This is a genomic window from Paenibacillus sp. XY044 (genome assembly GCF_002257645.1).
GTDB lineage: Bacteria > Bacillota > Bacilli > Paenibacillales > Paenibacillaceae > Paenibacillus_AQ.
This window is the reverse complement of the sequence record NZ_NQMO01000009.1, coordinates 1-230,686: the sequence shown is the minus strand read 5'-3', so window position 1 is coordinate 230,686 and position 230,686 is coordinate 1. Positions and strand designations below refer to the sequence as shown.

Sequence of the window (230,686 nt, the reverse complement as noted above, 5' to 3'; positions counted from 1 at the left end):
GTCTTCTGTGGTCCATCCTTCTTCATGAGGAACGACTATTTCTTGCGTGAAAGACATCTCACATCCATCATCTAAGCGATCCAATATTATTGTAATTCGGTCAATCGTTTCGCTATATTGTGGGATTTGAAACGTAAATACCAATTTGAATGGTCTGTCAATCTCAAGATATTCACCTGTGGCTTCTCCTCCTTTAGGGTCTATGATCGAATAGGATCCTCCGACGCGAAAGTTGTTCTTCACAGTATTTGCATTTTCATCTGGATTAAATAACCATTTACCCATCATTTCTGGGTTTACCCATGCGTCAAACACTCTTTCTACAGTTGAATCAAAACGACGTTTCATTGTTAGTGTAGTTGTTGATGTATTAACCATTAAAATCATCCTTTACTGAATAATTCAATCATAATAAGTTTGTTGCAATTGCGTTAATGTTCCTCCTTTTTTGCTATATTTAGTTCTCGTTCGAGAGCGTCAAACTGCCTGTTCCAAAAATGCTCGTAAAAACGAAGCCATTCTGTAGCCATAGATAACGATTCGGAATTAAGACGGCAAGTGTGAGTTCTTCCTTTTACAATCCTTTCAATCATGCCTGCCCTTTCTAAGACCTTAATATGCTTAGAAATAGCTGCTAAAGACATATCAAAAGGTGCTGCCAATTCTGATATAGTACGATCTTGAGAAGCAATTAGACGAACAATTTCTCTTCGGGTTGGGTCAGCCAAGGCGTGGAAAATACTATCTAAGTTATTATTTTGTTCAACCATATGGTTAAATATAATGAATAAATAATAATAAGTCAACCATTCAGTTGAATATATATTTAAAACAAATTCTCTTCCTTAGTACCATTATAATTCGGATAAAGTAGTAACATTAGATTCTTTAAGACCACTAAAACTCTCTTAACGTTGTTAAAAACGTGGGAATCGTCTTGAAAATGGGATTAGCGTTGTAAATCATTTTCCTGACGGTACCCCATAGTAGACTTTAGAGCTATGTACCTGCTGAACGGCATCAATCCCTACACTCTTACTGTACCTTTTAGCTTGGACCACTATTTTGCTGGCTAAACTAATGGACTTAGGACTGGAAAAGTACACATCAAGAAGGACGGAGTTATTACCAAGGTCCCTTTTATGGATATCATGGAGATTAACTATCCTAGAGATTAGAATTAATGGAATGGAGTTTTTGTAGATGAATATTCTCAAGTGTATCCTGGGGGGATAAAATGACCGAAGTAGGGCGGGAAACGAATTCCTTTTATCTTATTTTCCAATTAACGGAAACTGGATTTGAATTCATAAGTATCTTATTAATTGTGACAATTATAGTTGGACTTATTATTGCAGTTTTATTTTTTCGGCATAATTTAACTGGAAAAAAGATCATGTTAATTGGTGGGGAACTTATATTACTTGGCTTAGTTTTTAATTAAATTGTAGATTTTAAATTTAGATTTCCAAGCTTAAGCTTCATAGTCATTTTGTTAGGTACCATTACTTGTTTCATTGGTTTATGCAGAAAAGATTAACATAGCAGAGAAGATGCCCATAAGTTATATCTAAAAAGTAAGTGGAGGCACCTTTGTGGTGTCTTTTTTGTTGAATTTTTTCCTCCGGCTGTACGTACAGTTGTAAAGTTCTTATAATCGATAAAACCGTTGCCTCCTTTGACCTTTGACTTTATAGTGTTGCGAAATAGCGCCCGAATTGACCCGGTTCATAATCGATGTATGTATGTGAATAAATGTGCAAATTTAGGTTTGCGGGAATTCTCACTAACAGTGAAAATACGCATTATATCCGGCGTTTACTAAAGGAACTCTTCTCATTAAATATTTCCGGATTTGCGACATTATAGATCGCTTCGATTTTATGATCTCGATAAGCAAAAGAATAAACATATTGATTTCCTTCATCCAAACGAATGTTTTCCCCAGCCTTACATAAGTCAATCCATTCGGATAATGGATTGAAAAAATACTCAACTCAAAGGAGTTGGTTATTTTTTGTTTCAGGCTTCATAGGAAGGGCGGCCAACTCCGCGATACTTAGTCCGCATTAGTGCTTTCTTAGTATAGTACTCAGCCTAACGATCGATAAAAGTAATATTTCTTATTACGAGACGTGATCATTTTGTACATTCAAATCATCGTGAAAGGCTAACTGTAGAGCTGCTTCGCGCCCGAACATCCAGATCAAATGATTTTGTTTTTTTGTGTTGACATTAAAAGGATAATCGGATATATTTGTTACATACCAACCGAATGTATGAAAGGAGCAGGCAAATGGCAAGGAATAAATATCCTGAAGAAACAATCAACCAAATTCTAACCGTGGCTCTTAACCTGTTCATACAAAAAGGATACGAGCAGACCTCCATTCAGGATATCATTAATGAGCTGGGCGGCCTGACAAAAGGGGCAATTTACCATCACTTCAAGTCGAAGGAGGAGATCCTGCAGGCTGTCACCGACCATTTGTTCCAAGGTGTTGATGATATGCTGTCCGGTGTCCGGGACGACAAGGAGCTGAACGGACTGGAAAAGCTTCGCAAAATTTCCCACGTCTCTCTCGACAATCCCGCTCAAGACGAATTGGCATCGGTGGCACCGAACCTCTTGCGCAATCCGAAGATGCTGGCGGCACAAATCGAGAACATCATCGATAAAGCCGTACCCATCTATATCCAGCCCATCATCGAACAGGGTATGCGAGACGGATCGATCCGAACCGACTATCCTAGGGAGCTTAGCGAAGTGCTGATGATTCTCACCAACATATGGCTAAACCCGGCGGTCATCCAAGCTTCGCCCGAGATGATGTTGCGCAAGTTAAAGTTTTTCGATGAAATATTGAAAGGCCTGGGGCTTGATCTGTTCGATGAACAAATGTTTCTGCGACTCGAGGAATTGTCTCGTTTGTCAGCTAGAGAAGTCAGCAAAGAAAACTAAACTGCCGAAAGGCAGCTTATTTTTAAGCCTATACATACCATCGGTTGGTATGAATAGGTGATCAAGGTTCAAACGTGTGTTAGAAAACTTATTATAAGGAGATGTGAATGTAATGAATCAGAAATTGACAATGACCACCCGCTCGTTGGAACAGCAAGTCGTGACCAACTTTAGCGCAAGCAACCTGGCGAAGAGTGACTTAGCGGGCGTTACGGCCCATAAAGGACAATTTAAGGGCAGCGCGCTCTCCGGTTCCGACTTTTCGGGCGCGGATTTGGCCGGAAGTACGTTTAAGAGAAGCGACGTACGCGAAGCCAGCTTTGACGGCGCGAATCTGACGGACTGCAACCTGTCTGCGCTTGACCTGACAAATGCAAGCTTCAATAAGTCGATTCTTGTACGAACCAACTTCAGCAGCGCGAATCTTAACGGAGCCAAATTCACGGGCGTAAGGCTGACCAACGTCACGTTAACGACGACGGATCTTAAAACAACGATATTTGAAGGCTGTTTATTTGACGGGGTTGACTTCAAGTACTCCGATCTGAGCGGGCAGCGTTTCGACGGACAGACGTTTATCGGCGTGAAGTTTGACAGAGCGGGATTAAGCAACGCTTCGTTCAAGGGCGCTACATTAAATAATGTTTCCTTCCACCCGGGGTTTACCTTTACTAAGAAGTACTATCGAATGATCAAAACGATCTGCTTTGACGGCGCGACGATGGATAAACTGACATTTGCTGCTCTCAAAGGCATGGGAGCCAATTTGTCAAAAGTCACAGTCAAGTAAAAGGACTGCAAAAATCCAACAAGCAGCTCCAAGTGCTGAAAGGTGACGTTTCGGAGCCTTCTATAGTGAAAGAACACAAGCGGATTCTTTGATAAAGTAAAACGCCAAACCGAGTTTAAAACAATAGGACTGATAAAAAAGTAAAGTGAGGGAAACTAAATGGAAAAGAAAACAACAGAAGATTTTAGTTCGTCAGAAAATATGAAGGAAAAAAGATTCGCTGCCGGGCAGGATCGCCCGGAGCTGCAGAAGGCCATCCAGGAGATCGTCGATTCCGGTTTCCTCGGAGTGCAGCTGCGCGTGCACGATGAGCAGGGCGAGTGGGTCGGCAGCGCCGGGGTGAGCAGGCTGGGCGAGGCGGCGAAGCCGCCTACAAACGGGCACTTCCGGATAGGCAGCAACACCAAGACCTTCACCGCGACCGTGGTGCTGCAATTGGTTGCCGAGGGCAGGATCGGGCTGGACGACCCGGTGGTAGACTACCTGCCCGAGTTCGGGCTGGACCGGCGGATCACGGTGCGGATGCTGCTGCAACACACCAGCGGGGTGTTCAACTTCACCGGCGAGTACTACGAAGACGGGACGGTCGTGCCGGGGATCCCCTGGCAGGGCCAGGAGTGGGTAGACAACCGGTTCAAGACCTACCGGCCGGAGGAGCTGGTACGGCTGGCATTGTCCAAACCGGTGCGATTCGAGCCGGGAACGGACTGGAGCTATTCCAACACCAACTACGTGCTGGCCAGGCTGCTGATCGAGAAGGTCACCGGCAGCTCGCTCGCCGAGGAGATGCAGCGGCTGATTCTGGGGCCGCTTGGGCTGTCGGGTACCTTGGTACCAGACACCCAGCCGGAGATCCCCGGACCGCACGCCCACGCCTACTACCGGTACGAGGACGCCGGCGAGCAGAAGACGGTCGACGTCACCCGCCAGAACCCCTCCTGGATCTCCACCGGCGGTGACATGATCTCGACCACCCAGGATCTCCACACGTTCATCTCCGCGCTGATGGGCGGCAAGCTCCTCCCGGCCCCGCTGCTGGCCGAGATGTGCAAGCCGTATCCCAAAATCGGCTATGGCTTGGGGGTGTTCGTGCAGGACGCCGGCCCGAACGGCGACGGTACCATCATTACCCACAACGGCGGCATTTCGGGCTACGCGGCACTGATGTACAGCACGCCCGACGGCAGCAAGACCCTGACCGCCTCCTTGAACTATGTGGACGACGTCGCAATGTCACTGGCAGTGGCGTTCCAGAAGGCGACGCAGAGGCTCGTCGAGGAGGTGTTCGGCGGCGGGCTGGCCGGGGCGGCTGACGCGGCCGAGCCGGCCAGTAAACAGGGCTGAGCACCGTGGCCTCGTACGCCTTGAGGCTGGACTCCTTCCGGTTGTGCATGGGGTAGAGCGGTCGCCGGGCTGACCAAGTTGAGTAAAAAAACCGCGAATCCAGTGAATGACTCGGATCGGCGGTACGGATGCTCTACAATTTTACTTTTCTTAGCAGCATTTTTTGTCCCGCCTTTAGTCGTATAGCGTATTATGTTATTCGTTCAACTAACGGGAAACGATAGTTTAAGTTAGCATGGAGTAGTTTGCCGTTGGCAACTGCTCCATTTTTCTTTGCTAATGCGATAAACAAAAGGGCTAATGAAGACAGTGAGGATTAGAATTCCCCTGTTGTCTCGAATCGCCGTCGAACGGGAGATGTTAAACTCATGCGTGATTTCCGAAAAGGTAAAAATGTACGGTTGTTGATGTACCGCATGATGATGTTAATCCGTTCTACTTTTTTGATTGGCTCCTCTAAACAGTATCATTTTTTGACATGATTTATCGTTATGATTAACCCATCAAGAAAAAACAAATGATTTGATCAAAAAAAAAGGAGCTGGGATGATGGCAGCATATACCCTTGAGGAGAAAGACGGCTTAATCGTTGTAGGTATTGGAACGGAACTGAAGAGCGAATACACGGACTATGCGGGCATGGACAAGGAGAAGGAAAACTTCTGGCGAACCGTGGAGCAGGATGGAAGGCTTGACGCATTAAAGGCTGTCGCTGCGAACGACTACATCTTTGCTGTGAACGAACTAGTAAACCGCAAGAGGATGTATTATGTCGGCGTCATGACAGAGGCACCGGTACCTGAAGAACACAGAGAGATCCAATTCCCTAAAGGACAATACCTCGTCATTAAAGGCGAAGGCAAGACGTCCGATGATTTGAGTCGGATGCTTACCGGCATTGCCTTTGGTCAAATCTTGCCGGAAGCCGATAACTTCGCCTATGTCGGCGGGCCCAATGCAACGGTTGAGATGGGGCAGCGTGACAACCTTGTATATGGAGAAATGTGGATTCCGGTTGTGAAGAATTAAATAAACGAAACCAGAGGAGGAATAGAAATGAGTACAATTACCAGTAATGAAAAGATCGCGAAGGTTGGATCCCGTCATATCGGAAGGACGGCCGCTTATTGGACCGTCACCATCATTCTCGCATTCTCTATTGCATTAAGCGGGATCGGGCAATTGATGCGATATGGTGGCAATGTCGATTTAGTGACCCATATTGGTTTCCCGTTATATATCACAAACATTCTCGGGACTTGGAAATTGCTTGGAATCCTTGCGATCGTCATACCAGGATTCCCCCGCCTTAAGGAATGGGCTTATAGCGGTATCTTTTTTCTAATGACGGGTGCGGCCTTATCTCATGTGTTCGCTCATGATTACGGGGTTGGTGGATTCAATGTAATTCTTCCGCTTTTCTATGCCGCGCTTGGCATGGCCTCCTGGGCGCTGCGTCCGAAAAGCCGCAGACTCTAATAAGGCGTGACATTAAGCTAACCCACTCGTGGTTCCAATAGACTTCAACTAACAACTGGATAACAAACGTTTTCCCTCTAGAGAGTATCATGTTTTGAATTGATTTATGGTTAGGATAAACCTTTCAAGTGAATAAACAAATCGATGGATCCATTCATAATAAAGGAGCTGAAATCATGGCAACGTATACCTTTGAGGAAAAAGACAGCTTTAGCGTTCTTGGAATTGGAACGGAGCTGAAGAGCGATTACACGGATTATGCCGGCATGAACAAGGAGAAGGAAAACTTTTGGCGGTCAGTGGAGCAGGATGGAAGGCTTGACACATTAAAGACTATTGCTGCGAACGAATATATTTTTGCCGTAAACGAAGCGGTCAATCACAAGATGATGTATTATGCTGGCGTCATGACAGATTCATCAGTACCGGAAGAACACAGAGTAATCCAATTCCCTAAGGGACAATACCTCGTCGTTAAAGGCAAAGGGAATTCGGCCGATGAGTTGAGTAATATGCTTACTGGCATTGCATTTGGTCAAGTCTTGCCAGCAGCCGATCATTACGCCTATGTTGGCGGGCCCAATGCAACGGTTGAGATGGGGCAGCGAGACGGCTTCGTATATGGTGAATTGTGGATTCCGGTTGTGGAAAAGTAAACGAGATCAGCAGGAGTTATAGCCTTTAGGGCGGGATATTTTAAAAGACGACAAGAACATATACGCTTAAAGTCCGCGTTGTTGCGGGCTTTTTTATTTTCTCTTTAGGATTTTTCATGATACGTTTCCCCTGATATTTACGGAACATAACGGGACACGATAGTTTAACCATAAAACGAAGGCAGTCGGTCTGATGATAGGCTGTCTTCTTTGCGCTAAAGGGCAGGATAGAGTGATGACTTTCGCGAAATACCTCAATATAAAATTTATGCAACTTTCGACATAAATGAAGCCCTTTTATTAGATCATGAATTTTCCACTCAATTTCCATGGTATAAACACGGTGGGTATTTCATCAGATGCTTAGAGGAGAATCGTGAAGGTAAACGTTTAACTATAATGGATTTTTACGGAAATTCATTAGCTGGTTGTTGTCACCTGATCTTCAACTCACATTATCCTTATTTCATCAGAAATAATATACCTGAAGTAAACGATTTGAATGTATTTCAAGAATTTCGAAGGAAGAAGATAGCAAGCAAAATACTAGATGAACTTGAAAGAAGAGCCTCGAAAACGTCTAAGTATATTGGGTTGGGTGTTGGACTGTATAAAGATTACGGGAACGCCCAACGAATGTATGGTAAGCGAGGGTATATAATGGATGGAAATGGTGTGAATTATAATAATGTGCAAGATCTAAGCCGCTCTGGACTTGAAATACAAGGATTACGTGACGTGCCTGACCGTTTTGATCAAATTGCCGGTATTTTTCGGAGAGTGATGCGGGAAGTGTTATAGCAGGATTGGGATGGAGCTAAATATCAAGGAAACAAATCGCAACGGAACAAGCAAAGGGATGATTCCCTATCCTCATCAGGTGAAATCTCTGTAAACGAGTCGGTACGAATCATTAAAGAAGCCTGCCTCCCACGGTAGGTTTTAAGATGAAATATTATGAAAGGCAGCATACTATGAACGAATTTATCGAAATTAAGGGTGCACGGGTTCATAATTTGAAAAATATCGATCTTCGAATTCCGCGAGGTAAATTGACCGTGATAACCGGAGTATCCGGCAGCGGGAAATCCAGTCTCGCGTTCGACACATTGTATGAGGAGGGCAAACGCCGATACCTCATGTTTTCCGGTACGCAGTTTATGGTGGATGCCGCACCGACCTTTGATCAAATCACAGGTCTAGCCCCTACCGTCGCAGTGGAACAAAGAATTATTCGCCAATCCAATCCACGTAGCACGGTTGGAACGCGGACAAAGATTGGCAATATGCTCGCCGTTTTATTTGCTACATATGGCAAGAGAGATCCCAATTACGACGATGGGCTTTCCCTAAGCATGGACATGTTCCTGAGGAACTCACCGAAAGGAATGTGCGTAAAGTGCTTAGGTAATGGAAACGCGTATTCCATTGATGAAGATAAGATCTTCTCAGATGGAAGAACACAGTTAAAAGATCTATTAGTCGAACGGTTGCTATATCGGGGAGGGGCCAGAAAGAGGTTGGACGAATTTTGTTCATATCATGGGCTGACTGTAACGCAACCGATTCATACATTGAGCAATGAACAACTGTTAGTTTTAAAATATGGAGACCATGGAAAGACAAGTTTTCAAGGTGTCATTCCATGGCTGTTGAATGGATTTAAATATGGCGAAATTAGCGGTAGGCAAAATGGAATCTTATCTGAAGCGTACGGCAGGAAGGAACAGTGCAACAAGTGTGGAGGAGCCGGCTTGGGTGAACAGGCAATGCATACAACAATAGCCGGAAAAACCATAACAGATCTGGAGAATATGTATATTAAAGATTTGAATGATTTTTTAACAAAGGATAAATCTGAGTTATTCGGTATGACACTTATCAACGAGATTATTCTTAAGCTGGATTGTATCATTGATGTGGGCCTTCACCATCTTTCATTGTCGCGACCTGTCCCAACCTTGTCGGGCGGTGAAATACAACGGTTGTTTCTCGCTTCCTCTATCATTGCTCAGATGGATTCGATCATCTTTATATTCGATGAGCCGACCATTGGATTGCATGAAATTGAGAAAGCAAAGCTCATTCAAATCATTCAAAATCTGGTTAATCGAGGGAATACGGTAATTGCTGTTGAGCACGATGAAAATTTTATGCGTGCTGCAGATTATATCATTGATCTAGGACCTGATGCTGGAATTTACGGAGGTCATCGTATCTTTCAAGGCAGCTTCGACGATTTTACGACCTGTGAATTATCGAGAACCGCTCCATATCTAGCCGATCAAAAAAAGCTGCAAGTAAAGAAGACATATTCTAAGATAAACCCGAAAAAAATGCTGACGATTGAAAATGCATACCTGCATAATCTCCGCCACTTAACTGTACAAATCCCCCTCGGTGTAATGGTAGGGATCGCAGGGGTATCAGGCAGTGGAAAATCGAGTTTTATCTCAGGCACCTTGGTCCCTAAATTAAAAGAGTTTCTTACAATTACAGATGAAGACGAAGAAATGGTGCTTTTATCCGATGTAAGCGTAAGTGGAATCGAACATATCAAGAAATGCTTGGTCATTGATCAAAAACCCATAGGAAGAAGCAGAACCTCTTGTCCGGCTACCTACACGGGGATTTTCGATCGGATCCGAAAGATGTTTGCAAGCACGTCTGATTCGATAGAGAGAGGATATGGAGTAGGATTATTTTCACTGAACTCCGAAGGTGGATGTCGTCAATGCAAAGGTGATCGAGTGATCAAATATCATGTGGGTTTTGGAAACTATATCGAACAAAATTGTGACGCTTGCGGAGGAACAGGCTTTATAGAAGAAGCCATGGAAATAACGATTGAAGGCAAGAATATACGTCAAATCCTCGAAATGAGCGTATCGGAAGCGATAGATTTTTTCGGAAATGAGGAAAGTGCTGCATATGATAAGAATATCTGCCATATACTTTTTACTCTTGAACGAGTAGGACTTGGGTATATTAAGTTGGGGCAGCAAACACCGACCATTTCCGGCGGAGAGTCTCAAAGGATTAAACTCGCTAAAGAACTTGGCAAGCAGTCTGGTAAGGATCGTTTGTATATTCTCGATGAGCCTACAACCGGCTTATCATTTTCAGATAGTGAAAAACTAATCAAGCTGATGCTCGAATTAACTGAGAACGGGAATTCGGTAATTGTGACTGAGCATGACCCCGCCGTGTTAAGCAATTGCGATTATATTATAGAGTTGGGTCCAGGAGGCGGCAGTGATGGTGGGTTTATTATTGCGTTCGGATCTCCAGAGCAGTTGAAAAGAAACGAAAAATCGATTATCGGCAGGTATTTGAGATGAATTTAGAGTGGCAATATTCCACGCCCCAGGCGGAAGGCATGGATGCGGAGATGTTAGGCGACCTTGATGATTTTATTAAAAAAAGGCGATATCGGCTTGTCAACAGCGTCCTTGTTGTAAAAAACGGGAAAATTGTATTTGAAAGATATTACAACAAATATAATGAAAATAGCAGAAATAATATTAAATCGATATGGAAAAGCATTCTTTCTTTACTAACGGGGATATGTCTTGATAAAGGCATGATTCGAAGCCTGGACGACCCAATCAGCGATTACTTGCCTGCGTTTCAAACAGGCGTCCATCCTTATCATAAGGCCATAACGATTCGACATCTTCTCACCATGTCATCAGGGATTTTCTGGAACGGCGGCGTTCATTATCATTGTCCAATGGTCGAGCAAATGAAGCGGACGAGGGATTGGATCGCGCATGTCGCAGATGTTGCGATGAAAGACTATCCTGGAAGCAGCTACGTATATAAAGAATGGGATGTGCTATTGCTATCTGCTGTTATTGGAAATGCTTTCGGAAATACATCTTATGAACTGTGTGAGGAGCTTTTATATAAGCCTTTAGGAATAACGAGTGGAAGATGGGCTGAAAGCCCTTGTGGTGTTTCGTATACCGTAATGAAAGGAGAGGAACACTCTAATTTATCTGCCAGAGATCTTGCGAAGATAGGATTTCTAGTTCTAAACAACGGCATTGTAGAAGGCGAACGGATTGTTTCTGAACATTATATTAAGGAAATGCTAAGGCCAAACGACAACAACAGCTCATATGGATATTTGTGGTGGATACTGGAAAATGGTTACGCATGTAGGGGATTCGGCGGTCAAGAGATAAATATTCTGCCTAAACAAAACATGATAACAGTTATCCAGGCTACCCCAACTCCATCAAGCAAAACTTATGGAGATATCCATAAGGAGATTCTTGAGAAATCTGTTGTTTGATTTAGCATAAATGGCATGATCGATCAAAAACCCATAGAGATAGGCGACATTGAGTACATTGGGCTCTAGAGAGGAGACCAAGATAATTTTCCTCTGATGTCAACAATCTGAACCCCATGAATGAATGGGGCTTTTTTTATGCTTAAACGGATTAGCGTTCGCGTCCATCTACCAGAGGAGATGCTTAGCTTGAATTTAAGTACCCAGTTTAGAATTTGCGCTTCACTCTTAATCCCAAACGTTTGCATGAACATCGAATAACTCCAGCCTACTTCAATCATTTCCAGATTATGAATAAAAACTTGCTTGTGGCGATAAAGCAATCTTGTTATACTGCTGAAAGATATTATCCCCCTATAAATGAAAAGGTCGTTGATTCGAATGTTATCATTTTCCCGATTATGCAAGTGCAAGCCCCCCATCCCATAATCTCAACAAATAAAATCATTTGATTGGGATTTTGCAAGTATAGGGGGAAGCAAAAGTGTTAAGAAAAATCTCATCACCATCATTATTGTTATTTATCGTATTAGTAGGATTTCCGCAAATAAGTGAAACGATCTATACACCGTCACTTCCTGATATTACGGAGCAGCTGCAAGCAAGCGGGAATTTAATTCAATTGACATTAAGTATCTACTTTCTCGGCTTTGCTGTGGGTGTATTTTGCTGGGGCAGATTATCCGATTTAATTGGCCGTAGACCTTCCCTGTTGTGGGGTATAGCTGTTTATGGAATTGGAAGCCTTGGCTGTTATTTCTCCCCGTCTGCAGAGGGGTTGCTTATTAGCCGTTTTATTCAAGCGTTCGGAGCAAGTACAGGTTCTGTTGTGACACAGACTATTTTGCGGGAGAGCATTCCGGATGACAAGCGCCACGGCATGTTTGCCCAAATTTCTGCAGCACTCGCTTTTTCTCCGGCCATCGGACCATTGCTGGGCGGTTGGATAGATCAATGGCTCGGCTTCCGTGCTGTCTTTATGACCTTAATTGTAATCAGCGTCGCCATTTTTGCCTATACGTACAGCTCTTTGCCGGAAACGCGAGATGCAGATTCGATTACAAAGACTAGCTCCTTTGCGGTCGCTCGCAGAATGCTTAATGATAGGAACATCTGGGCATTCGGATTTTTGATTGGCGCAACGAACGGGATTCTATTTAGCTACTATGCCGAAGCCCCTTTTATTTTTATTGACTTCTTCGGGCTGAAGCCGGGTTGGTTTGGATTACTTGGCATATGTACGGCCTTGTCATCTATTATCGGTGCCATGCTGTCCAAAAAGCTTTTAAGCCGGTTTGCCGTTGAAAGCATTATTGCCTGGGGCTGCATTACGGCTGCAGCCGGAGCTTTGATATTAGCGGTCCTTGCTTTCGTTGGATTACAATCCAACGCAATCTCGATGGCCTCTATCATTGTCTGCATCTTTATTCTGCTACTCGGTGTCGGTATGGCGATTCCGAATTGCCTAAGTCTGGCTCTTATTCAGTATAAGGATGTGGTCGGCACAGCAGGGGCGGTATTCGGGCTGGGTTACTATTTGCTCGTAAGCCTGATTACTAGCGGTATGAGCTATTTGCATAACGACTCTTTGCTTACTATGCCTCTTTATTTTCTCATTTTGACCATTGTAATGGTCTTAGTCAGCAAAGCTCTGGTTAGCAATAGCATGGTAAGAAAAAGGATTTAGGTAAAGCGATAATTAAGGAGCTGACCCAACTGGGCCAGCTCCTTTTTTTTGTATATTGCGAGACACCGCATTCTAAGCAGCGGTAGGGCAATTTAGTGCTAGGTGAACGAAAGGGTGAAAACGACGTGGCCGAACAGGAGCGAAAGAAGAACCGCCAACGACAGGCGGAAGGTATTGAGGTTGCACGAACAGAAGGGGTTACATTTGGAGGATATCGGAAGGAAATAGATGATCGTTTTCTTCGGGTGTACCAGGAGTGGAAGGACGGACTGATAACTGCAACCGAGGCTATGCGACAGATCGATATGAAGAGGACGACTTTTTACCGAAGGGTCAGTGAGGTTGAAGAGCAGGGAAATCAGGAAGCACAAGAAGCAGAAACTGAAGTTTAATAAAAGTTAAGGGCAAGGCATTAATATTTATGGCATCATCGCTTTTAAGCTAACGGGCAGATTACATCAATGGTATTGGAACTTTATGGGGCATCTGGTCGTTATAATGTAATGAGATGAGAGGAATGATTATTGTGAAATTTCTTTGTACTAGCATATTAATCGTTGGATTGCTAATTTTATTTGGTTGTTCAAATACTTCCGAAAAAGATGCAGAAGTCAGCCCAAAGTTTGTAAGTGAAGGAATCGAAATGCAAGGCATAGAAGGGAAAATCGGTATCTTGGGACCGGATTTCGTGGCGAATCAAGCTAATAAACATATGTGGCACTTATGGGGAAGTAAAGCTGATTTGGACGGGGAATTTAAAGTCGATGCCATTAATATAAAATCCGGTGAGAAGATAAATCCGTTTACTGTTGATATTCCTACATCATTGGGCGGTCCAAATAACGGTGCAGATGCTCATTTACCATCCTCAATGAAGCTACCGAAACCTGGCATTTGGCAGCTTAACGCTTATATTGATGAAAAGTTTTCGGCAGTATTAATGTCGAAGCCAAATGATTATTGAACTAACGGAGAACGATAGTTTAATATGCAACAGCAAGGGCAACGATCACTTTAATCAGCTGCCTTTGCTCTACTTACGGGGCAGCATAGCTCAAAGTAACTAATACATTGGATTTGTTGGGATCGACTTCAGGTGATGTGGCCAATTGATGTTTTATAGAGCAATCATGGCGATATAATAATTCTTTTCTGCGATGAACATACCAATAGAGGGAGAATTATATTATCTTCGACATGCTGACTTTTTCGTGCAGAAAATGCAAGGTATTCATTTTGTATTTGTCATAAAATTCATCTAGAAAGGAGGGAAAACGATGGATTGGTTGGACAGGATGAATTGCGCCATGGAATATATCGAAACAAACCTAGCGGACAATATCTTATATGATGAAATAGCGCAGAGAGCCTGTTGTTCTACTTATCATTTTCAACGAATGTTTCCGTTTATTACTGGAGTATCGTTATCTGAGTACATTCGGCGTCGACGGTTGACATTGGCAGCATTTGAACTGCAAACAACAGATGCAAAGGTTATTGATGTAGCTATGAAATATGGATATGATTCGCCAGAAGCGTTTGCACGGGCGTTTAAGAATCTACATGGGATCATGCCGATATCTGCGCGCGATAAAGGCGTTTCTCTAAAAGCCTATCCTCGAATGTCCTTTCATATTTCAATTAAAGGAGATATCGAAATGAATTACCGCATCGAATCAAAAGGACCTTTTGAGATGTTTGGAGCTTATGATCTGGTCAATTCCGATCCCCAAAAAGTATATGCTGAAGTTGCTCAATTCCGTCAACAATGTGATATAGATGGCAGCGTTGAAGGGATGAATGGATTACTGGGACGCTTTAGTAACACCATCTTGCACGCTGCCTTATTTGATCATACTGGAACATCTTTTAAATACATGGTGAGTTATTTTTTGCCAAAAGGACTTGAAATTCCGGAGAGATTTACAAAACTTTCTGTCCCAGCACTAACGTGGGCGATTTTCCCGGAACCGCAATGTGATTTAATAAAGTTATGGGGACGGATTTATTCCGAATGGTTCCCGACATCGGAATACGAACAGGTTGAAGGCCCAAGTTTCGAGATGTATTATGGAACGGCAGAGTATGTTACTGGGGAGATTTGGATTCCAGTGAAGAAAAAGTAACTTGTTACTTCATGCGGCACGTATTTGCTCGAACGGAAATGTAGGTATTACGCTAACGGGAAACGATAGCTCAGTAAAGACAAGAAGCCAGCCGATCACTTTACCGGCTGGCTTTATTCAGCTAACGGGCAGTATAGTTTTAACCCAAGGTACGGAATTGGAAACAAATGTTCTTTACATTGGTGTTGTTATTGGAGAAAATTTACTTATTCTCATATCAGAAATGAGGTTAATAAATGAATAATAAAGCAGCTTTGAAATATGGTCAGACAGCAGAAGAAATACATAAGTATAAAGAATTCGACGAACAACGCCTTCTTGAGCCAATAAGTGAAGGTAAGTGGTCAGTCAAGGAAATCATAGGACATTTATATTACTGGGATAAGTTCATTTTAGGGAATCATGTCCCATATATGAATGAGGGTGCAAACTTGAACGCTTTCCCTAATCATGATTTACATAATAGAGAAGCCATCGAATACATAAGTGTTTTTACAACAACAGGTTCTTTAATAGATGAGTTTGTCCTGAATAGAAGATTATTAATAGAAGCGATATCTGGAATCGACAGTAACGTTAAGTTCACTATTGGTTCTGGAAAACGTCAATTTACAGTTGATAGATATTTGAAGATATTCATTGACCACGATATCCATCACCTTAAACAAATGAATGAACGACTAGGCTAATGGGAAACGTTAGCGTGGAGTAGCGTGCTGCGGCAGCTGCTCCTTTTTTATTGGCTATGTTTAATTCTAATGTCAATTGTCGATTAGAGAATGCTCTAGGCATTAAAAGAGATAAGACAACTATCATATCAATAGTTGTCTTATCTCTTTCGTTTTAATTTTCACCAAGAATTTTAGTTGGATCAAGCCCTGGAGGGAATATTTCTTCAAAATGGTCCTTTTTCTCATATAAGTTATACCAAGCTTCAGCAATAACATCTGGGTCCCCTGCTGTTCCGGGTTGTATCATGGCTCCGATTGAAAGATGTCCGACAAACACACCTTTTTCTTTCAACTCATTGTGCAGGTTTGCGGCATAATTACGAATACCAGCCCCAACGATTCCGGCATTCCCGGCATAAGGTACAGGGAACATAGTAGATACGCCTGTTGTAAATAAAATTGCACCAGAACCGTTATTTATCATATCCGGTAGAACCTCATTAACGGACAGAACGCCAGCTAGTAAATAGCTTTTCATTATATCTAATACACTTTGAGGCGTAGTTTCTAGTACGTTTGTGAACTTATCCTCCCTGGCATAGGGGCTGAATTCTAGTACATCAATCGAACCAAACTCTTTTTTAGCTGCTTGAATGGCTTGTTTTAAAGCAGCTAAGTCCGTGATATCCGCTACAAAAGATTGCGTTTCAATATTTAATTCTCTAAGTTCACGTTCGATCATTGCTAATTTCTCAGGGTTACGTGCAATCACTGCTACCCTATATCCATTCTTTCCGAATTTTTTGGCTAGAGACAAACCTAATCCAAGACCTGCACCAACTATGACAATAGTTTTCATTTTTCGTTAGCTCCTTATCTATGATATATTAAAAGAAACATGCGTTGCTTTAATGAAAACTATACAGCCAAAGGTTTCATGCAACAATCAACAACCCTGTGCGAATGTTGCTATAGCCACAAGAATAATAAATTGTTGGGTTAGAGGGTGAAGGAAATGGCCACAAAAGCAAGGAATATACGAATGACACAAACGAAACAATCATTGATTAATGCTTTTTTCATTTTGGCTTCTAAAAAGGATTTTGAAAAAATTACAATAGCGGATATAACAAGGGTAGCGCAGGTTAATCGGGCTACATTCTATGCACACTTTAATGATAAATACGATTTAATCGATTTTATTATGGGGGATTTCGCCTCAGAATCTATCCAAAACCATACTTCAGGTGTTGTGAAATTCGATCTGGATAGCATAAATCAACTCATTTTAGCGGTATCTGATTTCTATCAAAAACCGAACATTCAATGTCGCAGCAGCTATGCTAGCTTGGTCTTACCTCAAATGCAAGAAAAAATACTAAATGAATTGAAGGCTTTTTTGTCGAAAAGTTTGGAACAAAAATATACCGGTAACGAAAAGAACATGTTTGTGCCTATTTTTGCACAAATCATTCATGAAGGTGCTTTGCAATTGGCCACAAGTAGCGTCACCACGAATAAAGAGGAAGTCACCAAGAAGATTGCTTTATTTGTAGTAGCTGGATTTCAGTCTTTCGAAGGAGCATTACGCTAACGGGAAGCGTAGTTCTATATATAGTCGTCTTATTTTTCTTTATTAATGGTCCAATTTGCTGTACCTACAAATTCTCCGGCTGATAGCTACGAATTGTTTGGAATGGAAGGGTATTCAAATTGAACGTAAGGATACGGGATGCTATCGAGAGGGGTCGTGCATATTGGAAACTGATGGGCAGGGAGAGCCCGTCTGTAGTGAACATCATGCAATGCCGTACGGAGCGGGAGAGATTGACTTGAATAAGCGAGTGGGACGTGCGGTTGCACACATCCGAATATAAGGAGAGGACGAGCGGAACATGAATGTGGAAGTGTATACGTTAAATGCGTTTGCGAAAGGGAAGCGTGGCGGTAATCCAGCAGGCGTTGTCTTGGAGGATGACCTTTCGCTGAATGCTGCGGATATGCAGCTCATAGCGAAAGAAGTGGGCCTTTCGGAAACGGCCTTTATGGAAAAATCCCTGCTTGCGGATTACAAAATCCGCTACTTCACCCCCGCCAGCGAAGTTGATCTGTGCGGACATGCCACGATTGCTGCATTTGGACTAATGCATTCGCTGGGTTTGGCAAAGGAAGGGACCTCCTATACGATAGAAACCAAGGCAGGGATTTTGGATGTCGATATTAGCTCCGAGGGTCTTGTTTATTTGTCACAGGCTTTACCACAATTTCTTGAAAGGATATCCTGTGAGGAAATCGCCCCATCTTTGGGGATGGATGCCGAGGATCTGGAAACCGGGTTGCCCATCCAGATTGTTTCGACGGGGCTGCGGGACATTTTGATCCCGATCCGCAGCAGGAAGCTCTTGAATGAGGTTCAGCCAAATTTTGACGCCATAACCGTCATCAGCGAAAAATATGATGTAGTTGGATATCATCTGTTCACGATGGATACGCCAGACGATGCTGCTGCGGAATGCCGGAATTTCGCGCCGCTGTACGATATTCCCGAGGAGAGCGCGACAGGAACATCCAACGGTGCCCTGCTCAGCTATTTGTACCAACATGGCCAACGCTCTATGCGGGAAGTGGAGAATGTCATGTTCAGGCAAGGGTATTCGATGGATTGTCCTTCTGAAATCAAGGCAGGATTGCGCCTGAGCGAGAGCGGTGAAATCAACCAGGTTCGGGTCGGCGGTGAAGTAGGTGGCATTGAACGAAGACATTTCATGATATAAACCGAATCATGATTATGATGGTTTTTTTGCATTCCTGGGGGCCATCGAACAAGCCCTCAATTGCGGGGAGGTGATGGAGGATCAATTCTAAACCTCTTTCCAACGTGGCTGTAAAGGAACGAAAGAATAACCGACGGCGATAATCTCATGCCCGTATAGCTATAGCTGGCTGTAGGCGTTAAGCTAACGTGCAGATTAGATACAACGGTTATCGGGGAGAATGGGAAGCAAAAAAACGCAGCCGTGAGATAATATCCAATGGAGGTTAACCCCTTGAAGCGAATAGGACTTAGATTCTTAGCCTTGTTTTCGGTCTTCTTTATCGGAAACCTTATTCTAAACGTGATATTTAAACCGGATGTGGATGTCGGTACTGCATTTTTAGTCTCATTTGGTGCCTCAACTGGCGTGGCTTTAGTTGAATATTACTTATTGAGAAAGAAACGCAAAGGCGATGAATAAGCTAACGAGAAACGTTAGTTCAAATAAGATTACAGCCGCGTAAAAAACCTTCAAACTCTTGCTGAGAGAGAATGAAGGTTTTTTCTTAGATACTTCTTTCGTAACAGAATATAAATTCTGTTACGAATGGGATTATTTTGGAACAAGAAAGAGAGGGGAAGTTTGTTCTGTGGACACCGTAATTTTTTCTTTAGGATCCTCCTTAGCCTGGGATTCAACAGGGAGCGGATTACTGTCAACCTGATACCATTTCCTCCGTTGCCAAAAACAACGCGAGGGCTTCCATATTTGCGAAATAGCGATGCCTTGATGCATCAACATTTTTCCGTTGGTTTTTCTCGCCAATTATGACAACACACAGGGGGGCATTAGGCTGTGTTATTATTCAATATATTGTAGATATGTGTAACTCTGTTCTTAAGTAACTTTGTAATGTAAAATTATACGAGTTATTAATGTCTTGGAGCGCTCCTATACGGACTGCTCATTTTACAACGAGGAGGAGAGACTGATGGTCAAATCAAAGACTCCCAAGAGACCGACAAGGGATGAATTTGTATTAGAGGAGATAGGTAATCAGCTTACAGAGGCTTATCAAGAAGGATCAGATATTCTACTTACTGTGTGGGGTTGGGAAGAGCCGGTAAGAGGTCAGATAGATCAAATGGACTCTCGGACTGGAAAAGTACACATCAAGAAGGATGGAGTTATTACCAAGGTCCCTTTTATGGATATCATGGAGATTAACTATCCTAGAGATTAGAATTAATGGAATGGAGTTTTTATAGATGAGTATTCTGATGTGTATCTTGGAGGGATAAAATGTCCGAAGTAGGGCGGGAAACGGATTCCTTTTATCGAATTTTCCAATTAACGGAAACTGGATTTGAATTCATAAGTATCTTATTAATTGTGACAATTATAGTTGGACTTATTATTGCAGTTTTATTTTTTCGGCATAATTTAACTGGAAAAAAGATCATGTTAATTGGTGGGGAACTTATATTACTTGGCTTAGTTTTTAATTTAATTGTAGATTTTAAATTTAGATTTCCAAGCTTAAGCTTCATAGTCATTTTGTTAGGTACCATTAGTTGTTTCATTGGATTATGCAGAAGAGATTAACATAGCGGAAAAGATAAATACAAAGACAAGAGGATGCGGTCCACATGAAAAGGTTAAATGTTACTTTTAGAGTGAACGGTGAAAAATCGGATAGAGTCGATGAAATGTCAGTACCAACCAGCTAAAGGGTTCAATAGAACAAATGGTGAGAGTCGAATTATCCGAAAAGTATGGTCTACATCCTGATCAGTACACGCTCATTAGTTACATCTAAAAAGTAAGTGTAGGCACCTTTGCGGTGTCTTTTTTGTTGGATTTTTTCCTCCGGCTGCACGTACAGCTGTACAGTTCTTATAATCGATAAAACCGTTGCCTCCTTTGACTTTATTGGGCTGTTAGAAGAGAATGCAGAGATAGATATGTATAAACGGATCGCTAACGAAGTAGATGAAGCATTGGAGTATGCTAGCTGTGCGCCAGATGCGGCTCCAGAGGATAAAAGTGTTTGTCCTTGGTGAGGACATCGGAGTACGCGGAGGTTTATTTCTATCTGGTTCTACAAAACGGATATAAAAATTTGAGTGCTGTAACGCCGTCTCCAATAGATGTTGAAATTCCATAACTTGCTGTTATGTCAAAGCAATTGCTTTTTTTTAACCCATTTGTTGCTAGCACCAGCTTTAAGAGCAGCTGATATTCATAATGCTAAAAAGGATATAGACTATACCAATCATGATAATCCTAAAGAACATCCAAAAGTGCCACATACTCATGTATGGGATTGGACGAAAAAACCTCCAGGAAGCGGATGGAAATAAAGAAAAGGGAGTGTTAGTTTTGGAATATACCTATCAAGAGTTTATTGAAGATTTAAATATGGGGCATGAAATAGAATTCCTTTTGGATGGAGGAAGATATTCTATTAGCTACAATAATACTGGATGGCACGTAACTAAATTTGGAAATGAAGAGTATTCTACTTATGGCAATGTTAATGAGTTGTTGGAAAATGCAAAATTCAACGATAATTCCTTACAAGAAATATGGCATAAAATTAAAATTGATAGTATTTTTTAGTAAATAAAATCAACAATATAAGAAGCTGTTAGCATTAACTAACGGCTTCTTATATTTTTAACTTTCTTTTAAGTTAAAGGTGAGTTTAATAGGTAGGCTTAATATGAATACTGACTCCAAGAGGCCTTCGGCAGCATCGCCTTTTTTTAGCTAACGAAAGGATAGCTGAACGAAAAAGCAGTCAGCTAAATTACGACTGCTTTTTCGTCTGGCTAAAAGGCGCTGGCAGAGTTACAGAAGGTTGAATGAGAACCACATAGATCAGTCTTTTATTTCCTGTTCCAACGTACATTCTTTCTCCATGCCGCTTCTGAAATTCCGAAAACCTTTAGGTGTTTTATTCCGAGATGTCCGTTAGAAGCGACTTAGAAAATGTCTTATTGAAGGAAATTCGGGCAGGTCCTAGAGTGAGTGTATGTTCGACAGACCGTATTTGAATGGAGGTATCACAAACATGCAAGGAAAACCGTTGCTGTCAGCATTGCGTCGTGATCGGCAGCTCTATTTACTTGCCCTGCCCGGAATTATGTTCTTTTTGATTTTTAAGTATGTACCCATGTGGGGGATCATCATTTCCTTTCAGAACTACTCTCCCTTTCTTGGTTTTTGGAACAGTGAGTGGGTCGGATTGGAGCATTTTCAACGTTTTTTCTCCAATCCAGATTTCTGGTTATTGTTTCGCAATACAATGGCGATCAATCTGCTTAATTTACTGTTCTTCTTCCCGCTGCCGATCATACTGGCACTGCTTCTTAATGAGGTAAGAAACCAGTTCTTCAAAAAGTCGCTGCAATCCATCGTTTATTTGCCGCACTTTTTGTCGTGGGTGATTATCGCCGGAATTACGATCCTTATTTTATCGCCTCGAAATGGCGTGATGAATCAAATTTTGCTGGGATTGGGATATGAGAAGGAGAGGGTCGGGTATCAACCATCCTATTTCATCCGGATATTCAAAAAGGCTGAAGGTTTGACACCAGGTCAGTATCGAGATGGTGCTGAATCCTTTTCAACGATCGACTCATTTTAAGGAATAAGAATAAAGAAAAATGGAAGGCATTCATGGTATGAACGAAGAAATACCTATAGGTCATTTGTTTTACAAGAGGAGGAGCATGCATTTTGAATAAGAAGGATGATAAGAAGGTTCATATTTACCATATTACATTAACAAACGGTGAACTGCTCAAAACATTCGAATTGAAGGTTCGCTTGAATGGCGCCTTTCAGGTGTCGCCGTAAATCTTATTGCCGTGGAAGATGCCGACGGAAAGAAAATTGTATTGAGCAAGTATCACATTGTCAAAGGGGAACTGGTAAGCATCGAAGATTAATAGGATGGGTATGCTTTATCTGTAAACGGGCGCATGAATATCACTATAGCTCAATAAAGACATTTGAAGGCAGCCGACCCCAAAGCCGGCTGCCTTCGATGAGTCTGGTTATTTCGCAGTGGAAAACGGTTGTTTACCGATGGCACGATCCCGGCTGCGTTCAAGGTATGGGGGGGATTTTATAATTTTCAAATACATCCACTTATTAGGTCGAATTACGATAGGCTTCTCTATTTTAGTTGTTGCCCTTAAATTAGGAAGTATTAGAACGGCGGTAATTGTGTTTGCTGCAGGGATAATGATCCATTTATTGGGATTATTGTATAGGAAATATATACAAAAATAGTAGTACCAAAGTGCTTTATTTAGGCAGCGGCAGACTCAAGCCCGGCAGCGCGCCAGGAAATGACCATGCTTGTCTTTTAGCGAGGCGAAGGCATGCCCACATGTTCCTGGACTTTCCTTATACACTGGTGTCAACAACTCACCTTAATCAGCTAATTGCTGAATATTCTCGCTGGACAAATCATCACATTCATGGAATGCAAATTGTTTGCATCCAATACATTGAGCATGATCAAGCTTTGTTAATGCAAAGCTAAGCGCATCACCTGTGTTTTTAAAAAAATGTTCCATTCCAATGTATTCGTCTAATTTTGTTTTGCGAAGCATTCGGCGCGGTTGATCTTGTATTTCCGAAATAATTATCATGCCACCATGCATTCTAAAATGCTTGATAACACTTGATAAATTGGATTCTCCTGTGGAGTCCAAATAGGAGACATTACCCATTTTCAGTATTAACAATTTTGGTTTGTACTTCATTTCGTCCATAATAGACTTTTCAAACATCGTGGCTACTCCAAAGAACAATGCTCCTTCGACGGTGTAGATACTCATTTGGGGACAATTATTTTGTTCATTAACGATATGAGCCGATACTTTTTTATTTTTATCTGCAGGATCAGGCAAAACCTTTTTGGTAATAAGGAGGTTACTCATATGTACTACAAAAACGATACCAGACAAAACTAAACCGACTTCAACAGCAGTCGTTAGATCTGTAAAAATAGTAAGAATGAATGTAATAAGTAACACGATTGATTCTGCTGTTCTGGTTTTTAAAACATGAGCAAATACTTTGCGTTCGCTCATATTCCAAGCAACAACCATTAAAATGGGCGCCATACTGGCTAGAGGAATGTTCGATGCAAATGGAGCAAATAAAAATAAAACCAATAGTACAATAAGACCGTGAATGATCCCTGAGAGAGGAGACTTGGCACCACTTTTAATATTTGTTGCAGTTCGAGCAATAGCTCCTGTTGCAGGGATACCTCCGAATAATGGCGTTATCATATTTGCAATACCTTGACCAATTAATTCACGATTGCTGTTATGTCTAGTTCCTGACATTCCATCAGCGACTACGGCAGAAAGTAAGGATTCAATTCCACCTAGCATGGCTATTACAAATGCCGGTTTAATTAAAGATTGAATGTGTTCTATGGAAAGTGCAGGAAAATGAATGTTAGGCATACTATTTGGAATAGAACCGTAGGTAGAACCTATCGTTGCTACTTTGTCCGGATAGAAAATGGTTGCTGCAATAGTGGAAACCAATATTCCCACTAATGAGCCAGGAACTTTAGGAAAAAACTTGGGTGTTAAAAGGATGAACACCAAACAAATGACAGCAGTTAAAATGCTGTAAATATTGATTGTTGAAATATGGAGGCCTAATTCCTTCATATTGGACAGAAAATCTTGATGTTTTTGAAGATTGCTTAATCCAAGGAAATTGGCAATTTGCCCCGTGAAAATCGTGACAGCAATTCCTGTCGTAAATCCGATGGTTACAGGACGAGGAATATATTTAATGACACCCCCAAATTTGAATAGTCCCATGAAAAGCAAAATAACTCCTGCCAGAAAACCTGCAATGAGCAAATCTTCGTAACCATACTGCATAACAATAGCAAATAGAATCGGAATAAATGCTCCTGTTGGTCCGCCAATCTGGAATTTTGAACCCCCGAGCAAAGAGATGATTATTCCTGCTACGATTGTTGTATACAATCCATATTCAGGTTTTACCCCTGAAGCAATTGCAAATGCCATCCCTAATGGAATAGCGACAATTCCCACAATTAAACCTGAAACCAAGTCGTTTTGAAAGTGTTTTCGATTGTAGCCTTGGAATCTTCCGTTAAAAATGAATTTCAAATCAATTCCCACCATTTCAAATATCTGATTATTTGAAAACAAATAAAATCATATATCTAAAATATTGAAGTGTCAATTGCCTTGTTGCATTAGAAAGATTCATACGGAATAAAAAAAGAGGAAGTAAATCAAGAATTCGATTTACTTCCTCTTTTTGGGGAATCACTGTTTCTTTATGTTTTCTAACATGGAAATAGCATTTACAAGATGATTGTCAAAAATTTGTTTGGCAACAACGAGGAGATCTTTGATCAATGGGTCTGTTAGCGTGTATATTACTGAGGTTCCGTCTTTAATGCCACGGACAACGTTTTTACTTCTCAATATCGCTAATTGCTGTGAAACGGCTGAACCCTCGCTACCTAGAATAGTCTGTATCTCATTAACGTTTTTGTCTCCCTTAACTAATACCTCAAGAATACTTATGCGCAGTGGGTGGGCTAATGCCTTGAAAAAATCGGCCTTGAAATCCTGTATTTCGTGATACATATTGTTCTCCCCTAAAATTCAGAAATTTGAATAATATATATTATTACATATTCAAAAGAAATGATACAAGCTAAACACTCCCGGCCTGTCAACTCTGTAAAGGTACAAACCTTAAATAACCAGATTTATTGGATATCCATATTGGGATGAAAATTTATGGGTCATACGATTGAACTAACGGGTACCAATAGTTCAATCATCACAGGACGGCAGCAGCAAACGGCTATTGACAATCCGACTACTGCGTGATACTTTATAGCGGTAGTAAGTATTACTTTATACCAGTCATACAGAATAGCAAGGAGTGATTGTGCTGGAAAACCTAACGGAAATGCTGAAAGGCGTGCTTGAGGGCTGCGTCCTGGAAATTATAAGCCGCAAAGAAACTTACGGCTACGAAATCACGCGGCGGCTGAACGCCCTCGGCTTCACAGATGTTGTGGAGGGAACGGTATACACCATCCTGATCCGGCTTGAAAAAAACAAGTTGGTGGAGATCACCAAAAAGCCCTCCGACATGGGACCGCCGCGAAAGTTTTTCGCGATCAACGATGCGGGACGCGAGGAGCTGCGGAAGTTCTGGGAAAAATGGGAGTTCGTATCATCAAAAATCAACGAGTTGAAGGAGGAAAAGTAATGAATTTTTGGGAAAAGATCACCGGAAGCGACATGACTAAGGAATTGAAAACTTTTGAATCGCGAGCTAAAAAGCTGCCAGCTGATTATCAAGCGGCATGGGAAAAAATTAATGCCCATCTTTGGCCTCACTCCGATTTCACCGGTCGCAACCTCATGCCAATTCTTGACGGTGTGCTTGGCCTGCTCGAAGAAACGGCAGCGGACGGTCAGAGTGTCCAAGAGGTTTTGGGTGACGATATCAAAGGCTTCTGTTCAGCGCTGGCCGGTGAAGAAGGGGCAAAGTCCTTTCGCGACAAGTGGCGCGATCAACTCAACCACAATATCGCTAAAAAATTAGGCAAATAGAATGAGCTAAGGTTTTGATATGAGCTCCCTGTTACTACGGCTCCAAACGGCCTTAAAACATTATTTTCTTCAGTTCATTCTATATAAATAGGAGGAGGATCATCATGAGAATACGAGATATCATCGAGGGCAAAAAAGAGTGGCGAGCGCACGTGGCGCGTGTCAAAGCGCTCCCGCGGGATTATCAAATGGTGTATAAAGAGATTCAAAAATATCTCTTTAAGGTCGGCCCTGTTGAGCTAACCGAAGGGACGGGTTTGCTATCGGGAATTATCGATCTTTTTGAAGAGGGCGCGGCGTTGGGGAAAGGCGTGCTCGACGTGACGGGCAGTGACGTAGCGGCTTTCTGCGACGATCTAATCAAAGATTCGAAAACTTACGCTGACATCTATCAAGAATCTGTTGGCCAAGAAGGTAACAAGGCCAAGAAAAAAGTTGCGGATAAAAAAAAGTAAGGGGGGACCGGGATGGAAAAAGCCATTGAAGTGAATGGTCTGCGAAAATCATTCAAGGACACAGAAGTCCTGAAGGGCGTCGACTTTGAAGTGAAGCGAGGTGAGATTTTCGCCCTGCTTGGCTCCAACGGCGCGGGCAAGACGACGATTGTCAGAATCCTCACCACGCTGCTTAAGCAGGACGGAGGTACCGCCACCGTCAACGGATTCGACGTCGCGTCAAAACCCGAGAATGTGCGGCACTCGATCAGTCTGACCGGGCAATTTGCCGCCGTGGACGAGATTTTGACCGGGCGGGAGAATCTTATCATGATCGCCAAGCTGCGTCACCTGAAAAATCCGCGTCAGGTTGCGGATCACATGCTTAAACGCTTCGGCTTGACAGATGCTGCGGATCGAAAGGCATCTACTTATTCGGGTGGTATGCGCCGCAGGCTCGATATCGCCTTGAGCCTTGTGGGAGAAGCGCAAATCATTTTCCTCGACGAGCCGACTACCGGGCTTGACCCCGAGGCTCGCATCGAGGTTTGGAAGACCGTCAAGGAACTGGCGGGCGGCGGCACGACGATATTTCTAACCACTCAGTATCTGGATGAGGCTGAGCAACTTGCCGACCGAATCGCCATTCTCCACGAAGGTAGGATTATTGCTAATGGCACGCTCCCGGAGCTAAAAAAGCTGTTCCCGCAAGCGAAGGTCGAGTATGTGGAAAAACAGCCGTCGTTAGAGGAAATATTCCTCGCAATCGTCGGAAAGAAGGAGGCAATGTAAATGGAGACAGTGAAGAATCACTTTTTTAGCGATATGGGCGTTATGCTTGGGCGCTCCATGCGCCATATTTTTCGCAGCATGGACACCATCATCACAGTCTGCATTACACCGATTGCGATGATGCTGCTGTTTGTCTATGTGTTTGGCGGCGCAATCCAAACCGGTACGGATAATTATGTGAATTACCTGCTGCCTGGCATCCTGCTGATTGCGATTGCAAGCGGTATATCCTATACAGCTTACCGCCTGTTTATGGATAAGCAGCGGGGCATCATTGAGCGGTTCCACTCCATGCCGATTGCGCGCTCCGCCGTGCTGTGGGGGCACGTTCTGACCTCGCTGGTATCCAACGTCATCTCTCTTGTCGTCATCATTCTCGTAGCGCTCATTATGGGCTTTCGCTCGTCGGCAGGAATCCTGCCTTGGCTCGCTGTAACCGGAATACTCATGCTATTTACGCTGGCATTGACTTGGGTCGCGGCGATTGCCGGATTGTCCGGAAAATCGGTGGAAGGTGCAAGCGCATTTTCCTATCCGCTGATCTTCCTGCCGTTTATCAGCTCGGCCTTTGTGCCGACCGATTCGATGCCGAAGGTAGTTCGCGCTTTTGCCGAAAACCAGCCGGTCACTTCAATCGTGGAATCCATCCGTGCGCTGCTGTCAGGTCAGCCCGTGGGCCATGATCTATGGATCGCGCTTGCGTGGTGCGTCGGAATTATGCTGGTAGCTTATTACTTTGCGATGCGGGCGTACAAAAAGCGGGCGTGAAATAGTAAAACAAGGAAAGCAACAGGCAATCGAAGACTAAATTGCACTCTAAAAAAAGAAGCCAAAAGTATGAAAATACTCTTGGCTTCTGCCTTAGCAGCTATCCGCATCTTTGTAAAACCTATGCTTTTTACATTATGCTAAATCATTTCACCTTACAGCTTCATCCATTTATCTTTGAAAAATAGAGAGAAGACGCGAACCGCAATGATTTTCAGCATCATATAAACGGGAATGATAATAATCATCGCAATGATTCCCCCGATATTGCCGGCAGCCAGAACAAGTATGACGGTTGTAAGAGGGTGAATATCCAGCTTTTTCCCGAATACATAGGGAGCAATCAAGTTATCTTGGACTTGCTGAGCAACAAGAATAATGACAAGCGACCATATAGCTGTCGCCGGCGACTGTGTCAGCCCTACGATGACAATCGGGATCGCAGACAGGATTGCTCCGATAAAGGGAATAAAGTTTGCAATAACCGATATGACCGTAAGCAAGAAAGCATAGGGTAAGCCAATAATTAGGAAGCCGATATACATTAAGACGCCCAACGAAAGATTGACGATCACTCTTCCGACAATAAATCCGCTTAACATGTGGTCAATTCCTGTGACAATCTCACGGGAATCGTTTTGATAACGAGTTGGCGTTGCGCGTACAAGTAAATTTCCAAACCTCTCTCCTTCTTTTAGCATGAAAAACAGGAGAATGGGGAAGGTGAAAAGGATAATCGTAAAATTAGATACAAAAGAAAACAAACCGCCTAAATAATTCGACAAGAAAGAAAAGCCTTTATTTAAGTAATTGGTGATCGAGGAGAGTCCATTGTTCTCAGTTGCCGGAAATAAGGATGAGAGGAATTCGTTCTTCTCAAGCTCATTGATTTGATCCCCCACTGCACTCAAGAGACTTGGGACATTATCAAGAAAGCTTATAAACTGCCCGTATAGTAAAGGCCATTTGCTAAAAATAAACCAAACGATGGCAATGGCGAAAATGACATAAATAATCAAAATAGCCATAGTCCGGTTTACTTTATATTTTTCCATTAACTTAACCAGCGGCCTGAGCAAATAGTAGAAAAATACCGAGAGAAGCAGTGGAATTGCTACTACCTGAATTAATGCAATGATCGGACGAAATACAAAACTCACCTTGGATCCTAAGAAAATAATTAAAAATAGTAATACGATAAGCATGCCAAAGCGCAATGCTTTGTTTGTGGTGAACAAATGATTTTCCCTCCATTTTGTAAAAAACTCCCCGTCTTGATGCGCTAATCGGGCATCCTGCGTTCGGTCTGTTTCCTACCTATTTTTAAAGATTCATACTCTGGGTTTTACGTCTGGTTTGGGTTGTCGTTTCAGATTAAAGTCTAAAAAATATACGTGTATCAATACATAAGTCCAGTAGCGATTATGGATTCCGCTCGCCTATAATGAATGCAAACAACCGAAGGAGTGAGTGAGAATGTCATGTATTCGTTCCGAGGCTATTTATTATCCGAACTTGGCTGGATCCAAAGCATATCGCATTCCATCTCTGATGACGACAGTGAGGGGGACGGTTATTGCGGGAATCGATGCAAGAATCATGGATCAAACCGATAATCCCAATCAAATCGACACGACCATTAGACGAAGCGTCGATCATGGCAAGACGTGGGGAGCAGTTCAGAAGCTGGTTTCATTTCCAGGCGAAGGGCTTGATGGGGCCGCGGCGATCGATACTTCATTGCTTCAAGATAAACAAACGGGAACGATATTTATGCTTTATTGTCACACTCCTGGGGGAATCGGATTATGGAGCAGCGAACCGGGGAGCGGTTTCGATTCGGAAGGTCGTAGAGAGCTTTTTGACCGAGACGGAAAAGGATTTGCGCTCGCGCACGATGGGCTAGTGTTCGATGTGGAGGGGAATGTAACCGATTATCAAGTGGATGAACAAGGCTATCTGTTCAAAAACGGTCAACCCCAAGGAAATATCTATTATAAAAAAGGGATTGATCCTAACGAAAGCATGCTTGAAGCAAGGACTTCGTTTCTGCAAATCATTCAAAGTGAGGACGACGGGTTAACGTGGTCTGCGCCAAGAGATTTGAACCCGATGGTGAAGGAAGAATGGATGCGTTTTATTGGTGCCGGACCCGGGCGTGGGGTTCAAATGGCGCATGAGGAGTTTGCGGGACGTTTGGTTTTCCCTATCTATTTTTCTAACAAAGATGGGCAAATGTCATGTGCATGTATATATAGCGATGATCACGGCGTTACTTGGCAGCGTGGGGAGTCACCTAATGACGGCAGGGTACTGGAAGGCATGGTTCTGTCTGCAAAAACGCTTTCCGACAATAAGCATAATTTAACCGAATCCCAGGTGATCGAGTTACCTTCAGGGGAACTGAAGTGTTTTATGAGAAATCATTCGGGGATGCAGCGAACGGCCGTTGCTACGAGTCAGGATGGCGGACAAACATGGGGCGAAGTTTACTTTGATAGGGCTCTAACGGATCCGACCTGTCAATCCAGCGTCATTCTATATCCTGATCTAGGGGATGGTAAAGTTCGCGTATTATTCTCCAATCCGAACGATGAAACGACGAGAGTCAAGGGAACTGTTCGCTTGAGCGAAGATGGAGGGAAGACTTGGCCTTACAGCAGGGTGCTGGACGACGGTTTTTTTGGCTATTCCTGTCTAACCATCCTGGCAAACGGAGAGATCGGGATCCTCTATGAGCGGGTGTTCGATTATGACGATTGGAATAACATGGATATATCTTTTAAAGCTTTTACGTTGGACTGGGTCCTCAAATCTAATATTTAATCAAACTATGATATGAACAGTAGATGATCGAAGCATTCCGTAAATCATGGGGGTAACGATTAGAATGTTCCTTAAACGAAAAGAAGTGAAATTCGTTTTTCATAAACATCTGCTCCTATTCCTTATTACGATCTTAATTCCAACGTTGATATTGCTCTCGTTTCAGGTATACCGCATCAAACATGACGCGCGCGGACAGTTGGAGAGCTCCTCCCGAACTTATTTGGATCGCTCTTCGCGCAACTTGGACATTCTCTTGGATCAAATGAATCAAATGGTTTTGCAAATTTCCCTCTCGCCGAGCGTGCTGGATCTGTTGAAGCATCCGTTCGATCAATCGGCTTACGATTATGCTCAGACGAAGGAGCAGTTGCGGAGCTGGACGGTGATTAATCCGTTGTTCCATTCGCTGTACCTTGATATTTTGCAAAACAGGAAGGTGCTGACGACGAACGAAGGCATTTATGACGAGGCTGATTTCTATGATAACGCCTTTCTTCGGGGGCTGAATACGGTTAGTACGAACAAGTCCTCTTCCTGGATCGGTTTGCGTTCCTTACCAAGTGAGGACGGTCGTAACATACTGACATTCGCCCGGTCCATTCCGCCAGTTCAGTCTACTCCGCTGGGGATTCTGGTGCTTAATGTCCAGCAAGACGTCTTTTATAATACCTGGATGAACCTTCATAAAGATCAGGTAGGGCCGATGGTTTTACTCGATCCGGAAGGACGCATGATATCCGAGCCGATCCAAGGATTGGATGCCGAAAAAATAGCGGATTCACTGCAGGCCGGGACCGTACAATCGGAAAGGAGAACAATAGGAGGCGCAGATTTTTTTGTATCGGCATATAAGCTGCCGTCCAGCGGATTTGTCATCATCCAGTTGTCTCCTTTTGCAGCATATGACAAACAGGTAACGGATGCCTATAAACAGGCGGCAATGATCCTTCTCATCGTCGCGGCTGCGGGGGTTGGGGTATCGTATTACCTTGCATCGATGATGTACATGCCATGGAGACGCTTAGCCGAAAGGCTTAAGGGTTTTGTATTCACGGGCGAGAGCCGGGATCCTTACGCGTTTGTGAACTACGCGATCCATGATCTATTGGCGGTCATCCGCAAAAATGAGCCGATCGTACGTTATCAATTGGTTCATGAGCTGCTCCATGATCATCGCGTGGAATCCTCCGATATCACTGTGAGGTTTCGCGAAGCAGGAATTCAATTTGTGTATCCTTACTTTGCCGTGCTCGTCATGATCGATGAATCGATGGACCATCAAGGGAAAATCGCGAACCAGCTGTTATATTTGTACAGCCTGGCTGAGGATGCGCTCGGAGTGGGTATTCCTTCTGCCGGCACCATATTGGATCGGCAAAAGATCGGATTTATTGTCAATTTGGAACATGAAGAAATGGATGCATTTCAGATGGCAAGGCTTGAAGACGTTTGCCGAAGCATACAAAATCTCGCCCGAAATCGCATTGATGCCACCGTATCCTTCTGTATCAGTTCCGTTTACCCCTTGGAACAGCTTCATGAAGGCTTCGAGCAAGTGAAACGAATGATTGTCTATAAAGCTTTCATGGAAACCGATATCTATTTTTCCAAGCCGATGGAGGAGAATGTTCATTACCAGTATCCGGCTGCATATCAAAAACTGATTATGAATGCTATTTTGTCCACGGACCGTGATGCGGCCGAAAGCTATATTACTGAAATGTTCGACCGGTATTTAGAAAATAGCGTCTACCCCTATCCCAAACTGCTGCAAACGATCCTTGTATTAATGAGTCATGTCATCAGTTCTCTGGTTCAGGAAGGATTTGATATTGGGCCGTTGATGAACGAAGTTGACTTGCTTCAGCTGCAGCATTGCCAGAACAGAGACGAGCTGCGCCAATTACTGGTCAGCCAAACGGATCAGGTCATTTTGTATTTGGAAACCCTGCGCAGGAAAGATGAAGAGTATGGGGCGATCGTCCATCAGGCGATCACGTATATTGAGAATCATTACGCCGAAAACATTTCCATTTCTGACGTGGCTGCCTCGCTTGGGATTAGTCCGTCTTATTTGAGCCGCATTTTCAAAGCTGAGGTCGGTAAACGGCCGCAGGAGTATTTGACGGAATACCGTTTGAATATCAGTAAAACTCTCCTCAAAGATCATCGTAAAACACTGCAGCAAATCATCGAACAAGTCGGTTACAACGATGTTCATACCTATATCCGTTCATTCAAAAAGTTCGAAGGCACAACGCCGGGCGAATACCGTAAAAGATCGATGGATCATTCTTGAAATGGATGTGCATTTTTTGAACGAATCTTGAAGGATGCGGGTTTTCAGCCATCGATATCAAATAATGATGATGTTCCTCCACTACCTGCGACGGTTAAGATGTAAGCGCAATCAAATTATCCGTTGAAAGGAGGAACTGCATTTGGGCTTATCCGTCAACCCGGCCGCAAAGGCCGCACGCAAACCGTCTGCCTTGTCGAATTGGTTCAAACGTGTCAGAAAGCATAAACATTATTTGATCCTGTTGGCCCCCGGAATTATTTACTTGCTCTTATTTAACTACTGGCCAATGTTCGGCATCACGATCGCATTCAAGGATTTCAAGCTATCGGAAGGAATCTTTGGCAGCGACTGGACCGGTCTGAAGTGGTTTCGTATTCTGTTTGATTCTCCTGACTTTTGGGTGGCATTGAGGAACACGCTGATCATCAGTTTGTACAAATTGGTTTTCAACTTTCCTGCACCCATTATTTTGGCTTTGCTATTGAACGAAGTGTTCCATTCCGGCTTCAAGCGAATTATACAAACGATCGTATATTTTCCGCACTTTGTATCATGGGTGATTTTGGGGGGGATTTTGTTTTCTTTGTTTTCAACCGGCGGCGGATTACTTGAATTTTTGGGCATATCCACGTCTCCGCTCATGGATCCCGGAAGCTTCCGCAGCCTCCTTGTAGCATCGGACTTGTGGAAAGAAGTCGGGTGGGGGACGATTATCTATCTAGCCGCAATCACGGGAATCAGCCCTGATTTATACGATGCCGGGCGAATCGATGGGGCGAATCGTATTCAGCTGGTTTGGCACATTACTCTTCCCTCCATCGCGGGTACCATCGTGGTTTTGCTTATTCTGCGCACCGGTCATATTCTGAATGTTGGCTTCGACCAAATTTTCGTATTGTACAATCCGCTTGTTTACAGCGTGGCGGACGTACTCGAAACGTATGTATACCGCGTTGGAATATCGATGGGGCGGTTCTCCTTTGCTACGGCAGCGGGAATGTTTCAATCCGTTATTGGACTGGTCATGCTGCTGATTACAAACCGGATTTCCAAACGGCTGACCGGCCATGGGATTTGGTGAGGTGAATCCAATATGAAGAATAAATCATTTTCTTCGCGCCTATTCGACTCCGTCAATATTCTATTTCTGGCCTTGCTGGCTGCCATCATGCTGTACCCGCTATGGAGGGAGATCTCGCTGTCCCTTAGTTCCAAGGAGGAGGCGATTCGCGGAGGGCTGTTTTTGTGGCCGCGCGAATTTACGTTCAGTGCGTATAAGACGATCCTCCATACCGACTATATCTGGAACGCTTATGGCAACTCGATCTTTATTACCGTTGTCGGCGTCTTCCTAAGCCTTTTGTTCACGTCTACTACGGCATACCCCCTCACGAAACGGACGCTTCCTTGGAAAAATGCGTTTATGTCGTTAGTTCTGTTTACGATGATTTTCAGCGGTGGTTTGATTCCGACCTATTTGGTCATGCGGGAGTTGCACTTGGTCAATACGATTTGGGTCGTCATCGCGCTGAATTTGATTTCGGCCTTTAACGTGATTATCATGATCAGCTTTATGCGCTCCTTGCCGGAAGAACTGGAAGAGTCAGCGATGATCGATGGAGCCAATCCGTACCGGGTATTTTTTGCGATCATTTTACCGCTTTGCAAGCCGGTATTGGCTACGCTCGCTCTTTGGATGGCGGTAGGGCTATGGAACAACTTCTTCCAATCATTCATTTATATGAGCGACAAGGAATTGACGACGCTCCCCGTGCTGCTTCGGCAAATCATCATGGGGCAAAATGAAGCGCAGCAGCTTGGACAATTGACGGAGACCTCAAGCGAATCGGTCATTGCCGCCACCATTTTCGTCTCATTGATACCGATCCTGGCTGTATATCCGTTTTTACAGCGTTATTTCATCAAGGGAGCTCTTCTCGGTTCTGTAAAAGCTTAATGACCTATGGAAACGAAAAACTGAAGGGGGCAATATTCAATGAGCATAAAAAAACGGTTATCCATCATGGTTTGCGCGATCACGATGACTTCCGCCATAACGGCTTGCAGCAAAGGGGAAAGCGCTGCTCCATCGGGTTCCCTTGATGCAAAGGCGGGCCAAGGGAAGACCATTACCTATCAATTTTTGCGGAATTCTTCGACTCCCGAGTACCCGGCCGACGGGGGAGAGGGCAGGCAGGAAATTTTAAAGGGACTTGAAAAAGCCGGCATCACGGGGTTCGACTATAAACTGTCCTTGTCCAGCGGGGACGACTACAACACCAAGCTGAATCTTCTGGCCACATCGGGCGAGCTTCCCGATTACTTTGACATCGATTCCAAAACGCTCTCGCGGTTTGTCGAACAAGGCTTGGTTCAGCCGATCGACGATTATTTAAAAAGTGCTCCTCATCTAATGAAGGCGATTCCGGAACCATATTGGAAGCAGGTAACATTTGACGGGAAAATTTACGCCATTCCGAACGGCACCCGGCCCGAATCTTTTAATTTCCCAACGGTTGGAGGCCTTGACGTTCGCCAGGATTGGCTCGACGCTCTTGGCCTGAAACAGCCGACCACGCTGGATGAGCTTCATGATGTGCTGAAGGCATTCGTTTCGCAGGATCCCGACAAAGATGGCAAGAAGGATACCGCCGGATTAGGCGCTTCGAAAACGACTGATTTTGGTGCGATATTTGGTGCATTCGGCATTATTCCAGGGTACTGGACCGAAGTCGACGGCCAGATCAAGAAGGGACTGGTCCTGCCTGAAATGAAGGAGGCGCTGGCTGTTCTGCAGCAGTGGTACAAAGAAGGCCTCATTGATAAAGATTTTCCGATCATGGAAAGCAAGCAAATGGACGAAAAGATCACCAACTCGGAAATCGGATTATGGTTTGGCGATGGGTATTACGTGGATAAGAGCGGCAGCTCGGTCGCAGAATCGATATTCAAAGCAAATCCGAATGCAAAAATCGAAATGCTGACTGCCCCGAAAGGGCCGTCAGGCAAGCAAGGCTACCCTGAGGTCAACGGCTTAAGCTCTTCGCCACTGCGTGCAGTATCTGCCAAAGCCCAAGACCCTGCGAAGCTATTTCAGTTCCTTGACTGGATTGCGAACGACGAAGCGGGTGGTGGATTTAACCTGCTACTGTACGGTGTGGAAGGGAAGGATTTTACCTACGACCAGGCCACCAACTCCATTAAGCAGATTACGCCTTATTCCGAGCTGTACAAAAGGGGGTACTCCAATCCGATCCGGATGATATATATCATAGACCGCCGCTGGGCTGCAGAACCGGTCAGAAACGCTATTGAGAGCGTAAACCAGAATTTGATTAAAAATGCCATGTGGAATACCGTCCAAGCCGAGATTGATTACCCGGATCTGGAGCAAAAGCTGTACCAGGAGTATTTGATCAAAATCATTACAGGCATCTGGCCCGTCGAAAAATACGATGAGTTTATTCAAAAATATTATGATCAAGGCGGGAGTGAAATCGAAAAGCAGGCCAATGAGTTATACAAGCAATTGCAATCGGAATCCAAATGACGCGTCCGCCGATGGTAGGTTGCAGTGGCTCGTTTGATCATGAAGATGGGTATTCTATGCTTTAATCGGAATGGAGGAGTTTATTCATGACGGCAACACAGCCGAATGTGATCGTATTTTTTACGGATCAGCAGCGCTTTGACACGACGGGTGCCCATGGCAACCCGCTGGGGCTGACGCCGAACTTTGATCGGCTCGCTTCCCGATGGACCCATGTCTATCATTCGTTTACGTGCCAGCCGGTTTGCGGACCGGCCCGATCTTGCCTGCAGACCGGTGAATATGCCACCTCAACCGGCTGCTTCACAAACGGAATCCCTCTACCGGAGCAGAAGAAAACATTAGCTCATTATTTCCGGGAAGCCGGCTATATCACCGGTTATATCGGGAAGTGGCATCTTGCTTCGCGGGAGCCGGTTCCACAGGAGGAACGAGGGGGGTACGAATATTGGCTTGGAGCCAACATTCTGGAATACGCTTCCGATGCATACGATACGGTGTTGTACGACAATGACAACCGGGAAGTCAAGCTTCCGGGTTACAGGGTCGATGCACAGACGGACGCGGCCATCCGTTACATTGATGCGCATCAGCGGGAACCATTCTTTCTGTTTTTATCGTTTTTGGAACCTCACCATCAAAACCATGCGGATAACTACCCGGCGCCGGACGGATATGAGGAAAGATACGCCGGCCGGTGGACTCCGCCGGATTTAGCGGCGCTCGGCGGCTCTTCCGCCCAGCATCTAGGCGGTTATTATGGAATGGTCAAGCGTCTGGATGAGGCGCTCGGCCGATTGATGGATACACTGAAGAGCCTGGATCTTCTCGAAAATACGATCGTTCTATTCACTTCGGATCACGGCTGCCACTTTAAGACGAGAAATGGCGAATACAAGCGCTCCTGCCATGAGAGCTCCATCCGGGTACCGACGGCGCTAGCGGGGCATTGTTTTGAATCCGGGGGACAGATTCGTGAACTGGTGAGCTTAATCGATCTGCCTCCTACGCTGCTCGATGCCGCAGGCATTCCGGTTCCAGAACATATGCAAGGTCGTTCCATCCTTTCACTGCTTAAGGGAGAAAAGGAGGAGTGGCCGCAGGAAGTGTTCGTACAAATCAGCGAATCTCACACGGGCCGCGCCATCCGCACCCAACGCTGGAAATACAGCATACGGGCGATGGAACCGCAAGCGGTTCATGGGGGCGCCGCAGATTGCTATACCGAAGACTTTTTATATGATTTGCAGGCCGACCCGCATGAATTAACCAATTTGGCAGGCTTGGCATCTTATCGCGAGGTGAGCGATGAGCTCCGGGGCCGTCTCCTTAGCCGCATGGCGGAAGCCGGCGAGACAGTGCCACGGATTGAGAACGCTCCAGTGAGATCTGACGGCCAGCGGCGCGTGTCGGTCAGCGAGCTTCGAATCAAAGTGTGATGGGGGTTGCGAAAAAACGACTGGATGAATTCTACTGATGAATGATGATGTGTTCAGGCTGTCGAGCTCGTGCCCGACAGCTATTTTTATTGGTTTTTTACTGATGAATTAAAAAATATGGTATATCTAATATTTACAAAATGAGGCATTTTAATTATAATTCACTCAAGGAATCCGAATATGGTATATGCACTTTGGTTATAATCTTTGTTTTTCACCAATAAAGGTATATCATATTTAATGAATTCCATTGAATTTGGCAAGATCATTTGTTCGGCTTGCGCAGGAATGACTTTAAGTGAAGGGAGGTTCATCGATCTAGTTCTACATCGGCAGTTTTTTATCTGCCATTTTTCCATCGTATTTATACCCTCATAACTTACCAGCTGAAATGGTATTCGATCTAACTACGTAACGAAACTTTTATTCACTTTCAACCTTCCCTCACACCTAGATAGATTGAACTAAAGTTTTGCATTGAACTTCCTGCTATAACGGCCCAAATACGGCCTATAACGTTCATTTCTTTAGTTCATTCTATAAAGATGGTCTTAACTTTCATCACCGAATATTTCAATCCATCTCACCTAAGTCTAACCCTATGAGAACATTATAGAAATTCAATGCAAGCACAAATCATTTTGGACGGAGGAATAAAATGAAAGCGCTTAAATTGCTGATAACTATAATGATTATTGGGGTGTTTGTTGTGGGCTGCAGCACCAACAACAGTCCCGGCACCACTTCCAGCCAAGAGGTAAAGCAAGAGGAAGCCAAGCCGTCAACCACAACGGAGACGGCTTCTGAAACCCCAACCCCTGAACCTACATATGATCTGAAAGGCCAAACGGTCAAGCTTGGCGTGTGGTGGGATGGAGCGGACCCAAGAACGGTAGCAGAGAAAGACAGAACTCCCGGAACCGAGGAGCTTATCAAGCTGATTGAAGAAGCAGAGAAAAAATATAACTGCAAAATTGAATACGTGAAATTCGGTGATTACGGCAAATATGTTGAGAACTTTACAACGACATCGCTGGCCGGGGAACCCTTTGCAGATGCCGTCGTACTCGAATTGTTTTGGGCGTTCCCGCAGCTCGTGAATAAAGGGTTTATTACTCCGATCGATCAATGGTTGGATATGAGTGATGATAAATATATTGCCTGGATGAAGGATGGAGGAAGCTACAACGGTAAGCAATACGGTTTTATTGACGCACCGCCTTCTCCTTACGGAATTTTTTATAACAAAACGCTGGTCGAGCAGATGGGCCTGGAAGATCCCTATACTTTGCAGCAATCCGGCGAATGGACATGGGATAAATTCCGTGAACTGATGAAAAAAGCGACGAAAGATACAAACGGAGATGGAAAAACCGATGTATACGGCATGACAGGCGCTTATGAAAAAACGCAAATGCTCGCGAAGCAATTCATTTACACGAACAAAGGAACGGTAGCTGACACCGTCGATGGTCAGATGAAATTTACGATGGACCAGGAAAACGCTGTCTCCGGACTACAGTTCCTCTCGGATTTGTACAATGTCGATAAGTCCATCATGCAGCCGGTTCCTGAGGACGCCAGCAAGGAGTTTGTCGCCGGGAAAGGCGTGATGTATGCCGGCTTTAGCTGGGAGTTCAGCGGACTGAAAGACAACATGAAGGATAAAGAACTCGGCTACGTCTTTTTCCCGAAGGGACCCAAAGCGGATAAATACACTTCGTTTACGGCTTACGGCAATATGTACATGATTTCTAAATATTCGAAAAACGCCGAAGCGACGGCTCATATTCTTAGCGACATCAGTCTTGGCCAGAAGGATAAGGAGTTCTCCGTGCAAAGCTGGCAAACGAACTATCCAACCCCTGAGTTGGTCGATACACGTACGCAAATGTATGACAACATTAGCTACATGGGTGGATATTATGCCGTTCCGGATTCCGGAAAGCTGTTTGAAGACGCTGTGAATGACATTACGGAACGTAAAGTGGCTCCGGCTACAGCCGTTGAGAAAATCAAAAATCCGTTTGAAGCTGGCATCAGCAAGCTGATGAGCGAAACGAAATAAGCGCTGTCAACATCAATTACTCTTGATACGTTACCCCTAAATTCGGCTTAGTGTTTGTCCAAACGAAAGTGAGAATTTAGGGGTATTTTCAGGAGGAGGAGGGTTTCATGCGGCGATCCTATTTGAAAGTGGTCATCATCCTTGCGGCTTTATCGGTCGTTGTGTACGCTGCTGCATCGCTCCTTGGCGATCGCACGGACATTTCTGTGTCTGCGGACCGTCTTCTGGACAGCAGCCGGCTGATAAATATCGCGGCGACCAGCTATCAAGAAGGCAGTTATGACGGTTACCTGGCGAAACATAAGGATGCCAAACGTCCGGAGACAGAAGTCATGGTTAAGGCGGAAAATTACAGCAAAGTACAGGGGATGAACATTACAGTCCTGGACCCCTTTGAAGGGACAACGGGAAAAGTAATCCAAACCGGTGATTCCGGAACCGTTGAATGGGAGCTTCAAGTCGACCAGGACGGCCTCTACAACATCGCGTTAAGATATTTCACCGTGAAAGGCAAAGATTCGGATGTTGAAAGGGAATTGAAGATCGACGGCAGTTATCCTTTTGCCGAGTCGAAAAGCCTGGTGTTTTCAAGGGTATGGAAAAACGAAAAAAATGAGTTTGACCGTGACGGTTCTGGAAACGATCTCACTCCTGTTCAAGTCGAAGTTCCCCAGTGGCAGGAATCGCTGCTAAAAGACGCCACGGGTTACTACGAGGATCCGTACCTTTTTTATTTCTCCAAGGGAAAGCATGTGCTTTCCTTAACTTCGGTCAAAGAGCCTCTGGTGATAGATGAAATCAAGCTGACGAACCCACCCGAAGCGATGGACTATGACGACTTGGCGAATCTTCATGAGCAAAAAGGTTACAAACCAGCCAAGGATGTCATGGTGAAGGTTCAAGGTGAAGCCGCTGCAGCCAAATCTTCACCTACCCTGCTTCCTTATAACGACCGGTCCAATCCGGCCATTGAACCGTTCAGCGTAACTAAACTTCGCAATAATGCGATCGGTGGCGCGGCATGGAAGTTACCTGGACAATGGATCGAATGGGAAGTCGATGTGCCTGAAGATGGGCTGTACCAGATTGCCATCAAGAGCCGGCAAAATTATCTGAACGGCATGTCGGTGATCCGCACCCTTTATATCGATGACGAGATCCCTTTCAAAGAAGCGAAGCGGATCGGATTTGGTTATGACAGTTCGTGGCAGATGAAAGTGCTGGGCAAAGATCATGAGCATCCGTATATGTTTTATCTTACGAAAGGCAAGCACCGGGTGAAATTAGAGGCTACGCTCGGCGATCTTGCACCCATTATTCGGCAGGTTCAATCAAGCATTTTGGAATTGAATGCGATGTACCGCCAGATCATCAGCTTTACGGGAACCGTTCCCGATACCTACCGCGATTATAATCTCGAGCAGCGCATTCCGGAAATGGTAGAAGTATTTCGCAAACAGAGCAGCCTGTTGTACGAGATTGCCGGTATCATCGAAGGCCCCGGAGGGAAAAGAACCGAAAACTCTGCCATGCTGAACACACTTGCTTATCAGCTGCAGGATATGGCCGACAGGCCGGATACCGTTCCATCCCGCCTCGATCAATTCAAGAGCAATGTAGGCGGACTGGGTACATGGCTGCTCGGCATGAACGAACAGCCGCTTGCCATTGACTTTTTAACCGTATCATCCCCGGACGTGAAGCTCCCTGCAGCGGAAGCGGGCAGCTGGCGCAAGCTTGAAGCCGGCGTAGCTTCATTCGCCGCTTCTTTTTATGAGAACTATGACAGTTATGACAGTGAGAAGGCCGGAACCCGGGAAATTACGGTCTGGATGACGCCCGCCCGTGACCAAGCACAGGTCATCAAACGGCTGATCAACGATAAGTTCACACCGCAGACCGGTATTAAAGTCAATTTGCGGCTGGTGTCTCAGGATATTCTGCTCCCTTCCACGCTGACGGGTGAGGGTCCGGATGTTGCCCTGCAGGTGGACGGCACGCTGCCGGTCAACTACGCAAGCAGGGGCGCACTGCAGGATTTGAGCGTCTTCCCGGACTTCAGCCAAGTCGTGCAGCGCTTTAATGAGAGCGCCATGGTTCCATATGAATATAATGATGGCTACTATGCCCTTCCCGAAACACAGACGTTTCCGGTTCTGTTCTACCGCAAAGATATCATTGAGGACGAGTTGAAGCTTAAAGTTCCGCAGACGTGGGATGAGGTATTCGAGATGATTCCGGCACTGCAGAAGCATAATCTGGAATTTGGTCTTCCGCAAAAGTCGCTGGATACGAATGGCAACGATTCGACGACTTCCGATATTAGCCGGGCGTATACGATGTTCCTGTACCAGCATGACGGACAGCTCTACAAGGACGGCGGCAAGGCAAGCGCTTTGGACACCGAGACGGCAATCCGGGAATTCAAGAGATGGACGGACCTGTACGTCAACTATAAGCTGCCGATACAGCTTGACTTCTCCAACCGGTTTCGGACCGGCGAGATGCCCATCGGCATCATCGATTATACGATGTTCAACAAGCTGAGCGTATTTGCGCCGGAAATTAAGGGCTTGTGGAGTTTCACTTCGGTTCCGGGCGTGAAGATGCAGGATGGAACGATTCGCCGCGAAGTGGGTGGCAGCGGTGTAGGAACGGTCATGTTCCAACATACGAAGGATAAGGATGCCGCCTGGGAATTCATGAAATGGTGGACGAGCCAAGATACACAGGCTACCTACGGCAGGGAAATGGAAGTCCGCCTGGGGTCATCTGCACGCTACCCTACGGCAAACATGGACGCTTTGGCCCAACTTCCGTGGCAGACGAAAGATTTTCAGAAGCTGGCAGGGCAGATGCAATGGGTACAAGGCATTCCCGAAGTCCCCGGCGGGTATTTGACGGGGCGCAACTTGGATAATGCGTTCCGGGCCGTGGTCGTTCAGGGTGAGGATCCGCGCGAAACGATAGAGTATTACACACGGTACATCAATGAAGAAATTACGAGCAAACGGAAAGAGTTCAAGCTTCCGTACGAGAACTGAGGTGATTCCCATCATAGTCTTACGCGGCAAACTGGTGAACTTGGCGTCGGAAATAAAAAAACATAAGCATGCCTATGTGCTTTTGGCGCCATTTTTTCTCATCTTCGTTACGTTTACGGTTCTTCCCGTAATCATGTCCTTCGTTCTCAGCTTTTCCAGTTTTAATATGCTGGAGCCGCCAAGCTGGGTAGGGTGGCAGAATTACGCCAAGCTGTTCGTGCAGGACGATGTATTTTTGATTGCCCTCAAAAATACATTCCTGTTTGCATTCATTACAGGACCCGTCAGCTATGCAGCCTGTTTCTTTTTCGCATGGCTGATCAATGAGCTTCCCCCGAAGCTTAGGGCGCTATTAACGCTGATTTTGTACGCGCCTTCGATTGCAGGCAACACCTATCTCATCTGGCAAACGCTATTTTCCAGCGATACCTACGGATTTATGAATGCGTTTCTGATGAAATGGGGGTTCATTCTCGAACCGATTCAGTGGCTTCAGGATACGAACTACATGCTGGGGATTCTCATGATTGTTCAGCTGTGGCTGAGTCTGGGAACGGCGTTCCTGTCATTTATTGCAGGGCTGCAAAATGTGGACCGGACGCTGTATGAGGCAGGGTCAATCGACGGCGTTCGAAACCGGTGGCAGGAACTTTGGTTTATTACACTGCCGGCCATGCGGCCGCAGTTGATGTTCGGCGCAGTCATCCAGATCACCTCGGCATTTGCGGTTGCGGAGATTTCCATTAATCTTCTGGGCTTCCCGAGCGTGGATTACGCGGGGCATACGATTGTAACCCATCTGATCGATTACGGCTCGGTCCGTTTTGAAATGGGCTATGCTTCCGCGATAGCTACCGTTCTGTTCGCGATCATGCTCGGAGCAAATATGATCACGCAAAAGCTTCTTCGAAAAGTGGGTGAATAGCTGACATGATCATGAACAAGGTCATTAAAAAACGGATAAACCGCTCATGGGCCGTCGATATCGTTTTGTTCTTGATGATCGGTCTCGTTGCTGCTTTTATGGCAATCCCGCTAATTTATACGATCAACAGGGCATTTATGCCGATTGATGAAATCTTTGCGTTTCCGCCCCGGTTCTTCTTTCGGAATCCGACATTGAAAAACTTTACGGATCTCAGCGGTATTTTAGCCGATTCATGGGTTCCGTTCTCTCGTTATGTGTTTAACACGTTTTTTATTGCAGCGGTTGGAACGTTCGGCCATGTGATCATTGCTTCTGCAGCCGCCTACCCGCTGGCAAAGCTGAAATTTCCGGGGCACCGGTTTTTGTTCCATATTGTCGTCTTGTCCCTGATGTTTACGGCATACGTAACCCAGGTGCCGAATTATATGACGATGTCCTGGCTCGGCCTGATCAATACGTATTGGGCGGTTCTTCTCCCCACGTTCGGCTCGACGCTCGGGCTCTATCTAATGAAGCAGTTCATGGAGCAAATACCGGATGCATTAATCGAAGCCGGAAAGATCGACGGTGCGAGCGAATACCGGATATTCTGGAGAATCGTGATGCCGATCGTCAAGCCGGCGTGGTTGACTCTGATTATTTTCTCGATTCAAAGCCTATGGAACGGAACGGCAACCAGCCATATTTATATCTACAGTGAGCAGCTTCGAACCGTGGATGCCGTATTTGCGCAAATTGCCAGCGGGGGAATCGTGAGAACAGGCCCCGTCGCTGCAGTTGGCCTCATGATGATGGTCGTACCGATCACCGTGTTTATCATCACGCAAAGCAACGTGATTCAGACGATGTCAACATCGGGTTTGAAAGAGTGACAGGGGGGAGCCAATTGATTGTCAAAAGAACGATTCTTACACTGTTGGTACTGGTCATCTCGATCGGCTTCGCCATTCCTGCCGCCGCATCGGGCGCTGACGGATATACATACGATTTCACGGGTAAAGCGGTTCCGGCGCCTCCTCCATATTCGTTGGAGAGAGTTGTGTATGGGAACGATGCTCAGGCAGGGGCATTCCATTCGCCGGAGGACTTGTATGTATCCAAGCAAGGCGGCATTTATATCGCGGATACCGGCAATAACCGGATTGTTGTGCTTAACCGGGAGTTTCAGACGGAGCTCATGATTGACGAATTTGAGCACGATGGGAAAAAGGATACGTTTAATCAGCCTTCAGGCGTGATTGCCGATGCGGACGGGAATATCTTTGTGGCTGATACGCAAAACCGCAGGCTCGTAGAGTTTAATGCCAAAGGCGAATTCATACGCGTGATCGGCGAACCTAAGTCCTCGCTGATCCGCCAAGGCTTTCAATATGCGCCTGTCAAAGTAGCTGTCGATCAAGCGAAACGAATTTATGTCGTCAGCCGGGGTTCCTATGAAGGAATCATGGAATTTGATCCTGACGGCGCCTTTAACGGTTTCGTCGGTTCGAACAAGGTCAGGTTCAATCCCATCGACCTTTTCTGGAAGCGGATATCGACCAAAAAGCAGCGCGATCAGATGCAGCAGTTCATTCCGATTGAATTTAACAATATAAGCCCCGACGAAGAAGGATTTCTGTATACCACGACGTCAGAGGAAAATTCGGACCGTCCGATCAAAAGGCTGAACCCTTCCGGAGAAGATATTTTAAGGGATAAGGGGTACTTTCCGCCCCAAGGGGATATTCATACGCTGAAGGTAGGCAGCGCACCCGGCAGCTCTATCTTCATCGACGTGGCAGCAGATGTCGGCGGCATGTACAGCGCGCTCGACTCGAAACGCGGACGGATTTTCACCTATGACAAAGACGGCAATCTATTGTATATGTTCGGCGGACTGGGAAGCCGGCAGGATACGTTTCGTACCCCATCGGCCATCGCAATGTTTGAAGACCAGATGCTGGTCCTGGACAAGGATAACAACCGGATAGCCGTGTTTGAGCCTACAACTTACGGCAGCCTGATTCGCGAAGCCGTAACGGCGCTCTATAACGGGCAAGCGGATCGGTCGACGGAAGCGTGGCAAAGCGTGCTGAAGCTGAACTCCAATTTCGATGTCGCTTATATCGGGATCGGCAAATCGCTGCTGAAGCAGGGCGATAACCGCGAAGCTATGCATTATTTCAAGCTTGGAAGCGACAGGGGGAACTATTCCGAAGCGTTTAAAAGATACCGTAAAGATGTGGTAACCGACCATTTCGGGACGATCGTTTTTGGCATCTTGGCCGCTATCCTGCTCATCTATGCAGCGATCAAGCTTGGCAGGCGAAATATCGCCGGCAGCCACTACGAGGAAATCGGCGTGATCAAAAACCCTTTTTACACGATGGTCCATCCGTTTAACGGTTTTTGGGAAATGAAATTCGAGAGGAAAGGCCGCGTCTCGATTGCCGCCATCATCCTGCTCCTCGTCGTGCTTGTCACGATTATCAAACGGCAGTACAGCGGATTTGTCGTTAACTATAACAATCCGGCTGAACTGAACAGCATTAATGAATTTAAGTTTATCGTGCTGCCATTTGTGCTTTGGTGTGTGGCAAACTGGTCGCTGACCACCTTGATGGACGGTGAAGGGAAATTTAAAGAAATCATCATGGCCACCGGATATGCACTCATGCCCTTACTGATCATTTACATACCGCAAACTCTCTACAGCAGCGTGATTACGGAAAGCGAAAGCGCGTTCTATTACTTGCTGGATACGATCGCCTACATTTGGTTCGTATGGCTGCTGTTTATCGGAACCATGACGGTTCATCAATATTCGGCCGGGAAGACGGTCGTGACTATGCTGCTCACACTTGTCGTCATTGGGATCATTCTTTTCCTCGGCGTGCTGTTCTTTAGCATGATCCAGCAAATGTACAGTTTCGTGATGTCCTTATATCAAGAAATTTCGTTCAGGTTCTAAAGGAGGGAAGCGCTGTGCCAGCTGCAAGGAAGTTTACCATCGGGATTGTCATTGCCTTGGCCATCGGCGGTACTGCAGTTTTTAGCAGCAGCGGACATCTGCACCCTGTTGAAGCTGCTGTAAGCCCTGCTCCGGCAGGAAATGGGGGAACTGCTGTACTACAGCAATCGTCCAGCTTGCTGTCGTCCCTCCGCGTTTCCGCAAGGGATGAAAAGACGACGGTAAATACACCAGAAGAATTAACGGCTTTGTCAGCAATGAAGCGGTATGCCGAAAATAACGAACTCGAACTGTACATGAATCAGGAGACAACGGAAATAGCCGTCAAAAATAAGCAGGATGGATACGTATGGTTCTCCAATCCGATAGGCCGCGGGAACGATCCTATCGCATCGCCGCTGTATAAATCCGAAATGTCGTCGCAGGTTCAGCTTACGTATTACAACGATAAGGGACAGATCAACCAACTCAACAGTTTTGACGACAGCGTCAGCAAGAAGCAGTTCGAGATTCAGGATTTGGAGAAGGGCGTTAAGGTCGTTTACCAGATCGGAACGATACACAAATCGGCGGAGGCGATCCCGCAGGCGATTAGTAAGGAACGGTTCGAGGAGCTTATTCTCGGTAAGCTTAAGGACGAGCAGACCCGAACCAATGTGGCCTATAAATTCAAATTCAATGAGGAGAAACAAATATACGAGGTCAGGCAGCTGCAGGATTACGTAGCGGAGGAGCTGGCCAAGACACTGGCATCTGTCGGATATACGAAAGAAGATGCGTTGGAAGACAATAAGGCCAATGGCGTAAGCGAACAAGAAGGTCCCGAGCAGCCGCTGTTTACCATTCCGGTGGAATACAAGCTCGAGGGAGATCATTTGGGAGTTACCGTCAAGACCAGCGAAGTTACGTACCCTAAGACGTATCCGCTTAAGTCCCTTCAAATTTTGAAATATTTTGGAGCGGCTGACGGCAGCAAGTCAGGGTACATGTTTGTTCCGGATGGATCCGGCGCTTTAATCAGGCTGAACAATAACAAGCTGAATGCTGAGCCATACCAGCTTCCTGTTTATGGGGAAGACGGAACGTTTGACGTCAAAGAAAAAATTCAGACCAATCAGCCGACGCGGCTTCCTGTATTCGGCATGAAGCAGAATGATCACGCTTTTGTCGGCATCATCGAAAGCGGGGACGCACTCGCGGAGATTTCAGCGGACATCAGCGGCAGGTTCGTTTCTTACAACAACATAAGCAGTATGTTTAACATCGTAGCTATGGATTTCTACACGCTCACTTCAGGAACGAAAACGAGCTCGGTTCCGATGTTCCAAACGAAAGCGTACCAGGGGGATATTCAAATACGCTATGCTTTCCTGACCGGAGCAAACGCGGATTATACCGGAATGGCGGCTCGTTATCGGGATGATTTGGCCGGTAAATACAAGCTCAAAAAGATTGCGCAGACGGACCACACCCCTTTTGTGCTGGAGCTTGCGGGCGCTTTCCAGAAACAAGCATCCTTTTTGGGCATTCCTTATGAAAAGACGGAATCGTTAACGAGTTACAGTGAGGCCGTGAAGCTCTTGAAAATGCTGAAAGATCAAGGCGTGGACAGCTTAGCCCTGCGCTATGTCGGCTGGTTTAACAACGGCATCCGGCATCGATCTCCATCCAGCATCAGCCTGGAAAGCGCTTTGGGCGGGAAACGAAAGTTCCGGGAATTGATTGATTACACGCAGCAGAACGGTATCGGCTTTTACCCGGATGCAGCGTTCCTTGAGAAATACTCGGGATCCAGGAACAGTGCCCTATTTTTGGATCGGAGCAAGGCCAAAATTTACGACTATGATCCTGTCATGTATGTGAAAGATACGTCATCATTCTCTCATTATGTTCTGGCACCTGCGAAACTTCCCGGCGTTGTCGACGGATTTATCAAAGATTACAAAAAATTCGGAATAACGGGCCTTTCGCTCAGAGATTTGGCAAGTGAAGTCAATTCCGACTTTAACCAAGACCATCCGGTTAACCGTCAGGATGCACGCGAGCGGAGCGTACAGGAAACAAGCAAGCTAAAGAAAAATGTTTCATCCCTTATGGTAAACGGCGGTAATGCCTACGCCCTGCCTGCTGCCTCGATCATCGTCGGTGCCCCGACGGAGAGCAGCCGGATGAATATTACCGACGAAGTCGTGCCTTTCTATCAAATCGCCCTTCACGGCTATTTTGATATTGCGGGATCCCCATTCAATATGGATGAACAACGGGATCCGCGAAACTCGATGCTGAAGGCGCTCGAGACGGGCTCGGATATATATTACGAATGGTTTTACAGCAAACCTTCCGCCGTTAAGGAGACGCCCTATGATGATCTGAATGCACTGTATTACGAAGATTGGCTGAGCGAAGCGGTTGCGCTGTACAAGGAAGCCGATCCGATCCTTGCCAAAGTTCGCGGCCAGCTGATCATCGGCCACCGGAAGCTCGCCGACCAAGTGGTACGAACGGATTTTGAGAACGGGGTAACCATCTATGTCAATTACAACAAGACTGCGGTAGATGTGGACGGTTTACGTATCGCAGCGCAAAGCTACCGGATAGGCGGTGAGTAAGATGTTCAAAAAACAACTGACTCTGGAACAAAAAAAGGCATGGACCGGCGTTCTTTTCGCGACGCCGCTTATGATCGGGTTACTATTATTGTTTATTTTCCCGCTTATTCAATCCTTTCGTTATAGCTTAAGCTCGATCAACCTGGTGGAAGGCGGATTTGCTGTCGATTCCAAAGGTTTTGTCAATTACACGAGCTTGTTTACGACCAATGCGGAGTTTCCTCGCAAACTGGTTGAATCATTTATCAACATGATCGTGAATGTACCGATCATTATTATTTTCAGCTTGTTCGTCGCCGTCCTCCTGAACCAGAAGTTTAAGGGGCGGGCGATCGCCAGGGCCATTTTCTTTCTCCCGGTCATTCTGGCTTCAAGCGCAGTCGCCAATATGGATGTGAGCAGCATTGTCGGCGGAGGAGCCATCACGGCCGGAGGCGGGGGAGGCGAAGACGGATCCGGACTCTTGCAAAGCATCGAACTTAAGAAAATGATGATTGAATCCGGTCTGTCCCCGATTTTCGTTTCCTACATTACTGGTGCTGTTGATCGGATCTATGAAATTATCAGTTCTTCCGGCGTGCAGATTTTAATCTTTTTGGCCGGGCTACAGTCGATATCGCCATCTTTGTACGAGGCTTCCAAAATCGAGGGGGCTACCGGTTACGAAACGTTCTGGAAAATAACGTTCCCGATGGTCACGCCGCTCATTCTGACCAATCTCGTGTATTCGATTATTGATTCGTTCAGCCGTAACGAGCTGAATACGTTGATTTCGCAAACGGCGTTCCAGACCATCGACTTCGGGCTGAGTGCCGCCATGTCCTGGGTCTATTTTGCCGCAGTGGCTGCATTCCTGGCTATTTCCGTCGGTATCGTCTCACGGAAAGTGTTTTATTACGACTAAGGGAAGTTAGAAAAGGAGGCGTACACCATGCAATCCCTATCTGTGATCGCAAGCCGATGGGTGGACAGGGTCAATCCGGTTGAGAAGGGGAAAAGCTGGCTCTGGAGGATCATCCGGACCGTATTGGTCATTGGCTTTTGCTTCATTATTTTGTTTCCGTTATTTCTTCGGCTCTCCGTCGCTTTCCGCAGTAAAGCGGATGTTTATGATCCAACGGTGCTTTGGATCCCCCGTCATTTTACGTTCGATAATTTATGGATTGCGATCCAAACGACCGATTATTTCGAAGCGCTGCGAAATACCGTATTTATTTCCGCAAGCACAACCGTCATTCAGCTGGTATCCTGCTCGCTTGCCGCTTACGCGTTTGCACGGCTCAAGTTCAGGGGCAGCGGGCTCTTGTTCGCCATCGTCATCTTTACGATTATCGTTCCACCGCAGACGATCATGATCCCGCTGTATCTAACCTACCGTTATTTTGATTTATTTGGACTCGTAGGCTTGTTTTCGAAGAAATCCAGTTTTAATCTCATTGATACCTTTTGGCCGTTCATGATCTCTTCCATGACGGCGATGGGACTTAAAAACGGACTGTATATTTATATTTTGAGACAGTTTTTCCGTGGCATTCCCAAAGAAATTGAAGAAGCGGCTTTTGTGGATGGGGCAGGCATATTTAAAACGTTTTTCAAGATCATGATTCCCAATGCGGTTCCAGCCTTTGTTACCGTGATGCTGTTTTCTTTCGTGTGGCAATGGAATGACAGCTATTACGTCAGCTTGTTCCTGAAAAAAATCAAAGTACTGTCCACGGCCCTAATGGATATGGGCATGGGATTGAGCGAGCCGGACCCCATTTATCAAGGGATTTTGCTGAGTACCGGAGTACTGCTGGCTATGGGACCTCTGATTATTCTCTATCTGTTTGTTCAGCGTCACTTCGTGGAAAGTGTAGAACGTACTGGGCTGGTAGGCTGACTCGGTGTAATTGGAGCTATGCGCTGAACTGTCCTGAACTTTGTACTGTCTACTAAACGATAATATAATGAGGATAATGCATGCGCTTATCAAGGACCCCTTGTGAGTTCATCAAATCTTGTTCGATGTGAGGTTGGCATGGAAAACAGCAATAAACCGCTATACACGAAGCTTTATCAGTATCTGAAGGAAAAAATTGAAAGCAGCGAATATTTACCCGAGCAGCAGCTGCCTACGGAAGTGGAGCTTGCTGAGCAGTTTGGTGTCAGCCGGATTACTTCGAAACGTGCGCTCAGCGAGCTTGAACGTGAGGGGTATATATACCGTAAACGGGGAAGCGGAAGCTACGTCAAACTAAGAAACGTGGAGGATGCGCGACAAGATAATCTGCCCGGCGCCCCGAATTCCATGATTTCGATGATATTTCCTTTTGAAGAGGGTGGCCAGATCTTCGGATACATTCAGGGAGCTTCGGATTATTTGAATGCGAAAGGCTACTTTCTCAGTATTCATAACACCAATTACAGCGCGCAAAAAGAGTGGGAATTACTCAACACACTTCCGCAAAGAGGGATTAAGGGGATCATCCTTTATCCGAATCAAAAATGCAATCTGCAAGTTTTGTATACGCTATATATGAACGAGTATCCTGTGGTGACGATCGATAAGCATTATGACAGCCTGCCTGTCAGCAGCGTTGTTGCCGATAATTTCAATGGGGGATATGTCGCCGCAGAACGACTTATTCGTCTTGGACACAAACGGATATCCTTCGTTTCTTTTGTCGACATGGAAACCACCAGCTCCGTCCTGCAGCGTTTCTTCGGTTACTGCCAGGCGCTGAAGGATCATGGACTGCCTTTGGATAATGATATCGTCATCAATGAATTTTTTGTTGGCCCTATTCACAGCATTCCGCGCGAGCATTATCGAAATTTATTAACGCAGCTGTTAGCGAAGGGGGTTACCGCTATTCAGGTGGAGAATGACCTGCTGGCCAGCGACTTTTTGAAAATATGCGCGGAAATGGACATCAAGGTCCCTGAACAAATGTCGATCATCGGTTTTGACAATAGCGATTTTCTGGAATGGATGGGCATCCCCTTGGCCTCTGTAGCACAAGATTTGTACGAGATCGGTAGAAGAGCCGCAGAAATCATCGTGAATATGCTGGAGTCGAGTCATTATCTGCAGGAAAAGGTGACCATTCCCGTAAAGCTGGTGGAGCGGGATTCTATTGGGCCTTGTATCGTTAGTGAAGTGAAATAGAAGCCAAAGCTTAGTCAGGACAGGATCAGAACTGAAAGCATTGGAATACAGAAATGATCGCTCCGTTTGAAGTTGAACCTTGACTGGTGATATTCTGCAAATACAAAATCAAATAGCCGCCGGCTCTAAAGCCAGGCGGCTGGATCTGTATTTCCTTACTTGATCTCGCTCAGACGAGCCTCCAGACGATCCCAAGTTTCGCTGATGCCTTGCAGCATGCCCATGTCCATAACCGTTTTGAGCGCCTCTGCGGAAGCATACACCGCACGGTTGACCAGCTTCGTCTTGCCTCCTAAATCGATGAATTCCAACGTGATTTCGGTCGATGGCAGCGTGTCATTTACATTGCCTTCGGCATCTGAGAAGTAATCGGTGTAGATGATTTTCTCCGGCTCGGCTATTTCCTTGTAGACGCCTTTACCCCAGGATTCCATACCGTAAAATTCGCCTTGATTCCGATCGACGCATTTCATGCAGTAGTGCCAAACGCCACCCGGCCGGAAATCGACGTTGCAAACTGGAATTTCCCATCCTTTTGGCCCCCACCAATGCTTGAGATGTTCAGCCTCCTTAAACATTTGGAACACGAGATCGCGCGGTGCCTCGAATACACGTTCCAGTACCAACACCCGGTCGTTTTCTACTTTCGAAACGATTGCATTGTTTGACATTTTATAATTCCTCCTCAACCCATTTAATTGCAATTCTCATTTTTCCTTGTTTTGCAGTTCACGCAAGTATTCTTCCAGATTATCGAATCTGCCTTCCATGACGTTCCGGAAGGAGTCCACCCAAGACACCAACGTCAGGAAGGGCTTGGGCCGCAGCTTGTAGATTCGGCGATTGGCTTCGGCCTTTACTTCTACAATCCCGTTGTCGCTAAGCACCTTTAAATGCTTCGAGGCTTGGGGCTGGCGAAGACCCAAACGGTCGGCGATTTCACCAACAGTCAGAGGACCATCGCGCAAAAGTTCAACGATACTCATACGATTCGGTTCGGCCAAAGCGCTCAGCGTTGTCATATCCATAACCGGATTCTGCCTTGGCATGTGTGCTTCACCTCATTACGGGATGGCTCTTTTTAAAATCTCATCTCCTTCATCATGATGTCGTTTTGTTGATTTAAATATACCTTAAAGGGAATATTCCTGTCAAGGAATATTATGATTGGTTATTATGTTTTTTTACCGGTTCAATACATCACCGTCAGGAAGCGGCTAGTTCATCCAGCATGGAGTTACTTTTAGGCAGACCATCGAGAGAGGGGAGGTTCGTTTTGTGAAACCGTAATTTTTTTCTGTAAAAGTAGCTTTTTACCCTTCTCACAAAAAATGGATCAATAATAAATGTAGTAATCCACATAAAAAAGAGAGCCTTAAACCAGCTCTCATTACTTTTTTACTTGCTATTCATGGTAATAGATCGCATCATATGGAAACTCGAGCTTTTTCATTCGATATTCCTTTGGTGTCATGGACATATATTCACGAAACACCTTGCCGAAGTAGCTGGGGCTTTCGAAGCCGCATTGTTTGCCAAGATCTTGGATCGGCATGTCGGTGGTTCGAAGTAAGGTGACTGCAGCTTCAACCCTTCGGTCTCGTAAATAAGAAAGGGGTGAGGATTGCTCCGATTTCTGAAACAGCCTGCATAAGTGATGCTTGTTCATTTCGCAGTGTTCGGAGAGCATGTCTAACGTTACTGGAGAAGCATAATGCTCCTTCATGAACCGCTTGGCCTTTAGGATGATGGAGTTCGAGTTCTCGTTGATGTCCTTGTTAGATTCTCTGCTTGTCTTGACTAAAGTAAGCATCCACTCATAGACACTACTGGACAATTGGTATTTATCAATGACGTTCTCCTCGGCTATCATGCTTAAAAGCTTCCACAGACCTAGAATTAAGGGAGAGCCAGCATCTTTGTAAATGACAGGCCCCTCTTGCCCAATAATAAGATCCCAAATCCGATTTGCTTCTTCCCCCCTTAAGTTAAGCCAAAGGATCTCCCAAGGCGTCCCGTTATCCGCGTAATAGTATCGGTGTCTGCTTGGAACTTTGACCAGAAATCCAGTCCCCCGGTGCAAAGTGAAGCGCTGTTGATCATATTCCAAGATGCCTTGACCGCTAAGCGTATATTGAAAAATCACATGCCCGCAATCCGGACGTTCTTCGCCTGCAAAGCTGTACTCAGAGCTGTCGATGATCTGCCAACCGATGGAGTCTAAAGTCAATATTGATTTATCGTCGCTGCGAAAAGCATAGGATGAAGGTGATACCATGTAGTGACCTCCACGACCAATGAAGTCAATTTTGTTATAGTATAGCGCAATACTTTAAGATTGTCTTCGTCATTGATCACGCATAAGATCGAGGTATAAAGAACAAAGTGGGTGAAGATATGGAGGAAACTATGTATACCGAGACGCTGAGGATAGATCTAAAGGAAGATGAGTATTGGTGGGGTGGAGCCGTCCAAGACGGAACATTCATGCCGTTCGGCAGCCAAAACTATTCGCGCGATCTATTCGGGGATGCAGCCTATAACCAAGCAGCGCCGCTGCTGCTCTCCAATAAGGGGAGACTTGTTTGGTCGGAGGAACCGTACCGATTTTCTTTTGATGGACGAGAACTCGTCATTGAAGGCAAGAAAGCAATAATGAAAGTTGAGGAAGGCGGGAGTACCCTTCGTGATGCTTACCGCTTTGCCTCACAGAAGTATTTTCCTCCCACAGGCAGTTCCCCGGATTTGCAGTTTTTTACCGTGCCTCAATACAATACCTGGATGGAGATGAGCTATCATCCAACGCAGGACAAGGTGATCGCCTACGCTGAAGCCATTTTGTCCCATGGTTTGCCGCCAGGCATCCTCATGATTGACGACAATTGGCATGAAGACTACGGGACGTTCAAGTTTCATGCGGGACGCTTTCCCGATCCCAAGGCGATGGTGAACCGGCTTCATGAGCTTGGGTTCCACGTGCTCCTGTGGGTATGTCCATTTTTCAGTCCGGACGGCGAGGTGTACCGGGACTTGAAGGAACGAGGATATTTGCTGAAAAATGCGGATGGGAAGCCGGTTGTACGTGAATGGTGGAACGGATTCAGCGCCGTTCTCGACGGGACGAATGCGGAGGCGGTTAGCTGGTTTGCGGGCGAGCTGGACCAATTGGTTGAAACGTACGGAATCGATGGATTTAAGCTGGATGCAGGAGATCCTCAGTATTACAATCTCGAGGATATCAGCTTTCGGCCGGCGACGCCGAATGAGCAGTCAGAAGCTTGGGCGCGTCTCGGACTCCGATATGCCTTTAACGAATACCGGGCATGCTGGAAGCTGGCCGGTCAGCCGCTTGTTCAGCGCTTGAGCGATAAGAACCACAGCTGGGGCAAGGACGGATTAGGCAGCCTGATTCCCAATGGTCTTGCTCAAGGACTGGTCGGGTATGCTTTCAACTGTCCCGATATGGTCGGTGGCGGCCAATACGGGGATTTAATTCGCCCGGATTTCAAGGTGGATGCGGAGCTTTTTGTCCGTTACGCGCAGTGCTCCGCTTTGTTTCCAATGATGCAATTTTCTACTGCACCATGGCGGGTGCTGGATGAAGCGCATTTGAACTTATGTATTGAAGCCGCGCGGCTGCACTGCCGGATGGGCGCTGAAATCGCCGCGTTAGCCCGTCACGCCGCCAAAACGGGTGAGCCAATCATGCGTCATATGGCTTACGTGTTCCCGGAAGGGGGCTTCGAGCAAGTGACCGATCAATTTATGCTTGGCGATGATGTCCTGGCCGCTCCGGTATTGCAGAAAGGGGCGACGACCAGAACCGTCGTGTTTCCTCCAGGAACTTGGTACGGGGATGACGGGACACGCGTGACCGGGCCATGTGAAATAGAAGTCGAGGCTCCGCTGTCCAGGCTTCCGTGGTACCGCCGGCAGGAGCGGACTTCCAACTAGATATGGCAATCTGTAATTGAGAAGGTATTTTTCTCCGATCCGCCTGCGACTTGTCGTCCAGTCAGCGTTCTGGAAGGGACCCTGGACCGTACAGTTTTCGGTAAGTCTCTGGTGTCATGCCTTCCTTCTGCCTGAACGTAGCCACGAAGTGACTCGCGTCACGGAAACCGACCGCTTCTCCGATGCGGCGTACGGTCCAATCGGGCCGGTAAGGGAGCCATTCCTTCGCCTTGCGGAGCCTCAGCTGAATCAAGTAAGCATATGCCGTCATTCCAAACAAATCACGAAATCTTTCGTTCAACTGCCGTTCACCGATGCCGAGCCGCGAAGCCATCTCCGCCAATCCGATTTCCGGGTTGGCGAATTCGTGTTCAAGCCAGTTCAGCAGACCTTGAACCCGGTCCAGCCGCTTTGAGATGGATGGCCGCTTGTCCGTGCGGGCGTCGGTGCGAAGCAGCGTAAGAAATCGATATAAATCCGCGGAATATCGCCATCCCGACGGATCGCCGCCCGATTCGGCGAACGCCAGCATGCCTTTTAGCTGGTCCGTGATCTGATCAGGGCCTGCTTCCCATTGAAACCATTCGGCGGCACTCCAACCGAGGGAACGAACGAGACTGGCGGCAATACTTCCATGAAAGGTGATATAACCGGTCTGCCAGCTGTCGCCTTTGGGCTCATACCGATGAGGCGTCCCCGGGGCGAGCAGAACACCCGATCGTTCCGTCATTTTCCAGGTGTGCCCGTTCATCGATAGTTCTCCCTCTCCACGCAGCGTCTGAATCCAATGATAATAGGGGTAGCCGGAGGGCCGTGCTATGGTTTCTTGGTCGGGTTTGATCCCAATCGTCTCCAGCTGAAGGGGCAGCAGCTCCGAAGGGAATGAGGGAACGACTCGGCGCATTTTATAAAACCTCCATATTCTTATATGAAAAATCCCGAATTTTATATTTTTTACAGATATCATAAGCCATTAAGATAGGGTTATCAAATGCAGTTTTATCATATACATTGAGGTGTGACAAGTTGATTAACAAGAAAAAAACGAAAATTTGGTATGGCGGAGATTACAATCCGGATCAATGGGAGAAGCCGGTCTGGGACGAGGATTTACGTATGTTCAAGTTAGCCGGTATAGACGTCGTGACGCTCAACGTGTTTGCCTGGGCGAAAAACCAACACGACGAAGACACGTACCATTTCGAATGGCTTGACGAGATGATGGACAAGCTTCACGCAGATGGAATTGGAGTCTGTCTCGCGACAAGTACGGCAGCCCATCCCGCATGGATGGCGCGCAAATACCCCGACGTTCTTCAAGTCGATTTTTATGGCCGTAAACGGAAGTTCGGCGGAAGACACAATTCCTGCCCGAACAGCCCGACTTACCGCAAGTTTGCAGCTCGTATGGCGGAGAAACTGGCGGAGCGTTACAAGGACCACCCGGCTTTGCTTATTTGGCATATTAACAACGAATACGGTGGTGCCGGGAACTGCTACTGTGACAACTGCGAAGCAGCTTTCCGGGAATGGCTCAAAGCGCGTTATGGCACGCTTGATGAGGTGAATCGAGCCTGGAATACCGGGTTCTGGGGCCATACGTTCTACGATTGGGAAGATATCGTCCTGCCGAGCGGACTCAGCGAGGAGTGGGCTGGGGCGAACGGGCGGACGGAGACGAACTTCCAGGGCATTTCGCTCGACTATATCCGTTTTCATTCCGACAGTCTGCTGGAGTGTTACAAGCTTGAATATGAAGCCGTCAAAGAGCACACACCGGACGTTCCTGTGACAACGAACCTGATGGGTGCCTTCAAAAAGCTCGACTACCATAAATGGGCTCGGCACATGGACGTTGTGTCATGGGACAACTATCCCCGTTTCGATACGCCGCACAGTTACACGGGCATGATGCACGATCTGATGCGCGGTTTAAAGGATGGTCAACCGTTTATGCTCATGGAGCAGACGCCGAGCCAGCAAAATTGGCAGCCTTACAACTCGCTTAAGCGTCCTGGCGTTATGCGGCTATGGAGCTACCAGGCAGCAGCCAGGGGAGCAGATACGATCTTGTTCTTCCAGCTCCGCCGATCGCTCGGCGCCTGTGAGAAATATCACGGGGCCGTGATCGAGCATGTCGGCCACGAGCACACACGCGTATTTCGCGAATGTGCTAAGCTTGGCGGCGAGCTCGCACAGCTGGGTGATACGCTTCTTGATGCTCGTGTTCAAGCCAAAGTCGCTATTTTGTTCGATTGGGAGAACTGGTGGGCGCTCGAAATGTCCAGCGGTCCGTCGATCGCTCTACGTTATGTAGACGAAGTCCATAAGTTCTATGATGCGCTGTATCGTTCGGGCATTGCGGCGGACGTCGTCAGTGTAGAAGCAGACCTAAGCGGCTACAACCTAGTCATTGCGCCCGTGATGTATATGGTGAAGCAGGGCGTTGCGGACAAGCTGGAGAAATACGTACAAGCGGGCGGTACGTTTATTACGACTTTCTTCAGTGGGATTGTCGATGAAAATGATCTTGTACAGACGGGCGGATATCCCGGCGAGCTGCGCAAGCTTCTCGGCATATGGGCGGAAGAAATCGATGCCTTGCTTCCGGACCAGCGCAACCGTATTGTTCTGTCTGAAGACACTCCCGGTATGAAACCGGAATACGAGTGCGGCATGCTCTGTGATTTAATTCATCCGGAAGGCGCCGAAGTGAAGGCGGTATATGGCGAAGAGTTCTACCGCGGCATGCCGGCGCTCACCGTTAACAAGTTCGGCTCGGGTGAAGCCTGGTACTTGGCGACAAGCCCAGAGGCTTCATTCCTTCAGGATTGGCTGTCGCCGTTGTGCGCCTCCCATGGGATTAAGCCCCACATTCTCTCCGCACCGGACGGCGTGGAGACGACGCTCCGTTCCAAGGAGGGCGAGCAATACTTATTTGTGCTCAACCATAACGCAGATGCCGTAACCGTCGAACTGGGCGATCGGACAGGCGTTGACTTGCTAACCGGCCGTACGTTAAATGGCGAAGAAACGGAACTGATGGGACATGATGTTTGGATTGTAAAACTTGATCGGTAGAGGATCGTCTCACGGGAAAGAACTCATTAGGTTAGTAGAAGTACACCTCAACAATTCCTGGTTACGGCGTGGCTCTAACATGAGAATAGGGGATGAACCGAAATGAAATTGAACGCAAACATAAGCGACTTGGAGCAAATCGTCGGACGTGTGGCGTCCTACACGTTCGACATGGACCTCACTTGGGATTGGCCGGGAGGCGTCGCTTACTATGGCGTCAGCAGGGCATTCGAAGTCACGGGCGAGCAAGCGTACCTTGAGCGGATGAAGGATTGGGTGGATGAATATATCGAAGCAGGCTTGCCGGGCTGGACGGTGAATACGTGCGCAATGGGTCATATGCTGCTCACGTTATATGAGCAGACAGAAGACGAGAAGTATGCGGAGATCATTCATAGCAAAATCGATTATCTGGAGAATCATGCGCTGCGTTTCGGCGATCGGGTGCTTCAGCATACGGTATCGTCGGGTAACGATTTTCCGGAGCAGTGCTGGGCGGATACGCTGTTCATGGCGGCTTATTTCATGCTGCGGGCAGGCATCATATTCGATAAAAAACATCTCATTAACGACGCCCTGCATCAATTTTTCTGGCATATCAACTACTTGCAGGACGACAACGACGCCCTTTGGTATCACGGCTACAACCATATGAAGCAGGATCATATGTCAGGCATTTACTGGGCGCGCGCGAACGCTTGGGCAGCCTATACGATGGCTCGCGCGGCGCACATCCTGCCGGAAGGGTATCTTTATCCCCCAATGATGCATATATGGAGTTCATTGCGCGATCAACTTGCCGCGATTAAGAAGCTCCAGAAGGAAGACGGCCTGTGGGGAACCGTTCTAGATGTTCCGGAAGCTTATGGCGAGGTATCGGCTACGGCGGGCATTGGGGCGGCAATGGTTACTCAAGGCAATCCGCTGCACGCGAAATACGTGCAGAAGGCGCTTGACGGCCTGCTAGCGAATATTGCCGACAACGGCCGCGTGCTGAACGTATCGGGAGGAACCGCTGTCATGAACGACATCTCCGGTTACCTCGGCATCGACAGGAAATGGGCTCAGGGCTGGGGGCAAGGACTGGCGCTCGCGTTTCTAACTTCGGTGATCGAAGAGCTCAAGAAAGATCATGCGAAATTGGATCAACAGTCGGTGGATGCTTTGTGATAATGAATGGGATGATTTCCTTGTAACATTGGGGAAGCTCAAGAGCAACTAATCAGAATGATTAGTTGCTCTTTTATTGTCGAGCCGGGTAACTATAGTACTTTATCTAAGTGAACACCTAAATATCCAAAAAGTGTCGGCTTTTCATCAAGATCAAACCAGTGGTAATTATAAATCCAACCATTATCCTCATCATTGCTTTGGACTATGTGGGTGAACTGGTCTGGGCATGCAGCGTTCATTTGAAAGTAGTATCGCTTAACGTTACTCTTGAGCTTTTCTAAGTAGTAAGTGTACTCGCCAAGTAAAATAATATTTGCTGCATCGTTAATACCTGCCTCTTCATGGATCTCTCTTTGAACAGCACTGAGCAAATCTTCATTTTCCTCAACGGTTCCCCCAGGTACCTGAAGTCCAAGATGCTCATACCCTTGTTCCTTAAACACAAGCAACTGTCGTTTATTATTATGAAGACGAGTTATATACGCTGTAACTTTACTTACAGTTTTAATCTCCATAAACATCCATTCCTCCATAAAGCAAGCCGATCTTGTTGGCCGGCTGCCAGAGATATCTATATTGTACGGTATAGTCGGAAGATTGTATTCATTTCATAGTTAGAACAATAAAGCCGGCAATCCGTTGACAACTATTTTATTGAGAACGATTAGCCGTTTTTTGGGCTGCAAATGTCACAATCCATAACTTCACAATCGCAAACTTTCGCAAAAAACGCAGAGAATTGCTTGAATAAAGGGAATTTTGTCTTGGGGATCGAAACGGATAGGCCTGAAGCATTATTTAAGTATACATTTCAAATTAATCATTGTATTAAGAATACTTAAAATATAAAATACATACCGAATATATTGATAAAGGAGGTTCACAAAGTGCGTCTGCGACTGTTATCAGGTATTTTGTCTGTGGTCATGCTTATTCAGCTTATTCCGGTATTCAAGGTGCACGCAGGTCCGTATGTACCGGATCTACCGCAATCCGATCATGTCCTGACGGGCCAGGATTTGATTCCGGCCCTCGTTCTCCACGATTTCAACACGCCCGAAGATGTAGCGTCATGGAAAGCGGGGACGAACACCAAAGGGGTCCAGTATGTGACAAGTATGCTAAACGGCCCGAACTCGCCGTATGAAGGTAGCGGTGTCCTGGAACAAATCCCGGACCCGGTCAAAGTGTATGAATGGCGCACGATCTATACGGAATACGAGCAGCCGAAGGACCTGTCCGCCTACCGTTTTCTGGCGTTTGCGGCAGACAGCTATGGGTGGCAGGCATCTGCAGACTATGTGCTGAAGGTGAAGCTGTTTAGTGGAGACGACGAATTTGAGAGCATCGCCCGTATCCGCCCGGACCAATGGAAGCGGGTCTTTATCCGGCTGGGGGAGTGGGAAGGCAAACATGCCGTCACCAAGATGGAAATTTCCTTTATGCAAAATTTCGATTTGGAAAATGTACAGCCGGGCCAGCCGGGGTATGACTCCTGGGATGGACGCTTTCAGATCGATTATATCTGCGCGACGAACGTGATTGATCTCGGGTTTAATCAGGAGGGGGAAACCGAAGGCTTCACCGCCATGAACGGCTCGCTCCAGGCGCAGAACGGGGCATTGGCATACACCATGGAGGCCGAAGGCGGGTACATCGAATCACCGGAGATCAAGATAGATACTTCTAAGCGAAACGGCATGACGATGGACATGACGAACGACACGGGGGCTCAGGAGCTGAAAATCCAGTGGCGGACCGAGGGGCGAGATTGGTCTGACGATCAGGTGAAATCGTTCACCGTTCCGGCCAGCGGCACCTTCTCGCAAGATTTTAACTTCTCGGATCATCCCGGATGGCAGGGCATCGTAACTGCATTCCGCATCATTCCGGCAGCATCAGCCGGCACGATCAAGCTGGATCAGATTCGCTTCAGGCAGCTGCCGGAAATGGAGCAGCCTTATGCAGGCAAGGCGGAAGCCAGAATAGATCATGACGGAAAGATCATCATTGAAGGAACGGTTGATCCAGACTTTGTGTCTGCTCATCCTGAAGGCCAGCTGGAGCTGTTTGAATTGGCGACTTACGAGGATGCGAAGGAGGTGCTTTCGGCCAAGACACCTCTAGCAAAGGCCGCTCTGAGCGAGTCGTTCCGGTACGAAACGGCTGTGAATGACGGGCAGCGGAGCCGTCTTTACTCCAAATTCTCCGTTGCGTTCCGTGCGGAAGACGGCACATACACTCTAATGGACGCTCCGCAGTATATCACCAATCCGGAAGCCAACGCTCGCAACACCGAGCCCTATCCAGAGGCGCAAAGCATCAAGGGGCTTCAGGTACAAATGACGGGTGACGCCCAGGAGCTCGGGATCAGCCATGCGGCACTGAATGTGAGCTACAACGAACTCATGTACAAAGCCGATAACCATCCGGATAATACGATATCTTACGACCTTGAAGGGGAAACCTTCTATTTCCGCAAAGACCGGATCGAACGTATGGATAACGCCATCAAAAGTTTGTCCGACAACGGCATTATCGTCTCCCTGATCTTAATCATGTATGATATCAAGGATCCCGATTCACCCAATGAGTTCCTGATCCATCCGGACTCCGAGCCTGGAGGAACCGTATATGCGCTCAATACGAGTAATGAAATGGGCGTAAAGTACGTGAAGGCGGCAACCAAGTTCATGGCGCAGCGTTATTCGATGCCAAGCGAACAATACGGGAGAGCCGTCAATTATATCGTCGGCAATGAAGTCGGTCAGAACAAAGTTTGGAACAATATGGGGCCCAAAAAGGTGGATGCCTACGTCCGGGAGTATGTCCAGACCTTCCGGCTGATCGACACGATCGTCAAAGGTGAATACGCCAACGCCAGAACGTATGTATCTTTGGATCATTTCTGGAATGAAAAGCTTGACGATGCTTCCCTCTGGAAATACGACAACAAGGTCATTGTCGATAAAATGGCGGAATTATCGCGTAAAGAAGGCGATTTCGCCTGGAACATTGCCGCGCATCCTTACCCGGAAGATTTGTTCAACCCGCGGTTCTGGAATGATGCCACGGCAACGGATTCGTTTGACACCCAGCGGATCACATTTAAAAACCTGGAAGTTCTCGTGAATTATATGAAGCAGCCGGAGTTTCTCCATAACGGGGAGATGCGGCGGATCATCCTGTCGGAACAAGGCTTCCACAGCTTAACCAATTCGGAAGAGCATCAGAAACTTCAGGCCGCCGCTTATGCTTATGCTTATTATAAAGTGAAGTTTTTGGATGGAATTGACGCTTTCATCCTCCACCGGCATGTTGACCATGGACAAGAGGGCGGACTTAATCTCGGCTTGTGGACCCATACACCGGACAGTGTCGTGACGCCGGATCAACCGAAATATATATACGATGTCTTTAAATATATCGACACGGCCCGCTCGCTGGAAGTAACGGATTTCGCCAAGCCGATCATCGGGATCTCAGATTGGCGGGAAGTGATTCCGAACTTTGATCCCGGCAAGCTTCAGGACCGGACCCTTCCTTCGATCCGTGGCCTCGATTACATTCGTGACGTGCAGAAGCCAGGGGAAGGAAGCGGTTTTGAAACTGGTACCGACGGCTATATTGCATCGGATGAGGTGCAACAAGTGCGGAGAGATTCCGGTCACGCCTTCAACGGAACGGGCTACCTGGCAGCCCGATTCAACAGCCCGTACGCGAAAAATTGGGCTGGCGTGCAGAAAGAATTCGCGGGTCCGGTCGATGCCAGAAAAACACCATACTTCACGACAGCGCTTCAGCTGGCAGATGTGAATCGAGAAAAAGCATATGAGGCGAAAATCATTCTGTACAGCGGATTTGAACAGATCGAAGGGACTGCCAAGCTGGATCCGTCGAAGGAATGGCAGCAAGTCTCGCTTCCGCTTGGGGATTGGAAGGGAGCGAAAGCCGTTGACCGAGTGAAGATCTGGGTGCGCTCCGAGGGAGGGGATCCTTTTTCAGGAGAGCTTCGTGTCGATGAGGCCCGATTTGCCGAAAAAGTGAAATATGATCCTCATTCGCCCAACCTGGAGATCTCGGTACAGCAGCTGCCGCCCAAGCTTGAGGTTGGGGCGAAGCTTACCGTCACGGTCACAAATCTCGGATCCCAGAAGCTGAACAAGAAACTGAGGGTAGAGTTACCCCAAGGAATTCAAGCATCCCCTAGAAGCATTGATCTTGGCGACGTTGGAACCGGGATGAGCAAGAAAATCACCTTACAGATTACCCAATATGCTCCGTTGAATGAAAAGGATCTGACATTGACGTTGGACTATGACTCCCGCAGATTTACCTTTCCTTTGGCGTAGGGACATTTTACGTACTTGCGCCCATCATCCATTCAAACTTCTCAACTTCTATAGAAATGACTGTGGTGCTCGATAGTGAGTGCCGCAGTCTTTTTTTATATCAGAGCTGTTGTCCTTTGGGGGATCGGTCCACTCAATGTATATATAGTTGTAAACAACATCAATAAAGTATATTATAATCTTAATAAGAATACTTAAATGAAACTTCTATTGCTTTCAATATTCGTTAATGGAGGTCGAGCCGCTAATGTCGGACACGGATCCGTTGGAAGGAGCAGAAAGGATGCGGGGTAAAGTCGGTCGAACGTTCGCCGATCAATGGGGAGGGATTGACGGGCTCGGAAGGGAGCTTCCCACGCAAGCTGAGACGGGACCCAGGCGCGAAGGCAGGTATGTCGGTTTATTTTATTTTCTCTGGCTGGGTCAGCACGGAACGTCAGGTCCCTTTGATAACAGCGAAATTCTCGCACAATCTCCTGAAGCGGTACGGGATCCAGCCCATCCGGCCTGGGGACCGGAAAATTCATTTCACTTCTGGGGTGAGCCTCTGTACGGCTACTATTTGAATGACGATGCCTGGGTGCTGCGCAAACACGTGCAGCTTCTGACGAGTGCAGGCGTGGATTTTATCGTGTTTGACACGACCAATGCGGCTACATACAAGAAAGTATACGACGAATTATTTCACGTGCTGGACGAGATATGCGGCCAAGGCTTTACCGTACCGCAGTTTGCCTTTTATACGAATACGGATTCAGGAAAAACGATTGCGGAATTGTACGAAGATATATACAAACCGGGGCGCTATAAGCATTTATGGTTTCATTGGAAAGACAAACCTTTGATGATTGGTGATCCGGCGGAATGCACGGAGGAACAACGGGCGTTTTTCACCTTTCGCCGAAATCAATGGCCGAATGAAGAAGCGAAGGTGAACGGTTTTCCATGGATCGAATTTCAGCGGCCGCAGCGGGTGTTTTTTAATGATGAAGGGGAGAAGGAAATTATTAGCGTTTCCGTTGCACAGCATCCCAGCGTGGCCATGAGCGATACGCCTTTTTACGGATACGGGAACAATTGGGGCAGAGGTTATCACGAAGGTATGGAGGAATCGGAAGCTGAACGATCCGAATCCATTCATCGGGGTAAGAATATCGCCGAACAATGGGAGTTTGCTATTGCAGAGGATCCGCAGATCATTTTCGTTACCGGCTGGAATGAGTGGATCGCCATGCGCCTGCAAGGAACGCCCGATCGGCCTGTTTTGTTCGTCGATCAGGCTACGCTTTCATTCAGCCGGGATATCGAGCCGATGAAGGGCGGGTATCAAGATCATTATTATATGCAGCTGATCGGTTATATCCGCCGCTACAAGGGCATGTCCGAGTCAGTGGACAGTGGAACCTTCCTGACTGCAGAGCCGGATTTTTCGACATGGCAGTCTGTACCGGCGCTGTACAGGGATTTTGAAGGGGATACCATGCGCAGGAACCATGCCGGATATGGGAGTTTTCATTATTTTCAAGATACGGGAAGAAATGATTTGGTTACCTTGAAAGCCGCTCATACGGAACACTGTCTTTATTTTTACGCTAATACCAAAGATCCCATCACACCGTATACGGACCGCCACTGGATGATGCTTCTCATCCGTAACCGGAGGAGCGACAACGCGGGATGGGAGGGGTACCACTACATTGTGAACAGAACAGTTATAGATCGTTCAACGACGCTATTGGAACACAGCACAGGGGATTGGAACTGGGAAGCGTCGGCAGAGGTCCGTTATTTCGTTTCGGGGAACGAAATGTATGTTGAAATCCCGCTTGCCTTGCTTCGGGGCGAAGAGGCTCCGAAGGACGGGGCGGAAGGAATATGGATGGAATTCAAGTGGGTAGACAATATGCAGAACGAAGGGGATATCTCAGATTTTTATCGGCACGGCGACACGGCGCCGGAAGGACGATTGAACTTTGTATACAAATCGGCTGACGAATCATAGATTCACAATGATATTCACTCATTCTTGATACTCGAGATCAGCACAAGCTGGAGGTAAAACGATGAATAGAGAAAGCTGGAAAGCGGAATGGATTTGGGCCGAGGGAACCGGGAATGAGAATAACGTATATGTGGAAGCACGCAAATCTTTTGAACTGACGGCGCCCATTACAAAAGCATTCGTACGGATTTCCGCCAACCAATCCTACAAGCTGTACATTAACGGCATCGAAGCGGGCAGAGGCCCCGCGCCATCCGACTTGTTATGGATGTCATTCGATACGTACGACGTTGCCGCATTGCTCCGAAACGGCCGGAACTGCATTGCGGTGGCCGCACACAATTTCGGTAAAGACAGGATTGTCACCGAACAGCTGCAGGGGCCCGGTGGATTGATATGCCAGCTCGACCTATACGACGCTGATGACCAAGGGGCAAGCCTTCTGACGGTTGCCAGCAGCTCTAAATGGAAATGCAGGCGATCTCTCCGGTGGAAAACGGGAGTAAGCCGCCTTCATATGTGGGGTGGATACCGGGAGTTGATGGATGTGTCCCGGGAAGACGGCTGGGAATGCGAAGATTATGATGATTCATCCTGGCAGCCCGCCGAAGCGATCGCGGCTGCGGAGCAGGGGAACTCCCCCTGGCCCCGCTTGATCGCGCGCGATATCCCGCACTTGCAGGAGAACCTGGTATCCCCGGCTAGACTCGTTTCGGCTGAATCGTTTCTTGGGTCTATCCAAGCCCCGGAAGCGCCATTAGCTGCTGATCCGGCGGAAGAAAGGGGACCGGTGATGATGGACGCTTCGATTCCCGGCTCTTTTCCCCAGATGACCTATGACTTCGGAGCTGAGATCGTCGGCTATCCGGAGCTTGAAGTCATCGCCGAGGAAGGGGGAGTTCTGCAGCTGTTTTATGGTGAATCGCTGGAATTGGATTTGAGGGATACGTACCTCCTCCGCAAAGGGGTAAACCGGATCACTCCGTTCGGAAGACGTGCGTTTCGCTATCTTAAGGTGGGTGTCATGGCGACGCCCGTCCCGCTGCGTATTACTGATCTCCGAGTCCGTTTTGTTCATTATCCTTACAAGGACGGGGGTCATTTCCGCAGCAGCGATGATAAGCTGAACCGGATTTGGGAAATCGGACGGTATACGACCATGGTGAACAGCCAGAACCATTTTGAGGACTGCCCTTATCGCGAAGGTGCGCTGTGGGTGGCCGATTCGGTAGTGATGGCCAAAGTGGTCTATCAAACGTTCGACGATCCGCTGCTCGTCCGGAAATCATTGCTGCAGGCTGCGAAAATACAAAACGACGACGGTTCCATTCCAGGCACCGGGCCGCAGCGGAACGCCTTTTTGCTGCCCGATTTTTGCGCACATTGGCTGTTTGGCGTAGCTGAATATTACGATTATACGAAGGATCGGGCTTTTTTAGAGGAATTATGGCCGCATATCATGAAGCTTGCCCAGTGGTTTACGAATCAGGAAGATGACGCCGGATTGTTTGCCAAGGCGGATCGGGACGGCATGTGGTGCTTTATCGACTGGTCGGATGATATCCACCGGGAGGATCGCGTAACCGCCATCTCTTGTTTCTATTATAAATTTTTGCATACGGCCGCCGAACTAGCGTTTGAGCTGGGCGAAGAGGAGGGCGGGAATTTATTTACGGATAAAGCAGCGAAGCTTCGCAAGTCCATCCGGGATCTGCTCCGGATACCGAATACAGCGATCTACGCGGACTGTTTGACCGGAGAGGGTCTTTCCTCCAGTGTTACAGCCCAGACCAATTTTGCGGCTGCCTGGTCCGGTATGATGAATGAAGAAGAAATCTCCTTGTTCTTGCAGGAGTATTACTTGAACGGACGGCTCCCGCAAATTCGCGGAGCGTTTTTCTATCATATCGTGCTCGAAACCTTGTTCCGTTTCGGTTATGCTGCGGATGCGGTACGCATCATCCGAAATTATTGGGGTGAAATGCTGGATCGGGGGGCCACAACCTGGTGGGAAACCTTTGATCCGAACCTCCCCTTTTCGACTACGCCAAGCCCCTATCTTGGGCATACGCCAACCTATTTGGAGGATGCCGTTCCAGTGAGTCTATGCCATGGCTGGGGAGCATCACCTACGTATTTGTTGAATAGGGAGCTGATTGGGATTGATATTTCAAAGGCGGGTCATGGGCAAGTTTCGCTCTGTCCCAGCGCAGTAATGGGAGTCGAGTGGGTAGAAGGATCGGTGGTAACCCGTTACGGGAAAATCAGTGCGCAGTGGAAAAGGGATGAGGACGGCATTTGCCGCTTTGAGGCTCGCATACCCGTGCAAATGACATGGGAGGCGCCAGGGTTGCTCGACATCACGGCGTCTATGGGTCAGGATGATGTTCATGTTCGAGGAACGATTCCGGTTCTTGTGCCAGGACCCAATCAGACACCATTGGTCGACTGTAGCGGATAACCCCGGATATAGAATTTGGAATGTAAAAGGCAGTCTCTCTTTCCGCCAGGATCAGAGACTGCCCTTTTTGCTTGCACGAATGACAGGGTATAAAGTATACTTAACTCAATTTGGTAAGGAGTGATGGTTTGATGGATATGGAAAAATCGGACAAGACACCGATGTATCAATATATAATGAACGATATTAAACGAAAGATTGCTTCCGGAGAACTCAAGCCGCATGATCCGCTTCCCACTCAGATTGAGCTGGCGAAAGAGTATAACACCAGTGAAATTACGTCCAGGCGGGCTCTATCGGATCTGGTTCAGGAAGGATTCGTTTACAGAATCCGAGGGAAGGGGAGCTTCGTCCATGAGAACCCGGCTCAAGCTGAATCCAAAGGGCTCCGCACCCTATATTTTGCCCATCAAAATCATGAAGTGAGCATACTGAACCACCCGTTCTTTACGGATATGTTTGAAGGAATTAAAGAAGTATGTGAGGAAAACGGCGTCGCCTTCCACATTTGGGATATCGGGGAACACTATGAGCTGCCCGAGGATCCTGGCGCCGGCATCATCCTCCTGACGGTTAAAGGGCATTTTGATTTTTCTCGCTTAACGGCTTGGCAGGAAGAGAACCGGCGCATTGTCACGGTGCATTTCTATTATCCGCATTTGGGTATTCCTTATGTCATCGCGGATAATCTTACAGGAGGATATCTAGCCACCCAGCATCTGATTTCTCAGGGGCATCAGCGGATAGGTGTTATACTGACAGGCAGCTCGCTTTTGGACTTAAATCAGGATTTTTCCCTTCGACTCCAAGGCTACAGGCTGGCGCTTACCCAGCATAATATTCCTTTCAATCCGGATCTGATCACCGTCATAGACGGTGAAGACGAACGGGCGGAGATGGGGGAGGAAGGATTCAAAAAGCTGATGAAGCTGCCGGAGCCGCCAACTGCGATATTCGCTACAAGCGATTATAAAGCTTTCGGTGCGATGAACGCGGCAAGAGAGTCCGGGATGATAATCCCCGAAGATATGAGCATTATCGGTTACGATGATGTGAAACTCGGCGAGTATTCCTATCCAAGGCTCACCACGGTGAATCAGAATACACGCAAGATGGGGCAAAGGGCAGCGGAGATTTTGCTGTTTGAACTGGAGGAGGATGATACGTCCTTGGTTAAAGACGAGATCGTCCCGACGCTGATATTGCGCGACAGCACCGCTCCATTATCGACGAAGCAGCGTATCAGAAATAACTAGTTTTCAGGGCTCCCGGTTAACGGGAGCTTTTTTGATAATATCAGAAAGTATAAACTCCAGAGCCATGGCTTCCTGATATTGCAAGAAAAATTACCTTTAAACGCGGTCTGTCTTCTTTGAAGGTACGTCGATAGACGTTTTTCTTAAAAAAGAAGAAAGTGTTCCGCAGTCATTTATTGTCCTTAACTCACAAACAAACTTCAGCTTAACGCACTCTCCCTCAGCGTGTTTCGAAATAAAAACTATTGCAATAGGCAAATTACTACAGTATACTTTGTTTATCAAAGTATACAAAAATTTTAACGTATACTTACAGCTGAAGTGTATTCATTCAAGTTTATTCTAATTGAAAGCGCTTCAGATTATGACCATTCGAAAATAGGGGAGATCAATGTGAACAAAAGGAAGGGATTCATCGTTCTCTTGAGTATTGTGATGCTCTTGGCTTTATTGTCGGCATGCACCAAAGCAGCTCCCACATCACCAGATAATCCAGGCACCGCAGAGACCAATCAAACGGGTGAGGATCAGGGGAAAGAAGACACTGGGAAGGATCCGGCCACTTCGCAGTTGACAGGAAATATTCATATTTCCTTGCCGAATGCATCCGCGTCTGTTTGGAATGCGGTTGCCGAAGCGTATATGAAGAAAAATCCGGGAGTGAAGGTAAAAGTCGACAACAAGCCGGCGGAAGGCTACAAGGAGTGGCTGACGGCTCAGTTTGCAGCAGGTGTGCCGGACGTTGACCTGGTTACGAATAACGAAGTCGGCGGATTAGTAAACAGTAAGAAATTTATGGACTTTTACCCTTATTTCGATAAAGCCAATCCTTATACGAACCAGCCTTGGCAAGACACTCTGGATCTGAAAGCGATGGGCATTAACCTCGAAGGCATTGGAGCCGAAGACCATTTGTACAATCTGAACTTTGAATCCGTGCAGATCGTATGGGTGTATAACAAGGAAATTTTCCAGAAAGTCGGCATTAATGAAGCTCCCAAAACGTTCAACGAGATGATCGACGCTTTCAATAAAATAAAAAAGGCCGGATATACACCGCTGGCCCTTGGTGGAGACTCCAAATCGATGTGGAGCGGCCAGGCGGGATGGCTGGTGCGAATCTATGCCGATCAGTACATGCGTGATTACATTAACATTATCCGGTCCCAAGAGCAGGACTATACTTACGTTCCCGAGCTCGACGAACAATGGAAATATGATCTGACGGATCCTTATAACGATTCCAACAGTAAAGTGACCAAAAACGAAATGCGGCTGTGGAAAGCCGTTAAAGACAAAGAAGGTCCCTTCAAAATTGCCGGCAATCCCCAGTGGAAGGCTTACTCGGAAAATCTGAAAAAACTGTTCGATTATGTGCCGGACGGATTTTTCGGAGTGAAAGAGGACCAGGCTTACAATCTGTTCCTGACAGGAAAGGCGGCAACGATGTTAGGTACTCCGGCCTCCTACTGGCAGCTTCCTAAAGATTTTGCGGATGTGGAAAAAACGGGTGCCACGGGTGGCGTGAAGCCTTTCGAATATGGATTCTTCAACATGCCTTCCATGGAAGGACCTGAGGTGATGGCACCGGCCCGTACGATTCAGATTCCGATCGGGTTCTATGGTTTCGTAAATAAAGATGCTACGCAAAATGAACTGAATGTTGATTTCATGATGTACCTGACAAGTCCGGAAGGATATGCCGTATATTTGGATGCGATTCAGAAGAGCGATGACGCTTCCCTCTCAGGCGCACCGGCCATTAAAGGCATTACGCTCCCGGATGATATGGCGGCGGCATTCGCCGACTTCAAACCGATTGGAAATACCGAAGGCTATACCAGTGCCGCGAACAACCTGGCTCGCGGAATGTGGGATTACCAGCCGTCCGTGCAGGATTGGGTAGGGCTCGTACAGCGGTACTTTAGCGGTAAGCTGACGACGGATCAATATTTGGAGCAGCTGCAGGCGAATATCGATAAATATATGGAACCTGCTATGAAAGAAGCTAAAAAACAACTCTCCGATTTGGATCACCCCGAGCAGCGACCACCGCAGCGTTAATCACTTTTCCACTCGGGTCTGCACATGCATTTGCATGTGCAGACCACGTATGATTACCCGAGGGAAGCGAGCAATTCGTAAAGATGACGGATAAAAAGGGAGGTTCATCATGAGGAAAGCCCCATGGATGTTTCTTGCACTGATCCTGCTTCTAGGGCTTGCCCCGGTCGCAGCACTTGCCAAAGACAATTGGTCTATTGAAGGAGCAGGGAATATCACCTCCCTCTCCGTATCGGACGATGGGAGCCGTGTGGCCGTCGGGGGTCATAATGCGAAGGCGTTTCTTTACGATTCCGAAGGCAATCCCATCTATCAGGTTGAAGCTGGAAATGTCGTTACAGGGGTAGCGCTTCTGAGTAATGGCGCGCTGCTGGTTTCATCGGATGACAGGCATCTGTATGCGTATGACGAGCAGGGAGGAAAGCTATGGGATTCGGATCTGAAGCGGCAGGTCAAGAGCTTGGCCGCATCGCAAGACGGATCCACCATCGTTCTCGTTACCCAGCGCAGCAAAGATCTCATCGTTGTGGATCAAAATAGCGGAGAACAGACAGGCAGTATACCCATCGGTTCCCTGTTGAAGGAAGTGAGCGTATCGGGGAGCGGGCAGTGGATCGTTGCAGCGACAAGCGATCAATTCGCCTATCTCCTGGACAAGGATGGCAGCCTGCTGTATAAATTCAGCGCGGATAATCAAATTCAGGCGGTGGCCGTTTCAGAGAATGGCTTGGCTGCTGTGGGTACGGCTTCCAATAAGGTGGAACTGTTTGATCAGAAAGGGAATACTCACGGCTCGATTAACACGCGGGACATCGTGACCGATGTCACCTTTTCAAGCGATGGCGAACGGCTCGGCGTCTCGGATTTATCCGGTAATTACTATATTTTCGACGGGCGCGGAAAGCAGCTGTGGGAGTCAAAGATCACTGGGGAAGGCCGGGGTGTCCAGTTCGACCGGGAGGGAAAGACGCTGTATTCGGGCACCAACGACGGAAGGATTTTTAAGTACGATGTAGGCAGTGTCATCGATAAAGCGGCAAGCAAGGCACGCTTAAACTATATGTTATGGACCGCAGCCGGAGTTCTCGCTGTCGTTCTCATTTTGCTTTACTTGAATTACCTGAAGAAGCGCAACCGGCTGGCTATTTTCCGCCAGATATGGAGAAGCAAATATATTTACCTAGGTTTGGCACCGACCTTTATTCTCGTGTTCGTATTTCTCTATTACCCGGCTTTTTCGGGCTTATTCCATTCTTTATATGACTGGCAGCCGGGCGGCAGGACCACATTTGTCGGACTGGCCAATTTTGAACGAATGATTCATGATCCTTATGTGATTAAAGGAATGGGCAACCTGGTCATTCTGATCATCACCGGGCTGATCAAAGCGATCATCCCTGCACTGATCACCGCCGAATTGATATTCCATTTGCGCAGTAAACGTCTGCAATACGGTTTTCGGACGGCATTTACCGCATCCATGGTTATTCCGGGTGTTGCCCTGCTTTTGATTTGGCAAAACTTGTATGATCCCAACGTGGGACTCATTAATAACGTATTGGAACTGATCGGGCTTGGTTCCTGGGCCCATGGTTGGCTTGGTGACCCCAATACCGCATTGTGGGCTCTTATTTTCATCGGGTTCCCGTTTATAGGCATCCTGCAGCTGCTGGTATTCTACGCAGGGCTGCTGTCCATTCCTAATGAGCTGATCGAGTCCGCGAAAATCGATGGAGCCAATCTTTGGCGGATTATCCGATCCATTCATTTGCCGCTGCTGAGCGGCCAGTTCAAGTTCTTGATCATTTTAACCCTCATTGGCATTATCCAGGATTTTAACGGCATCATGATCGTTACGGGCGGCGGTCCCATGGACTCGACTTATGTACCTGCACTGCAGATGTATTATGCCGCCACCAAGTTCAACGATCTCGGTTATGCATCGGCGCTCGGTGTAAGCATGTTCCTTGTGATCCTTGCCATTACGGTCGTGAACATGAAGCTTATTAAAACAGAAGATTAAGGGAGGAGGAAAGGGATCCATGTATACCGAAACGGATACAGCCGCTGAAAGTGTTGGCCCCGTGAGGAAGCTCAGAAAAAACGAAGGCTGGCTCATCAAATTTCTCAGTTTCCCTCAAATCACCATCATCGTACTGCTGTGCGTGCTGGTCATCCTGATGCTGGTGCCCATTCTGTTCATGATCGTCAGCTCCTTAAAAAGCAATGCGCAAATTCTCGGCAATTTCTGGGGGCTGCCTTCTCCGGCAAAATGGAATAATTATGGCGCTGCTTTCACGAGTATTTGGCGATATATGGTGAATTCCATCTTGTATGCGGTCGGAGCCAGTGTATGTGTCATTCTGCTCTCTTCCATTTCAGGATATATATTCGCGAAAAAAAGCTTTCCCGGCAAGGAACTGCTGTTCATGATGATGCTGGCCATGATGATGATTCCGGGTGTGCTGACGCTGATTCCCTCGTACGTCCTGTACAATAACCTGGGACTTACGAATACACCTTGGGTGATCATTATTGCCGGTGCAGCCGGCGGGCAAATATTCGGAACCTTCTTGTGCAGGAGCTTCATGTCCGGCATACCCAGCGAGCTGTTTGAAGCAGCCCGGATGGATGGAGCCTCGGAAATCCGTGTATTTTTTCAAATCGTCATTCCGCTTTCGCTTCCGATCTTGGCGACTTTGTTCATTATGCAGGCCGTTGGTGTATACAATGATTACATTTGGCCGCTGCTGACGATCAGGGACAGCAGTCTTCAGGTCGTTGCCGTGGGCCTAACCGTCTTTACGAAGCAATTCGGCATTACGGATATGGGGACTCAGTTTTCGGCATACGCCATTTCCTCTGTACCGTTAATTCTGATTTTCTCGTTTGGCATGAAATATTACATTCAGGGCATGACGCAAGGGGCTTTAAAAATGTAGAATTTGAGATGAATCACATTTTGTCAAAGATCTGGACGCAAAAGAGCTCAGCATTTGCTGAGCTCTTTTGGTATTTTCTCATATATGATGAAAGATGCCAGTTCCGTATTGGGAATCGGCAGCCGTAGAATAACAAAACCGCTCCCGCGCAAACGGGAGGCGGTTCGAGTGCCCGGATATGAGATATTTGATTGTTCTGCATACGTATTGTTCAATCCACAAAAAACATGGCACCTAAATAACTGATGATTACGAATATTATGCTTACTGCTAACGCCGCATAGGCAGATTTTTGCTTGCGAAAAAGCAGGAACATGAAGCCCAGACAAGTCATGGCGAGAACAAGTGCAAGGACTACAGACGGTTTCCATGTCAGATGAAGCCCGGAAGTAACTTGATTGTGAAACCACAAAAACAGTTTGGATGGAGGAGTTTCATTGATCGTTTCAGATACGTTATGCGGAGCGGATTGCTGGTTCATAAATCCGGTAACCGTATAGATGAGGAGGATCATAACGGATTCTGCCTTTGCCCATGGTCTTGGATTAAAGGATGCATTCTTTTTTAATATTCTTTTGATGAGGAAACCATTGAAAAGTGCGAAAACGAACAATGGAATCATGAATAAATGTTTCAATAATAATGCTTGCCCATAGGGAAGAATCCAGGAATTAATATATTCTGGAGCAACGGAAACGGTAAGGAAAAATCCTGACGCAATGATGATGACCATCGCTAATACTGCCGTAAGATGGAACCACGATAAAAACTTCAGCCAAGACGAGGCCTTCGGTTTGAACCAGCCGACTAGAATTAAAGAACCGGCCCACACAGTAACCGAAAAAAAGTGTAGAAATTGCGATACGGTACCTATAGATCCATATAAAGCGTTGATGTGGCTGGATAGTGCCATCATAATCATGGCTAGCACAGTTAGGATGAAACATAATAACCAGACGGTTTTGTTGTATCTAGGGTCTGCAAATATAATTAGCAGCAGAAGTGCCGACATCAGTACTAATGTCCACCAATAATCCTTTCCTTCGGAGAAAGAAAACATGACACTCTTAAGGGTGAGGAGAAATCCGAGATCATCCGAAAAGAACATGACGATCCTTAAAACAGGCAGAAAAGAAAATACAGCAGCTCCAACCACAGAAGCTATGATTAGCCATTTTGGAACACGGGCGATGACATCGGATTCACCGGTTCGAATCATGATAAGCCAGCCTACAACCAGGGCATAACTTAAGTATAAAAAAGGTTCTCCTAACCAGTACATTATCCCCGTCTTCTCCGTTTCATGAACAAGAATATGAGAATAACAACAATAATAATACCTGCTCCAATTCCATAATTAACGATATGTTGATTATAAACAGGCTTAGATGCCGGAGCGTCCTGATGTTCCTGATCATTATTTTCTTGCTGAACGGTTACGGGACTACTATTTTGTTCAACAGCAGTCTTTTTAACTTGAAAAACATAAGATCCCGTAATGGGATGCCCGTCTTTACCGACAATTTTCCAATCTACAGTGTAGTCCCCATCTTCCAAGGGTTTATCTAAGGTACCCGTCATTTCCATATCGTTTACTTTCAAATGGTTTATCGGAAATTTCTCATTTGATGAATTTTTAACCGTGAACGAGCTGAGTACTTCGATATTTGTGTTGAAAGTCAGTTCAATCTGTTTAACATCGGTTTTTACGAGTTCATTAGCACTTGGCTTTGATGCCTCCAATTTACTATGTGCCGATGCCATAGAGGGGATCGTAAGCATAAAGGCGAGTATCCCAAAAACGATGTAACTCATGAATCTTCGCAAAATTCACTTCTCCTTTCATTCATAAAAGTTATATGAATCCTTAATTCAATAACAGTTTAAAATAGTTTCCGTGCTATTGAGTAACTTAATGACAACAAATTCATGAACATTTGAATATGTGATCATATAAATGAGAGTAAATGATGCTGATGAATGGCTTATCTAAACCATTTTCTCATTCTATAAACTATTATTTATGTATTGAGCGATGTGTCTGGCATCATGATGAACCCATCCCAATAGAGCGGATCCTCTGCAAGACAGCCACGGTAAACCAACGAAATATAGACCGGGTATAAATATTGATTGTCCGCAAAAAATACGGTACGTGACTCCGCTTGGATTGTCCTTGGAAGCAATTTGATTTTCCCTTCTAGAATGATGCTGAGTGACATCATTTGAAATGGATTGGGTTATTGCTGGAATATATAATCCAGCAGATGTCCAATGAATTTCGCATGGTCAGCCATGATTTTTAAAAAGAAAACATTCTCATCAATAATTGCATCATGAACTGGTTCCAATCTCCCGGAGTTAAGTTCGTCTAATCGGTTTCTAAAATAATTGGCCTCTCTGCTGATGTGATCCACTAACAAAGGGAAGTTGTTTTGGCCGGGAAGCTTACAAGGGATTGAAAGTGGTTTGCTTCATTTATTAATTGTGTCATCTTCGCATCTAAAGCCTAACCGGAGAAATAATGAATGTTCCTTCATAATACGTGACCATCATAATACGTGACCAGAAACGGATTTCGTCTAAAGACCGGACTACAAACGGATCAGACAAGTGATGATTGATTCCAGACCGACTAACAAAAGTACAAATCTGAACACAATATATGGTGTTAGCTTGTTCCAATATGCACAAAAAATTGAATAAATCAGTTTTATGGTGGGTTACACAAGTCTTTCTCACTTCTCAAAGGTTTTTAAAGATAGGAGAAGCATGTCTCCCTCTGGTTATCGCAAGAATACCCCTTTTTATTGAAACTCAAAGTCATTTCTCTCATACCGTAAAGAAACTGAACGATAAAAGGACAGAAGTAGCATGTATTAGGTAACCGCGTCAATGAAAAAGGACCTCCGATCATTTCGGAAGTCCTTTTTTACTGAATACAGTCCTAAGAAAGCTTAAAGCAAGAAATGACTTCACTTCATCAAAAATTATGAGGAGGAATCAACATGAAGATGGCCATCGGTGCGGAATCAACCGCGAAAGTACAAACTCAGCCTAGAGGAAAGGTGATCTCTTCAAGGAATGGGCGTATGCCGGCATTTGCTTTGGAATGACGGGAGCGGCTGCATCTCATACATTCGTGGGTGACTACGTTGCGTATCACATTCTTAGTCCGCTTAGTTTAGCCATTCTCGCACTTGCCTCGTGGGCGCTGCGCCCGAAGAGCCGCAGACTGTAAGCAGGTGAGGAATATATCAACAAGTGCCGGGAGATGGCACGTCACATAAGTTTATAGACAGTTCATTGGACCCTGCCGAATCTTGGCAGGGTCCAATATCCTTAAAAGAAGAACGATTTCGTGATGATAACGAGCAAAATGAAAAGAACTAATATAGCTGCCGTGCTTGTTCCAAAACCGCCATAACCTACTCCTCCGACAACCTCGCTCATGTTCTTTACCTCCTTAGTTTAAAGGTACATTGATATCATATGAAATCATCATGATTGCGTAAGGGCAATCTGGTAAAGATATTTTGTGACGGTGATCATAGTCTATAAATACGATACAAGAACACAGATGACATAGTTTCGGAAAAGGAACGCAACGAAGGTGTTCGCCGATCATCGACCAGTGAATATGATAATGGAAAAGAAGACTGCATATGAAAATGGCAGTCTTCTTGCTCCCAAAGCGGATATGGCTTCAAAGTGGGGCGAGGTTATATACACCAAACTCATAAAAGGAATACCCGTAATCTGTGGCTCTTTCAATCCCCTGGAATTTAACGTATCTGGCTGTAACGGGTTGGAAACGAACCGTTTCTTTGCCGTCATGGGCCGTAATGATTCCGTTATTGTCCTTGATGACGCTGGTCCAGTTCTGCTTGTCGTCGGAAACGAGAATCTTGTAGGTTTTGGCGCGGGCGAATTCCCATTCGATTCGGATCGTATCAAATGGCTTTGCCTCACCTAGATCGACCTGGAACCAGCTGTCATTGACATAGTTGCTCGCCCATCTTGTCGAAGAGAATCCATCCACGGCATATTTCGGTGCCAATGTCGAAACGGAACCTTCAACGGAAGAAGCGGCTGCGTCTTTATTTTCCGCCAGGTTACCGACAAGGTAATACACCTCTTCTTTTAGTGCAGCATAAGCCGTATCCGAAATGATACGATCCGCAGCCAATTGATCCAGTTTCGCATTGAATTCCTTGAGGAATTTACCAAACTGCGCCGCATTTTTTCCTTCAAAACGTTTCATTTGGTCCAGTAGTGCGTTCAACGAACGAGGGGCTCCGGGTGTCGTGAACTGCTTTTGTTCGGCGAAGTGGTTAACATGAGCTTTCATGGTGTCTGCGGTCGACGCCGCTTGGATGGTATAAGTCGTCGTCTTGGATTTGGCAGCCGCCACGGTAATGGCCAGTTGATGCTTACCCGGCATCCCCATCAGGTCAATCGCCGTACCGGGGGTGTAGGGCTTGCCGTCGAAAGTGGCTGTTACCACCGTCAATCCGCTTTCGTCATCGTCTTTGACTTCCCATGTGAATTTTACGGTTTCAGTATCCGGTACGACTACATCGCCATCCAACGTTTGTCCGTTGATAAATACGTCTGCTTCAGGCGGCGGACTATTATGGATAACGTATGTACCGTTCAAATACTGATACAGCCAGTCATACATGAGACGCAAGCCGGGATTTTTGCTCACCGCCAAGTTGTATACCGCATTATTTCCCTGGTAATAAGCTCTGAATCCCTTTTGCATCAAGCCAGTTGCGGCTCCGCTGTTCAAGTAATCGATATAACGTTCGCGGAATACGCCGTCTTCCAGCATCCGGTCATCAAACTCGACTTCGTTCGACATCCCGTACAGCTTTGCAGTCTCCGCGGCATCTTCCAGACGGTCTTGGTCCATGCCGCCAAAGAAATAGTTTGGTTGAAGCGCGGCGGCATCAAAACCTACGTCTTTCCACAAATAGCTTTTGTAGGCCAAAGAGTGGGGGATCCAGAAAAACTTCAGATCCATGTCGTGGATTTTTCCGCTCACGGCTTTAACCAATTCGGGCCCCGCATCGCTTGTGCTGATTTGTTCTTCCAGCCAGTACATGCCGACAAGCTCCAGGTTGGAATAATTCGCGGCCTGCCATCTTTGCCGAACCTGATCCAGCCACCATTGAACCGCTTTTTCCCTGTTTTCGAGGGCTTTCTCGTTACCGACAACGGAGGCATTGAAGCTTAACGATTCCCCTGAACCATTCACATCGCCAAAATCGTTTAAAGATTCCCCTGGATTCGGAATCATGAGCACTACCTTTTCTTTATGATCAGGTTGGTTCAACTTGACTCCGATTTCTTTGGTCGCCTCATTCAACTGCTGCATATCTCCTGCGGCCGCAAATGTTTTATCCAAATACCATGTCCAGTCCTCCAGATTCGTCTGCCCAAGACCGAAATCCCGGCCGGCAGGGGAAGACAGTCCGAGATATAGAACACCGTCAAAAAGCCAGTCGACAGGCTCACCGACCTGATTCACGTAACTGATGTTCGGGATAATCCGTTCCTTCGTCCAATCCCCCAAGCCATCGGCATATTGTCCGTTATATAGCAGATTCAGATTTCTGATCCCACCTGTAGCTTCACCCGGCTCCAAAAAATGAGGGTGCTCGGCAGGAACCTTTACAGCTCCGTCCGCCTTACCGTCCGTACCCATGATTTCGATTTCGTCAATGTATTCCCATAGCGTAGGATGCATCGTAAAAATGACTTTTACATAACGGGCATAAGCCAGCTTGCCGTCCACATTCCCGCCTTGGATCCCGTCCTGGCTGCCGCTCCATTCGAAGGTTTCCTGTCTAGGCGGTCCTTCTCCCCAGAGCAGTTGGGTAGCGTTATGAGATAGCAGTCCCCAATTCTCCTTATCGTCCGAAACGTACATCGATACGGTAAGAGGCACGAGGATCGAGTTGGTCGGATAATCCTGAAGAAAATGGGCTGTAATCTTTTCGATCGACTTTTCCTCACCCAAATCGAACACGACTTCGCGTGCTTTGCCGCGAAGATGTCCTACCCATGCCGGGTCATTCATATCCAGTTGGCCATACTTTCCATCCGTGAGCTTGTGCCCGTCGTCGGGATGCGACGCTTCCGGCGCTTCGGACCATTCATAGGGAAGCCCCAGGCCAAGATTACGAAGCTTCGGCTGTTCCCCTCCCGATGGTACCGTGGAGTCATCCGCTGCGGAAACTTCTTTGGCTTGCTCAGTCGGAAGCAGCTCGCTCGCTTGGACTGCCGGAACCAGTGATAACATCATGACCGCAGCCATTGCGATAGCTGCCCATTTTTTATTCCAACTCATCAAGTTCAGCTCCTTTTCTATTCTTGAATAAAGAAACCGCATCGAAATTTGATTGGCACCTTCTTCGAATCAAGCTTATATCGTCACCTCACCCCCTTTCCGCCATCAATCTGAAAGGTATAGTACATAGGAAGCCTTTCCGTATAATTGATGGTAAATGGGGCTTTACATTCGAGGCAAGCAACATTTTTTGATTGATTCGCAATATTTTCATAACCCCGAAGGGGCGGGCAGTTCAAGGAGAATGGATTTCGGTGGTTCTCGTTTATATACACGACGGGTTGTCCCAGAAAGGATATTGGTCCAGGGCGACGAACTATCAATAACCAAGACTTTAATTAGAAGAACTCATGATTAGAAGGAGGGGGTTTGGGAGATGAAAACGATCCGCAGCATGTTCGATCAGCTTTATTGGGCCGACAGGCGCATACTGGATGCGCTGGAAGGCGTCGGGGACGCCGAGGCCGAAGCAGTCCGGCTGCTTAGTCATATCCTTCGCGCGGAGCAGGTCTGGTTCACCCGGCTGCAGGGACTGGACAGCAACCACCTGCCGCTCTGGCCAAACGACAGTCTGGATTATTGTAAGCGTCTTGCGGAAGAGACGAGGGAAGCCTTTGCCGCGTACTTCGCTGAGCTAACCCATGAACGTCTGGACGACGTGATTACCTATACCAACCAGTTCGGGCGGTCGTATCGGACATCCGTTCGAGACATTTTGACTCATCTCGCGCTGCATGGCCAATATCACAGGGGGCAAATCAACTTGAGGCTCCGCAATGCCGGCGCCGAGCCGATCAATGTGGATTATATAACATTCGTACGCGAGCAAGGACAGTAACATCCTTTGCTCACACCAAAAAAGCCATAACCACAAATCGGTGGTTATGGCTTTTTTGATTTCCGATGCTTTCCTTTCCCTCGCTAGAAAATATGCCCAAGCTTGTCGGGGTTTCGAACGATATATATGTTGCGGATCTTCCCTTCTTCGAAGTGAAAGAGCACCACTCCATGAACTGTGTTGCCTTCCGAACGTAGAAGTATGGCAGGTTCTCCATTGACTTGCCCCATTTCGACGAACATCCCTTCTCCGACCATGGATGCTTTACGCATACCACCGAGAAGATAGCGCCCAACCCGTTCATGCGAGACAACCGGATTGGCCGTAGCAAGCACTTTACCGCCACCGTCGGCAACCAGAACGACATCCTGATCCAGCAGCGATAAAAGCTGATTCATGTTCCCTTTCTTGAGCGCTCCCAAAAATCCATGGATCCATTCCTGGCTCTCAGGATGGATCTGAGGGGGTTCATCGGATATGCGTCCCATCTTTGCGTTCGCGCGGCTGAACATTTTGCGGCAGCTCACTTCGCTTTTTTCCATCAGCTCGGCGATCTCGTTGTAATTGAAGCCAAGCGCCTCGCGAAGGACGAATACGGCACGCTCGGAGGTCGTCAGATTCTCAAGCAGTACAAGCATTCCGTAAGATAGAAGATCATCCCTTTCCAATGCTTCCATCGGATCGTCGTTTAACGTGAGAAAAGGCTCTGGAAGCCATTCACCGTAATATTCCTCCCTTTGTTGTCGTGCTGATTTCATCATATCCTTGCAGTGATTGGTGACCATTTTGCACAGAAAGGCCTTGGGCTGCGTTAATCGCTCCAGCGGGACACGATGCACCTTAACGAAAACATCCTGTACGGCGTCTTCTGCATCGGAAACTGATCCTGTCAATTGATAAGCAAGCTTGAATAACAGCTTCTTGTACTGCTTGTAAAGATCCTGCATCCGACTTGCTCCTTCCGTAACTGATTTTCTATCCCCACCTTAGAGGAATTTGGGCCATTAAACAAGGTACGGCAGGAGCAGGGGAAGCCACCTGCTGTTAGAAACCCCATTCTAAGCCCCAGCCCCTCAATGATGAAACATGTCGTCTGAACCTTAGAACGATCCGGTTACCGCCACTCAACGATCTCATCGAGACGTTGCCTTGCTTTTGGACGTTTGGGATCCTCTTGCCGGTATCCGAAAGCGACCATACAGGATACGCCGAAATTGCTGGCGTTCATGATTCCCTCGTTTTGTAAAATAGAGGTCACCTGCTTTTTATCAAAACCTTCGATCGGACTGGAATCAATGCCAATTTGAGCCGCGGCTGTCATCATGTTTGCCAGTGCGATATAGGTTTGTTTGCTTGCCCATTCAAACAGGAGCCGATCACTATCTTCGAGTTCTGTTTCGACGAAGGTTTTATAGAACCCGGAAAGACGCTGTATCACCTCGTCAGGCATATGATGGATGTCTTTCAGCATTTTGATCACGTGAGCCGAATTATGCCTTAAGCCTTGTCTGGCCAATATCACAACAAAATGGCTGGCCGTAGGCAGTTGTCCCTGGGCACCGCCTGTTACAGGTAGTAATTTTTCGCGAAGCGCTGCATCCTGGATCACGACAAACTTCCATGGCTCGAGGCCAACTGAACTTGGAGACAATCTTCCTGCCTCCAAAATAAAGCGAAAGTCTTCATTCGAAATTTTTTTGTTGATGTCAAATACGTGGCAAGCATGTCTGAATTGGAATGCTTGTAATATCTCTTCTTTCTTACTCTCCGTTGTGATCATGTGGGATCAACCTTCCTTTGCCGTTTTTTTGTAAACCAATATGTTTGCACATATAACGATGAAAGGTTCAGATATGTGACCTTCTCGAAATGAATGAAGGGGGATAAACTGCCCGTGAGCTAAACGGGGAAGTTTACGACAAGCCGGAGGCATGGAGTGGTGCACGGAAGAATGGTCTTTAACCGACGGATCAGAGAAGTTGAAAGGGGAGGGGAGTCTGGTCTACAAAAAGCAGAAACGGAAATGAAAAAGGTCACAACCACCGATTGTGGCTATGACCTTTTCTGTTAAGAATTCCACTATGGCTTGGATATCCTTACAAGTCTGGGGTCTTGGACGATTCGATTATCGACAATTGCATGAGCTTGAGAGGGCGCTGAGGTAAGTTGTTCATAGAGTTCGTGCGCGGGAATCCAAAATCGCCGATATCTCTCTTCAACGACCCGGGGCGATCCAACCCAAGCCACATCTCTTTGCAGAGCTCGATGGACCATGGTTTCGTTATCGATATCAAGCCATATGACGTAATCCCAGTGACCGGCAAGCTCCGGGTGGAACAGAAATACACCATCGATAATGGCAATATCTCTTTCTCCTGCCTGATACCACTGCTCCGGAATCACATTATCGTGGAATGAATCCCAAAGAGCCGTTCGGCATCTTCGGTTTCCACCTGGACCAAGCGGCTGCAAGACGAATTGGGCAAACGATTGATAGTCAAATCCTTGATCATAATAAGAACGCGGAGTCCACTCCCCACGCTGCGAACGATATTTATGCCCCGGGTAATGAAAGTCGTCGATGGAAGCCCTGAGAACTCCGCGAGAAAGTTCGCGGACGGCTTCAGCCAGCTCATCGGATAATGTAGTCTTTCCTGCAGCAGATCGACCGTCTACTGCAACTCTGGTCGGATGGTCTAAGCGTAATGAGGCGATCTCATTGGCAAGGGCAGTGATCACCGCACTTCTCGACCCACCGGGTATGATAGACATGATCTCCCTCCTTGAATCATATGTAATGCATATGCGAGCAGCCAGTTGCTATGTTGCAGTCGTTGGCTCCTCAGTTGCAAAACTAACATACAATGTTTCTAAAAAAAGGAATAGACTTATGTTGAATTTTTTTATAGACTAGTATTTATCTACGGCCTTTTAAGGAAATGCACTTTAATGGGTATGATTGCAAAACCGGCACATGAATCGTGCCGGTTTTATTTTATTTATGACGTAAATCAGGGACTGTTCGGTTATTCGCTATTCGCCGCCACCTGCTTGGGCTTTGATCGTAAAATGCGTCTGATTCGGATCCCGGCAATCAGAGCCAGTAGGATTAGCCACTGAGCGGGTAATAAAGCTCCCAAACCTTGACCGGCCATGATTTCGGAAGAAACTGCACCGACCATGAGAACGGCAAGCAATCCTGCTGCATAGTGAGTCCATCTCGGGAAAACTAACAGGACCGCGCCCGCCATTTCAAGCAAACCAACCGCATACCTCGACCAATCCGGAAAGCCTAATTCCTGAAACATATCGGCCATTTCCTCCGTACCTGCCAGCTTTTGAAACCCGCTTTGAATAAAAAACAATGAAGTTGCCGCTACAACGATCCACCCGATCACAGGAATCCATTTTTTCATTTCGTTATCTCCCTTTTTGTCTCAAGTGATTAGAATTCAAACTATATAGGTAAAAAAAGGTTTTCCGAAATATAATTAGAATTCTAATTAAATTATATGCAAAAAATGAAAACTGTAAAGGGTTCGATTCCTGCGGCAGATTGGCCGGGCCGTTATTAACCCTAATTTACAATGAGGGGGAACTATGATAAATTAAATCTCGTACCAACAAGTGATATGTTGTTTCACTATGTGAAACCTGTGAATGGCTATCCAAACCATTCGATTCGGATGCTGATTATGATTTAAGGGGGAGAGTCTATGATGGATGAGTCGATGAAGAACCAGGTAAAGCAGCAGTTTTCCCGGAATGCGGAAAAGTACGTGACGAGCGCAATACATGCCAAAGGCGAAGATCTGGCCTGGCTGGTGTCATGCGCCAAAGCCAACGCGAATATGAATGTGCTTGATATCGCAACAGGGGGAGGGCATGTAGCCAATGCGCTTGCGCCGCTGGTTCGGCATGTAACGGCCTGTGACTTGACCCGTGAAATGCTGGAGGCCGCAGAACGCTTTATCAACGGGAATGGACATACGAACGTAAGCTACATCACGGGAGATGCGGAGCAGCTGCCTTTTAAAGATGAATCCTTCGATCTGGTGGCCTGCCGAATCGCAGCGCATCATTTCACGGATATTCCGGCATTTGCCGCGGAGGCATTGCGGGTTGCCAGCCCAGGAGGGAAACTGCTGCTCATAGACAATGTGGCTCCTGAGCAGGACTATTTGGATCAATTTTATAATGATATCGAAAAGCTGCGGGACGGAAGCCATGTCCGGGCATGGAAGAAGTCGGAGTGGATTCATTTACTCGAAAGCACCGGCTTCCGCATCGAGATGGCCGTCTGTTTTCCAAAACGGTTCCGGTTCCAGGATTGGTGCGAGCGGGCGGGGCTTCCGCAAGCGGAGAGAGATGCCTTGGAGAACAAGATGCTGCAGTCTGAAGAAGACGTACGCCGGTTTTTCTCGATTTATACCGATGAAGAGGGCAGGTTATCAAGCTTTTCAGGCGAATCCGTCTATATTCAGGCCATCCGGCCGGAGTAAGCAGGCGGGCACCCGCAACTGTATAGCTGTCAACATGTCGCCGTATCGTAAACGGATTGGTCGGGCCGTCACGTCCGCTTCCCGCTAGAAACCGGGAACCCGGTGACGGCCGAAAACTTGATGCGGAACTTTAAGGCGGGGATTCCGAGGAGGTCGTTGATCTGAAAGAAGTCTTTCAAAATGTTCTGCTTGGAGCAACAGTGTTTGTTGTGGGACTGATCGTTATTTTACTTCTTACAAGCTCTGATATTGATGCTGAACTGACCTATTATGCGGCTGTTGCATACGCTCTTTTGTACTTAGCAAGTGTCTTATCCGTTTGTACCGCAGTTATCGTTAGAAAGATTAATTTAATAAGGAAAAAAGAATCTGATTCATCTAAGGGGTAACGATGGTACATCGGCAATATCTTCGCATGCAGGAATACTCATTGTACCGTTTGGATGTTGGGTACAGATTTGTCGGCAGATTCCGTGATCCGTCATCGTTCGAATGAAGACATTTTCCCCCACAGGCAGGAAATGGGGAAAAAACGGATAAATGATTTAATAGAGCACATAAAATGAATCAGATCGTTATTACCGCTGACAACGCAGCGTTAATTGGTTTCAGAAGAATACGCCGCAGCACGGAAGGGTCATGCAAAAAGGCTGGCGGAATTGCCGTTTGTTTATGTATGCGCTTGCAGAAAGCCGACTACGTTAAGGAGGTTGAGGAAGTAATGGAGCAGCAGGTACAAACCGAAACGAAAAAGGCGAGAGGCGGCAGGACGTATGGCATTATCGACTGCGACGTTCATCCGTCGCCCAGAAACACGGACGAAATCCGGTCTTACATGTCCCAGCCATGGAAGGACCGTTATCACGGAGGATCGCGCGGTTTCTTCGGCAATCCGGTTCACGGCGCGCGTCTGGACGCCACGCCCCCAGGGGGCGGCCCAACGGGCTCCGATCCTGATTTTCTGAGGGAGCAGCTTATCGATAAATACGGCCACGCGTATGCGATTTTGCTGCCGCGCGCCTTCTGCAATTTGCAGCCCGACCCCGATTTCGGAACCGCGATCGCTGCCGCGTTCAACGATTGGCTGGCCGATACCTGGCTCGGCAAGTACAACCATGACGGCGTGTTCAAAGGGTCGATTACGGTCAACCATCAGGACCCTCAGGCCGCCGCCCGGGAAATCGAGCGATGGGCCGGACACCCGCATTTCGTCCAGGTCATGACCGATTCCGGTGCTAGGGCCCCATTCGGACAGCGGCAGTACTACCCCATCTACGAGGCATGCGAACGCCACGGCCTCCCCTTCGCCATCCACCCGGGCACGGACGGAATGGGCATCAACATCCAGCCTTCTCCCGGTTATCCCACGCACTACATCGAATGGCACACTTGTCTATCCCTTGGCTTTCAAGCCCATCTCGTAAGCTTCCTCACGGAAGGCGTGTTTGAGCGCTTCCCGAATTTTAAGATCGTGCTGACCGAGGGCGGCGTCGCTTGGCTGCCCGGGTTGATGTGGCGCCTCAACGCAGAATACAAGGCGCTGCGGTACGAGGTACCGTGGATGAAACGCCGTCCGAGCGATTACCTGCGGGATCACGTCCGGATCTCTTCCCAACCGCTGGAGCGGCCCGATGATGACCGCGAGCTGCTTCAGATGCTGGACATGATGGACGCGAAGCACATTCTGATGTTCGCAAGCGATTATCCGCACTGGGATTTCGATTCGCCTACGCAGACCTTTCCGAAGCTGCCTGAAGAGATGCACCGGCGGATTTTCTTCGAAAATGCCCGCGAATTGTATAATCTATAGGGGGGAAGCGTGAGAGATGGGAAGACATGTGATCGGAGCCGCGGCGGATCTGCCTCCAGGCAACAACAAGATCGTGACGGTCGAAGGGCGCTCCGTCGGCGTGTTTAACGTAAATGGCAGTTATTATGCCTTAAAGAACGCCTGCCCGCATCAAGGCGCTCCGCTGTGTATGGGCCGGGTGACCGGGATGACCCTGCCGTCCGCGCCCGGACAATATCTATACGGACGGGACGGCGAGATTTTACGGTGTCCGTGGCACGGCTGGGAGTTCGACATTACGAACGGCAAGTCGATCTTTGATCCGCATAAATGTCTGGTGAAGACCTACAAGGTCGCCGTCGAAGAGGAGGACGCCGAGGAAGAGAGCCCTTCCGTTGAAACCTACGAGGTTAAGATCGAGGATGCGAAGGTCGTCGTCTATATTTAATGGGGATGAATGCTTCGAACCCGGGCCGAATGTCGTGGACGCAGCGGTGGTCCATTCCGACGGGTTCGTCCGCCGGGAAGCTTGGCAAACCAACGGCCGTATGCGATGATGGGTCCATATTTGCTCGGGAAGGGGAAATGACGGAAATGAAATGCGCAGTACTGGACGATTATCAACAGATCGCCTTATCGATGGCGGATTGGTCGGCCGTGGCGGAGCGCATCGAGCTCCGCGTATTCGATAATCATTTCGATGACGAGGAGAAGCTGGCCGCCGCGATCGAAGATTGTGAGATCGTCGTCATTATGAGGGAGCGGACGCCATTCCGGGAATCGCTGTTTCGGCGTTTGCCGAGCCTGAAGCTGCTGGTCACGACGGGCATGCGCAACGCCTCGGTCGATCTGGCCGCGGCTGCGGAACGAGGCGTCGTCGTATGCGGAACACGGGGAGGCGGCGAAGGAACGACGGAGCTGACCTGGGCGCTCATTCTTGGGCTCGCGAGAAGGCTGGTGCAGGAGAACGAAGCGCTGCGCAGCGGCGGATCTTGGCAGAGCACAATCGGCGTCGACCTGATCGGCAAGCGGTTAGGCCTGCTCGGCCTCGGACATATCGGGAGCAACGTCGCGCGTATCGGGCAAGCCTTCGGCATGGAAGTCGCGGCCTGGAGCCAAAACTTGACCGCCGACAAAGCCGCCGCCGCCGGCGTGAAGCTCGCATCGTCGAAGGAAGAGCTGCTGGAGAGCAGCGACTTCGTCTCCATTCATCTCGTTCTCGGGGACCGGACGAGAGGACTGATCGGCGCGCGGGAACTCGGGCTCATGCGTCCGTCCGCATACCTCATCAACACCTCGCGGGCGCCTATCGTCGACCGGGATGCGCTGATCGAGGCTTTGCGCAGCGGCAGAATCGCAGGAGCCGGCTTAGACGTCTTCGAGCAGGAGCCGCTGCCTGCGGACGACCCGCTCCGCACGTTGCCGAACGTGCTGGCCACGCCGCATATCGGTTACGTAACGCAGGCGTCCTACCGCGCCTTCTTCCGCGGCATCGTCGAGGCGATCGATGCGTTCCTGAAAGGCTCGCCCGTGAATGTGCTCGGGTAGAAGGAGCAGGGACATAGGGCCAGAGAGATAAGCGCTTTCGCCCGCACTGCGGCCAAGCATGTTCAGCCGCTGTCTCGAACTGGGAGCATACGCGGCCGTCGTGGGCGGTGCCATTACGAGACCAAAGGAAATTACATCGAGATTTGTACAGGCATCCGTGAAATGATCGCTTATTGATCAGCAGCACCAGCAGCCAGGCGGAGAACCGCCTGGCTGTTTTTTTTCTTCTATTGCCTACCGCAAGAACATTGGATCAGCTGCGCCTGGTTTTACTTCCCGGTCTGGTCTTTGGTATATGTCTGAACGAAAATGCCGTCGCCTTCCAGCCATTCGGCAATCAGAACGGCTTTATAATCGGTTACGTGATGCGATTCCAACTGCTTTCTCAACCAGGATTCGTCAAATCCAAGATCCTTGATCTCATCCCATAGTACCTTTCCGTCGCGGATGAGCGTTACAGGAATGTACACGGCATGGTCCGGAAGCTTAAAATCTTCCCGGATCGTTTTCTGATACCGGGGCTTTTTTAAAATGCTGAGGGAGCCGTCTGCTTCCAAGTAGCAGAATGCGACTTCCCGGATCGAAAAGGTTTCGCTTTGGCGGAGCAAGCTTTGCAGCTGGTTTAAATTCATCCGGTTGTTCTTCAACGCCTTGAGATCCACGACGCCGTTTTTGATCAAGGCGGACGGTTTGCCTTCAAACACCCCCCGGAAAAACAGCGATTTTTGCCCCAGATATTCGATGACGACAAGCAGCACTCCCCATAAGCAGATGGCATAAGCGATATAAGCCAGCCCGATGTCCGATTCATACAAGGCATTTCCGAGCAGCTCCCCAAACACGATGGAGGCGATAAAGGTGAAAGGCGTAATTTGCTTAATGATTTTTCTTCCGGCAAATCTTACGGTCAGGAACAATAAAAAGAATCCGACGATCAGTTTGAGGGTTACGAGCCCCAAATGGACTTCCTGCATGTCATCAACCTCATTGCGCTTTTCTATTTTTGGTTACATTCTATGTATGCCCATATTGGGCTCGAGATCTACTTGTTCGGATATTTAAAGAGGGAACGTCAGCACGAAAGAACCGGCTTTCGCCGGTTCTTTGATATACGCCGTCCATTATGGATGTAGTTATAGTCTGCTCATCATCAGCAATCTTTTTCCCATGAACCATACTGCTGTGCCGGTTCCCCACAAGATCAGGGCGGATCCAAGGCCGACAACAGACATATAGGTATTGATGTGATGCGCACCTAAGCTGGCCTCCACGGGCAGGAACAGCAGCGTTGCGAGCGCGAGCAAGCAGAGTAATGTACCTGTAAGATGATAAAATTTGACCCGGAACAAAGAGGCCAACGGATAAAAGTGAATCCCGACAATAAGAGCGATGACGATAGGGATCAATGCCGTGTGGCCGGTGGCATTGCAAACGGCAATCGCAACGGCTATCGCGGCTGCCTCCGCCGCAAAGACGATATTAAACCGGACCGCGATCCGTTTTCCCTTCCTTGCCGTACTTGCATCAATGATCTCATTTTGTTCCTTGATCCCTCGCGACGCACGGACCAGCGAGGCTCCGCCGATGATGAGTACAACCCCGATGGCAACGGCTGAGGCTAACCACAAAGGAGCTGCGAATTCCTGCAATCCCATGATTCCGGTATATGCCCATAACGTCCCGAAAAAGGCCATAAAGAAAACGCCGCTTGCGGTTCCCCGGATGGCGGAACCAGGAATGGTGTTAGAATGTTGTTTCATAAATAACTCCTCCGAATTTTTATTATTTTTCTGATTTCATCTTATCAAAAGGACCTAATCCTCGAAATTCACGGTTGTCATGACTTTGACGTGACAGTTGTCATTATTTTTCCGGCATCATAACGTTGGCATATTCGGTAGATGCCATTCTGTAGATCGTATTATTTTGTCCGCAAATACCGCTTGTCCTTTAAAAATAGCCACCAGAACAGAATAAACACCGGCAGCAGGATCACGGTGCCGAAGCCGTACCCCCAGAGGAGCGAAACGAACATCGAGTGGTTCGTAAAACCGGCCTCCACGGTCAGGTCGGGATGGACGATGTAGGGGAGATGCGCCCTCCCGTATGCGTAGCTGGCCAGGGCGAACTGCAGAATCACGGCGACGACGGCCAGACGCAACCGGCCTTTCCTGCCGTTTTTCCTGCGGATCCACAGTGCACCATAACCGATGGCGAAAGCGACGACCGACAGCATGAACCACACCGACTGCTTCTGCATTCGGGCGACGATCCATAACGCCTCCGGAACCATCGTGAACGTCGCCAGGACAGCCATCGCCAGGGCCAGCGGACCCAGAACGACCGCGATCGAGCGGTATTGCTGCGAGACCTGTTCGTCACCGGCTTCCCGGCCGTAATCGGACAGGAACAAAGCGGACAGGAACAGCTCGGTCAGAATGCCGAAGCCGACGTGGGCGTACAGCGTCGCGCTGAGCAGCAGCTTACCGAACTCGAGCTGGGGGAAGCCCTGCTTCATGTGAATAAATCCGCCGAGCGAAATCGGCAGCACGCTGACGAGCAGCCCGGGGATCAGCAGTCCAGTGACGCCCGACACGATCCGAAGCGCCAGTTCATGCTTCTGCACGGAATACGAATAGACGATGAACGCGCTCCGAAACAGCAGCAGAACGAGTACCAGGCTCACCGGCACGAGCAGAAGCGTGCCCAGGACAAAGGCGGCCCGGGGAAAAAAGCCGACAAGCGCGACCACGAGCAGCACGAGGAAGACGTTGGTCACTTCCCAGGATGGAGACAGGAAACGATTCGCGATGTCGGCCGCTTGCGGATTCCGTCTGCTGAACACCATGGACCAGAAGCCGGCGCCGAAGTCGATGGAACCCGCGATCGAATAAATGAAAATAAAGCACCAGAGAATGGTAATCGCAAGCTGCGTGTCGCTCATAGGCTTCTCCCTTCTCCGTTTACGCCTTCCAACCCGTCGAAGGTGACCGGATGCCGCTTGAAGTAGTAGTACATGACCACCGCCGTGACGATGAGCAGAAAGGCATACAGTCCAAGGAATAGCACAAACAGCGAGCCCAGATGCTGCGCTTTCGTTGCGGCCGACGCCGTCGTCTGCAGATGATAGATCGTCCATGGCTGACGCCCCGTACAGCTGAACACCCAGCCTGTTTCAATGCCGATCATGGACAGCGGACCGGCCAGCAGCAGGGCGGACAGCAGCCACCTTGGATAGGGGCGCTTGGTAAGCAGACGCAGCCCGACCGTAAAGGCCGATACGAGAATGAGCAGCGTGCCGATGCCGACCATGACGTTGAACAGCGTATGAATAATCAGCGGCGGCCACTGGTCCTCCGGAAAATCATTCAGCCCCTTCACGACCGTATCGAACCGGTTGCCCGCCAGGAAGCTGAGCGCCCATGGAATTTCGATGGCGCCCTTAATGCTGCGGGTTTCTTTATCGGTCACGCCGCCGATCGCGAGCGGGGCATGGCTTTGGGTTTCGAACAGCCCCTCGGCGGCCGCCAGCTTCTCTGGCTGATGCGCATGCAGCATTTGCGCGGTTTCGTGGCCGCTTAGCGCCGTCATCAGCGAAATGATGCCGCCGATGAGCAATCCTAGAAACAAGCTCTTTTGGTGATAGGCCCGCTCACGTTCCGGCGATCCGCGCTTTAGCAGTTTATAGGCGGCTACCGAAGCGACCGCAAAGGCGCCGGTCATATAAGCCGAGAGCAGAACATGCATCGCCGTAGTCGGCAGGCTCGGGTTGAACACGGCCGTCCATGGATGGACGTCAAACACCCGGCCGTTTTCCATCCGGAAGCCGCTGGGCGTATTCATCCAGGCGTGGGCGTCGGTAATGAGCACGGCCGACATGCTCGATCCGATCGCAACGAAGATGACGCTGAGAATCCGCAGGGATGCCGGAAGCCTGTCTGCCGCGTAGACATAGATGGACATGAACAGCGCCTCGAGGAAAAAGGCCCAGATCTCGATCTGAAAGGGGAGTGCGATGACTTGGCCGACAATTTCCATAAAGCCGGGCCACAAGAGCGACAGCATCACGCCGACCAGGGTCCCGGACGGGATGGCGACGCCAAGGAGAATGGCGAGTCCCTTCGTCCAGCGTTTGGCGAGCGTGGCGTAATCCTTGTCCTTTTTTACCTGGTACAAAATTTCCGCGATCACAATCATGAAGGGGATGCCTACCCCGAGTGTCGCGAAGATGATATGAAACGCCATGGACGATCCGAACAGCGATCGTGCCAGCGTAACGTTATCCATAAGATGCCTCCGTTCTGAGCGTAAAGTCGCATCTTATTGTGATCCAACAATATCCAAAGTATTCCTGTGCAGAGAAATAGCTCCAGGCAGGATGAAGCGGCCGGAACTGGGATTTGGGCGGAGAGCATGAGATTGTAGCTTCATGAACCCAGACTGTATAATCAGGTTAAGATGATTAGGGAAGGGGCGAGCCAGGGGTGAAAATCAGTGAATTGTCGCGAATTACCCATGTCAGTGTCCGATCAATCCGTCATTATGAAAATCAAGGTCTCTTATCCGCCCACAGGCTGGACAACGATTACCGCGATTTCGATGAAACGGCTGTCGGTCGAGTCAAGGCGATTCAGCTGTACCTGAAGCTGGGATTGACGGTCGAAGAGATCAGAGCATTGTTCAGAACGGAAGTGGCGGATCCTGACGAGTATGAATATTGCGAGGAGATGCTGGCCACGTATGAGGGGAAGCTGCAGCAGGTCAACGAGCAGATCGAAGCCCTGCACGGGTTAAGAGCATTACTGGAAAGACAAATCTCCTTCACCAACGGGAAAAGGAATATCGTGTAGCCATGACAGGACTGGAGCGCCGGGAACAGGCTCCAGTTTTTTTGTGTTGACATTGACACTAGTGTAAACCTTTATGATGGGCTTAATCTCATTGATGAAGGGAGTTTTACCATTGAATACTGGCATTCCGGATGAAAATCGTCATACTGTTGAATCGCATGCTGCCGGCCGTTCCAAATCAGTAACCCTCATCGGGCTCGGCCCGATGGGACAAGCGATGGGACGCGTTTTGCTTGACCGCGGCTACGCCGTGACCTTGTGGAACCGGACCCCCGGCAAGGTGGAAGAGCTTGTCTTGCAAGGAGCCGTCCGGGCCGATACGGTGGGCGGCGCTTTAGATGCGAATGAGCTTACGATACTCAGTCTTACCGATTACGATGTGATGTACGCCATTCTCGAACCCGTCTCGGAGCATTTGGCAGGGAAAACGATCGTCAATCTAAGCTCGGACACACCGGAGAACGCCCGAAAGGCGGCGAATTGGCTTGCGGACCGCGGCGCCCGGCTTGTCACAGGCGGCGTGCAGGTTCCTCCATCAGGGATCGGCAAATCCGATTCCTACACGTATTACAGCGGACCAAGGGAGGCCTTTGAGGCTTACAAGGAAACGCTGGAGGTGTTGACCGGCGCCGATTACCGGGGAGAAGATCCCGGACTTGCCATGCTGTACTACCAGATCCAAATGGACATGTTCTGGACGTCCATGATCGGTTACCTGCATGCGCTTGCGCTGGCCAACGCAAACGGCATTTCGGCCTCGCAGCTTCTGCCTTATGCTTCAGCGACCCTGTCGTCGCTCCCGGGATTCATCGCGTTCTACACGCCTCGCCTCGACGAAGGACTGCATCCCGGCGACGTGGATAGACTGGCCATGGGCGTGGCGAGCGTCCAGCATGTCGTGCATGCAGCCGAAGATGCAGGAATCAATGCGGATTTACCGGCTGCCGTGCTCCAAATTTTCAAGCGGGGAATGGAAATGGGATATGCCGGGGACAGCTTTACCAGCCTGATTGAAACGTTCAAAGCATCCGCCCTGCGGAACACGTGACCTATTCGCGATTGCCGAAGCCTGACTCCATTTGGAGTTCAGGCTTTTGTACTGTATCCCAGAACCCGATTGACCTCCATGGAGATCAAAGGGTATACTTTACTCAATTTTTCAGATCACGTTTTCGTCCGTTCTGCTGGCCGGAAAACGAGGTTTGTCTTACATAAAACTATATAAGTTGAACTAAAGAATAGGATGCAAGCAAGGGAGTAAAATGATTCCGAAGAAGCGAAGCGGTCTAAAAGCTTTCCAAAGGAAAGCTGACATCGAAAGCATATACTTTGGCTTTCGGATTTCTGCCTCACGTGGATTTCATAAAACCAAGACATCCGAAAACAAGAGAGATCGTAGGGACATTATACGTACTTGCCCCTATCGGCTATTTCAAATTCAACTTATTTAGCTTCTGTTTCTATGTATGCGCTGCATGCAGCCTAACCAATTTGAGGAGGTTATCATTTGCTTACTACATTAAATCTAGCCGGAATTTGGGAGCTTCAGCTGGACGAAGAGAAGACCGGTCTGCAAACGCCGTTCACCGATACGATGGCGCTCCCGGGTACGACATCCCATGCCCGAAAAGGGGAGCGGAACAAAGCCGCGGAGATCGGATCGCTTACGGACGAGTACCGTTTTGAAGGTTTTGCCTGGTTTTCACGGACGTTTGAAGTGGACGCTACACTCGCTGGATCACCCTGTTTTCTTTACCTGGAGCGAACGCGCATGACAACCGTTTGGATCGACGGTCAGGAACTGGGCAAACGCAACAGTCTGAGCAATCCCCATGTGTATGAGATCGCCGGGGGATTGACCGCAGGAACGCATTCGATCCTTATTCGCGTCGATAACACGGACTATCCGACAAAAGGCGGCCATCTCACATCACCGGATACGCAGACGAACTGGAACGGCATCACCGGACGGATTGAGCTGCAATTTACGGGCAAGCGCTACCTGCAAAATGTCCAGGTCTACCCGGATGCTGCAAGCCGGTCGGTAACCGTCAAAGCGCGCCGCGCAGGTATCTCCGCGGACAAGCTGGTCGTCACAGCAACCGGGTTCAACGGCGATTCCGAGCATCGGCCAGCGGCGCAAACGTTCGTTCTTTCCGATGATAGCGAGGTCGTTGTCAATTACCCGCTCGGTGAAGATGCCAAGCTGTGGAGCGAGTCGGAGCCCTATCTGTACAAGCTGAACCTTCGTCTCGAGGATGAGGAAGGGACGCTGCTGGATGTGAACGAAAACGTATTCGGGTTGCGGACATTCCAGGCCGACGGAGATAAATTTACGATTAACGGGATCCCGACCTTTCTGCGCGGAAAGCATGACGGCCTCATTTTCCCGCTGACAGGTTATGCGCCTACGACGGTTGAAGAATGGCTGCAGGTGCTTACCGTTGCCAAATCGTATGGCATCAACCACTATCGCTTCCATACGTGCTGTCCACCGGAAGCCGCCTTTACCGCAGCCGATCTGCTGGGGATCTATATGGAGCCGGAACTTCCTTTCTGGGGAACCGTCACCGATGAATCCGATCCGAATCACAACGCCGCCGAACAGGAATACCTGATTCAGGAAGGGTTCTCCATGCTGGATAGCTTCGGCAATCATCCGTCTTTTGTGATGATGTCGCTCGGAAACGAGCTGTGGGGCAGCAAGGCTCGCCTCAGTGAGATTCTGGCCGCTTACAAGGCGTTCGATGACCGTCACTTGTATACGCAAGGCTCAAACAACTTCCAGTTCGTGCCGGACATTCTTCCTGAGGAGGATTTCTTCTGCGGCGTCCGCTTTTCGCGGGAACGTCTCTTCCGCGGATCTTACGCCATGTGTGACGCCCCGCAAGGCCACATACAGACGGACATGCCAAGCACCCGTAAAGACTACGACGAGCAGATCAAACCGTCCGTCTTCGGTAAAGGAGCGGAGGAAGGGTCAGGGAACAGCATCCAGATCCAGTACGGCACCGGGACGAAGACCGTGCAGGCGTCGGCCGTAGAGGAAGAATTGATCCCCCGCATCCCGGTCGTTTCGCACGAGATCGGGCAGTATGCGACCTTCCCGAATTTTGCCGAGATCGAGAAATACACGGGCTCCCTCAAAGCCCGGAATTTCGAAACCTTCCGGAAACGGCTGGAGGACAAAGGGCTCGGCCATTTGGCGGAGGCATACTTTTGGAACTCCGGGCAGCTGGCGGTGGACTGCTATAAGGAGGAGTTAGAAGCTGTTTTCCGGTCCCGCCGGCTTGCAGGGTTCCAGCTTTTGGATCTGCAGGATTTCAGCGGCCAAGGGACGGCGCTAGTAGGCGTGCTGGATGCTTTTATGGACAGCAAAGGCTTGGTGACTCCGGAGGAGTGGCGGACGTTCTGCTCCGATGCCGTACTGCTGGCGCGTTTTGACAAGTATAATTTTACAGCCGGCGAGCGTTTCGACGCGCACGTCGAACTGGCGTATTTCCGCGGCGTACCGCTAAATGCTGCTGAGGTGGTCTGGGCCGTAGCGGAAGGCGGGACGATCCTGGCAGAAGGAATGCTGACTGCAGAAATATCGGAAGGCGACAACTACGTCGATTTCGGGGATATCTCCTTCGTGGTTCCGGATACTGCGCGCATGACGCAGGTCACCATAACGCTCGCCATCACCGGGACGGACATCCGTAAAACCTATCCGCTCTGGCTCTATCCGTCCGGAGTGACTGTCGAAGAATCTGCCGTGCAATGGGTCAAAGCGCTGGACCCAGGCGTCCTGGCGCGTCTTGAGCAGGGGGAGTCCCTGCTGCTTACGCCGGACCCGGCCCGCTTGAAATCCGCCGTAGACGGCACGTACTGCACCGATTTTTGGTGCTACCCGATGTTCCGGTCGATATCGGAGAGTATGAACAAGCCTGTGCCTGTCGGTACGATGGGACTGCTGATCGATCACTCGCATCCGGCACTGCGGCATTTTCCAAGCGCATCGCATTCGACGTATCCTTGGTGGAGCATCGCCACCTACTCGCGCCCGGTCATTCTGGACGAACTGCCCCGGGCCGTGTCGCCGATCGTACAGACGATCGACAATTTTGAGCGCAACCATAAGCTTGGCCTCTTGTTTGAGTGCCGGGTCGGTGCCGGCAAGCTTCTCGTTTGTCCGCTGAATACGGAAGCGGTGACCGGTACGCCGGAAGGCAAGCAGTTCCTGCACAGCCTGATCGACTATGTGCGATCCGATGACTTTGATCCGCAGGTAGAGCTTGCGCCTTCCGAGCTTCAGACCATACTATAAGTTCTCGCTCTCCCGGATTATTTAATCAAACGGTGCGGGGACTAGCGCTTGAGTCAAGCTTTCGCCGACGTTGCAGCTCCCCGATATTTGCCCTATGATTAAAGAGAAAAGGGGCGCTGAAAGTGGCAAGAACAAAAGCATTTGATACGAATGAAGTTCTGCATAAAGCGATGAAAGTTTTCGGGAGCCGGGGCTATGAAGGCACTTCGCTGCCGGACTTGTTAACCGGGCTGGGCATCGCCCGCCAGAGTTTGTATGACACGTACGGAACGAAGCGTGACCTGTTCGTTACGGCCGTCAAATATTATATGGATCGCAAAAATCGCGATTTGCTGGAATCGATGGACCAGCCAGGTGCGGTTATTGATAAAGTAAAGCTGGCTTTCACGGCGATGATCAGCGCTCTTGCGGACCCGGAGCTGCGCCGGGAGTGCTTTATCATCAGCAGCGCGATTGAGCAAGCGCCTCATGACGAGGAGCTGGCCGCCTATATCCGTTCTAACACCGAACAGGTGGAACAGGCTTTCTATAGCATGCTGGAGAACGGGCGGGAGCGGGGCGAGATCGGTCCGGAAACCAATATCCGCGACCTGTCCCGGTTTCTGGCGCATGAACGGATATCCTTGGTCGTTGCGGCAAAGATGGGGATGGACGAACAGAACCTGTACGGTATTATGCGGATGGTACTGTCTGTCCTCAAGTCAAATGAAAGCAGTAATGAATAAAACAGGCTGGTATATTAAAAGGGCTGTCCCGTGTCATCAATCATGACCATGGGCAGCCCCTTTCTGTGTGCTGATAACGTCTTAGACCATTTCTCCAGCCGGTAAGCCTTGTTCAAACCAGCTCCGGTGGCTCCGGATAAAATCTTCCAGGGAACGCGGATCCCGCCCGGTTACTCGCACTACCGTGTCCGTAACTTGGTCTTCCACTCCTTCCGTCCGAATACGGCGATCCAGATCAGCCAGGAGTTCGGCATACTTGTTCGGAATACCGGCAGCTGCAAGCGACTGTGCCAGCTGCTCTTCCGTAATACGGCTGTGCTTGACGGCCAGGCCGGTATGCCGGTTGATTACCGCTGCGGCTTCATCATAGCTGAGCGATTCGGGCCCCGTAATGATATGCTCCGTATTGTGCGGTTCCTTATCCGTCAGCGCATGGAAGGCAACGGCTGAAATATCATCCGCATCGACGAAGCCGACTTTGCCGTCTCCGGCAGCCGTGAAGATTTGACCTTGCTGGCGCATCGTATGTCCGTGTCCGCCTTCCGTAAAATTTTGCATGAAATAGGAAGGCCGCAGCACGGCCCACTCGGGGGCGTGCTCTTTCAGGTACTGATGGACGGGGCCGAAGACGGGGTCATGCTCCGTTACCGATGCACTGGACAGCAGAACGAACCGGGAGGCGGATGCGTCCAACGCTTTGCGGATAAAGGGAATCATGACATCTTCGGGATGCATGCCCGTCGGCGCGACGAGATAAACCGCACCGATGCTTTGTAGAGCCGCATCGTGGGTGGAATCGTCGTACCAATCGAAGCGGACATGGTCTGCCAGCGCATTCTCTATCTTGGACGGGCCGCGGCCCGCACTTCGGATGGGGTTGCCTTGATGGATTAATAGTTGTGCAAGCCGGGAGGATGTTTTTCCTTGTCCCCCCGTGATCAGAATGCGAGTAGACGGATCGGTATGCATAAGAACAGCTCCTCTTGTATCGATTGGGTGATGATCAAAGTGCTGACGGGTTCCAGTAGTCCTGAAACCGGACAATTTTATCGTCCTTGACCTCGATGACGGAAATATACTTCTGCGCATACGGTTTGCCATCCGCGAGGATCGTTCCGCTTCCTTCGTACTGGGCAATAAATACCGGGGAGTCATCCGACGTATGAACAAGCGGTTTGGTAAAAGAATGAAGCTCAAGCAGTGTATCCAGCATATCCAGATGCTGCTGTAACGCCGCTTTGCCGTCCAGCCGTGCTGCGAACGCTTCAGGGGCATAAGGGAATTCAAAAATGACATGCTCATCAAATAAATCGAGAACAGCCTCATAATCTTTATGAATAATACGGTCTGTAAATAATCGCATGATCGTTTCAGCCTGTGCGGAAGAACTCGTGCTCATTTCAGATGCCTCGCTTTCTGTGGTGGATTGGACCTGTTTAGCAATTAGCCAAAGGTATGGACTTAATATAACAATTCCGGACCGAACGGTCAATAATATTTTGACTAAATAGTCCGGAAAAGAGAAATTTGGTGGAAGGAGTCCCTGTTAACAGGCTGCCGATTTCGCTCTGCATTTGACTAAAGTGCCCTTCATTGGCATCCGGACGAAGGGAAGTATAAAATATGAATTGGAAAGAATCGCTACTAAATGACGGAAAATCAGTCTGAAGGAGGAAACCATGCCGCAGGAACACGTAATCAAAACCGCGATGAAACAGTACATTGACTGCTTCAATCAAGATGATTTGGAAGGTGTGCTTTCCCTTTTCGGGGAAGAAGCCACCGTGGAAGATCCGGTCGGATCACCGCCTGTAGAAGGCAAATCCGCGATCGCTGAGTTTTACAAAAAGGTGGTTAACGGGAATACCCGAATCCGGCTTGAGGGTCCTATACGGGGATCACACAGCAATTCAGGTGCGATGGCGCTGAATATAACGACCGCCGCCGAAGGAAAAACCATTTCCATTCCGGTTATAGAAGTCATGACTTTCGACGAAAATGGCAGCATCATATCGATGAAGGCGTACTGGGGGCCGGGGGACATGGTCATCAAGTGATACGGCATTGGCATGAGTGCCGCCGTACTGGGAGCAAATGCTGCCCGGTGCGGCGGCTTTATGTCTTTTTGGGGAGATGAAGTACTGGGATACTCAACATACCGGATAATCATAAAATTTGATTATGTTCACGTCCGGCACCAGGTGATATTCTGGGGAGGCACAGCCCTAAAGCAATATTATTATATGATTCCGCACAATTTTAATATTGTCCTTTCCATTGCATGACGATAAGATCGATGTAGTTTGAATTGAAACCGCTTCCTTAAAAAAGGATCCATATGCGTATATCTACAGGTAAGGATTGTTGATCAACGTGAAATGAGGTGCCGATCATGACGGAAATCGAAAATCTTAAACAGCAGTTTGCCGACCCGCCTGCTGAATTCAGCCCCATCCCCTTTTGGTTCTGGAACGATGCATTATCCGAGGAGGAAATCATCCGCCAGATCCGTGATTTTCATGCCAAAGAGGTGGCGGGCTTTGTCATTCACCCGCGGATGGGAATGCCTCGAGAGATCCCTTATTTATCGGAGAAGTACATGGATTTGGTCGAAACCGCCGTATCAGAAGCCGCCGATCTGGGGATGCGGGTCATTCTGTATGACGAAGGGATGTATCCTTCCGGATCCGCCTGCGGACTCGTCGTACAGCAGAATCCCGGATTTGCAAGCCTGGGGCTGCGGCTTCAGGAGATCCCGTGCGATAAAGGATCCAGCCCCGTACGGGTTCCTTTCGCACTGTCGCCGGGGGAGACGCTGGTATCGGTACAAGCCGTCGCCAAGCAGCCCACGGGTGAAGTCCGAGGTGGAACGACACTCGTGCTCGAGTATGTGAACGACGGTGTGTCGTTCACGCCGCCGGATGAAGGAAATTGGTCGCTCTTATGTTTCGTCGAGACTCCATCACAGGGAACCATCCGCGGCGTTCATCCCGGACAGGACGATGGCGAGCCCGATGCCCCGTTAGCGGCTGATTTGCTAAATCCGGATGCGGTGAAGTCCTTTATTACGATAACGCATGAAAGATACTATCAAAGGCTGCATCGCTATTTTGGAACGACCGTGTTCGCCTTTTTCACCGACGAACCGGATCTGCTCGGCCGCGGACATACCCGGGGCCTGAAGCCATGGACGAACGGCTTCCTGAATGAGCTTATCGCCGGCGGCTTTCGCGAGCAGGATTTGCCGGCGCTGTGGCTCGAGATGGGGGACTCGACCGTTTCGGTTCGGGAAGCCTACGAAACCGCGGTTCGGAACCGGCTGGCGCGCACGTATTATAAGCAAATCGCCGATTGGTGCGAGGCCCACGGCATTAGCCTCACCGGTCATCCGGCAGGTAGCGACGACATCGGTTTGCTGGAGCATTTTCATATCCCTGGGCAGGATGTCGTTTGGAGGTATATTGCCCCTGAAGACGGCAAGTCGCTCATAGGCGTGCACAGTACCATGGGCAAGTGTTCGTCGGATGCCGCGCGTCACCGGGGGAGACGGAGAAACCTGAACGAATGCTTCGGCGTCTGCGGAATCGAGGGCGGATGGTCGCTGAGCGCTGACAATATGAAATGGTACCTGGACTGGCTGTTCGTCCGGGGCGTCAATCTGATCAGCCCGCATGCCTTTTATTACTCCATCCGCGGGGAGCGCAGGGACGAGCGTCCGCCGGATGTTGGGCCTCACAACATTTGGTGGCCTGAGTACGGCCGGTTCGCAAGGTACATCAAGCGGATGAGCTGGATGATGACGGGCGGCGTGAACGGGGCGGAGATCGCTGTACTGGCGGGGCCAAAGTACCTGCCTTGGCAAATCGTCAAGCCGCTGTATGAGCAGCAGATCGAGTTCAATTACTTGGAGGAATCGCTGCTGAACACCTCCTGCCAGATAGAGGACGGGACGATTGCGATTGCCGGTTACCGTTATAAAGCGATCTTGATTGAGGATTCTCTTCGGATGACGCCAGCCAGCCGGCAAAATCTGAGGACGTTTGCCAATCAGGGCGGCGTGATCCTCGAATGGGATCCTGTAGGCGAGCAGAGCGCGAATATCGGCCAGGTCGCGGTAAGCCGAGTCGAAGAGATTCCGGAAGAGCTGGGGCGCAGGCTGGGCGGAACGCATAGGCTCGAACCCGCCGCGGAAGCCATTCGGATCAGCCGGGTTACGAAGAACGGTATCTGCTTCAGTGTCATCGTCAATGAAGGCGAAGAAGGATACGAAGGTGCTCTATGGATGAACCACGCCGGTACGACCGAATATTGGCGGCCTTGGACGGGAGAATGCGAAGCGGCGGGGACGGTGCGAACGAAGGATGGACAGATCGTCGACATACGCTTGGAGCGCAGGGAATGCATCATCATTGCCGTGAATCCGTCCTTGGACGACCAGGGGTCAAGCGTGACAGCGCAGCCGGTTCAGAGCATAAGGGCCGGGAATGTTTCGGTCGAGGACTTGTCGGAAGGCTGGCAGGTGGTGGTTGGGCCATGGACCGGCGAGCTCCCTTCGCTGTCGTCTTGGACTTGTTGGGAAGGGATGAACCACTTCTCGGGAACGGTTATTTACGAGAGGAGTCTTGAGGTGGCGGATCCGTCCGAGTGGGCGGAGCTCATGCTTGATCTCGGCGATGCCCATGAATTCGTTCGGCTGCATGTGAACGGCCGGGAGGCGGGGGTCCGGATGTGGAAGCCTTACGTTTTTGACATTGCAGAAGCGGGGCTGCTCCCTGGAACGAATTGCCTGCGCGTGTCTGTTACCAATAGCCTGGCCAACCGGTTTGACGGCAAGTCCTTCCCGTCCGGTCTGTTGGGCCCGGTACAGCTGATAAAGGTGTCGACTAATTGAGTTTTTTTGTCAGGTAAATCATCATTTTATCGGATTATTGATCATATGAGACGTTCTGTGAGAAGAATCATCCCGGCGAGAGGGTGATTCTTCCTCATTTTGAGACCGGTGAGGGGGGAGATCAATGATGAGAAAACCGTGGACTTACTTTGCATCGACATCCGGGCCGGAATTCAAAAAAGTGCTGGTTGCCGCTTCGCTGCTCGCAACGATTCCCGTATTGATTATGGGCTTGATTGCGTATATCGTGGCCAGCGACAAAATCGTCGACGAAATTTCAGTGGCCAACAGACAAACGATTCTGCAAATTCAGCAGCGGATCGATGAGAAGCTGGTTACTTTGGAGAAGGTCACGCTTCAGAACGCCTTGAACCCGACCTTGTCGCGGTTTCTGTCCATGCCTGAACCCCAGAAGGATATCGAAAATTTCGGATTGACCCTGTCCCTGCTCAATTCGATGCAGGTATTAATCGAGGATGTGGATTCCGTCAATTTGAGTTTGAACCGGGACATAACTCCGATTGAGATGCACTGAAAAAACGGCAGGATCTGCTCCTCTTCCTGCGGCTGCACAGCCCTTGTGCAGCCGTCTCGAAGAGGAGCTTTTCGCATATGGCCGTCCTTCGCGCATACAATCGTGGACAACGATTCTCAAGTATATGGGCTCCGCGAAATGGCGAAAATGATGAGAAAGATTCATAAACCGTGATGCAAGGGGACCGACAAATGTCATTTTTCAAGCAAGTATGGAAGGCCATGCTCAAGGATGAATCTAATCCGCAAGAAGCGATCGTCACGTCATACCCTGAAATCAACGAACAACCAACCCTTAAACATACGCTGGACCAATTTGACGATTGTGCGGATCTGGTGCACCGAACCTATCCGAACATTCACGTTGATATCGTTTATTTTAGTCTCATGATGGACATGGACAAACTGACCCGGGACGTATTGAACCCGTTGCTGCAAGCTGGTGAAGATGAAGTGTCCGACTTGTTGGAGCAAAGCCAGTTTTCAAAAAATGAAGACAGTAAGCAAATCATTAAAGGGATTCTTTCCGGGCAGGTAGCAGTCTTCTACGGGCAATCCGCCTATTTAGTGGATGTATTTGGCCCAGAATCGCGCGCCGTTACCCAATCGGAAACGGAGACCGTCATTACCGGTCCCCATGATGCTTTTACCGAACGTGCGGGAACCAACCTGGCGCTGATTCGCAGCCGGATTCGAAGCTCACATTTGAAAGTGATCCGGTTATCCGCTGGGGAAATCACCAAAACGGACGTCTTTATCCTTTACATCGAGGGAATCGCAAACATGGATTACGTCCATGAGGCGATCCGCAGAATTAAAGCCATTGAAATGGATGCGATGTATGACACCTCGATGCTCATTCAATGCATAGAAGATAGTCCGAAATCCGTGTTTCCCCAATTCATGACTTCGGAACGTCCGGACGCGATTGCATCCAAATTGGTTGCTGGAAAGGTCGTCGGTATTTGCGACGGAAGCCCCTCGGCTTTTAGTGCACCTACATCCGTGTTCGAATTTTTTTCTTCCTCGGATGATTACTATCAAAGATGGATGGTCGGCACAGGGATTCGCTTTCTCCGATTTATTGCCTTTATCATCACGGTGGCCTTCACCGCCCTATACGTTTCCGTTACGACGTATCATTATGAGATGATTCCTGAAAATCTGCTGATCCCGTTAACGGAATCCAGAAGCAGAGTACCCTTTCCTCCTTTATACGAAGCCCTGCTCATGGAAACCACGATCGAGCTGCTGAGAGAAGCCGGCGCCCGGTTACCAACGAAAATTGGACAAACCATCGGTATCGTCGGGGGGATCGTCATTGGACAGGCAGCCGTTCAGGCCGGTCTCACGAGCAATATTTTAATCATCGCCGTGGCGATCTCTGCGATTTCCTCTTTTGTTATTCCCAGTTATGCCATGAGCGGATCGATACGAATCATTCGTTTCGGGATCATTGTTTTGGCGGGGATTTGGGGGAATTTTGGAATTGCGGTCGGATTCACGGCGATCATTATCCATCTGGGGGGAGTATTGAGCCTCGGCTCGTCATATTTAACCCCGGTTAGTCCTTTTAAGTTCAGGGATTGGAAAGATACGTTTATTCGGGCTCCATTTTCCGTCCTTGACGAAAGACCTTCGCAAACCAAGACTCCAAACCGGGTAAGACAAAAGCCCAGAAAGTAGGTGACGGCTCATGAAGGAGAAGTTATCTGCGTTTCATGTCACTATATTAATTTATATGACGCAAGTAGGTGTATACAGTTTTAGTCTTCCCCGATTGCTGGCCCAGCATTTTGGAACGAACGGCTGGCTCGCGATACTCATCTTGGCGCCGGTTGTGTTTTTAAATACAGCTATTATCGCTGTCGTTTACCGGCTTGCCAAAGGGAAATCCGTGCTCGAAATGATGGAACGGTCGATTTCCAAAGTCCTTCTGTTCCCGATATACCTTTTTTTATGTTGTTTCTGGGTAACGATCGGCTGTTTAGCTGCGAAGGAGTACATTCTTATCTTTCAAATTATCGCATTTTCCTCCACCAACCCGATGGTCTTTATGTTTACTTTTTGTGCGCTCGCCTACTTGTTAATTAATAAAGAAATATACAATATTGCCAAAGTTTCGACTATTTTTTATATCATCACGGTGTGGATCCTCTTTTTATTTCTTTTTTTCTACCATGACGTGAGGTTGACCAGGCTAACCCCTTTCATCTTTCAAGGCGGAAATCCGGATAAGATCAAAGGGTTTTTCGATGCGTACCCTGCATTTCTCGGATATGAGCTGACGATACTGCTATTTCCATACTCGGATAAAAAAACGCACTTAATGCGGTCGGCATTTGTAAGCAGCGGGATGGTGACGATCTCTTATGTATTCATCTCATTCATATCCTTCGGTTTTTTCAGTTTAGGCCAATTGAAGGTATTGCAGTACCCTATTTTAAACTTGTTTGCTTATGTTCACCTACCGCTTATTGAACGCATCGAGAATCTGCTCTACGGTTTTCTTTTATTTACGACCATGATCACGACGGCGATGAATAGCTGGGCTGCCGTTGAGGTCGGAAAAAGGATGTTCCCTAAATTAAAAAATGCGGTATTAAGTTTTGTGATTATTTTGTTCGGCTATATGATCTCCTTTATCCCGAAAGTGCTGATGGAAGCCCAAAGGTGGCTGCAATACGCAGGATACATCGAAATCGGTTTTGCTTTCGGCTTCCCGATTGCCCTAATCCTGTTGTTGCTTATTCAACGAAGCAGAGGTGAGTTACAACCATGAACAAAAGATGGTCCGGATTATTGTTGACCCTTGCCGTGCTTACGGGATGCGGCGATCAGCACATATTGGAGAGAACGGGATTTTGCCATACGATCAGCTACGATCTTTTGCCGGACCACAATTTTAAAATCGGGCTGAGCGTCCCGAAGGCAGACCCGAACTCAAAGACGGACCGGGAAGTGCTGCAAGCCATTGCGCACAGCAGTAAAGACTCTCAACCCAAATTGGTCAGACAAACCAGTCTCCTATTGGTTAACGGCCAATTGCGCAACCTTCTCTTTAGCCTGCCCTTAGCCGAAAACGGCCTTTTGAACCAAATGGATACGCTGAGCCGGGACCCGTCGATTCCACCTAAAGTCAAGATTACTCTGGCTGATGGGGATGCCTATGAATTACTTAAAAAAAATTACAAGGAGCACCCCAGAACCGACCGGTACATATACACTTTACTGGATAAGGAAGCTTCGTATCAGACGGTGCCTGAGGCTACGCTGTACGAATTCATACGGGATTATTACGATGACGGAATTGATCCGATCGCGCCCATCATCAAAGACGCGGGAGATACGATTGCGGTCTCCGGCGTGGGTCTGTTTCGAGGGGACAGATACATTACCAGGATCAAACCGGATGATTTGCATATATTGGCGTTGTTACGGCATAATCTGCGGCATGCAGATATGACGATCCATCTGGTCGCGGAAGGAAAGCATAAAGAGCTGCTCACGTTTACTTCTCTGAAAAGCAACCGAACGGTCGATATTGTTCACGACAAACAGGGTAAACCTGTGGTCATGATTAACATCAAGGCGTCCGGATCTGTACTGGAGTATATCGGAAAGTTGAAGCTGCACAATGATGAGGACCGAAATCGATTATTGCAGCAGGCTGCCAGACATGTAGAGAGAAGAGCCGAAGAGATGATCAAGTTTATGCAGGATAACAAGGTGGACAGTATCGGGATAGGCGCTTATGTGCGCAACAGTATGAGTTATCCGGCATGGAAGAAACTTGACTGGTACGAAGAGTATTCTCACCTTACCGTAAAATGCAATGTCGATTTAAAAATAATCAATTCCGGACAAACCCTCTAGAACCGTGAAATAAGGAACGGAAGAGATGGTGCAGAATAGCGAAAAAAAGGGGTTGACACCGATCCGTTTTAGGCATAGAATTGTCTCATAATCAAATATCTCAAATTAAAGACAAATAATTTTAAGGTTTTTGAAGGGAGGAGATCCGATGCAAACCACTTGCAAAAATAAGGCGTACCTGGCGTTAATGCAGACTTCTAAAGAAATCCAGGAATGCATAAGAGCCGAACTCGCGAAAACCGACCTTCATGTTACGGAATTTTCAGTACTGGAAGTCCTCTACTTCCATGGCAAACAGACGATCCACGAAGTCGCGCAGCGCATTTTGGTGTCAAGCGGATCCATGACTTATGTGATCGATAAGCTGGAGCGCAAGAACATGCTCAAACGGATGCCGTGTCCGGACGATCGCCGGGTCATCCACCTGGTTCTTACCCGCGAAGGGGAGGAGTTCATGCAATCCATCATGCCGAGACACCGGGAACGGGTTGAGCACCTGTTCGGATCACTGTCGGAAGAGGAGACGGACACATTCATACAGCTGCTCGGAAAAGTCAAGCATCAGCTTCACGCACAAATTTAAAATCAATACATCCAAAAAACGGGAGGAATTAAAATGAATAAAAAAACGATGGGAATTCACCATATTACGGCCATTGTGGGTCATCCGCAGGAGAATGTCGATTTTTACGCCGGCGTATTGGGGCTTCGCCTGGTGAAGAAAACGGTCAATTTCGACGATCCGGGTACATATCATCTGTACTTTGGCAATGAAGGCGGCAAACCGGGGACGATCATTACGTTTTTCCCTTGGGCCAACGCGTACCAGGGCAAGATTGGTGACGGCCAAGTTGGAGTGACTTCTTATGTTGTGCCTGCGGGTGCGATGCCCTTCTGGGAAAAACGGCTGGAGCAGTTGCAGGTTCCTTTTACAAAAACGCAGCGCTTTGGCGAAACGTACTTGACGTTTGACGATCCGCACGGACTCCATTTGGAAATCGTCGAACGGGAGGAAGGAGAGCCTAATTCCTGGAGCTTTGGCGGCGTGACTGCGGACGTAGCGATCAAAGGATTTGGCGGCGCGACCTTGTATTCTGCCCATTCGGAGCAGACGGCGGAATTGCTGGAGAAGGTAATGGGCTTGGAACTCATCGGCAAAGAAGGAGATTTGGCCCGGTACCGTTCTTCCGCGGATATCGGCAACGTCATCGATCTGAAGCTGACATCGTCAGGCCGCGGCCAAATGGGCGTCGGGACGGTTCACCATATCGCCTGGCGGGCCAAAGATGACCAGGATCAGTTGGACTGGCAGAGCTATGTCGCCGACAACGGCTATCACGTGACGCATGTGCGCGACCGCAACTATTTCAATGCCGTTTATTTTAAAGAACACGGGGAAATCTTGTTTGAAATCGCCACGGATCCTCCAGGATTTGCCCATGACGAGTCTTTGGAAACGATGGGACAGCGGTTGATGCTGCCGGCGCAATACGAACCTCATCGGGCCGAGCTTGAACGGGTTCTGCTTCCGTTTGAAGTCAGAACGCTGGACTAATTTAGGAAGGGGCGATTCGCATGATTTCCATTGATCCTCTGGCCCAGAAGGAGAGGGATAATTACAAACTGCTGATTGGGAGCATCATTCCCAGACCCATTGCGTTTGTGACGACGAAGTCCCTGGATGGCGTATTGAACGGAGCGCCGTTCAGCTATTTTAATATCGTATCCAGCAATCCGCCGATGATATCACTGTCCATTCAGCGGACGGGCGGAGAGCTCAAGGATACGGCCAGAAACATTCGCGATCTCAAAGAGTTTGTTGTTCATATCGTGGATGAGCAGAATGTCCGGCAAGTGAATGAAACCGCCGCAAAGCTGCCTCCGGACCAAAGCGAAATTGAAAAGGCCGGACTGACGACGATCGAAAGTACGAAAGTGTCCGTTCCGGGCGTCGCCGAAGCCAAAATCCGGATGGAATGCGTGCTCGAACATGCGCTTGAGCTCGGCGGAACGGGTTCTGACGGATGCGACTTCATTATCGGCAAAATCGTTCAGTTTCATATCCAGGAGGATCTGTACGAGAACGGCAGGATCGACGCCCGGCGTCTGGCAGCGGTAAGCCGGCTGGCCGGCAACCATTACGCGCAAATCGGCGACATTTTCACGATTGAGCGTCCGCAGTAAAGATAAAAAACCAGCTTCTTATAGAAGCTGGTTTTTTGTTTTGCTAATATTCAGCCTTATTCACTTACGTGTCATATTATATTACATGTAAGTGATGAGTTTAATAATTCTCAAAATACTATATGAACGGCTAATATGGTTGACTTGATGGGGAATTTGGCTTTTAACTGCATTGTTTTCCGCTGATATTGTAAACAATTCACACCATAGAAGAAAATCTATTATGAAATGTTTACAGTGACTTTCTTATTTTCATGTAATATAATATAACAAATAATGTAGTTAAAGTAACATTACATGTTAGTTATTGGATGTATTTCATTATTGCGAGGAGTGGAACATCATGCATCTGGAATCGAGACCGTATTCCTATCCGTTTGACGGAGACTTGAGAGCCGAAAATACGGCGCTGATCATTATTGACATGCAGATTGATTTTTGCGGAAAAGGCGGTTACGTGGACCAAATGGGCTATGACCTGTCTTTGACACGGCGGGCGATTGGGCCAATTCAGCGGCTGCTTGTCTGTGCCCGCAGCATTGACGGCCTTACTGTGATCCATACGAGAGAAGGGCACCGCGAGGATCTGTCCGACCTTCCGGCTAACAAAAGATGGCGCAGCAAGCAAATCGGTGCCGAAATCGGCTCCGAAGGGCCCGCGGGACGGATTCTCGTCCGCAATCAGCCGGGATGGAACATTATCGAAGAATTGGCCCCACTTCCGGGCGAAATCGTACTAGACAAACCTGGCAAAGGCTGCTTCTACGCCACGGACCTCGATATGATTTTGCGGACCAAGGGCATTCGCAACCTCATTCTGACGGGAATTACGACGGACGTTTGCGTGCATACGACGATGCGGGAAGCGAATGACCGCGGGTATGAATGCGTCATTCTTGAGGACTGCACCGGAGCGACGGACCCGGGCAATCACCTGGCGGCACTGCATATGGTCACGATGCAGGGCGGCGTCTTCGGCGCCGTCTCCGACTCCGAAGCGGTGATCGCCGTCCTCAGACAGCTTCACAAGAAGACCGCAGTATAAATTTGCGAATTCCACTCAGGGGGATGATTTCGATGAGAGAACAAGAGCATCAGATATTAGAAGAAGAGTACGAAAACTCTGCGGTTCCTGTCGAGGCGCGCAAAAGCGTTTTTTCCGTGTCCTTGGTCTGGGTCGGATTTCCGATGATCATGACCAGCGCGGTTACGGGGGCGGCCATCGTCGGCGGACTCGGATTCTGGAGCGGCATGCTGTCCATTCTGATCGGGAATCTTATTTTGTTTGGTTACGTGGGCGTCCTCGCTATGCTATCGGCGAATAAAGGATACAACTTCTCGCTTCAATCGGCCATTACTTTTGGCAGTAAAGGTGCCCGCGTCGTATCGGGCCTGCTGTCCACGCTGGTCATCGGCTGGTTTGCGGTCCAAACCGGCCTGACGGGCAGCAGCATGCATGATGCTTTCGGCAGCAGCGCTCTCCTCATCACGTTAATCGCCGGCGTGCTGTATATCGTCCTGACCCTCTTCGGCGTAAAAGCACTCACCTATATCGGGGCAGTTTCGGCGCCGTTTTTCTTCCTCATCGGACTGTGGGCCGTCTACGACGCTACCTCGAACAGCGGATTCTCCTCCATCACCGGCTTCAAAGGGACGGGCACGATCAGCATGGGCATAGCCGTGACGATGGTCATCTCATTGTTTGCCGATTCCGGAACGATGGCCGCCGACTTCAACCGCTGGTCCAGAAATAAGAAACAGGCACTGGCCGCTACGTTTACGGCGTTCCCGCTCGCCTGCATGATCGCCATGGTTTTCGGCGGGCTGATTGCAGCCGCGGCAAGCCGGAATTCGGACCTGTTCCAGTATATCGCCGGCAAAGGTGGGGCGGTCGCCTTCGTTTCGGTACTCCTCTTGTTTCTTAATTTGGGCAGCGTCTGTGCCCACTGCCTCTATAACGCGTCTGTCGGCTGGTCCAGCCTGACAGGACGAAAAATGCGGGGAACGGCCGTCGTCCTTGGCGTGATCGGCACGATCCTCGCCGTATCCGGGGCGTGGAACCATTTTACCGACTGGCTTAATTTACTGGGCATCATCGTGCCTCCGATCGGTGCGGTCATCCTTTGCGACCAGCTCTTCCTTCGCAGGGAAGCCGATATTAGCCGAACGGTGCGGATTTCCGCTTTTGCCGCTTGGGTGGTCGGCGCTTTGGTCGGCCTGATCGTCGACCGGTTTGCGCCGTTCCTGTCCACGGCCGTGATGTCCATGCTTGCCGGCGGCTTATCGTATGTGATCGTTACTCTGACGACCGCAAACTCCTCCGCGGCCGCGGAGCCGGGGAGTAAGCTCATCATGGATCCCGCGCAAAAACAAAGTTAAGGAAAAGGGAAATGCGATATGAACAATCATGGACGGTCCCAATCCGCATACACCGAATTTACTTGCGCTGATATCCTCGAGCTTCCCCATCTGGCCGGCGTTCGCCTTCGGGCAGGGGAGGCCGGGCTTCACCATCCGGTAACTCATGCCAATGTTATGGAGGTTCCCGATATTAGCGATTGGGCTCAAGCGGGCGAGTTTTTGATGACGACGGGATATCCTTTTCGGGATGATCCTGCGATGCTGGCCGGCATGATCCCCAAGCTGGTAAAAAAGGGCGTAGCGGCGCTTGGAATAAAGACCAAACGCTTTATGGCTGAAATCCCCGAAGACGCGATCGAGCTGGCGGAAAAGCACGGCTTTCCGATTTTCGAGCTGCCTCCCCATACCGTGTTCTCGGAAGTGCAGCGGGAAACGATGGAAAGAGTGCTTGCGCAGGAGACCGGAATGCTAACGGTGCTGAACCATCATGTACAGCAATTGTCGCAGCTGATGCTGGAAGGGAAACCGCTGGATGAATTCATCGCGCGTCTAGAAGACATCATGCAGCGGCCGGTGGCGCTTTTCGATGACGGCGGGCGTCTGTATGCCTCTGAAATGACGGCTGGCTTGGAGAACATTTACGGGGTGAAGCCGTCTGGCCAATGGCAGGAGATTCAACGTGGAAAGCTTGCGGGGACTACGGTGGTTCACGGGGATCTATCCATTCGGGCAACGCCTATCTATGCAAACGGAATGGAACATTTCGCCGTGCTGATCACGGCAGATTCCCCTGCACCGCACACGAAGCTGGATATCCTTCTCCTGGAGAGGGTCGGCGTTCTGATCGGAATGGAGCTTGCGGCCATACGGATGCGCGAGGAAATCGAATCTAAATATTTGGATCAGTTTCTTCTGGATTGGCTTCTTGGCCGTGTTCCCACGGAAAAGGACATACGCATGAGGGCAGAGGCCTGCGGCTTGTCCTTGCCGGATCCAGAGCCTCTTTTCGTCATATTGGCTAGGCCGCTCGGATCCCGTCCAAGCCGGGGCAGGTTCAAGCAGGCTGTGATGCATCTGCGTTCCTTGGACGGCTCGAAGAACGCCCGGGTACATCATGGCGATATTCAGGGAGTTGTCATCCGTGACGAGCTCGTGTTCATCGCGGCCGGATCGGACGCCGAATCAGCTGTTCGCCGCGTGTGGGAAGAGCTTGCCTTGTTATTTGCGAATCCGGATGATCCTTCCTTTTCTTTATGCACCGGGAGCGGGGCTCCATCGTTGGAGCAGGTTCAGGACAGTTACCAGGAAGCGGTGAAGGTGGCTATGATATCCGAAATCACGGGGATGGGGCAGACATACGTTACCATGGAACAGCTCGGCATCTACCGCCTGCTGTATTTGCTCTCCGACGAGGAGGAGGCTTACCGATTTCGGGACCTATATATCATGCCTCTCACCGTTTACGATGACAGGCACGGGGCTTCCTTGCTGCTGACTGCCAGAACCTATCTGGAGCACAATCTGAATGCGAAGAAAACCGCGGCTGCGTTATTTACGCATTACAACACGATCATGCACCGGCTGGAACGGATCGAGGAGCTGCTTCAGATCAGCTTTGATCGCGCAGACGACCGCCTGCAGCTGGAGCTTGCGATGAAGCTGTACGCCATGCAGGCCAAATTCAACGAAAACGATGCGTTATGAGCATGGAGTGAACAGTGAAACATGCACACAAGAGAGGGGCAGAGGCGTCATGAATACCATACGTACCATCGCGCGAAAAACAAGCTTACCCGAGTCGTTGACCATCACCCGTTTAATGGACCTTTATCAAGAACGGAGAATCACCCCAAGGCAGGTCATCGAGGAGATTATAGAACGTGCGGAAGCGGACAGGGAGATGAATATATGGATTGAAGCTCCCACCATGGAGCGGATTGCACCTTATCTTGAGCAGCTTGAAGCCTTGGACCCCGCGAATTGTCCGCTATGGGGTATTCCCTTCGCGGTCAAAGATAACGTGGACGTAGCCGGTTATCCAACAACCGCAGCCTGCCCGGATTTTCAATACGAACCGGGCGAGCACGCTTTCGTCGTCCAGAAACTGATTGACGCGGGGGCCATCCCCGTTGGCAAAACCAATCTGGATCAATTTGCAACGGGTCTGGTCGGAACCCGGAGTCCCTATGGCGAAACGCATAACGCCTTGAAACCGGAGCTGATCAGCGGTGGTTCCAGTTCCGGCTCCTCCGTTGCCGTGGCCCGGGGCCAAGCAGCCTTCTCCCTGGGGACGGACACGGCCGGTTCGGGAAGAGTGCCTGCCGCCTTGAACCGGCTGGTCGGCTGGAAGCCAAGCCTCGGAGCCTGGTCGGTGGGCGGGGTTGTTCCCGCTTCGGCCAGTCTGGATTGCGTCACGGTATTTACGAACCAGCTTCAGGATGCCCTGACCGTGGACCGGATCGTCCGTTCTGTCGATGACGGGGACTGCTGGTCTAAGGCACTTCCGATGAACCCTGCGCAGGCGCCGCTAAAACTGCTGATTCCCGAACAAACCGATCTGTTCTTCGGACCGTTTGCGGCGGAGTACGAGCAGGCTTGGGGGCGGGCGTTACGGCGGATCGAGTCTTTGGGTATTCCGATCGAACGTATCGATATTTCCTTGTTTAGGGAAGCGGCGAAACTTTTATACGATGGCGCCTGGGTGGCGGAACGTTGGGCTAGCCTGGGGGATTTTGTCCAGAATCGTCCAGGCAGTGTTCTTCCGGTAACGGAGCAAATATTGCGGTCGGGTGCCGATAAGGACTATGACGCAAGTTCAGTATTTCAGGCGATACACCTCCTGCAGCAATACAAGCGGAAGACTGCCGCCATGCTGGCCTGCGCCGTTTTGGTCCTGCCAACCTGCGGTGGTACTTGGCGCAGGGAGGATGTGGCCCGTGATCCGCTGAACACGAACCGCGAACTGGGACGTTACACCAATCATTGCAATCTGCTGGACCTGTGCGCTGCTGCGATGCCTGGGGGTGATGCAGCGGAGGATCTTCCTTTCGGAGTTACGTTCTTCGCCCTTTCCGGAAATGAACATCTGATTGAGTATACAGCGGGGAAATTCGAGGATCGGAACCGCCCGGCCCTGGAGCCGGAGGTTTCCGTGAAATCCGATACTACGCAGGTTGCCGTATGCGGCCTGCACATGCGGGGATTCCCGCTCGAGAAGCAAATGTGCGCTTCGGGTGCGCGCTTTGTGAGGGAGACATTAACCGCCCCGAAGTATCGCATGGTCAAGCTGGACACGGTTCCTGCCAAGCCGGGGCTGATCAAAGTTCCCGCGGGAGGAGCGAAGCTTCGACTGGAAGTATGGGAAATGCCTCTGTCGGCCTTCGGCGAATTCACAGCCTCCATTCCTGCCCCGCTTGGAATCGGAAAAGTCGAGCTGGAGGACGGGCGGGAGATTCCCGGATTCCTGTGCGAAGCCTATGCCGCCGAAGGATTATGTGACATTACTGCATCCGGGGGTTGGAAAAATGCAGTGTCCGTGACCGGTCAATAGAGGGTACAGCGGACAAGCGCATTCGATATGATGGAGTTCAGATGCTGAAGAGTTACTGCCGGTTGAGGTCCCGAAACAACACAGCAAGCCCTATCAGGAATTATACTTGATAGGGCTTGTACCTTTGCAGTTCATACAACAACGACGATTTAGTAATGATCCGGTCCTGTCCATTTTTCTCCCCAATCATGCATCGCTGAGTATACACGCAGGAAATCCGTTCCCTTGTCGGTTAAAGAGTACTCGACGGTGACGGGCACGGTTGGAAATACCTCGCGATGGACGATTCGTGCCTGTTCTAAACGGCGTAGTACGTCTGATAACGATTTGGTACTGATGCCTTTCAGGTTTCTCCGAAGTTCATTGAATCTCAAAGGGGCGTTTGCAAGCTCGCCGATGACCCAGAACGACCATTTGACTCCCAGGATCTGCATGGCTTCCCCCATGGAAACCAAACATTCCTTTTTTTCTTCATCCGTATACATGGACACCCTCCATACAGTTACATTATGAAAGTAGATTCACTCAAACAAACTAGATATAAAAGAAGTGCCTTCTTCAACGGAATCGTTCATTCCATTATACTTCGAACTGAAATAAACAGGAAATGGAACATGGGAGGTACAGGCAATCATGCGAACGATTGTAATTACAGGTGGAACGGATGGTCTGGGAAGGCAGTTGGCTTTACGCAGCTTATTGAATGGAGAACGTGTTCTGGTCATTGGCCGCAGTACGAAGAAAGGCGAGGATTTGCGGAACGAAGCGATAAAACTAGATGCTGAAGAACGGTTTTCGTTCCTTTCAGCCGATTTAAGCCTCGTTTCGGAAAATATTCGTATCGCAGAAGAAGTGAGCCAAAGAGTGAGCCGGATCGATGTGCTCATTTTTAGTGCCCAATCTCAAAAATTCAGCAAAGTATACCTAGAGACGAAAGAGGGAATTGAAGCCCATTTTGCACTCTATTATATGAGCCGATTTGTATTAGGCTTAAAATTCAGGAATTTATTAATCAAGAGTGCTGCTCCCCTCATTATTAACATCTGTGCTCCCGGCGTTAAAGGGGATATTCACTGGGACGATTTGCAGTTAACAACACAAAAGACGTTCAATACGATCAAAGCGATTATGCATGGAAGCCGGCTCAACAACCTGCTCGGGGCAGCATTTGCTCACAACGAGGGGGATACGAATATTAAATATGTTTTGTACAATCCTGGAGCCGTGCAAACCAAAGGTGCTACAGAAGCATTCGATCATCGATTCGTGCAGCGAATGGTCAAGTTCATGTATGGAATTATCGGACAGCCCGTTGAGAAAGCGGTCGAGCCTATTCTTCATTTAATCGACCAGCCGCCTGAAGAATCGTTAACAGCCTACAAACAATACCGTAAATTAAACAGGGCTAAAGTTATCGCAGACATGGATCAATCAGGCAAACTGGTTCACATGACGTTGGATATCATGAACCGCGCCCAAAACGGCATATTTGTCGGATCAACGGATCAAACGCACGGGAAAGATGTGTAGGGACATAAGAACGTCAGACCGCCCCTACCTGGAGAGGTCGACAACGGCCCGGCCCCGCATGCGGCCCTGAAGAATTTGAGCGAACGCATCCGGGAGATCGGATAGCGCAATCTCGTGCGCGACGGAATCCAGCATTTCTTCTTCCGGCAGCCACTCAGCGTCAATCCATCCGCGAGAAATACCCCTTGGGTCAACGGGAGTCATGCTGTATCATTTCATCTCATTTTGGAGATCCCGCCGCTGATCAGATTGACTTTGACGGTAATGATGCCAATGCTGCCCCGATCCAGCTTTAATTGCCCTTTGGTGCTGAGTTCCTGCCATTGCTTGGGCATGCTGTGGTACAGCTTTGCCGACAGGCCATACGCGTCGATGTCCCGCTCTAACCCCTTTACATACGTGTCCATGATCTGGTTTTTGACTTCTTGGGCAGCCTGCAGCTCAAGCTGTTGCCGATGGAGGCTTGTGCTCAGCTGCGGAAGCGTTGCCTGCATGGAAACCTTGATATCGAAGACAGGTTTCCCGTTGACGATACGCGGCCGGATCGACGATTTGATGTTGTTCATGACCATGACCGCTTGGATTTTCTTTTCTCCCTTGATGATCAGGGGGGTTCTTATTGTTTTTTTCTCCGTCCAGCGGAGTCCCAAAATGTCTTGGGTCGGAAGGCAGCTCCGGAACTTCTGTTGATCCAGGAAGCATACGCCGGCCATACTGATGTTCGGGGACGGCTTCTGGTTGTCGGTCCAACCCGATACGGTTACCAGGTAAGGCAGATGAACCGTTTCACCTTTTTCTTTCCATTTCCAAATGAATTTGTACATATACAGCGGGGCGATAATGGAGCTTTGTTCATAAGACCGCATCGGGCTGTTCAGCTGCGAGTATACTGCGGACAGCTCGCTGATTGACGTCGCATTGAGCAGCCGCTCCAAGGGTTCCCTGGTGGCCATCGCCCACACGGTATAACGAAACTCGTAATACCGGTCCCATACGTCAAAAACCTGATCGATCAGTCCGTGCTTTAATGCATTTTCGGTAAAGACAACTGTTTTTACGTTGCTCCAAATAATTCGCTGCGGACTCGATTCGTACAGATTGAATACCGCAGTGTCGAACGCATCGCCTTCAGCTTTCCCAACATAGGTTTTCTGCTGTTGGGATTGTCCCGATTCTTTTTTCGCGATGCCGCCGAAATTGACCATTTGGATGTACACGACGACTTTATTTTTGACATAATCTACGCCTAGTGTATTTACATAGATGTTATGCTCGATTTCCCTGGTTCCCCAGCAGCCGGTCAGCAGCGCGGAGATCAGGATGACAACAGCGATGCAGCGGATCGTTTTCATGCCTTAGCTCATCCTTTGTTTCCGGAATGGTCGGTGAATTTTCCCTTGCCCCAAGGCATGCGGAAAAGGACCTTAAACCATTCCTTAAATTGCGGCGGAGATAGTGGGGCCAAATAAGGGGTGCCGAAGGATCGGAGATTGACCAGGAACAGTACGAGCGCCATCAGACTCGACAGCGTGCCGAACAGCCCCAGAAACCCGCTGATCAGCAGAATCACCATTCTTAGCAAGCTTACTACCGTAACTAAGGATTGATTCACCAGCGTAAAGGTGGAGACGACCGATATCGCCGTAACGACGATGGTCCCCGGCGCCGCAATCCCGGCGCTGATGGCCGCCTGGCCAATAATCAACCCGCCGACGACCGACAGGGTCTGTCCGAAGGATGAAGGCAATCTCATCCCTGCCTCCCTGAAAATCTCGAAGAGCAGCAGGCTCACCACGGCCTCCAGTGGGGCCGGGAGCGGCACGCCTTGCCTGGAGTTGACGATGGTCGCCAGCAGGGTGAAGGGGATCTGATCTTGGTGGTATGTCGTAATCGCCGTCCAAAAGCCCGGCAAAAAAAGCGACAGCAGGACCCCGCTTATCCTTAGCAACCTGGTGAAGGCTACGAAGACATTGACATAATGGGCGTCTTCCGACGTGTTAAGCAGAAGATTAAAGGTCACGGGGGCAAAGACCACCGTCGGTGAACCGTCCATCACCAGTACGAATTTGCCATGAAGCAGCGCATTGACCGCGTAGTCCGGCCGGCCCGTATAGGACAGCAGCGGAAAAAACGAAAAACTCGTCAATGTTTCTTCCAACTGCGTGTTGCTGATTAGGCCCTTGGTACGTACGTGCGCAAGCCTGGAACGGATTTCATCGAGCACCTTCTTCTCAATTTCACCCTTATGGTACATCAGAAATACCTCGGTTGACGTTTCGGATCCGATCGTGAACGCTTCGACCGCCAGCAGCTCAGTTTTGAGCCTTCTTCGAATCAAGGCCAGATTGGTGTATGCATCTTCGACAAATCCGTCCCGCGGTCCGCGGGTCGATACTTCCGTACTAGGCTCCTCCGGCTGCCGTAAGGGCGGATCGGACACCGTCACCGAGTAAACCTGATACGTAGGTTTGAATAGGAGCAGAAGATCTCCGTTCAGCACGGTATTCTTGATAGCTTCTTCCAAGCCTTTTTCAGGCAGGGAGATCATATGAAACGGTACCTTCTGCTGCAGTTTCATTTGGTCCGATTGAAAAATATCTTCAGGGATGCCCTTCAGTTCAGGGATAATATCCTGCTCCACTTTGTTGACGTCGCACAACCCTTGGCAGTACAGCAGCTGAACGCTGTAATCTGTGTTGGAAAGGGGTAGGGTCACGTTCTTAATATCCGCGCTCGAATCAAATAGCCTGGAGACCAAGGCATCGATTGCTGTGCCGTTCCGGCTGCTTTTTTTCATCATGACGCTGCTTTCCCCCTTCGCCGGGCCAACAGGATCAGCCCAGCCATAATCACCGAAAATGCCAGTACTCCCCACAATGTTAACGGGAGCAAATAGTTTGCCATTATTTTCATAAATACCTGATCGCTGATCGGCATGGTCGAGAGGAAGATGATGACCGCGTAAAGGCAGCCCAGCATCCAGAATTTCCCCTTTTTACTGTGAATCCGGAATGCATCCAGAATGAGAAACATGGAGAGCGATATCCGGATGAACGCACCGCTGAACCATTGGTACACGCTAAAAAAGTCCAGATGCTCGATGTAGCGGCCGATCGTCAGCAGCCTCCATTCTTCGTAAGCCGGAAACCTCAGCTTGGCCGCTTCGTCTGTCCCGAATTCCGTGATGGCACCGATAAGCGGCCCCATAGTGAGACCCGCCAGCAGAAGTATGATGATCATAAAGGATAGATACGACAGGCGGGTTTTGATGTGATGATGCATGAAGAACAGCATGATCACTTCCGCGAAGCCGGCTCCCACATAGATCACGCCGCTCCAGACGGGCTGCATGCCATGGGCGAGAAGCGGTTTAAGCAAGGAATAATCTTTATGCGGAGTGTTCGAAAACATGACGAAAAAGCCGAGCAGGACGACAATGGGCAGCAGGACGCTGGACGTATTGGCGATCGATTGGATACCAAGGTACGCGTTGACCACCGAAATGAAAAGAAAGATCAAGGCAAACACCAGAATCGGCGTTTCAGGGGAAAAGGTCTGGTGGATCCAGTAGACGGTGTCCCGGGTCGTGATGGTACATATCGCGAAGAGGTAGATCGCTGCCGCTCCGGCCAGCAGGCGCCCTACGATAGGGTGGTAAGCTTTCGAGATGATCTCGAATACCGGACGCTTGCCGATGTTGCTAATTCCAAAGTGCAGGATGACAATCCACGCCAGCGAGCATGCCGCAGCAAGAATTACAGACATCCAGGCGTCCCGATCGGCCGCATCCAGCAGAACTGGAATGATGATGACATGGTTCAGCAGCCCCGTACTGAGCATCAAGATCATGACCGATTGAACGAACGAAATTTGGGGTTTCATGATCCTCATCCTCCTCGCTTGGCAATCTTTCCTTCTTATAGTGGGATATTTTAGAAGAATTATACGGAGTGCCTTGTTTATGACGTGACACTGCGACCGCTTTGCCTTAGGATATGATTAGCGAATTTATCCTAAGGCGGATCTTGCGATGTTATGTATCCTGGAATTGTTGAGCATGGCGGCGAACCTGATCATGGGATGTATGTTGTTCGAGATATAGCTTCAAGCAAAAAACAGCCAATTGCCCGTTACATACGGGCAATTGGCTGTTTTTGTGGTTGGGCGAACCTCCGCTAAGAGTTGGGCTCCGCAGCCAGGTTCGCTAACCGCTTTGGCTGGTGTTCTGAAGCCAATGCCTTTTGCGGTAGGTACCCGGCGTGATGCCGGTCACCTTTTTAAAGGTCCGGTTGAATGAGGTGATATTGAGGTAACCGACCTGCTGGCTGATTTCATTGACGGTCAGGCTGGTGCAGGCGAGCAGCTCGCGTGCCTTTTCCATCCGGATACCCTGCAGATGGTCGCTGAAATTCAAGCCGGTCTTGTCTTTGATATAAGCGGATAAATAGGTGCTCGTCAGATTAAATTTGGCCGATAGATAATCCAGGGATAATTCCTCGGCGTATTGGGTCTGCATCACCTTCAGAAGCCTGGAGATCAGAGGCTCTTCCCGCGCATCCCACTTGGAACGCAGCAGGGAGCAGGCTGCTTCAAGCAGCTGCCGGAAGACTTGGCGGTAATCCATGACGCACTGGCAGTCCTGCAGCCGGCGGGTCCACTGCTTCAGCGATTGAAGCGTAGATGGATCCACCTGGGCGGCTTCCACGAAGTAGATCACCCGCGAGGCGATGGAATCGGCGAAGAAGCGGAATTGGCCGATGCCGGCTTCCTTGCGCAGCATGAAATCCAGCGCTTGATCGATCAACTGCAAGCAGCGGGTTTCCTGGCCCGATTGCAGGGAGGCGGTGAATTCCCGCTCCTGAGCCGGACTTAGCGAAACGGAGGCGGGAAGGGAACGGCTGCCGGTAATCAGCTGGGCTTCTTCGACCATTTTGGCCTGGGCCGTCCACGTCCTCAGTTCATGATAAGCCCGGCTGAACTCCGATACTTGATGGATATCGCCGCTGACGGCGATGCTGACCAGAATCTGGTCCTTCTCCGCCTCCAATATGCTGCGGATCTCCTCCAGGAAGGTATGAGTCGAAGTCGAGGATGCACCTTTTATAATGGATATGATTTCATTCTTCTCAAGCTGGAACGTATGGGAGCCTTCGAACTGCCCGGTCGTCAGGATGTGAATATGGTCAAGCAGGTGCCGTACGGCCGCATCGGCGTGCACCGGCAGATCTACCGCATGAGACAAGCGGAACCGGATGTGATACAGCACCACGACATAGCGCTCGTCCGCCGTCAGGAAGTCCTTCCATTCGTTGATATCCGTGTTGATGTTTTTGAGGCGGCTGATATAGGAATAGCTGGTCAGCACGGACCGCTGCTGATGCAGCTTGGCCCGGATCTCGTCTTTGTCCCGCTGCAGCTCGTTAATCCTTGCCGCGATCAGATCATACTCCACCGCGCCCTTCCGCAATGGTGCAGGGGCCGAATCAAAAGGCTTATTGTCCAGCATGGCGGACAGCATGCGCTTGACGGGAGTGTGCAGCTTGCGGCTGAGGATGATGGAAACGGCTACAGAAACGGCAAGTGTCAGCATGAAAATGACCAGGACGGTCCCCGTCACCCGGCTGAACTGTGAGGAGACATGCGTGTAGGGGACTGCGGTGATATAGGTCAGCCCATGGTCCGACGATGTTTTGAAATAATAGATATCGTCCGAGAGTATTTGCAGCTGCCCCGGCTTGAATTCAGGCAGCACATCCACGTTGATTTCCCCATGCTTATACAGCAGGTTTCCTTCCGGATCCATAATCCCCACCGTGCGGTTCTGGGCGTTGCCGAAGAACGAATTGGCCGCTTTCTCAATATCAATCAGTGCAATCACCTGATATCGTCCGGCCCGCGGCTGATACACATAAGGCAGCAGCTGTTTGGCATCCGGTACCGTGACATTGACGTGGAACTGCGACGCGGGAAGCAGCCGGAACGTCTGCGGATCAGTCTGCTCGGAAGCAGGCCGCCAGAACGGGTGCGGATACGCGGAGCTGGCATACAGATGGCTGAACAAGTAGGAAGCGCTGCTGCTTCCGGATTTGCTGAGGGCAAAGTCTTTTCCGTCAAAATAGATAATGACATCTTCCAGGTAAAACAGAGGGTTGTAAACATCCCTTCTCATTTGAAGAATCACGCTGCGCGCTTTGAGATAATCGACATTTTGGCTCTCGGCGCTGTGAAGCTGGCTGTTAAAACCGATCAGGTCCTCCTGGTTGTAAAGATCATACAGCAGAACCTGCAGACGCTGAAGCTGATTGGTGAAGCGGACCGCCGCATCGTGCAGATCGTTTTGGTTTGATTGGATGATTTCTTCCTGAAGCGTTCCTTTAAACATATGGTAAATGGCCGTATAGACCCCGCCAAACAGCAGGATCAGCGCAAGAAAACTAATGAAGATCTGAACGAACAGTGAGCGTCTGCGTTCCTTGATCCAGCTAATCATCACCGCTTAAGCTCCCTTCAAACCATTTTGGCATGGATGCCTATCCCCTTAATGTAACCGCTCACTATTAAGTCGATTGGACGCGGATGTTAAGGGAACGTAAAAATTGTATATGCAAATTTTATGATTTAGTTTGATTATTCATGATTTCCAGCCTGCAAGTTCGAAGAGTTGAGAGATGGGTAAGCATCTTGAAAATTGTCCATAGCGGCGCTCGGCAATGCTGTGTCATGATGCATTCGTGTCAGGCGGCGGCCAGCATGGGGCATAAACCTTGCACAGAAGATCGAGGGGGAGGGAAATTCGGTATGGATAGCCAAACGGCAGTGAACAACATGCCCGGCAAGGGCAGAAGCACTTATAAAAAAAACGGACGAGTGGGCAGCCGGGCGGCAGCATGGCTCCGGAATTGGCAGCTGTATCTCTTGATTGCACCGGTTCTGGGTTACTTTATAGTTTTCCACTATATCCCCATGTACGGCGTGCAGATCGCATTCAAGGATTATATCGCTTCAAAGGGCATCACGGGGAGCCCTTGGGTCGGACTCAAGCATGTCGAACGCTTTTTTGACAGCTTTTATTTTGCGCGTATCCTGTGGAACACGCTCGGCATCGGGGTGTATGAATTGATCGCGGGTTTTCCCATTCCGATCGTGCTGGCGCTTCTGCTTCATGAGGTGCGTTCATCCAAATTCCGGCGATTCGTCCAGACGGTGACCTATGCCCCGCATTTTTTATCGACCGTGGTCGTAGTCGGCATGCTGATGATGTTCCTGTCTCCGGTCAGCGGGCTCGTCAATGCGGTCATCGTATGGCTTGGCGGACAGCCGGTTTCTTTTCTGACCGAACCGTCATGGTTCAAGAGCATCTATGTCTGGTCAGGCGTGTGGCAGAGCATGGGATGGAGCTCGATCATTTATTTGGCTGCCTTGTCCGGGATTGACCCGCAGCTTCATGAAGCCGCCAAGGTGGACGGTGCAGGCAGGCTCAAGCGGATTTGGCATATCAATTTACCAGGCATTGCACCGACGATCGTCGTTCTGCTCATTCTGAACATCGGATCGATTTTGGGTGTAGGTTTCGAGAAGGTGTTCCTGATGCAAAATTCGCTCAATATGGAAGCGTCGGACGTCATTGCCACCAACGTATACCGCAGCGGCATTTTGGGGGCGCAGTACAGCTATTCCGCGGCCGTGGGTCTGTTCAACGCCGTCGTCAATTTCGTCCTGCTCCTGACCGTAAACCGGATCGCGCGCAAAATGGGCGGCAGCAGCCTATGGTAATCTTGACTAGACAACAGAAGGAGGCGCATCCATGCTGGAAACCAGGTCCGAGCGGATCACGGGAATAGGCATCTATATTCTTTTAGGGGTCGTCACCCTGATTGTTCTGTATCCGCTGTTCTTCGTGCTGATCGCATCGGTCAGCAATCCCGGGTCGGTCATTCGGGGAGAGGTGTGGCTGTGGCCCAAAGGGTTCTCGCTCGTTGGCTATGAACGGCTGTTCGGGAACAAGGAGCTGCTCCGGGGATTTATGAACACGGTCATGTATACGGTTGCGGGAACCGCGCTCAATGTGATGATGACCGTTGCCGGGGCTTATCCGCTGTCCCGCGCGGATTTCAAAGGCAGGCACGTCTTTACGTTCCTGATCGTGTTTACGATGTTTTTCGGCGGCGGCATGATTCCGACGTACCTGCTGATCAAAAGCCTTGGACTGCTCAATACGTTCTGGGCCATGATTATCCCGTCCGCCGTCTCGGTATGGAACATTCTGATCATGCGTACGTTTTTTCAGTCCTCCATACCCAAAGAAATTCAAGAAGCGGCTTTTATGGATGGATGCTCCAATATTAAAATTCTGCTCAAAGTCGTGCTGCCCCTGTCGGGACCCGTATTGGCAGTCATGGTGCTGTTCTACGCGGTGGGACATTGGAATGCTTACTTCAGCGCGCTGCTTTATTTGTCGGACCGGGATTTGTATCCGATGCAGCTGTTTCTGCGCGAGATCCTGGTACAGAACCAGATGCAGGAGATGGTCGATATCAGCGATGACACGCTGGCCCGCAGCCTGATGGATGCGGAGGCGATCAAATATGCGGCGGTTATTGTCACGAATCTGCCGATGCTCATTCTTTACCCTTTTCTGCAAAAGTATTTCGTCAAAGGCGTCATGGTCGGTGCGATTAAAGGCTGATCAGGGTCCAATCTAACGTTAACGGAGGAGATGGAGTATGGGAAAACAAAGACTGCTTCATAAGATGCGGGGCAAATGGGGACCGCTCACGCTGACGCTCGTGATGGCCGCGGGCTTGCTTGGCGGATGCAGCGGCAGCGCATCGGAAGGCGAAGCGGAGAACAAGACCGATAAGCAGGCGAATCTGAATGAAACGGGCATGCCCATCGTGAAGGAACCCATTGAGCTGACGTTTTTCACAGGCAAGTCGCCGACCAACGGCAGCAAATTTGAAGATACGCTGATTTGGAAAACGTACTGCCAAATGTCGAATATCCAGGTGAAGTTCAATCTGGTGCCGTTTGAAACGCTGACCGAGAAAAGGAACTTGGCGCTGGCGGGGGGCGACTATCCGGACGTCTTCTACTCAGCACGCGTCGGATCGGCCGAGCTCGCCCGGTATGGGCAGCAGGGCGTCTTCATCCCGTTAAATGACCTGATCGACAAATACGCGCCCAACTTCAAGAAGCTGATGGAGAAATATCCGGACATCCGCAAAGGGCTGACGATGCCGGACGGCAATATTTATTCGCTTCCGTCCTTCTACGATCCGGACCTTCTCTCCATGCTGATCGGCACGCCGCTGTGGATCAACCAGGATTGGCTGAAGAAGCTGGGGATGGAGGAGCCGAAGACGACCGAGGAATTTTACAAGTACCTGCAGGCGGTTAAAACAACGGACCTGAACGGGAACGGCAAGCATGACGAGATTCCGTTCAGTGCGGGCGGCATCACGGTCCTGATCGACCACATGAAGGGGGCTTGGGGGCTCGGCACCAGCGGCCTGGGACATAAACTGGTGGATGTGGACCCGGATACAGGCAAGCTTCGCTTTATCAAAACACTGCCGCAGTACAAAGAAGTGCTGCAGTTTATAAGCAAGCTCTACAAGGAGGGTTTGATCGATCCCGAAATATTTACGATCGAGGGCAGCGCCTTGAACGCCAAAGGTCAAGCCGGTCTGCTCGGCTCGACGGTAGTGCCGAACCCTGAAACGGTGATGGGACGTAAGGAATTCGTGGGACTCGGGGCGCTGAAGGGGCCGCACGGCGACCAGCTGTATGCCCATGTCAAAGTTCCGATGGTGCATGTCGGCGCGTTTGCCATTACAAATAAAGATGCATACCCGGAAGCCACGATCCGCTGGATGGATTACTTCTACAGCGATGAAGGCGCCAAGCTGTATTTCATGGGCAAGGAAGGGGAGACGTATACCAGTGACGCGAGCGGCAATTTGAAATACGTGGATGAAATAACGAACAATCCGGACGGGCTGACGCAGGACCAGGCATTGGCCAAATACTTCACCTGGCTGGGTGGAAGCTATCCGGGCTTCGTGACAGAGAAGTATTTCAAAGGATCGGAGACGCTCCCGAATTCCATGGCCGCGGCTGAAAAAGCCAAACCATACGCGGTGAAGAACATTCTGTATAACTTCAACTATACACCGGAGGAGACGGAAGTCATGTCTTCCATCGGAAAGGACATCGAGGACTATACGGCGGAAATGGAAGCGAAATTCATTAACGGCTCCGCGTCTTTCGATCAGTGGGACGGGTATGTGAACAACCTGAACAAAATGGGACTGGATCAGTACATGTCGGTGTATCAGGCGGCATACGAACGGTATGAGGCGGAATAAATCATCATTATGCTCGGAATGCTCCCGGGAACAACGATGACAGGTACAGGAGAAAATAGTTCCATCTTCATCGAGAAAGAACCGGCCAGCGGCCGGCTCTTTCTTTTGACGTATCAGCGGATTGTCAATGATCAGGGTCGGTGCTATGGTAGTATTATCCAAGAAGGAATGCGGACGAGATCCGCGAATCGTCCATGGTGTTATCGTTCATGGTACTGTGGCCTTCGGGCTGCTTACAATAAAAAGGAGGTGTAGTTATGGGAAGGCCTGCAACTTTCGGCATCATCGGTGGCGGTGGCTTTCGGGCCCAATATTTTTTGAGAATTGCGCAAGCGCTTCCAAAGGAATTCCGGGTCACGGGAATGGTGGTTCGGGACGCAGACAAAGGCCAGGCGATGGAGCGCCAGTGGCAGGTGGCCACATACAGGACGCTTGAACAGCTGTTGGCCGGCCCGCAACCGGATTTCATGGTCGTGTCGGTCAGCGCATCGGCTTGTGCGGAGTATTTGCTTCAGCTGGCGGATCACGGAATTCCCGCATTGGCGGAAACGCCTCCTGCACCTGACTTGGACGGGCTGATCATGCTGCATGACCAGCTGACACGCCGCGGTGCGCGGGTGCAGGTCGCCGAGCAGTATCCGTTCCATCCGATGAACCAAGCTAGAATGGCGGTGATTCGGGAAGGGTTGCTCGGGAACGTAACCCAAGCAACCGTATCGATTTCACACTTTTACCACGGAGTCGGCCTGCTTCGGAAGATGCTCGGTATTGGATTCGAAGACGTCCGCGTTCGTGCAATGCGGTTTGAATCCGACTGGGTGGCAGGACCTACCCGCAGCGGACCGCCGTCGGAAGAACAGATCGTGACGTCCCGGCGTGATTTGGCCTGGCTGGATTTCGGCGGAAAGCTCGGGATCTACGATTTCACCGCGGACCAGCACCGTTCCTGGATCCGTTCGAACCACCTGTCGGTTCGAGGCGTGCGGGGCGAGATATTCGATGACCGGCTGACGGTACTAAAGGATTTCCGTACGCCGCTTCATTTGAACTTCAAGCGTATTAATAAGGGAGAGCTCGAGAATCAGGAAGGGTACTTTCTGCAGGGGATCATGGCAGGAGAACGGTGGGTGTACGACAATCCGTTTGTCCCTGCAAGGCTGTACGACGATGAAATCGCCATCGCCTGCTGCCTGCAGCAAATGGCTGCCTACGCTGCTGGCGGGCCCAGTTTCTACAGTCTCTCCGATGCTTCGCAGGATCATTATTTGGGGATGCTCATGCAGCAGGCGATTCAGTCTGGAGAAACCGTCGTTTCTTCACGTCAGGTTTGGTCAGGCGATGAGTAGATGGCGATGCCCGAGCTCGGATCATTTAGCAGATAACCAAAAAGAACCGCGAGAGGATCGCGGTTCTTTTTGGTTATCTGATTTTCATTTCAACGACGGGGAGCTCCTCGAGCGGTTTAGGGGCACCCGGGTCATCCGACTCAAGGTACATTTTCAGCACAAGCGAGCGGGGCTTGTCGAGCATGCTGCTGCTGAATATTTGCTGAAAGCCCACGTCGGTCCCGTTCCCGGCTACCGGACTCAGCTGCACAACCCTTCCATTCCAATTGGTGGAGACGATGTTCATGTAACGGAACTTGTCCCGGATGGATCGCCTGGTCTCAAGATCCGTTCTGCTGCCGGGATCGACCGTGAAGGTAGCGCGGGTCATCAGCGGAGATACTTCCATTTTGGAGAGAACAACCTTACGGCCGTCGATGCTTATGGACCGGTCGGGCTGCATAACAACGGTCTGCGTCTGTTCAAATTTTGGTTCTAAATCAACGTTAATTTTCATACGGTCGGAATAAAGGAAGTCCGCAGCGGCCGCCCCGGTTTTCGGGTCGCCCAGCTTCCCGGGATTTACGGAGGTCACCTGAAAATCGACCTCGATGCGGCTCGGAAAAGGCTGGCTGCGGTCAAGCATCACCGTGCTCAGAGCGGAGAAGCTGTGTACGTCTCCGTTGCTGATCTGCAGCTCAGCATTCAGAGGCCTGCCTGAATTCAAATCGGTCAATTTGACACTGTTCACCGCTTTGATTTCATGGCCAGACTCTGCCGTGGCCGTGTAAAGCAGCAGCATCTTGTTCTCGTCTGCCGTGACGGCATCGAGGGTAATTCGGTAAGGACCGGAGGAAACCGACTTGTTGACGAGTTGGATGTAATCGTTGCGCACTGCGGATTCCAGTGTTGCATGGTCCACGCCGGATAGGGGCTCATATTTCGCCAGCACACCCCAGTCCAAATCCTTCGCCGTATGCAGGGCAGGCAGCCCGCCGATCGGGCCGCCCTGCCACCATCCGGCTCCCAGCAGCACTGCAAGAGCCACTGCCGCGACGGCATAGGGCAGGAAACGACGCTTTCGTGAAGCCGATCTACTCGCGAACCCGCGCCGTATCGCCTCAGAAGCTTCCGAGGCGCCGATTTGCATCCGTTCCCGCCGGAGCTGCGCCGCATCGGCAAGCATGGCTTGTTCTTCAGGGCTTGTGTTCATTCCCATTCCCTCCGATTCTTCATCAATTTGCGGAGCTGGCCAAGCCCCTTATGCTGCCACGTTTTGACCGTGCCTTCCGGATTGCCGAGAACCGCGGCGATTTCCGCGAGCGTCAGGTCGTTGTAGTATTTCAGGATCAGCACATGGCGGTATTTCGGCTTCACTTTTTCCAGCAGGGGACCCATGGCGACCTTGTCGTGGTTGAACGCAAGGAATGCATCATGAGGCTGGCTAATCCCCTCAAGCTGCTCGTCTGTCGTAGGAACGGCCCGCTTCCGGCGCCGCTGCTCATCGATGCAGACATAAATGAGAATGCGGATGAGCCAAGCCTTAAGCGCCCTGTCGTCTTTCAGCGTCGACCGTTTGACCCATGCCCTACACGTCATTTCCTGCAGCGCCTCCAAGGCATCGTGGCGATTGCGCAAATAGCTGTAAGCGATGTTCAGAAGTGTCTCTCTGTGCTCCATAATGGCGTCATAAACATCGGTTTCTTTTTCGGCTTGTCCAATGCTAACCTTTTTCATTTCTGCGTGAGAGCCCAAGCAGGCAGCCCTCCTTTCTTTGTCTCTGTGGTACAGACGGACCAATGACCCAAACGGTTTTAAAAATCTTATTTATAATTATTCTAAATAAATATTGACTTTAAATTGATAAGTGTTATCATTTGTTTATGAGGTTTTTGATTATCATTTTACGAAGAAGGTGGAGAGCTAATGAGTTCAAATCATTCCGATTCCAATAAACTGACAACAAGCTGGGGAGCCCCGGTCGGGGACAACCAGAATTCCATTACGGCCGGACATCGCGGTCCTACCTTGATTCAAGATGTTCACCTGTTGGAGAAATTAGCCCACTTTAATCGCGAGAGAGTGCCGGAGCGCGTCGTTCATGCGAAAGGTGCCGGAGCGCACGGTTATTTCGAAGTAACCAACGACATGTCTAAATATACCAGAGCGAAGCTGTTCCATGACGCTGGCAAGCGGACCGACCTCTTTATCCGGTTCTCGACCGTTGCGGGAGAGCTGGGATCCGCAGATACCGTTCGCGATCCGCGCGGATTTGCCGTGAAGTTCTACACTGAGGAAGGCAATTACGATATCGTCGGTAATAACACGCCTATATTTTTTATCCGCGACGCGATCAAATTCCCGGACTTTATCCATACCCAAAAGCGCGATCCGAGAACGCACCTGAAAAATCCGAACGCTGTATGGGATTTCTGGTCCTTATCTCCTGAGTCGCTGCACCAAGTAACCTATCTGATGGGAGACCGCGGCATACCGGCGACGCTGCGGCATATGCACGGTTTCGGCAGCCATACATTCAAATGGGTTAATGAGCAGGGAGAAGGCGTGTGGGTCAAATATCACTTTAAGACAGACCAGGGCGTGAAAAACCTGGATCCTGACCTGGCGGCAAAGCTGGCCGGCGAAAATCCCGACTACCATATTCAGGATTTGCAGCAGGCGATAGAGGCAGGAGACTATCCTTCCTGGACGTTGTATGTCCAGATTATGCCTTTGGACGATGCGAATACGTACCGGTTCGATCCGTTTGACGTTACGAAGACGTGGTCCCAGAAGGATTATCCGCTAATCGAGGTTGGCAAAATGGTACTCGACCGGAATCCGGAAAACTATTTCGCCGAAGTGGAGCAGGCCACGTTCTCCCCGGGCAACCTGGTTCCCGGCGTTGAACCGTCTCCGGACAAAATGCTGCAGGGCCGCCTGTTCGCTTATGCCGATGCGCACCGTTACCGCGTAGGAGCGAATCACAACCATCTGCCGATCAACCGTCCGAAAGTGCCGGTCAACAACTATCAGCGCGACGGATTTATGAACCCGGGTACGAACGGCGGAGGATCGGTCTATTACGAACCTAACAGTTACAACGGACCGAAGGAAGATCCGCATGCCCGGATCACTCCGTTCGAGGTTTACGGTTCTGCGGCGCAAACGTCTTACGATCATGACGATCACTATGCGCAAGCCGGGGACCTGTACCGCTTGATGAGCGAAGAAGAGAAGGCCCGCCTCATCCAAACCATCGTGGAAGCGATGAAGCCGGTGGAACTGGAAGAAATTAAACAGCGCCAGATATCCCATTTCTACAAAGCGGATCCGGATTACGGAACCCGCGTTGCCGAAGGATTGGGCTTAACCGTCCAAGCGTAAAGAGGCAGCAGCGGTTTTGCACCGAAAATACGGCAGCCGCATGGATCGAGGCGTGCAAACAAATGAAAGGAAGGGTGATCAGGCATGTTGTCTCAGAAAAGTGTATGTCCCATGTGCCACCAGCCGATCAAAAATTTGAAGCATACGATCATTTGCGGCTGCGGGAGCAAAATCAAAACCAAAATCAAGTTCAAGTAACGCTTCATGAACTTTCATTAGAAGCTCACCCGGATCTTCAAGGGTGAGCTTTTTTATTTGAGGAGCCGTGGCCCTATAAAGCGTTTTCATGTAAAATTAGGGTAAATGTTCGCAAAGCAACAATTTGGAGGCAATATGCGATTTCGATCCCCGTCCTATTTGCGGAAGCTGCTGGTATTTTCCATATTCATCGGTACCATTCCGGTCATTCTGTTAGGCACCTTCGCCTATTATAATTCTTCCCGGACCGTACAAGAGAAAGTAAACGAAGGAAATAAACAGCTGCTGCAGCAGGTGCAGATGCGTGTTGAGCAGACGCTGCGAACGATTGACAACTCGGCAACGCAGTTTCTGCAGTCCCCGACGGCTATGGCAGCCTTCGATACCAACATCTCCAATCACGATTTTCAAATGGTTCATGAACTGTATAAAGGGATATCGACGATCCAGACGTACGAGCTCGGCATTAAAGACATTTTTTTATTCAGCCTGAGCAAGGACTGGATGGTATCAAGTGCCGGAGTTAATGAGTACAGCTCCCCAGATTTCAAGGCACAGCTGGAGTCCTTTTCCCGGATGAAAGGAGGCTCTTTTTGGTCGAGTGGACCTCCTGATCTTCCGAATTCCTTTCAATCCATCTATTTTGTGAAGAAGTATCCCTTTAACGCCGTCAGTCCAAAAGGGATCATTTGCGTTGTGCTTTCGCCCAATGTGATGAAGGAGCTTGATCCGAAACAGAACGGGAAGCTCGGCAGCACCTTTATTTTGGATGCCAATGATCGGGTCGTGGATCATCAGGATCGCACGCTGCTGGGCCGCAGCATGTCGGAACAGCCATACTTAGGTCCGCTTCTGGGTACGGAGAATGCCTTGGGCCAATATACCGCCAAGCAGGATGGAGAAATCGTGACCGTCACGTATCGCAAGTCCGCTTACAACGGCTGGACTTATGTCTCCGTCGCTTCCAATGCACAAATCAACGAACAAAATAAAGTCATCGGTTGGATCACGCTTCTCGTATGTATATCGATGTTGTTCGTGACTCTGATCCTCGCATGGTTTGGTTCGAAAAGGATGTACAGCCCCATTCGGTCCATCTACTCGGTCCTCAACAACATTCATTCTGCGGCGGATGAGGAAAGGCCCAGCGGCGAGCTGCAGGTCATTGGGGAACGGGTTGATTATCTAATCAGGAATCAATCCCTGATTATGGAGGAGCTCAAGGGGCAGCAGTCGCAGCTCAAAGAGTTTTTTATGCAGAAACTGTTGAACGGGTCACTGCATGAAGGGGATTTTGAGGAGAAATTAGGCTTGTACGGGCTGGATCGGCCTTGGCCTTCCATGTGCGTGCTTGCCGTTCAGATCGATACTCTAATGGATACGAGGTACGATGAGCATAACCGGGATTTGCTCATGTTCGCCATCAGCAATATGGTAGGAGAGCTCATTCCTGCGGAGCAGCGGCTCGTACCGGTGGTCACCTCGGATTTCCAAGTGACCGTGATAGGTTCATCGAAGGAAGGCGTCGATTTTAAGGAAGAGGTCTTTGCCATTTCGGCCGACATCCAAAAGATCATCTATCAGTATTTGGAGATCAAAGTCAGTATAGGCATCAGCCGCCCATTCAGCGCATTCGCCGAAACCCGGCAGGCCATGCACGAGGCTGTCACCTCATTGAAGTACAGTGTGGGGCTTGGGCAGGAATCGATTCTGTTCACCCAGGACGTGCAGCCGCAAAAGAGCCGGTTGTTTGTGTTCCCGCACGAGAGGGAGCAGGCTTTGTTCGATGCGATTCGGGCAGGAAATCTGGAGCAATCGGAACAGGAATTGAAGCAATTTATCGGGGAATTGTTTCCATCCCAGGCACAGCACCAGGACTATCAGCTGTCATTACTGCGGCTGCTGGTGGACTTTCTTAAATTCGGACAGGAATTGTCGATCCCGATGGACCGGGTTGCCGAGGATGAGGCATCCTTGATCCAATCTTTGTTTAAGCTCCGGAATGTCAAGGAGATGGAGGATTGGTTCCGCTCCATGTTCGTCCAATATTATGTCCAGGAATTGGGCAACCGCCGCGATTCCCAATTCAAGCACATATCCGATGCCGTCTTGGACATCATTGTTCGGGAATTCGACTCGGACCTGACGCTCGAGAAGTGCGCCTCCAGGATCAACTATCACCCTCACTATGTGAGCCGCGTATTCCGCCAGGAGACGGGAGCCAATTTCGGGGAGTATTTAACGCAATACCGAATGGATATGGCCAAGAAATGGTTAAAGGAGTCCGATATGAAGATTGTTGAAATCGCCGAGCGTCTGCAGTATAACAATTCCGCCAACTTTATTCGCTCTTTTAGAAAAGCGGAGGGGATGACGCCCGGTCAATATCGTGAGAGATACCGGGGAATGGTGAACGGCCCGAAGTAAGTTTTGACGGAAAAATAAGCTCCCATCCGTTAGCAGATGCCAGGTCCGCGTAACGGGTCGGGAGCTTTATCATGTAGATCTCTTAACAAATTCTTACCGCACGGTTAACAGTTCCTTTAAAGGAGAAATACTTATTGCTTGGCTGACTCCGCATATTGGGCGTTGAACTCTTCAATGATTTTGCTTCCGCCCCCCTGCAGCCATTGATCCACTGCTTTCTTCCAGTCGTCCTCGGTAGCCGCGCCCATGATGAACTTCACGGTGGCGTCCTGAATGATCTTCGAAAGCTCCTTGCCTTTTTCGATTTCCGTATTAGAGATGAACGCTGCGGCAGGATTCGCTATAGCAATCTTCACATTATCCTGGAATAGCTTGGAGCTCAGTTTCTCCAGCTCGGTTCCGTAGTTCACGACTTGGTCCTGCAAAATCATAAACTGGCTGCCGTCCGTAATTTCCGCTTTGACTTTCGGGTCCTCGTTCGGCTTGTAACTGCCGTTCTCGATCGTGTAGTGCTTGCCTTCCATGCCGTACTTCATCAGGTTCTGAATATCCTTATCGGACACTCTGTCAAAATAAGCGAGGATCTGCTTGAGTTCATCCTCCGTCTTTACGTTCGTTTTCGGAATCATGTACATGCCCAGGTAGCCGGAGCCCGCCCGGGTCCGCTCGCCCTGAGGGCCGGCAATGCGATTGATTAAGTTGATTTTCGCGTTAGGGTCAACCTTTTTGATGTTATCCTCGATGTTTTTCCCGTCCAGCATATTGTCGATCCACAGACCGGCGTTCCCCTTATACATCACGGCACGGCCGTCCTGCACGAGTGCAAAGTCCTGGTTGATGATTTTTTCATCATACAATTTTTTGTAGAACTTCATCGTTTCCATGTAGGCTTCGGTCATATGTGCCGGGATCAGCTTGCCATCCTTTACCTCCCACTCATTGGGACCACCCAGATAGGCCAAGATGTCTTTAAAACCTGCGATATTGTTGCCCTGCATGCCGACAGCGAGGCCAATGGAATCCTGCTTGCCGTTTTGATCGGGGTCCCCCGTTGCGAACGCTTTCAGCACGGTATACAGTTCATCCATGTTTTTCGGCGGCTGCAAGCCCAGGTTGGTTAACCAATCCTGACGGATCATCAACCCAAAGCGGGCCAAATCACGTTCGCGGTACAAGCCGTAAATTTTACCGTCGATCGATACGTTCTTCAGCACGATATCCGACATCTTGCTTAAGTTCGGATAATCTTTCAGGTAGGGGCCGACCTCCCAGAACATCCCGGAGCGGGCTGCATTCACAATGAAGGAAGCTTTGGGCTCAAGCGCAACAAAAACTTTCGGAAGCTCGCCGGATGCGACCGTAGCGCTTAACTTATCCGTGTACGATGAGGAGGGCACCCAGGAAACGGTCAGCTTGGTGCTCGTCTTTTCTTCAAGCGATTGGAGAACAGAGCTGGTTGCAGGCATTTGCTCCGCACTGTAAGTCGGCAGCATCATCGTGAGCTGAAGCGGTCCTTGTTTGGAGCCAGCCTCCCCGTTGCCGGAGGTAGCACCTTGATCCTTCCCTCCGCAAGCCGTTACAACGAGTGTTAATGCGGTGATCAACGTTCCGGTTTGGAATAGTACCTTTAGTCTTTTTCTTCTCATGTCATAATCCTCCCTTTTCAAATTGCGAATTTGTATCCTCAACCCTTAACCGAGCCCAGCAGTACCCCTTTGGCGAAGTGCTTCTGCAAAAATGGATATACCAGAAGGATCGGCAGTGTAGATACTACGATGACCGCCATTTTTACCGCTTGCTCAGGCGGCGCCACATAATCCGCGTCCATCGCGGTGGAATCCCCGACACCGCCCGAAGCCAAAATAACGATCTGCCTTAACAGGACTTGAATCGGCCATTTGGTATTGTCATTGATGTACAGAATCGCGTTAAAGTACGTATTCCAGTGGCCTACCGCGTAAAACAGCGAAAAGGTGGCGATGGCCGGCATGGATAACGGAAGCACGATGCGAAAAAAGATTCCGAGGTCATTGCAGCCGTCCATTTTGGCCGACTCTTCCAGCCCCTCCGGCAGTTGTTGAAAGAAGTTGCGCATAATGATCAAATTGAAGGCGCTGATGGCTCCAGGGATGAGCAGTGACCAGTAAGTGTTGATCATCCCGAGCTGTTTGACCACGAGAAAGGTTGGGATCATTCCGCCGCCGAACAGCATGGTGAATACGACCAACATCAGGATCGGCTTGCGGAAATCCATATCCTTTCGGGCCAGGGGATAGGCCATTAAGGAGGTGAACAAGATGTTGATCAGCGTGCCCGCCACCGTTATGTAAATGGTAACAAGCAAGCTCCTGACAAGGGTTTGTGTGGAGAAAATGTATCGATACGCGTCCAGAGAGAACTCCGTCGGAAATAAAATGAATCCGCGCATCAGCAGCTCCTTCTGCGTAGTGAATGAACCGGCAATGACATAAATAAAAGGGACGACGGTCAGTAAAGCAAAGGCAATCAGCAGCGCGACGTTAACGTTGTCGAATATGCGGCTTCCCCAGCTTGGCTTAAGCGGCATGGTGTCTCATTCCTCCTTATCTATATAGATTGAACTAAAGTTTTGCATGGAACTTCCTGTAATAACGGCCCCAATACGGCCTATAACATTCATTTCTTTAGTTCATTCAATCTAATAAATTCCTTCTTCCCCGAACTTTTTGGCCAGGTAGTTGGCGACCACGACGAGAACCAAACCAATAACCGATTTAAACAGGCCTACGGCTGTACTGAAGCTGTATTGTCCTTGACTGATCCCGACGGAGTAGACGTAAGTATCGAATACCTCGCCGACTTCGCGATTCATCGCGTTCAGCATCAGAAAGATCTGCTCGAAGCCGGTATCGAGAAAATTACCGAGGCGAAGGATCAGCAGGATGACAATGGTGCTGCGAATCGCCGGCAGGGTAATGTGCCACAGCTGGCGGAGCCGGTTTGCGCCGTCCATGCGTGCCGCTTCGTACAGCTGCGGATCGACGCCGGCCAGCGCCGCAAGGAAAATGATCGTGCCCCAGCCTGTCTCTTTCCATATGACCTCTCCGGTCACAATCGTCCTGAACCAGTCATTGCTCACCAGGAAATTGATCTTCTCTCCTCCGAAGTGCACGAGCAAATCGTTCACAATGCCGCCCTCGGTCGTCAAAAAGATATAGGCTATACCGACAACGACCACCCATGACATGAAATGAGGAATGTAAACGAGAGTTTGGACGACACGCTTCATGAAGTGATGCTTCAGCTCATTCAGCATCAGCGCCACCAGGATCGGCAGCGGGAAAAAAAACAAAATGTTCAGCAGCGCGAGCACAAGCGTATTACGGAAAAGCAGAAAAAAATTGGAATCGCTAAAAAGGCGTTCGAAATGCTTGAATCCCACAAACGGACTATCCCAAAATCCAAGGAACGGCTGATAGTCCTTAAATGCGATAAAGATTCCATACATGGGCCAATACTTGAAAATGAGAAAATACAATAAGCCGGGGAGAACCATGAAATAAAGCCACCGATTCCGCAGCAGTCTGCTCCTCAGCCTGGACGACCTTGGAGCGGGCGTTACGGACCATCGAGTGTTCAAACTTCTTTGCATCCTGTTACCTTCCTTTCGCATCAACTGACAGCCTGGTTAGGACCGTGAACTGTAGTTGAATCATAAAGGGAGGCAGAGATTTCCGTCGATAGTCCCTGGTTGCTCTAATCTGCTGTTTTATGCCGTGATCGAGGGAATCTGCAAGGAATAGTCATTCGTTGCGCTCATTGTCTCGGGTTGCGATTTTGCTCCGAAAACGAAAAAGTCCCGTACAGTCGAATGACTGCACAGGACAGTTGTGTTTCTCCGCTAGGATGTTTACAGGGCACGGGTTTGTGTTTTCCCCGACTCCTCCCGCCGTATTCGCAGCTGCGTGCGCCGGCCGAGCAATAGGCCGACCAGAGATGCCATCATTTGCTGGAAGACCATGCCGAGAACGACAGGAACGGCGACGGGCGCGGGGAAATAGGCGACGGCCAGGACGGCGCCTGCGCTGATGTTGCGCATCCCGCCGTTGAAGACGAGGGCGACCTGCTCCGGCTCGCTCCAGCCCATCAGGGCGGAGATCGCGAAGCTCAGCAGGTACCCGGCCGCGGCCAAAAAGACAATGACCGCGGCCATGCCGACCAGCCGGGGGCTGATGTCGGACAGGTAGGGAGCGACAACGGAGCCGTTGATCATGATGACCAGTGCCATGGCCAGTTTGGAGAACGGGTTGAGGCGCGGTCCCCAGACCGGAACGACGGCGCCTTTGCTCCATTCGTTCAAGGCCATGCCGAGCAGGGAAGGGACCACGATCATGCCGAACAGGCTGCTGATCATCGGCAGGATGTCCATATGAACGCTCGTTCCGATCAGCAGCGACAGAATGCCCGGAACGGCAAAAGGGGCAATCAGCGTGTCGACCAGGATGATGGATAAGGTCAGCGCGATGTGGCCCCGGTACAGGCTTACCCAAACGAAGCTGCTGACTCCCGTCGGGATGGCAGCGGCAAGCACAAACCCGGTTATCGTATAAGCATCGAGCGGGAATAGAATCTTGCCCGTGCCGAGGGCGACCAGCGGCATGATGACATGCAAAATCAGCAGGCAGGCCACGAGCGGCAGCGGCCTTTTCATGACGCTGAGAAAATCCTTAAAGCTCAAGCTGATGCTCCCGGCAAACGTCATGAAAGCAAACAGCCAAGGAGACATGAACGTATACGGAGAAAGCAGTCCTCCGCATAATACGCCGATGACGATACTAACCGGCGTAATCAAAGGCATGATTCGGTTGAGTCGGGCATTCAGCGATTGCAGCATAAGCAGTCCGTCCTTATATTTTCGTATTTATACATTATACATGGCATGGCAGCATTGAAAAAGGCTGATTCTGCCAGATGGGCTCATGCGGGCTGTTGGATTTCGGCGTCGACTTGCTGCTGAAGGGCATGCCAAGGGCAGCGTTCTCTATGAAAATATGGAGCCTTCAGCCATCCAAGAAATTGGAATCGGCCTTGGAGTCTATGATAGAATAAAAGTTAAACTCATTGTACGGAGTAAAGGAGCGGCCTATTTTATGAGACCAATACAGTTCGTGGCCAAGACGGCCGGCGTGTCCGTAGCGACCGTGTCCAGAGTGCTGAACAACAGCCCCCTTGTCAAGGAATCGACGCGCAAAAAAGTGATGGAAACGATCAAAGCGTTGGATTATGAGCCCAATTCCCTCGGCAGGGAACTAAGAAGAGCGGAAACGCGCCGCGTTATGGTGCTGACTCCGAGCCTTGTCTTTCCAATCATGGCGGATGTGTATAAGGGCATACAAGATATAGCTCAGCAGAACGGATATCAGGTGCTGGTTTGCGCCTCCGAGGATAACCATGACAAGGAAGAGGAACTGCTGCAAATGCTCAAGAAGAAAATCGTCGACGGCGTCATCGTCGTGGCTTCCACCTTAAGCGCCGAAGAGTTGGACCAGCTGGCCAAAGATTACAGCATCGTGCAGTGCTCGGAGTACGAGCAGGTGCAGAACGCTTACAGCGTTTCGGTCGACAATGAGCAGGCAGCCTATGATGCGGTAGCGCATCTCTTGTCCCTGGGTCATCGAAGAATTGCCATGGTTAAAGGGGGAAGCGCCAAGAGCTCTTCCGCCGCCCGGGAGCAGGGGTACCGGCGAGCGCTGGAAACGGCAGGGATCACGGTGCGCCAGGAGTGGATCAGGGAGAGTGACTACGAATACCAAAACGGGTTTGATCTTGCCGTCGAATGGCTCCAAACCGCAGAGCATCCGACCGCCATTTTCTGCTCCAGCGACGCCACAGCCATCGGCTGCGTCAACGGGGCCATATCGATGGGCAAATCGGTGCCGGGTGATGTCGCTGTCGTCGGATTTGACGATACAGTGGAAGCGCTGATGAGCCGTCCGCCGATTACGACGGTAAGACAGCCTAAATATGATCTCGGCCGTGCCGCCATGGAAGCGCTGCTTCAAAGCCTGCGCGGAGAAGCGGACGAGAACAAGACGATCCTGCTGCCCCATGAAATCGTCATTCGGGAGTCGACGGCTATGCAATCCAGCTAACAGGTGAAAAATGGGGGTTGCGCTCCTCTTAGAAATCGCTTACAATATCGCTTAAAGAAACGGTTACCAAGCAAGCCGTTTTTTTAAACCGCTGAAATGTAATGCGTTACATTTCTAGTCCGGATTCGCGCGAATCAAGGGTACCGCTTAGCAAAACCAACCTGCAAGACCAATATTTCTTTTTCATGCCTTAAAATGTAACGCATTACATTTTTCCGGAGGAAAGATCATTTTCCGGATTCAAACGGGGGAAGAGAAGCAAGCATGTTCATCAGGATAGGAAACCGAGAAACCGCATTGTAAAACACAAAAAGTGGTGATGAGACATGGCTCAAGCGGCGGGAAAGCTTTCCTTAAGCGAAAAAATCAGTTATGGCTTTGGAGACTTGGCATCCAATTTCGTTTGGGGGATGACGACAAGCTATCTGCTCTATTTTTACACGAATGTATACGGCCTGGCCGCCACGGCCATCGGCACCTTGTTTCTGATTACAAGAATTCTCGACGCGGTGATCGACCCGGTGATCGGGGTCATGATCGACAAGACCAACAGCCGGTTCGGCAAAGCGCGGCCGTTCATTCTCTTTTTGACGATCCCGTTTGCCATCTTCAGCGTCCTTACGTTCATTACGCCGGATTGGTCGGAAGGCGGGAAACTGATTTACGCCTATTTGACCTACCTGATTCTTGGGATTCTGTATTCCGGCGTCAACCTTCCTTACGGCGCACTGATGCCGATGATGACCAAAGATCCGGAGGAGAAAAACCAGCTCAGCAGCTTCCGGATCATGGGGATGGCCATTGGGGCCATCGCGGTATCGGCGCTCACCAACCCGCTGGTGAAATGGATCGGCGGCGGGAACGACCGCTTGGGGTTCCCGGTTACGATGGGCATTTTCACGGTCGTCGCCGTCGTGATGTTTTATGTGGTGTTTCTCAAGTGCAAGGAACGGTTCTCGGAGAGCGCCGAGAAAACCAAAGAGTTTAACACGGTCACCTCGGCTAAGCATATGATTGGCAATCAGCCTTGGGTGATGATCGCTTTGAACTCCCTCTTCATGTTTCTGCGGATCGGCGTCGTATTCGGTGTGCTGGTGTATTTCGTGCAGTACGTTCTGGGCCAGCCTGAAATGATCCCGCTGTACTTAACGCTCGCGAATGTCGCCAACTTTGCCGGAGGCGCGCTCGCCCCGTTCGTACTCAGAAGACTCGGAAAGCGGAACGGGAGCATCGTGGCTTTGACCGGCGCCGTGCTGCTGTACGGATTGCTGTTTTTGCTGGAAAGCAGTCCGCCTTTCCTGTATCTCGTCATTTTCTTTATCGCCAACATCGGCATCGGCATTAACAGTCCGGCCAACTTCTCCATGCTCGCCGATACGGTGGATTACCACGAATGGAAATTCGGTCACCGGTCCGAAGGGATGCTGTATTCGGCCTACAGCTTCGCCACCAAGTTCGGCATTGCCGTCGGCGGTTCCATTGTCGCTTATGCGCTTGGTTTCGCCGGATATCATCCCGATGCGGTTACGTCGCAGGCGACCGATATGATCCGCATCCTGTTCTACCTGGGACCGATCCTTCTGACCATTCTACAAATTGGTTGTCTGGTGCTGTATAAGCTGGACAAGGAGCATAAGCAGATTGTTCAGGATTTGGACCTGCGCGCATCGTCGGTTAAAGCCTAAATTTTAATGAGGAGTGATTTCACATGATTCAAATTCCAGTCGGTCTGCAGCTGTTTTCGGTACGGGAAGCGCTGGCCAAAGATTTCGCCGGGACGCTGCAAAGCATAGCGGATATCGGATATAAAAACATCGAGTTCGCGTTTCATAACATCCGGGAAGACGGCACGTTCGAGGTCGACTACACGGCGGCGGAGCTGAAGGCCATGATGGACAAGCTGGGCCTGCAGGTCGTCACAAGCCACGTGGCTTTTCATCCAAACCTGGACCTGGATGCGGTCATCCGTTATAACGCCGAGATCGGAAGCAAAGGCATCGTGATGCCGTGCGCCTTTTTCCGTGGCCGTGAGGATGCGATAGAGTTGGCCAAGTGGCTCGATGCGTCCGGGCGCAAGTCCAAGGAAGCCGGCATCCAGTTCTACTTCCATAACCATTTTCACGAGTTTCAGGAGTTTGACGGCCAGACGATTATGGACATTCTGCTGGAGCATACCGATCCGGAGCTGGTTCAGGTGGAATTCGATACGTTCTGGGCGCTGCGCGGCGGCGTGGATCCGCTCGCCTTCATGGACAAGTACGGCAGCCGGATCGGGCTTCTTCACCAGAAGGACCTGGCCCCGTCGGCCAATCCGGTGAATCTGCTGGAGAAGGTATCTGGGCATCTAACCGATGAAGTCGTGTTCTCGGCCGCTAACCAGGAGGATTTCACCGAGATCGGCGCAGGCGTCATGGACATTCCGTCGATTCTGAAAAAGGCGGAGGAGCTCGGAACGGTTCAATACATCATCGTAGAACAGGATCAGACTGTGAAAGGCGAGCTGGCCAGCGTCAAGGAAAGCTTCGACAACATCCAGCGACTGTTGGCGCAGTAAGGCAGTGCTTCAGAAATACAACCAACCGGGAGGGAACCACATGAGTACATTGAAAATAGGCATTATCGGTTGCGGCGGCATCGCCAAGGGCAAGCATTTGCCCGCGCTGGCCAAGCAGCGGCACAAAGCGGAAATGACGGCATTCTGCGACATCGAGCTGGACCGTGCGGAGCTTGCGGCTAAGGAGTATGGAACAGAAGATGCCAAGGTATATACGGATTATAAGGAGCTGCTCAAGGACCCTTCGATCGACGTAGTGCATGTGCTCACCCCGAACAGCACGCATGCCGTGATTACGGTTGCAGCGCTCGAAGCAGGCAAGCATGTCATGTGCGAAAAACCGATGGCGATGAACGCCGTCGAGGCGCAGCAAATGCTGGATGCGGCGAAGCGCACGGGCAAAAAGCTGACGATCGGCTACCAGAACCGGTTCCGTTCGGATTCGAGAGCGCTGTATGCGGCATGTGAACAAGGGGATCTAGGCGAAGTCTATTTTGCGAAGGCCCATGCCATCCGCAGACGCGGCGTCCCGACATGGGGCGTATTTATGGATGTCGAAAAGCAGGGCGGCGGCCCGCTGATCGACATCGGCACGCATGCCTTGGATCTGGCCTTGTGGACGATGGACAATTACAAGCCGAAGCTCGTCGTCGGGTCTGCGTTCCATAAGCTGAAGGATAAGATGGACGGCAACATGTTCGGCCCATGGAATCCGGAAGAGTTCAAGGTGGAGGATTCGGCCTTCGGCTTCATTAAGATGGAAAATGGAGCGACGATTACGCTGGAAGCCTCGTGGGCGCTGAACATGATCAATGCGAAAGAAGCTCAGGTTACCCTGTGCGGTACCGAAGGCGGGGCCGAAATGTTCGGCGACGCCTGGGATAACAAAGGCACGGTGACGTTTAACCATACGCGGTATGGGCAGCTGGTCGAAACGAGCACTTCCGTTGGCGGCGGCATCGCCTTCTACGAAGGGGAATCGCTGAACGCCGGCGAACTGGAGGCGAAGCAGTGGATCGAAGCCATACTGGAAGATCGGGAGCCGCTGGTTAAGCCGGAACAGGCGCTTGTGGTGACGCAAATCCTTGAGGCGATCTACAAATCGTCGGAAACCGGCAATGCGATCACGTTGTAAATAGCTTTATATATGAAAATAACTGCCTGTCCATATCATGTGGACGGGCAGTTATTCGTTTAGGGCAGGGACGTCAGATTAACATGCCACCCGAAACCTCGATCCGCTGCGCGTTTACCCAGCGGTTGTCTTCGGAGAGGAGGGAAGCAATCATCGGCCCGACGTCATCCGGAAGCCCGGCGCGTCCAAGCGCCGTCATGCCGGCGATCTGCTGATTCAGCTCGGCGTTGTCGCGCACCATGCCGCCGCTGAAGTCGGTCGCGATCGCCCCGGGTGCCACCGTATTGACGGCGATGCGGCGCTCGCCCAGCTCCTTGGCCAAATACCGGGTAAGTACCTCGACCGCACCTTTTATCGATGCATACGCCGCGCTTCCCGGGATGCTCATGCGCGTCAGCCCCGAGGATATATTGACGATCCGCCCGCCATCGTTGATGAGAGGGAGGAGTTTTTGCGTCAGGAAAAAGACACCCTTGAAGTGGACGTTGTACAACTGATCCAGCTCTTCTTCAGTCGTCTGCTCGATGGAGTTATGATGCGAGATTCCGGCATTGTTAACCAGGTAATCGAAACGTTCGGCCCCAAGCTGTTCCAAGACTTGGCGGAGGCTCTGGGCGAAGTCGTCAAAGGAAGAGGCGTCTCCTGTGTTCAGCTGCAGGGCGACGGCCTCGCGCCCTAACTCCCGAACGAGCTGGACGACTTGCTGCGCTTCGGCTTCATTGGTGTTATAGGTAAAGATCGAATCGACGCCGCGCTCGGCAAGATGGAGAATCGTATTGCGGCCCAAGCCACGGCTTCCGCCGGTCACTAGGGCAATTTTTCTATCAGTGGATTGTAATGTCATTCGGATGACCTTCTTTCAATGAATGTACCAGCCAACAGGTTTACTAACTAACTGGTTAGTTCATAATATATAACTAACTAACCGGTTTGTCAATGGCTTGAAAATCGTGATATAGTAAATCCTATGCAAAAACACGGGAGGAACCTCTATGCGTAACGCCGAAGCTACGAAAGAAAAAATATTGGAGGCGGCCATGGCCGAGTTTTCCGCCTACGGCATTGCCGGAGCCCGGGTGGACCGGATCGCCAAGATGGCGAAGTGCAACAAGAATATGATCTATATTTATTTTGAAAATAAAGAGCAGCTTTTCTTGACCGTGCTGGAAATGCATCTGACGAGAGTGTACGAGGAGTTCGACTTTACGCCGGAAGATCTTCCGGGGTATGCCGCGCAGGTTTTTGATTTTATGATGGCCAATCCCGATCTAATGCGGCTGATGACATGGTTCTCGCTGGAGCAGAAGACAGGACACCTGGATCAGAGGAAAGAAGCTCATAACCGAAAAATTGCAGAGCTGGCGAAAGCACAGGCGGCCGGGCACATCGGAACAGATTTTTCCCCGGCTTTTCTTCTGACCAGCATCATGGTTCTGGCAACGGCCTGGATGCCGACCAACCCGTTTGGTCCATCGATCGATCCGGCCAGCGCAGGTAAAACCGATGAGCTGCGGGAGGCCATTAAGAGTGCGGTCGGACGGTTGGCGGGCGGAACCGCAACTCAGGAAAATCGCTGATCACGGGTCAAAGGGAAAAACCCCATTTTATAGGTCCGAAAGGGTGATGGATTGGATGAATATCCATGGAGATTACGTGCAAGGCTATAAAGACAGGAAAATATCTTATACCGTATTGTCCAAAACAGAAAGTAAAGCCAAAGGCTTGGCCATCATTTTTCCAGGGCAGGGCTACACCGCCCAGGCACCGCTGCTGTATTACTCCACGGGTATTTATCTGAACCAAAACTATGACGTGCTTCAGGTGAACTATCAGTATAACGATCCGTTCTACCGGGAGTTCGGCTTTGAAGAGATCGCTGAAGCGATCCGCACCGATGTCGGGGCCGTGATCGACCATGCACTGCAGAACGCATCCTACGACGACTACGCTCTGATCGGCAAGTCGATTGGAACGATTGCGCTTGGGTTTGAGGTGCAGCGTGAGTTGTTCCGAAATGCCAAGGTCATCTGGTTCACGCCCCTGCTGGGAAGAGACTTCGTCTGGAACGCGATGATGCGCAGCAAGCAAAGAGGCCTGTGCTTCATTGGCGACAATGACAGCTGCTATATCGAGGAAAGATTCCAGCAGCTGCGGGAGAATCCGAAACTGACGCTGCGCTTGATCCCCGGCGTGAATCACGGTCTGGAATACGAGACCGATCTCTTTCCGTCGCTGGATGTGTTAAAACAAGTGATGAAGGAAGTCGAAGCATTTTAGATCGGTATTTCGTTCAAACCCGCTCTTAGAGCGGTTTTTTTATAATATCAGAAAGTATAAGCTCCAGAGCCATTGCTTCCTGATATTGCAAGAAAAATTACCTTTAAAAGCGGTCTGTCTTCTTTGAAGGTACGTCGATAGACGTTTTTCTTATAATATCAGAAAGTATAAGCTCCAGAGCCATTGCTTCCTGATATTGCAAGAAAAATTACCTTTAAAAGCGGTCTGTCTTCTTTGAAGGTACGTCGATATACGTTTTTCTTATTTGTGTCGCAATAAATGCTTGCACCTGACGCGGCGTAACCTTTTATAATGTGCCTACCGGTAAAAACAGGCGCCTAAAAAACTTAACCAGTAAGGAGGTTATTGGCATGACGAATGGAAAGAACGAAATTATTTCCACACGGGAATTCGACGCACCGCGGCACCTCGTGTATCAGGCCTGGACGACTCCGGATTTATTGGCTCGCTGGTGGGGGCCGCACGGGTTCACGAATACTTTTCATCAAATCGACATCACGCCGGGCGGAGCCTGGAAATTCACCATGCACGGACCGGATGGCCGGGATTATCCGAACGAGAGCGTTTTTGTAGAGATCGTTCCTATGGAACGGGTTGTGCTGGATCATCTCTCCGAGCCCCAATTCCGCGTTACGGCTACGTTTGAAGAAGAGCAGGGACGAACCAAAGTTACTTTTCGCCAGACGTTCAAAAAGGATAAGCAGTTCGAGCCTATCAAACAAATCTGCATCAACGGCAATGAGGAGAATTTCGACCGGTTTGGTCAACTGCTGGAAGAAATGAAGTCGAATACCGCGGGGTAGGCCCTGTCTGGAGGAGCAGGATGTGACCGCTAGAGCATTGGGACACGATTCAGCCGCAATGAAAAAAGGCCCAGGGGCATGATCCCTTGGGCCTATGTACTTTGAAATCAAATGGCAAATACATGACGTCCGATATTAACGGTACGGGCACGCGTCCAAATCCACTTATTCGTTGCCGTTTTCGGATTATAGTAGTAGAGGGAGTTATGGGTCGGGTCCCATCCGCGCACGGCATCGATGGCGGCAAGGTAGGCGGTCCGGTTCGGCTTCATGCCATACTGGCCGTCGCTGACGGCGGTGAATGCGTTTTTCTGAAAAACGACGCCTTGAATCGTGTCCGGGAACTCGTCCGACTGGATCCGGTTCATGACGACGGCACCGACGGCTACCTGTCCTTTATAGGACTCGCCGCGGGCTTCGCTGTAGATGATTTTAGCCATAATCTCCATATCGTTTTTACTTAAGGTGTACATTCGGAGCTTCCTCCATGTGGCAGGACCGACCGTACCATCTGCCACCGCGCCGTACTCCTTCTGGAACTGTTTGACGCTGGCCTCCGTGCCGGGGCCGTAATTTCCGTCAAGCGTGCCGGCATAAAGACCGAGCACCTGCAGCCGGTACTGTAAATCAGAAACTTTGGGATCCTCGCTCCCTAATTTAAGGACGGGAGCCGCTTCGGCATGATCAGCCTTCCATGCGAAGCTTTGAATGACTAAGAGGACGACGAGGATCGAGGTAACTGCCCATTTTTTGGTTGTCATCGAAATCATCTCCTTCACGAGGCATTATAACGGGAGGAGGACGGACTAGGCAAAGCCATAAACTGGAAAATAAGTGGTAAAACCTTGCGGCTCTAAGCGAAAATTTGGAAAGCCGGCACTTTAAAATGATGGATATAGATCGTTTTTTACAACAAATAGGATCGTTTCATTCAACAAACCGGACCTCGACCGGGATTAAAATAAAGAGGCATCAACATGCACCGCTCAGGGGCTTTTTTTCGTTATGCGTATTGAACTAATGAATTCGGGGCCGCGGGATGCTATAATTGGAACAAAATATGAAAGCGTTTTATTTTAGCAGTAGATCAGGAGCCCTACATAAGGAGTGCAGGAACGGATGGGAAAACGGAATTGGTTTTACCGCCAGCTTTTATCATATATGCCGGCTTTTTTAATCGTCATTTCGTTTATTTTTTTCGTCTTCTTTCAAATGCTTGGCGATCAGAGCCGCAAGGAAGCCGTTAAAGCCAATGAAACGCTGATGCTGCAGGCGATGAGCTCCATTGACTCTTCCCTTAAAACGATCGAGCAGATGCTGATGACGGAGCTGCTTAATAATCCGGATCTGTCCACCTTTTATAAAAGCGGAACCGAAAACGACTACTACCTCAACATGCGGATCGTTAAGTTTATGAATAATTTTAGAAATTCCTATCCCTTGGTGGATTCTATTTATCTCGTGCGATCCAGAGACGGTTTTGTCCTGAGCAATGCGACCAGCTCGAGCCTGGAAGATTATCCGGATTCCCCTTTTATCAAGCCGTATATTGAGCAGGCCAAAAAGGATGAGGGCTGGAGCGGCATCCGGAATTTTGAAGAGTTCAGCATCAAAGGGCCGAAGCGGGTCGTGAGCCTTGCGCTGAAGGCGCCTTTCCTGAAGACCGGGCAGGGATTCCTGGTCGTGAACGTACCGGCGGATGGGCTGAACCGATTAATCGAAAGCATGTACAGCCGGAATGTCAGCTACATCCACATTATCGATAAGGCCGGTGGAGACGTCCTGCCGATCGGTAAATCGGAGCAGGAGCGGAGCATCGTGTCGAGCGCCATTTCGCCGGTGACCGGCTGGGATTACCAGAGCGGACTGATTAACGGAAAATGGGTGGACGTGGCAAGCCAGCTCTATAACGTCTGGTTCATCCTCGGTATCGTCATGATCGCCGCGGGCGGCTTATGGATCGTCTATGCCGCACGGAAAAATTACAAGCCGATCGAAAGGATCGTCACCCAGGTGCAGAAATTATCCCAGACGAAGGCGGCGACCCTGATGCAGGGCAGCGGGCAGGACGAGTTTACATTTCTGCAGTCCGCTATTAACCAGATGCTGGAGCAGTCCAACACCTACCAGCGCCAGTTCCGCGAGGATCTGCACGTCAAGAAGGCGTATTTGTTCCAGCAGCTGGTCGAGGGACAGCATCTTCCAAAATCCGAGGAGTGGGAGGTGCTGCGGGACACGATGCAGCTCAACGATCTCGATATGCCGCAGGTCGTGTGCGTCGTGGAGATCGACAAGTTTGGTTCGTTCTGCAGCCAATTTACCCAAGAAGACCAGTATTTGATGAAGTTCGCCTTGAAGAGCGTGATCCAGGAAACCGCCCAGGAGCACGGGGGGATCGTGTGGACGGAATGGATATCAGGCGACGGGCTCGGGGTGCTTGTGCAAATCGAGGAGTCGGACGAACCCCGCGGCCGGGTCACGGGTATGCTGGATCATGCGAGAAAATGGGTGCAGGAGCATTTGAAGCTTACCGTAACGATCGGTGCGGGAGCAGCGGCCGGTTGCCCGGCCGAGATCCCGGAATCTTACGCCCAGGCCCAACAGGCTCTGAAATATAAAATGGTTCTCGGCAGCAACCGGATCATATTCTATGATTCGCTAGCCAAAGAGGACCAGGTCGCCATGTTCGATTATTTTCAGCTGGTCCACGCGATCGCCCAATCGTTCCGGCTGGGCAAGCCGGACTGGAAGGATAAATACGACCAATTGATTCAGGGTATCGGGCAGCATCTGCTGAGCCGCGACCATATCGTCAGTCTGGCGGATTATTTGATCTATTCCATCGGGCGGGAAATGGGCAAGATGACGAAGGAGTATCAGGAGCTGTGGGATGAGGCCGGACACCGTCCCCTGCAGCTGGCGCTGCATGCATCCGATACCTTCGAGCAGGTGGAGGAGAGCTTCATGCGGACGCTGGAACGGTGTTATGAACAGCTTCTGCAAATCCAGGTTACCCGGAATCATTCGGATACGATCCGCAAGGTCCGCGAAACGATGGAACGGGAATTTACCAATCCGGATTTGTCGCTCGACTTCCTCAGCGACCGGTTTGACCTCCCGTCCAAAACGCTCAGCAAATTGTTCAAGGAGGAAACCGGGCAGAAGTTCGTGGATTATTTAATCGAGCTTAGGGTCGGCCGCGCCCGGACACTCCTGGAGAATACGGATCATGCCGTTCTGGAAATCGCCGAAGAGGTCGGATATTTGAATGTCATTTCGTTCGGTCGGATGTTTAAAAAAATCGTTGGCCTGTCTCCAGGGGAATACCGTGATCACTTTACCCGGGATGAGCGGGACTCTGCCGCTCTCTGACAGGCCATGTGCACCGGTTCCTCAAGGTTCCGAATCCCGCCGGGAAAGATCCCTGCGGGATTTTTGCGGTCTGGACCAGGCTGAACAGAAAAAAGTTGTATGGAGAAAAAGGTTTACCCCGCCAGCCTTATCCTATCGGATCGCCGATTCAGCAGGGCCGCGGAAATAAGTTGACCGGGCGAAAGTTGTATATTGAACGCTGCCGTGCCGTGCCGATAACATGAAGGCAACTCAAGCGCAAAGGAGAGTCGGCAGGTATGGAAGCAACTAGCAGCAAGGCGGCTTCGCCGCATCCCCCCGGATTGGCCGCCCGCCGGAAGAGGGCGGGGTCACAGGCCGGCCGGAAAATCAGGAAGCACTGGCAGTTTTATTTGCTCGTCTTTCTCCCTCTGCTTTATATTATCATTTTCAAGTACGTGCCCATGTTCGGCGTCATCATCGCATTTAAGGAGTATAACGTCGTACAGGGTATCCTCGGCAGCCCCTGGGCCGGGCTGAAGTACTTCAAGCAGCTGTTCGATACCCCGTTTTTCTGGCAGTACTTTAAGAACACGCTTGAAATCTCGCTGTACGGCATGGCCATCGGATTTCCCGCGCCGATCATACTGGCGCTGGCGCTGAATGAAATTCGCAACGGCTTATTCAAAAAATCGGTCCAAATGATTACTTATGCCCCTTACTTCATATCGACGGTCGTGATCGTCTCGATCCTGATCGTCAATTTATCTCCGAACGTCGGGCTCTTGAGCAATATCTTCAGATCGCTCGGGATAGAACCGATCGATTTTATGGGCAAGGCGGGATACTTTAAATCGATTTACGTTCTCTCGGATGTGTGGCAGTTCACCGGTTACGGGGCCATTATTTATATCGCCGCGCTGTCCGGGGTCAATCCCGATTTATACGAAGCTGCCAAGGTGGACGGAGCTTCCCGGTTTCAGAAAATTGTCCATATCGACCTTCCCAGCCTCGTTCCGGTCATCGTCATCATGCTGATTCTGAACCTGGGACAGATTATGGGACTGGGCTTCGAGAAGATCTATTTGATGCAAAATCCGCTGAATTTGAACACCTCGGAGGTCATTTCGACTTACGTTTACAAGATCGGCTTGCTGGGTGCCAATTTCAGCTTCTCGGCCGCGATCGGGCTGTTCAACTCGGTCATTAACTTTGTGCTGCTGATCCTTGTCAATTTCGTCGCCAAAAAAATCTCGTCCAACAGTTTATGGTAGGAGGTGCGAAAAGCGTGCATTCAACGAAAATACGCGAAGCGGTAGCGGACCGGATGTTTCTGGGCATCGTCTACCTGTTTCTATCGCTGGTGCTGATCGTCATTTTATTTCCTTTGCTGCATGTGCTGAGCGCATCCTTCAGCTCGCCGGCGGCGGTTACGTCTGGAAAAGTGTGGCTCTGGCCCGTGGATTTCAGCCTGGTTGGCTACAAGGCGGTCTTCCAAAATTCCGATATTTTGATCGGATTCGGCAATTCGCTCTTTTATTCGGTCGTGGGTACGCTCATTAACGTTTCGTTCACCGTGATGCTGGCCTATCCGCTGGCCCGCAAAACGTTTTACGGCCGCGGACTGATTATGATCCTGATCGTGTTTACGATGTTTTTCGACGGCGGACTGATTCCGAACTATTTGCTCGTCAAATCTTTGGGAATGGTCAATACGAGATGGGCCATGATCATTCCCGGCGCGCTGGCCGTATTTCAGGTCATCATTGCCAGAACGTTCTTCCAGTCGCTTCCCGACGAGCTGGCCGAAGCCGCTGAGATGGACGGGTGCAGCGACATGAGATTTTTTATGCAGGTCGTGCTGCCGTTATCGAAGCCCATCCTCGCGGTATTGTTCCTGATGTATGCCATCGGGCACTGGAATGCTTACTTTAATGCACTCATTTACCTAAAAGACAACAGCATGTTCCCCCTGCAAATCTTCCTGCGGAACATTCTCATCCTAAGCTCGGAAAATTCCGACATGATGACCAATGTGAACAGCCTGCTCGTGCAGCAGGGACTGAAGGATCTGCTGAAATATTCGCTCATTGTCGTCTCCAGCGCGCCGGTGCTGATCATTTATCCGTTTGTCCAGAAGCACTTTGTTAAAGGGGTCATGATCGGATCGCTGAAGGGATGAAGGCCGTGGACGGAATTATGTAAGGGGGGTGTGGGCCGGATTATCGCTGCAGGATACTTTTGAAGTTGTCATTTACAAGGGGGCAATGATATGAGCCATTTAAGCAAAGGAGGAGTTTCTTTGAAAAAACGGGCATTTATTGGCTTGAGCGTGTTACTGGTATTATCCCTTCTATTGTCGGCATGCGGCGGTTCCAAGCAGGAGCAGAATGACGCAGGGGCTGCTGCCTCGGATCCTAGTAAACCGGTGGAGCTGTCGGTATTCGCACCGCAGCAGGCGGGGATCGAAAACATGGACGTCAACAAATTCTCCAAGTACATTGAGGACAAGCTCGGCATCAAGTTTAATTGGAGTACGGTGCCGGACGCGGGCTTCAGCGACAAGAAGCTGCTGCTACTGGCGAGCGGCGATTACCCGGCCGTCATTATGAATGCGGGCATATCCAAGGCGGACCAGATCAAATATGGCCAGCAGGGAGCCTTTATCCCGCTGAACGATCTGATCGATCAGTACGCCCCCAATATTAAAAAGGCGATGGAGGACGTATCTTACCTCAAGCAGGGCATGGTCGCTCCGGACGGAAAAATTTACGCACTGCCGAAGCTGAACGAATGTCTGCACTGCACCTATGGGCAGCGGATGTGGATCAATACCGCCTGGCTGGAGAAGCTGGGCCTGTCGATGCCGACGACGACCGATGAGTTTTACAACGTGCTGAAGGCCTTTAAAGAGAAAGACCCGAACGGCAACGGCAAAGCCGACGAAATCCCGTTCACGACCTCTTCCGACGGCGTATGGGGAGGCGGCGTGGATTCGTTCCTGATGAACGCCTTTATCTATGACAACACCTCGGATTACTTAAGCGTCAAGGATGGCCAGGTCATTTATTCGCCGGCGCAGCCCGAATGGAAAGAAGGACTGAAGTATTTACGTAAGCTGTTTGCCGAAGGCTTGATGGATAAAGCGGTTTTTACACAGAACAACGATGCGGTGAAGCAGCTGGCCAACAAGCAGGACGCTGCCGTGGGCACCGTCGGATACGCGCTGCTCAGCAGCGCCTTCAGCGTGGATGGCTCGAATCCCAGACATAAGGATTACGACGTCGTTCCTCCGCTGAAAGGACCAGACGGAGTCCAGCTGACAGGCTACAGCATCGGCGCGGGCGGCGGAGAGTTCGTGATTACGAACAAGGCGACGAAGGAGGAGCAGGTGGCTGCCATCAAACTGGCGGATTATCTCTGGTCCGAGGAAGGAACGGTTATGACCTCCTGGGGCTTTGACGGCGAAGGCTGGAAAAAAGCGGACAGCGGCAAGCTGGACTACAACGGCAAACCGGCGAAGTACGAAGTCGTTCCGAAAGCTCCATCCGCGAACGGAGAAACGACGCTGGATAATTACTGGTGGCAGCTCGGCACGATGCAAATGCTCAATTCCATCCGCGAATCTTTTGCCGCCCCGAGCGATCCGCTGGGGAACGGAGCCTACGAATACCGCTTGTGGCTGGCCGCCAAAAAATACGAGCCTTTCGCCAAGCCGGAAGTTGTGTATCCTGCAGATACGTTCATTGATCCCGCGGACGCCATGACGGTTGCGCAAATGCAGAAGTCGCTGACCGATTATGTGAAGTCGAGCCTGGCGCAGTTCGTGACGGGCAACAAAGACATCGACAAAGATTGGGACAGCTACGTCGCCGGCTTCAAGGGACTGCAGCTGGATCAATACCTGGCGATCTACCAAAAAGCGTTAAAGAAATAATGGACGGGAGCCGGATATCTGAGATCCATAGCAGGTATCCGGCTTTTGCAGGGAGAACAAAGTATTCATACTTGTAATCAAAACCAAGATGGAGGGCATTTCATGATGGTAACGACCGAAAGGATCCGATACGCCTCACAGGTTAAGCCGACCGAACGGCAGCTGGCCGTGCAGGAGATGGAGTTCTACGCTTTCATTCATTTTACGGTCAACACGTTTACGGACCGGGAGTGGGGGGACGGGAAGGAGGACCCGGCTATCTTTAATCCTGCGGAGCTGGATGCCGGCCAATGGGTGGCAGCAATCAAGTCAGCCGGGATGAAGGGGCTGATTCTGACCTGCAAGCATCACGACGGCTTCTGCCTCTGGCCGAGCCGGTATACGGAGCACTCGGTCAAGAACAGCCCGTGGAAGGACGGGCAGGGCGATGTGGTCCGGGAAGTGTCGGAGGCCTGCCGGAGAGAAGGCATACGCTTTGGCATTTACCTGTCTCCCTGGGACCGGCATGAACCTACATACGGCGATTCGCCGGCGTATAACGAATATTTCATCAATCAGCTGAGGGAACTGCTGACCGGTTACGGCGACGTGTTCTGCGTCTGGTTCGACGGTGCCTGCGGCGAGGGGCCGAACGGCAAGCGCCAGGTGTACGACTGGGACGCTTATTACGCGCTGATTCGCGAGCTGCAGCCGGAGGCGGCGATCTCGGTCTGCGGCCCGGATATCCGCTGGTGCGGCAACGAAGCCGGCCACTGCCGGGAGTCGGAGTGGAGCGTCGTGCCTGCGTCGCTGCGGGATAACGAGAAGATCCAGGCGAAATCGCAGCAGGAGGACGATCCCGGGTTTGCCCGGAGCTACCGTTCGGAGGATGAGGACTTGGGCAGCCGGGCGGTCATTGAACAGGAGCAGGAGCTGGTCTGGTACCCGGCGGAGGTCAACACGTCGATCCGTCCGGGCTGGTTCTACCACGCCTCCGAAGATGATAAGGTCAAATCGCTGGATGAGCTGATGAACGTATATTATGGATCCGTCGGCGGGAACGCGACTTTCCTTCTTAACCTTCCGCCGGACCGGCGCGGTCTCATTCACGAGCGGGACGTCCAGCGCCTGCAGGAGCTGGGGGACCGGATCCGCAGCACGTTCAGCGCCGACTTGGCGGCAGGGGCCGCGGCGGAGGCATCCGCCCAAGCAGAAGGCCACCAGGCGGATCATGTCCTTGACGGACAGCAGGGGACGTACTGGGCACCGCCTGAAGGGACGGAGCAGGCGTCGCTGACGCTGGATCTGCAGAGGGAGACCGCCTTTGATCACGTCGTGCTGCAGGAATACCGGTACAGCCAGCGGATTGAGCGCTTTGAGCTCGAATATTTCGACGGAGATACATGGAAAACAGCTTACACGGGTACGGTCATCGGTCACAAACGGATCTGCCGTTTCCCCGCCGTTAAGAGCCGTTATATGCGTCTTCAAATCCAGGAATCCCGGTGGTGTCCGCAGGTTTCCTCCCTCCAGATCTATCTGCAGCCATAGAACAGCATCGTCATAGCGTTCAATCATATACAACGAACTGATTAAACTCCCCGATGAGGAGAGGCCCGGATAGGGTCTGCCCGCGGGGAGTTTTTTTGCGGTTTTCCGACATTTGGTCCTCAGTATAATGTTAATGAACTTCGAACAAAAAATTACAAATCATGGAAGGTGGGATATTCGTATTGGACAGATCTTCACTTTACACAGATCACGTAACGTACCCTTCCGGATGGAAAATGGGCACGCATGTGCATCCCCATTTCGAAATCTGTGTGGTCACTTTCGGACGAGGTGTATTCTATGCTGAAGACCAGATTTTTTCGATTCAGGAGGGGGACGTTATTCTGATCACCCCCGGCGTGCCCCATGATTACAGCTCCGTTACACCGATCCGCTTCGCCGTCCTGCAGGTTGACCATTTGTCGCATGAGCTCGAACGGTTATTTTTTCAAATGACGAATGAAGAATCACTGCACCTGTTTCCCCTGGCCCAGTATGCGCTGGAACGTTTTGAGAAGTTGTTCAGCGTGTGGCTCCACATTACGTCCGTTCGTCCGAATCAGCTATTTAACCGGTTTTTAAAAACGTGGGTCGAATTATTTCTGTTGTTTTTAATGGAGCGCATCGACCAGCGGGATTCCAGAATTACCTTGGACGGCGTTGCCGAGTACATCCGCACCAACCTGGACAAAGAAATGAGGGTGACCGATTTGGCCCGGATGATCCGCATGTCGGAGAGCGGGCTGCGCTCCTGTTTCAAAAAAACTTTCGGTCTCTCGCCCAAGCAATATTTACAGCAATACCGGATGTCCGAGGCCAAAATGCTGCTTACCTTCTCCGACAAGACGGTCCAGCAAATCGCGAGCCAGGTCGGATTCCCCAATATTCATGCTTTTTCCGCTTGGTTTCAAAAGCAGACGGGGATGTCTCCCACCGCTTGGAGGAAAGAGCAGCCAAGGAGTGGCGGGTGAGAGACTGCGTTCTGTCTTCCGGGAAATTTCATCGAAAAGCGTTTTTTGTAAAACTTGTGAAGTTATTTATAAATACAGCAAAGGCGGCTCTTTATAAAATAGGCTTGCACGTTTAAGAAAACGCTGTCAAAGGAGGGAGGATTCGCTAAATCCGCAAAAATCAGCTAGGAGGTGTCTGCTTGTCCCGTTCAAGTGCAGAGGTTCGGCCGTCTGTTCAGGTCCGTTCGTCCAAGAGAACCATGAGCAAAATCACAAAGGTGAATCTTCGGAACGGCCTGCTGTTCGTTTCACCCTGGCTGGCAGGGTTTGCCGCCTTTTCGCTGCTGCCGTTTCTGTTATCCCTGTACTACAGCTTTACAACCTACGATGTGGTCAGTTCGCCCGTATGGGTAGGGGGGGATAATTTTGTGCAGTTATTCAAAGACCCGTTATTCTGGAAATCGATTACCAACACGATGTACTATACATTATTTTCGGTTCCGCTCGGCATCGTCTTCGGCGTAGCTCTGGCGCTGCTGCTGAACATGAAGGTCAAAGGAATGGCTTTGTACCGGACGATTTTTTACCTGCCGAGCATTGTTCCGGTTGTCGCATCTTCCGTGCTGTGGCTGTGGCTGTTCGATCCGCAGTTCGGACTGATCAACGGCCTGCTGGATGCCATCGGCATTGCGGGTCCCGGGTGGCTGGTCGACCCGGCCTGGTCCAAACCGGCCCTGATCGTGATGGGGCTGTGGGGCGTCGGCGGCGCGATGATCATCTACCTCGCAGGGCTCCAGGATATTCCGCAGGAAATGTACGAGTCAGCGCAGATTGACGGAGCGGTCTGGTGGCAAAAAATCGTCTATATTACGCTGCCGATGCTGAGTCCGGTCATTTTCTTCAATTTAATCATGGGCCTGATCGGTTCCTTCCAGTATTTTACGCAGGCATACATTATTACGTCCGGCGGCCCCAACGATTCTACGCTGTTCTATTCGCTGTATCTGTACAAGAACGCCTTTTCTTACTTCCATATGGGGTATGCTTCGGCTATGGCATGGATTTTGTTCCTGCTCATTATGGCCGTTACGCTGCTGGTATTTAAGAGCTCGGCGCGCTGGGTTTTCTACGGCGGGGAAAGGTAAAACGATATCGGAGGTGCAATGATGAAGTCAACGCTCAAACCGTTCTTATCGATGGTGCTTATTATGCTGATGCTTGCCGGCTTAATAGCTTGTTCCTCACCGGGTTCTCCGGCGGCCGGGCAGGACGGCAAGAAGGAAGATACTTCCGCTCCGACTTCCGATTCCGGGAAGAAAGGCGACGGAAAAGCCGTAGAAGTTACATATTGGCATATGTGGACGAGTGACTGGAAGAAGCTGATCGACAGCCTGGTCGATGAGTTCAATCAGACGCATCCCGGCATTCATGTGACCGCGCTCTCCATTACCGGCGATGCCAACGCCAAATTTTTGACGGCACAGGCCGGCGGGGATCCGCCTGACGTCATGACCCAATGGAACCAGATCATTCCCTCGTGGGCGGAAAAAGGAGCCATCGCTTCACTGGATCCGTACATCCAGGCCGACGCGCCGGATTTGGGCGAGTGGATGTATCCCACGGTAAAGGAGATCGGCACCTATAAGGGAAAAATGTATGCGATTCCATTTTCGATGAATACGCTGGCGATGTATTACAACAAGGATATTTTGAAAGAGGAAGGATTCGATCCGGAAAAACCGCCTGCCACGATCCAGGAGCTGGATGCGATGCAGGATAAATTGTGGAAACTGGATAAACGCGGATTCATCCAGCGGGTCGGCTATATGCCGAGCGGGCTTACCCAGTGGAGCACCGCATTCGGCGGGAAATGGGCGGATGAGGACGGCAAGCCGACGGCAACCGATCCGAACAACCTGGCCACATTGGAATGGTTCCAGTCTTATGCGAAAAAATACGATCCGACCAAAGTCGCCGCTTTTAACAAAAGCATGTCGTCCAACGTGAACTCGGCTTGGTCTTTCCTCAGCGGCAAGCAGGTATTCGCCATGGACGGCATGTGGAGGCTCGAGGATTTGAAAAATTATGCCCCGGACCTTCAGTACGGCGTTATGACGCTGCCTTACCCGGAAGGAACCGGGAAACCGGATGCAACCTGGGTCAACGGGAACTTTAACATTATTCCTGAAAAAGCCAAGCATCCGAAAGAGGCATGGGAATTCATCCTGTGGCTGACCGGCTACCATAACGAAGACTGGGCAGCAGAAATGCTGACCAAGGGAGGGTGGATCCCGCCATCGCCAAAAATTACGGAGAAACAGGCTTACCAGGACTTCATGAATGAAATTCCGGCCAGAAAAACGTTCGTCAATCTGCTCGGTAGCCCCAACGCGAAGATAACACCTGTTATTCCGGTGCAGCAGTATTATTGGGACCGGGCGGCAAAAGCCGAAGAGTCCGTCATGACGGGAAACAAAGATCCCAAGCAGGCGCTGGAGACCTTGCAGAAGGAAGTCGAGGAGGAAATCGCCAAAGCCGGCGGCAAATAACGGATAAGGGTATGGAGGAAAGGGAGCGGTTTTAGGATTGCCCTTCCTCCATGCTGCTGGCACCGTGAAAGGAGAGGCGCAAGATGCTTGAAATCAACGCACAGCAAACCACGAAATTAAGCAGAACAAAGAAAGGCGTATTTAAACAGCTGATCGCCCATGTTTGCTTGATCGTACTTGGAATCACTTTTCTTTTTCCTTTTGTGTGGATGCTGTCCACTGCGCTCAAACCGGAAGCTCAAATTTTTAAATGGCCGCCTGAATGGATTCCGGATCAGTTCCTATGGTCGAATTTTCCGGAGGCGCTGACGTTTGTCCCGTTCGGGACCTACGTCCTCAATACGTTAACCATTTGCATCTGGGCGATGGTCGGCACCTGCGTTTCCTCAGCCCTGGTCGCTTACGGCTTTGCCAAAATTCAATGGCCGGGACGGAATGTACTGTTCATGATCATGCTCAGCACGATGATGCTGCCCTCGCAGGTCACGATGATTCCGATTTTCGTCATTTTTAAAAAGATCGGTTGGGTGGGAAGCTATAAACCTCTCATTATTCCAGCATTTTTAGGCGGTGCGTTTTTTATCTTTCTGCTGAGGCAGTTTTTCCTGACGATTCCGCAGGAATTATCCGAGGCGGCCAAGATCGACGGCTGTTCGGAATTTCGGACCTTCTGGCAGATCATTCTCCCGCTCGCCCGTCCGGCGTTCGCCACGGTAGCGTTGTTTACGTTCATGAACAACTGGAACGACTTCATGGGGCCGTTAATTTATTTGAGCGATGAGAAAATGTACACCGTATCGCTTGGTTTGCAGCAGTTTATCGGTCAATACGGCACGCGCTGGGGAATGCTGATGGCGGCTTCCACCGTTGCGACGCTGCCCATTATCATTTTGTTCTTTTTTGCCCAAAAGACCTTTATCCAAGGGATTTCGACGACAGGCATCAAAGGCTGAAAGCTGACAGGCCGGGTTCCGGCCGCGTGCAGCTTGATCAAAGGGAGGAATTCGGTAGTGAAGAAGATCGTTTTTATCGGGGCAGGCAGTCTCGTGTTCACGAAAAACCTGGTTCGCGACCTGCTTACATTCCCTGCACTCACTGACAGCGTCATCGCTTTGGTTGACATTGACGAAGAGCGCCTCGGATTTGCGAAGAAGACGGTGGAGAAAATCATTGCGGCCGGACGCTATTCCGCCAAAGTCGAAGCGCATACCGACAGATCCAAGGCGCTCGATGGGGCGGACGGGGTCGTCTGCACCATCTTGGCAGGAAGCTTGGACGTTTGGCGGAAAGACATCGAAATCCCGAAAAAATACGGCGTGGACATTAATGTGGGAGATACGCGCGGGCCATCCGGCATATTCAGGGCACTCCGTACGATTCCGGTGATGCTGGACATTTGCCGCGATATCGAGCGGTACTGTCCGCAGGCGGTATTTCTGAATTATACGAATCCGATGGCCATGCTGTGCAGGGCGATGCAGAGCGAAACGAATGTGACCGTTACGGGCCTGTGCCACAGCGTTCAGGGAACGGCATCGATGCTGGCCAGGTGGATCGGCGCGCCTAAAGAGGAGATCACGTATCTCTGCGCAGGCATCAATCATCAGGCATTTTACCTGGATTTTCGCTGGAACGGCCAAGACGCGTATCCTCTCATCCGGGAGGCGATGAACCATCAGGACATTTACAACGAGGAGCAGGTCCGAAACGAAATGTTCCTTCACCTGGATTATTACGTCACGGAATCCAGCGGCCATAACTCCGAATACAATGCCTGGTTCAGAAAGCGGCCGGATTTGATCGAAAAGTACTGCACGAACGGCACGGGCTGGAATCCCGGTGAATACGCGTATATTATCAAAGGCTACGAGCAGAGGCAGGGCAGCTGGAAGGAACAGATGCAGCGCTGGATGGATGAGCCCGTCGATTTGAAGAGGGGCGAAGAGTATGCCGCTTATATTTTTAACGCCACGATCGGGGACGGCACCCTGTTTAAATTCAACGGCAACGTCCGTAATCATGGCTTGATCGATAATTTGCCGGACGGATGCTGCGTTGAGGTGCCGGTATTGGCGTCAAAGCGTGGGCTGGAGCCGATTCATGTGGGAGCCCTGCCGGATCAGCTGGCGGCCTTGACCAATATAAGCGCCCGCTGCGAAGAGATGGCCGTGGAAGGCGCGCTTACAGGCGATCCGCGGAAAGTGTTCCATGCGGTATGCTTCGATCCGCTGACTTCCGCGGTCCTCAGCCTGGATGAGATCAAATCGATGGTTGATGAGATGTTCGAAGCCAATCGCGAATATTTGCCGCAGTTTAAACATTTCAAATCATAACTTATCAGCGGGACATTGAATGAAACTTTTTCCATCTTGGTTTCGTTTAACAGGGTGGAGGCGATAATACAAGATGAAACTTAATCGTAAAATTGGATTTACACTAGCAACCGGTTTGATGGGAGCAAGCCTGATGGCCACAGCGGCTGGAGCAGCTCCGGCAGGGAGCGCGGCTGCGCCGGCGCAGGTCCCGGTACAAGCGGTGAAGAAAGTCGTCGTGACCGACGCGACCAAGATCAGCAAGCTGAACCATACCAGCGTCACGCCATTAATCATAGAAGCCGAGAAGCGGTATTTTTATGCTTTAAGCGGCGGCAAGGGATTAGGGGATACTTTTGAGGTCGATGGCCGGCAATACCGGTATTTGTCCGATGACATCGGAACCCGGGAGAAGCTGATGGATTATTTGAAGTCCGTATATACGGAAAAGGCAGCGGCCTATTTTGTGGACAAATATTTCATTTCTCAGGACGGGCGTTTGGCTCAGCTGAACGCCGATGGCGGCAACATTCTGGAGTTCGACAAGGCGACGGCCAAATTGCTCAGTATGACGGATACGCAGCGTGTGTATAAGCTGAGCGTTCCTTATCCGGAACATCTTCAGGGCCCGGCATACGTGACGGTCAAGTTTGAGAAAGTCGGGCAATTTTGGAGAGTGGGGACCGCCCCGCACGCGATTTTCTAGTACAATCTTGTGCTCTTACGGCTCTGTCTAAATTCAGCGGTGAACAAAACAGACGAAAGACCCTGCCGGGTGCCGGCAGGGTCTTTTAATATCAACGGTCAAACGGATGACAGGAGGCTCAAGAGTGGACCGGCTTCAGCAGGCATTCAAAGCGGCGTGCAGCGGAAGGTTGACTGTATGCAGCTTAACAGCTGACTGAAAGAGAGGCGGAGTTTTTGCTTCCAAGGAGCAAAAAACAGCCTGGACAATAGGTCCAGGCTGTTTTTCAAACTTACGTGAATCATTTTTCATGGGAACTTCGTTCGAGCATTCTGTTTCCCGATGTCTGTGGAGAATCATGCGTTTCTCAAGCCGTGTACCGCAGGATCCGTGCCGGACTCTCAAATGACTGATCGAACTTTGGACGGTTTTATGTACCTCCAGTTACCCGAATGAAGTGTGGACGCTTCGTTCGACGACTTCCCTAAGTTCAGCCTTGTGTGCCGCATATTGGTCTGTGCTAATGCTTCCATTGCGCAGGCGCTCATCCAGCTGACGGGTAAGCTGCGATACTTGCAGATCGATGATTCGCTGAATGTCGGCTCCTTGGTTATCCGCGATGTCATGCAGGGATTTTCCCTCATACAGCGCTTCATACAGTTCCTCGTCGGAGTCCTGATGGAGAGCTTCAAGCAATTCGTCTTTATCCTTTACGCCGGTGGTAAACCATTTGGCGGCCGGACTTGCGCTTGTGATGGAGCCGCTTAACGCAGTGCTTCCAAAGGACATGATCACGACCATCGTTCCGACAATCATCACTCGCTTTATGTTCATGGTTAAAAATCCTCTTTTCATGTATTTTGTTACTGGTCATCTGCGTGAATGGGTATGTGAGATCTTCAGCCTAAGGTCATTATAGACATCAAACCTGAGGAAAACCTTAAAGGTTCTATAACCGTACCTAAAGATTTACGAAATTCCGCCGGAACAAGTTTCACTTTTGGATAAAAATAACGGAAAGCTCATGAGTTTTCCCCAATATCAATCGGCCATTCCGATGAAATCAGGGATTCGATCTACGCCGGGCTGCCGAACATTCTGATTCTGCTGCTGGTGCTCATTATCATCTACTCGTTCGTTATGAACAAAACCATCATGGGACGCCATATTTACGCTCTCGGCGGCAACGAAAAAGCTGCAGACCTGTCCGGCGTGAATACCAAAAAGGTGGCGTTCTGGGTATTCGTCAACATGGGCGTGCTCAACAACGGGATATCGCTCATCGGTCTGGGCGTCGACTGGCAGCAGGGGATTAAAGGCCTTGTCCTGTTGGCGGCGGTAGCCTTCGATATATATAATAAGAAGAAAGTCACGTTTCTGAAGTAATAGTTTTGAAGCAGTTTTCGCAAGTAAAAGGCTGGCATCCGGTGGATGCCAGCCTTTTTTGGGATGATAGAAGAGGTTTTTCTTATAGCGGTTCGTTTACTTCAATGCAGAATAAATGTTTTCCGTATACTTTGAAATGGCTTCGTCGTAATCCGGATACGGATATCCGAGACGGCTTGACACCGCTTTGGAGTATTTTCTAAACAGCTGATAACAACTGAATAAGGACTCCCACATGTGCTTATACCCGTTCTCCGCATAGGTTGACAGGAGAGTTTCCCAATCTTCATCGGGAAGGTAACGGTCGATTAACTTAAAGTTTTTTCCTACGCTAAACGTAAACCCCCGCTCTGAGCCGATTTGCCAAGCCATCATTCTCAACAAGTTCGGCCGCGCAATCTCGTTTAAATGGTCGATGGCAAAAAGGATTTCTTTTCTCGCCAACCCCTTGACCACGTAAGTTGAAACCATCCAAAACTCATTGCAGCAATCATCAAACTCCCGGGCCGTAGGTTTTTTAATCCAATACTTTCGATCATTGGCGATCACTTCATTTTTGATGAGAGCATCCTTATCCAGCAGGACCTCAACCAAACCGTCGCTGTGGGTGAAATAATCCTCGACTTCGTTCACTGGGATCAAGGTTAGGTCTACTTTATTGCCGTCTTCCAAGTGGATTAGATAGGAGAACCAATTGCCTAGTTCCGGTGGAAAAAGCTCCATATCTTCAGGTTTTTGCATCATGACGCGATTTCCCAAAACATCGAGCCACCCGTCATGCTCCTTGAACGAATCCATCTCGGTTACAAAATAAGAAATGTCGTAATCCTGGAATGCATCCGGAGGGATATTTTTGTTGGTACGCGATCCTTCCAGAGTCACCAGCCGAATCCGGTCATTGTGTTTTGCATAATCCAAAAGCAGTTTCATCATTTCTTGCTCACTTCGCATGTTGCATTCAACCTCCCATGTTATTTAGAATTGCACTGCCATTAATAAAGGAAGGCGGTCCGCGAATCCGAAGGAAACGACGCTTTCGGCTTGTTGCACGTTATAACTTATCCAGCCGTTTTTCCATAAGCAGGGTCCTCCATTTCTTTGAACGATGATGTTTTATTTTACCATATATAAAAATCAATCCCCAGGATGTCTGATCTTGATTTGCGTGTGAGCCGAAAAAAAACATAACGTTTGCACCGTGGAGGCGTTTATAAAGATAGACGAGTCTAAGGAGGCGTGAGATATGGCCTTATTAAGAGACAGTTCGCAGCAAGACGAGCTAAAAGAGCAATACGATCGTCTTTGGATCGATTTTCAACATATGGAGGATCGAAAAGTACAGAACCTATTAAACGAAGTGGAGTATAAACTGCTATCAAGGAAAGAGAAGCTGTTTGAAATGCTGCAGCCTTTTAGAACGCACACGATCTGGGTGATCCCGGTCAGCGTCATTTTCGTTTTGGTTACGCTGTATACCTTGTTTATCTGGGTTGCATTGTGGGTTGAATAATCTGGAAGGAAGTGAACGGATGTTTTACCGTAGAAAATTTTACATTGTGAAAAATGAGTTTGTAAATGTTTTTAACCGCCATTTTAATGAAACTAATCTGCCGAATCAGTTGAAGCACGGTACCCGCCTGATCGGAAGATGGATGGTGCCTCGTGATGAAGCCACAACCGAAATTTTTGCAATTTGGGAATATGACAGCCGCGGCCAGTACGAGGAAATAGAGGCTAAGATAAGAAGCGACAAGGAACACGTACGGCGGATACAGAACTGGTACGACCAGCATGGCGGAAGGGACCGCGTGTATAAGGAGTATCTATTAGAGGTCAGAAACGAAGAGCTGATATCGACGGCAGATCAAAGCGAGTCGACAGTGGCCGACGAGAAAAAATAACTATAAGCATGCATTACATTGCCGCCCGCATCCCTGGGGTGATACGCTTTTAACATGTGAAATTCAGGAAGGCGGTGTTTCCATTGGTAAGGATACGAATTTGCTGACAACAGAAAAAAATATTCGAACCATGGAGGCCTTTAGGATGCAAAACTTGGAGCAAATAACGAAGCGGCTGGATGAGCTGCTGAATGATTATATTACGAAGGACGGAGCGGCGGCTGGCATGGCTGTAGGAATCGTGTACAATCGCGAACCGGTCTATGCCAAAGGATTTGGCGTGAAAAATAAAGAGACTGGAGCCCCGGTGGATGGAAACACGCTGTTTCACATGGCGTCGATTTCCAAAACCTATGTGGCTACGGCGGTGATGCAGCTGGTGGAACGCGGACAGATCAATCTGGATGAGAAAGTGACGGCGTACCTGCCGTATTTCAGGCTGGAGGATCCGCGATATCAACAGATCACGATCAGGCATTTGCTCACCCATACATCCGGCATGCCGGATGAGGACGATTATGAATGGGACCGGCCTCAGCTGGACGAGGGAGCGCTGGAGCGTTACGTTCGCAGCGTATGGAACCGGGAGTTGTTATGGCATCCCGGTCAGGGAACATAAGCTTACAGCAACATGGCCTTTGAGGTTCTCGGTGATGTAATCGCGAAAGTCTCGGGGGTTTCCTTCGAGCAGTACATGCAGGAGCATATTTTGGATGCGCTTGGCATGGAGACCAGTACGTACACGATGCCTGATGCGGACCAGGAGCTGCTCGCAACTCCGCACATTATGGGAATGGGCTCGTCCTTCGGAGCCAAGGTTAGCCGCATTTATCCGTATAACCGGGCTCATGGCCCCAGCTCCACCTTGCTGACGAATGCGGCGGAATCGTGCAGCTATGCGGTGGCTTACTTAAACGGGGGAAAATGGGAATCCAAGGCCATCGTGCAGACATCCAGCATTCAGGAGCTTTGGCAAAGCGAGGCACCGGCGGACGACTTCGGATATTACCGCCACATTGGACTGGGCTGGTTTATGGGGCAGTATAAAGGTCTCGAAGCGAAAGCGCACGGCGGGTCGGATACAGGATTTCGTTCCAACCTGGTCGTCTTGCCCGAACCGGGAATCGCGGTAACCCTCATGTTCAATACCGATTACCTTGGGCTCCATCAGGTCAACAATGCGATCCTGGATGTGCTGCTTGGGGAGCGGGTCGAAGTGATTCCGCGTTCGCTGACGATGCATGCGGCCGGAGTATTGGCCGCGGAGGGAATAGAGTCAGCCTTGAGCGCATACAAGTCAGGCAGCGAGCACCGGTCAAAGCCTGGTTATGTACCGTACGAGTCCGATTTCAGCTTCCTGAGCATTGCTGGCAGTCTGCTCCGGCACGGGGAACCGGGCAGCGCCGCATCCATCGTTGATTTGGCATTAGCCCTTGATCCGGATGATGAAGAGCTTCGACTGATGAAGGATCAGCTTGCCGATTCGAGTGCGCGATCCTGATCATCATTCGTGCCGGCGTCCGTCGTCATGTTTTGAAAACGAACCGGTGAAACAGGTATGCAATGGCGGCTGAAATCACGAGAGAAATCAACCATACCGTTATTTTTTGGGGCGTGATCCGCGGCCGGTCGGAACCGAATTCAACTTTGGACGGCAAGGATTCCGCACTTGCAGGGTCATATTCGACCATCATGTTCGTCGTATGTTTTTGGGTCATATACATGCCGAGGCCCATCTGAATCCCGGTTTGGATGAGAACAAAACAAACGGCAAAGATCAAAGGTAAAGCGATGTACTTTAGCATAAATGGATGAGATCCTCCGATTCTTATTTTTGTTAAATGTTACCACAATTAAATTGGAGTTGTCTCTATTTCGGTAAGCTTTTCACAAGCAGAAATCTATTAACTAGCAATGCCTTCCAAAACAGGACCTCAGGGGTCCTGTTTTTTGCTCATAAACAGCGGATGCCTCGGGGGATCGTCTACTTAACCTATCGTAAATGGAGAGTAGTCATGATCAAAAAAATGCTTGTCTTGATGCTGATTTGCGCCTTTTGGCTGCCGGCAAACCTGGGGAGGGTTCAAGCTTCGGGGTTATCGCCATCGGAAGAAACCCTGTGGGCGAAACACAACCCTTTATCCATGGTCAGGAATTCCGAAAATTCAGCAAAGCTGCCAGATAATGAAGCAAATCGGTTAAGGGATGCCTATGGCCTCGACAAGCCCGAAACTGTGCCGCGGCAGAGTTTCGGCGATTTCGGCGCCAGCTTCCGTATTCAAGAGATGTTGGTATGGGCATGTGCTTTATTCCTGTCCTGGGCGTGGCTGTGATGCAGATTACAGAACCTTATCGAGCTGTGTGCTATGATGGGTTCGGATTTATAAAGTGATTATTTTCACAAATGGGATGGGGGAGATCGGAAATGGCTCATATATCGCTGATAGGCATTCTGCTGCGGTTCGTTCTCGGGGGCGGAGCCGTAGTGGTGGCATCGCTTATTGCCAAACGGACGGGAGGGGCCATCGGCGGCATTTTTGCTGCGTTTCCCGCCGTTTTTCTGGCGGCGCTGCTGACGATGAGGTTCGATTACGGCGCCCAAGAGCTGGTCGCCCATTCCATCGATTTGTCCCAAGGGGCTTTGATCGGAATGGCGATTAACGTGGCGTGCGCCGCGGCGGTAGGTTATTTGTGCACCAGCAGGGGTTGGAAGAAAGGACTGACCATTTCCGTAGGCGGCTGGCTGCTTGTCTCGTTCACGATATCCTATATGCTGTTCAGCTTGTGAAGGGGGAAAATGAAATGAAATTTCGGGAGCTGCTGCTTCGGTTCGTTTTGGGCGGGCTGGCGGTCGTATTGAGCTATATGGCATCGGTCCTGCTGCCGTGGAAGGCGCTTGGCGGCATTTTCGCGGCGTTTCCCGCCGTGATGGTCGTCGCTGTGCTGATGGTCGGCATCAGTCAGGGGTCAGAAAAGGCGGCCGCGGTTGCCCGGGGATCGGTATACGGGATGACCGGCTGCGCCGTTTGCGTCGTTACGGTCTGGTATGCCCTGAAAATAACGGATGCCTGGTGGCCCAGCTTGCTGCTGGGACTTATGGGCTGGTTTGCGGGCTCGTTTGCGCTGCTGAAGCTGAAAGGGAAAATGCAGAAATTGCACCGGCTGCCGCGAAAACAGACGAAGCATGTTTAAGGGGTCTACTCTTCGTCAAGGAGGCAGTCATGCGCAGGACCGAGCCGTTTTTGTTCAAGGGTGTGATATTTTTCACAGCGCAGTGTGGCAGGCCGCTTTACAATAGAGTCATGCAAGAGTCCTTTCCCGTTGAAGGAGGCAGATCCCATGGCTACACACATTCATGGCAAACATTTTGAAGTGACACCGGCACTGCAGGCGTATGCCGAGCAGAAGATCGGCTCGGCCCAATCCTGGTTTGACGAGACGGTTCCTATCCACGTTACGCTGCTGCTGCAGGCCCGGAAACAGGAGCATGTCGTTGAAGCTACCGTTCCCTATCACGGCATGGTCTTTCGGGTCGAAGTGAAGGATGCGGACATGTATGCCGCCATCGATCAAGCCGCGGATAAGCTGGACCGCAAGCTTCGGAAATACAAGGAGCGGGCGCGCCGCAAGCTGCGCAGCCAAGGCCGCGTGGTCGGCGGCGGCACGCCGGACGGCGGATGGCCGGAGCCGGAAGCACCGGAGGAAGCCTTTGTCATTGCAAAAGAAAAGCGGCTTGTGATGAAGCCGGTGGATCTGCAGGAGGCCGTGCTGCAGATGAACATGCTGGACCACAACTTCCATCTTTTCTTGAATCGGGATACCAACCGTGAGGAGGTCGTTTACCGCAGGGCGGACGGCACTTACGGGCACCTCTTTGCTGATTAAGCCAGGTTTGTTGTCTTCAATGTCTTGATGACTCCTAACTGCTATTCCTTTGCGCCGAATGGAGAGCCATAGCTCCATTCGGTATTTTTTTTAGATGATAGAATTTCGCAGAACTGAAGAGTACGTCGATAGATCGGTATGTTCCCCACTGTATGGACGGTCCTGAAAAAGCGCCTTAGCGCCGCATTTTTCGGACCTATAAAATTTTTAGATCGATGTGAGTAATCTCATAGTTAGCCTCCCCGGTGTTCCAGTAGGATGAACTCATCAAGGTGATGAGGGACCGGCAAAGGTCTCCAAGGAGGAGAAAACGATGGCTGTTAAAGAAAGCAAGCTGGAAACAAAGAACTCCGCCCAAGAAGAAGTGAACCGATTGGTCACCCGCGCCAGGAAGGCGCAGGAAGCTTACCTGAACATGAATCAAGAGGAAATCGACGCAATCGTGCAGACGATGGCGCTGGCCGGTTTGGATCGGCACATGCCGCTCGCGAAGATGGCGGTCGAAGAGACCGGCCGGGGCGTATATGAGGACAAAATCACCAAGAATATATTCGCGACGGAATACATCTATCACAGCATCAAGCATGACAAGACGGTCGGCGTTATCGAGGAGAACGCGTTCGAGAGCTACAAGAAGGTCGCAGAGCCGGTAGGTATCATCGCCGGTGTTACGCCGGTCACGAACCCGACGTCCACGACCATGTTCAAGACGCTGATCGCAACGAAGACGCGCAATCCGGTCATTTTCGCCTTCCACCCTTCCGCCCAGAAGTGCAGCGCGGAAGCGGCCCGCACGCTGCGTGACGCCGGAATTGCGGCCGGCGCGCCGGAGCACTGCGTGCAGTGGATTGAGACGCCATCCCTCGAAGCGACGCAGCTGCTGATGAACCATCCCGACGTGGCGCTGGTGCTGGCAACCGGAGGATCGGCGATGGTGAAATCCGCATACAGCACAGGCAAACCCGCACTTGGCGTCGGTCCGGGCAACGTTCCCTGCTTCATTGAGCAGTCTGCGGATTTGAAGCAGGCCGTTACGGATCTGATCCTCTCGAAGACGTTCGACAACGGCATGATCTGCGCTTCCGAGCAGGCGGTCATTATCGAGGAGCCGGTATACGACCAGGTCCGGAAGCTGATGAAGGACAGCGGCTGCTACTTCCTGAACAAGGCCGAGACTGAGGCTGTGTCCAAGCTGGTCATTAACAGCGAGAAGTGCGCGGTGAACGGGGTCATCGTCGGCCAGCCGGCGGTAAAAATCGCCGAAATGGCCGGCATCCAGGTCCCGCAGGACACCAAAATCCTCGTGGCCGAGCTGGCGGGCGTAGGTCCGGCTTACCCGCTGTCCGCAGAGAAGCTGAGCCCGGTTCTTGCCTGCTATAAGGTCAAAACGGCGGCGCAGGGCATCGAGCGCGCGGCCGAAGTGGTCCAATTCGGCGGCATGGGACACTCCTCCGTGATCCATTCGAACGATGACGCCGTCATCCAGGCGTTCGCCAACCGCCTGCAGACCGGGCGCGTGATCGTCAACTCGCCTTCGACGCACGGGGCGATCGGCGACATCTACAACACGAACCTGCCGTCGCTGACGCTCGGCTGCGGTTCGTACGGGCACAACTCGACGACGTCCAACGTCACGTCGGTGAACTTGATCAACGTCAAGCGCGTGGCCTACCGGACGGTGAACATGCAGTGGTTCAAGGTTCCGCCGAAGGTTTACTTCGAGAAGGGCGCGACGCAGTACCTCGAGAAAATGCCGAACATTTCCCGCGTGCTGGTCGTCACCGACGCCATGATGGTCAAGCTGGGCTATGTCGAGAAGGTGGAATACTACCTGCGCAAACGCGTCAACCCGGTAGCGGTCGAAGTGTTCTCCGACGTGGAGCCGGATCCGTCCGTCGAGACGGTAGAGCGCGGCAAGAAGCTGATGGAGAGCTTTAAGCCCGACTGTATTATCGCGCTCGGTGGCGGTTCCCCGATGGATGCGGCCAAGGCGATGTGGCTCTTCTACGAATATCCGGATACCAGCTTCCATTCGCTGAAGCAGAAGTTCATGGATATCCGCAAGCGGGTCTATAAGTATCCGCGGCTTGGCGAAAAGGCCCAGTTTGTAGCCATTCCGACCACTTCGGGCACCGGTTCGGAAGTGACCTCCTTTGCGGTCATCACGGACAAGAAGGAGGGGAACACGAAGTATCCACTCGCGGACTACGAGCTGACGCCGGACGTGGCGATCATCGATCCGGAATTCGTGTACAGCCTGCCGAAAACGGCGGTGGCCGACACCGGGATGGACGTCCTCACGCATGCCATCGAAGCGTACGTATCCGTTATGGCGAGCGATTACACCGACGGGCTGGCTCTTCATGCGATCCGGCTGGTGTTCGAAAATCTGGAGAAGTCCTTCCACACGGCGGATCCGCTGGCAAGGGAGAAGATGCACAACGCGTCGACGATCGCCGGCATGGCATTTGCCAATGCATTCCTTGGCATCAACCACAGCCTGGCCCACAAGTGGGGCGGCCAGTACCATACGGCCCACGGACGGACGAATGCGATCCTGATGCCGCATGTCATCCGGTACAACGCGCAGAAACCGACGAAGTTCGCTTCGTTCCCGAAATACAACCATTTCGTGGCCGATCTGCGCTATGCGGAAATCGCCCGCATGCTCGGCCTGCCGGCCCGGAATACGGAGGAAGGCGTCAACAGCTTGATTGACGCGGTGCGCAAGCTGAACCAGTCACTCGGCATTCCGGAGAAATTCCAGGATCTCGGTTTTGATCCGGCCGATTTCGAATCCAACGTGGATTATTTGGCAGACCGTGCGTTTGAAGACCAGTGCACGACGGCCAACCCGAGGATGCCGCTGGTCAGCGAACTGGCAGACGTTTACCGGAACGCCTTCTACGGCAAATTCTAAGAGCTGCAACGAGCTATCCAAACGGCTGCCGACCGTAAAGCGTTGGCAGCCTTCTTTTCTCGGATTCGTGCTGTGCGTTTGATTTGTTTGCTGTTTCTTTTCGGGATGTAACGTAAGCAGGCGCGCTGTAATGAAAAATTAAAGAAGTGGAAAGGAGTGATTCATATGCTGTCCGGCGTTATTTTGGCAGGAGGGGACCATGGATCTGCGAAAGGCGAACCTTCCGTATTTCAGATGTTCCAAGGAGAAACGCTGCTGCAGCGGCAGATTCGCGAAATGCGGAAATGCTGCGGCGAAATTACGATCGTGACGGACGATCCCCGGCCTTTTCTTCGCCAGGTTGACCGGGATATACGGATCATTACGGATTATTATATCGGGAAAGGAATGCTTGGCGGCATGCATTCGGGCCTCTCCTTGTCAAAACACCGGATCGTGTGGATCATCGGCTGCCACATGCCGTATCCCTCCGCCGACGCCGCGGAGCTGATGGCGCTGAGGCTGGAGGACGGGCTCGACGCCGTCCTGCCGCGGATCGGCGGCAGACTCCATCCGCTGCACGGCATTTATGACCGCTCCTGCTCCGGGTATCTCGGGCAATTCCTGGACAGCGGCCACTCGGATGCTGATGGGCTGGTTCACCAGCTTCGTTATTTGGAGATCGGCGAAGCGGACTTCAGATACCTCGGCATCGACGGCGGCTTTGTCCGTACACTCGGAGGGTCAGAGGAAGAGGCGCTGCCTGAGTTCTTGGTGGACGATGGAAAAGCATCGAAAACCTACAAATAAAAAGGTGTGCCGGGAGCGGGAAAAGTGAGAAAAGTCACTGTCATTAACCTGTGAAAAAAGTAACATGAAGGCATAGAAAACGGAGGTGCTTGATCATGGCGATGAAAGAAAGCGAAGTAAAGGACCGGGCTGGATTTGAGGAGGCATGGCGCGGTTTTGCGGGAGGCAGCTGGCAGAAGAACATTGACGTCAATTCATTTATCGGGCGCAATCTTACGCCGTATGAGGGAGATGAACGGTTCCTCGCGGCGCCAACGGAGAACACGCTGGAGCTGTGGAAGCAGGTCAGCCAGCTGCTGAAGGAAGAGCGGGAACGGGACGGTGTTCACGACGTGGACGTGAACACGGTCTCCACCATTACCTCTCATGCACCGGGATACATCGACCAAGACAAGGAGACCATCGTCGGATTGCAGACCGACGCGCCGCTGAAGCGTGCCGTTCAGCCATTCGGCGGCATCCGGATGGTCGTTGATGCCTGCAATGCATACGGCTACCAGTTGAACCCCGAGCTTGAGCGCATTTTTACCGATCTGCGCAAGACGCATAACCAAGGCGTATTCGATGCTTACACCACTGAAATGCGCGCAGCCCGCAAGGCCGGCATCATTACGGGACTTCCGGATGCTTACGGGCGGGGACGGATTATCGGCGACTACCGCCGCGTGGCGCTGTATGGCGTCGACCGCCTCATTCAAGGCAAGAAGGAAGAGCTGCTCCAGCTCGAAGTCGACGCGATGAGTGAAGATGTGATCCGGCTGCGCGAAGAGCTGTCCGAACAGATCCGAAGCCTCGGCGAGCTGAAGGCGATGGCCGCATCCTACGGACACGACATTTCAAGACCCGCAATGAACGCCAAAGAGGCGGTGCAGTGGCTTTACTTCGCTTATCTGGCAGCCATCAAGGAACAGAACGGAGCGGCCATGAGCCTTGGCCGGGTATCCAGCTTCCTGGACATTTATATCGAGCGCGACCTTGCGGAAGGCATGCTGTCGGAGAGCCTGGCGCAGGAGATTATCGACCATTTCGTCATGAAGCTGCGGATCGTCAAATTTTTGCGCACGCCGGACTACAACGAGCTGTTCAGCGGCGATCCGACATGGGTGACCGAGTCGGTCGGCGGCATGGGGCTTGACGGCAGAACGCGCGTGACGCGGAACTCCTTCCGCTTCCTTCATACCCTCTACAACCTGGGACCTGCGCCTGAACCGAACCTGACGGTGCTGTGGTCGGCGCAGCTGCCGGAGAACTTCAAGAAATTCTGCGCCAAGGTATCTGCGGAGACCAGTTCGATCCAGTATGAGAACGACGACCTGATGCGGCCGCACTTCGGCGACGATTACGGCATCGCCTGCTGCGTATCCGCCATGCGGATCGGCAAGCAGATGCAGTTCTTCGGAGCCCGGGCCAATCTGGCCAAGGCGCTCTTGTACGCCGTCAACGGCGGCGTGGACGAGAAGAGCGGCGCCCAGGTCGGACCGGCCATCGCGCCGATCACATCCGAGGTGCTGGACTATGAGGAAGTGAAAGCGAAGTTCGACGTCATCCAGGATTGGCTGGCGAAATTGTATATCAACACGCTGAACGTCATCCACTACATGCATGATAAATACAGCTACGAGCGCATTGAAATGGCCCTTCATGACCGGGACATCGTCCGGACGATGGCCTGCGGGATCGCCGGCCTGTCGGTTGTAGCCGACAGCTTGAGCGCCATTCGTTACGCAAAGGTTCGCCCGATCCGCAACGAAAAAGGGATCGCGGTCGATTTCGAAATCGAAGGCGAATATCCGCAGTACGGCAACAATGACGACCGGGTCGACCAGCTCGCCGTAGAGCTGGCGGAAGGGTTCATGAACCGGCTGCGCAAGCACGAGGCTTACCGCGGCGCCATTCCGACCATGTCGGTTCTGACGATTACGTCGAACGTCGTATACGGCAAGAAGACGGGCAGCACGCCGGACGGTCGGAAAGCCGGACAGCCGTTTGCGCCGGGGGCCAACCCGATGCACGGCCGCGACCGCAAAGGCGCGCTCGCTTCGCTGGCTTCGGTCGCCAAAATACCTTATGAGCACAGCCTGGACGGCATTTCCAATACGTTCTCGATCATTCCGAAGGCGCTTGGCAAGGAGGATGCGGCCAGACACAGCAACCTGGCGGCACTGCTGGACGGCTATACCACAAGCGGCGGACATCATTTGAACGTCAACGTCTTTAACCGTGAGCAGCTGCTGGATGCGATGGAGCATCCGGAGAACTATCCTCAGCTGACCATCCGGGTATCCGGGTATGCGGTCAACTTCATCAAGCTGACCCGGGAGCAGCAGATGGATGTGATCAGCCGCACGTTCCACGGTGAAATCTGACCATTTGATTTACAGAGCAGAGAGCTTGCCATCAAGAGAGGAGCGTGGCCCGCATGAAAGGCAGAATACATTCCATGGACACCTTCGGTACGGTGGACGGACCGGGCATCCGCTTTGTCCTGTTCATGCAGGGCTGCGCGCTGCAGTGCCAGTTTTGCCATAACCCCGATACGTGGGATACGAAGGGAGGCCGCCAAGTTACCGTCGAGGAGATTCTCCGGGAAATCGAACCTTATGTACCTTATTACAAAAGCTCGGGTGGAGGCATCACGGTGACGGGGGGCGAACCAACGCTTCAGGCGCCCTTTGTAGCCCAACTGTTCAAGGCTTGCAAGGAGCGGTTTGGCCTGCATACGGCGCTCGACAGCTCGGGGTTCTGCGAACCGTCCCATGCAGGCGAGTTGATGCAGTATACGGATCTGGTCCTGCTCGATCTGAAGCAGCTGAACAACGAGAAGCATGAGCGCCTGACTTCCCAGCCGAATGACCGGATTCTGAAATTTGCCGCATGGCTGTCCGCTATCGGGAAGCCGGTATGGATCAGGCACGTACTGATTCCAGGAATCACCGATCAGGCGGGTGATCTGACGCTGCTGGGGGAATTCATCGGGCACCTTCGCAACGTGGAGAAAATCGAGCTGCTGCCCTATCACCGGATGGGCGTATACAAATGGCAGCAGCTTGGCCGCCTGTACCCGCTGGACGGCGTGCCTACGCCAACCGACCGCGAGGTGGAGCGCGCAAGAGAGCTGATCGAGGCCGCGCGAAGGGTCGCGGTATCCCAGCCATAATAACGAATAAAAAGTATTGGTAAACGGACACGGCAGCCCTTAGGCCCAGCCCTATTTCCGGATCGTCACCCGGAATCCTTCCAGCCATTCGTTTCCATCCGAATCCGTCCGGGTATCTTCCCGAGCGCTGCATCGATCCGTTGACGGAGATGCCCTAAGGGATTTACGGCGTCAGGGTGTGATTTTTCTCATAGGGCAGGGGGAGTTCCCCCAGAAAAAATCAGTGCATCCCCCGATAGGTAAATTCATCCCGAAGGGTTATGATAAAGGCAAAGATGTGCGGAAGGGGAAATGAATGATGGGGCAGACCGTGCCGGGGACACAGGTGAAGCAGCGCCGGGAAGGCTTGGAGCCGCTGTTGTCGAAAGAGAGCTTTGAGAAGCTGGAGAGCATCATGTATAAGCGCAGCGCGGAAAAAGGCAGCTGCCTGTTCTGGGAAGGCGATCCGGCCGATAAGCTGTATTTCATCATCGAGGGCCGGGTCAGAACGACAAAGACCTCGGACAGCGGTCGCGCCCTGACGTTGTACCTGCATCATGAAGGGGATCTGGTCGGACAGATGGATCCGTTTCAGGATTCGGTGCACAGCTTCAGCGCTGAGGTCATGGAGGATTCCAAGGTCGGGGTCATTCAGCGGAAGGACCTGGAGGTTCTGCTCTGGCAGCACGGCGATCTGGCCGTCGAGTTCATGAAATGGATGGGTCTGATGCATCGTTTGACGCAGACCAAATTCCGCGACCTGATGATGTTCGGCAAGACGGGAGCGCTCTGCTCGCTGTTGATCCGGCTCGGGAACTCGTACGGAACGGAGCGGGAAGAAGGCATCTATATCGATTTGAAAATCAACAATTCCGAAATGGCCGACATGATCGGAGCCACGCGAGAAAGTGTGAACCGGATGCTGAGCGATTTGAAAAAGGAAGATGTGATCGAAACCGTGGACGGCCATGTCATCATCAAGGACCTTCATTACCTGCGCGATATTTGCCACTGCGAGAACTGTCCGAAAGAAATATGCCGTATGTAAACCGGACCGATGAGGGGAAGACCGGGCAGCTGCTGCCGGGTCTTTCTTTTTTTGCGCCGCAGGCATTCCGAAATGAGAGTAGCACAAATCCGGAACGAAACTGGCCAGCCGTATGTAAAGGGGCAACTCCCTGAGGGAGGAATCGGGGGATCCCCTTACATACAAGCGGGCGGGCTTTTTTTACAATAGAGCTATAGGGAATTAGGGATAGATCGATGTTCATGAAGCGCAGGACTCGTTAAAGGGGGATAAGCATGGAAGAGGCACGGACAGGCGACGATTTCGACCGCCGGCTCGAATGGATTCGCGAAAGAAGCGGAAGCGATTTCATCGCCTATGCGCAGCCGGCCGGCAGCTCGCGCAGAATGGGATGGGACCGCGTCCTGGGCGGCAGCAATGTCCGGGTTCAGCAGATGGTGATCAAGCCCGGCATTGGTTTGGGCGGTATGGTGATGCGCCATGGCACGGTATATACGGTTCACGAGGGGGAGAAGCCGTTCATGCGTGAAGAATGTCCGGTCATGCTCGCCGAAAAGCTGCTCTCCGGCATGGCATTTCCGGTAACGGCTGGCAATTCCACCTCGAGCAGCGGTATTCTATTGTTAGGAAGACGGGACGGCAGGGCATACGCCAAGCCGGAAGCGGCATGGATACAATCCGCTTTTTCTGGACGAAGCGCCTGTGAACCCGGCATGAAATGAAGATTAGATGATAGAAGCAAAAGGAGGACGCCATGATCAACATTATCATTGTAGACGACCACGCCATGGTCCGGTCCGGACTGCGGATGCTGCTGAGCGCGGCGCCCGATATCGAGGTTGCGGCCGAAGCGTCCGAGGGGGACGAAGGCATCCGGATGGCGCTCGAGCATCAGCCTGACGTTGTTCTGATGGACTTAAGCATGCCTCACGGGAAGGATGGATTAACGGCGGCGACCGAGCTGAAGGAACAGCTGCCGGGCGTGGCGGTCCTGATTCTGACCATGCATGACGACGACGAATATTTGTTCCGGGCGATCCACGCAGGCGCAGCGGGTTATGTACTCAAAAGTGCGCCCCATGAAGAATTGCTTACCGCAATCCGCACGGTTGCCGGGGGCGACGCCTATTTGTATCCGACGGCGACGAAGCGGCTGATGAACGAATATGTGGAGCAGATGCGCAGGGGCGAGAGCACGGATCTGTTCGACAGCCTTTCGGAACGCGAGAAGGAGGTTTTGTCGCTGACCGCCATGGGTTATGCCAACAAGGAAATCGCCGAACAGCTCGTGATCAGCGTCAAGACCGTCGAAACGCATAAGAGCAACCTGATGGAGAAGCTGGGGCTGAAAACCCGGCCGGAGCTGATCAAATACGCTATGAAGAAGGGGCTGCTGCAATTTGAGTAAAAGTCAACCCGAACCCGGTAAGAAGATCATTGCCGAGCATGTCGAGTCACTCCTGTCGCAACTCGACGAGCAGCTCCCGGATTCCCGGTTCCGCACGGATTTGCGGGAATCGCTCAAACAGCTGGCTGACGTCAAATTCGCCTTGGACGAGTCTTCGATCGTAGCGGTAACCGACCGCCGGGGGAAGATCCAATACGTCAACGATAAATTTTGCAAAATCTCGAAATACGACCGCTCCGAGCTCTTGGGCCAAGACCACCGGATCATCAACTCGGGAACGCATTCCAAATCATTTATGCGCGACTTGTGGAGCACCATTTCCTCCGGGCGGATCTGGACCGGGGATATCCGAAACCGGGCCAAGGACGGCACCTATTATTGGGTGAACACGACGATCGTCCCGTTCGTCGGGGAGGATGGCAAGCCCTATCAATATTTGGCCATCCGCAACGAAGTCACCCGCCTGAAAAGGGTGGAGGAAGAACTGCAGGAGACGCTGGCCAAGGTCATGTCCATTCAGGAAGAGGAGCGGCGCAAATTTTCGCGCGAACTTCATGACGGCATTGGGCAAAGCTTATTCTCCCTGCTGATCCAGCTGGACCGTGCCATTGCCGCCCCCGAGCCCGAGAAGGAAGAGCTTCGCGGCATCCGCGAGCATGTCGCGGGGGTCATCGAGGAAGTCCGGGGTCTCGCATGGGAGCTGCGGCCGTCGGTTTTGGATGACCTTGGCATCGTCCCCGCCATCCGGACCTATATCGAGAACTATGCTTCCCATTATGGGATCAAGGTGGCGTTCGAGTGCAATTTGCGGAAGCGTCTGGATATCCAGAGGGAAACCGTGATCTACCGGGTGATCCAGGAGGCGCTGACCAATATCGCCAAGTATGCGGACGTTTCCGAGGCGGAAGTGGAGATCCGGGAGCAGGAAGAGGAGGTTGTCGCGCGCATCCGCGACCAGGGGGCTGGTTTTGAGCCTTCCCTGCCAACCCAAGGGGTAGGGCGCTTCAGCATGGCGGAGCGGGCCCGGATTGCCGGCGGCCGTCTCCGGATCGACTCCGCGCCGGGAAGCGGAACATCGGTGACGTTGACGCTGCCGAAATCAACGGCGAAACTGTGAGAAAGCTCACTTCTTTTTTCTGGCTTAACCCGTAAGATGGGGGCAAGAAGAGGAGATGACAACGATGAGCGAAAAAGCATTCGTCATGATTAAACCCGACGGCGTTCGGCGGGGGCTGGTCGGCGAAATCGTCAGCCGTTTTGAGAAAAAGGGACTCCGCCTGCTGCGTGGCGAGCGGATGGAAATTTCCCCGGAAACGGCGCGCGTGCATTACGGCCATCTTCAGGACAAGCCGTTCTTTGAAGAACTGATCCGTTACATTACGTCCGGACCGGTCTTTGCCATGATCGTGGAGGGGAAGGAAGCGGTGGCCAACGCGCGGTCCCTCATCGGCCCCACCAATCCGGCAGAGGCGCCTCCCGGAACGATCCGCGGCGATTACGGGCTGGAAGTGGAAGAGAACGTCATCCACGGATCCGATTCGCCGGAGCATGCGCGCAGGGAAATCCGGTTATTTTTCGAATAAAAGGAGCTCGCAGCCAAAAGTGTAATATAGGTCACAGTTTCGGCGTACCTTCGGATTTATAATGAAGTTGCAGGGAAAGCCAATGAATAGTCCGGAAGCGTAGGTTTAAAAGTGACAAACCGCCGGGGTGGCGGCTTCTCCCGCCCAATGATGTGAACTGTTTCACAACATGGCATCATGACCTGCATTAGTAGTTCTATAACGAGAAGAGGTGAACGGTGATGAACGAGAACAATCGACTCCGCGACCTGACGACGTTTATGATCCATTACTGCTATACCTGTCCGGAAGCCTACGAGTGCACGACCGAAGAGAAGTGCCTGGCCTGCTGGAAGGCGAAGCAAGCCGATATTGAGGAGAAGCTGGAAACCAAGACGACGGAAAAACTGTTAAGGGAATATGCGCTTTAGGCTGAGCAGGGCGGGTGAACGACTAAGAGGAATTTATTTTTTCGATTAAGCTTTTTTCCATTAGGTTGAATATGTGTTTTAGGTCGTCGTCTTCGGCGGCCTTTTTTAGTTTTATTCAAATATTGCATTCCCGTATTGGATTTTTCTATTACACAAGCCGCCAAGGTTCCCCTATATTTATAATTACTACTTTTCTTATAGGATTTATTGAAAATTTCGCTGATGGCATGGCGGAAAAAACCTGTGGGAGGCGAAGACCAATATGGCTGACCTGAATGAATATTTGAAGCAAAAAAGAAATGCGCTGCTGCTCCGGCGGGCGAAGGCTGAAGCGGAGCCGACACAGGCCGTCAACACGCTGCGCGCCAAAGTGTCGGCCCAAGGAAGAAGCGGGGTGCGGGAAATCCGGATCCGGGATTACCGGGTGATCAGCGACAGTCCGCCGGATTTCGCCGGCTATGATCTGGGGCCCTCGTCGCCTGAGCTTCAGCTAGGGGTGCTCGGCAGCTGCTTGACGCATATTACGCTCATTCAAGCAGCGGAACGCGAAGTTTCCCTGCACAGCCTGGAAGTCGAAGTGGAGGCGCAGATGCATCCACTGGCGGGACGGCCCGGATACGAGCATATTCCCATCTACCCGCATGACATCCGCTACCGGCTGCTGATTGAATCGGACGAAAGCGAAGAGACGCTGCAGGCTCTGCACGAAGCCGTCGAACGGGTCTGCCCGATCTTCAATCTGCTTCGCGATCCCCAGGCGATTGAGGGCGAGCTGGTCCTCAGCCGGCCGGAGGAGGCTGTACGATGACCAGAAGGCAATTAAAGCTGGGTGCGAATCTCAATGGTGTCGGGAACAGCATTTCGTTTTGGAGGCATCCCGCCATTCCTAACGATGCGAGCGTAAGCCTGGAGTTTTACAAGCAGCAGGCACTGAAGGCGCAAGAGGGGAAGTTTGATTTGCTGTTTATCGCGGACGGTTTGTACATTAACGAGAAGTCCAACCCTCATTTTCTGAACCGGTTCGAGCCGCTCACCCTGCTGTCCGCCCTGTCTGCCGTCACGACGAACATCGGCCTCGTGGCCACGCTGTCCACTTCCTACAGCGAGCCGTTTACCGTGGCCAGGCAGTTCGCTTCCATCGATAAATTAAGCGGGGGCAGATCGGGATGGAACGTGGTCACCTCGCCGCTGGAAGGTTCCGCGCTCAATTTCGGCAAGGGAGAGCACCCTCACCATTCCCTGCGGTACGAAATCGCCGAGGAACATGTGGAGATCGTCAAAGGGCTGTGGGATTCGTGGGAAGACGATGCGTTTGTCGGGGATAAAGAAGCAGGGGTATTTTTCGACCCGTCCAAGCTGCATACGCTGCACCATCAAGGCAAGCACTTCTCTGTGCAGGGGCCGCTCAACATCGCGCGGTCGAAGCAGGGGCATCCGGTCATCTTTCAAGCCGGAGCTTCCGAATCCGGCAGGGATTTGGCGGCCCGCACCGCGGACGCGATTTATACCGCGCACGAGACGCTGGAGGAGGCAAGAGCCTTCTACCAGGACGTCAAAGCGCGAGCCGCTTCGTACGGCCGAAAGCCGGATGAGCTGCTGATCTTCCCGGGAATCGGCCCCATCGTCGGCCGCACCGAGGAGGAAGCGGAGCGGAAATACCGCGAGATTGCGGAGCTCGTTTCGATCGATCAGGCGCTGAATTATTTGGGGCGCTATTTCGACCATTTCGACTTTTCGTCATTCCCCCTGGACGAGCCGTTCCCGGACATCGGCGATTTGGGCAGCAACAGCTTCCGCAGCACGACGGATAAAATCAAGCAGGAAGCCAGGAAGCAGGGGCTCACGCTGCGGGAAGTGGCGCTGCGGGCTTCGACCCCGCGCACCTCGTTTATCGGAACGCCGGAAAAGGTCGCCGACCTGATCCAGGAATGGTTTGAAGAGGGCGCGGCCGACGGCTTCAATGTCCGGACCGTGGTGCCGAACGGTTTGGCGGATTTCGTGGATCTCGTGGTGCCGATCCTTCAAGCGAGGGGCTTGTACCGGACAGAATACGAAAGCGACACGCTGCGCGGGAACCTTGGGCTTCCGGTTCCGGCAAACCGATACACGGATCAAGGCCGGGCCCAGGCCGTCCATGAAGCTTAGGCGTCATTGGCATCGGCTGGCATCGTACTGCATCTGAACAGACATAGTACGATCAGACGAGCGCAGCTGCGATCAGGAGAAGAAGATCATTTCTTCTCCTTTTTTGCCGTTCCTTCAAATCCATAACAAAACACCTGTATCGTCCTTTGAAGCGGGTTTATGCTTTATACAAACACATCAATCGATGGAGGGGGATGCATATGGATCCGATTCACCAGCAATTCATGAGCCGGCAGATGGCCCAGCTGCGCGTTCAGCTGCTCCTTGCCAAGAGGTCCGTCTGCCATGACGGGTGGCGGCGGCACCGTTTTACCCCCGCCTACGACAAGCTGTATTACATATGCGACGGGGAAGGATGGCTGCAGGTCGGCCGCAAGCAGCTTCGGCCCAAGCCGGGAGAGCTGGTGCTGATTCCGGGAGGATTGGAACAATCGTATTCCGTGACCGCCGGGCCGCCATACACAAAGTATTGGTGCCATTTTCGGTCCAATGTCCCTTTAAGGCGTCTGTTCTATTTGTATGGCCTTCCGCATGTCGTTTGGGCAGGGGATTCCGCCGACCTGGGCAGCCGATTTCAAGAGCTGGTGGAGCACCGGGCGAATTCGGGACCCGCAGGCCCACTCCGAATTCAATCCGCTCTGCTGTCGATCATCGCCCTTTTTATCGAACGCGCCATGCGGTTTCCGCGGGCGAAACCCGTTCCCGTCTCACCCAAGGAACTGATGGAGACGCTCCATTTCATCGACCTGCATCTGTCCGGGGATCTTACGATCGACGAGCTGTCCCGACAGGCGCATTTCCACCCCAACTATTTTATCCGGATGTTTAAACGGCACCTGGGCATGACCCCGATGCGTTATATTCAGGAGCGCAGGCTGGAGCATGCGCAGCAGCTGCTGGGCACGCCGGACTTGGCGATTACCGAAATCGCCGGTCTAAGCGGCTTTAAGGATTTGTCCCATTTCTCCGCTGCCTTTAAGAAAAAGTACGGCGCGTCCCCTACCGAATACCGGAACCTGCAGATGAACGGCCCGCTTGACGTACCGCTCGATGAACCGATCGACGCTGTTCATACCAACTCGTTTGTTTGAGAACAATTCAGGTTAGGATGATCCCTTTCGGGCCGCTTCGCAAGCGCTGTATGATGGGGGAACCGCCGGTCTTCGGCGGAACCTGAGCGAATGTGAGGTGGAATTCATGAGAATGGTCGCCGGTTTGAAAGTGATGATGGCGATTGGGGTGATGCTCGGCAGCGGTTTGTCTGTGCCTGCTGTACATACGGCGGCTGCGCCTGCTCCTTCGAATCCCCCGGCCACGCTGTATGTGGCCAAGAACGGCAGCGATGCCAATGACGGATCAAAGCAGAGGCCGTTTGCGACATTGGAAAAAGCCAGGGACGGCATCCGCGGGATGATCCGGGATCATACGCTCCCCGATGGCGGGGCTTCCGTCCTGATCCGCGGCGGCGAATATCGTCTCAACCGGACGTTCGAGCTGAACGAACAAGATTCGGGCACGGTGGAGGGACCGATTACGTACCAGGCCTACAATGGCGAGAAGGTGAGCCTCGTCGGCGGAGATACGCTGAAACCGTCGCAGTTCCGCACGGTATCCGATCCCGAGGTGCTGGGACGGATTCCATTGGAGGGCCGGGGCAAAGTCGTACAGCTGGACCTGAGGTCCCTTGGCATTACGGACTACGGCGAACTGGGCAACAATTTGGCCGTCGCCCCGGAATTATGGGTGGACGGCAACGCCATGACGCTGGCGCGGTGGCCGAATGCGGGCTTTACCACGGTGGATCAGGTCGTGGACAAAGCGGATGAAGCGGCCGGCAAAGGCTACACCTTTACGTTCAAGGATGAGATGCCGCATGCCTGGCAGTCGTTCCGGGATGCCTGGATGCTCGGTTATTGGGGGAACGACTGGTTCACCAATGACCTGCAGATCAAGTCGATCGACCAGGCTCAGAAGCGAATCGAAACCTTCAAGGGCAGCAGCTATGCGATGAAAGCCGGGCAGCGTTTCTATTTCTACAACGTCCTCGAAGAGCTCGACCGTCCGGGCGAATGGTACTTGAACCGGGAGAACGGTATGCTGTATCTGTATCCGCCAGCCCCGCTGCAGAGCACCACAATCCAGCTGTCCGCGTTCACGCAGGACATGATCCGGATGGATCATGTATCGAACGTAACGTTTAGCGGCATGGCCATGGAAGTGAGCCGGGGCAATGCGGTCACGATGACCGGAGGCGACAACAACCTCATCTCCCATATGGAGATCAGCAAAATGGGCGGCTATGCGGTCAAAATCGACGGCGGACAAAACAACGGCGTATCCGGCTGCAGTATTTACAGCATGGGGAACGGGGGCGTGTCCCTGAACGGGGGAGACGCCGCCACGTTGACGGCCGCTGGAAATTACGCGGACAACAATGACATCAGCAACTATGCGCGGATCAAATTGACGTACGCTTCGGCCGTGGAAATCAACGGCGTCGGCAACCGCGCGACGCATAACAAGATGCACAATGCGCCCCATTTTGCCATTCAGTTCAGGGGGAACGATCATACGATTGCGTACAACGATATTTACGACGTGGTCAAAGAAACGGCCGATGCCTCAGCCATCTACTCGGGCAGAAGCTTTGTGTGGCGCGGCAATGTCATCAATTACAATTACATTCACGACATCAAGGCAAGCAATCTGCGGGTGTCCACCGCGGCCATTTATCTGGACGACTATTTGAGCGGGGTGGAGATGCGCGGCAACGTCATCGCCGATATCGGCAAACAGGCGTTCAAGCTGGCCAATGGGCGGGAAAACGTCGTTGAAAACAACCTTGTCGTCAATGCCGGAAATGCGATTGCATTTATGGCGCGGAACTATAAGCCGGGAGAAAAGAATTACGACTCGCTGATGGGCAAATTCGATCAAGTTCCTTATCAGGGCGAGATTTGGAGCAAACGCTACCCGACGCTTCCGGACATCCTGAATGACGAGCCGCTCCTTCCGAAGCGGAACGTGGTCAAGGATAACCTATTCGTGAACAGCGGGCCGATCACGGGTGAGGTTGAGCAGAACATGGAATTGGGAACGTTCGAAAACAACATCACTGTCGGCAAACTGAGCGACCTGGTTCGTGTTGATGGGACGTCAGACGGGCTGCAGCTGAGCCGGAATGCCGAGGTGCTCAGCCGGATCCCGGAGCTTAAAGGCATTCCATTCGGCGAGATGGGGCTTCAGGCATCCGGCCTGCCTCCGGCCCAGTCAGCCGTATCGGCAGCGACGGCGGCTTACGTTCGGGGCGGCGACCAGGTTGGGATACAGCTGAGCCTGAACGGCAACCAGCTGGTATCGGTCCGGGATGAATCCGGTGAGCTGCGAGAAGGAACAGATTATACGCTTGAAGGATCGGCAGTCGTGCTGCACAAGGCTTATCTGTCGCGGCTTCCTGACGGGCCGCAGCCGCTCAGGCTGACCTTCAGCGCAGGAAACGATGCGTTTGTGACGGTGGACGTCCACCCGCAGCCTTGAGTCGTTCCAAGGAATGCAGGAAATACCTGCTGACTTTTATGTACATCCCTATACAATTTAAAAACGCTGCGAAAGCCCTCCACACGGAGGGCTTTCGGCATGTTATAGCAGGATAGACTTCCCGGAAAGGGATCCGGAACGTCTGCGCCGGCGCTTAGGGTTTGCGTGTCTGCCGGTTCGCGTAATGGAAGAACGCGATCTCCCCTTCTTAAAGGAACGAGTGCGCGTGGCGGCAGGTTTGAATAACGGGCCAGGGGGCGGGATTCCGCTTTCGGATGGAACAGGAAGTTCTTTCAGCGCGTTAAAGTTTACCGGTTCGATCAAACATGCTTGCATCGTCCGGGTAATTTCGGGATTCGTAAAAACCCGCAGCTCGCGCTCCCGGATCTCTGTCCATTCGGACATGCCCCGGAGCACGTCATCCACGTAACCGGGATGGCACATTATCTCGGTAATTCCATCAGGAGCGGAGCGTACATAGTGCAGCAGCCGCTGCAGGCCATCGCTGTCGCCGTAGGTGTCAAGGAGGACCCAGTCCGTCATTTTCAGGGTAGGATTGGGAGGAAGGGAATGTTCAATCTGTGATCTTCGGAGCGGGATCCGGTGCCTGCAAGCCAGCTCGGCCATCACTTGATAGATTACGGGGTCGTCTTGGTGCAGCAGCTGATGCGAATCCAGGTGTGTGGGGACCAGGGACGTCTCCAAAAACCGGTTCCACTGGGCATCCAGCTCGGCAGCAACATCGGAGGCATTTCGGATACGCCTGATTTTTCCATCGAGGAATATCCCGTCTTCTCTTACCAGCGAAGGGACGGCAGCCGGATCCGACAAAGGACGTCCGTAAGTCAGGTTAAAATGCAGACCAACGCCGAGACCGGGCAGCGATCGCGCTGCATTCACGGTGTCTGCTAAACCGGGCATATTGACCATCATTGAGGTGCTGGTGATCCCACCGGCCAAGTATGCCTCAATAATGCCGCGGTTAACGGCAGGCGACAGGCCAAAATCGTCCGCATTGATAATGACTTGCCGGTTCATCGCAGCGCATTCCCTCCATCGTTTCATAGGATCCGGTCATAGAAAACCGATGGTATAGTTTATTGCCGCACCAAGGGGATTGGAAACGTACGGATGCCCAGCCGGGAACGGTTTTCCCGGATCGTGATGGACCGGACAGCCGTTGATCGTACATTTTTATACTTTTTTTAGAATTGGTTTAGAGGCGTTTTAGAGACGGGGGATAAGATGGTGATTAGAGGGCCAGGGCGAGTCCGCTGCGAAGGCGGACGGCAGCTGCCATCCCGGGACCCGGGCTTTCAAATTCACGAAACAATGGAGGATACGATGAGAAAAAAATGGTTGTCTGCAGGAGCGGTTGTCGGGTTGGGTGCGGTCATGCTGTTCGCGAGCGGGTATTCCGTCATGGCGAACACATCCGGATACGAGGCGTACAAATCAGCGTTTACACATACGCAGGGCGCTGACAGCGTGGCTTCCCATGTCGTTTGGAGTTTAAGCGACAACGGAACGAAGGTATTGTCCGGTACGGCGGACATGAAGGTCAATCAGGCCAAGCAGGCGATGAGCATGACGGCGGCGGTGGACGACGGTACGCAGAGTCATACCGTGCAGAGCTATAGTCAGGACGGCAAGATGATATGGAAAAGCGGTGATTCGGCCGTATACCAGGTCATGGACCAAGCACCCCAGTGGCAGCATGACGGTAAAGCGGCCCGCATGCCGCAGGCCGCAGAGCAGGTGATCGAAGCGCTGATGGGGAACATCAAGGACTTGGCGACGGTGGAAACAGGCAGTGACGGTACGCAGGAGGCGGAGCTCCATTTGTCAGGCAGCCAGATTCCGGCTGTGGTGAATGCCGTAGGCTCGCTTATCGCTTCCAAGGCCGGGAACGCGGATGGGTGGAATCACGGTGCAGAGTTTCAGGGACATCTGCCGGCCGGAAAAGCGGACTGGAAGGTGAATCTGCCGAAGCTGACAGATGAGATCAAGGTGGAGCAGGTCGATTTGGATGCCAAAATCGGCAAAAACGCCGCCCTTGAAAATCAATCGGCGGAAATCCGGTTTACGGGCAAAGATGCGGCAGGAGCAGCGCATGTGCTCACCTTCCAACTGAACGCCGGGTTCTCGGGATATAACGCAACGACGCCGGACCGGGTCGATCTCGCGGGGAAACAGACCGAGCAGGTCGAAAACCAATGGGAAAGAAACGGCTGGAAACATCACTAAGCACGAAGGCGGCCGGGCTGGACGAGGTCCGGCTGCCCTCTTTTTTAGAAGGAGGGTTTGAACGCATGAACAGCGTACTTGAAGTGGAAGGAATCACCAAGCTGTATCGTAACAACCGCGGGGTCAAGGACGTGTCGTTTACCGCCATGGAGGGCGAAGTCTTCGGATTCATCGGGCCCAACGGCGCGGGCAAGACGACGGTGCTCAAAATCATAACGGGTTTAATCCGGCCCGATCGGGGAAAGGCCCGCATCATGGGGCAAGATATCGCGGAGCACTTTGAACAGGCCATCAGCCATATCGGATGTATCATTGAAACCCCGGAAGCCTATGAATATATGAGCGCCCGGGATAATTTGAAGTTGTCGGCACGGTTCTACAAGGATCTGCCTGCGGACCGGATTGACGAAGTATTGGAGCAAGTCGGTCTCATGCCATACCGCCACGAACGGGTGCGCGGCTTCTCGCTGGGAATGAAGCAGCGGCTGGGCCTGGCGTCAGCGCTGCTGTCGGCTCCGCGGCTGGTGCTGCTGGACGAACCGACAAACGGTCTGGATATCGAGGGGATGGCCGATTTTCGCGCCACGGTCCGGCAGCTGGCAGACCAAGGGATCACCTTCCTCATTTCCAGCCATCTGATCCACGATCTGAGCTTGATCGCGGACCGTGTCGGCGTGATGCGGGACGGCCATCTGATCAGCCTGGGAAGCGAGGACGAATGGACCGGGGCAGGTCTGACGCTGGAACAATACGTAACCTTTAAAATTGCAGAGGATAAGGAGGGGGAGCGGGATGCACAGCTTATACGCTAATCTGCTGAATGAATCGGAGAAGCTCTGGCGTCAGCGCCGGACGAAGGGATTCCTGCTGTTGGCTTTGATCCTTCCAGTCGTTACCGTGTTGCTGTCCAGTCTTCTGAAGATGAGGGCAGGCATGCTGTTTGGACTGGAGGGAAGCCTACCGGTGACCATGCTTCACTTGTTCACCTTTGCGATCATTCCGCTCTATATGGCGGCCACGGCGGCCCACTCGTTCTCCGGAGAGGTGGCGGCCCGCACGATGAAGCTGGTTCTGCTGCGGCCCATTACGCGTGCCCGGGCGTATGCATCCAAAGTGATCGCCATCGCGGTGTTTGTTGCCCTATGCCTTGGCGTGCTTTGGATCGCTTCAACCGTATCGGCTTGGGCGGTCGGGGGACCCGCGGTCGGCACGGCGGACAGCTTTAAGGCATACGCCGCTTCCTTTGTGCCGATGCTCGCCATCGGCCTGGTGTGCGTATTCATTGCGCAGCTGTTCTCATCCGGAACCAGCGCTTTAATGACCATCGTGCTGATCTATGCCGCTGCCAAAGCACTGCCGCTGCTGCTGCCGCAGTTGTCCGTCTGGTCTGTCTTTTCCTATACGCGTTGGGATGTGCTGTGGACCGGCAGCGGGGCACCGGCAGGAACGCTGCTCAATACGTTTCTCCTGCTGCTGTCTTATATTATAATGGCTTATGCGGCGGGACTTATAATGTTCGCTAGAAAACAGCTCTAAGGAGATTGGCCCATGTCCATCAAAACAAGACTTCTGCTTTCTTATATTGCGATGACCTTCATCCCCGTCGTGTTATTTGCTGTTATTGCCGGAGGGCTGTATACCGTATTGTTCAAAAACATCGGGGAGGGCCGGGGAACCCCCGCCATCTGGGAGACGGCGAGCCGCCGCGGCGAAATGACCGCGGGTCTCAAATTTATGATCCAGACCGAACCCGAACGGTTCGCCGATCCCGCTTTTGTGGCCAAAACGGACGAACAGCTGACCCGATTGGACGCGGGGATCGTCGTAACGGAAGATGGCCGAATCACGTATTCTTCGGATCTGCTCCGCGGCGTCGATGTGGAGAAGGAAATCCAGAAGTGGCAGCCGGCGATGTCCTGGCATCGCTGGGGAGCGAAAGGAAGCGGCCGGTTCTCCGTAGAGAAATTCGATGTGTCCTTCAGCGGCCAGCATACGGGAGCGGTCTACGTCTTGACGGATATGAGTGCATTTTTCGCGGAAGCCAAAAAATTTTTCCCGCTCATGATGTTATCCCTGCTTCTGGTCATCGGGTTGACCAATGGGATTCTGACATTTCTGGTCTCCCGCAGCCTGATTAAGCCGCTGTATGCATTAAAGCATGCCGCAGAGCAGATCAAAGACGGGGATCTGAGCCACGAAATCGCGCTGAAGCGCAAGGATGAGATCGGGGAGCTGGGGGAAGCGTTTGAAGAAATGCGGAGCCGCCTGAACGAATCGATCCGCCTTCAGCTGCAGTACGAGGATAACCGCAAGGAGCTCATCGCGAGCATATCCCATGACTTGAAGACGCCGATTACAGGCATTAAGGCTTGCGTGGAGGGCATTCAGGACGGCATTGCCGATTCCGACGCGATGAGGGAGAAGTATATGGGCATGATTGCGAAAAAAACGGAAGATATGGACCGTCTGATTGAAGAGCTGTTGCTGTTCTCGAAGCTGGATCTGAAGAAGCTGCCTTTTCATATGGAGCCTACCGATCTGAAAGGGTATGTCACGGACTGCGTTCAGGAGCTGCAGCTCGATCCCCGGATGTCCGGCGTGAAGATCGCGTGTGAACTTCCAGAAAGCGGATCCGTTCAGGTGATGGCGGACCGGGAGAAGCTGCGGAGAGTGATCATGAATATTGTCGATAACAGCCTGAAGTATTTGGATAAGGCGGACAAGGAATTGTCTGTGGAACTGATCGACGGGCCGGATGAGGCCGTGATCGGGATGAAGGATAACGGCTCCGGGATAGAAGAAGCAGCGCTGCCGCATATTTTTGACCGGTTCTACCGCGCCGAGCCGTCGCGAAATACGGATACCGGAGGAAGCGGCCTCGGGCTTGCGATCGTCAAGCAAATGATCGAGGAACAAGGAGGCAGGGTCTGGGCGGATAGCCGGACCGGCGAAGGAACCACCATTTATTTTGCGTTGCCAAAGACAAGGGATGGCGGTGAGCGGGCATGAAGCGCATTTTGATCATTGAAGATGAACAGGTCATTGCGGAAGTGGAAAAGGATTACTTGGAGGCGGGCGGCTATGCCGTCGACATCGCGGTAAGCGGGGATACCGGCATGAAGATGGCGCTGGAAGAGGAGTACGATTTGATCATCCTCGATCTGATGCTGCCGAAAGTGGACGGATTCGAAATCTGCCGCCAGGTCCGCGAAGCAAGGAACATTCCGATCCTGATGGTGACCGCCCGCAAGGAGGACATCGATAAAATCCGGGGACTCGGCCTCGGCGCGGACGATTATATCACCAAGCCCTTCAGCGTCGGCGAGCTTGTGGCGCGCGTTAAAGCGCATTTGTCCCGCTATGACCGGTTAACGTCGGATCACCGGAGAGAGCCGAAAAGCGAGCTGCGCCTGCGGGGAATCCGCATTGACCAACTGTCCCGCAAAGTGTTCGTGAATGAACAGGAGGTGCTCCTGACCTCCAAAGAGTATGACCTGCTGCTGTTCATGTGCACGCATCCGAACCGGGTGTTCAGCAAAGACGAGCTGTTCGAACGGATCTGGGGGCTGGATTCTTTGGGGGATAACGCGACCGTCACGGTGTATATCAGCAAATTAAGGGAGAAAATCGAAGCGAACCCCTCCAAGCCGCAGTATATCGAGACGATTTGGGGTGTAGGTTACCGCTTTAATGTATAGATGAAGACGCGGTCATCATGGAGCGTTTGGGTAGGCCTTTACTGTCGGTAAAGGTCTTTTTGCGGTTCTGTCGCTTTGAGGCCGGAGCGTGTTTTTTATACTTTTTTAAGATTCGTTTTAGAGCCGGTTTAGAAACGGGCTTTATGCTGAAGAAGGAGGTGAATCGGATGAAAAAAATGACGGTGAAGCAGCGGAAATGGCTGCTGATCCTCCATTTGCTGTTCTCGGCAATCATGCTGGGCACGGCTGTCATTTTCCTGTTTCTGAGTATCACGGCAGCCGTCACGGAAGATGAAGGCGTATTTCGCGCCTGTTACATCATCATGCACATGCTGTCCGAAAAGACGGTCCGCGTGTCCACGATCGCAACGCTGGTGACCGGCATCCTACTGTCGGTGTGGACGCCATGGGGATTGTTCGAATATTACTGGATCATCGTCAAGGAAATCCTGACGCTGCTACTGGTCATCCTCGGACCCGTCGGCATGTATTACTGGACGCTGCAAGCGGTCCATTACGTTTCTGTGCCGGGGGTGCAGGGCGTCCTCAGCTCGGAATTCACGGTGAACAATGTACAACTGTGGGTCGGGATCATTCTCCAGATCGTTTCGCTGGCAGGGGTATTTGTCATTTCGGTCTTCAAACCGTGGGGAGCTAAGCGGGGCAAAGCACGGCCCAACACTAAATAACGGAAGGGAGCGTTAAACATGGGCAGCAGTAACGAAAAGCAGGGGAAAAATAAAGCAATAGGAATCGGCTCTGAATCGAAGCCTGGGCGAAAGTTCAGCTCAGGGGCTACGGGAGGTGCGCCAGTGTCAATCCGTACACGAACCGTGAGGTGGATCTACGGATTGTTGGCCGCAGGTTATCTCGTGTGCATTGTTCTGCAGGTGTTTTTCGCCGGCCTCGGCATTTTGGTGGATCCCGACGATTTGCGGCTGCATCGTGTCTTCGCGAACGTCTTCGAGTTCGTCCCGGTCGTGATGTTTCTGCTGTCTTTTGCAGGACCAATCCGGGGCAGTCTAAGATGGTGGCCGCTCGCACTGTTCGCCTTGACTGCGATGCAGCACATCACCATTCAAAATGTGACGGGTTCGCTGCGTGCGCTTCATGCGGTGGATGCGCTGCTGTTGTTCGGGTTATCGGTGCATTTGACGAGACGTTCCTGGCCTTGGCTGCTGGGCACGAACCGAGCCGGGAAGACCAGTGCGTCAGAGTCCGGAGATATGAAGGGTTAGTTTATGTTATGTTTTCTAACGTGAAGAAAAATATTAAGCGCTTGCATGAACTTTGTATTTACAAAATCGCAGACCCCTTGTTAGAATAAATAACAAATAGGCTTGTCCTTTCGGCTTATAGGTCGTCCGATGCCGCCCATCGAACATCCCTATGGGTTCATCAGGAGAAGCGAGGAGACAGGGGATGCGGAATTGTACGACAAAGACACGATCTACATCGTCGGCGACGCACAGACCTCGGTGAATAATCCGATTACCCAGCAGTACAGCGCTTTTTTTATCGGACTGGTCGTGGACACCGTCAGCCACAAAATCGTGGATGCCGCTTGTTCTTCCACGATTCCTCTCACATCGCAATTTGTGCGCTCCATCTTTCTCGGGAAGAGCATGCTCTCCCTAGAGCCGGTGGCGGAAGAGATCCGGACAAGGTATTACGGCTCTTCGCAGAAGGCGATCATCGTGGCGTTCAAGGATGCGCAGAAAAAGTACAAATCGGCGCTTTCGTCGCGGGAAACTATCGCATGATTCATGAGCAGCCATCATACGGCACCGTTTAAAGCCGTTTTTTCGTGATCCACCAAATGCATACCGCTGCTTTGTTTATCAGTATGGCGACATACGCGTAAATAAAACCCAGCAAATGACATATGCACGCCCGGGCAGCGCAGGCATATGACGTTTGCCGGGTTTTTTTTATAATATCAGAAAGTATAAACTCCAGAGCCATAGCTTCCTGATATTGCAAGAAAAATTACCTTTAAACGCGGTCTGTCTTCTTTGAAGGTACGTCGATAGACGTTTTTCTTATACCCAAATATCGCAAATCGGAGGGACTTGAGCATGAAATTGTACATATCCATTGATATGGAGGGCATTACCGGCCTGGTGGACGCGACATTCGTCGATTCCAGCCGCTACAACTATACCCGGGGCCAGCATATCATGACGGCTGAGGCGAATCACGTCATCGAAACCGCTTTTGAAGAAGGCTTCAGCGAGGTGATCGTCAACGACAGCCACTCCAAAATGAACAACCTGATCATCGAAAATCTCCACCCGGACAGCAAACTGATTTCCGGCGACGTCAAACCGTTCTCGATGGTGCAGGGGCTCGATGGAAGCTTTGCTGGAGCTGTCTTTCTCGGCTATCATGCGATGGCGGCCCGAAAGGGCGTCCTCAGCCATACGATGATTTTCGGCGTCCGGAACATGTATATCAACGATGTCTCCGTCGGTGAATTGGGATTTAACGCATACGTGGCGGGATATTACGGCGTGCCGATTCTGATGGTGGCCGGGGACGATGAAACGGCCATCGAGGCCGAAAGTCTGCTGCCCGGCGTGACGACGGCGATCGTCAAGGAGCGTATTTCCCGCACGTCGGCGCTGTGCCTGTCTCCGGAGAAGAGCGGACGGCTGCTCCGGCAGAAGATGGCCGAAGCCATTGCCGGACGCGACCGCGTCAAGCCGCTTGTTCCCCCGGAACGCCCGCAACTTACGATCGAGTTCGCGAATTACGGGCAGGCGGAATGGGCCCATTTGATGCCGGGCACCACGATCGAACAGGGATCGCCTGTCGTGTCGTTCCAGGCCAAAGATATTCTTGAAGCGTACCAGGCTATGCTGGTCATGACGGAACTGGCCATGCGAACATCCTTCTGCTGACGGGAGGCTGCCTGTTTTCCGGAAATTTGCTGCCACGTTTATTCGAGGAAGAAGTGTCCAAAAGAATGCACCATATGCCGAGTATGAGAGGGTGAGATTTATGGCGCAATACATTTTGAAGCGTTTCTTATCCATGCTGGTCACGCTGTGGCTGATCGTCACGGTCACCTTTTTCCTGATGCATTCGATTCCCGGCTCTCCTTTTGACCGCGATGGGAAGGAAGCGAGCGCCGCGGTCGTGCAGAACATGATGTCGTTCTACCATCTGGACAAGCCGCTGGGCGTCCAGTATTTGCTGTATCTCAAGTCGCTGCTGACCTTCGATCTCGGGCCATCGATATCCCATTACCCGACAACGGTGAACACGATGATCGACCGCGGCTTCCCGGTATCCTTCCAGCTTGGCGCAGCGGCCATTCTGCTGGCTATTGCAGCCGGCATTGCACTCGGTACGGTGGCCGCCCTGAAGCAGAACGGCATCATCGACTATATTGCCATGGTGCTGGCCGTCATCGGCATCGCGGTGCCGAGCTTCGTTATCGCTCCGCTCCTGATCAAATACGTCGCCGTCAAATGGGGACTGCTGCCGGTCGCTTCATGGGGAACGTGGAAGCATGTGGTTCTTCCGGCCTTCGCTCTGTCGGTCGGCCCCATCGCGACGATTGCACGCCTCACCCGGGCCAATCTGATTGAGGTGCTAACCCAGGACTACATGGAGACGGCACGCTCGAAAGGGCTGTCGCCGGCGAGGATGATCGTCAAGCATGCGCTGCGCAATGCGGTGCTGCCCGTGGTGACGCTGCTCGGCGCGCTGCTGGCCAACGTGCTGACGGGAAGCTTCGTCATCGAGAAAATCTTCGCGATCCCCGGCATGGGGAAATACTTCGTGGACGGCATCAACAACCGGGATTACGCCGTCATTATGGGCACGACGGTCTTTTACAGCGCGCTCCTCATCTTCATGATGTTTATCGTGGATATCGTGTACGGGTTCATCGATCCCCGCATCAAGCTGCACAGAAAGGGGGCCTGACGCATGCAGGTACCGGACCATTTGTTTACCCCGATGTACAGAACCGCCGGAGAACAGGAGCGGATCGTCCGGCCGCGCCAGTCGTTATGGCAGCAGGCCGTCCGCAGCCTGCTCCGCAACAAGCTGGCCTGCTGCGGGCTCGTGCTGATTGTGCTGCTGGCGCTGCTGGCCGTGTTTGGCCCGCTTGTAACGGATCAGAGCTATTCCGGCCAGAATCTGCTCAGCGCGAACCAGCCTCCGTCCGGCGGCCACTGGTTCGGAACGGATGACCTGGGGCGGGATGTCTTCGCCCGGATTTTGTACGGTTCGCGCATCTCGCTTACGGTCGGTTTGGCCGCCGCTTTGATCGATTTTTTCATCGGTATCATTTACGGCGGCATCGCTGGATATTTCGGCGGACGCGTCGATAACGCGATGATGCGTTTCGTCGATATGCTGTACGGCATTCCTTATTTGCTTGTGGTCATTCTGCTCATGGTCGTGATGGGCCCCGGGCTGCTGACCATTATATTGGCTTTGACGGCGACGGGGTGGATCGGGATGGCGCGGATTGTCCGCGGGCAGGTGCTTCAGCTGAAATCGTCGGAGTACGTCTTGGCCGCCCGGACCTTGGGAGCCGGGTCGTGGTACATCATCCGCAGGCATATGCTTCCCAACGCCGTCGGGGTCATTATCGTGCAGGTGACGTTTTCCGTGCCGTCGGCCATTTTCGCCGAAGCCTTTCTCAGCTTCCTTGGTCTCGGCATCCAGCCGCCGCTGGCGAGCTGGGGAACGATGGCGAACGATGCCCTGCCGACCATTCTGTCCGGCAACTGGTGGCGGCTGTTCTTCCCGGCCTTTTTCATTTCGGTGACGATGCTCGCCTTCAACCTGCTGGGGGACGGACTTTTGAACGCTTTTAATCCGAAGCAAAGGAGGTAATGGAAGATGAAAAGCGACGCGCTGCTTGAAGTGGACAATTTGCATGTTTCGTTCTCTACCTACGGCGGGGAGGTGAAAGCCGTCAGGGGCGTGAGCCTCCGTCTGCACCGGGGAGAGACGCTGGCGATCGTCGGCGAATCCGGCTGCGGCAAAAGCGTCACCGCCCGCAGCATCATGCGCCTCTTGCCCAAGAACAATTCACGGATCACTGATGGCAGCATCCGGTTTAACGGGCGCGAGCTGACGCGTTTAAGCGAAAAGCAGATGCGCGAACTGCGCGGCTCGGACATTGCGATCATCTTTCAGGACGCGATGACCGCGCTGAACCCGACGATGACGATCGGGGAGCAGCTGATGGAAGGCGTTATCCGCCACCAGCGGCTGTCCCGGACGGAGGCGAGGAAGCGGGCGGTCGAGATGCTGCAGTTCGTGGGCATCCGTGATCCGGAGCTTCGGCTGAAGCAGCATTTGCACCAATTCAGCGGAGGCATGAGGCAGCGGATCATGATCGCGATGGCGGCGATCTGCAGTCCCGCTGTCCTGATCGCGGACGAACCGACGACCGCGCTGGACGTCACGATCCAGGCGCAAATTCTGGATCTGTTCCGCATGCTGCAGCGCACGACCCAGGCTTCGCTGATCATGATTACGCACGACCTCGGTGTCGTGGCCAGCATCGCTGACCGCGTCAATGTCATGTATGCGGGGCAGGTCGTGGAATCCGCGCCGGTCAAGGAGCTGTTCTGGAATCCGCAGCATCCGTATACGCGGGGGCTGCTCGATTCCATCCCGCGCCTGGACCGGCCGAAAGGGGCGAAGCTCGAGGCGATCCCGGGCACGCCGCCGGACCTGTTCGCGCCTCCGAAGGGCTGCGCATTCGCCGCCCGGTGCCCCCGCGCGATGGAGGTATGCGGCCTGTTCCCGCCGGACAACGTGGAGCTGGACGGGGAGCACACCGTGGCTTGCTGGCTGCAGGATGCCCGGGCCAGGAGAATGCCGCCTTCAGGGCCGGCGGAGGTCGAAACCGCATCAGCCAGCCAGGGATAAGGTGTGCGGGAAGCATGGTGATATCATTGTGCGGGATAGGTTCCTTCGTCAGGTTTGCTCTGCAGACCCTGGGACTTCACCATAGATCAGCATCTTGATTAGCGCAAGCTCATGAATAACGGAATAGCTTGTATTTGTCGCAACCAACCAATTCGTGATTAAGGGAGAGGGTCTCATGGAAAAGGCTGTCGTGAACAAAGCTATGAAGAGAAGGTTTATGCTGGCGCTGCTGACGTGCATGCTGCTCAGCCTGCTGCTGGCCGCATGCGGAGGCGGAACCGAGGGAGCAAGCGGCGGAGGAGATACCGGAAGTAAAGTTCTCCTGTACAACAACGTCCGCGAGCCCACTTCACTCGATCCGCCGATCGGCTTCGATCAGGTCTCCTATGACATTTTGAACAATGCGATGGAGGGAATGACACGGCTTGGCAAGGACCAGTCTCCGGAGCCGGCCATGGCGTCCGAGTGGAAGGTGTCGGATGACGGACTCAAGTACACGTTTACGCTGCGCGACGGCGTGCAGTGGAGCAATGGCGAGCCGTTAAAGGCGAGCGATTTCGAGTTTGCCTGGAAAAGAATGCTCGATCCGAAAACGGCCTCTTCGGCCGCGACGTTGGCCTATGTGTTCAAAGGAGCGGAGGCCTTCAACTCGGACAAAGGGACGGCCGATGACGTGCAGGTCAAAGCCACAGACGACAAAACACTGGAAGTGACGCTGGCCCAGCCGGCCCCCTGGCTGCTGAGCATGCTGGCGAATCCGGCCTTTTTCCCGGTGCCGCAAAAGACCGTAGAGTCCAATCCGAACTGGACGGCGGAAGCCGATACGTTCGTTAGCAACGGCCCGTTCCGCATCTCCCAGTGGAATCACGATTCCGAACTGAAAATGGTGAAGAACGATAAGTATTGGGACGCGGCGAACGTAAAGCTGGACGGCGTCACGTTCAAAATGATCAACGATTCCAACACGGAATATCAGCTGTACCAAAGCGGTGAGCTGCATATTGCCGGCGTCCCCGCCGATATGAGCGACCAGCTGTTTTCGGAGGGCAAGGTGAACGTTCAGGATTCGGCCGGCACGTATTTTTACCGGTTCAACACGACCATGAAGCCGTTTGACAACGCCAAAATCCGCAAAGCTTTCGCACTAGCAGTGGACCGCCAGAAGATCGTGGACTTGGTGGTCAAGCAGAAGCAAAAACCGGCCGGCGGTCTCGTATCCTATGGACTCAAGGAGCCGGACGGACGCGATTTCCGCGAGGTGGGCGGCGACCTGATTACGTTTGACGCGGCGCAGGCCAAGAGCCTTCTTGCGGAAGGTATGAAGGAAGCGGGATACAGCACGCTGCCGGAAGTGACGCTGACCTACAATACGAATGATCTGCATCAGAAAATCGCCGAAACGCTGCAAGCGATGTTCAAGGACAACCTGGGCGTCGACGTCAAGCTCGCGGGCAAAGAAGGCAAAGTCCTCACCGCGGAGCAGAAGCAGCTTCAGCTGCAGTTTTCCCGGTCGTCCTGGCTTCCGGATTTCGCCGATCCGATCAACTTCCTGGACATTTTCCAGAGCAAAAGTCCGAACAACCGTACGGGCTGGAGCAACGCCGAGTACGACAAGCTGATTCAGTCCGCTTACCAAGAGACGGACGATGCGAAGCGCTTTGACCTGATGCACCAGGCCGAAAAAATCCTGATGGACGAAGCTCCGATCATGCCGATGTACTTCTACGATTCAGCCTTCCTGCAAAGCGACAAGCTCGTCGATGTGGTCCGCCATCCATACGGCTACATGGACTTCAAGTGGGCTGATCTGAAATGAGAGAGCTGAAGCCGTTCATGCGTGCGGGGTCGGGCGCCGAGGCGCTGAAGGCTGGTGCCGGGAGAAGACCGATCCGGCCGTCCCGGTTGAAGCCGGGGGACACGGTGGGCATTACCGCCCCGGCCAGCCGCGGGGATGCGGAGGCGATCCGCCGGTCAGCCGAAGTGTTTGAAGAGCTTGGCCTGAAGGTCCGGTTTGGCGATTCGCTGAACCGCGGCCACGGCTACCTCGCCGGAACCGATGCAGAGCGTGCCGCCGAGCTGAACGCCATGTTTGCGGATCCCGGCATCCAGGCCATCGTTTGCGCCCGGGGTGGGTATGGCACCGCCAGGATTGCGGAGAAGCTCGATTACGATCAGATTCGCCGGCATCCCAAGATTTTGTGGGGTTACAGTGATATCACCTTCCTGCATGCCGCCATCTGGAAGCAAACCGGATTGATCACAGTGCATGGGCCGATGATGATCTGCCTTGGGGAGAAGGAAGTGCATCCGTTGACCCGGCAGAGCTTCGCTCAGCTGGTCCAGCCCGAGCCGTTCCGTTATACCGAGGACATTACTCCGCTGCATACCTTGGTAGAGGGCAAGGCCAAAGGCCCGCTCGTGGGTGGTAATCTGACCTTGCTGACGAGTACGCTCGGAACACCGTTTGAGATCGATACCGAGGGCTGCCTCCTGTTTATCGAGGATATCGGGGAGGAGCCGTACCGGATCGACCGCATGCTGAATCAGCTGCGGATGGCGGGTAAGCTGGAGCAGGCGGCCGGGATCCTGGTGGGCGACTTCCGCGATTGCGAGCCGGTCAAGCGCCCGGTCTCCTTCAGCCTGGAGGAGGTCATCCGGCATTACGTGACCGAAGCGGGCAGACCTTCCCTGATGGGATTCGGGATCGGGCACGGCTCGCCCAACGTTGCGGTTCCGCACGGGATGGAAGCTGAGTTGAGCACGGTTGACAAAAAGGTGGAAGCGCTGGAGTCAGCCATTATATAGAGGAGGCAACCGGCAATGCGAATACATGATATCGAAGTGCTGCGCAAGTACACGCCGCTGACCAAACCGTTCAAGACGGCGCTGCGCACAGTTCATCAGGCCGAATCCATCGTGGTGAAAATGACGGCGGACGACGGGAAAGTAGGCTGGGGCGAAGCGCCGGCGACCGTCGTCATCACGGGCGACAGCCTTGAGGCGATCCAATCCTCCATTGAGCATACCTTCAAGCCGCTCCTGATCGGCCAAAACCTGCTCGCCTACGAGCAGATCCTTCAGTCGGTCCATCAGGCCATGATAGGCTGCACCAGTGCCAAGGCGGCAGTGGACATGGCCGTGTACGACCTAGTGGCCCAGCACGGGGGGATGCCGCTGTACCAGTTCCTCGGTGGGTACCGCGACCGGATCGAAACGGATTTTACGGTCAGCGTCAACTCGCCGGAGGAAATGGGCGAGGACGCGGCTCAATACGTTCAGGCGGGATTTACCGTGCTGAAGATCAAGGTCGGCAAGGATGACATCGAGCATGACATCCGCCGCATCCGGGAAATCCGGCAGCGCATCGGCAGCGATGTCAAGATCCGGCTGGACGCCAACCAGGGCTGGCAGGCGAAGGAGGCGATCCGCTCCATCCGGAAGATGGAGGACATGGGTCTGAACATCGAGCTGGTGGAGCAGCCGGTCCGGGCCGGGGATATTTACGGGTTGCAGCAGGTGACCGCCGCGGTGGATACCTTGATCATGGCCGACGAAAGCGTCTTTTCTCCGGTGCAGGCGCTGGAGGTGCTGCAGCGGCATGCGGCCGACCTGATCAACATTAAGCTGATGAAGGCGGGCGGAATTTACAAGGCGCAGCTGATCAACCAGCTGGCCGAGGAGTACGGCGTCGAATGCATGGTGGGCAGCATGATCGAATCCCGCCTGGCGGTGACCGCCGCCGCCCACTTCGCCGCCAGCAAAAAGAACGTCACCCGCTACGACTTCGACGCGCCGCTGATGCTGCACCAGGATGACGTCGTCGGCGGCGTCATGTACGACGGCCGGGTGATGAGCTTCTCGGACGCGCCGGGTCTGGGCATAACCGACGTGCGCACGACGGACGAAGTGGGGGTATGGTGATGGTGGATCGAGAAGATCAGGCTGTATACCCCGCTTGGCGGGTAGTCAGCGTTCCCGTGGCCACCGTCTGGACCAGCCCGTCCTCGCCGCGGTCGCTGGACGCGCCGGCGCTGGCCGGGTTCGCCCTCGGCAGACCCGGGTCAGGCCCGGGAGAGCGAGGAGAGGATAAATCTGATTCGGGAAATTCTGTGAAGAAGCAAACCGATTCGGGCTTTTTGACGCAGAAGAGAACCGGTCCGGGAGAGCGGTGGGAGCAGGGCATCGAAGCTTGGTTAGGCGCCATGACGGTACCGGATAAGCTCGACCTGTGCGAGGCCAACCGCGTGCAGACTCAAGCGTTGTATGGCACGCCGGTCCTCACTTATGAAGAGCAGGACGGCTGGAGCCGGATCGCCATCCCGAGCCAGTCGTCACCCAAGGATGAGAATGGGTACCCCGGATGGATTCCGACGGAGCAGTTACTCCCAATAAGCGCTCAGGAAGCTCATCGCCTGTCAGGCCAAGAAGGCGGCGCCTCCGACGGCGCCGCGGTTCCAAATGCGATCGTTACGGCTTCCACGACGGATTTGGAGTTCTTGTCCTATTCCGGGAAGATGCGCATCAGTTTCCTGACACGGCTGCCGCTCGCGACCGAGGAGGAGCAGGGAACGGTGCTTGGGGCTGAATCTGTCATCGTGCAGACGCCGCACGGTCTTGCCCGGATGAAACGGGCAGATGTGCAGGTGGCGGCTGGAGACGGAGGCTCCCCTGCGGATGATGTGGGGGGGCGAAATAAGGGCCAGGTGATCGTGGCGCAGGCCAAGCGCTTCTTGGGGCTGCATTACCTGTGGGGAGGCATGTCCGCCTGGGGCTACGACTGCTCCGGGTTTGCCCACTCCATGCATCTCGCCTGCGGCATCGTCATCCCAAGGGACGCTTCCGTCCAGGCGCTGCATGGAGCCGGCATCCCGCCGGAGGAGCTGCAGCCGGGGGACCTGCTGTTCTTTGCCCATGAGCAGGGCCAGGGGCGCGTTCACCATGTCGGCATTTACGCCGGGGACGGGCACATGATCCACTCGCCCGACTCGGCCAGCTCGGTGGAGCTGATTTCGCTGGAAGGATATAAGCTTGCTGACGAGCACTGCGTCTCCCGCCGTTATTGGACTTAGCGAGGCAAGGTTTTGCCAGGGCATACTATTCAGATCGGAGCGTTCTGAAAGCTGCTTCCAGATTACAGATTCCAGAGAATCACAAAGAACACTTCACAGCGGCAACAAACTCTCGGCCGGTTCTATGACGCCGGGAGTTTTTGCTGATATCCCCCGAATAAAGCACAGATCGTCAGGCTTATTCAGGTATATTTTAACGGAAACCACCCATATTAAGGGAATCAAGCGCACAAGCTGCTCGCAGGGTGGGGGAATGATGACTGTGGAAAGGCATGAGGAAAAGCATTTTAACGCACCGGTTTTGATTAGGGATATCGTGATCGGAATGTCGGATGGTTTAACGGTTCCGTTTGCCCTTGCCGCCGGCTTGTCCGGGACAGTACCGAATACGAGCCTGGTCGTTGTGGCGGGAATGGCTGAAATCGCTGCAGGTGCCATCGCGATGGGGCTCGGCGGATATCTTGCCGCCCGGACAGACCGGGAGCATTATGCATCCGAACTCGTGCGGGAGCAGGAGGAAATCAGGGAAATACCAGATCAGGAAAGGGAGGAAGTGGCCGATATCCTGAGAGAGTGGCATTTTCCCGAAGAAATCGTGGATTCGGCGGTTGATGCCATCTGCCAGGACTCGGACCGCTGGGTTCAATTTATGATGAAATATGAGCTGGGGCTTGAAGAACCCGAGCCTAAAAGGGCGCGCAACAGCTCGCTAACGATCGGACTGTCTTACATTATAGGGGGGGTGATTCCGCTGTCCCCTTATATGCTGATCAGGCATCCGGGCACAGCTTTATCCGTTTCGGTGATCGTCACGCTGATTGCCTTATTCGTGTTTGGCTACGTTAAAGGAAGGTTCACCGGAACCCGTCCGTTCCGGAGCGCCTGGCAAACAACCATTGTAGGCGGAGCGGCTGCCGGAATCGCATTTTTAATTGCGAGACTCATTTCTTGAAGGTTTGCTCGTCAATTACTGTCACAGAACTCCGCCAACGGGCGGATGTTTGCTCTTTGAAAAGTCCATATGCCTCATTAATATTGATCCTGCCATTTTAGAAAGACAGCCATAGCTTGGTCCAGCATGTCCATCAAGTATCACCTCCCTAAATCTATCAGTAAAAATCAAAGTAGCCGCGCCAGGTGCCGTCCTTTTTATGCTTGGCAAAATAAAAATTTCCGTCATGCACAATGTTGAGTCCGGCTTTGGCGTCTGAGGCGATTTGGAGGACAAAAACGTATCCATCTCCAAAATCGATTCCAGGCTGGGTGAAGGCGGCATATCCGCCAAGCTTGTGAACACGATATATTTCCCCGGCAATATCCTCGAAATAATTCAGCCCTCCCAGCTCTTCCAGGCGGAGGATCTCCTGTCTGTATGCTTCGGGCATATCACCGCTGTCCCATTGCGGGAGGTCATCTTGACGAAGCTCCGGGAACAAGGGGAAGGGTTTGATCGACATAAAGGCAGGCCCGAAGTTTTGCAAGACCAAATTCCCGGTATCAACGTACTCTCGGATGCACATATATTCACTCATGTTCTCATGATCCAGGACGTTAGGTGACAAAAATACGGTCAGCAGTTCGGTTCCCTACAATTCGTCCGGAACATAGGGCAGCGCGGGCAGATATAGCTGAAGGATAGGAGCCATTGCCACTCCGTCCGCATCGACAGGCAGTTCCTCATCGGGCAGTGCCAGGTTGACTTGTCCGATCCAGCACTGCTCCACCGGTGGGGCTAGGCCTGCTTCCACCTGTTTGAAAAAGGATCGTCGTGCGCTGCAAGGCGCTTCGAAGCTCTACTATCCGTTCGTTACTCATTCTGCATCCTCCTTTAAGTGACCACGCGCAGGTCACCTTTGCGTCCATCTTAAAAAACGAAGATTATCCATATACCATCATGTATGTACCGTACGTAAACATCCTTGCTGCTTCTTTGCGGAACTCTCCCCGAGTAAGTCATAGTTCGACCCCCTCTGCTTAACCCTCGGCAAAGTAACCCATGTTGTTGGCAATATGGCGGAGCTGCGGCTGCACGGCACGGTGAGTCCTCGCTTGGCCGTTAACCGGTGAGAGGAAAGCCTTGGAGCGGTTAGGGACGCTCTGAGTGAGGAGTTCTGAGCTTGGAACCCAGCAATGGTATCCACGAATGAGGTTGACCCGCTGCCCGACGGACAAGAAGCATGTCCGCGGGGCAGCGTTTTTTTGTTGGAAGTTGTGCTGCGAAACACGGATATAGGGACAATGTATCCCCATATAAATAAGCTATGGAAGTGTGTGCATCTATCACAACCATCTGGATGAAAGGAGGGAGCCGCAATCGCCTCGTCAATCGGAAGAGATGTCCTGAGAAAGGAATCCTGGCAGAAAGTGACCGGAACGGCCCGTTACACGGGAGATGATTCGAAGCCGGGCCTGCTGCACGCCGCCTTGGCTGTCAGTCCGCATGCCCATGCCCGTATTCTGTCGATCGATACCTCGTCGGCCCGGGGCATTCCGGGCGTTCGTGCCGTCATCACGGGGAAGGATTTCCCGGTGCTGACCGGCTCACCGCTCGAGGATCGGCCGCCGCTGGCTATGGGCAAGGTGAGATATTACGGCGAACCTGTTGCGGTCGTCGTGGCGGATGCGGAATATATCGCCGAGATGGCTGCGCTGCAGGTCCGCGTGGAATACGAGCCGCTGCCGCTTGTTCGGTCCCCGCTGGAAGCCTATCAGCCGGGCGCCCCGCTCATTCATGAACGTCTGGCCGAGTATAAGCATTATGAGGAGGTGTATCCGGAACCCGGCACCAATGTTGCGAGCCGCAACCGGATCCGCAAAGGGAACATGGAGGAAGGATGGAGCCGCAGCATACACACGGTCGAGGTCCGGGTGACCATGCCGCAATCCGACCATGCCGCGATGGAGCCGCGGTGCAGTACCGCAGAGCTGCTGCCGGACGGCAAAGCCGTCATTCATTCCGCCTCACAGTCCCCCTACATCATTCGCAGTCAAATCAACAGATACTTTAACATCCCACTGCAGAATGTCATCGTTCACACCCCGCTTGTTGGCGGAGGGTTTGGCGGGAAAGCGGCCGTTCAGCTGGAATTTCTCGCTTTTCTGGCCGCAAATGCCGTAGGGGGAAAAGCGGTCAAGCTGGTCAATTCCAGGGAGCATGATATGGTTACTTCCCCCGTGCATATCGGACTTGAGTCGAGAGTGAGGCTGGGCTGTACCGCCGATGGAAAAATCGCCGCCGCGGAAATTACGCACTGGTTTGACGGGGGAGCCTACTCGGACCGGGGACCGATCATGAGCAAGGCGGGAGCCAGCGACTGCTCGGGGCCATACCGGATCGACAATCTGCAGTGCGATTCGCTCTGCATGTATACGAACCACCCGTATTCCACTTCGTTTCGCGGGTTCGGACATCCCGAGCTGACGTTTGCCATAGAGCGGACAATGGATGTCATGGCCGCACGCTTGAACATGGATCCCCTGGAGTTCCGCTTTCTGAATGCCATTGTGCCCGGGGACACGACGCCGACGCAAACGCTGCTGGACCGGAGTACGGTAGGCAATCTCCCGATGTGCATCGCCAATCTGAAGGATATGATCCGGTGGGATGAGCAGCCCTTGATTGAAGCGAAAGGCCGCCTTGTCAGAGCCAGGGGCGTAAGCTGTTTTTGGAAAAACTCCAATACCCCCGCCAATGCCGGTGCGGGTGCGGTCATCTTGTTCCATGCGGACGGCAGCGTGAATTTGCTCTGCGGCGCGGTGGAGATCGGGCAGGGCACGCGGACGTCCCTCACCCAAATGGTGGCTGAACGGCTCCGAATGGATGTGCACAAAGTCTCGATCAGTACCGACGTTAATACGGAGACCGAGCCGCAGCTCTGGAAAACCGTCGCGAGCCGCAGCACCTTTCTTGTCGGCAATGCGATCCTGGCGGCGGCGGACGATGCCATCGTCCAGCTGAAGAACACGGCTTCCCGGGTGCTTCAGCTCCCGCCGGCCGAGCTCGAAGTCGGAGGCGGAAGAGTTTACCGCAAGCGAGACCCGGGGGCTGGCATCGATATCGCCAAAATTGCCCTTGGTTATACGCTTCCGGACGGGAAAACGATCGGAAGCCAAGTTATCGGCCGCGGCAGCTACGCGATGCGGGATATTAAGGAGCTGGACCCGAAGACCGGCAAAGGGAAACCGGGTCCGGAGTGGACGGTCGGCGCGCAGATGGTGGAAGTGGAGCTGGATACGAGGGATTTTAGCTACCGGATCCTGCAGGCGGCAACCGTTATTGATGCAGGCAGGGTCATCAACCCGGTTTTAGCGCGCGGCCAAATTACCGGAGGTATGAGCATGGGATTGGGCCTGGCCAGCAGGGAGGCCTTTGAGTTCAATGAAGAGGCCCGGGTGCTCAATTCGCAGTTCCGGACATATAAGATGATGCGTTACGGAGAACAGCCGGCGTATTTCGTCGATTTCGTCGAAACGCCGAACGTGGAAGCTCCCTTCGGGTTGCGGGGCATCGGCGAGCACGGAATCATTGGCATGCCGGCCGCTCTGGCGAATGCCTTGTCGAACGCCGTTGGCCGGAGCCTGAACGAGCTTCCGCTTACCCCGGAACGGATCTGGAGGAGGGTCCATGATACCCTTTGACTTTGAATATTACCGGCCGTCTTCGGTGAAGGAGGCGGTCGACGCCTTCCAGGCGCTGCAAACCCAGGGCAAGCACCCGATGTATTGGTCCGGAGGGACGGAGATCATTACGATGGCCAGGTTGAATCGCGTTCGGCCGGGAGCGGTCGTCGATTTAAAAGCGATCCCCGAATGCAATGTCATGGAATTCCGCGGAAATGACCTGATCATCGGGGGCTGCGTCACGTTGTCCGCCGTAACCGGAGCAAACCTCTTCCCGCTGCTCGGGAGGGCGGCCCAGGGCGTCGCCGACCAGACGTCCCGCAACAAAATTACGCTCGGCGGCAATCTTTGCGGCCGAATCCGCTATAGAGAGGCGGTTCTTCCGCTGCTTGTTGCCGACAGCCGCCTGGTCATCGCAGGGAAAGGCGGAATCAGAGAGGCCGCGATTCACGAAGTCTTTCACGGGCAGATCCGGCTGGAACCCGGTGAATTTCTGCTGCAGACGGTGACGGACCGTGAATTCGTATCTCTTCCGTCCGTCCATGTGAAGAAGCGGCAGATCGGTCATGTCGGTTATCCCTTGGTTACCTTGGTTGCTTTGAAGAAGGGAAGCCGCATCCACGCGGCATTCAGCGGGATCTGCGGATTTCCGTTCCGTTCGGCCGCCATCGAGCAGGTGCTGAACACCCCGGGGCTTTCGGCAGAGGAGCGGGCACGACAGGTAGCCGGACATCTCCCGGCACCGCCGCTGACGAATACGGAAGGCAAGGCCGATTACCGGCTCTTTTTATTCGAGCAAACGGTCAAAGATGCCGTCAATGCCTTGGAAGGAAGGTGAACGTTCTGGGAAACGCAAGCTCGAACTCGAATGCGATATACCCGCTGGAGATGGAGGTCAACGGAGAGCAGAGGTGGCTCTGGGTTCGGGCGGCGGAGACGCTGCTGTACGCCCTTCGCGACCACCTTGGGCTTACCGGATGCAAGCCCGGCTGCGAGAACGGGGACTGCGGCGCCTGCACGGTCTTGCTGAACGGGGTGCCGATGAAGTCCTGCCTGATGCTCGCCGTGGAAGCGGACGAACAGCGCATCATCACCATTGAAGGGCTGAAGAATTCGCCGGTACAGGAAGCGTTTGTCTTGAAGCAAGCGTTCCAATGCGGCTACTGCACGTCCGGATTTATCGTGAACGGTCACGGGCTGCTGAGCGCGCATTCGGACGCAGATCCAGAGACCATTCGGTTATGGCTGGAATCGAACATATGCCGGTGCACGTCATATGAGGAAATTCACAAGGCGATCATGACGGCCCAGGCAGCGAAAAAGGAAGGCGGCCCGGCAAACGAAGGCGTCTAAAAGGGGAAAGGAGGAGTGCGGTTGGAAGACATTCATCGGATTCTGGAAGCTCTTCAGCAGCGCAAACAACGCAGCGTGCTGGCGACCATTACCCGGGTGGAGGGCAGCGCCTACCGCAAAGAGGGCGCTTCTATGCTGCTGTTTGAGGACGGTACGCAGGTCGGCGTGCTGAGCACGGGCTGTCTGGAAGCGGATATCGCTGCCCGTGTCCCGGAATTGCTGGCGGCCGGGGTGCCGCAGACCTATGTCTTTGACTTGGATTCTACCGATCCGCTGTCCTGGGGGGAAGGGCCGGGCTGCGGTGGAGTAATTCAAGTCACGGCTCTCCCCGTCGATGGCTCTCTGCGAAGGCACCTGCTGACGCTGAAGGAATATTTGGACGATCAGATCGAAGTCATGCTTATTCTGAAAATGGACTCGGATCCCTCAGCTTACGGATACAGCTTTGTCGCCGGCTCCAGGCACCGGTTCGGGGAGTGGCCGGGGGTGTTTCCGGAGGCTATGCTGGATTGGGCCGCCGCAGGAAGGCTGCGCCGGAGCGGGATGCAGGTTGTGCCGGGAGCGGCGGAGGAAGTGTTTGCACATACGTATTGCCCCAAACCCCGGCTTACCCTATTTGGTGCCGGGCTGGACGCAAGGCCCCTGGCCGCTTTTGCGGCCGCGGCCGGATTTTCGGTCACCGTCTCCGATTGGAGGGCCGCCTTGTGCGAGCGAAGTTATTTTCCGGATGTGCATATGCTGCTTGACGGCTTCCCGGAGGAAATGGCCGGGCGGATCCGGTGGACGCCAAACGATTACGCCGTCATCATGACGCATCATTTCCGGAGGGACCGGGAGCTCATCCGCATCCTCTCCGGCCATAACCTGGCCTATGTCGGACTCCTGGGTTCGAAGCGGAGAACGCAGCGGCTTCTCGAAGGCGGATCCTTGCCTGAGCATTGGCACGCTCCCGTAGGTTTGCCGATCGGAGCCGATGGTCCGGAAGAAATCGCCTTCAGCATCGTGGCCGAATTAATCCAGGTGTACCGATTTTCCCGAAAGAGGCGGCTATCCTATGAAGCGACATAGCGTCCATGGCATCTATTTGGCGGCGGGGCAGAGCACCCGGATGGGAACGAACAAGCTCAGTCTGAAACTGGGAGGAATGGCGCTGGGCAATCACGCTCTACTAGCCGCCCTGCAAGCCGGGTTGGCACATGTATGGATCGTGACCGTTGACGCTAAAGCCGATTGGATGGACGCGGCCCTTGCTAGCGATCGCTTCCGAACGCAATGGACACTTGTTCGTTGTCCGGATGCGCATTCTGGACAGGCGCATTCGATCCGGTGCGGGGTGAAGGCGGCGATGTCCGCAGGGGCCGAATCGGTCATGATCCTGCTGGCGGACCAGCCTGGAGTCACGGCTGCAATGATCAATGCACTGCTCTGCCGTTATGGGCAGGCATCCGAACGGGAAGAGATTCATTTCGCCGCCGCCGAGTTCGGCGGCCTGGCGAGACCACCGGTCATTTGCCACCGGCGGATGTTTCCGGAGCTGCTCCGGCTGCAGGGGGACCAGGGAGCTCGACAGTTGATCCGTCACGGCAGGCCGGGTATCCGCATTCCTTTCGGATCGCCGGATCTGTTCCTGGATGTGGATACGCCGGAGGACTACGGACTGCTGCGGGACAAGGAGAACGCGGATTCCCCTCCAAAATCCTGAAGCAGCTGCCCGGCATTCATGTACAGTGCTAGCGGATATTGCTCCTGTTCCAAGTGTGCCGGGGCCTGGAGACTCAAGCTGACTGCACCGGGGCTGCCGGCGGGGATGCCGGGACCCGTATGCCATCGCTTGACCACCTGGGCGAGTTCTTGCAGGTGGGCGGCCCACTGCTGCTGGTGTTCCTGGGTAAAATGGCCGGTCCGGGACCACTGCCCCAGCACCCGTATCATATCGGACAGATTGGCGTAGCCCGAGCGCAGCTGATCCATCTGCCGGGTCAAGCGGTTCAGCATATCGCGCTTTTTGGCGGCAAAAGGGTGGTATTTCAAGCTCTGGGCCGCCTTGTCCAGTTCGGTCGTAGCTTGGTGCAGCTCCTGAAAAAGGGCCTGCCACGTCCATTTCAGCGTTTGCGCTTCACTTGGAGGGCAGCCATGTTCCACCCATTGCCCGGCTTTGATAAAATGGCTTGCCAAATGATCCGCGAAGCGGGTCATTTTTTGCTTGGCGGATTGGATGGAATCCGGCGGGAACAGCAGCGCCTGCACCAGCACCGCTAACACGGCGCCGATGATCGTATCGCGGATACGGTCAAGCGAATAGCTAGGAAATTTCTCCTGAAAGAAAAGGACGAGCAAAATGCTCAGTGCCACCTGCGTGACCATTACGTGGTCCAGCTTCATAAGCTGGATGGCAAAAACCGCGACCAACAGGCATAGCCCGATGCTCCACCCGTTCAGGGGGAGCCAGGGGGTTACGCAGAGCGTCAGCAGGACGCCGGCAACCGTTCCCAGGACACGCTGCCAGGCAAACTGCATCGATTGGCTGACGGAAGCCTGGACGGACAAGATCGCGGTCAGCGGGGCAAGGTAGGGATGGGAAGAGCCCGCCCACTCGGCGGCCTCCCATGATAGTGCTGCTGCTAGCGGCATTTTCCAGACGACACCGCTGTTTTTGATCGCATTCCATAGATTGTGGCTCATTCGTTGTGCAACCCCATTTACGTGTTGTTGCTGCTATTGTTCCCACGGAATTTAGGGAGTAAACGCGCCGAGCAGGGGGCTACTTTCTTTTTCGATAACCGCTTGGCGTGGCCGACACGAATTTTTTGAACTGCCGCATAAAGTGTGTTTCGTTCTCGTACCCGCACATTTTGGCGATGCTGGCGACAGACAGGGAGCTGTTATCCAGCAAATATTTCGCGTACTCCAGCCTGCCGTTAATCATGTCGGACGAGACGGAGCAGCCGAACAAATCCTTATACAGGTGCTGAAAATAAGATTTGCTCAAATTGACGCTGGTGGCCAGCTCGTCCAGCGAATAGGAGGTCTGCGGCGAACGGTACAGCTCGCTGCGGATTTCCGACAGCTGGTGCAAATACCGGCCGGCATTTCCCTGTGTTGGGGGCAGATGCCGCCAGTTCGCAAGCTTCATCAAAAGGCTGCGCAGGTCCAGGTCGATAATTTGCGGGCGGTGCGGCCCGCCCAGCCAGTGCACGGTCTGAAGCTCCATGATGCTACGGGACACGGACGTCGGGTAGGCCGCCTCCGCCGGGCGGTCAAGGGGAAGCTGAAGCTGCTGCAAATATGCGGCAAGATCCGTTCCTTCGCAGTGGAACCAGTCGTTGACGAAGGGCTTCTCCAAGTCCCGGTACATGTACGGGGTGCTGGGCTGCATCAGGATGTATACATTCTTGTCTACGTTATAGACAGTGCCGTCAATCACGACTTCCGCCTTGCTTCGAAAGAGGACGAAGGCGTAATTCCCGGCCCCGTTGTTCCTGTCGATCGGATTCCGTCCGAGTGAACGAAGTTGTGGCCGCAGCTGACTAAATGAAACATGAAAGACTCCTCCATAAAAAGCACGATAGGTCAGTTTTTGGCCAGTATAAATCATTGTGGCATATCGCACAAGCTACTATACTGTGTGGGAGAAAACCGGGAAAGAGGAGGCTTCTGCATGAGCAGCGTATTAAACGCGGATACGATTAAGGGCAAAATCAACAAAAACATTTACGGACACTTCTCGGAGCATTTGGGGCGGTGCATTTACGAAGGCATCTGGGTCGGGGAAGATTCGCCGATTCCGAACACAAACGGCATCCGCAATGACGTCGTGGAGGCGCTAAAGCAGATCCGGGTACCGGTGCTGCGCTGGCCGGGCGGCTGCTTTGCGGACGAGTATCACTGGAAGGACGGCATCGGACCGCGGGAGAACCGCAAACGGATGATCAACACCCACTGGGGCGGCGTGGTGGAGAACAACCACTTCGGTACGCATGAATTCATGGAATTATGTGCCCAAATCGGCTGCGAGCCATATATCAACGGAAATGTTGGAAGCGGTACCGTACAGGAAATGTCGGAATGGGTGGAGTACCTGACCTTCGGAGGCGTATCGCCGATGGCTGAGCTGCGGGCGGAGAACGGGCGTGAGCAGCCTTGGTCGGTCACCTATTTTGGCGTAGGTAATGAAAACTGGGGTTGCGGCGGGAACATGCGGCCGGAATACTATGCGGATTTGTACCGCCGGTACCAGACGTACGTCCGCAATTACGGGGACAACCGGATTCACCGTATCGCATGCGGTCCGAACTCGGACGATTACAACTGGATGGACGTGCTGATGCGCGAAGCCGGACGATATATGGATTCCATTACGGTGCATTATTATACCGTTCCGGGAACGTGGGGGAACAAGGGGCCGGCAACCGGATTCAGCCGCGAAGAATGGTTCACCACGCTGGAAAAGGCGCTGTATATGGACGAACTTATCACCAAGCATAGCACGATTATGGACAAATATGACCCTGATCAACGGATCGGCCTGATCGTCGACGAATGGGGAACCTGGTATGATGTGGAACCGGGAACCAACCCGGGATTCCTGTATCAGCAAAACTCGCTGCGCGACGCGCTCGTGGCGGGATTAACGCTGAACATTTTCCATAAGCACTGCAACCGGGTTCGGATGGCCAACATCGCCCAGACGATCAATGTGCTGCAGGCGGTCATTTTGACGGAAGGCGAAAAAACGGCCCTGACCCCGACGTACCATGTGTTCGATATGTATAAAGTGCATCAGGATGCGGAGCTGCTGGATTTGAATCTGGAGAGCGGTACATACAGCGCCTTTGGCCGGGCAATTCCGGAAGTGACGGGAACCGCTTCGCGGGACGCCGAAGGAAAGATCCATATCAGCCTGTGCAATTTGAACGACGAGAGCGCATCGACCGTCACGATCGACCTGCGCGGCATTTCGGCGGCATCGCTGACCGTGACCGGAACGACGCTGACCGCGGAGGAGCTGGATGCGCATAACACGTTTGAGCAGCCCGGCCGGATCGCACCGAAGCCGTTTGACGCATTCAAAACGGACGGCACGCGCCTGGTCATCGAACTGCCTTCCAAATCGGTGACTGTGCTTCAGCTGGTCTAAGTTGGCTTGGAAACTGCTATCGGGATGAGAGGAAAATACCCACGCCTCGCCTTGCGAGGGGCTTGCACCAACGAATCCAACCTTGGGCCGCAGGACAACCGCTGATTGGCGGAAGTTTCTCTTGCGAGATCTGGACGCTTAAGCTAAAAAAGCAATCTCCGTAGGTGCTGTCATGAACAGCCGCGGAGATTGCTTTTTATTGTTTCGTGCTTATTTCAGCTTAAGAATGCCGGTCGTGTCCAGTAATACGAGTAGCACCAAAATCGGCGCAACGTACCGGAGCATGAACAGCCATACCCGGAACCATCCGGATTTGAGGCCGGCCGCTTCGGCAGCTCCCTTCCAGAAGTATCCGGCGAAGATGGTGGTGATCAGCCCGCCGACCGGCAGCAAAATGTTGGATGTGATGAAATCGAGCCAGTCAAAGAAATTTTTGCTGCCCATTGCCGACAAACCCGGTACGATGCCGAAGGACAGCGCGGATGGAAGGCCAATCAGCAGGACGAACACGCTGATGACGACCACTGATTTCGTGCGGCCCCATTTCCAGCGGTCCATCAGGTATGTTACCGGCACTTCCAGCAGCGACACCGCCGACGTCAAAGCGGCGATTGCCAGCAGCACAAAGAACAGCCCGCCGAAGAACGCGCCGAAAGGCATAGCCGAGAATGCTGCCGGCAGGGCGATGAACACCAGGCTTGGCCCGGAGTCGGGCTCAATGCCGAAGGAAGCGGTCGTCGGGAAAATAATCAGTCCGGCCACGAACGCATAGATCAGGTCACCGGCCCCGATGGCAATCGTGGCGGTTCCGAGTGGCTGGCGCTTGTCCACATAGGCGCCATACGTCAGCAGGATGCCCATCCCGAGTGAGAGGGAGAAGAAGGCATGTCCCAAAGCGACAAGCGCCGACTCCGGCGTCAGCTTGGAGAAGTCGGGTTTCAAGAAAAACGCAACCCCTTCGCCCGCACCGGGCAGCGATACTGCACGGATCATCATGACGATAAGCAGAATGATCATTCCCGGGATGAGCACTTTGTTGAACTTTTCGATGCCGCCGGAAATCCCTTTGACCACGACAATGCCGGTAATCAGAATCGCGATGGCCTGCCAGACGATCGGCATATAGCCGCCGATAAACGTATTGAATTGCCCTTTAAAATCCGGATTGCTGAATAGATGCCCGCTGAAAGACTGCACGGCGTAATGCAGCGTCCAGCCCGCGACGATGACGTAGAAGGTCAGGATCAGAAAAGGCGCGATGACCTGCAGCAGGCCGAGACGACCGAACATTTTGCTGCCGCCCGCCTTGACGAACGAAGTTGCCGCACTGCCTCTACCAGCACGGCCGATGGCGAGTTCAGCCAGCAAAACAGGTAAACCAATGACGATCAAGCAAACGATAAAGAGCAGAAAGAAGGCTGCGCCGCCGTTTTGTCCGGTGATGTACGGAAATTTCCACATGTTCCCGAGACCTACGGAGCTCCCGATGGCGGCAAGTATAAAGCCTGCAGATGAAAACTGATCTTTTTTTCCTGATGCCGCTGGGTTTTTAGGTGGTGTAGTCATAGAAGTTCCCCCAGTTTATTTTTGAAAGTTCATTCTATTACAATTTATTGTCCCCGTAAAGGCATAGGAAATTTAATTTCATCCAATTAAAACAGCACGATTCCCGCTACGCCCGAGCATACGATGACGGTTACCGGATGCAGTTTGTATTTGGTGATCGCGACAAAAGCCAGCACTCCGATCAGCAGCGTGGCAAAGGTCGTCCAGTGATAGATGGCTTCCGAAGGATTGGGAAAACCAAAATGGATGGCCGCATACACGATCAGCCCTGTAATAATCGGCCGGAGGCCGTAAAAGGAGGATTTGACCCAGGGGTTTGCATTCATTCTATAAAAAAAAGCCGCAATCAGGATGACAATGAGCAGGGAAGGCAGGACGATGCCGGCGGTAGCGGTAACGGCTCCGGCCAAGCCGGCGGTCTGATAACCGATCAACGTCGCGCTGTTGGTGGCGATCGGGCCGGGCGACATGCCTGCGATCGATACGGTCCGTTGAAATTCCACGGTGCTCAGCCACCCATGCTGCTGAACCTCGTACTGAATCATCGGAATGACCGCATAACCTCCACCGAAGGAGAGAAACCCGATTTTTAAAAATGAGAGAAATAACTGCCAGAACAGCATGGGACGCCTCCTAGATGTAATATTCGATAACCGGTTCGTTCTCCTCTCGCACCCTTTCGGTATGAACGGGAAGACCCAGCCGTTTCTTCAACCGAATAACAGTAATGCCGAGCACCAACCCGACCGCAATGAGAACCATGGGGTTGAGTCCGGTCAGCAGAAGCAGGGCCAGGGAGCATGCGGCGGTGATGACGGTCGTCCGGTCAAACAGCGCATTTTTGCCCATTTTGAACGCGGCTACCGCGATCAGTCCGATCACCGCGCCGTGGATGCCTTTGAATGCAGCCTGGACTTTGGGCTCTTCGCGGAACATCGAGTAGAATACGCTCAGCAGAAAAACGATGATGAACGTAGGGAGCGTAATGCCCAGCGTAGCCGCCAGGGCGCCGGGAATTTTGCCCATCCGGTATCCCAGGAAAGCCGATGCGTTCACTCCGACGCCTCCGGGAGCCGAACCCGCGAGGGACATTAAATCGCTCATTTCCTGGCGGTCCATCCATTTGCGTTTATCAACGAACTCCTTCTCGATCATGGGCATCATGGCGTATCCGCCGCCAAACGTCGCCGGACCGATCTTGAAAAAAATCCAAAATAATTGAAGCAGCAGGTACGTTTTCGATGTCTTGTCGGTTTGCACACACGTCACCTCGAGTTAAATTCTGTCTGTATTATAACATCTTTTATCCAAAATGAAATTAACTTATTTGAAAATAGGCCTGGAGATTTCGGCAGGGAAGTGTTGTTTGGTAGTAACCGAGAAAGCGGAGTATCCGGTGTAAAATGTTTTATAGGCTTTTTAATGTATAGAAGAATACTGGGTTTTCGCTGATTCATACGAAGTTCGGGGAATGGTTATGTGCATGGTGGATTTAAGAATCCAGAGATAGATGATAGCAGCCAAAAAAAGGATTTAAACCAAGCAAACCGCTCGACTTTATTCCATAATAGAATTAACTTCGGGGACGATTGCGATTGTTTGCGCCAATGAGGCTTTAATCTACAATTGAAACGCTAAATAAGTGCACTATGGACTTGCGGCTGCCGATGGAGACTTTTGTGTCAGGTGCCCCAAATAACCAGTTTGGCTTATACGCGAAAAAACCTTAAAGGGCACAGCCGCTCAAGGTTTCTTGGGAACATGTTTGTTTTTTACATAAAACACTTCGGGAGAGGTCAGCATAAGCTCGACGATTTGCTTGGCCATATATTCCGGGGACTCCGGAAAATCTTCCTCGATCCAGCGGATGACAAGCCCGGCAATACCGTGGGCCCGAAAAATATACAGCCATTTGGGATCCAGCTCCGTTGGGCTGCTGAATTCGTAATCGTATTCGGCGATGAACAGCTGCTCGATCGCTTTGGCCATCCGGAACCTGAAATCGGCGCGGATATGGCCGCTTAGCAGCAGTTTGTACAAATGCGCCTGTTCCTGAAAATAGGAAAACAGCGTGATTTCCTCCGTATTTAAGTCTTTCATATTTACCTTGTGGATCGACTGGTACGGATGACGGATTTGCCGGATCATTTCCTCCAGCGTGTCGTCGATAATTTCATCCAGCAGCTCTTCCTTGGTATGAAAATGGGCATAAAACGTTCCGCGGTTGTAATTCGCCTTCCGGACCATTTCCGAAATGGTGATTTCCTCAAAAGGCTTTTCGGCCAGCAGTTCCAGACAGGTCTGCTTTAATGCCGCCTTTGATCGTTGTATTCGTTTATCCAAAAAGTCGCTCATGTACGCAAACACCTCCCCTAAAGTATGAAAGAAATCGAGGCATTCTGCAAATTTTACTGTACAAAATGCAGCGAATTGTATGTTAACACACAGTCGGGAAAGCGCTGTCGATTGATCGATTTCCGGTTTGGGTTATAGTGAAATATGCAGGGTATATTAAACATCTTGATATGGAGGTAATGAACATGACATTTCCGGCATTGGAAGGAAAAGTGGCCATTGTGACCGGTGGGGCGATGGGTATGGGGGAAGCGACAGCGCGTCTGTTTGCCGAAGCCAAAGCCAAAGTCGTGATCGCCGATTTTAACGAAGAAAAAGGAAAGGCCGTTGTGGATTCCATCAACGCTGCCGGTGGAGAGGCCGCTTTTGTCAAGGTGGACATTTCGAAATCGGAAGACGTGCAGGCGATGGTTCAATTTACAGTGGATACGTTCGGTAAACTGGACGCGGCCGTCAACAATGCGGCGCTGACGCCGGACGACAAGCCTGCGGCCGAATTCGACGAGTCCTATTGGAACCGGCTGATCTCGGTAGACTTGACGGGCACAGCCTTGTGCTTGAAGTACGAGCTTCAGCAGATGCTCAAACAAGGGAACGGCGGCTCGATCATCAACATTTCTTCCGTCAGCGGCTTCCGTCCGCAGCCGAACAATATCGCTTACGTGGCTGCCAAGCATGGCGTGGTTGGCATGACCAAGGTCGCGGCGATGGAGAACGGACCGCATAATATCCGTGTAAACTCCGTGGCACCGGGCGCAATCGATACGCCGATGCTGCGCGGAGCTCTGGAGCAATTCGGATTCACGGAAGAAGAGTATGCTCCGCAGCTCAGCCTGCTGAACCGCTTTGGACAACCTCGCGAGATTGCCCAGGCAAGCCTATGGCTGGCATCCGATGCTTCTTCCTATGTGACTGGCACGACGATTCACGTCGACGCTGGATATACTTCTCGCTAATCCAGAATATCACTAGGCGATAATCGCAAGTAACATGAAAAGCGGGGAGAATTCTCCGGTTTTTTTGGTTTGAGGCAGCCGTTACTCCGTATAGAAGGGGAGAGCGGCTGTTTTTTTGTGACCGGCCACGGCTGGAAAATCCCTGGATATTCGGACAAAACACCCGTTTTTTGGGAAAAGTGTACGCCGGGACACCCAGATGTACCTGTTCAGAAAATGCGGAAATCCCTATGATCAGCTGTATAGAAAGCGCTGTCATTCAGCGGGGGGTGACCGTCCGTCTATGGCGTAAGCATCCTGGAGGCCAGCATCCGTCAAGCGGTCCGAATACGGTCATCCGTAAACGCGAAGGCGCTTCTAAAAATTTTAAGTACGGAAGGAGATGATGGGGTAATGATGAAGAGGTTGGGAAGGAAGATGGGGCTCGTCCTGCTGGTGTTGCTGATCCTGGTGCAGACCGGATGGGCTGGACAGAAGCTGAACGTGGCCGAAGCGGCCAACAAGGAGATGGTCCAGAAGCCGTACATGGGCTGGAGCAGCTACAGCTTGCAGGTGTATGACAACACAGGCAACTGGACGTCGGCCGAGAGTATTAAAAAGCAGTCCGATGCGATGCGTGACAAGCTGCAGTCCCACGGATACGACTACATCAATATTGATGCGGGCTGGAACGGAGGCATGGATGAATACGGCAGACCGATTCCGAGTGCGACGCTGTATCCGAACGGGTTTCAGGAAGTCATCGATTACGTGCACCATAACGGGCAAAAAATCGGCATTTATCTGATTCCGGGCCTGTCGATCGAGGCTTACGAGAAGGATCTCAAAATCTACGGAACAGACGGCGCCTGCCGGGTTCGCGACATTGCGGCACAACCGCTCAAGGTCGTCGATGCGTGGAACTCGTACACATACAAAATCGACTTCAGCAACCCGTGTGCGCAAAAGTATGTCGACTCCATTGCCGACATGCTCGGAGATTGGGGGATCGATTTCGTCAAATTTGACAGTGTCACGCCGGGATCGGGCAACAACAACCTGAACCTGGACTCCCGCGGTGACGTGAAAGCCTGGTCTGAAGCGCTTGCGCGCCATGACATTTGGTTCGAGATCTCGTGGGCGCTGGATCACAACTATGTGGATTTTTGGAAAAAGTATGCCAACGGCTGGCGCATTCAATGGGACGTGGAAGCCTATGACAGCAATATTGGGCTAACGCAATGGTCGAGTATCTCCCGCCTGTTTCCGGATGCGGCCGTATGGTGGAGGGATGCCGGACCGGACAGCGGCTGGAACGACTTTGATTCCCTGAACGTCGGCAACGGCTCGATGGACGGCCTCACCAAGGATGAGCGCCAGACAGCCATGACCTTCTGGGCGATATCGGCGGCGCCGCTCTATATCGGCAACGATATGACCCGGCTTGATGACTACGGCCTCAAGCTGTTGACCAACGACGAGGTCATTGCCGTCAATCAGGCGGGACGCCCGGCCCACCCGGTGTCGATGGACACCCAGCAGCAGGTATGGTACGCCAACAACGGTGACGGGACCTATAGCGTCGCTTTGTTTAATCTGGGCAGCCGCAGCACCGAAGTCAAGGTCAACTGGAAAAATATCGGTCTCACCGGTTCGGCTGGCGTAAGGGATCTGTGGAGCCATACGGAGCTAGGGACCTTTAATGACGGATATGCAGCGGTATTGGAGCCGCATGCTTCCAGAATGTTTAAGGTGACGGCTGTCCAAGGAACGTCGGCGGTCAATGACGACGATACCGGCATCCGGTATACCGGCGACTGGCAGCGCAACGGAGGCTACGAGCAGACGCCTGCCGTGCAAAATTTGGCTGTGACGATTCAGGACTCCGCATCCGTACAGGGGGCAGAGCCGCAGCAAAAAACGGGTGACGTTCAGGCGGAAGAAGCAGGCGGCGTTCAGCCGGAGGAGCAAGGTGATGTTCAACCGGATGGCGCCGGGCAGTCCGCGGCGGAGCAGCCTGGTGCCGCTGCAGACAGCCAGACGCCGGACTCTGGTGACGCCCATTCCAGCCCGACGGAGAAGAGCGCAGCAGATGTTACTTCGTCCGAAGCAACGACGGTCACCCATTCGGTGTACATCAACGATAATGATCCAGGAATTACATACAACGGCAGCTGGTCGCCACAGGGGGACCGGCCGGCAGGGGACTACAAGGGAGATGTTCATTTTACCGAAACGGACGGAGACTCCTTCGAGTATACCTTTAACGGCACCGGTATTGACCTGATTACGGAGAAGGATCCGGAACAAGGGGATATGGACGTCTACTTGGATGGAGCAGACGTTCCGGAAACGGTCAGCACGTATACGGAAGGCGACAAGCAGGCGCAGCAGGTGGTGTACACCAGATCGGGGCTGGCGGAAGGTCCGCATACGATCAAAGCGGTCAAAAAGTCGGGCCAATATATGCTGCTGGACGCGCTGAAGGTGGCGACCAGCCATCTGATCGACCCGGTATCCGCCAGCTATGACAGGGAGAGCGCCACTCCGTCGGGCCTAACTGCGACTCTTACGACGGGAAGCGGTTCGCTCACGGACATTCAAAACGGCGGCGACCCGCTGAAGAAAGGCAGCGATTATACAGTAAGCGGCAGCGCGGTAACCATTAATACAGCTTATCTTGCGAAACTGCCGGAGGGTCCGGCAGCGCTGACCTTCACGTTTGAAGGCGGCGACAGCGAGGTGCTGAGCGTGGAAATCAGCGGTAAAGCGATGCAGAACAGCTCGATCGACCCGAAGGAGGCAAGCTTCGACAAAACCGCCGGCCAGCAGCAGGATCTGACCGTGAAGCTGGAGCTGAACGGCAACGCCTTGACCGCCGTTGAATACGACGGCCAGCCTTTGACGGAGAGCGAGTATGTCGTTGACCAGGACACGGTGACGATTAAGAAGGAATTTTTGGCGGGTCTGCCGGGTAGCGATGTCGCGTTGAAATTTATATTCAGCTCGGGCGAACCCCAGACACTGACTGTTCATATCACCGAAGTGGAGACGGTGCGCTATACGACTCTGAACGATGACGATCCGAGTATCGTCTATCATGGGAGCTGGAACCGCAGCAGCGGAAGGGATTTCGGCGACTACAAGGACGATGTGCACTACACGGAAACGAACGGCGATTCTTTTGAGCATACGTTCCGGGGAACGGGCATTCAGTTCTTTACCGAGATCGACCCGTCGCAGGGGGATATGGATATTTACCTGGACGGCGAGTTTAAGAAAACGGTCAGCTCATACAGTGAGCATCGCCAGCCGCAGCAGAAGCTGTACAACGTGAGTGGGCTGAAGGAAGGGTTCCATACGCTGAAAGTCGTGAAGAAATCCGGCCGCTTCATGCTTGTGGATATGCTCAAGGTCGAAATCCCCGATTTGATCAGCCCGGTATCCGTCGTTTTCGACAAGTCCGCGGCAAACCAGGGGGATGTGGCGGTCACCTTGCTGCAGCACCCGCAGTTGTTCAGCGGCATTACAAGCGGGAAGGACCGGCTCATTGAAGGAACCGATTATAGGCTGGATGGCGACCGGGTAATTTTGAGCAAGGCCTATCTGGCCGCCCAGCCGGCCGGGACGCTGCAGCTGGCGTTCGCTTTCGGCGGCGATTATCACAACGACGTCCATTATACGGCAGAGAACGGCGGCGAGTTTGCCTATACGTTTAAAGGGACGGGCGTGGAGCTGGTGGGTCCAGTTGGACCGGCGCTGGGAGACATCGACGTTTACGTGGACGGGGTGCTGAAAAAGACCGTCAGTGCCCACAGCGATCAGCGCCTGGTATCGCAGCCGTTATACAGCATTTCCGGTTTGCCTGACGGAACGCACACGGTTAAGGCGGTGAAGAAGTCGGGAGACCTGATGCTCGTGGACCAACTGAAATTCACCGTTCCTGCAGCGGGCACTGGCCCGGTAGATCCCGGCACGCCGAACCCGCCGACGGGACCTTCAGGCCCATCCTCCCCAGGCACAGGCTCAAGTTCCGGGGGATCGCCGTCAGGAGCGGCAACCCCTCCATCCACGCCTGAACCCGGGGGTCAGGGCGATTCCCCGAATGAGCTGCATACCGCATATATTCAGGGATATCCGGACGGCACATTCCGGCCGGATCGGCCAGTTACTCGCGCCGAGATGGCGGCCATTCTCTCGAAAGCAGCTCCGCAGGCAGCGGGTGATACGACTGGTGCGGCGCCCGGCGCGGCGTTCCGCGACGTGAAGGACGGCTTCTGGGCCGGGCAGGCGATCGCGGCCGTGACGGCGGCGGGCCTGATGAAGGGCTATGAAGACGGCACGTTCAAGCCGGAGCAGGCCATCACGCGCGCCGAAATGGCCACGCTGGTCAGCCGGCTGAAGTCCGATGCTTCCGCAGCGGGCAGCGGCTTCCGCGATACCGCGGGCCACTGGGCAGAAAGCGCCATTGCGAAGACGCAAGGAGCCGGCATTCTGAACGGCTACCCGGACGGCACCTTCCGTCCGTCCAAGGCGCTGACGCGCGCGGAAGCGGTAACCGCTCTGAACCGCGCGCTCGGCCGAGGGCCGCTCTATGGAACGGCCGCGCTGCCTTGGAGCGATGTGCCTGTTACTTATTGGGCTTATACAGATATCGCCGAAGCCGCGCTGGATCATCCGGTGACGGCAAGGAAAGCGGGCGGGGAAGAGTGGACTGCGGAGCCGGTTAAGCAGCCGTAAAGATACATCATGCGAGGTATTCGAGCGAATCCCTGATCTTTAAGAAAAAAGCCCGTAGAATGCAGCAGGCCGCCGGAGCACCGGCGGCCCCTGCATGTTTTTTGGACACGGATAAAAAATACTGGACTACTCGTTCCAGTTCGTATATACTTGTGCTCAAAGGGAGGTGGCGCCGATGGGCCGTACCAAAGAATTTGACCGGGATCAGGTGCTCCGCAAAGCTATGATGGTGTTCTGGGAGAAAGGTTACGAAGCGACGAGCATACCGGATTTGCTGGAAGCGATGGGCCTTAGCCGTTCCAGTTTGTACGAAACGTTCCAGGATAAGCGGTCCCTGTACTACGAGGCGATCCAGCACTACAAAAAGTTGTCGCAAAGAAAGCGGGATCTGTTAATCGCCGCTCCTACCGCCATTGAGGGCATCCGGCAGTATTTCGACATTCATATCACGAGTGCTTTTGCCGCGCAGGACGAATTCCTTCCCAATGGGTGCTTGATTACGAACGCAGCCCTGAGTATCGACGCCATGGACGAACCGCTGCAGAACATGGTCAAGAAGAGCTTTGAGGAACTGGAACAGCTGTTTTACGAAAAATTAAAGAGAGGACAGGAGACCGGAGAAATTTCTCCCGACAAAGACATTCGTCTCTTATCGTTCATGCTGCTCAATCTCAACCACAGCGTTAATGTGATGGCGAAAATTCAGCAGGACAGCGCCAAGGCGCGGGAGATGATGGAGATGGTGCTGGGCATGCTATAACGGAGCCTCCGCTTCCTGATCTCGCAAGAAAAACCTCCGCTAAATGCGGTCTGTCTTCTGCGAAAGATACGTCGGTAGGGATACGTCGGTAGGCATTTTTTTTAGCCATACTGGAACGATTGTTCCGAAAAGAGTTTTCTCTGAAAAAGGCTATTTTATGTTAAAGAACAATAGGCGGACTGTTCCCAAACTGGAACGATTGTTCCGATAAAGGGATGCCTGATAAACAAAGGAGAAATGTTATGAATACCATCGCAAAAGGAAAACCTCACGCCGCTGCCGTTTCAACCTGGATCAACCTGATCCTCGCCGTCGCTTGCGGCATCATCGCTGCCAACCTGTATTATGCCCAGCCTCTCGTAGGATCGATCAGCTCAGCACTGGGATTATCCTCCGGAGCGGCGGGACTGATCGTCACCCTGACTCAAATCGGTTACGGAATCGGCCTGTTATTGATCGTGCCCTTGGGGGATTTGCTCGAAAATCGCAAGCTGGTGGTCACGCTGCTGTTCCTTAACGTGATCGTTCTCGTCGTCGCCGCTGAAGTCCGTAGCGCGGCCTTGTTCCTTGCGGCATCGCTGTTTATCGGCGTAGGTTCCGTTGCCGCCCAGATCCTGGTTCCTTATGCAGCCCATCTGTCTCCTGAGGAAACGCGGGGCCGCAACGTGGGGAATGTCATGAGCGGCCTGCTCCTCGGGATCATGCTCGCCCGTCCGGCTGCCAGCTTAGTGGAAGACTTCCTGGGATGGCACGCCATCTTTATTCTGTCCGCCGTTCTGATTCTGGTGCTTGCGCTGGTGCTGGCAAAGGCGCTTCCGGCAAGACGTCCGCAGACATCCATCAGCTACCCAGCGATCCTGTCGTCGATGCTGAAGCTGCTGAAGACGACGCCGATTTTGCGGCGCAGAGCTCTTTATCATGCTTTCCTGTTTGCTTCCTTCAGCCTGTTTTGGACGACGGTCCCCATGCTGCTGGTCAGCCCGGCATTTCATTTTTCGCAAACAGAAGTTGCCCTGTTCGCTCTGGTAGGGGTAGCCGGAGCGGCGGCTGCGCCGGTTGCCGGCCGCCTTGCCGATAAGGGATGGATCCGTCCCGGTACAGGGATCGCCCTTGGGCTCGCGGTCATTTCCATGCTCCTGCCCCTTGTGATCCATGGCGGTTCCCTGCTTTCGATCATCAGCCTGGTCGTGGCCGCCATTGTGCTGGACATGGCGGTGTCCGCCAATCTGGTGCTCGGGCAGCGCTCCATTTTCGCTCTGGGCGCAGAGCTTCGCAGCCGGCTGAACGGCTTGTTCATGGCTATCTTTTTCGCCGGCGGGGCCATCGGTTCCGCAGTAGGGGGATGGGCGTATGCACAAGGTGGATGGGAAGCGGCGATATGGCTCGGCGTTCTGTTTCCGGTGCTGGCCGTACTCTATTTCTTTACGGAGAAAAGGGAAGCGAGATAACAAGTTATGTCATCAAGAAGATCGCTGTGAATTCCCCAAAAAAGCAACCGCACACGCGAATTTTGCGTGCGGTTGCTTTTTTTATAATATCAGAAAGTATAAACTCCAGAGCCATCACTTCCTGATATTGCAAGAAAAATTACCTTTAAACGCGGTCTGTCTTCTTTGAAGGTACGTCGATAGACGTTTTTCTTATAATATCAGAAAGTATGAACTCCAGAGGCATTGCTTCCTGATATTGCAAGAAAAATTACCTTTAACGGTCTGTCATCTTTGAAGGTACGTCGATAGACGTTTTTCTTATAATATCAGAAAGTATAAACTCCAGAGGCATTGCTTCCTGATATTGCAAGAAAAATTACCTTTAAACGCGGTCTGTCTTCTTTGAA

General features: G+C 51.2%; 200 protein-coding genes and 5 pseudogenes (1 of these 205 cut by a window edge). 150 read left to right on the top strand and 55 right to left on the bottom strand.

Annotated features, from left to right (window positions below; translation table 11 throughout):
* From CJP46_RS29200 to CJP46_RS37260, 3 genes are all read right to left on the bottom strand, one after another.
* Positions 1 to 378 carry the 5' portion of an SRPBCC family protein gene (locus tag CJP46_RS29200; protein WP_094599144.1) on the bottom strand. The gene continues 96 nt to the left of window position 1, outside the view, so only the first 378 of its 474 coding nucleotides appear in the window; its start codon is at positions 376 to 378; its stop codon lies off the left edge, out of view.
* 53 nt (positions 379 to 431) lie between these two features.
* A complete protein-coding gene (locus CJP46_RS29195; protein ID WP_094599219.1) occupies positions 432 to 770 on the bottom strand; it encodes an ArsR/SmtB family transcription factor in 339 nt (112 codons plus the stop codon).
* A 192-nt stretch (positions 771 to 962) separates the two neighbouring features.
* Complete coding sequence (locus CJP46_RS37260) at positions 963 to 1,106, bottom strand: restriction endonuclease (RefSeq protein ID WP_256992592.1); 144 nt, start codon at positions 1,104 to 1,106, stop codon at positions 963 to 965.
* Between the two features lie 1,190 nt (positions 1,107 to 2,296).
* Between CJP46_RS37260 and CJP46_RS29180 the strand changes: the two genes are divergently transcribed.
* From CJP46_RS29180 to CJP46_RS29170, 3 genes are all read left to right on the top strand, one after another.
* The gene (locus tag CJP46_RS29180) at positions 2,297 to 2,962 is read left to right on the top strand and encodes a TetR/AcrR family transcriptional regulator (protein ID WP_094599141.1); all 666 of its coding nucleotides are present in this window, start codon (positions 2,297 to 2,299) and stop codon (positions 2,960 to 2,962) included.
* Between the two features lie 112 nt (positions 2,963 to 3,074).
* Positions 3,075 to 3,752 carry a pentapeptide repeat-containing protein gene (locus CJP46_RS29175; protein ID WP_094599140.1) on the top strand — a complete coding sequence of 226 codons (678 nt, stop codon included), beginning with the start codon at positions 3,075 to 3,077 and terminating at the stop codon, positions 3,750 to 3,752.
* A gap of 159 nt (positions 3,753 to 3,911) precedes the next feature.
* A complete protein-coding gene (locus CJP46_RS29170) occupies positions 3,912 to 5,096 on the top strand; it encodes a serine hydrolase domain-containing protein (protein WP_218831067.1) in 1,185 nt (394 codons plus the stop codon).
* Between the two features lie 320 nt (positions 5,097 to 5,416).
* Here CJP46_RS29170 and CJP46_RS36300 read toward each other — a convergent pair.
* Positions 5,417 to 5,544: pseudogene (locus CJP46_RS36300) on the bottom strand (helix-turn-helix transcriptional regulator); the annotation flags it as partial.
* 101 nt (positions 5,545 to 5,645) lie between these two features.
* Here CJP46_RS36300 and CJP46_RS29165 point away from each other — a divergent pair.
* The 11 genes from CJP46_RS29165 to CJP46_RS29110 all read left to right on the top strand — a co-directional run bounded on the left by CJP46_RS29165 (position 5,646) and on the right by CJP46_RS29110 (position 16,033).
* Complete coding sequence (locus CJP46_RS29165) at positions 5,646 to 6,125, top strand: GyrI-like domain-containing protein (RefSeq protein ID WP_094599139.1); 480 nt, start codon at positions 5,646 to 5,648, stop codon at positions 6,123 to 6,125.
* A 27-nt stretch (positions 6,126 to 6,152) separates the two neighbouring features.
* Positions 6,153 to 6,575 (top strand): DoxX family protein, encoded by a 423-nt coding sequence (locus tag CJP46_RS29160; protein ID WP_094599138.1) that lies wholly within the window; start codon positions 6,153 to 6,155, stop codon positions 6,573 to 6,575.
* Between the two features lie 176 nt (positions 6,576 to 6,751).
* Positions 6,752 to 7,231 carry a GyrI-like domain-containing protein gene (locus tag CJP46_RS29155; protein WP_094599137.1) on the top strand — a complete coding sequence of 160 codons (480 nt, stop codon included), beginning with the start codon at positions 6,752 to 6,754 and terminating at the stop codon, positions 7,229 to 7,231.
* A gap of 249 nt (positions 7,232 to 7,480) precedes the next feature.
* A complete protein-coding gene (locus tag CJP46_RS29150; RefSeq protein ID WP_094599136.1) occupies positions 7,481 to 8,032 on the top strand; it encodes a GNAT family N-acetyltransferase in 552 nt (183 codons plus the stop codon).
* Positions 8,033 to 8,178: 146 nt separating this feature from the next.
* Positions 8,179 to 10,572 (top strand): excinuclease ABC subunit UvrA, encoded by a 2,394-nt coding sequence (locus CJP46_RS29145; RefSeq protein WP_218831066.1) that lies wholly within the window; start codon positions 8,179 to 8,181, stop codon positions 10,570 to 10,572.
* Positions 10,569 to 11,531, top strand: a complete 963-nt coding sequence (locus CJP46_RS29140) for a serine hydrolase domain-containing protein (protein WP_094599134.1) — start codon at positions 10,569 to 10,571, stop codon at positions 11,529 to 11,531. Before CJP46_RS29145 ends, CJP46_RS29140 begins: the two co-directional genes overlap by 4 nt.
* A gap of 484 nt (positions 11,532 to 12,015) precedes the next feature.
* Positions 12,016 to 13,218, top strand: a complete 1,203-nt coding sequence (locus CJP46_RS29130) for a multidrug effflux MFS transporter (protein WP_094599132.1) — start codon at positions 12,016 to 12,018, stop codon at positions 13,216 to 13,218.
* Positions 13,219 to 13,343: 125 nt separating this feature from the next.
* Positions 13,344 to 13,610 (top strand): recombinase family protein, encoded by a 267-nt coding sequence (locus CJP46_RS29125; RefSeq protein WP_094599131.1) that lies wholly within the window; start codon positions 13,344 to 13,346, stop codon positions 13,608 to 13,610.
* A 125-nt stretch (positions 13,611 to 13,735) separates the two neighbouring features.
* Positions 13,736 to 14,182 carry a DUF4871 domain-containing protein gene (locus CJP46_RS29120; RefSeq protein WP_179281375.1) on the top strand — a complete coding sequence of 149 codons (447 nt, stop codon included), beginning with the start codon at positions 13,736 to 13,738 and terminating at the stop codon, positions 14,180 to 14,182.
* A gap of 313 nt (positions 14,183 to 14,495) precedes the next feature.
* Positions 14,496 to 15,344, top strand: a complete 849-nt coding sequence (locus tag CJP46_RS29115; RefSeq protein ID WP_094599129.1) for an AraC family transcriptional regulator — start codon at positions 14,496 to 14,498, stop codon at positions 15,342 to 15,344.
* A gap of 236 nt (positions 15,345 to 15,580) precedes the next feature.
* Positions 15,581 to 16,033, top strand: coding sequence for a DinB family protein (locus CJP46_RS29110; protein WP_094599128.1), 453 nt, complete (start codon positions 15,581 to 15,583; stop codon positions 16,031 to 16,033).
* 154 nt (positions 16,034 to 16,187) lie between these two features.
* On the opposite strand, the gene CJP46_RS29105 is transcribed toward CJP46_RS29110, so the two are convergent.
* Positions 16,188 to 16,874, bottom strand: a complete 687-nt coding sequence (locus CJP46_RS29105) for an SDR family NAD(P)-dependent oxidoreductase (RefSeq protein ID WP_094599127.1) — start codon at positions 16,872 to 16,874, stop codon at positions 16,188 to 16,190.
* Between the two features lie 156 nt (positions 16,875 to 17,030).
* On the opposite strand from CJP46_RS29105, the gene CJP46_RS29100 reads away from it, so the two are divergent.
* The 7 genes from CJP46_RS29100 (at position 17,031) to CJP46_RS29070 (ending at position 22,423) form a co-directional block, all read left to right on the top strand.
* The gene (locus CJP46_RS29100) at positions 17,031 to 17,609 is read left to right on the top strand and encodes a TetR/AcrR family transcriptional regulator (protein WP_094599126.1); all 579 of its coding nucleotides are present in this window, start codon (positions 17,031 to 17,033) and stop codon (positions 17,607 to 17,609) included.
* A 301-nt stretch (positions 17,610 to 17,910) separates the two neighbouring features.
* Complete coding sequence (locus CJP46_RS29095; protein ID WP_094599125.1) at positions 17,911 to 18,789, top strand: PhzF family phenazine biosynthesis protein; 879 nt, start codon at positions 17,911 to 17,913, stop codon at positions 18,787 to 18,789.
* Positions 18,790 to 19,062: 273 nt separating this feature from the next.
* The gene (locus CJP46_RS29090; protein WP_094599124.1) at positions 19,063 to 19,251 is read left to right on the top strand and encodes a hypothetical protein; all 189 of its coding nucleotides are present in this window, start codon (positions 19,063 to 19,065) and stop codon (positions 19,249 to 19,251) included.
* A gap of 511 nt (positions 19,252 to 19,762) precedes the next feature.
* Entirely contained in the window at positions 19,763 to 20,014 is a 252-nt protein-coding gene (locus tag CJP46_RS29085; RefSeq protein ID WP_094599123.1) for a YolD-like family protein, read from the top strand.
* Between the two features lie 59 nt (positions 20,015 to 20,073).
* A complete protein-coding gene (locus CJP46_RS29080) occupies positions 20,074 to 20,376 on the top strand; it encodes a hypothetical protein (protein WP_094599122.1) in 303 nt (100 codons plus the stop codon).
* A 711-nt stretch (positions 20,377 to 21,087) separates the two neighbouring features.
* Complete coding sequence (locus CJP46_RS29075) at positions 21,088 to 21,393, top strand: hypothetical protein (RefSeq protein WP_218831065.1); 306 nt, start codon at positions 21,088 to 21,090, stop codon at positions 21,391 to 21,393.
* A 454-nt stretch (positions 21,394 to 21,847) separates the two neighbouring features.
* Positions 21,848 to 22,423 carry an AraC family transcriptional regulator gene (locus CJP46_RS29070; protein WP_143813052.1) on the top strand — a complete coding sequence of 192 codons (576 nt, stop codon included), beginning with the start codon at positions 21,848 to 21,850 and terminating at the stop codon, positions 22,421 to 22,423.
* Positions 22,424 to 23,216: 793 nt separating this feature from the next.
* Here CJP46_RS29070 and CJP46_RS29060 read toward each other — a convergent pair.
* Positions 23,217 to 24,968: a SulP family inorganic anion transporter gene (locus CJP46_RS29060; RefSeq protein WP_094599121.1), complete on the bottom strand. Its 1,752-nt coding sequence runs from the start codon at positions 24,966 to 24,968 to the stop codon at positions 23,217 to 23,219.
* A gap of 147 nt (positions 24,969 to 25,115) precedes the next feature.
* Complete coding sequence (locus tag CJP46_RS29055; protein WP_094599120.1) at positions 25,116 to 25,442, bottom strand: ArsR/SmtB family transcription factor; 327 nt, start codon at positions 25,440 to 25,442, stop codon at positions 25,116 to 25,118.
* 331 nt (positions 25,443 to 25,773) lie between these two features.
* Here CJP46_RS29055 and CJP46_RS29050 point away from each other — a divergent pair, with 331 nt between their 5' ends.
* The 5 genes from CJP46_RS29050 to CJP46_RS29030 all read left to right on the top strand — a co-directional run bounded on the left by CJP46_RS29050 (position 25,774) and on the right by CJP46_RS29030 (position 28,420).
* Complete coding sequence (locus tag CJP46_RS29050; protein ID WP_306431107.1) at positions 25,774 to 26,079, top strand: PadR family transcriptional regulator; 306 nt, start codon at positions 25,774 to 25,776, stop codon at positions 26,077 to 26,079.
* Complete coding sequence (locus CJP46_RS29045; protein ID WP_094599118.1) at positions 26,079 to 26,426, top strand: DUF1048 domain-containing protein; 348 nt, start codon at positions 26,079 to 26,081, stop codon at positions 26,424 to 26,426. Before CJP46_RS29050 ends, CJP46_RS29045 begins: the two co-directional genes overlap by 1 nt.
* Positions 26,427 to 26,530: 104 nt before the next feature.
* Complete coding sequence (locus CJP46_RS29040; RefSeq protein WP_094599117.1) at positions 26,531 to 26,881, top strand: DUF1048 domain-containing protein; 351 nt, start codon at positions 26,531 to 26,533, stop codon at positions 26,879 to 26,881.
* A 12-nt stretch (positions 26,882 to 26,893) separates the two neighbouring features.
* The gene (locus CJP46_RS29035; RefSeq protein ID WP_094599116.1) at positions 26,894 to 27,652 is read left to right on the top strand and encodes an ABC transporter ATP-binding protein; all 759 of its coding nucleotides are present in this window, start codon (positions 26,894 to 26,896) and stop codon (positions 27,650 to 27,652) included.
* Entirely contained in the window at positions 27,653 to 28,420 is a 768-nt protein-coding gene (locus CJP46_RS29030; protein WP_094599115.1) for an ABC transporter permease, read from the top strand.
* Positions 28,421 to 28,575: 155 nt separating this feature from the next.
* Here the strand turns inward: CJP46_RS29030 and CJP46_RS29025 are convergent, their stop codons facing one another.
* Positions 28,576 to 29,658, bottom strand: coding sequence for an AI-2E family transporter (locus CJP46_RS29025; protein ID WP_306431103.1), 1,083 nt, complete (start codon positions 29,656 to 29,658; stop codon positions 28,576 to 28,578).
* A gap of 238 nt (positions 29,659 to 29,896) precedes the next feature.
* Between CJP46_RS29025 and CJP46_RS29020 the strand changes: the two genes are divergently transcribed.
* The 15 genes from CJP46_RS29020 (at position 29,897) to CJP46_RS28945 (ending at position 53,290) form a co-directional block, all read left to right on the top strand.
* Complete coding sequence (locus tag CJP46_RS29020; RefSeq protein ID WP_094599114.1) at positions 29,897 to 31,246, top strand: sialidase family protein; 1,350 nt, start codon at positions 29,897 to 29,899, stop codon at positions 31,244 to 31,246.
* Between the two features lie 64 nt (positions 31,247 to 31,310).
* Entirely contained in the window at positions 31,311 to 33,548 is a 2,238-nt protein-coding gene (locus CJP46_RS29015; protein WP_179281374.1) for a helix-turn-helix domain-containing protein, read from the top strand.
* A 142-nt stretch (positions 33,549 to 33,690) separates the two neighbouring features.
* Positions 33,691 to 34,632 (top strand): ABC transporter permease, encoded by a 942-nt coding sequence (locus tag CJP46_RS29010; protein ID WP_143813051.1) that lies wholly within the window; start codon positions 33,691 to 33,693, stop codon positions 34,630 to 34,632.
* Between the two features lie 12 nt (positions 34,633 to 34,644).
* Positions 34,645 to 35,508, top strand: coding sequence for a carbohydrate ABC transporter permease (locus tag CJP46_RS29005; protein WP_094599112.1), 864 nt, complete (start codon positions 34,645 to 34,647; stop codon positions 35,506 to 35,508).
* Between the two features lie 39 nt (positions 35,509 to 35,547).
* Entirely contained in the window at positions 35,548 to 37,101 is a 1,554-nt protein-coding gene (locus CJP46_RS29000) for an extracellular solute-binding protein (protein ID WP_094599111.1), read from the top strand.
* An 86-nt stretch (positions 37,102 to 37,187) separates the two neighbouring features.
* Complete coding sequence (locus CJP46_RS28995) at positions 37,188 to 38,540, top strand: sulfatase family protein (RefSeq protein WP_094599110.1); 1,353 nt, start codon at positions 37,188 to 37,190, stop codon at positions 38,538 to 38,540.
* A gap of 658 nt (positions 38,541 to 39,198) precedes the next feature.
* A complete protein-coding gene (locus CJP46_RS28985) occupies positions 39,199 to 40,608 on the top strand; it encodes an ABC transporter substrate-binding protein (RefSeq protein ID WP_094599108.1) in 1,410 nt (469 codons plus the stop codon).
* Between the two features lie 107 nt (positions 40,609 to 40,715).
* Entirely contained in the window at positions 40,716 to 43,652 is a 2,937-nt protein-coding gene (locus CJP46_RS28980) for an extracellular solute-binding protein (protein WP_094599107.1), read from the top strand.
* Positions 43,600 to 44,577 (top strand): carbohydrate ABC transporter permease, encoded by a 978-nt coding sequence (locus tag CJP46_RS28975; RefSeq protein ID WP_094599106.1) that lies wholly within the window; start codon positions 43,600 to 43,602, stop codon positions 44,575 to 44,577. Before CJP46_RS28980 ends, CJP46_RS28975 begins: the two co-directional genes overlap by 53 nt.
* A gap of 5 nt (positions 44,578 to 44,582) precedes the next feature.
* On the top strand, positions 44,583 to 45,452 hold the full coding sequence (locus CJP46_RS28970) for a carbohydrate ABC transporter permease (RefSeq protein ID WP_094599105.1): 870 nt from the start codon (positions 44,583 to 44,585) through the stop codon (positions 45,450 to 45,452).
* A gap of 14 nt (positions 45,453 to 45,466) precedes the next feature.
* Positions 45,467 to 47,530 (top strand): YIP1 family protein, encoded by a 2,064-nt coding sequence (locus CJP46_RS28965; RefSeq protein ID WP_094599104.1) that lies wholly within the window; start codon positions 45,467 to 45,469, stop codon positions 47,528 to 47,530.
* 14 nt (positions 47,531 to 47,544) lie between these two features.
* Complete coding sequence (locus CJP46_RS28960) at positions 47,545 to 50,139, top strand: DUF5696 domain-containing protein (protein WP_094599103.1); 2,595 nt, start codon at positions 47,545 to 47,547, stop codon at positions 50,137 to 50,139.
* A gap of 1 nt (position 50,140) precedes the next feature.
* Positions 50,141 to 51,043 (top strand): carbohydrate ABC transporter permease, encoded by a 903-nt coding sequence (locus tag CJP46_RS28955; RefSeq protein WP_094599102.1) that lies wholly within the window; start codon positions 50,141 to 50,143, stop codon positions 51,041 to 51,043.
* 27 nt (positions 51,044 to 51,070) lie between these two features.
* Complete coding sequence (locus CJP46_RS28950; RefSeq protein ID WP_094599101.1) at positions 51,071 to 52,021, top strand: carbohydrate ABC transporter permease; 951 nt, start codon at positions 51,071 to 51,073, stop codon at positions 52,019 to 52,021.
* A gap of 138 nt (positions 52,022 to 52,159) precedes the next feature.
* Positions 52,160 to 53,290, top strand: coding sequence for a GntR family transcriptional regulator (locus CJP46_RS28945; RefSeq protein ID WP_094599100.1), 1,131 nt, complete (start codon positions 52,160 to 52,162; stop codon positions 53,288 to 53,290).
* Between the two features lie 155 nt (positions 53,291 to 53,445).
* On the opposite strand, the gene CJP46_RS28940 is transcribed toward CJP46_RS28945, so the two are convergent.
* The 3 genes from CJP46_RS28940 to CJP46_RS28930 form a co-directional block, all read right to left on the bottom strand.
* Positions 53,446 to 53,961, bottom strand: coding sequence for an SRPBCC domain-containing protein (locus CJP46_RS28940; RefSeq protein ID WP_094599099.1), 516 nt, complete (start codon positions 53,959 to 53,961; stop codon positions 53,446 to 53,448).
* 36 nt (positions 53,962 to 53,997) lie between these two features.
* A complete protein-coding gene (locus CJP46_RS28935; protein ID WP_094599098.1) occupies positions 53,998 to 54,339 on the bottom strand; it encodes an ArsR/SmtB family transcription factor in 342 nt (113 codons plus the stop codon).
* Between the two features lie 356 nt (positions 54,340 to 54,695).
* Positions 54,696 to 55,568, bottom strand: a complete 873-nt coding sequence (locus CJP46_RS28930) for an AraC family transcriptional regulator (RefSeq protein WP_094599097.1) — start codon at positions 55,566 to 55,568, stop codon at positions 54,696 to 54,698.
* A 119-nt stretch (positions 55,569 to 55,687) separates the two neighbouring features.
* On the opposite strand from CJP46_RS28930, the gene CJP46_RS28925 reads away from it, so the two are divergent.
* Positions 55,688 to 57,244, top strand: coding sequence for a glycoside hydrolase family 31 protein (locus CJP46_RS28925; RefSeq protein WP_256992581.1), 1,557 nt, complete (start codon positions 55,688 to 55,690; stop codon positions 57,242 to 57,244).
* 61 nt (positions 57,245 to 57,305) lie between these two features.
* Here the strand turns inward: CJP46_RS28925 and CJP46_RS28920 are convergent, their stop codons facing one another.
* Positions 57,306 to 58,148: an AraC family transcriptional regulator gene (locus CJP46_RS28920; protein WP_094599095.1), complete on the bottom strand. Its 843-nt coding sequence runs from the start codon at positions 58,146 to 58,148 to the stop codon at positions 57,306 to 57,308.
* 122 nt (positions 58,149 to 58,270) lie between these two features.
* On the opposite strand from CJP46_RS28920, the gene CJP46_RS28915 reads away from it, so the two are divergent.
* Complete coding sequence (locus tag CJP46_RS28915) at positions 58,271 to 60,325, top strand: beta-galactosidase (protein ID WP_094599094.1); 2,055 nt, start codon at positions 58,271 to 58,273, stop codon at positions 60,323 to 60,325.
* 102 nt (positions 60,326 to 60,427) lie between these two features.
* Positions 60,428 to 61,495: a glycoside hydrolase family 88/105 protein gene (locus tag CJP46_RS28910; RefSeq protein ID WP_094599093.1), complete on the top strand. Its 1,068-nt coding sequence runs from the start codon at positions 60,428 to 60,430 to the stop codon at positions 61,493 to 61,495.
* A 92-nt stretch (positions 61,496 to 61,587) separates the two neighbouring features.
* Here CJP46_RS28910 and CJP46_RS28905 read toward each other — a convergent pair whose 3' ends face one another.
* Positions 61,588 to 62,013: an NUDIX domain-containing protein gene (locus tag CJP46_RS28905; protein ID WP_179281373.1), complete on the bottom strand. Its 426-nt coding sequence runs from the start codon at positions 62,011 to 62,013 to the stop codon at positions 61,588 to 61,590.
* 372 nt (positions 62,014 to 62,385) lie between these two features.
* Here CJP46_RS28905 and CJP46_RS28900 point away from each other — a divergent pair, with 372 nt between their 5' ends.
* The 7 genes from CJP46_RS28900 to CJP46_RS28870 all read left to right on the top strand — a co-directional run bounded on the left by CJP46_RS28900 (position 62,386) and on the right by CJP46_RS28870 (position 76,575).
* The gene (locus CJP46_RS28900) at positions 62,386 to 65,850 is read left to right on the top strand and encodes a DUF5722 domain-containing protein (RefSeq protein ID WP_094599091.1); all 3,465 of its coding nucleotides are present in this window, start codon (positions 62,386 to 62,388) and stop codon (positions 65,848 to 65,850) included.
* A gap of 283 nt (positions 65,851 to 66,133) precedes the next feature.
* Positions 66,134 to 67,852 carry a hypothetical protein gene (locus tag CJP46_RS28895; protein WP_143813050.1) on the top strand — a complete coding sequence of 573 codons (1,719 nt, stop codon included), beginning with the start codon at positions 66,134 to 66,136 and terminating at the stop codon, positions 67,850 to 67,852.
* A 61-nt stretch (positions 67,853 to 67,913) separates the two neighbouring features.
* Positions 67,914 to 70,313 (top strand): alpha-L-rhamnosidase-related protein, encoded by a 2,400-nt coding sequence (locus CJP46_RS28890; protein WP_094599089.1) that lies wholly within the window; start codon positions 67,914 to 67,916, stop codon positions 70,311 to 70,313.
* 131 nt (positions 70,314 to 70,444) lie between these two features.
* On the top strand, positions 70,445 to 71,569 hold the full coding sequence (locus tag CJP46_RS28885; RefSeq protein WP_094599088.1) for a GntR family transcriptional regulator: 1,125 nt from the start codon (positions 70,445 to 70,447) through the stop codon (positions 71,567 to 71,569).
* Between the two features lie 393 nt (positions 71,570 to 71,962).
* On the top strand, positions 71,963 to 73,633 hold the full coding sequence (locus CJP46_RS28880) for an ABC transporter substrate-binding protein (protein WP_256992580.1): 1,671 nt from the start codon (positions 71,963 to 71,965) through the stop codon (positions 73,631 to 73,633).
* Positions 73,634 to 73,742: 109 nt separating this feature from the next.
* On the top strand, positions 73,743 to 75,656 hold the full coding sequence (locus CJP46_RS28875; protein WP_094599087.1) for a DUF5711 family protein: 1,914 nt from the start codon (positions 73,743 to 73,745) through the stop codon (positions 75,654 to 75,656).
* Between the two features lie 19 nt (positions 75,657 to 75,675).
* Complete coding sequence (locus CJP46_RS28870; protein ID WP_094599086.1) at positions 75,676 to 76,575, top strand: carbohydrate ABC transporter permease; 900 nt, start codon at positions 75,676 to 75,678, stop codon at positions 76,573 to 76,575.
* 211 nt (positions 76,576 to 76,786) lie between these two features.
* Here the strand turns inward: CJP46_RS28870 and CJP46_RS28865 are convergent, their stop codons facing one another.
* From CJP46_RS28865 to CJP46_RS28855, 3 genes and pseudogenes are all read right to left on the bottom strand, one after another.
* Complete coding sequence (locus tag CJP46_RS28865) at positions 76,787 to 77,857, bottom strand: copper resistance D family protein (protein ID WP_094599085.1); 1,071 nt, start codon at positions 77,855 to 77,857, stop codon at positions 76,787 to 76,789.
* Positions 77,857 to 78,402 carry a copper resistance CopC family protein gene (locus CJP46_RS28860; protein ID WP_094599084.1) on the bottom strand — a complete coding sequence of 182 codons (546 nt, stop codon included), beginning with the start codon at positions 78,400 to 78,402 and terminating at the stop codon, positions 77,857 to 77,859. The genes CJP46_RS28865 and CJP46_RS28860 overlap by 1 nt, the downstream gene beginning before the upstream one ends.
* A gap of 431 nt (positions 78,403 to 78,833) precedes the next feature.
* Positions 78,834 to 79,188: pseudogene (locus CJP46_RS28855) on the bottom strand (DUF2935 domain-containing protein); the annotation flags it as partial.
* A gap of 102 nt (positions 79,189 to 79,290) precedes the next feature.
* Here CJP46_RS28855 and CJP46_RS37670 point away from each other — a divergent pair.
* Together CJP46_RS37670 and CJP46_RS36900 are read left to right on the top strand one after the other, a co-directional pair.
* Positions 79,291 to 79,389 (top strand): hypothetical protein, encoded by a 99-nt coding sequence (locus CJP46_RS37670; RefSeq protein ID WP_373558052.1) that lies wholly within the window; start codon positions 79,291 to 79,293, stop codon positions 79,387 to 79,389.
* Positions 79,390 to 79,687: 298 nt separating this feature from the next.
* Positions 79,688 to 79,816, top strand: a complete 129-nt coding sequence (locus CJP46_RS36900) for a hypothetical protein (RefSeq protein WP_218831064.1) — start codon at positions 79,688 to 79,690, stop codon at positions 79,814 to 79,816.
* 101 nt (positions 79,817 to 79,917) lie between these two features.
* On the opposite strand, the gene CJP46_RS36895 is transcribed toward CJP46_RS36900, so the two are convergent.
* Both CJP46_RS36895 and CJP46_RS28845 read right to left on the bottom strand, forming a co-directional pair.
* Positions 79,918 to 80,028, bottom strand: a complete 111-nt coding sequence (locus tag CJP46_RS36895; protein WP_218831063.1) for a YjcZ family sporulation protein — start codon at positions 80,026 to 80,028, stop codon at positions 79,918 to 79,920.
* A 253-nt stretch (positions 80,029 to 80,281) separates the two neighbouring features.
* Complete coding sequence (locus CJP46_RS28845; protein WP_179281372.1) at positions 80,282 to 82,933, bottom strand: DUF4855 domain-containing protein; 2,652 nt, start codon at positions 82,931 to 82,933, stop codon at positions 80,282 to 80,284.
* A gap of 376 nt (positions 82,934 to 83,309) precedes the next feature.
* On the opposite strand from CJP46_RS28845, the gene CJP46_RS28840 reads away from it, so the two are divergent.
* Entirely contained in the window at positions 83,310 to 83,771 is a 462-nt protein-coding gene (locus CJP46_RS28840; RefSeq protein ID WP_094599083.1) for a DinB family protein, read from the top strand.
* A gap of 83 nt (positions 83,772 to 83,854) precedes the next feature.
* Here CJP46_RS28840 and sigJ read toward each other — a convergent pair whose 3' ends face one another.
* From sigJ to CJP46_RS28820, 4 genes are all read right to left on the bottom strand, one after another.
* On the bottom strand, positions 83,855 to 84,718 hold the full coding sequence (gene sigJ / locus CJP46_RS28835; RefSeq protein ID WP_094599082.1) for an RNA polymerase sigma factor SigJ: 864 nt from the start codon (positions 84,716 to 84,718) through the stop codon (positions 83,855 to 83,857).
* A gap of 167 nt (positions 84,719 to 84,885) precedes the next feature.
* Positions 84,886 to 85,551, bottom strand: a complete 666-nt coding sequence (locus tag CJP46_RS28830) for an NAD(P)H-dependent oxidoreductase (RefSeq protein WP_094599081.1) — start codon at positions 85,549 to 85,551, stop codon at positions 84,886 to 84,888.
* Positions 85,552 to 85,850: 299 nt separating this feature from the next.
* Positions 85,851 to 86,543, bottom strand: coding sequence for a nucleoside/nucleotide kinase family protein (locus CJP46_RS28825; RefSeq protein ID WP_094599080.1), 693 nt, complete (start codon positions 86,541 to 86,543; stop codon positions 85,851 to 85,853).
* 254 nt (positions 86,544 to 86,797) lie between these two features.
* Positions 86,798 to 87,187: a DoxX family protein gene (locus tag CJP46_RS28820; RefSeq protein ID WP_094599079.1), complete on the bottom strand. Its 390-nt coding sequence runs from the start codon at positions 87,185 to 87,187 to the stop codon at positions 86,798 to 86,800.
* A gap of 303 nt (positions 87,188 to 87,490) precedes the next feature.
* Here CJP46_RS28820 and CJP46_RS28815 point away from each other — a divergent pair, with 303 nt between their 5' ends.
* The 5 genes and pseudogenes from CJP46_RS28815 to CJP46_RS28795 form a co-directional block, all read left to right on the top strand.
* A complete protein-coding gene (locus CJP46_RS28815; RefSeq protein WP_094599214.1) occupies positions 87,491 to 88,273 on the top strand; it encodes a class I SAM-dependent methyltransferase in 783 nt (260 codons plus the stop codon).
* A 721-nt stretch (positions 88,274 to 88,994) separates the two neighbouring features.
* Positions 88,995 to 90,083: an amidohydrolase family protein gene (locus CJP46_RS28810; RefSeq protein WP_094599078.1), complete on the top strand. Its 1,089-nt coding sequence runs from the start codon at positions 88,995 to 88,997 to the stop codon at positions 90,081 to 90,083.
* A 16-nt stretch (positions 90,084 to 90,099) separates the two neighbouring features.
* Positions 90,100 to 90,510 carry a Rieske (2Fe-2S) protein gene (locus tag CJP46_RS28805; RefSeq protein WP_094599077.1) on the top strand — a complete coding sequence of 137 codons (411 nt, stop codon included), beginning with the start codon at positions 90,100 to 90,102 and terminating at the stop codon, positions 90,508 to 90,510.
* Between the two features lie 146 nt (positions 90,511 to 90,656).
* On the top strand, positions 90,657 to 91,610 hold the full coding sequence (locus CJP46_RS28800) for a D-2-hydroxyacid dehydrogenase family protein (RefSeq protein WP_218831062.1): 954 nt from the start codon (positions 90,657 to 90,659) through the stop codon (positions 91,608 to 91,610).
* A gap of 46 nt (positions 91,611 to 91,656) precedes the next feature.
* A pseudogene (locus tag CJP46_RS28795) lies at positions 91,657 to 91,776 on the top strand (N-acetylmannosamine-6-phosphate 2-epimerase); the annotation flags it as partial.
* A 103-nt stretch (positions 91,777 to 91,879) separates the two neighbouring features.
* Here the strand turns inward: CJP46_RS28795 and CJP46_RS28790 are convergent.
* The 4 genes from CJP46_RS28790 to CJP46_RS28775 form a co-directional block, all read right to left on the bottom strand.
* Positions 91,880 to 92,584: a DUF421 domain-containing protein gene (locus CJP46_RS28790; protein ID WP_094599075.1), complete on the bottom strand. Its 705-nt coding sequence runs from the start codon at positions 92,582 to 92,584 to the stop codon at positions 91,880 to 91,882.
* A 159-nt stretch (positions 92,585 to 92,743) separates the two neighbouring features.
* On the bottom strand, positions 92,744 to 93,370 hold the full coding sequence (locus CJP46_RS28785; RefSeq protein ID WP_094599074.1) for a hypothetical protein: 627 nt from the start codon (positions 93,368 to 93,370) through the stop codon (positions 92,744 to 92,746).
* Positions 93,371 to 93,531: 161 nt separating this feature from the next.
* Entirely contained in the window at positions 93,532 to 94,554 is a 1,023-nt protein-coding gene (locus CJP46_RS28780) for a cytochrome d ubiquinol oxidase subunit II (RefSeq protein WP_094599073.1), read from the bottom strand.
* Positions 94,551 to 95,897 (bottom strand): cytochrome ubiquinol oxidase subunit I, encoded by a 1,347-nt coding sequence (locus CJP46_RS28775; protein ID WP_094599072.1) that lies wholly within the window; start codon positions 95,895 to 95,897, stop codon positions 94,551 to 94,553. The genes CJP46_RS28780 and CJP46_RS28775 overlap by 4 nt, the downstream gene beginning before the upstream one ends.
* A 197-nt stretch (positions 95,898 to 96,094) precedes the next feature.
* On the opposite strand from CJP46_RS28775, the gene CJP46_RS28770 reads away from it, so the two are divergent.
* The 4 genes from CJP46_RS28770 (at position 96,095) to CJP46_RS28755 (ending at position 101,494) form a co-directional block, all read left to right on the top strand.
* Positions 96,095 to 96,460 carry a MerR family transcriptional regulator gene (locus tag CJP46_RS28770; RefSeq protein WP_094599071.1) on the top strand — a complete coding sequence of 122 codons (366 nt, stop codon included), beginning with the start codon at positions 96,095 to 96,097 and terminating at the stop codon, positions 96,458 to 96,460.
* Positions 96,461 to 96,572: 112 nt separating this feature from the next.
* Positions 96,573 to 97,508: an NAD(P)-dependent oxidoreductase gene (locus CJP46_RS28765; RefSeq protein WP_256992579.1), complete on the top strand. Its 936-nt coding sequence runs from the start codon at positions 96,573 to 96,575 to the stop codon at positions 97,506 to 97,508.
* A 459-nt stretch (positions 97,509 to 97,967) separates the two neighbouring features.
* Entirely contained in the window at positions 97,968 to 100,769 is a 2,802-nt protein-coding gene (locus CJP46_RS28760; RefSeq protein ID WP_094599070.1) for a glycoside hydrolase family 2 TIM barrel-domain containing protein, read from the top strand.
* A gap of 122 nt (positions 100,770 to 100,891) precedes the next feature.
* Positions 100,892 to 101,494, top strand: a complete 603-nt coding sequence (locus CJP46_RS28755) for a TetR/AcrR family transcriptional regulator (RefSeq protein ID WP_094599069.1) — start codon at positions 100,892 to 100,894, stop codon at positions 101,492 to 101,494.
* Positions 101,495 to 101,575: 81 nt separating this feature from the next.
* Here CJP46_RS28755 and CJP46_RS28750 read toward each other — a convergent pair whose 3' ends face one another.
* Both CJP46_RS28750 and CJP46_RS28745 read right to left on the bottom strand, forming a co-directional pair.
* Complete coding sequence (locus tag CJP46_RS28750) at positions 101,576 to 102,463, bottom strand: NmrA family NAD(P)-binding protein (protein WP_094599068.1); 888 nt, start codon at positions 102,461 to 102,463, stop codon at positions 101,576 to 101,578.
* Between the two features lie 34 nt (positions 102,464 to 102,497).
* Positions 102,498 to 102,893 carry a nuclear transport factor 2 family protein gene (locus tag CJP46_RS28745; RefSeq protein WP_094599067.1) on the bottom strand — a complete coding sequence of 132 codons (396 nt, stop codon included), beginning with the start codon at positions 102,891 to 102,893 and terminating at the stop codon, positions 102,498 to 102,500.
* A gap of 280 nt (positions 102,894 to 103,173) precedes the next feature.
* On the opposite strand from CJP46_RS28745, the gene CJP46_RS28740 reads away from it, so the two are divergent.
* From CJP46_RS28740 to atzF, 13 genes are all read left to right on the top strand, one after another.
* Positions 103,174 to 103,551, top strand: a complete 378-nt coding sequence (locus tag CJP46_RS28740) for a steroid Delta-isomerase (RefSeq protein ID WP_094599066.1) — start codon at positions 103,174 to 103,176, stop codon at positions 103,549 to 103,551.
* A 335-nt stretch (positions 103,552 to 103,886) separates the two neighbouring features.
* A complete protein-coding gene (locus CJP46_RS28735) occupies positions 103,887 to 106,385 on the top strand; it encodes a glycosylhydrolase-like jelly roll fold domain-containing protein (RefSeq protein ID WP_094599065.1) in 2,499 nt (832 codons plus the stop codon).
* A gap of 124 nt (positions 106,386 to 106,509) precedes the next feature.
* The gene (locus CJP46_RS28730; RefSeq protein WP_094599064.1) at positions 106,510 to 106,920 is read left to right on the top strand and encodes a hypothetical protein; all 411 of its coding nucleotides are present in this window, start codon (positions 106,510 to 106,512) and stop codon (positions 106,918 to 106,920) included.
* Positions 106,921 to 107,111: 191 nt separating this feature from the next.
* Complete coding sequence (locus CJP46_RS28725; protein ID WP_256992578.1) at positions 107,112 to 108,605, top strand: spore germination protein; 1,494 nt, start codon at positions 107,112 to 107,114, stop codon at positions 108,603 to 108,605.
* 10 nt (positions 108,606 to 108,615) lie between these two features.
* On the top strand, positions 108,616 to 109,701 hold the full coding sequence (locus tag CJP46_RS28720) for a GerAB/ArcD/ProY family transporter (protein ID WP_094599063.1): 1,086 nt from the start codon (positions 108,616 to 108,618) through the stop codon (positions 109,699 to 109,701).
* The gene (locus tag CJP46_RS28715) at positions 109,698 to 110,795 is read left to right on the top strand and encodes a Ger(x)C family spore germination protein (RefSeq protein ID WP_094599062.1); all 1,098 of its coding nucleotides are present in this window, start codon (positions 109,698 to 109,700) and stop codon (positions 110,793 to 110,795) included. The genes CJP46_RS28720 and CJP46_RS28715 overlap by 4 nt, the downstream gene beginning before the upstream one ends.
* A 148-nt stretch (positions 110,796 to 110,943) precedes the next feature.
* A complete protein-coding gene (locus tag CJP46_RS28710; protein ID WP_094599061.1) occupies positions 110,944 to 111,378 on the top strand; it encodes a MarR family winged helix-turn-helix transcriptional regulator in 435 nt (144 codons plus the stop codon).
* A 33-nt stretch (positions 111,379 to 111,411) separates the two neighbouring features.
* Entirely contained in the window at positions 111,412 to 112,350 is a 939-nt protein-coding gene (locus tag CJP46_RS28705) for a ring-cleaving dioxygenase (RefSeq protein WP_094599060.1), read from the top strand.
* 20 nt (positions 112,351 to 112,370) lie between these two features.
* On the top strand, positions 112,371 to 112,979 hold the full coding sequence (locus tag CJP46_RS28700) for a flavin reductase family protein (protein ID WP_094599059.1): 609 nt from the start codon (positions 112,371 to 112,373) through the stop codon (positions 112,977 to 112,979).
* Between the two features lie 343 nt (positions 112,980 to 113,322).
* Positions 113,323 to 114,024, top strand: a complete 702-nt coding sequence (gene biuH, locus CJP46_RS28695; RefSeq protein WP_094599058.1) for a biuret amidohydrolase — start codon at positions 113,323 to 113,325, stop codon at positions 114,022 to 114,024.
* Between the two features lie 32 nt (positions 114,025 to 114,056).
* On the top strand, positions 114,057 to 115,358 hold the full coding sequence (locus CJP46_RS28690; RefSeq protein ID WP_218831061.1) for a cytosine permease: 1,302 nt from the start codon (positions 114,057 to 114,059) through the stop codon (positions 115,356 to 115,358).
* Positions 115,359 to 115,376: 18 nt separating this feature from the next.
* Positions 115,377 to 117,044: a PucR family transcriptional regulator gene (locus CJP46_RS28685; RefSeq protein WP_094599056.1), complete on the top strand. Its 1,668-nt coding sequence runs from the start codon at positions 115,377 to 115,379 to the stop codon at positions 117,042 to 117,044.
* Positions 117,045 to 117,093: 49 nt separating this feature from the next.
* Positions 117,094 to 118,890, top strand: coding sequence for an allophanate hydrolase (gene atzF, locus CJP46_RS28680; RefSeq protein ID WP_094599055.1), 1,797 nt, complete (start codon positions 117,094 to 117,096; stop codon positions 118,888 to 118,890).
* A 149-nt stretch (positions 118,891 to 119,039) separates the two neighbouring features.
* On the opposite strand, the gene CJP46_RS28675 is transcribed toward atzF, so the two are convergent.
* The gene (locus tag CJP46_RS28675) at positions 119,040 to 119,375 is read right to left on the bottom strand and encodes a winged helix-turn-helix transcriptional regulator (RefSeq protein ID WP_094599054.1); all 336 of its coding nucleotides are present in this window, start codon (positions 119,373 to 119,375) and stop codon (positions 119,040 to 119,042) included.
* Between the two features lie 148 nt (positions 119,376 to 119,523).
* On the opposite strand from CJP46_RS28675, the gene CJP46_RS28670 reads away from it, so the two are divergent.
* Positions 119,524 to 120,420 carry an SDR family NAD(P)-dependent oxidoreductase gene (locus CJP46_RS28670; protein WP_094599053.1) on the top strand — a complete coding sequence of 299 codons (897 nt, stop codon included), beginning with the start codon at positions 119,524 to 119,526 and terminating at the stop codon, positions 120,418 to 120,420.
* 24 nt (positions 120,421 to 120,444) lie between these two features.
* Here the strand turns inward: CJP46_RS28670 and CJP46_RS28665 are convergent, their stop codons facing one another.
* From CJP46_RS28665 to CJP46_RS28645, 5 genes are all read right to left on the bottom strand, one after another.
* Positions 120,445 to 120,624, bottom strand: a complete 180-nt coding sequence (locus tag CJP46_RS28665; protein WP_094599052.1) for a hypothetical protein — start codon at positions 120,622 to 120,624, stop codon at positions 120,445 to 120,447.
* Positions 120,625 to 120,635: 11 nt separating this feature from the next.
* Positions 120,636 to 121,772 (bottom strand): Ger(x)C family spore germination protein, encoded by a 1,137-nt coding sequence (locus CJP46_RS28660; protein ID WP_094599051.1) that lies wholly within the window; start codon positions 121,770 to 121,772, stop codon positions 120,636 to 120,638.
* An 8-nt stretch (positions 121,773 to 121,780) separates the two neighbouring features.
* Positions 121,781 to 123,220 carry a spore germination protein gene (locus tag CJP46_RS28655; protein ID WP_094599050.1) on the bottom strand — a complete coding sequence of 480 codons (1,440 nt, stop codon included), beginning with the start codon at positions 123,218 to 123,220 and terminating at the stop codon, positions 121,781 to 121,783.
* Positions 123,217 to 124,302 (bottom strand): GerAB/ArcD/ProY family transporter, encoded by a 1,086-nt coding sequence (locus tag CJP46_RS28650; protein ID WP_256992577.1) that lies wholly within the window; start codon positions 124,300 to 124,302, stop codon positions 123,217 to 123,219. Before CJP46_RS28650 ends, CJP46_RS28655 begins: the two co-directional genes overlap by 4 nt.
* Before the next feature lie 322 nt (positions 124,303 to 124,624).
* Positions 124,625 to 126,910 (bottom strand): helix-turn-helix domain-containing protein, encoded by a 2,286-nt coding sequence (locus tag CJP46_RS28645; RefSeq protein ID WP_256992589.1) that lies wholly within the window; start codon positions 126,908 to 126,910, stop codon positions 124,625 to 124,627.
* Positions 126,911 to 127,218: 308 nt separating this feature from the next.
* Between CJP46_RS28645 and CJP46_RS28640 the strand changes: the two genes are divergently transcribed.
* The 4 genes from CJP46_RS28640 to CJP46_RS28625 all read left to right on the top strand — a co-directional run bounded on the left by CJP46_RS28640 (position 127,219) and on the right by CJP46_RS28625 (position 132,133).
* Positions 127,219 to 128,193, top strand: coding sequence for an ABC transporter permease (locus CJP46_RS28640; RefSeq protein ID WP_256992576.1), 975 nt, complete (start codon positions 127,219 to 127,221; stop codon positions 128,191 to 128,193).
* A 31-nt stretch (positions 128,194 to 128,224) separates the two neighbouring features.
* Entirely contained in the window at positions 128,225 to 129,106 is an 882-nt protein-coding gene (locus tag CJP46_RS28635; RefSeq protein WP_094599048.1) for a carbohydrate ABC transporter permease, read from the top strand.
* 37 nt (positions 129,107 to 129,143) lie between these two features.
* Positions 129,144 to 130,787, top strand: a complete 1,644-nt coding sequence (locus tag CJP46_RS28630; protein ID WP_256992575.1) for a type 2 periplasmic-binding domain-containing protein — start codon at positions 129,144 to 129,146, stop codon at positions 130,785 to 130,787.
* Between the two features lie 257 nt (positions 130,788 to 131,044).
* The gene (locus CJP46_RS28625; protein ID WP_094599047.1) at positions 131,045 to 132,133 is read left to right on the top strand and encodes a Gfo/Idh/MocA family protein; all 1,089 of its coding nucleotides are present in this window, start codon (positions 131,045 to 131,047) and stop codon (positions 132,131 to 132,133) included.
* Positions 132,134 to 132,206: 73 nt separating this feature from the next.
* On the opposite strand, the gene CJP46_RS28620 is transcribed toward CJP46_RS28625, so the two are convergent.
* Both CJP46_RS28620 and CJP46_RS28615 read right to left on the bottom strand, forming a co-directional pair.
* Complete coding sequence (locus tag CJP46_RS28620; protein WP_179281371.1) at positions 132,207 to 133,325, bottom strand: DUF4179 domain-containing protein; 1,119 nt, start codon at positions 133,323 to 133,325, stop codon at positions 132,207 to 132,209.
* Positions 133,322 to 133,867, bottom strand: coding sequence for a sigma-70 family RNA polymerase sigma factor (locus tag CJP46_RS28615; RefSeq protein WP_256992574.1), 546 nt, complete (start codon positions 133,865 to 133,867; stop codon positions 133,322 to 133,324). Before CJP46_RS28615 ends, CJP46_RS28620 begins: the two co-directional genes overlap by 4 nt.
* Before the next feature lie 171 nt (positions 133,868 to 134,038).
* Here CJP46_RS28615 and katA point away from each other — a divergent pair, with 171 nt between their 5' ends.
* Positions 134,039 to 135,499, top strand: coding sequence for a catalase KatA (gene katA, locus CJP46_RS28610; RefSeq protein ID WP_094599045.1), 1,461 nt, complete (start codon positions 134,039 to 134,041; stop codon positions 135,497 to 135,499).
* 78 nt (positions 135,500 to 135,577) lie between these two features.
* Here katA and CJP46_RS36710 read toward each other — a convergent pair whose 3' ends face one another.
* The gene (locus CJP46_RS36710) at positions 135,578 to 135,715 is read right to left on the bottom strand and encodes a hypothetical protein (RefSeq protein ID WP_179281370.1); all 138 of its coding nucleotides are present in this window, start codon (positions 135,713 to 135,715) and stop codon (positions 135,578 to 135,580) included.
* 117 nt (positions 135,716 to 135,832) lie between these two features.
* Between CJP46_RS36710 and CJP46_RS28605 the strand changes: the two genes are divergently transcribed.
* Entirely contained in the window at positions 135,833 to 138,124 is a 2,292-nt protein-coding gene (locus CJP46_RS28605; RefSeq protein ID WP_094599044.1) for a helix-turn-helix domain-containing protein, read from the top strand.
* A gap of 131 nt (positions 138,125 to 138,255) precedes the next feature.
* Here CJP46_RS28605 and CJP46_RS28600 read toward each other — a convergent pair whose 3' ends face one another.
* From CJP46_RS28600 to CJP46_RS28585, 4 genes are all read right to left on the bottom strand, one after another.
* Positions 138,256 to 139,770: an extracellular solute-binding protein gene (locus tag CJP46_RS28600; protein ID WP_094599043.1), complete on the bottom strand. Its 1,515-nt coding sequence runs from the start codon at positions 139,768 to 139,770 to the stop codon at positions 138,256 to 138,258.
* A gap of 38 nt (positions 139,771 to 139,808) precedes the next feature.
* Positions 139,809 to 140,690 carry a carbohydrate ABC transporter permease gene (locus tag CJP46_RS28595; RefSeq protein ID WP_094599042.1) on the bottom strand — a complete coding sequence of 294 codons (882 nt, stop codon included), beginning with the start codon at positions 140,688 to 140,690 and terminating at the stop codon, positions 139,809 to 139,811.
* A 111-nt stretch (positions 140,691 to 140,801) separates the two neighbouring features.
* Positions 140,802 to 141,755, bottom strand: a complete 954-nt coding sequence (locus CJP46_RS28590; RefSeq protein ID WP_373558051.1) for an ABC transporter permease — start codon at positions 141,753 to 141,755, stop codon at positions 140,802 to 140,804.
* Between the two features lie 258 nt (positions 141,756 to 142,013).
* The gene (locus CJP46_RS28585; protein WP_094599041.1) at positions 142,014 to 142,997 is read right to left on the bottom strand and encodes a bile acid:sodium symporter family protein; all 984 of its coding nucleotides are present in this window, start codon (positions 142,995 to 142,997) and stop codon (positions 142,014 to 142,016) included.
* 256 nt (positions 142,998 to 143,253) lie between these two features.
* On the opposite strand from CJP46_RS28585, the gene CJP46_RS28580 reads away from it, so the two are divergent.
* The 4 genes from CJP46_RS28580 (at position 143,254) to CJP46_RS28565 (ending at position 147,944) form a co-directional block, all read left to right on the top strand.
* Positions 143,254 to 144,255, top strand: a complete 1,002-nt coding sequence (locus CJP46_RS28580; protein ID WP_094599040.1) for a LacI family DNA-binding transcriptional regulator — start codon at positions 143,254 to 143,256, stop codon at positions 144,253 to 144,255.
* A 326-nt stretch (positions 144,256 to 144,581) separates the two neighbouring features.
* The gene (locus CJP46_RS28575; protein WP_094599039.1) at positions 144,582 to 145,940 is read left to right on the top strand and encodes an MFS transporter; all 1,359 of its coding nucleotides are present in this window, start codon (positions 144,582 to 144,584) and stop codon (positions 145,938 to 145,940) included.
* Between the two features lie 23 nt (positions 145,941 to 145,963).
* Positions 145,964 to 146,809, top strand: a complete 846-nt coding sequence (locus tag CJP46_RS28570; RefSeq protein ID WP_094599038.1) for a sugar phosphate isomerase/epimerase family protein — start codon at positions 145,964 to 145,966, stop codon at positions 146,807 to 146,809.
* Positions 146,810 to 146,849: 40 nt separating this feature from the next.
* The gene (locus CJP46_RS28565; RefSeq protein ID WP_094599037.1) at positions 146,850 to 147,944 is read left to right on the top strand and encodes a Gfo/Idh/MocA family protein; all 1,095 of its coding nucleotides are present in this window, start codon (positions 146,850 to 146,852) and stop codon (positions 147,942 to 147,944) included.
* Positions 147,945 to 148,017: 73 nt separating this feature from the next.
* Here CJP46_RS28565 and CJP46_RS28560 read toward each other — a convergent pair whose 3' ends face one another.
* On the bottom strand, positions 148,018 to 148,788 hold the full coding sequence (locus CJP46_RS28560; RefSeq protein ID WP_094599036.1) for an SDR family NAD(P)-dependent oxidoreductase: 771 nt from the start codon (positions 148,786 to 148,788) through the stop codon (positions 148,018 to 148,020).
* A 148-nt stretch (positions 148,789 to 148,936) separates the two neighbouring features.
* On the opposite strand from CJP46_RS28560, the gene CJP46_RS28555 reads away from it, so the two are divergent.
* The 3 genes from CJP46_RS28555 (at position 148,937) to CJP46_RS28545 (ending at position 151,045) form a co-directional block, all read left to right on the top strand.
* A complete protein-coding gene (locus CJP46_RS28555; RefSeq protein WP_094599035.1) occupies positions 148,937 to 149,521 on the top strand; it encodes a TetR family transcriptional regulator in 585 nt (194 codons plus the stop codon).
* A gap of 55 nt (positions 149,522 to 149,576) precedes the next feature.
* Positions 149,577 to 150,221, top strand: a complete 645-nt coding sequence (locus CJP46_RS28550) for an alpha/beta fold hydrolase (protein WP_094599034.1) — start codon at positions 149,577 to 149,579, stop codon at positions 150,219 to 150,221.
* 371 nt (positions 150,222 to 150,592) lie between these two features.
* Positions 150,593 to 151,045: an SRPBCC family protein gene (locus tag CJP46_RS28545; protein ID WP_094599033.1), complete on the top strand. Its 453-nt coding sequence runs from the start codon at positions 150,593 to 150,595 to the stop codon at positions 151,043 to 151,045.
* A 107-nt stretch (positions 151,046 to 151,152) separates the two neighbouring features.
* Here CJP46_RS28545 and CJP46_RS28540 read toward each other — a convergent pair whose 3' ends face one another.
* Positions 151,153 to 151,806, bottom strand: a complete 654-nt coding sequence (locus CJP46_RS28540) for a cell wall hydrolase (protein WP_256992572.1) — start codon at positions 151,804 to 151,806, stop codon at positions 151,153 to 151,155.
* Positions 151,807 to 152,164: 358 nt separating this feature from the next.
* On the opposite strand from CJP46_RS28540, the gene CJP46_RS28535 reads away from it, so the two are divergent.
* From CJP46_RS28535 to CJP46_RS28485, 11 genes are all read left to right on the top strand, one after another.
* Entirely contained in the window at positions 152,165 to 154,417 is a 2,253-nt protein-coding gene (locus CJP46_RS28535) for a helix-turn-helix domain-containing protein (protein WP_094599031.1), read from the top strand.
* A gap of 257 nt (positions 154,418 to 154,674) precedes the next feature.
* The gene (locus CJP46_RS28530) at positions 154,675 to 155,649 is read left to right on the top strand and encodes an ABC transporter permease (protein WP_094599030.1); all 975 of its coding nucleotides are present in this window, start codon (positions 154,675 to 154,677) and stop codon (positions 155,647 to 155,649) included.
* On the top strand, positions 155,643 to 156,557 hold the full coding sequence (locus tag CJP46_RS28525; protein WP_373558050.1) for a carbohydrate ABC transporter permease: 915 nt from the start codon (positions 155,643 to 155,645) through the stop codon (positions 156,555 to 156,557). The genes CJP46_RS28530 and CJP46_RS28525 overlap by 7 nt, the downstream gene beginning before the upstream one ends.
* A 90-nt stretch (positions 156,558 to 156,647) precedes the next feature.
* Positions 156,648 to 158,312: an ABC transporter substrate-binding protein gene (locus CJP46_RS28520; protein WP_373558049.1), complete on the top strand. Its 1,665-nt coding sequence runs from the start codon at positions 156,648 to 156,650 to the stop codon at positions 158,310 to 158,312.
* Between the two features lie 102 nt (positions 158,313 to 158,414).
* The gene (locus CJP46_RS28515) at positions 158,415 to 159,842 is read left to right on the top strand and encodes an alpha-L-fucosidase (RefSeq protein ID WP_094599028.1); all 1,428 of its coding nucleotides are present in this window, start codon (positions 158,415 to 158,417) and stop codon (positions 159,840 to 159,842) included.
* 182 nt (positions 159,843 to 160,024) lie between these two features.
* On the top strand, positions 160,025 to 160,813 hold the full coding sequence (locus tag CJP46_RS28510; protein WP_179281369.1) for a helix-turn-helix domain-containing protein: 789 nt from the start codon (positions 160,025 to 160,027) through the stop codon (positions 160,811 to 160,813).
* A gap of 179 nt (positions 160,814 to 160,992) precedes the next feature.
* Positions 160,993 to 161,937: a carbohydrate ABC transporter permease gene (locus tag CJP46_RS28505; protein ID WP_256992571.1), complete on the top strand. Its 945-nt coding sequence runs from the start codon at positions 160,993 to 160,995 to the stop codon at positions 161,935 to 161,937.
* An 18-nt stretch (positions 161,938 to 161,955) separates the two neighbouring features.
* The gene (locus CJP46_RS28500; RefSeq protein ID WP_094599026.1) at positions 161,956 to 163,341 is read left to right on the top strand and encodes an ABC transporter substrate-binding protein; all 1,386 of its coding nucleotides are present in this window, start codon (positions 161,956 to 161,958) and stop codon (positions 163,339 to 163,341) included.
* Between the two features lie 83 nt (positions 163,342 to 163,424).
* Positions 163,425 to 164,294, top strand: coding sequence for a carbohydrate ABC transporter permease (locus CJP46_RS28495; protein ID WP_094599025.1), 870 nt, complete (start codon positions 163,425 to 163,427; stop codon positions 164,292 to 164,294).
* Between the two features lie 57 nt (positions 164,295 to 164,351).
* Entirely contained in the window at positions 164,352 to 165,674 is a 1,323-nt protein-coding gene (gene melA / locus CJP46_RS28490; protein ID WP_094599024.1) for an alpha-galactosidase, read from the top strand.
* Between the two features lie 73 nt (positions 165,675 to 165,747).
* Positions 165,748 to 166,359 carry a DL-endopeptidase inhibitor IseA family protein gene (locus CJP46_RS28485; protein ID WP_094599023.1) on the top strand — a complete coding sequence of 204 codons (612 nt, stop codon included), beginning with the start codon at positions 165,748 to 165,750 and terminating at the stop codon, positions 166,357 to 166,359.
* A gap of 423 nt (positions 166,360 to 166,782) precedes the next feature.
* On the opposite strand, the gene CJP46_RS28480 is transcribed toward CJP46_RS28485, so the two are convergent.
* A complete protein-coding gene (locus CJP46_RS28480; protein WP_094599022.1) occupies positions 166,783 to 167,172 on the bottom strand; it encodes a hypothetical protein in 390 nt (129 codons plus the stop codon).
* 243 nt (positions 167,173 to 167,415) lie between these two features.
* Between CJP46_RS28480 and CJP46_RS28475 the strand changes: the two are divergent.
* Positions 167,416 to 167,724 (top strand): annotated as a pseudogene (locus CJP46_RS28475) (ABC transporter permease subunit); the annotation flags it as partial.
* Positions 167,725 to 167,820: 96 nt separating this feature from the next.
* On the opposite strand, the gene ant(6) reads toward CJP46_RS28475, so the two are convergent.
* Positions 167,821 to 168,675 (bottom strand): aminoglycoside 6-adenylyltransferase, encoded by an 855-nt coding sequence (ant(6), locus tag CJP46_RS28470; protein WP_094599021.1) that lies wholly within the window; start codon positions 168,673 to 168,675, stop codon positions 167,821 to 167,823.
* A 292-nt stretch (positions 168,676 to 168,967) separates the two neighbouring features.
* On the opposite strand from ant(6), the gene CJP46_RS28465 reads away from it, so the two are divergent.
* The 3 genes and pseudogenes from CJP46_RS28465 to CJP46_RS37255 all read left to right on the top strand — a co-directional run bounded on the left by CJP46_RS28465 (position 168,968) and on the right by CJP46_RS37255 (position 171,126).
* Positions 168,968 to 169,234 (top strand): hypothetical protein, encoded by a 267-nt coding sequence (locus tag CJP46_RS28465; RefSeq protein ID WP_094599020.1) that lies wholly within the window; start codon positions 168,968 to 168,970, stop codon positions 169,232 to 169,234.
* Between the two features lie 19 nt (positions 169,235 to 169,253).
* The gene (locus CJP46_RS28460) at positions 169,254 to 169,625 is read left to right on the top strand and encodes an NIPSNAP family protein (protein WP_094599019.1); all 372 of its coding nucleotides are present in this window, start codon (positions 169,254 to 169,256) and stop codon (positions 169,623 to 169,625) included.
* Positions 169,626 to 169,755: 130 nt separating this feature from the next.
* Positions 169,756 to 171,126: pseudogene (locus tag CJP46_RS37255) on the top strand (serine hydrolase domain-containing protein).
* A 25-nt stretch (positions 171,127 to 171,151) separates the two neighbouring features.
* Here the strand turns inward: CJP46_RS37255 and CJP46_RS28445 are convergent.
* Entirely contained in the window at positions 171,152 to 171,430 is a 279-nt protein-coding gene (locus CJP46_RS28445; RefSeq protein ID WP_094599016.1) for a hypothetical protein, read from the bottom strand.
* Between the two features lie 210 nt (positions 171,431 to 171,640).
* Here CJP46_RS28445 and CJP46_RS28440 point away from each other — a divergent pair, with 210 nt between their 5' ends.
* From CJP46_RS28440 to CJP46_RS28355, 18 genes are all read left to right on the top strand, one after another.
* Entirely contained in the window at positions 171,641 to 171,958 is a 318-nt protein-coding gene (locus CJP46_RS28440) for a hypothetical protein (RefSeq protein ID WP_094599015.1), read from the top strand.
* Positions 171,959 to 172,050: 92 nt separating this feature from the next.
* Positions 172,051 to 172,413 (top strand): DUF3147 family protein, encoded by a 363-nt coding sequence (locus tag CJP46_RS28435; protein ID WP_094599014.1) that lies wholly within the window; start codon positions 172,051 to 172,053, stop codon positions 172,411 to 172,413.
* A gap of 14 nt (positions 172,414 to 172,427) precedes the next feature.
* On the top strand, positions 172,428 to 172,817 hold the full coding sequence (locus tag CJP46_RS28430; RefSeq protein ID WP_094599013.1) for a DUF3147 family protein: 390 nt from the start codon (positions 172,428 to 172,430) through the stop codon (positions 172,815 to 172,817).
* 147 nt (positions 172,818 to 172,964) lie between these two features.
* Entirely contained in the window at positions 172,965 to 173,510 is a 546-nt protein-coding gene (gene hpf, locus CJP46_RS28425; protein WP_094599012.1) for a ribosome hibernation-promoting factor, HPF/YfiA family, read from the top strand.
* A 313-nt stretch (positions 173,511 to 173,823) separates the two neighbouring features.
* Positions 173,824 to 176,430 carry a bifunctional acetaldehyde-CoA/alcohol dehydrogenase gene (adhE, locus tag CJP46_RS28420; protein ID WP_094599011.1) on the top strand — a complete coding sequence of 869 codons (2,607 nt, stop codon included), beginning with the start codon at positions 173,824 to 173,826 and terminating at the stop codon, positions 176,428 to 176,430.
* A gap of 165 nt (positions 176,431 to 176,595) precedes the next feature.
* Entirely contained in the window at positions 176,596 to 177,219 is a 624-nt protein-coding gene (gene mobA, locus CJP46_RS28415) for a molybdenum cofactor guanylyltransferase (RefSeq protein WP_094599010.1), read from the top strand.
* Positions 177,220 to 177,314: 95 nt separating this feature from the next.
* A complete protein-coding gene (gene pflB, locus CJP46_RS28410; RefSeq protein WP_094599009.1) occupies positions 177,315 to 179,585 on the top strand; it encodes a formate C-acetyltransferase in 2,271 nt (756 codons plus the stop codon).
* Positions 179,586 to 179,638: 53 nt separating this feature from the next.
* Entirely contained in the window at positions 179,639 to 180,376 is a 738-nt protein-coding gene (pflA, locus tag CJP46_RS28405) for a pyruvate formate-lyase-activating protein (protein WP_094599008.1), read from the top strand.
* 295 nt (positions 180,377 to 180,671) lie between these two features.
* Complete coding sequence (locus CJP46_RS28400) at positions 180,672 to 181,403, top strand: Crp/Fnr family transcriptional regulator (RefSeq protein WP_256992570.1); 732 nt, start codon at positions 180,672 to 180,674, stop codon at positions 181,401 to 181,403.
* Between the two features lie 254 nt (positions 181,404 to 181,657).
* Entirely contained in the window at positions 181,658 to 182,104 is a 447-nt protein-coding gene (locus CJP46_RS28395; RefSeq protein ID WP_094599006.1) for a hypothetical protein, read from the top strand.
* A 32-nt stretch (positions 182,105 to 182,136) separates the two neighbouring features.
* A complete protein-coding gene (locus tag CJP46_RS28390; RefSeq protein ID WP_094599005.1) occupies positions 182,137 to 182,790 on the top strand; it encodes a response regulator transcription factor in 654 nt (217 codons plus the stop codon).
* Positions 182,783 to 183,907 (top strand): sensor histidine kinase, encoded by a 1,125-nt coding sequence (locus CJP46_RS28385; protein ID WP_094599004.1) that lies wholly within the window; start codon positions 182,783 to 182,785, stop codon positions 183,905 to 183,907. Before CJP46_RS28390 ends, CJP46_RS28385 begins: the two co-directional genes overlap by 8 nt.
* Positions 183,908 to 183,971: 64 nt before the next feature.
* Positions 183,972 to 184,373, top strand: a complete 402-nt coding sequence (ndk, locus tag CJP46_RS28380; RefSeq protein ID WP_094599003.1) for a nucleoside-diphosphate kinase — start codon at positions 183,972 to 183,974, stop codon at positions 184,371 to 184,373.
* Between the two features lie 221 nt (positions 184,374 to 184,594).
* Positions 184,595 to 184,783: a hypothetical protein gene (locus tag CJP46_RS28375; RefSeq protein ID WP_094599002.1), complete on the top strand. Its 189-nt coding sequence runs from the start codon at positions 184,595 to 184,597 to the stop codon at positions 184,781 to 184,783.
* 262 nt (positions 184,784 to 185,045) lie between these two features.
* Positions 185,046 to 185,591, top strand: coding sequence for an OsmC family protein (locus CJP46_RS28370; RefSeq protein WP_094599001.1), 546 nt, complete (start codon positions 185,046 to 185,048; stop codon positions 185,589 to 185,591).
* Entirely contained in the window at positions 185,588 to 186,928 is a 1,341-nt protein-coding gene (locus tag CJP46_RS28365) for an LLM class flavin-dependent oxidoreductase (protein WP_094599000.1), read from the top strand. Before CJP46_RS28370 ends, CJP46_RS28365 begins: the two co-directional genes overlap by 4 nt.
* A gap of 200 nt (positions 186,929 to 187,128) precedes the next feature.
* Positions 187,129 to 188,019, top strand: coding sequence for an AraC family transcriptional regulator (locus CJP46_RS28360; RefSeq protein WP_179281367.1), 891 nt, complete (start codon positions 187,129 to 187,131; stop codon positions 188,017 to 188,019).
* Positions 188,020 to 188,125: 106 nt separating this feature from the next.
* On the top strand, positions 188,126 to 190,465 hold the full coding sequence (locus CJP46_RS28355) for a X2-like carbohydrate binding domain-containing protein (protein WP_094598998.1): 2,340 nt from the start codon (positions 188,126 to 188,128) through the stop codon (positions 190,463 to 190,465).
* 102 nt (positions 190,466 to 190,567) lie between these two features.
* Here the strand turns inward: CJP46_RS28355 and CJP46_RS28350 are convergent, their stop codons facing one another.
* Entirely contained in the window at positions 190,568 to 191,503 is a 936-nt protein-coding gene (locus CJP46_RS28350) for a carbohydrate deacetylase (protein WP_179281366.1), read from the bottom strand.
* A gap of 306 nt (positions 191,504 to 191,809) precedes the next feature.
* Between CJP46_RS28350 and CJP46_RS28345 the strand changes: the two genes are divergently transcribed.
* The 17 genes from CJP46_RS28345 (at position 191,810) to CJP46_RS28265 (ending at position 208,335) form a co-directional block, all read left to right on the top strand.
* Positions 191,810 to 192,712, top strand: a complete 903-nt coding sequence (locus CJP46_RS28345; protein WP_143813046.1) for a hypothetical protein — start codon at positions 191,810 to 191,812, stop codon at positions 192,710 to 192,712.
* Positions 192,682 to 193,524: an ABC transporter ATP-binding protein gene (locus CJP46_RS28340; protein ID WP_256992569.1), complete on the top strand. Its 843-nt coding sequence runs from the start codon at positions 192,682 to 192,684 to the stop codon at positions 193,522 to 193,524. The genes CJP46_RS28345 and CJP46_RS28340 overlap by 31 nt, the downstream gene beginning before the upstream one ends.
* Complete coding sequence (locus CJP46_RS28335) at positions 193,505 to 194,248, top strand: ABC transporter permease (RefSeq protein WP_094598995.1); 744 nt, start codon at positions 193,505 to 193,507, stop codon at positions 194,246 to 194,248. Before CJP46_RS28340 ends, CJP46_RS28335 begins: the two co-directional genes overlap by 20 nt.
* A gap of 12 nt (positions 194,249 to 194,260) precedes the next feature.
* Positions 194,261 to 195,721 carry a sensor histidine kinase gene (locus CJP46_RS28330; RefSeq protein WP_094598994.1) on the top strand — a complete coding sequence of 487 codons (1,461 nt, stop codon included), beginning with the start codon at positions 194,261 to 194,263 and terminating at the stop codon, positions 195,719 to 195,721.
* Positions 195,718 to 196,410, top strand: coding sequence for a response regulator transcription factor (locus CJP46_RS28325; protein ID WP_094598993.1), 693 nt, complete (start codon positions 195,718 to 195,720; stop codon positions 196,408 to 196,410). Before CJP46_RS28330 ends, CJP46_RS28325 begins: the two co-directional genes overlap by 4 nt.
* 167 nt (positions 196,411 to 196,577) lie before the next feature.
* The gene (locus tag CJP46_RS28320; RefSeq protein WP_094598992.1) at positions 196,578 to 197,099 is read left to right on the top strand and encodes a hypothetical protein; all 522 of its coding nucleotides are present in this window, start codon (positions 196,578 to 196,580) and stop codon (positions 197,097 to 197,099) included.
* 123 nt (positions 197,100 to 197,222) lie between these two features.
* Positions 197,223 to 197,648, top strand: a complete 426-nt coding sequence (locus CJP46_RS28315) for a DUF6220 domain-containing protein (RefSeq protein WP_143813045.1) — start codon at positions 197,223 to 197,225, stop codon at positions 197,646 to 197,648.
* Between the two features lie 192 nt (positions 197,649 to 197,840).
* The gene (locus CJP46_RS28310) at positions 197,841 to 198,173 is read left to right on the top strand and encodes a DUF3870 domain-containing protein (protein ID WP_094598990.1); all 333 of its coding nucleotides are present in this window, start codon (positions 197,841 to 197,843) and stop codon (positions 198,171 to 198,173) included.
* Positions 198,174 to 198,488: 315 nt separating this feature from the next.
* Positions 198,489 to 199,313 carry a M55 family metallopeptidase gene (locus CJP46_RS28305; protein WP_094598989.1) on the top strand — a complete coding sequence of 275 codons (825 nt, stop codon included), beginning with the start codon at positions 198,489 to 198,491 and terminating at the stop codon, positions 199,311 to 199,313.
* A 100-nt stretch (positions 199,314 to 199,413) separates the two neighbouring features.
* Positions 199,414 to 200,346, top strand: a complete 933-nt coding sequence (locus tag CJP46_RS28300) for an ABC transporter permease (protein ID WP_076168749.1) — start codon at positions 199,414 to 199,416, stop codon at positions 200,344 to 200,346.
* Positions 200,347 to 200,349: 3 nt separating this feature from the next.
* A complete protein-coding gene (locus tag CJP46_RS28295) occupies positions 200,350 to 201,267 on the top strand; it encodes an ABC transporter permease (RefSeq protein WP_094598988.1) in 918 nt (305 codons plus the stop codon).
* A 6-nt stretch (positions 201,268 to 201,273) separates the two neighbouring features.
* Positions 201,274 to 202,314: an ABC transporter ATP-binding protein gene (locus CJP46_RS28290; protein ID WP_094598987.1), complete on the top strand. Its 1,041-nt coding sequence runs from the start codon at positions 201,274 to 201,276 to the stop codon at positions 202,312 to 202,314.
* A 202-nt stretch (positions 202,315 to 202,516) separates the two neighbouring features.
* A complete protein-coding gene (locus CJP46_RS28285) occupies positions 202,517 to 204,130 on the top strand; it encodes a peptide ABC transporter substrate-binding protein (protein ID WP_094599202.1) in 1,614 nt (537 codons plus the stop codon).
* A 17-nt stretch (positions 204,131 to 204,147) separates the two neighbouring features.
* Positions 204,148 to 205,119, top strand: a complete 972-nt coding sequence (locus CJP46_RS28280) for a S66 peptidase family protein (RefSeq protein ID WP_094599201.1) — start codon at positions 204,148 to 204,150, stop codon at positions 205,117 to 205,119.
* Positions 205,120 to 205,134: 15 nt separating this feature from the next.
* The gene (locus CJP46_RS28275; RefSeq protein ID WP_094598986.1) at positions 205,135 to 206,235 is read left to right on the top strand and encodes a dipeptide epimerase; all 1,101 of its coding nucleotides are present in this window, start codon (positions 205,135 to 205,137) and stop codon (positions 206,233 to 206,235) included.
* A complete protein-coding gene (locus tag CJP46_RS28270; RefSeq protein ID WP_179281365.1) occupies positions 206,235 to 207,383 on the top strand; it encodes a C40 family peptidase in 1,149 nt (382 codons plus the stop codon). The genes CJP46_RS28275 and CJP46_RS28270 overlap by 1 nt, the downstream gene beginning before the upstream one ends.
* 253 nt (positions 207,384 to 207,636) lie before the next feature.
* Positions 207,637 to 208,335 (top strand): VIT1/CCC1 transporter family protein, encoded by a 699-nt coding sequence (locus tag CJP46_RS28265; RefSeq protein ID WP_256992568.1) that lies wholly within the window; start codon positions 207,637 to 207,639, stop codon positions 208,333 to 208,335.
* Positions 208,336 to 208,492: 157 nt separating this feature from the next.
* Here the strand turns inward: CJP46_RS28265 and CJP46_RS37250 are convergent, their stop codons facing one another.
* Positions 208,493 to 208,915, bottom strand: coding sequence for a hypothetical protein (locus tag CJP46_RS37250; RefSeq protein WP_256992567.1), 423 nt, complete (start codon positions 208,913 to 208,915; stop codon positions 208,493 to 208,495).
* A gap of 54 nt (positions 208,916 to 208,969) precedes the next feature.
* Entirely contained in the window at positions 208,970 to 209,107 is a 138-nt protein-coding gene (locus tag CJP46_RS37245; RefSeq protein ID WP_256992566.1) for a hypothetical protein, read from the bottom strand.
* A 640-nt stretch (positions 209,108 to 209,747) separates the two neighbouring features.
* Between CJP46_RS37245 and CJP46_RS28255 the strand changes: the two genes are divergently transcribed.
* The 5 genes from CJP46_RS28255 to CJP46_RS28235 are packed head-to-tail and all read left to right on the top strand — an operon-like array spanning position 209,748 to position 215,058.
* Positions 209,748 to 212,021: a xanthine dehydrogenase family protein molybdopterin-binding subunit gene (locus tag CJP46_RS28255; protein WP_256992565.1), complete on the top strand. Its 2,274-nt coding sequence runs from the start codon at positions 209,748 to 209,750 to the stop codon at positions 212,019 to 212,021.
* A complete protein-coding gene (locus tag CJP46_RS28250) occupies positions 212,008 to 212,841 on the top strand; it encodes an FAD binding domain-containing protein (protein ID WP_094598982.1) in 834 nt (277 codons plus the stop codon). Before CJP46_RS28255 ends, CJP46_RS28250 begins: the two co-directional genes overlap by 14 nt.
* A gap of 50 nt (positions 212,842 to 212,891) precedes the next feature.
* Positions 212,892 to 213,356 carry a (2Fe-2S)-binding protein gene (locus CJP46_RS28245; RefSeq protein WP_094599200.1) on the top strand — a complete coding sequence of 155 codons (465 nt, stop codon included), beginning with the start codon at positions 212,892 to 212,894 and terminating at the stop codon, positions 213,354 to 213,356.
* 21 nt (positions 213,357 to 213,377) lie between these two features.
* Complete coding sequence (locus tag CJP46_RS28240; RefSeq protein ID WP_094598981.1) at positions 213,378 to 214,424, top strand: XdhC family protein; 1,047 nt, start codon at positions 213,378 to 213,380, stop codon at positions 214,422 to 214,424.
* The gene (locus CJP46_RS28235; protein ID WP_094598980.1) at positions 214,411 to 215,058 is read left to right on the top strand and encodes a nucleotidyltransferase family protein; all 648 of its coding nucleotides are present in this window, start codon (positions 214,411 to 214,413) and stop codon (positions 215,056 to 215,058) included. Before CJP46_RS28240 ends, CJP46_RS28235 begins: the two co-directional genes overlap by 14 nt.
* Here CJP46_RS28235 and CJP46_RS28230 read toward each other — a convergent pair.
* Together CJP46_RS28230 and CJP46_RS28225 are read right to left on the bottom strand one after the other, a co-directional pair.
* Positions 215,007 to 216,038, bottom strand: coding sequence for an FUSC family protein (locus tag CJP46_RS28230; RefSeq protein WP_094598979.1), 1,032 nt, complete (start codon positions 216,036 to 216,038; stop codon positions 215,007 to 215,009). The two genes, CJP46_RS28235 and CJP46_RS28230, sit on opposite strands and share 52 nt — an antisense overlap.
* Before the next feature lie 79 nt (positions 216,039 to 216,117).
* A complete protein-coding gene (locus tag CJP46_RS28225) occupies positions 216,118 to 216,780 on the bottom strand; it encodes a helix-turn-helix domain-containing protein (RefSeq protein ID WP_256992564.1) in 663 nt (220 codons plus the stop codon).
* A 234-nt stretch (positions 216,781 to 217,014) separates the two neighbouring features.
* Here CJP46_RS28225 and CJP46_RS28220 point away from each other — a divergent pair, with 234 nt between their 5' ends.
* Positions 217,015 to 218,493, top strand: a complete 1,479-nt coding sequence (locus tag CJP46_RS28220) for an alpha-N-arabinofuranosidase (protein ID WP_094598978.1) — start codon at positions 217,015 to 217,017, stop codon at positions 218,491 to 218,493.
* A gap of 210 nt (positions 218,494 to 218,703) precedes the next feature.
* Here CJP46_RS28220 and CJP46_RS28215 read toward each other — a convergent pair whose 3' ends face one another.
* The 4 genes from CJP46_RS28215 to CJP46_RS28200 form a co-directional block, all read right to left on the bottom strand.
* The gene (locus tag CJP46_RS28215; RefSeq protein ID WP_094598977.1) at positions 218,704 to 220,059 is read right to left on the bottom strand and encodes a sodium-dependent transporter; all 1,356 of its coding nucleotides are present in this window, start codon (positions 220,057 to 220,059) and stop codon (positions 218,704 to 218,706) included.
* An 86-nt stretch (positions 220,060 to 220,145) separates the two neighbouring features.
* Entirely contained in the window at positions 220,146 to 220,682 is a 537-nt protein-coding gene (locus CJP46_RS28210) for a chromate transporter (protein ID WP_094598976.1), read from the bottom strand.
* Positions 220,683 to 220,692: 10 nt separating this feature from the next.
* Entirely contained in the window at positions 220,693 to 221,319 is a 627-nt protein-coding gene (locus CJP46_RS28205) for a chromate transporter (RefSeq protein ID WP_094598975.1), read from the bottom strand.
* A 483-nt stretch (positions 221,320 to 221,802) separates the two neighbouring features.
* Positions 221,803 to 222,414 (bottom strand): TetR/AcrR family transcriptional regulator, encoded by a 612-nt coding sequence (locus CJP46_RS28200; RefSeq protein ID WP_094598974.1) that lies wholly within the window; start codon positions 222,412 to 222,414, stop codon positions 221,803 to 221,805.
* A 185-nt stretch (positions 222,415 to 222,599) separates the two neighbouring features.
* Here CJP46_RS28200 and CJP46_RS28195 point away from each other — a divergent pair, with 185 nt between their 5' ends.
* The 4 genes from CJP46_RS28195 (at position 222,600) to CJP46_RS28180 (ending at position 230,297) form a co-directional block, all read left to right on the top strand.
* Positions 222,600 to 223,370: an SDR family NAD(P)-dependent oxidoreductase gene (locus CJP46_RS28195; RefSeq protein WP_094598973.1), complete on the top strand. Its 771-nt coding sequence runs from the start codon at positions 222,600 to 222,602 to the stop codon at positions 223,368 to 223,370.
* Positions 223,371 to 223,763: 393 nt separating this feature from the next.
* Positions 223,764 to 228,089 (top strand): X2-like carbohydrate binding domain-containing protein, encoded by a 4,326-nt coding sequence (locus CJP46_RS28190; protein ID WP_094598972.1) that lies wholly within the window; start codon positions 223,764 to 223,766, stop codon positions 228,087 to 228,089.
* Positions 228,090 to 228,264: 175 nt separating this feature from the next.
* Positions 228,265 to 228,849: a TetR/AcrR family transcriptional regulator gene (locus CJP46_RS28185; protein ID WP_094598971.1), complete on the top strand. Its 585-nt coding sequence runs from the start codon at positions 228,265 to 228,267 to the stop codon at positions 228,847 to 228,849.
* A 242-nt stretch (positions 228,850 to 229,091) separates the two neighbouring features.
* Positions 229,092 to 230,297, top strand: coding sequence for an MFS transporter (locus tag CJP46_RS28180; protein WP_094598970.1), 1,206 nt, complete (start codon positions 229,092 to 229,094; stop codon positions 230,295 to 230,297).
* Positions 230,298 to 230,686: the final 389 nt, after the last annotated feature.

Coding starts and splice junctions, on each gene's coding strand:
- CJP46_RS28895 (WP_143813050.1), top strand. CDS start 66,134: ATGCGGGGTAAAGTCGGTCGAACGTTCGCCGATCAATGGGGAGGGATT.
- CJP46_RS28320 (WP_094598992.1), top strand. CDS start 196,578: ATGAAAAAAATGACGGTGAAGCAGCGGAAATGGCTGCTGATCCTCCAT.
- CJP46_RS28950 (WP_094599101.1), top strand. CDS start 51,071: ATGCAATCCCTATCTGTGATCGCAAGCCGATGGGTGGACAGGGTCAAT.
- CJP46_RS29175 (WP_094599140.1), top strand. CDS start 3,075: ATGAATCAGAAATTGACAATGACCACCCGCTCGTTGGAACAGCAAGTC.
- CJP46_RS28690 (WP_218831061.1), top strand. CDS start 114,057: ATGAGAGAACAAGAGCATCAGATATTAGAAGAAGAGTACGAAAACTCT.
- CJP46_RS28725 (WP_256992578.1), top strand. CDS start 107,112: ATGTCATTTTTCAAGCAAGTATGGAAGGCCATGCTCAAGGATGAATCT.
- CJP46_RS28670 (WP_094599053.1), top strand. CDS start 119,524: ATGCGAACGATTGTAATTACAGGTGGAACGGATGGTCTGGGAAGGCAG.
- CJP46_RS29110 (WP_094599128.1), top strand. CDS start 15,581: ATGAATAATAAAGCAGCTTTGAAATATGGTCAGACAGCAGAAGAAATA.
- CJP46_RS36900 (WP_218831064.1), top strand. CDS start 79,688: ATGACGGGAGCGGCTGCATCTCATACATTCGTGGGTGACTACGTTGCG.
- CJP46_RS28710 (WP_094599061.1), top strand. CDS start 110,944: ATGCAAACCACTTGCAAAAATAAGGCGTACCTGGCGTTAATGCAGACT.
- CJP46_RS28700 (WP_094599059.1), top strand. CDS start 112,371: ATGATTTCCATTGATCCTCTGGCCCAGAAGGAGAGGGATAATTACAAA.
- CJP46_RS28285 (WP_094599202.1), top strand. CDS start 202,517: ATGAAGAGAAGGTTTATGCTGGCGCTGCTGACGTGCATGCTGCTCAGC.
- CJP46_RS28885 (WP_094599088.1), top strand. CDS start 70,445: ATGGATATGGAAAAATCGGACAAGACACCGATGTATCAATATATAATG.
- pflB (WP_094599009.1), top strand. CDS start 177,315: ATGGCGATGAAAGAAAGCGAAGTAAAGGACCGGGCTGGATTTGAGGAG.
- CJP46_RS36710 (WP_179281370.1), bottom strand. CDS start 135,715: ATGAAAGTTCATGAAGCGTTACTTGAACTTGATTTTGGTTTTGATTTT.
- CJP46_RS29115 (WP_094599129.1), top strand. CDS start 14,496: ATGGATTGGTTGGACAGGATGAATTGCGCCATGGAATATATCGAAACA.
- CJP46_RS29040 (WP_094599117.1), top strand. CDS start 26,531: ATGAGAATACGAGATATCATCGAGGGCAAAAAAGAGTGGCGAGCGCAC.
- CJP46_RS29180 (WP_094599141.1), top strand. CDS start 2,297: ATGGCAAGGAATAAATATCCTGAAGAAACAATCAACCAAATTCTAACC.
- CJP46_RS28335 (WP_094598995.1), top strand. CDS start 193,505: ATGCACAGCTTATACGCTAATCTGCTGAATGAATCGGAGAAGCTCTGG.
- CJP46_RS28480 (WP_094599022.1), bottom strand. CDS start 167,172: ATGAACATAAAGCGAGTGATGATTGTCGGAACGATGGTCGTGATCATG.
- CJP46_RS28545 (WP_094599033.1), top strand. CDS start 150,593: ATGACGAATGGAAAGAACGAAATTATTTCCACACGGGAATTCGACGCA.
- CJP46_RS28395 (WP_094599006.1), top strand. CDS start 181,658: ATGGAAGAGGCACGGACAGGCGACGATTTCGACCGCCGGCTCGAATGG.
- CJP46_RS28790 (WP_094599075.1), bottom strand. CDS start 92,584: ATGCAGGAAGTCCATTTGGGGCTCGTAACCCTCAAACTGATCGTCGGA.
- CJP46_RS29105 (WP_094599127.1), bottom strand. CDS start 16,874: ATGAAAACTATTGTCATAGTTGGTGCAGGTCTTGGATTAGGTTTGTCT.
- CJP46_RS29095 (WP_094599125.1), top strand. CDS start 17,911: ATGAATGTGGAAGTGTATACGTTAAATGCGTTTGCGAAAGGGAAGCGT.
- CJP46_RS28555 (WP_094599035.1), top strand. CDS start 148,937: ATGCGTAACGCCGAAGCTACGAAAGAAAAAATATTGGAGGCGGCCATG.
- CJP46_RS28295 (WP_094598988.1), top strand. CDS start 200,350: ATGCAGGTACCGGACCATTTGTTTACCCCGATGTACAGAACCGCCGGA.
- CJP46_RS28920 (WP_094599095.1), bottom strand. CDS start 58,148: ATGCGCCGAGTCGTTCCCTCATTCCCTTCGGAGCTGCTGCCCCTTCAG.
- CJP46_RS28300 (WP_076168749.1), top strand. CDS start 199,414: ATGGCGCAATACATTTTGAAGCGTTTCTTATCCATGCTGGTCACGCTG.
- CJP46_RS28645 (WP_256992589.1), bottom strand. CDS start 126,910: ATGATTAGCTGGATCAAGGAACGCAGACGCTCACTGTTCGTTCAGATC.
- ndk (WP_094599003.1), top strand. CDS start 183,972: ATGAGCGAAAAAGCATTCGTCATGATTAAACCCGACGGCGTTCGGCGG.
- CJP46_RS28780 (WP_094599073.1), bottom strand. CDS start 94,554: ATGAGCGACACGCAGCTTGCGATTACCATTCTCTGGTGCTTTATTTTC.
- CJP46_RS28590 (WP_373558051.1), bottom strand. CDS start 141,755: ATGCAAAGAAGTTTGAACACTCGATGGTCCGTAACGCCCGCTCCAAGG.
- CJP46_RS28830 (WP_094599081.1), bottom strand. CDS start 85,551: ATGATCACAACGGAGAGTAAGAAAGAAGAGATATTACAAGCATTCCAA.
- CJP46_RS28525 (WP_373558050.1), top strand. CDS start 155,643: ATGGTAGGAGGTGCGAAAAGCGTGCATTCAACGAAAATACGCGAAGCG.
- CJP46_RS28305 (WP_094598989.1), top strand. CDS start 198,489: ATGAAATTGTACATATCCATTGATATGGAGGGCATTACCGGCCTGGTG.
- CJP46_RS28340 (WP_256992569.1), top strand. CDS start 192,682: ATGGGAAAGAAACGGCTGGAAACATCACTAAGCACGAAGGCGGCCGGG.
- CJP46_RS28945 (WP_094599100.1), top strand. CDS start 52,160: ATGGAAAACAGCAATAAACCGCTATACACGAAGCTTTATCAGTATCTG.
- CJP46_RS29030 (WP_094599115.1), top strand. CDS start 27,653: ATGGAGACAGTGAAGAATCACTTTTTTAGCGATATGGGCGTTATGCTT.
- CJP46_RS28890 (WP_094599089.1), top strand. CDS start 67,914: ATGAATAGAGAAAGCTGGAAAGCGGAATGGATTTGGGCCGAGGGAACC.
- CJP46_RS28350 (WP_179281366.1), bottom strand. CDS start 191,503: ATGAACCGGCAAGTCATTATCAATGCGGACGATTTTGGCCTGTCGCCT.
- CJP46_RS28365 (WP_094599000.1), top strand. CDS start 185,588: ATGACCAGAAGGCAATTAAAGCTGGGTGCGAATCTCAATGGTGTCGGG.
- CJP46_RS28330 (WP_094598994.1), top strand. CDS start 194,261: ATGTCCATCAAAACAAGACTTCTGCTTTCTTATATTGCGATGACCTTC.
- CJP46_RS28910 (WP_094599093.1), top strand. CDS start 60,428: ATGAAATTGAACGCAAACATAAGCGACTTGGAGCAAATCGTCGGACGT.
- CJP46_RS28440 (WP_094599015.1), top strand. CDS start 171,641: ATGATCAAAAAAATGCTTGTCTTGATGCTGATTTGCGCCTTTTGGCTG.
- CJP46_RS28720 (WP_094599063.1), top strand. CDS start 108,616: ATGAAGGAGAAGTTATCTGCGTTTCATGTCACTATATTAATTTATATG.
- CJP46_RS28185 (WP_094598971.1), top strand. CDS start 228,265: ATGGGCCGTACCAAAGAATTTGACCGGGATCAGGTGCTCCGCAAAGCT.
- CJP46_RS28180 (WP_094598970.1), top strand. CDS start 229,092: ATGAATACCATCGCAAAAGGAAAACCTCACGCCGCTGCCGTTTCAACC.
- CJP46_RS28460 (WP_094599019.1), top strand. CDS start 169,254: ATGTTTTACCGTAGAAAATTTTACATTGTGAAAAATGAGTTTGTAAAT.
- CJP46_RS28685 (WP_094599056.1), top strand. CDS start 115,377: ATGAACAATCATGGACGGTCCCAATCCGCATACACCGAATTTACTTGC.
- CJP46_RS28515 (WP_094599028.1), top strand. CDS start 158,415: ATGATGGTAACGACCGAAAGGATCCGATACGCCTCACAGGTTAAGCCG.
- CJP46_RS28665 (WP_094599052.1), bottom strand. CDS start 120,624: ATGACTCCCGTTGACCCAAGGGGTATTTCTCGCGGATGGATTGACGCT.
- CJP46_RS28940 (WP_094599099.1), bottom strand. CDS start 53,961: ATGTCAAACAATGCAATCGTTTCGAAAGTAGAAAACGACCGGGTGTTG.
- hpf (WP_094599012.1), top strand. CDS start 172,965: ATGGCTACACACATTCATGGCAAACATTTTGAAGTGACACCGGCACTG.
- CJP46_RS28565 (WP_094599037.1), top strand. CDS start 146,850: ATGAGTACATTGAAAATAGGCATTATCGGTTGCGGCGGCATCGCCAAG.
- CJP46_RS28970 (WP_094599105.1), top strand. CDS start 44,583: ATGATCATGAACAAGGTCATTAAAAAACGGATAAACCGCTCATGGGCC.
- CJP46_RS29000 (WP_094599111.1), top strand. CDS start 35,548: ATGAGCATAAAAAAACGGTTATCCATCATGGTTTGCGCGATCACGATG.
- CJP46_RS28825 (WP_094599080.1), bottom strand. CDS start 86,543: ATGTCTATCATACCCGGTGGGTCGAGAAGTGCGGTGATCACTGCCCTT.
- CJP46_RS28575 (WP_094599039.1), top strand. CDS start 144,582: ATGGCTCAAGCGGCGGGAAAGCTTTCCTTAAGCGAAAAAATCAGTTAT.
- CJP46_RS28390 (WP_094599005.1), top strand. CDS start 182,137: ATGATCAACATTATCATTGTAGACGACCACGCCATGGTCCGGTCCGGA.
- CJP46_RS28985 (WP_094599108.1), top strand. CDS start 39,199: ATGAAAGCGCTTAAATTGCTGATAACTATAATGATTATTGGGGTGTTT.
- atzF (WP_094599055.1), top strand. CDS start 117,094: ATGAATACCATACGTACCATCGCGCGAAAAACAAGCTTACCCGAGTCG.
- CJP46_RS28935 (WP_094599098.1), bottom strand. CDS start 54,339: ATGCCAAGGCAGAATCCGGTTATGGATATGACAACGCTGAGCGCTTTG.
- CJP46_RS28820 (WP_094599079.1), bottom strand. CDS start 87,187: ATGAAAAAATGGATTCCTGTGATCGGGTGGATCGTTGTAGCGGCAACT.
- CJP46_RS29015 (WP_179281374.1), top strand. CDS start 31,311: ATGTTCCTTAAACGAAAAGAAGTGAAATTCGTTTTTCATAAACATCTG.
- CJP46_RS28735 (WP_094599065.1), top strand. CDS start 103,887: ATGACGGAAATCGAAAATCTTAAACAGCAGTTTGCCGACCCGCCTGCT.
- CJP46_RS28840 (WP_094599083.1), top strand. CDS start 83,310: ATGAAAACGATCCGCAGCATGTTCGATCAGCTTTATTGGGCCGACAGG.
- CJP46_RS29170 (WP_218831067.1), top strand. CDS start 3,912: ATGGAAAAGAAAACAACAGAAGATTTTAGTTCGTCAGAAAATATGAAG.
- CJP46_RS29055 (WP_094599120.1), bottom strand. CDS start 25,442: ATGTATCACGAAATACAGGATTTCAAGGCCGATTTTTTCAAGGCATTA.
- CJP46_RS28750 (WP_094599068.1), bottom strand. CDS start 102,463: ATGCATACCGATCCGTCTACTCGCATTCTGATCACGGGGGGACAAGGA.
- CJP46_RS28375 (WP_094599002.1), top strand. CDS start 184,595: ATGAACGAGAACAATCGACTCCGCGACCTGACGACGTTTATGATCCAT.
- CJP46_RS28290 (WP_094598987.1), top strand. CDS start 201,274: ATGAAAAGCGACGCGCTGCTTGAAGTGGACAATTTGCATGTTTCGTTC.
- CJP46_RS28495 (WP_094599025.1), top strand. CDS start 163,425: ATGCTTGAAATCAACGCACAGCAAACCACGAAATTAAGCAGAACAAAG.
- CJP46_RS28865 (WP_094599085.1), bottom strand. CDS start 77,857: ATGTACTGGTTAGGAGAACCTTTTTTATACTTAAGTTATGCCCTGGTT.
- CJP46_RS36895 (WP_218831063.1), bottom strand. CDS start 80,028: ATGAGCGAGGTTGTCGGAGGAGTAGGTTATGGCGGTTTTGGAACAAGC.
- CJP46_RS28815 (WP_094599214.1), top strand. CDS start 87,491: ATGGATGAGTCGATGAAGAACCAGGTAAAGCAGCAGTTTTCCCGGAAT.
- CJP46_RS28580 (WP_094599040.1), top strand. CDS start 143,254: ATGAGACCAATACAGTTCGTGGCCAAGACGGCCGGCGTGTCCGTAGCG.
- CJP46_RS28705 (WP_094599060.1), top strand. CDS start 111,412: ATGAATAAAAAAACGATGGGAATTCACCATATTACGGCCATTGTGGGT.
- CJP46_RS28245 (WP_094599200.1), top strand. CDS start 212,892: ATGGAGGTCAACGGAGAGCAGAGGTGGCTCTGGGTTCGGGCGGCGGAG.
- CJP46_RS28640 (WP_256992576.1), top strand. CDS start 127,219: ATGGATAGCCAAACGGCAGTGAACAACATGCCCGGCAAGGGCAGAAGC.
- CJP46_RS29020 (WP_094599114.1), top strand. CDS start 29,897: ATGTCATGTATTCGTTCCGAGGCTATTTATTATCCGAACTTGGCTGGA.
- CJP46_RS28775 (WP_094599072.1), bottom strand. CDS start 95,897: ATGGATAACGTTACGCTGGCACGATCGCTGTTCGGATCGTCCATGGCG.
- CJP46_RS28325 (WP_094598993.1), top strand. CDS start 195,718: ATGAAGCGCATTTTGATCATTGAAGATGAACAGGTCATTGCGGAAGTG.
- CJP46_RS28625 (WP_094599047.1), top strand. CDS start 131,045: ATGGGAAGGCCTGCAACTTTCGGCATCATCGGTGGCGGTGGCTTTCGG.
- CJP46_RS28535 (WP_094599031.1), top strand. CDS start 152,165: ATGGGAAAACGGAATTGGTTTTACCGCCAGCTTTTATCATATATGCCG.
- CJP46_RS28930 (WP_094599097.1), bottom strand. CDS start 55,568: ATGGTATCACCTTCATCCTATGCTTTTCGCAGCGACGATAAATCAATA.
- CJP46_RS28585 (WP_094599041.1), bottom strand. CDS start 142,997: ATGCTGCAATCGCTGAATGCCCGACTCAACCGAATCATGCCTTTGATT.
- CJP46_RS28280 (WP_094599201.1), top strand. CDS start 204,148: ATGCGTGCGGGGTCGGGCGCCGAGGCGCTGAAGGCTGGTGCCGGGAGA.
- sigJ (WP_094599082.1), bottom strand. CDS start 84,718: ATGCAGGATCTTTACAAGCAGTACAAGAAGCTGTTATTCAAGCTTGCT.
- CJP46_RS28605 (WP_094599044.1), top strand. CDS start 135,833: ATGCGATTTCGATCCCCGTCCTATTTGCGGAAGCTGCTGGTATTTTCC.
- mobA (WP_094599010.1), top strand. CDS start 176,596: ATGCTGTCCGGCGTTATTTTGGCAGGAGGGGACCATGGATCTGCGAAA.
- CJP46_RS28550 (WP_094599034.1), top strand. CDS start 149,577: ATGAATATCCATGGAGATTACGTGCAAGGCTATAAAGACAGGAAAATA.
- CJP46_RS29160 (WP_094599138.1), top strand. CDS start 6,153: ATGAGTACAATTACCAGTAATGAAAAGATCGCGAAGGTTGGATCCCGT.
- CJP46_RS28620 (WP_179281371.1), bottom strand. CDS start 133,325: ATGAACACAAGCCCTGAAGAACAAGCCATGCTTGCCGATGCGGCGCAG.
- CJP46_RS28500 (WP_094599026.1), top strand. CDS start 161,956: ATGATGAAGTCAACGCTCAAACCGTTCTTATCGATGGTGCTTATTATG.
- CJP46_RS28655 (WP_094599050.1), bottom strand. CDS start 123,220: ATGATGAAAAAAAGCAGCCGGAACGGCACAGCAATCGATGCCTTGGTC.
- CJP46_RS28230 (WP_094598979.1), bottom strand. CDS start 216,038: ATGAGCCACAATCTATGGAATGCGATCAAAAACAGCGGTGTCGTCTGG.
- CJP46_RS29035 (WP_094599116.1), top strand. CDS start 26,894: ATGGAAAAAGCCATTGAAGTGAATGGTCTGCGAAAATCATTCAAGGAC.
- pflA (WP_094599008.1), top strand. CDS start 179,639: ATGAAAGGCAGAATACATTCCATGGACACCTTCGGTACGGTGGACGGA.
- CJP46_RS29080 (WP_094599122.1), top strand. CDS start 20,074: ATGTCCGAAGTAGGGCGGGAAACGGATTCCTTTTATCGAATTTTCCAA.
- CJP46_RS28220 (WP_094598978.1), top strand. CDS start 217,015: ATGAGCAGCGTATTAAACGCGGATACGATTAAGGGCAAAATCAACAAA.
- CJP46_RS28995 (WP_094599110.1), top strand. CDS start 37,188: ATGACGGCAACACAGCCGAATGTGATCGTATTTTTTACGGATCAGCAG.
- CJP46_RS28595 (WP_094599042.1), bottom strand. CDS start 140,690: ATGCCGCTTAAGCCAAGCTGGGGAAGCCGCATATTCGACAACGTTAAC.
- CJP46_RS28265 (WP_256992568.1), top strand. CDS start 207,637: ATGATGACTGTGGAAAGGCATGAGGAAAAGCATTTTAACGCACCGGTT.
- CJP46_RS28355 (WP_094598998.1), top strand. CDS start 188,126: ATGAGAATGGTCGCCGGTTTGAAAGTGATGATGGCGATTGGGGTGATG.
- CJP46_RS28270 (WP_179281365.1), top strand. CDS start 206,235: ATGGTGGATCGAGAAGATCAGGCTGTATACCCCGCTTGGCGGGTAGTC.
- CJP46_RS29140 (WP_094599134.1), top strand. CDS start 10,569: ATGAATTTAGAGTGGCAATATTCCACGCCCCAGGCGGAAGGCATGGAT.
- CJP46_RS28560 (WP_094599036.1), bottom strand. CDS start 148,788: ATGACATTACAATCCACTGATAGAAAAATTGCCCTAGTGACCGGCGGA.
- CJP46_RS28800 (WP_218831062.1), top strand. CDS start 90,657: ATGAAATGCGCAGTACTGGACGATTATCAACAGATCGCCTTATCGATG.
- CJP46_RS29145 (WP_218831066.1), top strand. CDS start 8,179: ATGAAATATTATGAAAGGCAGCATACTATGAACGAATTTATCGAAATT.
- CJP46_RS28955 (WP_094599102.1), top strand. CDS start 50,141: ATGTTCAAAAAACAACTGACTCTGGAACAAAAAAAGGCATGGACCGGC.
- CJP46_RS28870 (WP_094599086.1), top strand. CDS start 75,676: ATGTATACCGAAACGGATACAGCCGCTGAAAGTGTTGGCCCCGTGAGG.
- CJP46_RS28530 (WP_094599030.1), top strand. CDS start 154,675: ATGGAAGCAACTAGCAGCAAGGCGGCTTCGCCGCATCCCCCCGGATTG.
- CJP46_RS28875 (WP_094599087.1), top strand. CDS start 73,743: ATGAGGAAAGCCCCATGGATGTTTCTTGCACTGATCCTGCTTCTAGGG.
- CJP46_RS28430 (WP_094599013.1), top strand. CDS start 172,428: ATGAAATTTCGGGAGCTGCTGCTTCGGTTCGTTTTGGGCGGGCTGGCG.
- CJP46_RS29120 (WP_179281375.1), top strand. CDS start 13,736: ATGATTATTGTGAAATTTCTTTGTACTAGCATATTAATCGTTGGATTG.
- CJP46_RS28400 (WP_256992570.1), top strand. CDS start 180,672: ATGATGGGGCAGACCGTGCCGGGGACACAGGTGAAGCAGCGCCGGGAA.
- CJP46_RS28345 (WP_143813046.1), top strand. CDS start 191,810: ATGAGAAAAAAATGGTTGTCTGCAGGAGCGGTTGTCGGGTTGGGTGCG.
- CJP46_RS28630 (WP_256992575.1), top strand. CDS start 129,144: ATGGGAAAACAAAGACTGCTTCATAAGATGCGGGGCAAATGGGGACCG.
- CJP46_RS29075 (WP_218831065.1), top strand. CDS start 21,088: ATGTATGGGATTGGACGAAAAAACCTCCAGGAAGCGGATGGAAATAAA.
- CJP46_RS28215 (WP_094598977.1), bottom strand. CDS start 220,059: ATGACTACACCACCTAAAAACCCAGCGGCATCAGGAAAAAAAGATCAG.
- CJP46_RS28715 (WP_094599062.1), top strand. CDS start 109,698: ATGAACAAAAGATGGTCCGGATTATTGTTGACCCTTGCCGTGCTTACG.
- CJP46_RS28845 (WP_179281372.1), bottom strand. CDS start 82,933: ATGAGTTGGAATAAAAAATGGGCAGCTATCGCAATGGCTGCGGTCATG.
- CJP46_RS28660 (WP_094599051.1), bottom strand. CDS start 121,772: ATGAAAACGATCCGCTGCATCGCTGTTGTCATCCTGATCTCCGCGCTG.
- CJP46_RS28195 (WP_094598973.1), top strand. CDS start 222,600: ATGACATTTCCGGCATTGGAAGGAAAAGTGGCCATTGTGACCGGTGGG.
- CJP46_RS29085 (WP_094599123.1), top strand. CDS start 19,763: ATGGTCAAATCAAAGACTCCCAAGAGACCGACAAGGGATGAATTTGTA.
- CJP46_RS28730 (WP_094599064.1), top strand. CDS start 106,510: ATGATGAGAAAACCGTGGACTTACTTTGCATCGACATCCGGGCCGGAA.
- CJP46_RS37250 (WP_256992567.1), bottom strand. CDS start 208,915: ATGAGTGAATATATGTGCATCCGAGAGTACGTTGATACCGGGAATTTG.
- CJP46_RS28675 (WP_094599054.1), bottom strand. CDS start 119,375: ATGTATACGGATGAAGAAAAAAAGGAATGTTTGGTTTCCATGGGGGAA.
- CJP46_RS28520 (WP_373558049.1), top strand. CDS start 156,648: ATGAGCCATTTAAGCAAAGGAGGAGTTTCTTTGAAAAAACGGGCATTT.
- CJP46_RS28905 (WP_179281373.1), bottom strand. CDS start 62,013: ATGGAGATTAAAACTGTAAGTAAAGTTACAGCGTATATAACTCGTCTT.
- CJP46_RS29045 (WP_094599118.1), top strand. CDS start 26,079: ATGAATTTTTGGGAAAAGATCACCGGAAGCGACATGACTAAGGAATTG.
- adhE (WP_094599011.1), top strand. CDS start 173,824: ATGGCTGTTAAAGAAAGCAAGCTGGAAACAAAGAACTCCGCCCAAGAA.
- CJP46_RS28635 (WP_094599048.1), top strand. CDS start 128,225: ATGCTGGAAACCAGGTCCGAGCGGATCACGGGAATAGGCATCTATATT.
- CJP46_RS29005 (WP_094599112.1), top strand. CDS start 34,645: ATGAAGAATAAATCATTTTCTTCGCGCCTATTCGACTCCGTCAATATT.
- CJP46_RS28810 (WP_094599078.1), top strand. CDS start 88,995: ATGGAGCAGCAGGTACAAACCGAAACGAAAAAGGCGAGAGGCGGCAGG.
- CJP46_RS29155 (WP_094599137.1), top strand. CDS start 6,752: ATGGCAACGTATACCTTTGAGGAAAAAGACAGCTTTAGCGTTCTTGGA.
- CJP46_RS29070 (WP_143813052.1), top strand. CDS start 21,848: ATGCAAGGAAAACCGTTGCTGTCAGCATTGCGTCGTGATCGGCAGCTC.
- CJP46_RS28980 (WP_094599107.1), top strand. CDS start 40,716: ATGCGGCGATCCTATTTGAAAGTGGTCATCATCCTTGCGGCTTTATCG.
- CJP46_RS28925 (WP_256992581.1), top strand. CDS start 55,688: ATGGAGGAAACTATGTATACCGAGACGCTGAGGATAGATCTAAAGGAA.
- CJP46_RS28250 (WP_094598982.1), top strand. CDS start 212,008: ATGATACCCTTTGACTTTGAATATTACCGGCCGTCTTCGGTGAAGGAG.
- CJP46_RS28600 (WP_094599043.1), bottom strand. CDS start 139,770: ATGAGAAGAAAAAGACTAAAGGTACTATTCCAAACCGGAACGTTGATC.
- CJP46_RS28650 (WP_256992577.1), bottom strand. CDS start 124,302: ATGAAACCCCAAATTTCGTTCGTTCAATCGGTCATGATCTTGATGCTC.
- CJP46_RS28445 (WP_094599016.1), bottom strand. CDS start 171,430: ATGCTAAAGTACATCGCTTTACCTTTGATCTTTGCCGTTTGTTTTGTT.
- CJP46_RS28275 (WP_094598986.1), top strand. CDS start 205,135: ATGCGAATACATGATATCGAAGTGCTGCGCAAGTACACGCCGCTGACC.
- CJP46_RS28805 (WP_094599077.1), top strand. CDS start 90,100: ATGGGAAGACATGTGATCGGAGCCGCGGCGGATCTGCCTCCAGGCAAC.
- CJP46_RS28485 (WP_094599023.1), top strand. CDS start 165,748: ATGAAACTTAATCGTAAAATTGGATTTACACTAGCAACCGGTTTGATG.
- CJP46_RS28785 (WP_094599074.1), bottom strand. CDS start 93,370: ATGAAACAACATTCTAACACCATTCCTGGTTCCGCCATCCGGGGAACC.
- CJP46_RS29060 (WP_094599121.1), bottom strand. CDS start 24,968: ATGGTGGGAATTGATTTGAAATTCATTTTTAACGGAAGATTCCAAGGC.
- CJP46_RS37670 (WP_373558052.1), top strand. CDS start 79,291: ATGGTGGGTTACACAAGTCTTTCTCACTTCTCAAAGGTTTTTAAAGAT.
- CJP46_RS28435 (WP_094599014.1), top strand. CDS start 172,051: ATGGCTCATATATCGCTGATAGGCATTCTGCTGCGGTTCGTTCTCGGG.
- CJP46_RS28465 (WP_094599020.1), top strand. CDS start 168,968: ATGGCCTTATTAAGAGACAGTTCGCAGCAAGACGAGCTAAAAGAGCAA.
- CJP46_RS28200 (WP_094598974.1), bottom strand. CDS start 222,414: ATGAGCGACTTTTTGGATAAACGAATACAACGATCAAAGGCGGCATTA.
- CJP46_RS28570 (WP_094599038.1), top strand. CDS start 145,964: ATGATTCAAATTCCAGTCGGTCTGCAGCTGTTTTCGGTACGGGAAGCG.
- CJP46_RS29050 (WP_306431107.1), top strand. CDS start 25,774: ATGCTGAAAGGCGTGCTTGAGGGCTGCGTCCTGGAAATTATAAGCCGC.
- CJP46_RS28190 (WP_094598972.1), top strand. CDS start 223,764: ATGATGAAGAGGTTGGGAAGGAAGATGGGGCTCGTCCTGCTGGTGTTG.
- CJP46_RS29100 (WP_094599126.1), top strand. CDS start 17,031: ATGGCCACAAAAGCAAGGAATATACGAATGACACAAACGAAACAATCA.
- CJP46_RS28210 (WP_094598976.1), bottom strand. CDS start 220,682: ATGCTGTTCTGGCAGTTATTTCTCTCATTTTTAAAAATCGGGTTTCTC.
- CJP46_RS29195 (WP_094599219.1), bottom strand. CDS start 770: ATGGTTGAACAAAATAATAACTTAGATAGTATTTTCCACGCCTTGGCT.
- CJP46_RS28235 (WP_094598980.1), top strand. CDS start 214,411: ATGAAGCGACATAGCGTCCATGGCATCTATTTGGCGGCGGGGCAGAGC.
- CJP46_RS28740 (WP_094599066.1), top strand. CDS start 103,174: ATGCCGCAGGAACACGTAATCAAAACCGCGATGAAACAGTACATTGAC.
- CJP46_RS28745 (WP_094599067.1), bottom strand. CDS start 102,893: ATGAGCACGAGTTCTTCCGCACAGGCTGAAACGATCATGCGATTATTT.
- katA (WP_094599045.1), top strand. CDS start 134,039: ATGAGTTCAAATCATTCCGATTCCAATAAACTGACAACAAGCTGGGGA.
- CJP46_RS28540 (WP_256992572.1), bottom strand. CDS start 151,806: ATGACAACCAAAAAATGGGCAGTTACCTCGATCCTCGTCGTCCTCTTA.
- CJP46_RS28360 (WP_179281367.1), top strand. CDS start 187,129: ATGGATCCGATTCACCAGCAATTCATGAGCCGGCAGATGGCCCAGCTG.
- CJP46_RS28975 (WP_094599106.1), top strand. CDS start 43,600: ATGAAGAAATTACGAGCAAACGGAAAGAGTTCAAGCTTCCGTACGAGA.
- CJP46_RS29165 (WP_094599139.1), top strand. CDS start 5,646: ATGGCAGCATATACCCTTGAGGAGAAAGACGGCTTAATCGTTGTAGGT.
- biuH (WP_094599058.1), top strand. CDS start 113,323: ATGCATCTGGAATCGAGACCGTATTCCTATCCGTTTGACGGAGACTTG.
- CJP46_RS28370 (WP_094599001.1), top strand. CDS start 185,046: ATGGCTGACCTGAATGAATATTTGAAGCAAAAAAGAAATGCGCTGCTG.